Source organism: Pseudoalteromonas sp. NEC-BIFX-2020_002, from assembly GCF_013002825.1.
Taxonomy (GTDB): Bacteria; Pseudomonadota; Gammaproteobacteria; order Enterobacterales; family Alteromonadaceae; genus Pseudoalteromonas; species Pseudoalteromonas neustonica.
Genome location: NZ_JABEPJ010000003.1, coordinates 57,672 through 288,357, shown reverse-complemented (window position 1 = coordinate 288,357; position 230,686 = coordinate 57,672). Strand labels below are relative to the sequence as shown.

Annotated in this window: 205 protein-coding genes, 8 tRNA genes, 1 other RNA gene and 3 pseudogenes (1 of these 217 running past the window's edge); 85 read left to right on the top strand and 132 right to left on the bottom strand. The window is 39.8% G+C overall.

Annotated elements, in window-relative coordinates; genetic code table 11:
- Nucleotides 1-182: 182 nt before the first annotated feature.
- The gene (locus HJP15_RS05645; RefSeq protein WP_502706968.1) at nt 183-3,368 is read right to left on the bottom strand and encodes a S41 family peptidase; all 3,186 of its coding nucleotides are present in this window, start codon (nt 3,366-3,368) and stop codon (nt 183-185) included.
- 190 nt (nt 3,369-3,558) lie between these two features.
- Complete coding sequence (locus HJP15_RS05640) at nt 3,559-4,296, bottom strand: hypothetical protein (protein ID WP_064435950.1); 738 nt, start codon at nt 4,294-4,296, stop codon at nt 3,559-3,561.
- Nucleotides 4,297-4,394: 98 nt separating this feature from the next.
- Here HJP15_RS05640 and HJP15_RS05635 point away from each other — a divergent pair, with 98 nt between their 5' ends.
- Nucleotides 4,395-4,922 (top strand): CIA30 family protein, encoded by a 528-nt coding sequence (locus HJP15_RS05635; protein ID WP_170173215.1) that lies wholly within the window; start codon nt 4,395-4,397, stop codon nt 4,920-4,922.
- A 543-nt stretch (nt 4,923-5,465) separates the two neighbouring features.
- On the opposite strand, the gene HJP15_RS05625 is transcribed toward HJP15_RS05635, so the two are convergent.
- Entirely contained in the window at nt 5,466-6,974 is a 1,509-nt protein-coding gene (locus HJP15_RS05625; protein WP_064435949.1) for a serine hydrolase domain-containing protein, read from the bottom strand.
- 53 nt (nt 6,975-7,027) lie between these two features.
- A complete protein-coding gene (locus tag HJP15_RS05620; protein ID WP_054206482.1) occupies nt 7,028-7,861 on the bottom strand; it encodes a helix-turn-helix domain-containing protein in 834 nt (277 codons plus the stop codon).
- A gap of 775 nt (nt 7,862-8,636) precedes the next feature.
- On the opposite strand from HJP15_RS05620, the gene HJP15_RS05615 reads away from it, so the two are divergent.
- From HJP15_RS05615 to HJP15_RS05595, 5 genes are all read left to right on the top strand, one after another.
- Nucleotides 8,637-10,103: a basic secretory protein-like protein gene (locus HJP15_RS05615; protein WP_249365795.1), complete on the top strand. Its 1,467-nt coding sequence runs from the start codon at nt 8,637-8,639 to the stop codon at nt 10,101-10,103.
- Nucleotides 10,104-10,471: 368 nt separating this feature from the next.
- Nucleotides 10,472-13,303 carry a TonB-dependent receptor domain-containing protein gene (locus HJP15_RS05610; protein WP_064435952.1) on the top strand — a complete coding sequence of 944 codons (2,832 nt, stop codon included), beginning with the start codon at nt 10,472-10,474 and terminating at the stop codon, nt 13,301-13,303.
- Between the two features lie 61 nt (nt 13,304-13,364).
- Nucleotides 13,365-15,440 (top strand): basic secretory protein-like protein, encoded by a 2,076-nt coding sequence (locus HJP15_RS05605; RefSeq protein ID WP_054455363.1) that lies wholly within the window; start codon nt 13,365-13,367, stop codon nt 15,438-15,440.
- Nucleotides 15,441-16,043: 603 nt separating this feature from the next.
- A complete protein-coding gene (locus tag HJP15_RS05600; RefSeq protein ID WP_170173214.1) occupies nt 16,044-16,316 on the top strand; it encodes a type II toxin-antitoxin system Phd/YefM family antitoxin in 273 nt (90 codons plus the stop codon).
- A complete protein-coding gene (locus tag HJP15_RS05595) occupies nt 16,297-16,566 on the top strand; it encodes a Txe/YoeB family addiction module toxin (protein WP_170173213.1) in 270 nt (89 codons plus the stop codon). Before HJP15_RS05600 ends, HJP15_RS05595 begins: the two co-directional genes overlap by 20 nt.
- Before the next feature lie 354 nt (nt 16,567-16,920).
- Here the strand turns inward: HJP15_RS05595 and HJP15_RS05590 are convergent, their stop codons facing one another.
- Nucleotides 16,921-17,352 (bottom strand): GNAT family N-acetyltransferase, encoded by a 432-nt coding sequence (locus HJP15_RS05590; RefSeq protein ID WP_170173212.1) that lies wholly within the window; start codon nt 17,350-17,352, stop codon nt 16,921-16,923.
- A gap of 407 nt (nt 17,353-17,759) precedes the next feature.
- The gene (locus tag HJP15_RS05585; RefSeq protein ID WP_170173211.1) at nt 17,760-18,734 is read right to left on the bottom strand and encodes a transposase; all 975 of its coding nucleotides are present in this window, start codon (nt 18,732-18,734) and stop codon (nt 17,760-17,762) included.
- 744 nt (nt 18,735-19,478) lie between these two features.
- On the opposite strand from HJP15_RS05585, the gene HJP15_RS05580 reads away from it, so the two are divergent.
- The 6 genes and pseudogenes from HJP15_RS05580 (at nt 19,479) to HJP15_RS05560 (ending at nt 22,726) form a co-directional block, all read left to right on the top strand.
- Nucleotides 19,479-19,637, top strand: a complete 159-nt coding sequence (locus HJP15_RS05580; protein WP_170173210.1) for a hypothetical protein — start codon at nt 19,479-19,481, stop codon at nt 19,635-19,637.
- Nucleotides 19,638-19,672: 35 nt separating this feature from the next.
- Nucleotides 19,673-19,984: a helix-turn-helix domain-containing protein gene (locus tag HJP15_RS05575; RefSeq protein WP_170173209.1), complete on the top strand. Its 312-nt coding sequence runs from the start codon at nt 19,673-19,675 to the stop codon at nt 19,982-19,984.
- Complete coding sequence (locus tag HJP15_RS05570) at nt 19,959-20,918, top strand: reverse transcriptase family protein (protein ID WP_170173208.1); 960 nt, start codon at nt 19,959-19,961, stop codon at nt 20,916-20,918. The genes HJP15_RS05575 and HJP15_RS05570 overlap by 26 nt, the downstream gene beginning before the upstream one ends.
- 346 nt (nt 20,919-21,264) lie before the next feature.
- Nucleotides 21,265-21,885 (top strand): annotated as a pseudogene (locus tag HJP15_RS21860) (tyrosine-type recombinase/integrase).
- A 201-nt stretch (nt 21,886-22,086) separates the two neighbouring features.
- A complete protein-coding gene (locus tag HJP15_RS05565; RefSeq protein ID WP_170173207.1) occupies nt 22,087-22,377 on the top strand; it encodes a hypothetical protein in 291 nt (96 codons plus the stop codon).
- A 10-nt stretch (nt 22,378-22,387) separates the two neighbouring features.
- On the top strand, nt 22,388-22,726 hold the full coding sequence (locus HJP15_RS05560) for a hypothetical protein (RefSeq protein WP_024609170.1): 339 nt from the start codon (nt 22,388-22,390) through the stop codon (nt 22,724-22,726).
- A gap of 94 nt (nt 22,727-22,820) precedes the next feature.
- On the opposite strand, the gene HJP15_RS05555 is transcribed toward HJP15_RS05560, so the two are convergent.
- From HJP15_RS05555 to HJP15_RS05530, 7 genes and pseudogenes are all read right to left on the bottom strand, one after another.
- Nucleotides 22,821-24,431 carry a reverse transcriptase domain-containing protein gene (locus HJP15_RS05555; RefSeq protein ID WP_170173206.1) on the bottom strand — a complete coding sequence of 537 codons (1,611 nt, stop codon included), beginning with the start codon at nt 24,429-24,431 and terminating at the stop codon, nt 22,821-22,823.
- Between the two features lie 353 nt (nt 24,432-24,784).
- A pseudogene (locus HJP15_RS22395) lies at nt 24,785-25,057 on the bottom strand (transposase); the annotation flags it as partial.
- Nucleotides 25,058-25,385: 328 nt separating this feature from the next.
- Nucleotides 25,386-25,609 (bottom strand): annotated as a pseudogene (locus tag HJP15_RS22290) (hypothetical protein); the annotation flags it as partial.
- Between the two features lie 99 nt (nt 25,610-25,708).
- A complete protein-coding gene (locus HJP15_RS05545) occupies nt 25,709-26,221 on the bottom strand; it encodes a hypothetical protein (protein WP_054454935.1) in 513 nt (170 codons plus the stop codon).
- Nucleotides 26,222-26,354: 133 nt separating this feature from the next.
- Nucleotides 26,355-26,831, bottom strand: a complete 477-nt coding sequence (bamJ, locus tag HJP15_RS05540) for a BamJ family beta-barrel-assembly machinery protein (RefSeq protein WP_170173205.1) — start codon at nt 26,829-26,831, stop codon at nt 26,355-26,357.
- Entirely contained in the window at nt 26,828-29,242 is a 2,415-nt protein-coding gene (locus tag HJP15_RS05535) for a Lon protease family protein (RefSeq protein WP_054206345.1), read from the bottom strand. Before HJP15_RS05535 ends, bamJ begins: the two co-directional genes overlap by 4 nt.
- Nucleotides 29,243-29,321: 79 nt before the next feature.
- A complete protein-coding gene (locus HJP15_RS05530) occupies nt 29,322-29,780 on the bottom strand; it encodes a zinc ribbon-containing protein (protein ID WP_054206344.1) in 459 nt (152 codons plus the stop codon).
- Nucleotides 29,781-29,964: 184 nt separating this feature from the next.
- Between HJP15_RS05530 and leuS the strand changes: the two genes are divergently transcribed.
- The 13 genes from leuS to lipA all read left to right on the top strand — a co-directional run bounded on the left by leuS (nt 29,965) and on the right by lipA (nt 42,853).
- Entirely contained in the window at nt 29,965-32,553 is a 2,589-nt protein-coding gene (gene leuS / locus HJP15_RS05525; RefSeq protein ID WP_054206343.1) for a leucine--tRNA ligase, read from the top strand.
- Nucleotides 32,554-32,555: 2 nt separating this feature from the next.
- On the top strand, nt 32,556-33,050 hold the full coding sequence (locus HJP15_RS05520; RefSeq protein ID WP_054206342.1) for an LPS-assembly lipoprotein LptE: 495 nt from the start codon (nt 32,556-32,558) through the stop codon (nt 33,048-33,050).
- Complete coding sequence (gene holA, locus HJP15_RS05515; RefSeq protein ID WP_054454940.1) at nt 33,050-34,087, top strand: DNA polymerase III subunit delta; 1,038 nt, start codon at nt 33,050-33,052, stop codon at nt 34,085-34,087. Before HJP15_RS05520 ends, holA begins: the two co-directional genes overlap by 1 nt.
- A 16-nt stretch (nt 34,088-34,103) precedes the next feature.
- Entirely contained in the window at nt 34,104-34,739 is a 636-nt protein-coding gene (gene nadD / locus HJP15_RS05510; RefSeq protein ID WP_170173204.1) for a nicotinate-nucleotide adenylyltransferase, read from the top strand.
- Between the two features lie 53 nt (nt 34,740-34,792).
- Nucleotides 34,793-35,110, top strand: coding sequence for a ribosome silencing factor (gene rsfS, locus HJP15_RS05505; RefSeq protein WP_054206339.1), 318 nt, complete (start codon nt 34,793-34,795; stop codon nt 35,108-35,110).
- A gap of 36 nt (nt 35,111-35,146) precedes the next feature.
- Nucleotides 35,147-35,617, top strand: a complete 471-nt coding sequence (rlmH, locus tag HJP15_RS05500) for a 23S rRNA (pseudouridine(1915)-N(3))-methyltransferase RlmH (RefSeq protein ID WP_054206338.1) — start codon at nt 35,147-35,149, stop codon at nt 35,615-35,617.
- 9 nt (nt 35,618-35,626) lie between these two features.
- Complete coding sequence (gene mrdA, locus HJP15_RS05495; protein WP_054206337.1) at nt 35,627-37,510, top strand: penicillin-binding protein 2; 1,884 nt, start codon at nt 35,627-35,629, stop codon at nt 37,508-37,510.
- Nucleotides 37,507-38,610: a rod shape-determining protein RodA gene (rodA, locus tag HJP15_RS05490; protein ID WP_054206336.1), complete on the top strand. Its 1,104-nt coding sequence runs from the start codon at nt 37,507-37,509 to the stop codon at nt 38,608-38,610. Before mrdA ends, rodA begins: the two co-directional genes overlap by 4 nt.
- A complete protein-coding gene (locus tag HJP15_RS05485; RefSeq protein WP_054206335.1) occupies nt 38,610-39,389 on the top strand; it encodes a septal ring lytic transglycosylase RlpA family protein in 780 nt (259 codons plus the stop codon). The genes rodA and HJP15_RS05485 overlap by 1 nt, the downstream gene beginning before the upstream one ends.
- 52 nt (nt 39,390-39,441) lie before the next feature.
- Entirely contained in the window at nt 39,442-40,602 is a 1,161-nt protein-coding gene (locus tag HJP15_RS05480; RefSeq protein WP_054206334.1) for a serine hydrolase, read from the top strand.
- A 337-nt stretch (nt 40,603-40,939) separates the two neighbouring features.
- Complete coding sequence (gene ybeD / locus HJP15_RS05475) at nt 40,940-41,218, top strand: DUF493 family protein YbeD (RefSeq protein ID WP_054206333.1); 279 nt, start codon at nt 40,940-40,942, stop codon at nt 41,216-41,218.
- A gap of 19 nt (nt 41,219-41,237) precedes the next feature.
- On the top strand, nt 41,238-41,891 hold the full coding sequence (gene lipB / locus HJP15_RS05470; RefSeq protein WP_170173203.1) for a lipoyl(octanoyl) transferase LipB: 654 nt from the start codon (nt 41,238-41,240) through the stop codon (nt 41,889-41,891).
- Nucleotides 41,888-42,853 carry a lipoyl synthase gene (gene lipA, locus HJP15_RS05465; protein ID WP_054206332.1) on the top strand — a complete coding sequence of 322 codons (966 nt, stop codon included), beginning with the start codon at nt 41,888-41,890 and terminating at the stop codon, nt 42,851-42,853. The genes lipB and lipA overlap by 4 nt, the downstream gene beginning before the upstream one ends.
- 45 nt (nt 42,854-42,898) lie before the next feature.
- Here the strand turns inward: lipA and HJP15_RS05460 are convergent, their stop codons facing one another.
- Nucleotides 42,899-43,441: a YdcF family protein gene (locus tag HJP15_RS05460; RefSeq protein ID WP_212760628.1), complete on the bottom strand. Its 543-nt coding sequence runs from the start codon at nt 43,439-43,441 to the stop codon at nt 42,899-42,901.
- 135 nt (nt 43,442-43,576) lie between these two features.
- Between HJP15_RS05460 and HJP15_RS05455 the strand changes: the two genes are divergently transcribed.
- The gene (locus tag HJP15_RS05455; protein WP_170173202.1) at nt 43,577-43,816 is read left to right on the top strand and encodes an RNA recognition motif domain-containing protein; all 240 of its coding nucleotides are present in this window, start codon (nt 43,577-43,579) and stop codon (nt 43,814-43,816) included.
- A 601-nt stretch (nt 43,817-44,417) separates the two neighbouring features.
- Here the strand turns inward: HJP15_RS05455 and HJP15_RS05450 are convergent.
- The 3 genes from HJP15_RS05450 to HJP15_RS05440 form a co-directional block, all read right to left on the bottom strand.
- Nucleotides 44,418-45,017, bottom strand: coding sequence for a hypothetical protein (locus HJP15_RS05450; protein WP_231659088.1), 600 nt, complete (start codon nt 45,015-45,017; stop codon nt 44,418-44,420).
- 104 nt (nt 45,018-45,121) lie between these two features.
- Nucleotides 45,122-45,439 (bottom strand): DUF6172 family protein, encoded by a 318-nt coding sequence (locus HJP15_RS05445; RefSeq protein ID WP_054206330.1) that lies wholly within the window; start codon nt 45,437-45,439, stop codon nt 45,122-45,124.
- Between the two features lie 146 nt (nt 45,440-45,585).
- Nucleotides 45,586-46,107, bottom strand: a complete 522-nt coding sequence (locus HJP15_RS05440; protein ID WP_054206329.1) for a VC2046/SO_2500 family protein — start codon at nt 46,105-46,107, stop codon at nt 45,586-45,588.
- A 112-nt stretch (nt 46,108-46,219) separates the two neighbouring features.
- On the opposite strand from HJP15_RS05440, the gene HJP15_RS05435 reads away from it, so the two are divergent.
- Together HJP15_RS05435 and HJP15_RS05430 are read left to right on the top strand one after the other, a co-directional pair.
- Nucleotides 46,220-46,304 (top strand) — tRNA-Tyr (locus HJP15_RS05435).
- Between the two features lie 49 nt (nt 46,305-46,353).
- Nucleotides 46,354-46,438 (top strand) — tRNA-Tyr (locus tag HJP15_RS05430).
- A gap of 55 nt (nt 46,439-46,493) precedes the next feature.
- Here HJP15_RS05430 and HJP15_RS05425 read toward each other — a convergent pair.
- Nucleotides 46,494-47,195, bottom strand: coding sequence for a M48 family metallopeptidase (locus HJP15_RS05425; RefSeq protein ID WP_170173201.1), 702 nt, complete (start codon nt 47,193-47,195; stop codon nt 46,494-46,496).
- A 115-nt stretch (nt 47,196-47,310) separates the two neighbouring features.
- Here HJP15_RS05425 and HJP15_RS05420 point away from each other — a divergent pair, with 115 nt between their 5' ends.
- From HJP15_RS05420 to HJP15_RS05410, 3 genes are all read left to right on the top strand, one after another.
- On the top strand, nt 47,311-48,291 hold the full coding sequence (locus HJP15_RS05420; RefSeq protein WP_054454944.1) for an ion channel: 981 nt from the start codon (nt 47,311-47,313) through the stop codon (nt 48,289-48,291).
- Nucleotides 48,292-48,477: 186 nt separating this feature from the next.
- The gene (locus HJP15_RS05415; RefSeq protein WP_170173200.1) at nt 48,478-51,819 is read left to right on the top strand and encodes an MHYT domain-containing protein; all 3,342 of its coding nucleotides are present in this window, start codon (nt 48,478-48,480) and stop codon (nt 51,817-51,819) included.
- Nucleotides 51,819-52,808, top strand: a complete 990-nt coding sequence (locus tag HJP15_RS05410) for a response regulator (protein ID WP_054206325.1) — start codon at nt 51,819-51,821, stop codon at nt 52,806-52,808. Before HJP15_RS05415 ends, HJP15_RS05410 begins: the two co-directional genes overlap by 1 nt.
- Here HJP15_RS05410 and HJP15_RS05405 read toward each other — a convergent pair.
- Nucleotides 52,805-53,200 carry a VOC family protein gene (locus HJP15_RS05405; RefSeq protein WP_170173199.1) on the bottom strand — a complete coding sequence of 132 codons (396 nt, stop codon included), beginning with the start codon at nt 53,198-53,200 and terminating at the stop codon, nt 52,805-52,807. The two genes, HJP15_RS05410 and HJP15_RS05405, sit on opposite strands and share 4 nt — an antisense overlap.
- Nucleotides 53,197-53,862, bottom strand: a complete 666-nt coding sequence (locus HJP15_RS05400) for an HD domain-containing protein (protein WP_169326956.1) — start codon at nt 53,860-53,862, stop codon at nt 53,197-53,199. Before HJP15_RS05400 ends, HJP15_RS05405 begins: the two co-directional genes overlap by 4 nt.
- Nucleotides 53,863-54,000: 138 nt before the next feature.
- Between HJP15_RS05400 and HJP15_RS05395 the strand changes: the two genes are divergently transcribed.
- A complete protein-coding gene (locus tag HJP15_RS05395) occupies nt 54,001-55,191 on the top strand; it encodes a class I SAM-dependent methyltransferase (protein WP_054206322.1) in 1,191 nt (396 codons plus the stop codon).
- 3 nt (nt 55,192-55,194) lie between these two features.
- Here the strand turns inward: HJP15_RS05395 and HJP15_RS05390 are convergent, their stop codons facing one another.
- The 3 genes from HJP15_RS05390 to hrpA all read right to left on the bottom strand — a co-directional run bounded on the left by HJP15_RS05390 (nt 55,195) and on the right by hrpA (nt 59,854).
- Nucleotides 55,195-55,491, bottom strand: coding sequence for a PilZ domain-containing protein (locus HJP15_RS05390; RefSeq protein WP_054206321.1), 297 nt, complete (start codon nt 55,489-55,491; stop codon nt 55,195-55,197).
- A gap of 9 nt (nt 55,492-55,500) precedes the next feature.
- On the bottom strand, nt 55,501-55,899 hold the full coding sequence (locus HJP15_RS05385; protein ID WP_235575787.1) for a response regulator: 399 nt from the start codon (nt 55,897-55,899) through the stop codon (nt 55,501-55,503).
- Nucleotides 55,900-55,966: 67 nt separating this feature from the next.
- Nucleotides 55,967-59,854: an ATP-dependent RNA helicase HrpA gene (gene hrpA / locus HJP15_RS05380; RefSeq protein ID WP_054206320.1), complete on the bottom strand. Its 3,888-nt coding sequence runs from the start codon at nt 59,852-59,854 to the stop codon at nt 55,967-55,969.
- A gap of 942 nt (nt 59,855-60,796) precedes the next feature.
- On the opposite strand from hrpA, the gene HJP15_RS05375 reads away from it, so the two are divergent.
- Nucleotides 60,797-61,090, top strand: a complete 294-nt coding sequence (locus HJP15_RS05375) for a hypothetical protein (protein WP_169326959.1) — start codon at nt 60,797-60,799, stop codon at nt 61,088-61,090.
- A gap of 56 nt (nt 61,091-61,146) precedes the next feature.
- Here the strand turns inward: HJP15_RS05375 and HJP15_RS05370 are convergent, their stop codons facing one another.
- The 8 genes from HJP15_RS05370 to pspA form a co-directional block, all read right to left on the bottom strand.
- Nucleotides 61,147-61,491, bottom strand: a complete 345-nt coding sequence (locus HJP15_RS05370; RefSeq protein WP_169326960.1) for a 4a-hydroxytetrahydrobiopterin dehydratase — start codon at nt 61,489-61,491, stop codon at nt 61,147-61,149.
- A gap of 9 nt (nt 61,492-61,500) precedes the next feature.
- Nucleotides 61,501-62,298: a phenylalanine 4-monooxygenase gene (phhA, locus tag HJP15_RS05365; RefSeq protein WP_054206317.1), complete on the bottom strand. Its 798-nt coding sequence runs from the start codon at nt 62,296-62,298 to the stop codon at nt 61,501-61,503.
- 202 nt (nt 62,299-62,500) lie between these two features.
- Nucleotides 62,501-63,682: a methionine gamma-lyase gene (gene megL / locus HJP15_RS05360; RefSeq protein ID WP_054206316.1), complete on the bottom strand. Its 1,182-nt coding sequence runs from the start codon at nt 63,680-63,682 to the stop codon at nt 62,501-62,503.
- Nucleotides 63,683-63,828: 146 nt separating this feature from the next.
- On the bottom strand, nt 63,829-64,854 hold the full coding sequence (locus tag HJP15_RS05355) for a TIGR01620 family protein (RefSeq protein ID WP_170173198.1): 1,026 nt from the start codon (nt 64,852-64,854) through the stop codon (nt 63,829-63,831).
- Entirely contained in the window at nt 64,851-66,266 is a 1,416-nt protein-coding gene (locus HJP15_RS05350) for a YcjX family GTP-binding protein (protein ID WP_170173197.1), read from the bottom strand. The genes HJP15_RS05355 and HJP15_RS05350 overlap by 4 nt, the downstream gene beginning before the upstream one ends.
- Nucleotides 66,267-66,323: 57 nt before the next feature.
- Nucleotides 66,324-66,725, bottom strand: coding sequence for an envelope stress response membrane protein PspC (gene pspC, locus HJP15_RS05345; protein ID WP_054206314.1), 402 nt, complete (start codon nt 66,723-66,725; stop codon nt 66,324-66,326).
- Nucleotides 66,722-66,955: an envelope stress response membrane protein PspB gene (gene pspB, locus HJP15_RS05340; RefSeq protein WP_054206313.1), complete on the bottom strand. Its 234-nt coding sequence runs from the start codon at nt 66,953-66,955 to the stop codon at nt 66,722-66,724. Before pspB ends, pspC begins: the two co-directional genes overlap by 4 nt.
- 62 nt (nt 66,956-67,017) lie before the next feature.
- Nucleotides 67,018-67,677, bottom strand: a complete 660-nt coding sequence (pspA, locus tag HJP15_RS05335; protein WP_054206312.1) for a phage shock protein PspA — start codon at nt 67,675-67,677, stop codon at nt 67,018-67,020.
- A 187-nt stretch (nt 67,678-67,864) separates the two neighbouring features.
- Between pspA and pspF the strand changes: the two genes are divergently transcribed.
- Genes pspF through HJP15_RS05305 form a run of 6 tightly spaced genes read left to right on the top strand, consistent with a single transcriptional unit; the run spans nt 67,865 to nt 74,214 of the window.
- Nucleotides 67,865-68,923 (top strand): phage shock protein operon transcriptional activator, encoded by a 1,059-nt coding sequence (gene pspF, locus HJP15_RS05330; RefSeq protein ID WP_054454955.1) that lies wholly within the window; start codon nt 67,865-67,867, stop codon nt 68,921-68,923.
- Between the two features lie 15 nt (nt 68,924-68,938).
- Complete coding sequence (locus HJP15_RS05325) at nt 68,939-70,546, top strand: ABC transporter substrate-binding protein (protein ID WP_054206310.1); 1,608 nt, start codon at nt 68,939-68,941, stop codon at nt 70,544-70,546.
- Nucleotides 70,546-71,580: an ABC transporter permease gene (locus HJP15_RS05320; RefSeq protein ID WP_054206309.1), complete on the top strand. Its 1,035-nt coding sequence runs from the start codon at nt 70,546-70,548 to the stop codon at nt 71,578-71,580. The genes HJP15_RS05325 and HJP15_RS05320 overlap by 1 nt, the downstream gene beginning before the upstream one ends.
- Nucleotides 71,567-72,460: an ABC transporter permease subunit gene (locus HJP15_RS05315; RefSeq protein ID WP_054206308.1), complete on the top strand. Its 894-nt coding sequence runs from the start codon at nt 71,567-71,569 to the stop codon at nt 72,458-72,460. The genes HJP15_RS05320 and HJP15_RS05315 overlap by 14 nt, the downstream gene beginning before the upstream one ends.
- Nucleotides 72,461-73,453, top strand: coding sequence for a peptide ABC transporter ATP-binding protein (locus HJP15_RS05310; RefSeq protein ID WP_170173196.1), 993 nt, complete (start codon nt 72,461-72,463; stop codon nt 73,451-73,453).
- On the top strand, nt 73,453-74,214 hold the full coding sequence (locus tag HJP15_RS05305; RefSeq protein ID WP_170173195.1) for an ATP-binding cassette domain-containing protein: 762 nt from the start codon (nt 73,453-73,455) through the stop codon (nt 74,212-74,214). Before HJP15_RS05310 ends, HJP15_RS05305 begins: the two co-directional genes overlap by 1 nt.
- 44 nt (nt 74,215-74,258) lie before the next feature.
- Here HJP15_RS05305 and HJP15_RS05300 read toward each other — a convergent pair whose 3' ends face one another.
- The 12 genes from HJP15_RS05300 to HJP15_RS05245 form a co-directional block, all read right to left on the bottom strand.
- The gene (locus HJP15_RS05300) at nt 74,259-74,660 is read right to left on the bottom strand and encodes a hypothetical protein (protein ID WP_054206351.1); all 402 of its coding nucleotides are present in this window, start codon (nt 74,658-74,660) and stop codon (nt 74,259-74,261) included.
- A gap of 488 nt (nt 74,661-75,148) precedes the next feature.
- Nucleotides 75,149-77,053 carry a SurA N-terminal domain-containing protein gene (locus HJP15_RS05295; RefSeq protein ID WP_170173194.1) on the bottom strand — a complete coding sequence of 635 codons (1,905 nt, stop codon included), beginning with the start codon at nt 77,051-77,053 and terminating at the stop codon, nt 75,149-75,151.
- 168 nt (nt 77,054-77,221) lie between these two features.
- A complete protein-coding gene (locus HJP15_RS05290; RefSeq protein WP_305777735.1) occupies nt 77,222-77,524 on the bottom strand; it encodes an HU family DNA-binding protein in 303 nt (100 codons plus the stop codon).
- A gap of 185 nt (nt 77,525-77,709) precedes the next feature.
- Nucleotides 77,710-80,070: an endopeptidase La gene (lon, locus tag HJP15_RS05285; protein WP_054206304.1), complete on the bottom strand. Its 2,361-nt coding sequence runs from the start codon at nt 80,068-80,070 to the stop codon at nt 77,710-77,712.
- 148 nt (nt 80,071-80,218) lie between these two features.
- Nucleotides 80,219-81,502, bottom strand: coding sequence for an ATP-dependent protease ATP-binding subunit ClpX (clpX, locus tag HJP15_RS05280; protein WP_054206303.1), 1,284 nt, complete (start codon nt 81,500-81,502; stop codon nt 80,219-80,221).
- 134 nt (nt 81,503-81,636) lie between these two features.
- Nucleotides 81,637-82,254 carry an ATP-dependent Clp endopeptidase proteolytic subunit ClpP gene (gene clpP / locus HJP15_RS05275; protein WP_054206302.1) on the bottom strand — a complete coding sequence of 206 codons (618 nt, stop codon included), beginning with the start codon at nt 82,252-82,254 and terminating at the stop codon, nt 81,637-81,639.
- Between the two features lie 164 nt (nt 82,255-82,418).
- Complete coding sequence (gene tig, locus HJP15_RS05270) at nt 82,419-83,723, bottom strand: trigger factor (RefSeq protein WP_170173193.1); 1,305 nt, start codon at nt 83,721-83,723, stop codon at nt 82,419-82,421.
- 415 nt (nt 83,724-84,138) lie between these two features.
- A tRNA-Pro gene (locus tag HJP15_RS05265) sits at nt 84,139-84,215 on the bottom strand.
- 73 nt (nt 84,216-84,288) lie between these two features.
- A tRNA-Pro gene (locus tag HJP15_RS05260) sits at nt 84,289-84,365 on the bottom strand.
- Between the two features lie 17 nt (nt 84,366-84,382).
- Nucleotides 84,383-84,458 (bottom strand) — tRNA-His (locus HJP15_RS05255).
- 23 nt (nt 84,459-84,481) lie between these two features.
- Nucleotides 84,482-84,558: transfer RNA gene (locus HJP15_RS05250), tRNA-Arg, on the bottom strand.
- A 125-nt stretch (nt 84,559-84,683) separates the two neighbouring features.
- Nucleotides 84,684-84,760: transfer RNA gene (locus HJP15_RS05245), tRNA-Pro, on the bottom strand.
- A 350-nt stretch (nt 84,761-85,110) separates the two neighbouring features.
- Here HJP15_RS05245 and folD point away from each other — a divergent pair.
- Nucleotides 85,111-85,965 (top strand): bifunctional methylenetetrahydrofolate dehydrogenase/methenyltetrahydrofolate cyclohydrolase FolD, encoded by an 855-nt coding sequence (folD, locus tag HJP15_RS05240; protein WP_054206300.1) that lies wholly within the window; start codon nt 85,111-85,113, stop codon nt 85,963-85,965.
- Between the two features lie 337 nt (nt 85,966-86,302).
- On the opposite strand, the gene cysS is transcribed toward folD, so the two are convergent.
- Nucleotides 86,303-87,682 (bottom strand): cysteine--tRNA ligase, encoded by a 1,380-nt coding sequence (cysS, locus tag HJP15_RS05235; protein WP_170173192.1) that lies wholly within the window; start codon nt 87,680-87,682, stop codon nt 86,303-86,305.
- A gap of 150 nt (nt 87,683-87,832) precedes the next feature.
- Between cysS and HJP15_RS05230 the strand changes: the two genes are divergently transcribed.
- Both HJP15_RS05230 and HJP15_RS05225 read left to right on the top strand, forming a co-directional pair.
- Nucleotides 87,833-88,324: a peptidylprolyl isomerase gene (locus tag HJP15_RS05230; protein ID WP_054206298.1), complete on the top strand. Its 492-nt coding sequence runs from the start codon at nt 87,833-87,835 to the stop codon at nt 88,322-88,324.
- Between the two features lie 66 nt (nt 88,325-88,390).
- Nucleotides 88,391-89,131: a UDP-2,3-diacylglucosamine diphosphatase gene (locus HJP15_RS05225; RefSeq protein ID WP_054206297.1), complete on the top strand. Its 741-nt coding sequence runs from the start codon at nt 88,391-88,393 to the stop codon at nt 89,129-89,131.
- Between the two features lie 28 nt (nt 89,132-89,159).
- On the opposite strand, the gene miaE is transcribed toward HJP15_RS05225, so the two are convergent.
- Nucleotides 89,160-89,933, bottom strand: coding sequence for a tRNA isopentenyl-2-thiomethyl-A-37 hydroxylase MiaE (miaE, locus tag HJP15_RS05220; RefSeq protein WP_170173191.1), 774 nt, complete (start codon nt 89,931-89,933; stop codon nt 89,160-89,162).
- Between the two features lie 530 nt (nt 89,934-90,463).
- On the opposite strand from miaE, the gene HJP15_RS05215 reads away from it, so the two are divergent.
- A complete protein-coding gene (locus HJP15_RS05215; RefSeq protein ID WP_170173190.1) occupies nt 90,464-91,270 on the top strand; it encodes a substrate-binding periplasmic protein in 807 nt (268 codons plus the stop codon).
- 160 nt (nt 91,271-91,430) lie between these two features.
- A complete protein-coding gene (locus HJP15_RS05210) occupies nt 91,431-92,030 on the top strand; it encodes a Yip1 family protein (RefSeq protein ID WP_054206294.1) in 600 nt (199 codons plus the stop codon).
- 142 nt (nt 92,031-92,172) lie between these two features.
- Here HJP15_RS05210 and purF read toward each other — a convergent pair whose 3' ends face one another.
- The 10 genes from purF to fabB form a co-directional block, all read right to left on the bottom strand.
- Nucleotides 92,173-93,699, bottom strand: coding sequence for an amidophosphoribosyltransferase (gene purF / locus HJP15_RS05205; protein WP_054206293.1), 1,527 nt, complete (start codon nt 93,697-93,699; stop codon nt 92,173-92,175).
- Between the two features lie 18 nt (nt 93,700-93,717).
- Nucleotides 93,718-94,212: a CvpA family protein gene (locus HJP15_RS05200; RefSeq protein ID WP_054206292.1), complete on the bottom strand. Its 495-nt coding sequence runs from the start codon at nt 94,210-94,212 to the stop codon at nt 93,718-93,720.
- A 61-nt stretch (nt 94,213-94,273) separates the two neighbouring features.
- Nucleotides 94,274-94,924, bottom strand: a complete 651-nt coding sequence (locus HJP15_RS05195) for an SPOR domain-containing protein (protein WP_170173189.1) — start codon at nt 94,922-94,924, stop codon at nt 94,274-94,276.
- A gap of 11 nt (nt 94,925-94,935) precedes the next feature.
- Nucleotides 94,936-96,201, bottom strand: coding sequence for a bifunctional tetrahydrofolate synthase/dihydrofolate synthase (folC, locus tag HJP15_RS05190; RefSeq protein WP_170173188.1), 1,266 nt, complete (start codon nt 96,199-96,201; stop codon nt 94,936-94,938).
- 23 nt (nt 96,202-96,224) lie between these two features.
- Complete coding sequence (accD, locus tag HJP15_RS05185; RefSeq protein ID WP_054206289.1) at nt 96,225-97,100, bottom strand: acetyl-CoA carboxylase, carboxyltransferase subunit beta; 876 nt, start codon at nt 97,098-97,100, stop codon at nt 96,225-96,227.
- 159 nt (nt 97,101-97,259) lie between these two features.
- On the bottom strand, nt 97,260-98,054 hold the full coding sequence (gene truA, locus HJP15_RS05180; protein ID WP_054206288.1) for a tRNA pseudouridine(38-40) synthase TruA: 795 nt from the start codon (nt 98,052-98,054) through the stop codon (nt 97,260-97,262).
- A 453-nt stretch (nt 98,055-98,507) separates the two neighbouring features.
- Nucleotides 98,508-103,127 (bottom strand): FimV/HubP family polar landmark protein, encoded by a 4,620-nt coding sequence (locus tag HJP15_RS05175; protein WP_170173187.1) that lies wholly within the window; start codon nt 103,125-103,127, stop codon nt 98,508-98,510.
- A gap of 318 nt (nt 103,128-103,445) precedes the next feature.
- Nucleotides 103,446-104,462 (bottom strand): aspartate-semialdehyde dehydrogenase, encoded by a 1,017-nt coding sequence (locus HJP15_RS05170; protein ID WP_054203196.1) that lies wholly within the window; start codon nt 104,460-104,462, stop codon nt 103,446-103,448.
- A 44-nt stretch (nt 104,463-104,506) separates the two neighbouring features.
- Complete coding sequence (locus HJP15_RS05165) at nt 104,507-105,625, bottom strand: 4-phosphoerythronate dehydrogenase (protein WP_170173186.1); 1,119 nt, start codon at nt 105,623-105,625, stop codon at nt 104,507-104,509.
- A gap of 111 nt (nt 105,626-105,736) precedes the next feature.
- Nucleotides 105,737-106,948 carry a beta-ketoacyl-ACP synthase I gene (gene fabB / locus HJP15_RS05160; protein ID WP_054203198.1) on the bottom strand — a complete coding sequence of 404 codons (1,212 nt, stop codon included), beginning with the start codon at nt 106,946-106,948 and terminating at the stop codon, nt 105,737-105,739.
- A gap of 177 nt (nt 106,949-107,125) precedes the next feature.
- On the opposite strand from fabB, the gene mnmC reads away from it, so the two are divergent.
- Nucleotides 107,126-109,150, top strand: a complete 2,025-nt coding sequence (gene mnmC / locus HJP15_RS05155) for a bifunctional tRNA (5-methylaminomethyl-2-thiouridine)(34)-methyltransferase MnmC2/FAD-dependent 5-carboxymethylaminomethyl-2-thiouridine(34) oxidoreductase MnmC1 (RefSeq protein WP_170173185.1) — start codon at nt 107,126-107,128, stop codon at nt 109,148-109,150.
- A gap of 71 nt (nt 109,151-109,221) precedes the next feature.
- Nucleotides 109,222-109,560 carry a hypothetical protein gene (locus HJP15_RS05150; protein ID WP_054203200.1) on the top strand — a complete coding sequence of 113 codons (339 nt, stop codon included), beginning with the start codon at nt 109,222-109,224 and terminating at the stop codon, nt 109,558-109,560.
- Nucleotides 109,561-109,573: 13 nt separating this feature from the next.
- Here HJP15_RS05150 and HJP15_RS05145 read toward each other — a convergent pair whose 3' ends face one another.
- The 3 genes from HJP15_RS05145 to fadI all read right to left on the bottom strand — a co-directional run bounded on the left by HJP15_RS05145 (nt 109,574) and on the right by fadI (nt 115,162).
- Nucleotides 109,574-111,346: a putative bifunctional diguanylate cyclase/phosphodiesterase gene (locus tag HJP15_RS05145; protein ID WP_170173184.1), complete on the bottom strand. Its 1,773-nt coding sequence runs from the start codon at nt 111,344-111,346 to the stop codon at nt 109,574-109,576.
- Between the two features lie 208 nt (nt 111,347-111,554).
- Nucleotides 111,555-113,852, bottom strand: a complete 2,298-nt coding sequence (gene fadJ / locus HJP15_RS05140; RefSeq protein ID WP_170173183.1) for a fatty acid oxidation complex subunit alpha FadJ — start codon at nt 113,850-113,852, stop codon at nt 111,555-111,557.
- Complete coding sequence (fadI, locus tag HJP15_RS05135) at nt 113,852-115,162, bottom strand: acetyl-CoA C-acyltransferase FadI (protein ID WP_054203203.1); 1,311 nt, start codon at nt 115,160-115,162, stop codon at nt 113,852-113,854. Before fadI ends, fadJ begins: the two co-directional genes overlap by 1 nt.
- 285 nt (nt 115,163-115,447) lie before the next feature.
- Between fadI and HJP15_RS05130 the strand changes: the two genes are divergently transcribed.
- The 8 genes from HJP15_RS05130 (at nt 115,448) to HJP15_RS05095 (ending at nt 123,736) form a co-directional block, all read left to right on the top strand.
- Nucleotides 115,448-116,404, top strand: a complete 957-nt coding sequence (locus tag HJP15_RS05130) for an AAA family ATPase (protein WP_054203204.1) — start codon at nt 115,448-115,450, stop codon at nt 116,402-116,404.
- A gap of 3 nt (nt 116,405-116,407) precedes the next feature.
- Complete coding sequence (locus HJP15_RS05125) at nt 116,408-117,352, top strand: DUF58 domain-containing protein (RefSeq protein ID WP_169326980.1); 945 nt, start codon at nt 116,408-116,410, stop codon at nt 117,350-117,352.
- 1 nt (nt 117,353) lies between these two features.
- Entirely contained in the window at nt 117,354-117,791 is a 438-nt protein-coding gene (locus tag HJP15_RS05120; protein WP_170173182.1) for a DUF4381 domain-containing protein, read from the top strand.
- Nucleotides 117,784-118,770 (top strand): vWA domain-containing protein, encoded by a 987-nt coding sequence (locus HJP15_RS05115; RefSeq protein ID WP_054203207.1) that lies wholly within the window; start codon nt 117,784-117,786, stop codon nt 118,768-118,770. Before HJP15_RS05120 ends, HJP15_RS05115 begins: the two co-directional genes overlap by 8 nt.
- On the top strand, nt 118,770-120,677 hold the full coding sequence (locus HJP15_RS05110; protein ID WP_170173181.1) for a vWA domain-containing protein: 1,908 nt from the start codon (nt 118,770-118,772) through the stop codon (nt 120,675-120,677). Before HJP15_RS05115 ends, HJP15_RS05110 begins: the two co-directional genes overlap by 1 nt.
- Entirely contained in the window at nt 120,671-122,314 is a 1,644-nt protein-coding gene (locus HJP15_RS05105; protein ID WP_170173180.1) for a BatD family protein, read from the top strand. The genes HJP15_RS05110 and HJP15_RS05105 overlap by 7 nt, the downstream gene beginning before the upstream one ends.
- 64 nt (nt 122,315-122,378) lie before the next feature.
- Nucleotides 122,379-122,936 (top strand): sigma-70 family RNA polymerase sigma factor, encoded by a 558-nt coding sequence (locus HJP15_RS05100; RefSeq protein ID WP_054454983.1) that lies wholly within the window; start codon nt 122,379-122,381, stop codon nt 122,934-122,936.
- Nucleotides 122,936-123,736 (top strand): DUF3379 family protein, encoded by an 801-nt coding sequence (locus HJP15_RS05095; protein ID WP_169326984.1) that lies wholly within the window; start codon nt 122,936-122,938, stop codon nt 123,734-123,736. Before HJP15_RS05100 ends, HJP15_RS05095 begins: the two co-directional genes overlap by 1 nt.
- A gap of 179 nt (nt 123,737-123,915) precedes the next feature.
- Here HJP15_RS05095 and HJP15_RS22285 read toward each other — a convergent pair whose 3' ends face one another.
- From HJP15_RS22285 to ssrA, 3 genes are all read right to left on the bottom strand, one after another.
- The gene (locus tag HJP15_RS22285) at nt 123,916-124,302 is read right to left on the bottom strand and encodes a winged helix-turn-helix transcriptional regulator (RefSeq protein ID WP_212760627.1); all 387 of its coding nucleotides are present in this window, start codon (nt 124,300-124,302) and stop codon (nt 123,916-123,918) included.
- A 41-nt stretch (nt 124,303-124,343) separates the two neighbouring features.
- Entirely contained in the window at nt 124,344-124,814 is a 471-nt protein-coding gene (locus tag HJP15_RS22280) for a Fic family protein (RefSeq protein ID WP_212760626.1), read from the bottom strand.
- A 272-nt stretch (nt 124,815-125,086) separates the two neighbouring features.
- Nucleotides 125,087-125,443: a transfer-messenger RNA gene (gene ssrA, locus HJP15_RS05085) on the bottom strand.
- A 283-nt stretch (nt 125,444-125,726) separates the two neighbouring features.
- Between ssrA and HJP15_RS05080 the strand changes: the two genes are divergently transcribed.
- A complete protein-coding gene (locus HJP15_RS05080) occupies nt 125,727-127,352 on the top strand; it encodes a flagellar assembly protein A (RefSeq protein WP_054454989.1) in 1,626 nt (541 codons plus the stop codon).
- Between the two features lie 22 nt (nt 127,353-127,374).
- On the opposite strand, the gene rnt is transcribed toward HJP15_RS05080, so the two are convergent.
- Complete coding sequence (gene rnt, locus HJP15_RS05075; RefSeq protein ID WP_054203468.1) at nt 127,375-128,037, bottom strand: ribonuclease T; 663 nt, start codon at nt 128,035-128,037, stop codon at nt 127,375-127,377.
- Nucleotides 128,038-128,243: 206 nt separating this feature from the next.
- Here rnt and HJP15_RS05070 point away from each other — a divergent pair, with 206 nt between their 5' ends.
- Nucleotides 128,244-129,122: a flagellar protein MotY gene (locus HJP15_RS05070; RefSeq protein WP_054203236.1), complete on the top strand. Its 879-nt coding sequence runs from the start codon at nt 128,244-128,246 to the stop codon at nt 129,120-129,122.
- Nucleotides 129,123-129,224: 102 nt separating this feature from the next.
- On the opposite strand, the gene HJP15_RS05065 is transcribed toward HJP15_RS05070, so the two are convergent.
- Entirely contained in the window at nt 129,225-130,127 is a 903-nt protein-coding gene (locus HJP15_RS05065; protein ID WP_054454991.1) for a DMT family transporter, read from the bottom strand.
- Nucleotides 130,128-130,538: 411 nt separating this feature from the next.
- On the opposite strand from HJP15_RS05065, the gene HJP15_RS05060 reads away from it, so the two are divergent.
- Complete coding sequence (locus HJP15_RS05060) at nt 130,539-131,744, top strand: aromatic amino acid transport family protein (RefSeq protein WP_082355695.1); 1,206 nt, start codon at nt 130,539-130,541, stop codon at nt 131,742-131,744.
- Nucleotides 131,745-132,021: 277 nt separating this feature from the next.
- Here HJP15_RS05060 and HJP15_RS05055 read toward each other — a convergent pair whose 3' ends face one another.
- Nucleotides 132,022-135,021, bottom strand: coding sequence for an EAL domain-containing protein (locus HJP15_RS05055; protein WP_170173179.1), 3,000 nt, complete (start codon nt 135,019-135,021; stop codon nt 132,022-132,024).
- 371 nt (nt 135,022-135,392) lie between these two features.
- On the opposite strand from HJP15_RS05055, the gene HJP15_RS05050 reads away from it, so the two are divergent.
- The gene (locus HJP15_RS05050) at nt 135,393-136,550 is read left to right on the top strand and encodes a chorismate mutase (RefSeq protein WP_054203239.1); all 1,158 of its coding nucleotides are present in this window, start codon (nt 135,393-135,395) and stop codon (nt 136,548-136,550) included.
- A 235-nt stretch (nt 136,551-136,785) separates the two neighbouring features.
- Here the strand turns inward: HJP15_RS05050 and HJP15_RS05045 are convergent, their stop codons facing one another.
- The 8 genes from HJP15_RS05045 to rlmE all read right to left on the bottom strand — a co-directional run bounded on the left by HJP15_RS05045 (nt 136,786) and on the right by rlmE (nt 145,588).
- On the bottom strand, nt 136,786-138,411 hold the full coding sequence (locus HJP15_RS05045) for a methyl-accepting chemotaxis protein (protein ID WP_054203240.1): 1,626 nt from the start codon (nt 138,409-138,411) through the stop codon (nt 136,786-136,788).
- A gap of 888 nt (nt 138,412-139,299) precedes the next feature.
- Nucleotides 139,300-139,384, bottom strand: a tRNA-Leu gene (locus HJP15_RS05040).
- A 91-nt stretch (nt 139,385-139,475) separates the two neighbouring features.
- Entirely contained in the window at nt 139,476-139,817 is a 342-nt protein-coding gene (gene secG / locus HJP15_RS05035) for a preprotein translocase subunit SecG (protein ID WP_054203241.1), read from the bottom strand.
- Between the two features lies 1 nt (nt 139,818).
- Nucleotides 139,819-140,568, bottom strand: a complete 750-nt coding sequence (gene tpiA / locus HJP15_RS05030; RefSeq protein ID WP_054203242.1) for a triose-phosphate isomerase — start codon at nt 140,566-140,568, stop codon at nt 139,819-139,821.
- 72 nt (nt 140,569-140,640) lie between these two features.
- Nucleotides 140,641-141,990 (bottom strand): phosphoglucosamine mutase, encoded by a 1,350-nt coding sequence (gene glmM, locus HJP15_RS05025; protein ID WP_054203243.1) that lies wholly within the window; start codon nt 141,988-141,990, stop codon nt 140,641-140,643.
- Nucleotides 141,980-142,846: a dihydropteroate synthase gene (gene folP / locus HJP15_RS05020; protein ID WP_170173178.1), complete on the bottom strand. Its 867-nt coding sequence runs from the start codon at nt 142,844-142,846 to the stop codon at nt 141,980-141,982. Before folP ends, glmM begins: the two co-directional genes overlap by 11 nt.
- Nucleotides 142,847-142,948: 102 nt before the next feature.
- Nucleotides 142,949-144,901: an ATP-dependent zinc metalloprotease FtsH gene (gene ftsH, locus HJP15_RS05015; protein ID WP_170173177.1), complete on the bottom strand. Its 1,953-nt coding sequence runs from the start codon at nt 144,899-144,901 to the stop codon at nt 142,949-142,951.
- 57 nt (nt 144,902-144,958) lie between these two features.
- Complete coding sequence (gene rlmE / locus HJP15_RS05010) at nt 144,959-145,588, bottom strand: 23S rRNA (uridine(2552)-2'-O)-methyltransferase RlmE (RefSeq protein ID WP_054203246.1); 630 nt, start codon at nt 145,586-145,588, stop codon at nt 144,959-144,961.
- An 88-nt stretch (nt 145,589-145,676) separates the two neighbouring features.
- Between rlmE and yhbY the strand changes: the two genes are divergently transcribed.
- Complete coding sequence (yhbY, locus tag HJP15_RS05005; RefSeq protein ID WP_170173176.1) at nt 145,677-145,973, top strand: ribosome assembly RNA-binding protein YhbY; 297 nt, start codon at nt 145,677-145,679, stop codon at nt 145,971-145,973.
- Between the two features lie 93 nt (nt 145,974-146,066).
- On the opposite strand, the gene HJP15_RS05000 is transcribed toward yhbY, so the two are convergent.
- Both HJP15_RS05000 and HJP15_RS04995 read right to left on the bottom strand, forming a co-directional pair.
- Nucleotides 146,067-146,543, bottom strand: coding sequence for a histidine phosphatase family protein (locus tag HJP15_RS05000; RefSeq protein ID WP_170173175.1), 477 nt, complete (start codon nt 146,541-146,543; stop codon nt 146,067-146,069).
- 9 nt (nt 146,544-146,552) lie between these two features.
- A complete protein-coding gene (locus tag HJP15_RS04995; RefSeq protein WP_170173174.1) occupies nt 146,553-147,716 on the bottom strand; it encodes a serine hydrolase domain-containing protein in 1,164 nt (387 codons plus the stop codon).
- 115 nt (nt 147,717-147,831) lie between these two features.
- Here HJP15_RS04995 and HJP15_RS04990 point away from each other — a divergent pair, with 115 nt between their 5' ends.
- The 6 genes from HJP15_RS04990 (at nt 147,832) to HJP15_RS04965 (ending at nt 153,755) form a co-directional block, all read left to right on the top strand.
- The gene (locus HJP15_RS04990; RefSeq protein WP_054453944.1) at nt 147,832-148,635 is read left to right on the top strand and encodes a hypothetical protein; all 804 of its coding nucleotides are present in this window, start codon (nt 147,832-147,834) and stop codon (nt 148,633-148,635) included.
- 297 nt (nt 148,636-148,932) lie between these two features.
- A complete protein-coding gene (locus tag HJP15_RS04985) occupies nt 148,933-149,757 on the top strand; it encodes a MipA/OmpV family protein (protein ID WP_054203472.1) in 825 nt (274 codons plus the stop codon).
- Nucleotides 149,747-150,139, top strand: a complete 393-nt coding sequence (locus HJP15_RS04980; RefSeq protein WP_082355640.1) for a DUF3019 domain-containing protein — start codon at nt 149,747-149,749, stop codon at nt 150,137-150,139. The genes HJP15_RS04985 and HJP15_RS04980 overlap by 11 nt, the downstream gene beginning before the upstream one ends.
- Nucleotides 150,140-150,152: 13 nt before the next feature.
- On the top strand, nt 150,153-150,857 hold the full coding sequence (locus HJP15_RS04975) for a response regulator (protein WP_054203250.1): 705 nt from the start codon (nt 150,153-150,155) through the stop codon (nt 150,855-150,857).
- Nucleotides 150,858-150,893: 36 nt separating this feature from the next.
- Entirely contained in the window at nt 150,894-152,180 is a 1,287-nt protein-coding gene (locus tag HJP15_RS04970) for an ATP-binding protein (protein WP_054203251.1), read from the top strand.
- 222 nt (nt 152,181-152,402) lie between these two features.
- Entirely contained in the window at nt 152,403-153,755 is a 1,353-nt protein-coding gene (locus HJP15_RS04965; RefSeq protein ID WP_170173173.1) for a sodium-dependent transporter, read from the top strand.
- A 23-nt stretch (nt 153,756-153,778) separates the two neighbouring features.
- Here HJP15_RS04965 and HJP15_RS04960 read toward each other — a convergent pair whose 3' ends face one another.
- Both HJP15_RS04960 and HJP15_RS04955 read right to left on the bottom strand, forming a co-directional pair.
- Complete coding sequence (locus tag HJP15_RS04960; RefSeq protein WP_054203253.1) at nt 153,779-154,231, bottom strand: GNAT family N-acetyltransferase; 453 nt, start codon at nt 154,229-154,231, stop codon at nt 153,779-153,781.
- 331 nt (nt 154,232-154,562) lie between these two features.
- The gene (locus tag HJP15_RS04955) at nt 154,563-155,306 is read right to left on the bottom strand and encodes a sporulation protein (protein ID WP_054203254.1); all 744 of its coding nucleotides are present in this window, start codon (nt 155,304-155,306) and stop codon (nt 154,563-154,565) included.
- Between the two features lie 261 nt (nt 155,307-155,567).
- On the opposite strand from HJP15_RS04955, the gene HJP15_RS04950 reads away from it, so the two are divergent.
- From HJP15_RS04950 to HJP15_RS04940, 3 genes are all read left to right on the top strand, one after another.
- Nucleotides 155,568-157,139, top strand: a complete 1,572-nt coding sequence (locus HJP15_RS04950) for a cation:proton antiporter domain-containing protein (protein ID WP_054203474.1) — start codon at nt 155,568-155,570, stop codon at nt 157,137-157,139.
- A 285-nt stretch (nt 157,140-157,424) separates the two neighbouring features.
- Entirely contained in the window at nt 157,425-157,706 is a 282-nt protein-coding gene (locus tag HJP15_RS04945) for a hypothetical protein (protein WP_054203255.1), read from the top strand.
- Nucleotides 157,707-157,820: 114 nt separating this feature from the next.
- Nucleotides 157,821-158,051 carry a DUF3820 family protein gene (locus tag HJP15_RS04940; RefSeq protein WP_054203256.1) on the top strand — a complete coding sequence of 77 codons (231 nt, stop codon included), beginning with the start codon at nt 157,821-157,823 and terminating at the stop codon, nt 158,049-158,051.
- A gap of 285 nt (nt 158,052-158,336) precedes the next feature.
- Here HJP15_RS04940 and HJP15_RS04935 read toward each other — a convergent pair whose 3' ends face one another.
- The 5 genes from HJP15_RS04935 to ilvY form a co-directional block, all read right to left on the bottom strand.
- The gene (locus HJP15_RS04935; protein WP_170173172.1) at nt 158,337-159,584 is read right to left on the bottom strand and encodes an ATP-binding protein; all 1,248 of its coding nucleotides are present in this window, start codon (nt 159,582-159,584) and stop codon (nt 158,337-158,339) included.
- Nucleotides 159,585-159,590: 6 nt separating this feature from the next.
- Nucleotides 159,591-160,283 carry a response regulator gene (locus tag HJP15_RS04930; protein WP_054203258.1) on the bottom strand — a complete coding sequence of 231 codons (693 nt, stop codon included), beginning with the start codon at nt 160,281-160,283 and terminating at the stop codon, nt 159,591-159,593.
- Between the two features lie 14 nt (nt 160,284-160,297).
- On the bottom strand, nt 160,298-160,684 hold the full coding sequence (locus HJP15_RS04925; protein ID WP_054203259.1) for a DUF3019 domain-containing protein: 387 nt from the start codon (nt 160,682-160,684) through the stop codon (nt 160,298-160,300).
- Nucleotide 160,685: 1 nt separating this feature from the next.
- Nucleotides 160,686-161,540 carry a MipA/OmpV family protein gene (locus HJP15_RS04920; protein WP_170173171.1) on the bottom strand — a complete coding sequence of 285 codons (855 nt, stop codon included), beginning with the start codon at nt 161,538-161,540 and terminating at the stop codon, nt 160,686-160,688.
- A 129-nt stretch (nt 161,541-161,669) separates the two neighbouring features.
- Complete coding sequence (ilvY, locus tag HJP15_RS04915) at nt 161,670-162,572, bottom strand: HTH-type transcriptional activator IlvY (RefSeq protein WP_054203260.1); 903 nt, start codon at nt 162,570-162,572, stop codon at nt 161,670-161,672.
- A gap of 159 nt (nt 162,573-162,731) precedes the next feature.
- Here ilvY and ilvC point away from each other — a divergent pair, with 159 nt between their 5' ends.
- The 4 genes from ilvC (at nt 162,732) to HJP15_RS04895 (ending at nt 168,463) form a co-directional block, all read left to right on the top strand.
- Nucleotides 162,732-164,204 (top strand): ketol-acid reductoisomerase, encoded by a 1,473-nt coding sequence (ilvC, locus tag HJP15_RS04910; RefSeq protein WP_054203261.1) that lies wholly within the window; start codon nt 162,732-162,734, stop codon nt 164,202-164,204.
- Nucleotides 164,205-164,384: 180 nt separating this feature from the next.
- Nucleotides 164,385-166,298, top strand: a complete 1,914-nt coding sequence (locus HJP15_RS04905; RefSeq protein ID WP_170173170.1) for a methyl-accepting chemotaxis protein — start codon at nt 164,385-164,387, stop codon at nt 166,296-166,298.
- Between the two features lie 79 nt (nt 166,299-166,377).
- Nucleotides 166,378-167,571: a tetratricopeptide repeat protein gene (locus tag HJP15_RS04900; protein WP_170173169.1), complete on the top strand. Its 1,194-nt coding sequence runs from the start codon at nt 166,378-166,380 to the stop codon at nt 167,569-167,571.
- A 28-nt stretch (nt 167,572-167,599) separates the two neighbouring features.
- Nucleotides 167,600-168,463 carry a M20/M25/M40 family metallo-hydrolase gene (locus HJP15_RS04895; protein ID WP_249365793.1) on the top strand — a complete coding sequence of 288 codons (864 nt, stop codon included), beginning with the start codon at nt 167,600-167,602 and terminating at the stop codon, nt 168,461-168,463.
- Here the strand turns inward: HJP15_RS04895 and HJP15_RS04890 are convergent.
- Entirely contained in the window at nt 168,432-168,773 is a 342-nt protein-coding gene (locus tag HJP15_RS04890) for a GIY-YIG nuclease family protein (protein ID WP_170173168.1), read from the bottom strand. The genes HJP15_RS04895 and HJP15_RS04890 overlap by 32 nt on opposite strands.
- Before the next feature lie 119 nt (nt 168,774-168,892).
- On the opposite strand from HJP15_RS04890, the gene HJP15_RS04885 reads away from it, so the two are divergent.
- Entirely contained in the window at nt 168,893-169,252 is a 360-nt protein-coding gene (locus HJP15_RS04885; RefSeq protein ID WP_054203265.1) for an outer membrane protein assembly factor BamE, read from the top strand.
- A 62-nt stretch (nt 169,253-169,314) separates the two neighbouring features.
- On the opposite strand, the gene HJP15_RS04880 is transcribed toward HJP15_RS04885, so the two are convergent.
- Both HJP15_RS04880 and HJP15_RS04875 read right to left on the bottom strand, forming a co-directional pair.
- Complete coding sequence (locus HJP15_RS04880; RefSeq protein WP_054453904.1) at nt 169,315-169,644, bottom strand: RnfH family protein; 330 nt, start codon at nt 169,642-169,644, stop codon at nt 169,315-169,317.
- The gene (locus tag HJP15_RS04875) at nt 169,641-170,081 is read right to left on the bottom strand and encodes a type II toxin-antitoxin system RatA family toxin (protein WP_054203267.1); all 441 of its coding nucleotides are present in this window, start codon (nt 170,079-170,081) and stop codon (nt 169,641-169,643) included. Before HJP15_RS04875 ends, HJP15_RS04880 begins: the two co-directional genes overlap by 4 nt.
- Before the next feature lie 145 nt (nt 170,082-170,226).
- On the opposite strand from HJP15_RS04875, the gene smpB reads away from it, so the two are divergent.
- Both smpB and HJP15_RS04865 read left to right on the top strand, forming a co-directional pair.
- Nucleotides 170,227-170,706 carry an SsrA-binding protein SmpB gene (gene smpB / locus HJP15_RS04870; RefSeq protein WP_054203268.1) on the top strand — a complete coding sequence of 160 codons (480 nt, stop codon included), beginning with the start codon at nt 170,227-170,229 and terminating at the stop codon, nt 170,704-170,706.
- Between the two features lie 165 nt (nt 170,707-170,871).
- A complete protein-coding gene (locus HJP15_RS04865; RefSeq protein ID WP_054203269.1) occupies nt 170,872-173,556 on the top strand; it encodes a TonB-dependent receptor plug domain-containing protein in 2,685 nt (894 codons plus the stop codon).
- A gap of 65 nt (nt 173,557-173,621) precedes the next feature.
- On the opposite strand, the gene HJP15_RS04860 is transcribed toward HJP15_RS04865, so the two are convergent.
- Complete coding sequence (locus HJP15_RS04860) at nt 173,622-174,227, bottom strand: peroxiredoxin C (RefSeq protein WP_054203270.1); 606 nt, start codon at nt 174,225-174,227, stop codon at nt 173,622-173,624.
- A 249-nt stretch (nt 174,228-174,476) separates the two neighbouring features.
- Nucleotides 174,477-175,190: a fatty acid metabolism transcriptional regulator FadR gene (gene fadR / locus HJP15_RS04855; protein ID WP_054203271.1), complete on the bottom strand. Its 714-nt coding sequence runs from the start codon at nt 175,188-175,190 to the stop codon at nt 174,477-174,479.
- A 328-nt stretch (nt 175,191-175,518) separates the two neighbouring features.
- On the opposite strand from fadR, the gene dsbB reads away from it, so the two are divergent.
- Nucleotides 175,519-176,031 (top strand): disulfide bond formation protein DsbB, encoded by a 513-nt coding sequence (gene dsbB, locus HJP15_RS04850; protein WP_054203272.1) that lies wholly within the window; start codon nt 175,519-175,521, stop codon nt 176,029-176,031.
- Nucleotides 176,028-176,345, top strand: coding sequence for a DUF6170 family protein (locus HJP15_RS04845; protein ID WP_316244664.1), 318 nt, complete (start codon nt 176,028-176,030; stop codon nt 176,343-176,345). Before dsbB ends, HJP15_RS04845 begins: the two co-directional genes overlap by 4 nt.
- Before the next feature lie 13 nt (nt 176,346-176,358).
- Here the strand turns inward: HJP15_RS04845 and HJP15_RS04840 are convergent, their stop codons facing one another.
- Nucleotides 176,359-176,655, bottom strand: a complete 297-nt coding sequence (locus HJP15_RS04840) for a ComEA family DNA-binding protein (protein WP_054203273.1) — start codon at nt 176,653-176,655, stop codon at nt 176,359-176,361.
- 262 nt (nt 176,656-176,917) lie between these two features.
- On the opposite strand from HJP15_RS04840, the gene HJP15_RS04835 reads away from it, so the two are divergent.
- On the top strand, nt 176,918-177,238 hold the full coding sequence (locus HJP15_RS04835) for a YebG family protein (RefSeq protein WP_054203274.1): 321 nt from the start codon (nt 176,918-176,920) through the stop codon (nt 177,236-177,238).
- A 69-nt stretch (nt 177,239-177,307) separates the two neighbouring features.
- On the opposite strand, the gene putP is transcribed toward HJP15_RS04835, so the two are convergent.
- Nucleotides 177,308-178,786, bottom strand: coding sequence for a sodium/proline symporter PutP (gene putP / locus HJP15_RS04830; protein WP_054203275.1), 1,479 nt, complete (start codon nt 178,784-178,786; stop codon nt 177,308-177,310).
- A 368-nt stretch (nt 178,787-179,154) separates the two neighbouring features.
- On the opposite strand from putP, the gene HJP15_RS04825 reads away from it, so the two are divergent.
- Nucleotides 179,155-180,378 (top strand): EAL and HDOD domain-containing protein, encoded by a 1,224-nt coding sequence (locus tag HJP15_RS04825; RefSeq protein WP_054203276.1) that lies wholly within the window; start codon nt 179,155-179,157, stop codon nt 180,376-180,378.
- Between the two features lie 138 nt (nt 180,379-180,516).
- Here HJP15_RS04825 and HJP15_RS04820 read toward each other — a convergent pair whose 3' ends face one another.
- From HJP15_RS04820 to ccmA, 10 genes are read right to left on the bottom strand one after another with little or no spacing between them, the layout of a single operon-like run.
- The gene (locus tag HJP15_RS04820; protein WP_054203277.1) at nt 180,517-181,248 is read right to left on the bottom strand and encodes an MlaA family lipoprotein; all 732 of its coding nucleotides are present in this window, start codon (nt 181,246-181,248) and stop codon (nt 180,517-180,519) included.
- Nucleotides 181,249-181,257: 9 nt separating this feature from the next.
- Nucleotides 181,258-182,532 (bottom strand): c-type cytochrome biogenesis protein CcmI, encoded by a 1,275-nt coding sequence (gene ccmI / locus HJP15_RS04815; protein ID WP_170173167.1) that lies wholly within the window; start codon nt 182,530-182,532, stop codon nt 181,258-181,260.
- A complete protein-coding gene (locus tag HJP15_RS04810) occupies nt 182,533-182,994 on the bottom strand; it encodes a cytochrome c-type biogenesis protein (protein WP_169327119.1) in 462 nt (153 codons plus the stop codon). It lies immediately after the preceding gene.
- Nucleotides 182,991-183,563 (bottom strand): redoxin family protein, encoded by a 573-nt coding sequence (locus HJP15_RS04805; protein ID WP_054203280.1) that lies wholly within the window; start codon nt 183,561-183,563, stop codon nt 182,991-182,993. The genes HJP15_RS04810 and HJP15_RS04805 overlap by 4 nt, the downstream gene beginning before the upstream one ends.
- Nucleotides 183,560-185,530, bottom strand: a complete 1,971-nt coding sequence (locus HJP15_RS04800) for a heme lyase CcmF/NrfE family subunit (RefSeq protein WP_054203281.1) — start codon at nt 185,528-185,530, stop codon at nt 183,560-183,562. Before HJP15_RS04800 ends, HJP15_RS04805 begins: the two co-directional genes overlap by 4 nt.
- Before the next feature lies 1 nt (nt 185,531).
- Nucleotides 185,532-186,011, bottom strand: coding sequence for a cytochrome c maturation protein CcmE (ccmE, locus tag HJP15_RS04795; protein WP_054203282.1), 480 nt, complete (start codon nt 186,009-186,011; stop codon nt 185,532-185,534).
- The gene (gene ccmD, locus HJP15_RS04790; protein ID WP_054453897.1) at nt 186,008-186,211 is read right to left on the bottom strand and encodes a heme exporter protein CcmD; all 204 of its coding nucleotides are present in this window, start codon (nt 186,209-186,211) and stop codon (nt 186,008-186,010) included. The genes ccmE and ccmD overlap by 4 nt, the downstream gene beginning before the upstream one ends.
- 2 nt (nt 186,212-186,213) lie before the next feature.
- Nucleotides 186,214-186,951 carry a heme ABC transporter permease gene (locus HJP15_RS04785; RefSeq protein WP_054203284.1) on the bottom strand — a complete coding sequence of 246 codons (738 nt, stop codon included), beginning with the start codon at nt 186,949-186,951 and terminating at the stop codon, nt 186,214-186,216.
- A gap of 1 nt (nt 186,952) precedes the next feature.
- Nucleotides 186,953-187,639 (bottom strand): heme exporter protein CcmB, encoded by a 687-nt coding sequence (gene ccmB, locus HJP15_RS04780; RefSeq protein WP_054453895.1) that lies wholly within the window; start codon nt 187,637-187,639, stop codon nt 186,953-186,955.
- On the bottom strand, nt 187,639-188,259 hold the full coding sequence (ccmA, locus tag HJP15_RS04775; RefSeq protein WP_082355638.1) for a cytochrome c biogenesis heme-transporting ATPase CcmA: 621 nt from the start codon (nt 188,257-188,259) through the stop codon (nt 187,639-187,641). The genes ccmB and ccmA overlap by 1 nt, the downstream gene beginning before the upstream one ends.
- A 103-nt stretch (nt 188,260-188,362) precedes the next feature.
- Here ccmA and fliK point away from each other — a divergent pair, with 103 nt between their 5' ends.
- Complete coding sequence (gene fliK, locus HJP15_RS21840) at nt 188,363-191,203, top strand: flagellar hook-length control protein FliK (RefSeq protein ID WP_249365792.1); 2,841 nt, start codon at nt 188,363-188,365, stop codon at nt 191,201-191,203.
- Nucleotides 191,204-191,218: 15 nt separating this feature from the next.
- Nucleotides 191,219-191,527, top strand: a complete 309-nt coding sequence (locus tag HJP15_RS04765) for an EscU/YscU/HrcU family type III secretion system export apparatus switch protein (protein ID WP_054203288.1) — start codon at nt 191,219-191,221, stop codon at nt 191,525-191,527.
- 265 nt (nt 191,528-191,792) lie between these two features.
- Here HJP15_RS04765 and HJP15_RS04760 read toward each other — a convergent pair whose 3' ends face one another.
- The 31 genes from HJP15_RS04760 to HJP15_RS04610 form a co-directional block, all read right to left on the bottom strand.
- Nucleotides 191,793-192,128 carry a DUF2802 domain-containing protein gene (locus HJP15_RS04760; protein ID WP_405631221.1) on the bottom strand — a complete coding sequence of 112 codons (336 nt, stop codon included), beginning with the start codon at nt 192,126-192,128 and terminating at the stop codon, nt 191,793-191,795.
- An 85-nt stretch (nt 192,129-192,213) separates the two neighbouring features.
- Nucleotides 192,214-192,711 carry a chemotaxis protein CheW gene (locus HJP15_RS04755; RefSeq protein ID WP_054203290.1) on the bottom strand — a complete coding sequence of 166 codons (498 nt, stop codon included), beginning with the start codon at nt 192,709-192,711 and terminating at the stop codon, nt 192,214-192,216.
- A gap of 19 nt (nt 192,712-192,730) precedes the next feature.
- Nucleotides 192,731-193,525: a chemotaxis protein CheW gene (locus HJP15_RS04750; protein ID WP_054203291.1), complete on the bottom strand. Its 795-nt coding sequence runs from the start codon at nt 193,523-193,525 to the stop codon at nt 192,731-192,733.
- 3 nt (nt 193,526-193,528) lie between these two features.
- Entirely contained in the window at nt 193,529-194,299 is a 771-nt protein-coding gene (locus HJP15_RS04745; protein WP_054203292.1) for a ParA family protein, read from the bottom strand.
- Between the two features lie 8 nt (nt 194,300-194,307).
- Nucleotides 194,308-195,267 carry a flagellar motor protein MotB gene (locus tag HJP15_RS04740; RefSeq protein ID WP_054203293.1) on the bottom strand — a complete coding sequence of 320 codons (960 nt, stop codon included), beginning with the start codon at nt 195,265-195,267 and terminating at the stop codon, nt 194,308-194,310.
- A gap of 5 nt (nt 195,268-195,272) precedes the next feature.
- Nucleotides 195,273-196,037 carry a flagellar motor protein gene (locus HJP15_RS04735; protein WP_054203294.1) on the bottom strand — a complete coding sequence of 255 codons (765 nt, stop codon included), beginning with the start codon at nt 196,035-196,037 and terminating at the stop codon, nt 195,273-195,275.
- Nucleotides 196,030-197,184, bottom strand: a complete 1,155-nt coding sequence (locus tag HJP15_RS04730; protein ID WP_054203295.1) for a protein-glutamate methylesterase/protein-glutamine glutaminase — start codon at nt 197,182-197,184, stop codon at nt 196,030-196,032. Before HJP15_RS04730 ends, HJP15_RS04735 begins: the two co-directional genes overlap by 8 nt.
- Nucleotides 197,185-197,250: 66 nt before the next feature.
- The gene (locus HJP15_RS04725; RefSeq protein WP_170173166.1) at nt 197,251-199,440 is read right to left on the bottom strand and encodes a chemotaxis protein CheA; all 2,190 of its coding nucleotides are present in this window, start codon (nt 199,438-199,440) and stop codon (nt 197,251-197,253) included.
- 14 nt (nt 199,441-199,454) lie between these two features.
- Nucleotides 199,455-200,219, bottom strand: a complete 765-nt coding sequence (locus HJP15_RS04720; protein WP_054203297.1) for a protein phosphatase CheZ — start codon at nt 200,217-200,219, stop codon at nt 199,455-199,457.
- A gap of 17 nt (nt 200,220-200,236) precedes the next feature.
- Nucleotides 200,237-200,620, bottom strand: a complete 384-nt coding sequence (gene cheY, locus HJP15_RS04715) for a chemotaxis response regulator CheY (RefSeq protein WP_054203298.1) — start codon at nt 200,618-200,620, stop codon at nt 200,237-200,239.
- A 40-nt stretch (nt 200,621-200,660) separates the two neighbouring features.
- A complete protein-coding gene (locus tag HJP15_RS04710) occupies nt 200,661-201,371 on the bottom strand; it encodes an RNA polymerase sigma factor FliA (RefSeq protein ID WP_054203478.1) in 711 nt (236 codons plus the stop codon).
- Nucleotides 201,372-201,397: 26 nt separating this feature from the next.
- Nucleotides 201,398-202,258 (bottom strand): MinD/ParA family ATP-binding protein, encoded by an 861-nt coding sequence (locus HJP15_RS04705; RefSeq protein ID WP_054203299.1) that lies wholly within the window; start codon nt 202,256-202,258, stop codon nt 201,398-201,400.
- Complete coding sequence (gene flhF, locus HJP15_RS04700; RefSeq protein ID WP_170173165.1) at nt 202,251-203,729, bottom strand: flagellar biosynthesis GTPase FlhF; 1,479 nt, start codon at nt 203,727-203,729, stop codon at nt 202,251-202,253. Before flhF ends, HJP15_RS04705 begins: the two co-directional genes overlap by 8 nt.
- Before the next feature lie 23 nt (nt 203,730-203,752).
- On the bottom strand, nt 203,753-205,861 hold the full coding sequence (gene flhA, locus HJP15_RS04695) for a flagellar biosynthesis protein FlhA (RefSeq protein ID WP_054203301.1): 2,109 nt from the start codon (nt 205,859-205,861) through the stop codon (nt 203,753-203,755).
- A gap of 93 nt (nt 205,862-205,954) precedes the next feature.
- On the bottom strand, nt 205,955-207,085 hold the full coding sequence (flhB, locus tag HJP15_RS04690; RefSeq protein ID WP_064435373.1) for a flagellar biosynthesis protein FlhB: 1,131 nt from the start codon (nt 207,083-207,085) through the stop codon (nt 205,955-205,957).
- A gap of 9 nt (nt 207,086-207,094) precedes the next feature.
- Nucleotides 207,095-207,874 (bottom strand): flagellar biosynthetic protein FliR, encoded by a 780-nt coding sequence (gene fliR / locus HJP15_RS04685; RefSeq protein WP_170173164.1) that lies wholly within the window; start codon nt 207,872-207,874, stop codon nt 207,095-207,097.
- A gap of 1 nt (nt 207,875) precedes the next feature.
- A complete protein-coding gene (locus HJP15_RS04680; RefSeq protein ID WP_054203304.1) occupies nt 207,876-208,145 on the bottom strand; it encodes a flagellar biosynthetic protein FliQ in 270 nt (89 codons plus the stop codon).
- 44 nt (nt 208,146-208,189) lie between these two features.
- On the bottom strand, nt 208,190-208,930 hold the full coding sequence (fliP, locus tag HJP15_RS04675) for a flagellar type III secretion system pore protein FliP (protein ID WP_054203305.1): 741 nt from the start codon (nt 208,928-208,930) through the stop codon (nt 208,190-208,192).
- 1 nt (nt 208,931) lies between these two features.
- A complete protein-coding gene (gene fliO, locus HJP15_RS04670) occupies nt 208,932-209,318 on the bottom strand; it encodes a flagellar biosynthetic protein FliO (protein ID WP_054203306.1) in 387 nt (128 codons plus the stop codon).
- Nucleotides 209,315-209,713 (bottom strand): flagellar motor switch protein FliN, encoded by a 399-nt coding sequence (gene fliN, locus HJP15_RS04665; RefSeq protein WP_054203307.1) that lies wholly within the window; start codon nt 209,711-209,713, stop codon nt 209,315-209,317. Before fliN ends, fliO begins: the two co-directional genes overlap by 4 nt.
- 18 nt (nt 209,714-209,731) lie before the next feature.
- A complete protein-coding gene (fliM, locus tag HJP15_RS04660) occupies nt 209,732-210,823 on the bottom strand; it encodes a flagellar motor switch protein FliM (RefSeq protein ID WP_054203308.1) in 1,092 nt (363 codons plus the stop codon).
- 9 nt (nt 210,824-210,832) lie between these two features.
- Complete coding sequence (fliL, locus tag HJP15_RS04655) at nt 210,833-211,357, bottom strand: flagellar basal body-associated protein FliL (RefSeq protein WP_054203309.1); 525 nt, start codon at nt 211,355-211,357, stop codon at nt 210,833-210,835.
- A gap of 91 nt (nt 211,358-211,448) precedes the next feature.
- Nucleotides 211,449-213,959, bottom strand: coding sequence for a flagellar hook-length control protein FliK (locus HJP15_RS21835; RefSeq protein WP_249365791.1), 2,511 nt, complete (start codon nt 213,957-213,959; stop codon nt 211,449-211,451).
- A 134-nt stretch (nt 213,960-214,093) separates the two neighbouring features.
- Nucleotides 214,094-214,540, bottom strand: coding sequence for a flagellar export protein FliJ (gene fliJ, locus HJP15_RS04645; RefSeq protein WP_054203311.1), 447 nt, complete (start codon nt 214,538-214,540; stop codon nt 214,094-214,096).
- A complete protein-coding gene (fliI, locus tag HJP15_RS04640; RefSeq protein ID WP_054203312.1) occupies nt 214,540-215,874 on the bottom strand; it encodes a flagellar protein export ATPase FliI in 1,335 nt (444 codons plus the stop codon). The genes fliJ and fliI overlap by 1 nt, the downstream gene beginning before the upstream one ends.
- Before the next feature lie 18 nt (nt 215,875-215,892).
- The gene (gene fliH, locus HJP15_RS04635) at nt 215,893-216,711 is read right to left on the bottom strand and encodes a flagellar assembly protein FliH (RefSeq protein WP_054453884.1); all 819 of its coding nucleotides are present in this window, start codon (nt 216,709-216,711) and stop codon (nt 215,893-215,895) included.
- A 3-nt stretch (nt 216,712-216,714) separates the two neighbouring features.
- On the bottom strand, nt 216,715-217,761 hold the full coding sequence (fliG, locus tag HJP15_RS04630) for a flagellar motor switch protein FliG (protein WP_054203314.1): 1,047 nt from the start codon (nt 217,759-217,761) through the stop codon (nt 216,715-216,717).
- Nucleotides 217,754-219,469 carry a flagellar basal-body MS-ring/collar protein FliF gene (fliF, locus tag HJP15_RS04625; protein ID WP_054203315.1) on the bottom strand — a complete coding sequence of 572 codons (1,716 nt, stop codon included), beginning with the start codon at nt 219,467-219,469 and terminating at the stop codon, nt 217,754-217,756. Before fliF ends, fliG begins: the two co-directional genes overlap by 8 nt.
- A gap of 20 nt (nt 219,470-219,489) precedes the next feature.
- Nucleotides 219,490-219,822: a flagellar hook-basal body complex protein FliE gene (gene fliE, locus HJP15_RS04620; RefSeq protein WP_054203316.1), complete on the bottom strand. Its 333-nt coding sequence runs from the start codon at nt 219,820-219,822 to the stop codon at nt 219,490-219,492.
- Nucleotides 219,823-219,977: 155 nt separating this feature from the next.
- The gene (locus HJP15_RS04615) at nt 219,978-221,423 is read right to left on the bottom strand and encodes a sigma-54-dependent transcriptional regulator (RefSeq protein WP_054203317.1); all 1,446 of its coding nucleotides are present in this window, start codon (nt 221,421-221,423) and stop codon (nt 219,978-219,980) included.
- A complete protein-coding gene (locus HJP15_RS04610) occupies nt 221,420-222,532 on the bottom strand; it encodes a sensor histidine kinase (protein ID WP_054203318.1) in 1,113 nt (370 codons plus the stop codon). Before HJP15_RS04610 ends, HJP15_RS04615 begins: the two co-directional genes overlap by 4 nt.
- A gap of 139 nt (nt 222,533-222,671) precedes the next feature.
- Here HJP15_RS04610 and HJP15_RS04605 point away from each other — a divergent pair, with 139 nt between their 5' ends.
- A complete protein-coding gene (locus tag HJP15_RS04605) occupies nt 222,672-223,259 on the top strand; it encodes a DNA-3-methyladenine glycosylase I (protein ID WP_170173163.1) in 588 nt (195 codons plus the stop codon).
- Nucleotides 223,260-223,785: 526 nt separating this feature from the next.
- On the opposite strand, the gene HJP15_RS04600 is transcribed toward HJP15_RS04605, so the two are convergent.
- On the bottom strand, nt 223,786-225,222 hold the full coding sequence (locus HJP15_RS04600; RefSeq protein WP_054203320.1) for a sigma-54 interaction domain-containing protein: 1,437 nt from the start codon (nt 225,220-225,222) through the stop codon (nt 223,786-223,788).
- A gap of 164 nt (nt 225,223-225,386) precedes the next feature.
- The gene (locus HJP15_RS04595) at nt 225,387-226,172 is read right to left on the bottom strand and encodes a flagellin N-terminal helical domain-containing protein (protein WP_054203321.1); all 786 of its coding nucleotides are present in this window, start codon (nt 226,170-226,172) and stop codon (nt 225,387-225,389) included.
- Between the two features lie 209 nt (nt 226,173-226,381).
- Between HJP15_RS04595 and pseB the strand changes: the two genes are divergently transcribed.
- From pseB to HJP15_RS04580, 3 genes are read left to right on the top strand one after another with little or no spacing between them, the layout of a single operon-like run.
- Nucleotides 226,382-227,383 (top strand): UDP-N-acetylglucosamine 4,6-dehydratase (inverting), encoded by a 1,002-nt coding sequence (pseB, locus tag HJP15_RS04590; RefSeq protein ID WP_054203322.1) that lies wholly within the window; start codon nt 226,382-226,384, stop codon nt 227,381-227,383.
- Nucleotides 227,380-228,534 carry a UDP-4-amino-4,6-dideoxy-N-acetyl-beta-L-altrosamine transaminase gene (gene pseC / locus HJP15_RS04585; RefSeq protein WP_170173162.1) on the top strand — a complete coding sequence of 385 codons (1,155 nt, stop codon included), beginning with the start codon at nt 227,380-227,382 and terminating at the stop codon, nt 228,532-228,534. Before pseB ends, pseC begins: the two co-directional genes overlap by 4 nt.
- Before the next feature lie 39 nt (nt 228,535-228,573).
- Entirely contained in the window at nt 228,574-229,728 is a 1,155-nt protein-coding gene (locus HJP15_RS04580; RefSeq protein WP_349304610.1) for a Gfo/Idh/MocA family protein, read from the top strand.
- A 2-nt stretch (nt 229,729-229,730) separates the two neighbouring features.
- On the opposite strand, the gene HJP15_RS04575 is transcribed toward HJP15_RS04580, so the two are convergent.
- A protein-coding gene (locus tag HJP15_RS04575; RefSeq protein ID WP_170173160.1) for a class I adenylate-forming enzyme family protein crosses the window boundary here: on the bottom strand, nt 229,731-230,686 show its 3' portion. The gene runs 568 nt beyond the window's last position; only the last 956 of its 1,524 coding nucleotides appear in the window; its start codon lies beyond the right edge, outside the window; its stop codon occupies nt 229,731-229,733.

The window sequence follows — 230,686 nt, the reverse complement described above, 5'->3', positions numbered from 1 at the left end:
TAAAAAGCGTTCTACAATATTTAATATCAGTTCCTCTAAGCTTGAGTTTAATTCGCACTTGTATTGTAAAACCTCATATTTGCTTGGCATAAAGCCCCGCCTACAGTAAATTTAAACACGCCCTACCGTAAAAACATAAAAAAGCCAGCAAATGCTGGCTCAATTATTAATGCCTATTAACCTTACGACTTGCCAAACTCAGTTGGTGCCGGTGGCACAACAAGTGGCTTTTTCGGGTTCGCTTTAAGCTCTTTTAATAGCTCTTGAACGGCGCGCTCAATCGATGGATCTTGGCCTGCCTGAATAAGCTCTGGACGATCAATCACTTCGATATCAGGGCTGACACCTTCATCTTCGATTATCCAGTTACCGTCGTTATCAAGTATTCTAAAGGTCGCTGCAATTACAGAGCCACCATCAACAAGACTTGGATTACCTGAAATACCAATTAAGCCACCCCACGTACGTGTACCAATCAATTTACCTAAGCCAGCTTGGCGGAAGTAATACGGTAGCGCATCACCACCTGAGCTTGAGTAGCCATTGATCAACATCGCTTTTGGACCATCGTGAGCAAATTGTGGTGTTTTAGTTGGCTCAACACCACGGCGCTTCCAATAGTTTAGCGGTTTACGCGCCAGCCAAGTGATCATGTGCTCTGGAATAAATCCGCCACCGTTATAACGATCATCGATGATCATTGCATCTTTGGTTGTTTGCGGTAAAAAGTTTTTAAATAACGAACGATTTCCCTCGTAATGCGTGTTTGGCAAGTGTACATAGCCGATACGCCCATCTGAGAGTTTATTAACGTAATCAGCACGTGATTGCGCCCATTGTAAATAGCGCAAGTCTGTTTCGCTTGCGATTGGTTTTACGGTTACTTTCCAGCTTTTTTTCAAACTTGGTGACTTACTAAGCAATAACTCAACCGGTTTGCCTTGCGTGTTTTCGAGTAATTCATAAAAGTTGACAACATCTTTTACTGAACGACCATTCACCTCAACAATATAGTCACCAACGCTTGCGTTAATACCTGTTTCGTTAAGTGGTGAACGGAAGTTTTCGTGCCAGTTTTCACCTTTAAAAATGTTTTCTATTTTTACAAAACCCGATTTATGCGCACTAATTTCAGCACCTAATAAACCATGTTGTAAACGTGTTGCTCTTGGCATATCCCCAGAGTTTACATAGATATGACCAGAGTTAATTTCACCAGCTATTTCACTTAATACGTGATCAAGGTCTGCACGGTGTGCAACGGCATCTGCCATTGGTTGATAGCGTTTTAAAATTGCGTCCCAATCTTGGCCATGATGATTCTCATCATAGAACCAATCGCGCAAAGTACGCCAACCTTCACGGTACATTTGCGCCCATTCTGTTTGTGGATCAATTTTAAGTACCATGTCTTGCAGGTTTAATGCGGTGGCTTTTAAGTCTTGCTTAGGCGCTGGTTTTATAACACTAAAACTATCACCTGCTCGCGCAATAATATGCTCTGCGTTGGCTGATATTTTATAACTATTAACACCCGCTGCAACGCTCGCTATTTCACCATCAACCGCAATCGGGATTAATTTAAGCTCACCGGATGAAAGTGTTAGTACGCCTTCTTTAACACCGGTTAGTGCGCGGTAATTGCCAGCAGGCGCATTTAGTGCAACAACACGGTCCATAAAGCCGTCACTTTCAATGTGATTGCTTGGCGTGTTTGCTGATTTTTCATCGTCTTTATCCGCTTTAGGATCAACGATGCTTGTTTCATCAGTAAGTGGGGCATTAAGTGGCTTAATGTTACTGTTTACCGCAACCGAATAAAGGCGCGTTGCGTTGTTAAACATGTAATCAAATTCGTAGCTACTAAAGGTTAAATTAAAGTCTCGCTCTGAGGTAAAATATAGCTGTTGTCCATCAGGCGAAAACGCCGGATTTGTTTCACTGCTCATATCATCTGTTAGGCGAGTAACTCGCTTACCTTTAATATTGTAATGCCACAGCGACGCATAGCGGTTTTCATTATTTTTAACAAAAACAATGTCTTTACTATTAGGTGACCAAATATACGTGGTTAAGCTATCTTCTTCATATTTTGCGGTATCAATTTTGTGCTGTTTACCCGTTTTGATATCAAGCCACCAAAGCGTATGATTTTGATCAGCAAACAATAGCTTTTTATTATCTGGCGACCAAATAGGGTCAAAACGCCAAATACTGCCATTACTGGTAAGTTGCTTAACCTTATTGTTGTTGGCTCTGTCTTGTATGTAAATTTCATACTCGCCGCTTTCATCACTCATATATGCAATGTAACGGCCATTTGGTGACCAAGATGCCGCTATTTCACGTCCTTTAGGCGTATGGCTTAAATTACGTGTTGGGCCATTTTTAACTGGCACAGAGAATAATTCGCCACGCGCACTAAACACTACACGCTTACCATCATGAGATACATCCATTGAATCAATGAAATCGCTGACATTTTTGCTGTAAGGCATGGCATATTCACGACTGCCTTGTACATTGATGGTCAGTTTTTCTTCGCGCTGGGTTGCATCATCAAAGCGATACAAGTAACCGCCATTTTCATACACTATGGCGTCAGGCCCAGCTGATGGCCAAAGTACGTCAAAATCTTTGTGATGGGTGACTTTTACTGGCTTTTTACCGTCTTGATGCTTGTACAAGTTTAACGTGTACTCTCGATCCGACACATAATAAATGTTGTCGTTCACCCATGTAGGTTGTTGATCGGTTGCCCTGTCAGTGGTCAATTGCGTTGATTTATTATTTTCTAAATCGTATACCCATACATCTTGAGCACGCCCGCCACGCGAACGTTTCCACGTACGAAATTCACGATCAATTGGGGTATATACATACTGTTTTCCATCTGGCGATAACATACCACCGCCAGTTTCAGGAATTGCTAATGGTTGTTCTAAGCCTCCCTCAGCGGGTACCATATATGGGCGACCCACACGTTTGCCATGCGGTGTACGATTCGCTCTAAATACGATATGTTTCCCATCGGGTGTCCAATCAAGTACACGGTAGTCAAACCCACCTCGAGGTGGCATAACACCTACGTCGTTATAGTAAGTCAGCTGCTTTAGTTCGCTGCCATCGCGGTTCATAACATACACTTGGCGGCTGCCATTGTATTGCGCCGAAAAAGCAATTTTTGACCCATCAGGAGAAAATTTAGGAAAGGTTTCAAAACCAATATGATCAGTTAAACGCGTGCTTTTACCGGTTTTTGTATTGGCGATATAAATGTCACCGGCATAAACAAACGTCACTGACTCTTTATGAATATCAGGAAAACGTAATAAACGCGTATCTTGTGTGTCATAAGCAAAAGCCATTGGCGATATTGCAGGTGCAACTGCGACGGCTACTGCTGTTAATAAAGTGCGTAATTTCAACTTTACTATCCTTATGCTGTTATTTTATATCATCATAACAACATAAATACGGATTGCAGCTTTGTTCGAAAAATTACTGTAACAGAGTGTAAATAATAATCACGCACTTTAATTTATCATACTGTAATTATTATATTCCCCCGACTTTAGGAAGTTGCTTTTTATTCGTTATTTTAAACGTTGTTAAATCAACTAGCATTGAAAACACGTCACTATTATCTATAAATAGTACAAATAAATTGCCATCTTCATTTACATCATACTCAAGGACACTATCGTAGCCTGTAATAATCTCGTTATAGTCACTCCCATCCGTTTTACTTAATGCAAAAGTGCTTTTGTCATCGCTGTTTAAAAGGCCATCGTTATTTGTGTCGTTTTTAATAACATCATAGGCAATACCAGCCGCACTGGATTGCGAGTCAAATTCAGATAAATAAAGTGGCTGAATATCAAGAATCAATTGATCTGTCGTACTAAAAAGCCAATTTGAATGGTTTGTTTTGCCATTTATAAACATCACATTTTTTGAGCGTGTTGCGTTGTATTTATAATAAGAAGAACCATTAAAATTTTCTGTAACCTGGCCAAACTCACGTTCTGTTTCCGCTTCAATCGTTAACTTTTCAGATTCAAGCTCTATAAAGTAAAAGTCCGTTTTTCCTATTCTTTGCGGGTAGCCCAAGCGCCATTTTTCTTCTTCGTTTTTGTCATCGGCTAAATTTAACGTCGGTGGCTCAATATAATTATCGCTAAATATTGTTTGAGCGAGTTGATATGAGATTAACAAAGTCCCTATTACAATTCCTAACAATAAAATAAGCCCATTTAGGTTCCATACCCATTTAAAAAATGTCTCTGATTTCATGTTTTTCCCAACATATTAAAAAATAATTGAACAATTTTAGTAAATATACGTATTCATAGGTTTGTATACCTAAACCACTATACCGCTGAGGCGTACCAATGAAAATACATAATATTGCATCCGTAGTTGCCGTAAGTTTGCTTTTACCGTCGGGGTTTGTAAGCGCAAATCAAAGTTGGTATATAGTCAATGACTCTGTAATGGGTGGATTATCAACAAGCCAAGTGTATGAAAAAGATGACGCATTAGTTTTTTCAGGTACTGTATCACTTGAAAACAACGGCGGGTTTGCATCTGTTCGCACAGCCATTAACACCAATGAGCAAGCCTCTAACCAAATTTCATTACGCGTTAAAGGTGATGGCCAAACTTACCAACTTAGATTAAGAACAACACAATATTTAGATGGTCCAGCCTATACAACTTCATTTAAAACCACCAAAGATGAATGGCAACTAGTGAACTTTACACCTTCGGATTTTAGCCTAACTTTTCGCGGGCGCATACTTGAGCAAAACCCTAACTTTTACTTTAAAGATATTAGACAGCTAGGCATCATGATAGCTAAAAAACAACAAGGCGACTTTAAACTCGAAATAAACCAAATAGCCTTTAATAATAGTTAATCACAACAAAATTCTATCCCTGAAAAGTGTGTGGGAGTAATTCTATTAAGTATGGGCTAAAACGTATTACATATCACACTAACAGGCTTTATTAATCACTTGTTAGCGCTTTGTGTAATCACCCACAACCTCCAAAATAGATCTGAGATAACTCGCAGTTTTATCTGCTATTTTCTGTCTAAATATAAATAAAATAAAAAAGGACTGCATATATTTTGTCAGAAAATCCCTGCACGAACTTAAGCGTATTAACAGTAAATACGGGCTAGTCACTATGTGTACAAGCGGCAGGCAAGGCATAGCTGCTACTTTTGAAGCGCTTTAATTTATAGAGTGTTTTTGGAGCATTGGCCAAAAGTAGCAGCGTAATAGTTGAGCTAACCAAAATAAGGAACATGGCGCTTAAAAGTGTGTTCCTTTTCTTGATTTTAATCTTAAGTCCCTGCTTTAAAATATATTTCAACTTAAAGTTTAATACACTCAGAGCTTCAATTGCTTAAGCTATTGATTTACTTTAAATAAAGTGACTTTAGATAAGTAAGGTCAGAGTTTATTTTCTACGGTTTTGTTAAAAACTATCCCGCCATAAGACAATGAATTTACATTTTCAGTCACATCAAAACGAATCACTGTTCCTGAAGTCGGCTCCATTTGAACCCTTATTTGCTCTACTTTATCCATCCCTGTAGATCTAGAGTGCATAACACCCCACGTGACATCAAACCGACCCTCAATGTTCAATTTAACCGTCATTGTGCCAAGCAAACGATGAGTATATTCTCCGACATAATTTTCTTTTGGTAGGCTAAGTAAAAACTCTCTTTTATTTAATTTACTTTGCTGATTCGCTAACATTGTATCTATTGCGCTTAGTTTACCTTTGAGCGATGCAATTCTTTGCACTATAGACTCTTTAATGCCTGCCTCTTGTAAAAGTGAGCCATATACATAATCAGCAATAACACTGGTTAAACGACTACTTAAAAAATCTTCATTATTTAAAATTACAAGGCCAATTTTCTTTTCAGGCATAAATGAAACATGTGCATGGGCTCCTGCAAAGCCACCAAAATGATGTAACATTCTCTGGTTTTTATAATCACCAGTGTACCAGCCCCATGCATAGCCATCGCGCTTAAAATCTAAAAAAGCAGTATCTGTAGTTACTTGCTGAGTATGGGATTTTGCAATTACCTCTGACGGAAAAACGCCTTTACCATCAATATACCCCTGATTTAATTGAGCAATTAAAAACCGCCCTAGATTTTTAGAGGTCGCGTACATCCCCCCAGCAGCATGCATAGTGCTATCTTGCTTTTCTAAATAAAGTGGTTCACTACTTTTGGGGTTAGTTAAAGAATAGGGTTTAGCAATGCGCGATTTATCTTTAATGTGGGAGGATTTAGCACTGGTTGAAAGCATTTTAGCGGGCTCAAAAATTTGATTTTGTAACTTTTCCTGCCAGCTTTGCTTAAAATAACGATCTGCAAAAACACTGTAAATATTGTAACCAACATTTGTATATTTAAACTCACCCACCGCTTCTTTTGATAAGCTTGACTCTTGTATTACCAGCTGTTCAATAGACTGCGCTGTGTGCTCACCGCTAAAAGCCGTAGCTAATACCAATGGTAGATTATTAATTGAAGCCGTATGAGTCAGTAAGTCTTTAGCCACAATATTTTCTCGCCCTGGTAATATTAACTCAGGAAACATCGCCTCTAAGGTAGTGCTCTTTAACGTTGTATTACTCGAAGCATCAAGTAGATGATTAAGTGCTAGAAATGGCTTGGTTACAGATGCAATGTAAAAGCGAGTATCAGCATCAGTTTTTAACCCTTCTTGAATATTACGATAACCCCAATAGCCTTCATATATTATTTTATCTTCATAAACAACAGCAACCGCAGTCCCTGACGGTAATTGTGCTGTTTCTTTAATATTATTTACAAATGAGTTTAAAAACTCACTATCAAATTGATTTTGCTTTGCCTCTATACCAAATGACGATATTAAAATAATAAAACTTAACGCCTGTATTATATAATTCATTTATTTATCTACCTTGATTAGTTTTGTTTATTTCATCATGGATATAAGCCTATTTATAGAATAGATGTAACATCACCTCGCTTTGATGAAAAAAGTTTTGCTAGCTGGCGTGGTGTTATATTAAATTGGTTTTTAAGTGTTCGCGTAAAGTGACTTTGATCTGAAAAACCGCCAAAAGCACTCGCTGAACTAATACTATTTTGGTCACATAAAATAGCCGAAATGCTTTTTTGCAAGGCTAATCGTTGTCGATATTGTGAAATTGACATACCAAAATAGGTTTGAAAAATACGACTCAGGTGTACTCTGTGCACCCCCACACTCACTGCTATTTGCTCGATGCTCATATCACTTTCGTTTAAGGCCTGCTCTGCGAGTTTTAGCCACGTAGGCGGATACCTTAACTTTTTGGCGTAAGGGATGGTGGCGCTAAAAATGCCAAGCACACGCTCTTCATAATCAATGTGTTGTGAACAACTTGGTTGCATCAACATACCGCTCATACCATGCCATTGCGCTGACATTTGACTTAGTTCACTAAAGCGATGATTTAACGCGCCATATTCATCAAAAAAAGCCGATTGCTCCGAGTCAATATTGACTGATAGAAAAAAAGCGCCATAGGGACCAATAACGTTACTGTGCCTATGCGACAACGGTTTATACTCAACAACACCTATTTGATTTTCTACTTCTGAGGATCTACTTTTTTCTATTGCTTGACCTGATACAAGCGAAGAAAATTGGCTCACTTTATGGCTATGCATAGGCATAAAAACATGAGGAAAATAATACACCAATTTGACTGTTTTAATTACCTCACTGTTGGCAGGAACAACTGTAATAGCACGATGTTCTTCATCTTCGCTAAATTTAAACGTATTCATTATTAATATTCCCATACAAAACTCGAAGCTTGACAAAAACAGCATTATTGGTGCTATTTAAGAGTCAGTAATACGTTATACAATGAGTGGTCATTTATTGGTTCAGAGCCACCAGCATTTTAAATAACTGTTAATAAGAAATGCATGATGCGTTGTGTAAGAGGCTTAAGGTTAAAAGGCTCATACTACCCAACTATAGGTCGATGTCGAGAGCAATAGTATCACCCTTATTACCCGACAAGATCCTAAATAAACGACCAAGTGTACGGAAAAACCATATGATAAATTCAATAAGAAACTCAACGATAAGTTCAAGTATATCAATTTTGGAGTTTTCTGAATCACGCTTTCCACGTTTTTTACTTGACCAAATTGTATAGGCGAATAGATAAAAAAGAAAACCTGCAAGTATGTATTTCCAGTCGAACTGAACGAGAAACATATCCATAATTAATAATGTCATGCTATGAATCCCAAAGTAGCCAAAGTTATTCTTAAAAACCATATATATTTAGTCCTATAAGAGGTCAATAAACTGGACAGCCACTTTAATTGAGTAAATAAAGCTGTGCTACCAAACATTAGGATGGGTGTTATCTTTGTTATTTGTTATCCCATCTTTGTTATCATCTTTTATCTTCATCTATAAAGGTCAACACGCCCTAATACTTTCAGTAAAGTTTAATTGTAAAAGGAATATTCTGAGGTCAATTAACCTTGCTATTTTTGGAACGTTGCAATAAATTACTACAAAAACCACACTAAATTTAAAATAATGATGAAAAAACGACTTTCTATACTGCCTGTTTTTTTACTAACTGGCTGTAGCTTCACACCTACAATAAATAATAATGACCTTGTACTGATTGATATCACTGATCCCCTTTCAACGACAAGTAAAGTGTCTAGTCAATACCCTGATGAAATAGCCGGTGAAGGGTTAACCCAATTATTTGATGATTCAAAAAGTAGTAAATACCTATCAAAACAAAGTAGCACTTGGGTTCAGTTTGATTATGGCGAACCTATCTCAGTAAAAAAATACCGATTAACCTCAGCGCAAGATGCACCAATGCGCGACCCAAGCAATTGGACGCTACGTGGCTCAAATAATCAGACTGACTGGCAAACACTGCAAACAATCAGTGATTTTAAATTTGCACAGAGGGGTTTTACCGCAGAATTTGAGCTTGATAATGAAAGTAGCTATCAGTTTTACCGCCTTGAAATGACCCAACGCGGTAAAACACAATGGGGAGACAATTATCTTCAGTTGGCGGACTTACAGCTTTTAGCCCCTACCAAGTTACCTGTTGTTGACTTTTTGGTATCAAAACAGATTGTAAAACCAAATGAAAATGTACAACTACAAAGCAATACGCTCAACAAACCAACCAGTTATGTATGGCGCGCTAATAAAACCATACTCGCTAAAAATACACCATCCCCAACAGTGAGTTTTGCTGAACCTGGCAGTTATAATTTATCTTTAAAAGCGATTAATAATTATGGTTCAGACACCTTAACCAAATATAATGCAATTAAAGTACTCGATAAAAGTAAACCATGGCAAGGGTTTAAAACTCCAACTGTAAAGTTGAATTTTATTGATAAAAAATCACCGGGTTATCATCGTCTAATTGCACTATTTCCTGATTTATCCCAAACAATTGATGATGTTACACATCAATTAGTTAAAGAATTATATAAAAATTTTGCAGAAGTACCAGAGTTTCGCCAAGTAGAATTTAAATTAGAGTGGATGGATACATTGGCGTATCGCAGTGGTGATGAAACCAATATGGTTATTGCCTTTAGCTCAAAATATATTACCGAAGAACTCAAAGATCAACCGGATGAAGTCGTCAAATATGAGCTACTTGGTGTGCTTTGGCATGAGCTTACCCATGGTTACCAGCTGTTTCCTGCAAACACCAGTTATGCATCTGACGACACTCACGCCTTTATTGAAGGCATGGCCGACTTGATCAGAATTGAAGCTGGCTATCATAAAACACGCTCACCTAAAACCTCACAAACATGGCTTGGTGGTTACACTAATACAGGGTTTTTCTTAAAGTGGTTATCTGACAACAAAGTGGATGATTTTGCATACCGATTTAATCAAACTGCAAAAAATATTGAACCGTGGTCGTTTCAAACTGCCATAGAATCACTCACTGACGAGCCTCTTTCTTCACTTTGGGAACAATACCAGCAGAGCCTAATCACTGCTCAATAAACTAAATAATAAAAAGCATATAGCCAATTATATGCTTTTTACTAATAAATATGCATATCCCCACCCTCTTTGTTCGCCAAGTAGCCCTCCAACCCCCTCTAAATTACTGCCTCAAAGTTACCTGTCCTTACATTTTAAATCGACCTTAAAATAGAAAACTTTGTGAGCTAAATGTAATTTTTGTTTGACATTGTTTATTTTCTAGCTGATTATTGGATCGTTCCTATTTCTAGGTTTGTTTTTAATAAATAAAATTGATATACGAATAAAATATAAATATTTATTAGCCTGTAGCTATGCAAATTTAGTTTTTTTTAGCTTTAAATTGGAACGTTCTAAACTATATAAATAATAAAATGGGTGGGGATATGAATAAGTTACCAAAAAGATATTTTTTTTCTAAAATCTGCATAGCGCTGTCATGCGCCTTGTCAATTCCGGTTATTGCGGCTGAACAAAATACTGAAAATAACGTCGCAGAGACTGAAATTGAACGTATAGTAACAACTGGTTCGCGTATTAAACGTACCGAACTTGAAGGGGTTGTGAACGTATTTTCTATCACCTCTGATGATATGATCAAAAATGGATTTTCATCTGTTTATGATGCGCTGGCAAATAATACAGCAGCAACGGGCGCTGTTTTAGGTGAAGTTAACACAGGCTCTTATACACCTGGTGCAAAAGAGCTCAACCTACGAGGTTTAGGCCCTGAGTACACTTTGATCCTCGTTAACGGTAAGCGTCTAGCATATTACCCTATGCCTTTTGGCGGCCAAACAAACTTTGTTAACCTAGATATGATACCAACTGCAATGGTTGATCGTATTGATATTCAAACGGGCGGCGCGTCAGCTATTTACGGCTCAGAAGCAATGGGTGGCGTTGTTAATATCATCACCAAAAAAGGAATTGAAGGTCAATATATCGATATTGACGGTGGTGTAGATACGTATGGCTCAAATCGCCGTAAAAGCGTTAGTTTTGTAGGTGGCTATAGCAAAGATGCATGGACTCTTGATTACGCATTAGAATACAAAGATAACGCGGGGCTTTTTTCAAGTGATCGTCCTTATCACGACAGTCTGTGGGATAACCCTGCGCCAAATGGAAACCGCGAATTAAACCGATCTATTACTGTTTACTCGCTTGATACACCAACAATCAATAACTACAGTACACAATATTGCAACACCGAAACTAACCCTCACCCAAAGGCTGTGCAACACTTTATTCAGCGTAATAATTATGGCATGAGCTGTGGCTGGGATGAAACAGGCGACAACCATTTAATAAATAAAAATCAAACATTTAGTGGTTACTTAAATTCAGAATATGAATTAAGTAATGACCTTACCTTATTTGCAAATGGCTTTTATATCAGCCAAGAAAAGAAAGGTAGCCGTGGCACATTATTCTTTAACGATACTGAGTTTTGGGATCCTGATCTAGCAAACAAAGACGGCAGTCAAGGCGCTAGTGTAAAATACATGTGGCGTAAAGTGCTCGACAATGAGTACACCAATGATGGTTATGGTCGTACATTTAAAGACACTTCTTATTCATTTAACTTTGGTGTTATGGGCCAAGTTGCTGACTTAGATTACTCACTAGGCTTTTCACGCTCAGAGTATGACTTTTCTGACCGCTATTTGCATAACACCAAAACAGGTCTGTCATCTGTTCTTGGTGCGAAACTCGGCGAAGTTAATAACCTACCAATACACCGCCCAAATTACGGGTTGTGGTTTGGTGAGCTAACCCCTGATTCAGCACTGCAAATTGCCGATTGGGCCACATATCAAGGTAACTCATTTAATAATACATTTACCGCAGATATTACTGGTGATTTATTTGAACTTCCAGCTGGGCCAGTAGCGTTTTCAGCCTATATAGAATTTATGAATGAAGGGACAGAAGCAATCCCTGATGAACGAGTTCTAAATAAAGAGTTTGAAGGACTGACAGGGGTAACAACAAAAGGCGAGCGGGATCGTTATGCCGCGGCAATTGAAGTATTAGTTCCTGTGACTGATACGCTTGATATCGAATCCGCTGTACGTTATGACTATTATGATGATGACTCTAACGTAGGCGGCGCATTTTCCACACAATTAGGTTTAAGCTACCGTCCTGTTGAAGAAGTCGTTTTTAGAACAGCAATGGGCACAACATTCCGTGGGCCTGATTTAGCGGCTGTTTATAAAGGCTTTAGTGGTAACTTTGGCGCAGGCAACGACCGCATCCTTGCAGATGCATGTAAACAATTAGCCAACTCAGACGAAGCACTAGAATATGACGCCAGTGCTCTGGCAACTAGTTGCGCAAACGCAGACCTTCAAAGCAACCCTGATCAACCCAGCTTACAAGTAAACTTTGAAAGTGTATCAACTGGTGATAAAAGCTTAAAAGAAGAAACCGGAAGCACCTTTACTGCGGGTATCGTCTATGAGTTTAACGAATACCTTTCGTTTAATATCGACTACTACGACATTACAATCAAAGACAAAATTCAAGTCCTTAGTGCAGGCTACATTATGTCGATTGACTATGACTGCCAAACAGGCGTATTTGATAGTAACTCTGAGCGCTGTAAAAACATGGCTTCGCGCATTCAACGCTACGACGGCGCAGGCAATGGCACTGACCGACTAGGTAACCCAATATCTGGCGACCCTTACACACCGCATACAATTACTGAAGGCTATATTAATGCATCTGAACGTCAAGATGCTGGTGTTGATATTGGCGTTAAAGGCCTAGCTGAAACTGACCTTGGCTCGTTCAAGTATCAGTTTAACTTAACTCGCACACTGAAAAAGAAAGAGCGTTTGCGTGCTGGCGATGAGTTACTTGATTTACTTGATGACCAAAACAACATGGATTTTCGCACCTTAGCGAATGCGAGCGTTACCTGGGAGCACGATAATACTGCTATTTCTGTATTAGCGAATTACAAAGGCGCCCTGTGGAATAACGCCAATTATGGTGATCGTGTAAAATTGCCCGCATGGACCCGCTACAACCTAACTTTAGGTCAACAGCTAAATGAAGATGCACGCGTTATTTTCACTATTAATAACCTATTTAATGCGATGCCTCCACAAGATGAAACGTTTACAGGCTACCCATTTTATCGCATGGGCGCATACGACACACTTGGGCGCCAATTCTCGCTGCGCTTAACTTACGCCTTTTAAAATACCACAGGTGCTTAATATTAATTAAGCACCTAATAATAATTAAAAATCAGGTAATATCATGAAAAAATTACATTTATCAACAATCGCTTTGTGTGTAACAAGTCTGCTAGTCGGGTGCAATGACGGCTCTGGGTTTGTTTCAACAGCAAAACCAAAAACAGATACCCCTGCGGTTGTAACAGAAACCGCGGTTAGAAACATGAGCACTGATGCAGGCCGTGAAATCTCAGCGATTGATGCAGACTCGCCACCAGCTGAAACAGTTAGCAATTTATTTGATGGTAATAAAGGCACTAAATTTTTAACGTTTTCAAAAAATGCGACCGTCATATTTAAAGCCAGCCAGGCTTATGAGCTCGTATCGTATAACTTCATTTCAGCAGATGACGAACCCAACAGAGATCCAAAAAACTGGGTACTCAAAGCCTCAAACGATGCTAACGAATGGCTTGAAATTGATAGCCAAGCTAACCAAGTATTTGCTAAACGTGGGCAATTAAATAGTTATGAGATTGAAGGCGAATTAAGTGCTTATCAATATTATAAATTTGAACTCGTTCACGGTGGCACTGATAGCTATGGGAACGATATTTTGCAACTTGCTGAAATTGAGCTTCAAGTAAAAGCAAAAGCCCCGATAGTTAGCTATAACGTCAATGATAAAACGCCAGAAGTTGACCAATTTATCATTTTTAAAGACACCTCTTTAGCTGGCGCTACAAGCTGGGAATGGCAATTTGAAGATGGAACACCAGCAACAAGTACAGCGCTAAGCCCTCTAGTCAAATTTAGTTCGTTAGGGCCTAAAACAGTTACACTCACGGCAAGTAATGATAAAGGCAGCACGACGTTAGTAGATAAAAATGCGATTCGTGTTTGGGACCCTGCTACACCATGGGCTGGCTTTCCAAAACCTGCGGTTAGTTATACTAAAAACTTAGCAGATCACCCTGGGCAACTCGCATTAGAGCGTGTAATGCCTGACTTAACAGACATTATCCATCAAATTTCATTAGGCGTTGCGCAAATTCTTTATACTAACGTAACTGAAATCAATGTATTCGAAACACTGAATTTTGAAACAGGTGAATATGACTTTCCCGCAGCAAAAAGCGGCACAGATAAAAATATGATTTTATATTTTGATCTAAACCACTTAGCTAACCTAGAAAGTAAAGGCGATGAAGCATTACGTCAAGAGATCATGGGTATACTGTGGCACGAATTAACCCATGGCTACAATAACACGCCAGCAAACGGCGAATATAAACCCGGTGCAGAGCTTCACAGCTACCTGGAAGGCTTAGCTAATTATGTGCGTATTAAAGCAGGCTTTTTAGAACATCAACGCCCACAAATTAGCTGGATCGATAGCTGGAATGAAGATGCCTACAATCAAACATCGTTCTTTTTAGAATGGGTGGCGAATACAAATCAAAATACTGATTTTATACGTTTATTTAATGCCTCAGCCAATGAAATTGAAGAATGGAGTTTTGACGCTGCATTTAAATCAATTTTTTCAGCGCAACGCGGTATAGATGTTGTTTTCGCGCAGTATCAGCAGTATTTAAAAAATGACTTAGGGTTAACTCCCTCTTACCCAACACCGGTAGAAGGTTACCGTAACTTTGCACAAGATGCCGGCATGACAGTAACGGGCTACGCCACTGATGTAGGTATTTGGGGAGAAGGGGTTGATAAAACAACGGATAATAACGTTAAAAATAAATATAACGCGATCATTGAAGCGCCGTGGTGGGTAGCAGAGCACGCCCCTACACTACTGCCAATACAAGTCGTCTCCAGTGTTGATGTTGATTTTAGTTTTGAACAAACTCAGCTACTTAACCGCTACAGTATTGCAACGGGTAACGATAACCCACAACGCGATCCAACTAGCTGGCAAGTATTTGGCTCAACCGATGGTGCCAACTGGCAACTTATTGATACCGCCATGTTCCCCGATAATCCTGCACGCTTAGTTACCTATCAATTTGAAGTACAGAGTAATACAACTGCTTATGCATATTACCGGTTCAGCTTTTTAAATGAGCAAACAGGCGATGGTGTTGGAGGCGATGAAGGCCGCCTAGTTCAACTTGGCGAAATTGCATTACTAACTAAAGAATAAATTTTTGTGAAACCCCGGGTAAACAAAAAGCCTTAACGTCAATGTTAAGGCTTTTTTATTTTAAAGCTAAAGTAACCACCTCAATAAAAAGGAAAGTAAAAATAAGACCAAGTTGATACAAATGATTATTAATAATAATTTGTAAAAGAAAGATCGCTCTCAGTAGCACCTGACCAACGCCATCCGTCACAGTAAAATACCTTACCAATTATTATCAACATCTTATGTTGTCGAGTGGCTGGAGAGTGCCATGAGCAGACGGTCAGGAATTATAATATCTGAAGTCAAAATTTGATCCCATTGGCTTTAATCGAGTGATTTTCGTGATCAAAGCTTAATGAGAATATGCAAGTTGGTCTGCATTCAAGACAACACCTGCAGGGTTTGCGCCTTTTCCATTTATTGTAAAAGAGTTTACCAAAGCAACTTTGATATTAGCCAACACTCGGTCCCTCGTGTAACGCCTCCTAAGAGGCTAATAACTGTTGGTTAAAATAAGCGACGAAGGAGCAAAAACCAACTTGTTATTTGTTCTTTTGAGTGACTTGTTATATTTTTCAAACTACAATGTACGACATTACCGTACATTAATTGGATTTTACTATGGACAGCATAAGTGTAAATCAGTTTAGAGACAACTTAAAAGCATACGTTGAACAAACCATTAGCGAGCATGAACCTATTAAAGTGACCAGACGTGCTGGTGATGCTTTTATTGTAATGAGTGCAGATGATTGGGAAAGAGAGCAAGAAACATTGCACGTATTACAAAGTAATAGCTTGATGCAGCAAATAGCTGAGTCAATGAATACGCATAAGAGTAATAAAGGCCACAAACCAACGCAAGAGCAATTAGATGAGATCATTAATCTTTGAAGGTAAAACGTGGCTCACTTATGAGCAGTTAAGAGAAAAAGATAAAAAATTACATAAACCGCTATGTAAAATATTAAAAGAAATGCTTCGCTCAGATCCAAGTAGTGGATTAGGAAAACCCGAACCACTTAAACATAATCTATCTGGTTTATGGTCAAAACGAATTTCTCAAAAAGACAGACTCATTTACAAGTTCGATGAAGAGTATGTTTATATATTCGCTATTGGTGGACATTACGCCGATCATTAGAAAAATATAACATTTTAGTATTTATTTGGGTACGCAGTTTGTGTTGCATAATCGCTTGTTGGACTGAGGCGCTACCTGCTCGGTGTGTCAGAGTTGGTGTTGTTTATACTATGGACTTTACATATATAGAAAGGCTTTTTATGACCTAAGCTATATCAAGCCAATTTCATCGGCATGCCTGTGTATCTAAGCCATCCCTGCGTTGCTCAGTATTTATAATGTTCCTATTAAACCTAATATTTAACAGTTAAGCATTGATATTTTTTCACACACAGCCGCTACTAGCCTGAATGATTAAGCAGGTTAACTCATAACTTTAGGATGGGTGTCACTGTTGTTCTCCTGAGCCGCTAATTATGCTGGACTACGTGAAGAGGACTTGCCTCGAGAGCACACCACCATTTTTGGACGGCTCTTCAAACCTTGAAGCTCAAAGAACTTCTCCTTTCCCGAAAAAGTTTCCAAATATATGTCTGTATGTCCCAGATTTTCCTTTGCTTTAGCAAAAATTTGGCTACCTACCCCTGTTCTTTGAGCTGACTCAATCACGACCAACTCAGCAATCCATGATGTAGCAATATTATCAGACAGAGCTCGAACAAACCCTAGATAGTTGCCACCAACATCACAAGCTACTGAAAAATAAAATGATTGCTTAAACACCGTCTCAGTTCTAATAATCCTAGCATCATCAATAGTTTTCTTACCCCATCCGCAATTATCATAGATTTCGCAAACACGGTAAAAATCTAATTCGTCTAAATCTTCAATAAAGGTGATGCTCATCGTGACTCCTTTGGAACCTAACGAGCCTGCAGAGTAACTCGTTTTTAATTTATTTTTATTGATGTATTAACCATAGCCGAGTTCCTATTTTGATTCAATCGACAACTGACTTTCACGTAAAAATATAAAAAAGGATTTGCTGTTGCTTTAATGGGTATTTTGGAAGGTATGACAGGTGTTTAAGTGGCTTATTTGAGGTGGTAAGGAAATAAACTAGACAGCCACTTTAATTGAGTAAATAAAACTGTGCTACTAAGTTTACTCTTTTAGGCTAAAAACTTATCTCTTTTTATATCATCACTTGCACATCGTTCATTAAGCGAGCGCCTATACTGTGAAACCTAAATTACGCGCATGAAAATAACTGCATAATTGCAGTTTTAACTTTTTACTGAGGACTTTTAACTTTATGCCAGTAGCTTTTCGCTGTTACTGACGTTGCTACGCCGTTTTCTGCTCAAGTGTTCACTGTAACTCTCTTGTGAGGTCGTCCTACCTACTGCGCCATGAAATACGCGCGTAAATTGCGTGGTCAATTTTAACCAGTTTTCTGGGGAGATATTGACTCTTTCTAGTAAAGGTAAATGTGTGCTTTCAATATACCCGCGTTTGCCTTCTCGTATACAACGCCCTGTTAATTCAACCAATTCAAGGTAAGATTTAAGTTCAAACGGTAGCCCTTTTGGCATAATTTGACGTGGCATACCGGCAAAACGCAATAATTTTTTTGGTTGCTTGCCCTCTGTTGCGTTTTCAATGCGTTTTTGTACACTGGTGTAGTCAGATATTTCCGGTGTTTGCGCCATTTTTGCTCTGATTGGGTTTAAATCTACATAGGCCATACAGGCGGCGAGTGCGGCTTCATCTAATAATGCTTGGGATTTAAAGCGGCCTTCCCAAAATCGGCCTGTGCAGTTATCTTCCTTATTGGCTTTACGCGCAATGTCTTCATTTAATAATCGCATAAACCAACTGATACTTGCTAGCCGTTCACGGTATTGGTTTACTGTTTGACTAAAAAAGATAAGTTCAGCTTTACTTAGCTTTTCACCTTGCATGTATTTTTGAGTAAGCAAAGTGCCCTTACAGAGTTTATGCCAACGAATAACAATCGCTTTATCATTTAGTCGATTCGCTTTTTTATCATCTACATACAGGACTAAATGAGTGTGGTTACTCATGACTGCATAGGCACACACATCAATGCAAAATGCCTTCGCCAATGTGAGTAGCTTATCTTCAACCCAGCCTCTGCGATGCTCAAAAGACTTCCCTGTAAAACGGTCTTCCCCGCACAAGAAAGCACGACGAACGCAACGTGAAATACAGTGATAATACTTTGTATCAACCAAACTTACTTGACGCCTTCTTGCAATTGCCATGTGACACCCAGATTATATTTTGCACTAACTCAAAGTTAGTGCAAAATATAAAAAATACAAACTTTAGGATGGGTGTCATCGTTGTTCGTTCTAACTCAAAGTTAGTGCAAAATATAAAAAATACAAACTTTAGGATGGGTGTCATCGTTGTTCGTTACTCAAAACACAGGCATAAATTTAACTTTTTCAGCGTCCGGTTATCGCTCTTTGCCGAAGTTCAGCTCAGTGTGAATCGAAGTCGGTCAAGAGTTATAATGTCTGAAGTCAATATTTGCTCCCTTAGGTACTCAAGACAGACGACAAAGAATATTAAATTATTTCAAAATTCAAAAAGACAAAGCTGAAAAAGAAATGGTAATTAAATAAAACAAAAATAACCGTTCAAAGTTAAAACCAACTTACAAATAAGTTCGCTATTAGCGAACTTTATTCTTGCTATTTATAAATTGCTATTGTAAGGTTATCTTGCGAATACATAGAGAAGAACTCGCCAAGTGTATATTGAGTATTTATTTATACTCGTGGAAAGATAATATCTTTCTGACCTCTTCCTGCGCACTTCCTGCTCCCCCTTGGAACCTTATGGTATCAATGGTAAGTATCGTGAAATTAAGCGTAGGAAGGACAACGTGGGGCGAAGAACCACGTTGTGAAAATCAGGGGTTAACTGTTGGACATTCTCACTTCCTTAAATTAGGGCGAAGCTTTATTCAATTTCGGATAAAGTAATTTAAGGAGCAGAAAATGCACAAAAAAAATGATATTCGTGTTCAACAGACACAGCAAGAAGAAAAACCTAAAAAGACTAAACCCGTAGCTTGGAAACTTTTTACGTGGTCAGTAGCAATTGGCAAATTTATTTATCGAGTTTGGCGATTCTTTGAAGGTGACTCCGACAGTTAGTGTTCCCCTTTTTTTTTCAAAAAAAGAGAAATATTATGATACATAGAGCATTAAAGGTAGTTAGACAATTTCACGAGCTAAAACAAAATGAATTAGCTGAACAGCTAGATATATCTAAGTCATATCTGTCTGAAATTGAAACAGGAAAAAAACCTGCAAGTCTTGAATTATTAAACAAATATTCAAAGGTTTTTGATATTCCTGTTTCTTCTTTGATCTTTTTTTCTGAAAACATAGGCAAGGAACAACTTTCTTCAAGTAAATTTAAAAAAGTTGTAGCTTTAAAAATAGTTAATGTAATGGAATGGTTTATAGCAAAAAATGAGAAACAGCAGATCAAAGCTTAAAATAAACTCCAATAGTAAAAAACATTCAATAAATCAATCACCGTTTTTTAAGCTAAAAACAAAAAAAAAGTTAATTGAATTATTAGGTTTAGCTTCGTCTGAGTTATCAATAGCTAAAAAAGACATTGGTAATTATGTTGTTTTTGAGCAAATGGGTAACAATGGTAAATCTCGCACTATTCAACACCCCAAAGACAAACAAAATGAAATTCACAATAGAATTGCAAATTTATTAACAAGAATCGAATTGCCTGCATATTTGCATTCAGGCAGAAAAAAACACTCACACATAACAAATGCGACTCAGCATTTAGGCTCTAAAAAAGTTCTAACGACTGATATAAAATCATTTTTTCAATCAACAACTAAAAAAATGGTATTTAATTTTTTTAATCGAAAATTACTTTGTTCGCCTGACGTTTCTCATATCCTATCCTGTATATGTACTTTTAACGGTCATATTCCCACGGGTAGTCAATTGAGTATGCCTCTGGCGTTTTGGGCTAATATTGATATGTTTGAGAGGTTAGAGAACTTATCGTCCTCTCTTAATGTAGATATGACTGTCTATGTAGACGATTTAACTTTTTCAGGAGAACAAGTTAACAGGCGTTTCTTATCATTAATTAAAAAAATAATCATTTCAAGCGGTCAAGTTCCCCACCCTTTAAAAACTAAATTATTTAAAAAGAATGATTTAAAAATTATAACGGGTGTTGCTCTTAAAGAAGATAAAACCCTTATTACAAATAAACAGCATATGTTAATTTACCAATCTTTTGAAAGCTGGAAAGGCTGTCGGGATGAACCTGTAATTGCAAATTATGTAATGCCTAAGCTGCTTGGTCGGTTAAATGCTCTATCAGGGATAGACCCAAAGTTAAAAGACAAAGCTAAAAGTTTAATAAATTATAAACCTACCTCCTTACTTTGAGTGAGTTTCAGGCATAGAAAAGCCAATCCTAAGATTGGCTAATTTTGTTCACAACGGTGGGTGGTACCAGTGGTCGGAGCCGACATTATGTTCGATTAAGATCGTTAACCCTTTGATTTTACTAAAATGCTTATACTTTAATATAAGATCAGACTATATTACCACATTAAAAACTCTCAGGGGCTGTGCGCTTTGGATCACTTGATTCTACTCCCGTAAAGCATAGTCTTTGCACTTTTCTACATGACTTCATAAATCATAATGTATCAATGTCCGTTTTTCACTCATACCCGAATTCTTTGTAGCGAGCTAAGCTTAAAACTCCATAAACACCGGAGTACAACTAATGCACCAGTTAACTATATATCAGCCTAAAGAGCCTTGGAATAAAAATAAGCTTGTAGGACAAAAGTTACCTCTAAAATTACAGCAAATATGGGCTATCCGAATACGACTGGAACTTTTTCATAAAATAAGAGATCTAGCACTATTTAACCTAGCCATAGATAGCAAACTAAGAGGGTGTGATTTAGTTTCACAAAAGTTAATGACATCGCACATGGTAAAACAATCCAATCACGTGCAATAGTCTTTCAAAAAAAGACTGGTATGCCTGTTCAATTTAAAATTACTGGAAATACAAGAAAATCAATTGTGCCGCTCATAGATCAATTTTCTCTCAATTCTTATGATTACTTGTTTAAATCACGAATTCATTCCTCTGAACACCTTTCAACCCGTCAATATGGACGTATAGTTGACTCTTGGGTCACCTCAATTGGGTTAGATAAGACTCAATATGGTACTCATTCTATGAGACGTACCAAACCATCACTAATTTACAAAAACCTAAAAATTTAAGAGCCTGTCAGCTTCTACTTGGCCATAGAAATTAGAAAGCACTGTCAGGTACTTGGGAATAGAAGTTGATGATGCGTTAGAAGTATCAGAACAGATAGATGCTTAAATTTGAACCTAAGCCAGACTCAAAGTTAGAGTCTGGCACGTGCCATGAACGGACGGTCGTAACCTTAGATTTTTGTTATACCTCGGAGAATTTAATACACCTAAGAGTGTATTAAGGTACACATGTGGGTGTAATTATACCGTTGACAGTAAGTGTAAGGGGCGCTAATATGACGCCCATACTTCAAGTGGAGATTCAACTTTGCCATACACAGCGGAACAGACAGCAGAAAGGTTAGCTTTTGCGATCCAAAAACGTAGTGAGGAATCTGCAATTACACGATTTCAACTTTCATTAAAAGGTATTGGTGAAATGTCAGAAAAAGAAATTGTTGATAAAGTATTTTTATCATCACTGTCATCTGAGTTACTTAATAAGTCGTGGTGCATGTTTCAAGTTTCCAGCACTAGTTATAGCTTTATTCAACTAGATTCAGCCCAAAAATTCAGAAAATTAAGCGGTCAAAGGTTATCAACACTAATTGATAGTTAAGGCATATACCATGAAAAAAAGTAAAGTTAGCTCATTTGGTTTAAAAATAAGACTAAAAAAGATTATTCAACCGAGTAAGAAGAAACGTATAGCAAGTACAATTAGGGATATAAATATGGATTACCACCCTAAAGGTTTTGCAGGAAATACGGGGTGGTCAAATACATTTTTAACAAACGAGCTAGGGTTTTCATGGTATTTTAAATCACAAGATGATAGAGATGAAGCTTACAATGAATTTATCGGATTTATAAATAAGAACTTGCTCAATAAAATGGATATTGCTTTTCTAGATAATGTACAAAGTAGAAATAAAGTTTTTTATAAAAGAGTAAAGCGACTAGCTTAACGTTACTGAATTAGAGGCATAACGCCGCGTTGATCAGCGTAGCGGAATCGAGCTAACTGTTACGAATCCGCCTTAAACGCCTTGTTAGCCGAATTTAAAACGGCACCCTTCTTAGTGGAACATCTCTATGAACGAAATACCTAAGCTCTTCCGCACTTAACCTATTGAAGTACTGATAATTAGTTTTAGGATCATGTTGGTCAATGAGATCTGTTGAGTAAAACTCAACATCATTATTAGCAAGCGTTGAAAACCCCTCAACATCAATTAGATAATTGCTACCATCTACAGAAGGCAACCAACCCTTTCTAAGGGCTTCATATGCCAAAATCCAATTTTCAGTTTTTAATTCATTTTTATTCATTAAACTTTCCCAAAGAGGGAAGTTATAGGTTGTTGCAATTAAGCCTCTATTTCTTGCATCTAAAGTTAACAGTGCAATAAATGGATTTTCTACTTTTTCCAGCTCTAATAATGCTTCATCATCAAAACTTTGTGACAGTAAAATCATTCCAAATATTGACCAACAAACTTCACTTGTATGGCCCTGCCTACAATTTTCAATAATAATAAACTGTAAGGTTCTCTTAACCTCGGCTAGGTCAACATTCACACCAGCTGATTTATAAAACGCTATGAAATCTATGATGATAGGCAGTGTAGAAGGCTCTGCCGTAGCCCACTGCAATAATATCCGTTGGTATAAAGGGTAATTATTCGCTCTAACAATATGTGATGAAGTACGAATTACAGCATACTTCAAAACTGGTTCACTAGGCTCTTTTTCCAAAAAATTCATAGTGAGATCAAAGAATGACAATAATGACCTTTTTTGAACTGCATCTGTGGACATATTGATTTTATATTTTTGCAGCTCATGAAGCCATTGTGGGTCTATCTCTTCTGGGAGTTTAGTGATTTCGGTTTTAGACGAGTTTAACTCTAGCTCGTATGATGAAAGAACCTCTTGTAGCACAGAAAGAATTTCTTCTGCTTCTTGTAGTGTTTTACATCCAAACTCAAAATCATCAATATACCTATGGTAATTATTACCAATTTTGCTAATCAACTTCTCATCAATTTCAGACATTATTAATTCAGCAATGGCATATGATGTATCGCTTCCAATTGGAATCCCTTTAGTCTGTTGATCCTGTCCATTTCGGACAACCAAATCTATTTTATTTCCTAAGTTATTTTGAAAATAACGATTTTGCTTAGCTACTGCTTTTGAATGGATTGCCCACGGAATACTATGGGTATAAATAGTAGAGTAAAAATTAGCTATGTCTGCTTTAAGTAAGTACTTAGAAGCTGTTCTAGTTCTGAGCTTTTCATCAGGTAGAACTCCAAACCCTTTATCCCACTTTAAAGCCCTAGAAGAATTATCAACAACAGGTTTGCTTAAAGATTGATTTGAACGATCATAGACCAATTCGAAATCAGCCCAGTTGTTAGCTAATAATTGAGATATGTGAAAGTAATTTATTGGGTTTGGAACAGCCAAAGGTCGCCTTAACTTACCTCTTCGGGCTAAATTATATTTCGCACAAATACTGGTATATTTAGGTCCTCTATTACCATAAGAAAATGGCGGGGTATTTTGATTCGTCACATTTAATAAGGCATCACCATAACTTACGGTTGTAAATGGGACTGGTAATTCAGCTGGGAAATATCCTTTTTTTAATAACTTTTCTAGCACATAAACTCCTTAGTGCATATATTCGGCTAACGTCTTAGTATTTATACGTTACGTTGTTTGTATCGTATAAATACCTTGTTGAACGAAGCATACTCCTCACTCAACATTTTTATTGGTATGCTTAATGCTATAGGAATTCTCTTTTTTAGGGAAGTCGTTGATTGCAGTTTTATTGGACACCCTTTTACTACTAGACGGGTTAGTTACTGTTCATTAATTTCATTTCTACGCTTTTTTATAGCGTTTCTGCCTGCTGTTATCTTTTTTGCTTCTTTTAGGCAGCACCACATCTAAGCTGATCCTCTGTTACACCAACTTAGTTAACGAGTTATTTTTAACGGTTCGACTGACTATTAACCACTATTCATTATGATGCTTCCCGTCGCTAGGCCGTCTATTTTTGCATCCTTTATACAGAGGCTTTTCAGTATCAGCCGCCCTTGCTTACATGATGGACACGGCCAATTAACGCTAACCGGCACTGTTGTCTCTGACTTTCCTTGATTTACAGCCTCATACTTACCTGTTTGTGCGCTGATAATATCCCGCTTTTTGGCTCTACACACACTGGCTAAAAAACCGTAGTGTCGTATTCGCATAAATCCACTTGGGAGCACATGCAGTAATTGGATAAAACACAAACCACTTCTATATGCACAGTTATTTATTTTTGGAGATTCCCCCTATGAAGTCACCTTTTTTAACTGTGATTTCGGAAAAAATGTATTTAAAGCGCTATGCTAAAATTGGATAAATAAACTAGACAGCCACTTTAATTGAGCAAATAAAACTGCGCTACTAAGTTTACTATTTTGGGCTAAAAACTTGTCTCTTTGTATATCATAACCCGCACATCGTTCATTAAGTGAGCGCCTATCACTGTTAAACCTAAATTACACGCATAAAAATAACCGCATAATTGCAGTTCTAACTTTTTACTGGGGACTTTTAACTTTATGCCAGCAGCTTTTCGCTGTTGCTGACGTTGCTACGCCGTTTTCTGTTCAAGTGTTCACAGTAACTCTTTTATGAGGTCGTCCTACCCTCTGCGCCATGAAATACGCGAGTAAATTCCGTGCTCAGTTTTCTGGTGAAATATTGACTCTTTCTAGTAAAGGTAAATGTGTACTCTCAATATACCCGCGCTTGCCTTCTCGTATACAACGCCATGTTAATTCATGACCTCGAAAAATAATCTGGTTAATAGGATCTCCACATACTCATCATACGCGTTTGGTTTATAGACATTGCAATAGTAGACATATACTAATTACGCCCTAGTCATTGTCTCGTTTTTTCATTTCAGTGACGATCATTTCTATCATTTGTCGCTTTATTGCTGCTTGCTCAGTTTGCATTTCGCCCAACTGCTTTACCAATAAGTCTATTTGCGCTTGCTGTTGGCTATTTTTATATTTTTTAGCGCCAATGTGCTCTACTTCAACAGTAAGGCTTTGCTCTAATGAGCTTACCTGTACGTCTGTAAATTGGGCTTGTGAGCTTTCAAGTTGTAAGTGGCGCTGAATGGGGTTTTGGTTTAATTTATTAATTTGTTCTTGGAGCACAGTAATTTTTTGGGCGAAATTTTCATAGATTTTTTCGAGATTTTTATATTGCTCACCAAAGCTAACATCGTCATCGCTGTACTCTTGCGCTTTATCATCTAAAAACTCAGATAAAATATACGCTGGCTCTTCTTCGTCTTGCTGTTCTTTCTTTTCGAGGTGCATTTCGTAGCGGCTTTTGTAACCTTGCGCTTCAGGGGGGGTGATTACGGGTAATATTTTCATTATTTCATCCTTAAAATAACCAAAGTGTTAGTTGGTTCTATATCGGCATAAAATAAAAAAACTTGAGGAAAAAGAGTCCGGCTTGGTAATGTCACCAAGCCTAGGGCGTACTTTATATAAAGGGATAATTATTCTAAGATTCTATTTTCAGTAACTCTACTTCAAATATTAGTAACGAAGCGGGTGCAATGCTGCCAACTCGCTTTTCGCCATACGCTAATTGGTGTGGAATAAAAAAGGTGTATTTATCCCCCTCACCCATCAGCTGCAGGCCTTCTGTCCAGCCTTTAATAACTTGGTGTAAACCAAAACTAATTGGGCTATTGCGATCAACCGAGCTATCAAAAACACTGCCATCAATTAAAGTGCCGTGATAATGCACATTTACCATACTAGTTGGGCTTGGTTTTGTTTCGCTACCACTGCTATGAATTACTTTATATTGCAAGCCAGAGGCCGTTTTTTGCACCCCTTCCACTTTGCTGTTAGCAACTAAGAAATCCGCTTCAATTTGCGCATTAACGATTGCTTGTTGCTTAGTTTTTTTACTGTTTCTAAAAATAAAAAAGCAGAGTGTGACGATCATCATCGCCAGTATAATGTTGATCATGATTCTTCTTTCTCGTCTTCTTTTTCGTCACTGTCGCCATTAACAATATCAGCAATATCATTTAAACGTGCTAAAGCAATGCCGTTAACTGAGTTTTCAGGGTATTGACCATCTCGTAGGTCACCCGCTTCCATATTCATTAATACATTAAGCGCTTGATCAACGGTCTCTACAGCATAAATATGAAACTTACCCAACTCAACAGCAGCCAATATTTCATCATCTAACACCAAGTTAACTTGGTTTGATTTTGGAATAATAACGCCCTGTCCAGATGTTAAACCACGCATTTTGCATAGCTTAAAAAAGCCTTCGATTTTTTCGTTCACGCCACCAATGGCTTGCACATCACCATGTTGGTTTATTGAGCCAGTAAGCGCAATTGATTGACTAAGAGGCAAACTAGTAATAGCCGATATAAGTGCGCATAGCTCAGCTAACGATGCGCTGTCGCCGTCAATGTAGCCGTAGCTTTGCTCAATAGCGATATTCGCACTGAGCGTTAGGCTAAATTGTTGCGCGTATTTATTACCTAAGTAACCGGTTAAAAGCATTACACCTTTAGAGTGAATAGCTTTGCCCAGTTCAGCTTCGCGTTCTACGTCAATTACACCATCGGCACCGGCGTAAACCGTTGCCGTAATACGTGCTGGTGTACCAAATGAAGTATCGCCAATATGTAATACCGTTAAACCATTTACTTTACCCACGGCTTGGCCGTCGGTTGCAATTAATGTGTGGCCTTCTTTGATATCGCTGAGCATATTTTCACTGATCTGCCCGGTGCGGTATTGCTTGCCTTCAATAGCTTCATCAATATGGTGCGCGTCAATTAAGGTTAAATTATCTTGTTTGGTATAAAAGCTTGCTTCAGCCACCAGCTCCAGTACATCAGCAAAACGCGCAGATAATTTATTATGATGCTCTGCTTGGCGATAACTAAATTTAAGTAATCGTGCCATTGCCTCATCTGTTAATGTGCATTTTAACGTACCTTGGCAATATTCAATCACCTTGGTAATAAATTGGTATTGCAACTTATCACTGCTTGGCAAGTAATAATCAAAGTCTGCAAGCACCCTAAATAACTCAGCAAATTCTTCATCGTATTCACCTATGGTGTAATACAAATCACGTGAGCCTAACAGAATAATTTTTACATCAAGCGGAATAAGCTGCGGGCGCAGTGTAAAACTACTGCCTACAGCGTTATCTTGGTATGGTAAATCATTTTTAATTTGGTGGGTTTTAAGTGATAGCTTTAAGCCATCCCACACCAATGGATTTGCCATCACTTTTTCAGCGTCCATAATTAAATAGCCGCCATTAGCGCGATGCAATGCCCCAGGCTGAATTGAACGGTAACTGGTTATAAGTGAACCTTGCGACGCTGCATATTCTATTTTGCCAAAAATGTTGCCAAAGGTTGGGTTGGGTTCGTACACCACTGGTGCAGCATCCCCTTCTTTAAACTCGACTAAAATATTGGGTGCAAAAAAGTCAGTAAGCATGCCTTTACGGTCAAAATCTTCTTTGTTTTCGTCGCTTTCGTCTTCATCATCGAGCCACTCAAGCACCGCGTCGATAATTTCTACGCGAATATCTTTTAAGTAACGCAGTACACCTATGTGGGCTGCGTATTTATGCTCTAGGTCTTTTAATAATGGTTTTGTAGCAAGCTCTGCCGTAGACTTTTTCAAGTTACGTAATTTTTCAGACGATTCGCGCTTCCAACGTGGCAACTCTATAAGCGCTTCTATTAAAGCATCTTCAAGTTTTTCAATTTTTTCGTAAAACTGTTCTCGTAGTTCGTCATCCAGCGCGGCAAATTCAGCGTCACTGAGCTGCTTTCCATCTACAAGTGGTGCAAAACCAACAACACTTTTTTCTTCAATTAAGGCAACACTTTGCTCTAGCGCTGCGACTTCCACTTCGGTAATGGCGGCATCGTATGCATCGTTAAATTCACGATCGATTTTCTTCTTCTTACGTTGATACGCAGGATTATCAAATGCAGCCGGAAAGGTATCAAGTACTTCGTCGATAAATGAGTCAATGTCGTCAGCTAACTGCTTGCTTTGCCCAGCTTGTAAAAACATAGCAATGGGTTCACGGTGATCATCGTAATTATTAACATATAACCATTCATTTGGAGTCGGACGACCTTTACTGTGCGCTTGAAGCTTATCTTTTACAAGCGTGAAACGCCCGTGAGCGGCCTCCCCCATTACATATACGTTATAGCCGGGAAGCTCCATTCCTAATGAAAAATCCAACGCACTTTGAGCACGTTGCTGACCTATAAAAGTCAACGTTTCGGGATATGGATTGCTCATGCACGTTTGTACATGATTAAGTGAAATGGTCGGCGCAAGGGCAGACACAGGTAATGGCAACAGTTTCTTCGTCATTCTAACTTCTTTTTATACCAACATATTCGCTGATTTTTAGGTTCTACACAGGGCCAACATTCACCCTATATAAATGTATTTAGGGCTGTAGTGCCTTACGGCTAAAGTAGATACCATCACACTTTGTACACGCGCTAATTTGCGTTGCATGGTAAATATCATAACTATGGTTACAATTCTTACATACTAATGTGCCCATTGCTATCCATTCACCTTGGTGATACACCCCATTGTGCTTAAAATCTTGATTTAATGCTTGCCATTCAAGCTGAGTTTTATCTTCAATATGTGAAAGTTCATACCAAAAAGACTCTTTAAGCTCTTGCCATGCGAGAGAGTCGTAGTGTTTTTCGTGCTGTTGAATGTGATCAATATCGCGCTTTAGGTATTCACGATACAAAATGAGTTTTTCTTGACCTAATTGCTTAAGCGCTTGTTCGGATTCTACAAAGCGGTTAATTGCGGCTTTAACTTCATGCTCATTGACGTCTTTTAACCAGGCACTTAAATCAGTTAACCATGCTTTATAATCAGCCATAATTTACTCCTGCAAAATTGTGTTTAGCGAGCCTATACCCTATACGAGTATAGGTTAACCTGCCCTGAAAACTAATTTAGTGATGATTTTATAAAATCCGCCGATTTGACGCTGTAATTAGTGTTTTTTTTGGGGTATCCTAACGACAATTTTTTATTAGTTTGCAAGAAGTCTGGAATCGTAGATGCAAGAGCAATATAACCCGCAAGATATAGAGTCAAAAGTCCAAGCCTACTGGGAAGAAAACCAAGTATTTAAAGCCACTGAAGACGAGAGCAAAGAAAAGTATTACTGCCTTTCTATGTTCCCATACCCAAGCGGCCGACTCCACATGGGTCATGTGCGTAACTACACCATTGGTGATGTTGTTTCTCGCTTCCAACGCTTACAAGGCAAAAACGTAATGCAACCTATGGGTTGGGATGCGTTTGGTCTTCCTGCAGAAAATGCGGCAATTAAAAATAAAACAGCCCCTGCAAAATGGACTTACGAAAATATTGATTACATGCGTACTCAACTTAAGCAGTTAGGTTTTGGCTATGACTGGGATCGCGAAATTGCAACTTGTCACCCAGATTATTACAAGTGGGAACAATGGTTTTTCACTAAGCTATACGAAAAAGGCTTAGTATATAAAAAAATGTCAACGGTTAACTGGGATCCAGTAGATCAAACAGTACTTGCTAACGAGCAGGTTATTGATGGTCGCGGTTGGCGCTCTGGTGCAGTTGTTGAGCAAAAAGAAATTCCACAGTGGTTTATTAAAATCACTGACTACGCACAAGAATTACTTGACGATTTAGATAAGCTAGAAGACTGGCCTGAGCAAGTTAAAACGATGCAACGTAACTGGATTGGCCGCTCTGAAGGGCTAGACATTGAGTTTACACGCACGGATAACAACGAAAAATTCAGCGTTTATACGACGCGTCCAGATACATTTATGGGTGTAACTTACCTTGCAGTTGCAGGCGCACACCCAATTGCACAAGAAGCGGCTAAAAACAGCGATGCTATCGCTATGTTTGTTGATGAATGTAAAAACACCAAAGTTGCTGAAGCAGATATGGCAACAATGGAGAAAAAAGGCATCGCAACAGGTTTTTTTGCCACTCATCCATTAACAGGCGAACAAGTGCCTATTTGGGTTGCTAACTTTGTATTAATGCATTACGGCTCAGGCGCAGTAATGGCAGTACCGGCGCACGACCAACGTGATTTTGAATTTGCGACTGCTTATGGCTTAGATATCAAGCAAGTTATCGCACCTGCTACAGGGTCAGATCTTGACGTTAATTTAAAAGAAGCCGCTTTCACTGAAAAAGGCGTACTTGTTAACTCTGGTGAATTTGACGGCCTTGATTTTGAAGGCGCATTTAACGCTGTTGCCGATAAACTTGAAGCACTGGGTGTGGGTGAGCGTAAAGTAAACTTCCGTCTGCGTGATTGGGGCGTTAGCCGCCAACGTTATTGGGGCTCTCCAATCCCCATGCTAAGCGACGAAGAAGGTAACGAATTAGCTGCAACTGAAGAGATGCTACCGGTACGCTTACCAGAGGACGTAGTAATGAATGGTGTTACATCACCAATCAAAGCTGATCCTAACTGGGCAAAAACCACCGTTAATGGTAAACCTGCATTTCATGAAACAGATACCTTTGACACCTTTATGGAATCATCATGGTACTACGCTCGTTACTGTAGCCCACGCCACGACGAAGGCATGCTTGATCCCGCGGCTGCAAACTACTGGTTACCAGTAAACCAATATATTGGTGGTATTGAGCACGCAATTTTGCACTTATTGTATTCGCGCTTTTTCCACAAATTATTACGTGACTTTGGCTTGGTAAACTCAGATGAGCCATTTGATCGCTTACTATGTCAAGGCATGGTGCTTGCTGAAACTTTCTATCGTAAGGATGAAAAAGGCGGCGACATTTGGATATCTCCAAGTGATGTTAATACTGAAACCGATGAAAAAGGCCGCGTTACTAAAGCATGGCATAAAGAAGACGGCGAGCCAGTATTCTCATCAGGCATGAGCAAAATGTCTAAGTCAAAGAACAACGGTATTGACCCACAGCAAGTTATTGCTCAATACGGCGCAGATACGGTACGTTTGTTTATGATGTTTACCGCACCACCTGAGCAAACACTTGAATGGTCTGATACGGGTGTTGAGGGCGCACATCGTTTTATTAAACGTGTGTGGAAATACGCGGTTGATGTAAACACGGTAGGTTTCCAAGCACTCGATAAAGCAGCCTTAAACAACGAGCAAAAAGTGCTACGTCGTGAACTACATAAAGCCATTGCAAAAGTGACTGATGATGTTTCACGTCGTCAAACTTTCAATACGGCCATTGCTGCAATCATGGAAATTTCCAACAAATTGTTAAAAGCGCCATTAACTGACACCCAAGATGTTGCGATTGCTAATGAAGCACTTGAAGCATTGCTAATTATGCTTGCGCCAATCACTCCGCATTTGTCACATCAATTATGGCAAGAGCTTGGTAAAGAAGGCGATATTTTAGATGCATCTTGGCCTGTAGTGGATGAGTTAGCACTTGTTGAAGATGAAAAATTAATCATCGTACAAGTAAACGGCAAACTACGCGCTAAATTAACCGTCCCAGCAGATGCAACTAAAGAACAAGTAGAAGCACTTGCTTTTGCCGAATCAAACGTGACTAAGTTTACTGATGGCGTAACTATCCGCAAGGTTATTTATGTACCAGGTAAACTACTTAACGTGGTTGCTAACTAATTATGGCAGCATTTAATGCCATTAAAAACGGACTAGCCTTAGCGCTAGTCTGTTTTTTGTTATCAGGCTGTGGTTTCCACTTAAAAAAAGCATCTAGTTTACCTGATGACCTAACCACCTTAACATTAAGCGGTGATGACGAAAGATCTGCGTTATTTGCCATGCTTGATAAAGAACTCACCCTAAGTAAAGTTGAGTTACTGTCTGCCCCTAAAAAAAATGTTGCTCAGCTGTATTTATTTAAAGATAGCTTATCGCGTCAAACGTTATCGCTATTTAAAAATGGTCAAGTAGCTGAGTATGAATTAGCTTACAGTGTACGTTATTTAGTTAAACGTCCAGGTCAGCAAGCAATTGAAAAAAGCTTTGAACTTTATCGTAATTATCAGGACGACCCTGATAATGCGTTAGCTAAAGCAAAAGAATTCGATTTGCTGCTCAACGAAATTCGCAAACAAGCGAGCCGTAGAATTGTCAGAGAGCTTGCTCAACTGTAATGCGACTTTACGCTAATCAACTCTCTGGCCAATTAAACAAAAACCTACACCCATTTTATTTGGTGTTTGGTGAAGAGCCATTTCAAGTTGCACAATGTGCGCAACAAATTCGTACTGCTGCAAAACAGCAAGGTTTTGATGAAGTAATTAAACTCACCTTAATGCAGGGCTTTGATTGGCAAGAATTAGTAGCTCAATACCAAAGTATGTCGTTATTTAGTGCCCGCACGTTAATTGAACTTGATCTTAATTTTCAAAAACCTGGTACTGTTGGCAGCCAAACATTTAAACGTTTGGTTGAATTGAGTAACCCCGATACGGTATTAATAGTGACTGGCGCTAAAGCCAGCCAAGATATTCAACGCAGTGCGTGGTTTAAAGCATTAGATAAACAAGGCGCATTTGTACCCTGTTACCCGCTTACGGGAAACCACTTATCGCGCTGGCTTGATGACCAATGCTATCGCTTAAAAGTAAATATGCAGGCCGATGCTAAAAAAACACTACTTGATGCCACTGAAGGTAATTTATTAGCCTGTTTTCAAGAGCTCGAAAAGCTGTCGTTACTATATTCAAGTGAGCCAATAAGCCAACAACAGGTATTGCAAGGGCTACTTAATCAAGCCAAATTTGATATTTTTGATTTAAGTGATGCACTCTTACAAGGTAATGCTCAGCAAGCAATTAAAGTACTCAACAAACTCGCAAGCGATAATACTGAAGCTGTGAGCATTTTATGGACTGTGAGCAAAGAAGCGAATACTTTACTCAGCTTGCAATTAGGCTTACAACAGGGTGAACAACTGGCAGCCTTATTTAAACAAAAAGCTATTTGGAAAAATCAACAAGTTCCCGTTCAACAAGCACTTAATCGCTTATCAATTCAAACGCTTGAGCATATTATTTTGTTACTTGCGCAATTTGATGCCAGTTATAAACAAGGTCACTTAGTAAGGCCTTATCAAGCACTTGCTCATATTTGTTTGGTATTTTGCCAACCATTGGCAATGCCTCTGCCAGCACATCCACTCAATTAATCATTAGGATATAAAGATGATTGCGCTGTTTGGTGGTACTTTTGACCCTATTCATTTAGGCCATATTAATATGGCAAAACACTGTATTGAAGAATTTAATTTAGATACTTTGTATTTTATGCCATGCGCACTGCCTGCTCATAAAGCCGCACCAGGTATCAGCACTGAACATCGTATTGCAATGCTAAATGCGGCTATTGCGCCCTACCCTTTTTTTGAACTTGATTTACGCGAGTTAAATCGCACTGGGCCTTCTTACACTTTATTAAGTCTGCAAGAATTACGCGCAGAATACCCAAATAAACCATTGCTATTTTTAATTGGTATGGATTCATTTAATAACTTAGATAAATGGTTTGAATGGCAAACCATTACCACACTTTGCCACATTGTGGTGTTCCAACGTCCAGATCTTACGTGTAGCGCAAGCGACGCGCTATTGGCTTACAAAAAATCAGCACTTTGCACCGATATTAAAGAGCTTACAACACAGCTTGGCGGAAAATTATACTTTTTACCCGGTGAGGAGCATGCAATTTCATCAAGTGACATTCGCAGCGCCATTAAAAATAATAAACATTTCAATGAACTTCTTCCCCATAGCGTGTGTCAGTATATTCAATCACATCAGCTTTATCTAAGTGATGAATAAATACCAGTTGCGTGATAAAATAACAGCTATTCACTTTTAAATGAGATAACACCTTGGATACGAAACAACTACTCGCCTTTGCAATAGATAAAATTGACGATATGAAAGCACGTGACATAGTTAATATTGATGTAAGCGAAAAATCAGATATCACAGACTACATGGTTGTGTGCTCTGGTACTTCTAAGCGCCATGTATTGTCAATTGCTGATCATTTAGCAAAAGAAGCTCGTCACGCAGGTCAAGAGCCTTTAGGTTATGAAGGCCAAAGCGATGGTGAATGGGCTCTGATTGATTTAGGCGATGTAATCGTACACGTTATGCAAGATCAAGCACGTAGCTATTACGACCTCGAAAAACTATGGGGCTAAGTGCCACTTAATTTTAACTGAGCTTGGATGTAACACGTGAAAATACAAATGATTGCAGTTGGCACTAAAATGCCAGCATGGGTAGAAACTGGCTTTGCACAATACCAACGTCGTTTTCCTAAAGATATGGCCTTAGAACTTATTGAGATCCCAGCTGGAAAACGTGGCAAAAATGCCGATATCAAGCGTATCTTGCATATTGAAGGTGAAAAAACCTTAGCTGCTATTCCCAAAGGCAATCGTATTGTCACCCTTGAAGTAACAGGTAAAGCACTTGATACTCACCAATTAGCAAAAAGCATGGAAAAGTGGCAACTGGATGGCCGCGATGTGAGTTTGCTAATTGGCGGCCCTGAAGGTTTGGCGCCAGAATGTATCGCAGCCTCAGAGCAAAAATGGTCACTATCAAATTTGACCCTACCGCATCCGCTGGTAAGAATTATTGTTGCAGAAAGCTTATATAGAGGCTGGAGCTTAAACAATAACCACCCATATCACCGCGAGTAACATTTACTCATGCTCAAAAAAAGGCCCACGATCCGAGACCACTCAGCAGAAGCTAATCTGTTTGCTCGTCGCGCATTTGTGGGTTTTGTTTTTGTAACTCTACTGGTCGCGGTTTTACTTTCTAATTTATACACTATTCAAGTTGATGATCATCAAGATTATCAAACGCGTTCAAACGATAACCGTATTAAAGTTATCCCTATCGCCCCAAATCGTGGCTTAATTTATGACCGTAACGGTGTATTACTCGCAGAAAATAAACCGGTCTATAATTTAGAGGTCATACCTGAAGACGTTGATGACCTTGATGCATCACTGGCAGCTTTAACACAATTTATAGATATTTCAGAGCAACAAAAAAATGATTTTCTCGATGATATAAAAAATAATCGTCGCTTTAAAAGCCAAGTACTCAAGGCGCGTTTAAATGAAGAGGAAGTCGCTAAGTTTTCAGTTAATCAACACAAATACCCCGGTTTTAGTATCGAAGCTCGCTTAGCGCGTTACTACCCCTTTGGCGATACCCTTACGCATGCACTCGGTTATGTTGCAAAGCTTAATAAAAAAGAACTTTCTAAACTTATATCTGAAGATCAAGGCACTAACTATCGCGCAACTCACGATATTGGCAAGCTTGGCATTGAAAAATATTATGAGCGTTTATTACACGGCCAAGTAGGTTCACAGCGAGTTGAAGTTAATAATCGTGGTCGTATTATTCGCACATTAAGTATGACTGCACCTGAACCGGGCCACGATCTTGTACTAACGCTTGATATAGGTTTACAACAAATAGCTCAACATACTTTAAAAGATATGCGTGGCGCTGTTGTTGTTATGGATGCAAAAGATGGTGGAATACTCGCACTGTATTCAAATCCTAGCTATGACCCTAATTTATTTGTACATGGTATCAGTAGTAAAAATTATAAAGCACTATTAAACCCTGATCGCCCTTTAATAAACCGCACGACTCAAGGACGTTACGCCCCAGCTTCAACTGTCAAACCTCATATGGCAATTTTAGCCTTAGAGGAAGGCTTAGTCACTGAGCACACCAAAATGTGGGACCCTGGTTTTTTCCAAATACCTAATGTTGAGCACAAATGGCGAGATTGGAAGCGCTGGGGTCATGGCCATGTTGATGTCTATAAAGCCATTGAAGAATCATGCGATACTTATTTTTATGATGCTGCCTATCGTTTAGGGATCACAAAAATTAGTGATTTTATGGCGCAGTTTGGTTTTGGTGATTTAACGGGCATAGATATCCATGAAGAAACCACCGCTATTTTACCATCTAAAGAGTGGAAAGAAGGCCGTTTTAAAGAGTCATGGTGGCGTGGTGATACAATTTCTGTTGGTATTGGTCAGGGCTATTGGACAGCAACCCCCATTCAAATTGCTAACGCAACAAATATACTTGTTAATAAAGGCGAACATCGCCCACCTCACTTGGTACAAGTGGCAAAACAAGAAGACCAAGTAACACCGATTATAAATGAAGAAAAACCACCTGTTATCCTCAAGGATGCAAAGCATTGGCAAATAGCATTAGATGCAATGCATAACACGGTTCATAAAACGACAGGCACAGCTCATAAAGCATTCAAAGGTGTAAATTACGATCCTGCTGGTAAAACAGGCACCGCGCAATTAGTGAGCATTGCTCAAGGTGAGCGTTACGATGCTGACGCGATAAAAGAACGCCACCGCGACAACGCTATTTATATCGGCTTTGCCCCATATAATGATCCACAAATTGTCGTATCCATTGTGGTTGAAAACACCGGCGGTGGCAGTAGCGTTGGCGCACCGATCGCTCGGCAATTAATGGATTACTATTTTTCAGCTAACCCCGTTAACCTCCTTAGCAATACAGGCCAGCAATGAAATTAAATGACAAGCGCTCTATTTGGGACAAATTGCATTTAGACTTGCCGTTATTGCTTGCCTTAATAGCTATGATGGTCGCCAGTTTAACAATTGTTTACAGCGCCAGCGGTCAAGACATGGCAATGATGGTTCGCCATGCTACACGTATGGCGGGCGCTATTATTGGCATGTTTATTTTAGCCCAATTCTCCCCCGCTACACTTAAACGCCTCGTCATCCCCTTATATTGTTTAGGTCTATTGATGCTTGTAGGTGTACTACTTTTTGGCGTCAGTTCAAAAGGCGCACAGCGCTGGCTTGATTTAGGCATTACGCGCTTCCAACCATCTGAACTAATGAAAATAGCAGTGCCTATGATGGTTGCGTGGTACATAGGTCGAAATCACTTACCACCGAGAGCATTGCATTTAGTTGTCGGCTTTACCATCGTGATGCTTCCAACATTACTTATTAAAGAGCAACCGGATTTAGGCACCTCTATATTAATCGCCAGCTCTGGTGTGTTTGTGTTATTTTTATCTGGATTAAGTTGGCGGCTTATCGGTTTTTTAACCGCTTTAGTCGCACTTGCGGCATGGCCATTTTGGCATTACGGCATGCACGCTTATCAAAAGCAACGCGTGTTAACACTGTTTAATCCTGAGAGCGATCCGCTTGGTTCTGGTTATCATATTATTCAATCAAAAATAGCCATTGGTTCAGGCGGCATTGAAGGCAAAGGCTGGTTGCAAGGAACTCAATCACAATTAGAATTTTTACCAGAGCGCCACACTGACTTTATTTTTTCAGTACTCAGTGAGGAGTTTGGTTTATTTGGCGTGTGCTTGCTGTTATGTATGTACCTATTTATAATTGGTCGAGGCTTATACATTGCCGTTAATGCGCAAGATGCTTTTGGCAAGCTATTAGCCGGTGCACTAACATTAACATTCTTTGTTTATATATTTGTTAACATTGGTATGGTCTCGGGCTTATTACCTGTTGTTGGCGTACCTCTGCCATTAATAAGTTATGGCGGAACATCCATGGTCACACTCATGGCTGGATTTGGTATTATTATGTCAATCGCCACGGATAAAAGGATGCTATTAAAATAATGCTTACGACGATTAAATTCTTTAGCATATCGCTTATCATTATAACCTTAACGGCTTGTAGTAGTTCAGGCAGTAAAACGGACCACAGCAGCCGTTATAGTATGCGTCATGACTCAGCACCTTTACGCCCGCCTACACAACTTGAAATGCAAAATGCAGTCGTCACAGCTGTGACTAAAAGTGCCAGTGCAGGACGGCCATACACTGTTCGTGGGAAAGGTTATACGCCGATGCTTGATGAAACAGGTTACAGCGAAGAAGGCATCGCGTCATGGTATGGCCGTAAATTTCACGGCTACCATACCTCAAACGGCGAAGTCTATGATATGTTTGCTATGACAGCTGCGCACAAAACATTACCCTTACCAAGCTTTGTCAAAGTCACCAATACCAGCAATGGTAAGTCGGTTATTGTTCGTGTAAACGATCGTGGCCCTTTTCATGATGACCGCCTAATTGATTTATCTTATTCAGCCGCCTATAAATTAGGGTATTATCGTCAGGGTACAGCGAGGGTTAAGATTGAAGCGATTACTATGGCGGATTCGACTCTTCGCTTAAGTTATATTCAAGTGGCTGCGGGAAGTACATTAAAAAATATTGAAGCGTTAGCATATACGCTGCGCCAGCAATACGCTTTGCCAACGAGTATTGTAGAAAAAGATAATATTTATCGACTTCGCTTAGGTCCAATTAAGGATGCAGAGCAAGCTCAGCAAGTACTTGATAAATTAAAACAGAATCAATTTCAAAACGCGTTCTTGCTTTACAGTCAATAAGACCTTTAGAATGAGAAACGCGAATCTTTAACTTTAACCATTAATGAGTATGATGAAATCTATTAAATACAAAATTATAAGCGGAATGTGTGGCTTAGTTTGCTCAGCTGCCATTTTCTCAGCGACCGCTCAGGTCATGCCTGCACCTCCTCAAATTAATGCAAAAGGTTATTTCCTTGTTGATTTTACTACCGGTAAAGTAATCGCTGAGGGCGAACCTGATACACGTCTTGCGCCTGCTAGCTTAACAAAAATGATGACCAGTTATGTGATCGGCACTGAAATTAAAGCCGGTAACATCGCCCCAACGGACATGGTGACTGTTAGTGAAAAAGCATGGGCTAAAAACTTCCCTGAATCATCAAAAATGTTTATAGAAGTCGGTAAACAAATCAGCGTTGAAGATTTAAACCGTGGCATTATTATTCAATCGGGTAACGATGCCTGTGTTGCAATGGCTGAACACATTGCTGGCAGCGAAAGTGCCTTTGCTGATCTAATGAATGCGCATTCTGAAAAATTAGGTATGAGCAACACGCATTTTATCAATAGCCATGGTTTAGACACCAACGAGCATTTTACAACACCACGCGATATGGCCACATTAGGTGCTGCACTTATTCGTGATGTACCAGATGAATATGCTTTTTATGCTGAAAAATCATTTACCTTTAATGGTATAAAGCAATATAACCGTAACTCACTGTTATGGGACGAAAGTTTAGATGTAGACGGCATTAAAACGGGGCATACATCAGAAGCAGGTTATAGCTTAGTAACCTCAGCGACTAAAGATGAAATGCGCTTAATTGCTGTTGTTATGGGTACCTCAAGTGAACGTGCTCGCAAAGTAGAAAGTAAAAAATTACTTAACTACGGGTTTCGATTTTTTGAAACAATCACACCATATAAAGCCGGCGATAGTTTTGCTGAACAACGCATTTGGATGGGTAATAAAGAAAATGTATCGCTGGGTATTTTAGTTGATACACCGATCACAATCCCACGTGGCCAACGTAAAAATTTAAAAGCAGACTTTAAACTTGATAAAGTTCTAGAAGCACCACTGGCTAAAGGGTCTACAGTAGGCACTTTATCTTTAAAGCTTGAAGGCGAAGAAATTGCACAGTATCCTCTTGTAACACTTGAAGAAGTTGAAGAAGGTAGCTTCTTTAGCAAAATCTATGATTACTTACGTTTACAAATCATGTAAAACGTAACGAAAGAATATAAGCGCCTTGCACTGCAAGGCGTTTTTTTTACTTTAAAAATGGTAGAATGCGCCCCATATCTAACCCGCAAGTAACCTGTAAGTAAATTGTATTGCGTAAATAGCCATTGATGGCGTCAAAAAATAATTTTTCACACCAAAATTTTTTAATGATAGCTTTGTTATAATTAAAATTATTGTGTAATACATGATTTTTTGCTACTTCGGATCAGTAATGTCTTAATACAATTATTATAAGGTCGATAATAGGTTATCTAATCTGATTATTGTTTAGTTATTTAAAGTACTAAACACACATTAAGTATGAGGAGTCAACGTCGTGGCTACACCTGTAAAAGATACTAAATTTGATGAATATTTAGAGTACCCTTGCCCATTTACGTTTAGAGTAATGGGTTTAGCGAACGTAAACTTAACTGATCAAATTCTAACTAAGTTACAACCAATTGCACCTGGCGATTACGCGCCAAAAGTAAAACCGAGCAGTAAAGGTAATTACGAGTCAGTTAGCTTAGTAGTAACGGTTACCAGTGGCGCTCATATTGAAGAAATCTATAACGTGATCAGTAATATTGATGACGTGCGTCATATGCTTTAAGCCATAATAGAGATTTATTGTGAACGAAAACACGTTAATAGTACGCCAACTTGGTCGAGCTCGCTACATGCCGATATGGCAGAAAATGCAAGCGTTTACCGATACGCGTGATGATGCAGTAGCTGATGAAATTTGGCTTGTTGAACATGATCCCGTATTCACGCAAGGCCAAGCAGGTAAAGACGAGCATGTACTTGCCCCTGGCGACATTGAAGTGATCAAAGTTGATCGTGGTGGTCAAGTGACTTACCACGGACCGGGTCAACAAATGATGTATGTACTATTTAACTTACGCCGCTTAAAAATAGGCGTGCGTGAACTGGTGACATGGCTTGAAGAGTGTATTATAGATACACTCAATGACTACGGCATTAGTGCTTATGCTAAAGCTGATGCGCCAGGTGTGTATGTAAACAATAGTAAAATTGCTTCACTAGGGCTTCGCGTTCGTCGCGGTTGCTCTTTTCATGGCCTTGCACTAAACGTAAGTATGGACATGAGCCCATTTTTACGTATAAACCCTTGTGGTTATGCGGGTATGAATATGGTGCAAACAACCGATTTAAACGGCCCACAAGACCTTGAACAAGCAGGTAATGGACTCGTTAAACACATGATAAAAAAGCTTAATGCAACTGAAGTTAAGTTTACTGAAGGGTTTGAAAACGAATGAATAAGCCAGTCAAGATGGAACCAGGGGTAAAACTGCGCGACGCTGAAAAAATGGCGTTGATCCCAGTAAAAGTATTACCGACTGAAAAAAATGAAATGCTACGTAAGCCCGAGTGGCTAAAAATTCGTTTGCCTAAATCAACTGAACGGATCGATGGCATTAAACAGGCAATGCGCAAACACGGTCTTCACTCAGTCTGTGAAGAAGCATCATGCCCAAACTTATCAGAGTGCTTTAACCACGGTACAGCAACCTTTATGATCTTAGGTGCTATCTGTACACGTCGTTGCCCATTTTGTGACGTTGCACACGGCCGTCCACTAACACCAGACGCCGCAGAACCTGAAAAATTAGCGCTGACAATCAGAGACATGAAGCTAAGCTATGTGGTGATCACCTCAGTTGACCGTGATGACTTACGTGATGGTGGCGCGCAACATTTTGCTGATTGTATTCGTGAAATTCGTAAATACAACCCGACTATCACTATCGAAATTTTAGTGCCTGATTTTCGTGGTCGTATGGACCGCGCGCTTGAAATTCTAATCGAAACACCACCAGATGTGTTTAACCACAACTTAGAAACTGCGCCGCGTTTGTATAAACTTGCGCGCCCTGGTGCTGATTACAAATGGTCATTAGAATTATTGCGTCGTTTTAAAGAAGCACACCCAGAAGTTAAAACTAAATCTGGTTTAATGGTAGGTCTTGGCGAAGAAATTAGCGAAATCGAGGAAGTGCTTCGCGATTTACGTGCTCACAACGTAGATATGCTAACTGTCGGCCAATATTTACAGCCTTCAAAGCACCATTTACCAGTAAAACGTTACGTACCACCAGCAGAGTTTGATGCACTTAAAGTGTACGCCGATGAAATTGGTTTTACTCATGCAGCCTCTGGCCCATTTGTTCGTTCAAGTTATCACGCTGATCAGCAAGCTGCAGGTAAAGAAGTGAAATAATCATTTCTACACAATTGAAAAAGCCGTTAGTAATGAGTTAAGCAACTAACGGCTTTTTTGTGACTGCAATGCAATAAACTGCTGCACATTTTTTACTTCTCTAGGCATGACTGCACGCTCGTGGGCATGTAATTGCGCTAATTTAATCTCTGATAATGGCGTTTTAGCACTGACTAAAGTTAGCTCTAGATTAGGTTGCACATGACTAAATACATAGTGAACTCGTGCAATATGGAACTCTGAGCTGACCAAAGTGGCCGCAGTTATATTTTCCGCTGCGAGTAGTGGCTTAGTGAGTAATGCATCCTCAAAGGTAAAGCGGCTTAGCGCCACCGGTAAAAAAGCAGATTCAGGTATACCTAGTTCAATTAAATAACGTTTAGTATATTCACCATGAGCATGGTTAGTGGTATTAAAATGCGCTCCAAATCCACCTGTACACAAAATCTTAGCGGGCATTTTTAGATAAGTTTGATAAGCCTGCTCACAACGGCTTTTTGCTATCAATGATAAACTGCCGTCATTATTATTTGGCCCACCTAAAACAATTATTGCTGTTTTAATTACGCTACTCGTCACTGCTTTCATTTCGCCACTCTCAATTGTTCTTTTTTCTTTGGCTATCAGCTTAAAACTATTTTTGCTGTTTGTAATTAATCATTAGGTCAAACTGCTTTTCCTTGAGACAATCACGTTAGTTATTTTTAAACCATGGTTCATATAATGAAACTATTAGTTAGAAACTTATCTCGCACTATTACTGAGCATGAAATTCGCACTCTTTTTACTGAGCACGGTAAAGTAGCCGATTGTAATTTAGTACTTGATAAAGAAACAGGCCAATCAAAAGGCTTTGCCTTTGTTGAAATGCCTAATGATGCTGAAGCTTCTGTAGCAATTAAAGCATTAAATCAAAGCACTGTAGATAAAAGAAAAATCCGAGTAAAAAAAGCTGACGCTTAATACCAATCTGCATAAATATTTGAACAATTTAACGAATTAAATCACGCTATAGCGTCGTTAAAATTTTTTATTTAGAACAACTAGATATAAAAATTTTTGCCTAGGGCGTGTTGACCTTTCGTGATTGATTTTGCAGCAGTCTATTTGGTATTTAGGCAAGGCAGAGCCTATGTCGTGTGGTTGTTCCCCATAAATAGGCGATAACGCAGTATAAATGCCAAACATGCGCTGCCCAAAGGGTTCTTCCTAGGGGCGATTGACTCTTTGTTGCCTACACGGATGTAGGTAAGGGGCGTGAGCAGGACGCGGAAGCTTTGCTCGGTTTTTACTTATTCTCACATGGATGTGAGCCAGTAGAATAACGCAGGAGCAGTTATCGAGCCCGCTAGGTTACAAACCTCGCGCCGCGATTAAATCGCCCCTAGATTGAACAAATTTCAATCCACAAAGGTCAACACGCCCTAGTTATAGCGCAATTTTTTGTCATTAAATAGACTCCATATCTATCCAGATTGGTAAACGCGTAAAGTGACATACCAGCTTTATAATGTACGGGAGTTTAGCTTGCTAAAATACAGTGTTTTATTTAATTGGTATGCCATTATTTTAATGGTAATAACGTAATAGACTTTACTTGAATGACCGCGTTACCACCTTCATCATCTTTTAAATCAGGCACTAAATAAACCGCACTTACATGCGCTTTAATAATACCTAAATCCTTTGAATTCGTTGGCGTCCAGCTAGGTCGATTAAAATCAGCAACATTAATACATGCGCTTACCCACTTTTTGGCTTTAGGCAAAATATGTTGATAGTGCGCATAACTTTTATCGCCCTTCCCACCGTATTCTTTTTGAGATAATTTTACTACTAAATCACGACTGCTTTGATAGGTAAGCTGTATTGTCTCAGCGCCCTTTAAGTCACCTTTTGGTAGATCATAAATCAGCTCCACCCACGAGTTATTTTTGGCATCCACGCGAGGCACTCGCGAGAAATTAACCCAAATTGCCCCCTCTGACAGCAAACTCGCTTTTGTTAGTGCTTTACTTCCATGCGGATCGGTGGCGTAACGCCAGTCTTGCTCAGTTAAAGTGTTTTTCGTTAAGCTAGTTTCATCTTGCAAGCATGTGTTTGTTGCATGAACAGAAAATGGTAATAAGCTAAAAAATAAAATACGTAGTGATCGGTTAAACACGCAAAATCCTTATTAAGAGTTTTTTTGAGTATACCTTAAAGCTGGATTAATTAAAGGCACAAAAAATGGGCAGTTAAGCCCATTCTTTTAGCGAAAAGATGCAATTATGCTTCAGATTCGTCTTCTTCTTCCTCATCAACAGGCTCTTGACGCTGTGCAGCGCGTGCGATGATTTCAACGTAGAAGGACGTTAAGCCTTGCTTTTCAATTTCACTGATAGAATTATTTATCTCAGCAACATGCACTACTTGTGCATCGTCTGCTGTATTACCAAACTTACAATCAAATGCCCAGTAGTCAGCATCAAATGGTAAGGTTTTGTTACGCTCTCTTTTCAAATATTTTTTTACTTCATGCTTTGCAGCATCAACCATACGTGGATATTTGATTTTCTCGTGATTCAGCGTGAATGTTTTCTTCATTACGTTCCTAATTACCTTTATTAAATGATAATGGTATTTATGAAACACCATTTGAGGTCATTATAGCAATTGCATTTAATTTTTGGATGCTTTTTTTACACTAAAGTAAATTAATTAGTCTAGTGTCAAAATATGACACATTAATGTCAAGCTTGAGATAAGTGCAACGGCTGATGAAGTGCTTCATTATTAAGGCTGTCGTAAAAAGCTGCCGCATCCATTTGTGGGTTATCGAGCTGAGTTTCTTTATGTTGGTGGCGTTTACGGGTGACTAATTCACAGTTATCAATAATATTTAGTGGGATATGAATTTTATCATCACGAATAGCTAGCGGTTCTGGCGCTAGACATGCACGTAATCGAAGGTCACTCATCCCACCATCATTAAGGCGTTGCGCATTATGTTGGCCAATCAACATATCAAACTCTGTTGGTGCAAGTACTTGTTTTGGCCCTGCTCCTAATTTTTTACGCAATTGATCTTCATCTTCAACAACAACATTCGCATCTATGGGCGTTTTAGGAAGATGAAACTGACTAAAATCTAACGCATCATGAGAAAGCATTGCCAATAACAAAGCAAACTCGCCACGACGTGATTCACTCACACTTATGGCAAGACGATTGTTAAGTTGACTCTCTGTGATTAACAAATCATCGATTTGCATAGACTTTAGCCGATTAAAGTAGGTAATAGATATTTATCGGCTTTATTTCATTTTTCTTTAGCTTTTTTCTTTACTTAAATGCTGATTTTGCTATTATCAGCGCCGTTGCATTGGAGGGGTTCCCGAGCGGCCAAAGGGATCAGACTGTAAATCTGACGGCTCAGCCTTCGCTGGTTCGAATCCAGCTCCCTCCACCACTTTTCTTACCGCTAAGTTAAGTGGGGCCAAATGCGACAAAATTAGTGTGGAGGGGTTCCCGAGCGGCCAAAGGGATCAGACTGTAAATCTGACGGCTCAGCCTTCGCTGGTTCGAATCCAGCTCCCTCCACCACTTTTCTTTCTAGCTTTGCTAGTTCTAGACTTACTTTTTCTAATTTTATTCTTTATTAATCAAATACCCATTGTAAACTTGCACCGTGTTGTTTTAACCACTTTGTTGCTTGCTTATAGTTCGGGTAAAATTCACTAACGCGTAGCCAAAATGGCGCACTGTGATTTAAGTACTTCAAGTGTGCAAGCTCATGCACAATTACATAATCAATAATGTACTGTGGTGCACTGACTAACAATAAATTAAAGGTAAGTTCCCTGCGTCGATTACAACTACCCCAACGTCGTTTATAAGTTTGGATCCGAATATTGCTAGGCAGCGCTTCTGCCATTTTCAAACAGTAATCATTAACCCGCATTTCAATGTAACTTTCTAACTGTTCGTGTAAAAAGGTTTCTAATAATGTTTGATACATTAATTGTTGATGCTTAACTCGACCAGAAATACTGAGTTGCAAAGTGGTCACAGACTGATTTTTCACTAACAACCAATGGCTACGATTACTTACAGCAAAAGTTAATTGTACAACATCATCAAAAACAACCACCCGATTATTTTTTAATGGGTATTGCCTTGTGTCTAATTGCTGTCTTTGCTTGGTAATTTGCACATTGATCCAATCTGTTTTACTCAACAACCAACTCTCAAGCTCTTTTTTAGCAACACCTATAGGTGCATAAACTGTCACAGCCTGCTGATGAACTTTAATTGCCACGGTTTTACGACGGCGACTGCGCTTTAATGTGTATTCAAACAAATTTAACTCTTAGTGCTACGGTGAGCAATATGGAATAATTTTCGAGTTATTATATTACCTTGCAAAAAAACTGCTAACCTATAATTAAGAATAATTTAAAAAGCAGCATCCGATTATGCCTGATAAGCCTTGTTGTAAGTATACCTCCCCCGATGGGCATCAATGCCAGGAAATAGATATGGGCTCAGGTTTTTGTTTTTGGCATGATAATAAGTTTGATAAATCGGGCCTTGAGCTGAGTCACAAATTAGAACGTTATGCTAAAAAAGGAGGTTTATTGCAAGGTCTTCAGTTACAGCGTGCAAACTTAACAGGTTTAAGCCTAATAAAGCATGATGATGAAGAAGGATTTGATTTATCTTACAGTAATTTTTATCGAGCAAATTTAAGTGGTGCTCACCTATTTAATAATACAATCGCACACAGCTCATTAATGAAAGCAAATTTACGTGAGGCTAACCTGCACTACTGTAACTTGCAACATACTAATTTATTAGGAATTAAGCTGGACAACACGCGCATTGATAAAATTGATTTAGGTGTTGAATTATTACAAGAGAGCCAAGCTAAAACAGCCCTTAAACAATCAGATCGCAACACTGCGCTAGACCTATTTGAGCAATCTGAAGAAATATTTAGAAACCTACGTAAAGCATCGGAACAACAAGGTCTTTTCGAGCTCGCTGGTAACTTTACCTATAAAGAATTAAGAATGCGCCATGCGCAATACCCCAAAGGCTCTAAAAAACAATTAGCATCCAGTGCTATCAACTTATTGTGTGGATATGGCGAAAAACCTGAAAACGTCATTAGGTTTAGCTTAGGCTTAATCATTTTTTGTGCATTTTGCTACTTTATCTTTGGCGTTGTATATGCCGGAGAAACGCTCCAACTAAATTTATCCGCTTCTTTCAATGATAATTTATCAGCATTACTCAATAGTTTTTATTTTAGTGTTGTTACATTTACGACGTTAGGCTACGGCGATATTACGCCAACCGGATTTTCTCGTTTTATCGCCGCTGTAGAAGCATTTTGCGGTAGTTTCTCATTAGCTTTATTCGTAGTTGTCTTTGTAAAACGTATGACTCGCTAGGCTTCTTTCAAGTTGAAAGAATAATAAATTACAGGTTTGGGCAAAACTCGCTATAAAAACAACTGTTAATAATGCTAAAGTTATAACCTATATAATGTAGTGCACTGATTTTAAGTGCTTTGCTTTTGTTAATTTCTGTCGCATTCCATGAGTGAACTTATTGGATAAGCCATATTTTGAGCCATTATGCTTGCAACGTTTTTTATTACGAATCAAGACCCTAGTTTAATTATAAATGGTGTTTTTAACCCTTTTTTGGTGACGCTATCAATTTTAACGGCCATTTTTGCGGCCTATTTCTCTGCATATTTAATTGATCTGGCAAAAGAAACTCGCTTTAAGAGCTATCAAAGGCTCGCAAATTCAACCGCTGCGCTCGTGCTCTCTGGTGGTATTTGGAGTATGCACTTTATTGGTATGTTAGCTTTTTCTTTGTGTACTAATATTAGCTACGACCCTGCAATCACTTTCCTCTCTTTTATTCCTGCTTTTTTGGCTTGTTTAACGGCTATTTCTTTATTAGTTAAAAGTAATAAAAAATTCATAGATTTACTCGTACCATCCGTTTTGTTAGGCGCAGGTATCGGGACCATGCATTATAGTGGGATGGCAGCAATGGAGTTGAGCCCGCTACTTCGGTATGACCCACTCATGTTTGGTTTATCAATTATTGTGGCTGTCGTACTTGCGTTTATATCCTTGTACACACGTTTTAATATCAGCCAGCATTTCCCTAAATTTACAGTTATTCAAGCAAGGCTGATCAGTGCGATTATTCTCGGGTTTGCCGTTGCGGGCATGCACTATATGGGAATGGCCGCCACACGATTTGTTGCAACATCCCCATTATTAAATGACAGTAGCAAAGATTCACAACTTACCTTTGTGGCCATCAGTGTCGTTTTTTCTACCATGCTTTTAACGGCAATTGTAGCTATTATAAACGGCATGGTTCGCTACCGGATGTTGTTAGAAGAAAAAACAGGTAACGAATCACGCTTAGAAGCCATTTTATCCACTGCGATTGATGGCATAGTTACAATTGATCACCTTGGCCATATTCTAAGCTTTAATAATGCTGCAGAAGGTATTTTTGGATGGAGTGAAGCCGAAGTTCGAGGAAAAAATGTTAAAATGCTGATGGCTGATGACATTGCTAATCATCATGATGATTATCTTTCTAAAGCAGACCATATTGATTTAGGGAAAGTTATTGGCATTAATCGTGATGTGTTCGCAAAACATAAAAATGGTCACTTATTCCCTATCCGACTTGGCATAGGTGAAGTCAACCAACCTGGTCATAATTCCTTGTTCGTTGGCTTTATCACAGACTTAAGCGAACAACGCACCCTACAACAAAACCTAGTCAAAAAAGAGCAACAATATCGCTCTTTAATGGATAATATGCCTGGTGTTGTTTTTCGCTGCCATATAAATGAACAATGGAGCATGATTTTTATCAGCCCTAGTATTCATGAACTAACTGGTTACATACCCTCTGAGTTTATTAATAAAAATATCGAGTTTGGTAATTTACTTTATAAAGATGATATTCCACATATTAACCAAGCAATTGATCAGGCGATTACAGATAAATCGCAATATTCAATTGAATATCGAGTACGCCACCGTAACGGAAATCTAATTTGGGTACTTGAGAAAGGTAGTTTTGAATTTAATGAGCATGGCGTAGCTATTTGGATTGACGGTGTGCTTGTTGATATAAGCGAGCGACGAAAATACGAAGATAAGCTTAAGCTCGCCAAAATAGCCGCAGAAGATGCAGCGCAAGCTAAGCAGTCCTTTATGGCAAATATGAGCCATGAAATTCGCACACCAATGAATTCAATCATTGGCTTTAGTGACTTATTGATGGACACTCCGCTTGATCAGGAGCAGCAAAAACATTTAATCACCGTAAATAATGCAGCACGCTCACTACTGCGCTTACTTAACGAGATCCTCGATTCTGCAAAACTTGAAAAAGGGAAACTGACTATTGAGCCTGTGCATTTTAACCTCCAACCTATGCTCGACAGCATTATCTCAACGTTCTGGTTAGAAGCCAAAAAGAAAGATCTAGCGTTAAACCTTACCATCAAAGAGTCAGTGCATACTGCCTACTATGGCGATCCCGATAGAATCAGGCAAGTACTCACAAACTTAATTGGCAACGCAATTAAATTTACAGAAAAAGGGACTGTGGATGTAACCGTGAGTACGACTCAAAACAATTATTTATTTTTTGAAGTGCAAGATACTGGTATTGGTATTGCCAAAGATCGCCTTAAAGCTGTATTCCAGCCATTTGAACAGGCTGATGGCACCACGACCCGTCGCTTTGGTGGAACAGGCCTTGGCACGACTATTAGCAAACAACTCGTCGAATTAATGGGCGGTTCTATTAATCTAGTCAGCGAAGAACATAAAGGCAGCTGTTTTTTCTTTTCACTCCCACTTGGTGAAGGAGATGAAAGTTTAATTAACTACTTTGATGGCCTACATACACAATTACCTCCTTTGCGTATTTTAGTGGTTGACGATATTGAGCAAAATGTTGAGCTACTGCGTTTATTACTTTCTCGAGATAAGCATACCGTCAGCACCGCGTGTAATGGTTTAGAGGCGCTGGCCATTTTTGAGCAACAAGACTTTGATGTTATTTTGATGGATATTCATATGCCTGAATGTGATGGCATCACAGCAACGCAAAAAATACGTAAAATAGAGCAGCAACGACAGTTAAAAAACGTGCCTATTATTGCGCTAACAGCCAGTGTTTTACAGCAAGATAAGCTAACAGCGAAAAAAGCGGGAATGAACGGATTTGCGAATAAACCGGTTGATATAAACCAACTAAACCAAGAAATTTCGCAAGTTTTGGGTTTTGGACTGAAAAAAGAAACCTTGATTGCCCACACAGATCCAACAGCGCTGCACATAGATTTCAAAAAAGGGCAGCTGCTTTGGGGCAGTAAATGTAAGCAGTTGACACAAATTCAGCGTTTTTTAAAAGAACAACACCCACTTTACGACACTATGTTTAAAAATGGCTTAGCTGCATTAAAAAATGCTAATAGCACACTACACACCCTTAAAGGCTTATCGGGTAATTTAGGTTTACCAACCATGATGAAGCTTTTCTCCGAAATAGAAAAAAGCCAAACATTACAGCAACAAACTCAACTCATTAGACAATTACAAACAGAGTTAAATACGGTGAGTCAGCTTTTAATCGAGAAGACATCATCTTGCATGCCACACCATGAACCTGAAAAAAACACACGCGAGTTATCACTCAGTGAACTTAAATCAATGTGTGAACTACTTTTCAAAGACGCTGAAAACGCCGAGCTTAACGATGAGTTCTTAGCAAAAATAGCCGCTGGTGCACCACAGATTTATCAAAGTGAAGTTACTGCCTTAGTAGAATCTTTTGACCTATTTGATTTTGATAATGCCCAAAGTAACCTTAAATTATTAATTGAACGACTTAATCAGACTGATAATATGGAAACACAATGATGGACTTAATAACTGAGCGCCCAAGAATCCTTATTGTTGACGATGAACCCGCCAACTTAAAAGTAATGCGTGAAGTCTTAAGCAAACATTATCGTCTATCGTTTGCTAAATCGGGAGATGCCGCACTCGCATTAGTTGAAAAAGAACCACCTAAGCTTATACTACTTGATATCATGATGCCTGATATGAATGGCTTTGAAGTATGTCAACGCCTTAAGAGCAACCCTACAACTACACATATCCCGATTATTTTTGTTACTGCATTGAGTGATGAAAGCGATGAGTTTAAAGGCTTTGAATTAGGCGCGGTTGATTACATAACCAAGCCAATCAGCCCTGCAATCGTTCGTGCAAGAGTAAAAACACACTTATCACTCATTCAGGCTGAGCAATTAAAATTAGCCCATGTAGATTTAGTTCACCGTTTAGGGCGAGCCGCAGAATATAAAGACACCGATACAGGTGAGCACATTGTTCGGATGAGTAAATACAGTAAAATTCTTGCACTTGCCTATGGCATGCATGAAGAGCATGCTGAGCTGTTAAAGCAAGCGGCACCAATGCATGACATTGGGAAAATTGGGATCCCTGATGCGATATTGCTCAAGCCAGGAAAACTAACGGCAAGCGAGTTTGATTATATGAAAGAGCACGCTCAAATAGGTGCGCAAATTCTTGAAAACTCTTCGTCACCTTTGCTTCAATTGGCGCACTTACTTGCGATAGAACATCATGAGAAATGGGATGGTTCAGGTTACCCTAACGGTTTGCAAGGCAAAAACATATCAATTGAAGGCCGTATTGTTGCGATTGCCGATGTATTTGATGCATTGACCTCAAAACGCCCCTATAAAGAGCCATGGCCTATTGAAGATGCACTAAAATTTTTGCAAGAACAAGCCGGCGTTCATTTTGACCCTGAGCTTGTCCATTTATTTACAGCGCAAATTGATGCGATTATGGATATTTACTCAACCTATCAAAACTAATTGTTGAGGTGGCCTGCAATATACTGATAGTCATGTGATGTGATCTCATGGCTATTACCGCTATTATCTTTAAAATACACCGAAAAAGTTACTTTATGATCAGCCAGCACCGTTTTTATATTTAAGTCTTTCAGATGTTTCAACCATGCCAAAAACTGCTCACCTGTCGCACCAAAAGCAATCCCTTTACTTGTGCCCTCACCTTCAAAAAGAGCAAGCCTGACAGTTGCCCCTCGATCCTCTAACGTTAATGGGCCTGTGCCTTCATTCCAAAAGGCCAGCTCTGGGATCACTGTAAAACCCAACACTGATTCGTACCAAATAAGCGACTCGGCAAGGTTTGCCACATTTAAATGGCAATGATCGACCCCAACTAACAATGGACACGTCATAGTTCTTTCCCCACTTCTGACTTTAACTGCTCTATAAACGCCAACATATAATCAGTGCGGCGCTTTGCTTCCGTTTTCGCTGAAGGCGTGTTCATACTTTTTGCGATGTGAAGTAACTTAATAAAAAAATGATCGAGTGTATATAGTGTGTCATCCGCTTTACGCTGTTGGCAAAATGGATCTTGCGGGTGATATAAATGTCGGCTGATTGATCCACCAACCTTCATACAACGGCTGACGCCTATTGCACCTAATGCATCCATACGGTCAGCATCTTGCACAATCTGTGCCTCTACCGATTGTATTTGTATATTAGCGCTAAAACTGTGGGCAACAATCGCATGATGAATGGCAGCAAAAAATTGCTGGTCATACCCTATTGAAGCTAAGAAAGAAATCGCTTTATCTGCTGCCATCGTTGACGCTTTTGCACGATCAGGGTGGTTTTTCGCAACGGCTACACAATCATGTAGCCATGCAGCAGGAAGTACCACAGCCATATTGGCTTGCTCTGCAATGCAAAGCTGCTTTGCTACGCGTACGACTCTTTCAATATGGGTAATATCGTGAGCAACATCGGCACACACAACTTCAGTAATAAACCCTTTACAAGCAATTTCGAGTTGTTGTAATGACACCGGTAATGGAATTTCTTGGTTCATAAATAACGTCGTTTCAAATTAAAACAATCAATTGCAGTTACTTTACCGTGCTTATAGGGGCTTGTGCAAAACATTCATTGTATGTTCGCCCTTGCTTCACTAAAATAGCCTGCTAATTCATCTGTAATGAGAAGCCCAATGTCATCTGCCGTATACCTACAAGCTGGTCGTGAAAAATCACTAAAAAGAAAACACCCATGGTTGTTTTCAAAAGCCATAAAAAAAATAAAAGGTAAACCTGGGTTAGGTGATACGGTAACTATCCATGATAACGATGGTAAATTTTTAGCAACTGCCGCCTACAGCCCACACTCACAAATTAGAGCCCGAGTATGGAGCTTTGACGAAAAAGAAATCATTGATCAGGCATTTTTTGAGCGTCGTTTACGTCGTGCATTCGACGCACGCGAACAAGTAATCATTGAAGGTGGTTTAACGGGGTTTCGCTTATGTGCTGCGGAGTCTGATTTTCTGCCAGGCGTTACTATTGATAAATTTGATAATGTGCTCGTTTGTCAGTTATTAAGTGCTGGCGCTGAGCGTCATAAAGGTGAAATTGTAGGCGCATTAATCAGTATTTTCCCTGGTTGTGATGTGTATGAGCGCTCAGATGTTGAAGTACGCACCAAAGAAGGTTTAGAACCTACGATGGGTGTATTATGGGGTAATAAACCTGAGCAGCCTGTATTAATTGAAGAAAACGGTTTTAAAATCGAAGTTGATATTCTTGAAGGTCACAAAACAGGTTTTTACCTTGACCAACGCGACAGCCGTGCAGCCCTTGAACGTTTTTCTAAAGATAAAAAAGTACTTAACTGCTTTAGCTACACAGGTACATTTTCATTGTACGCATTACGTGGTGGCTGTGAGCATGTTACTAATGTTGATGTATCACAACCAGCCCTAGATACTGCTAAACGCAATATTGAGCATAATAATCTTGATCTCAGTAAAGTGGACTTTGTTAAGCAAGACGTATTTAAATTATTACGTCAATACCGTGAAGACGGCGTGCTTTTTGATACAGTCGTTATGGATCCACCAAAATTTGCGGATAATAAAGCCCAGCTTACTGGTGCGTGTCGTGGTTATAAAGATATCAACATGATTGCAATGCAAATACTTAAACCTGGCGGCACATTGCTCACTTTTTCATGTTCGGGGTTAATGGAACAAAACTTGTTTCAAAAAGTGGTTGCTGATGCAGCTCTTGATGCTGGGAAAGACTTATTGATTATGGAACGTTTAAACCAAGCAGCCGATCACCCTATTGCTGGCAGCTACCCTGAAGGTTTTTACTTAAAAGGCTTGATCTGTAAAGTTTACTAATCGCTAGTTAAAATGCATGATTTCAAGTCCTGCTGTGACCGTGCCATCGTTTTCTTTGCTGGCGCGGATCACTTTAGCGGTCGCATCAAGCGGCGCTATATTTGCGCTTGTCGAATTAATATTCACTCTTACAATTGTGCCCACTTCAAGTAACTCATCTAAATGTACTGACAATCCTGTCGCACTTAAATCCACACACACCGCATCAAAATGCTGATCTGAAATTGGCTCTATTGTTACTAATTTTGCTTGTGCGTTGATCTGCATACGTTTGAAATTACGTTGTTCTTCATTAAGCATACTGTTCTCCTAAACGACCGTGTTTATTTTTTCTAATAATCCACCCACTGAAAAGGGTTTTACGACATAAGCGTCACAACCCGCTTCAAAGCCGGCTTTTTGCTCTTGTTCTGACTCTAATCCCGATACCATAACAACAGGTATATGACGCGTTTCTGGCGTATTTTTCAACATCCTACATGTATCATAACCATCTAATCCCGGCATACACACGTCAAGCAAAATTACATCTGGTGGATTGGCTATCGCTGATGATAAACAGTGAGTTCCAGAATCAGCATAACTTAGTTCAAAACTTGCTGATAGTGCGCCTTTAAGCATTTCAAAATTAAAGTACTCATCATCAACAACAAGCAAACGTAGATTTTTTTTATCTGCTGAGGGCATAGTAAATATTTGTTCCTTCATTATGTTCAAAAATAAATCCTTCCTTTAAGGTACTCAGCTTGCAATAAAATGCAAGCTTAAATATTGATCAATCATGCTCTTTTAATGCATTCAGAACCCTCTTTCCTGATATCGGGTAAGGTGTCCCTAACGTTTGTGCAAATAAGGATACTCTCAGTTCTTGCTGCATCCAAAAAATTGTCTGTAACGACTCTGGAATAGGCATCCCTTGTGGTATCTTTTTAAGGTACTTTTGATACTCCTGCGCTACTTTATCTAATTCAAGCACGCATAATCTGTCACGGTTTGGGTCAACAGGTAGTTTCTCTAAACGCTTTTCTATTGCTTTTAAATAACGGATTAAATCACTTAATTTATCTGCCCCGTGATTGGATACAAACCCCTTAAACACTAGAGACTCTAATTGGCTTTTAATATCGCCGTGCGCCGTGATCATGGTTAAATCTACACGCCCTTTCATCTTTTTATGCAACGCATGCGCAATACTTAATACTTGCTCCACTTGCGTTGCAATAGCAACGACAGTATCGCCTAACTCTCCACGGACCTGTTCCTTTACTTGTTCAAACGCATGCTCTGTTCGTACATCACCGAGTTTTACGAGCAAACTATCTACCCCTGCTGCAATACAATCATCAATTAAATCAGCGACTTTACCAAATGGATTGAAATATAGACCTAATTTAGCTTTGTTGGGTAAGTTTTGTTGTAAATATTTTATCGGCGAAGGAACATTAAGTAACACTAATCGACGTAAACCTTGCTGATGAGCAGCGTGTGCTTTGATCTCATTATCAAACAACTCAACTGCTGCAGATGATTTTTTATCCACCAGTGCCGGGTATGCTTTTATCTCATACTGGCCTTGTTTTTTCACATACGAGAGCGGTAATTTACCAAAATCCCATGTCAGTAAATCGCTCTTTTCAATGCCTTTGTCAGCCACTTTTGATAGGGTTTGCGTCACTTTACCTTGCAGCTGTGCTTTTAATTTAGCTAAATCCATACCATGTGCTAACACCCCCCCTTTTTCATCGCGTACTTCAAACTGCAAACGTAAATGAGTGGCAAGGGTTGTTAAATCCCATGCATCAGGCTCGACCTTAACGCCGGTCATACGCAACAATCGTGTGCTTAACGCTTCCAGTAAGTTCCCCTGCATAGGCTCTATAGCAGCCAATACCGCATCTGCATAGTTGGGTGCGGGTACAAAGTTACGACGCAACGATTTAGGAAGTGACTTAATTAAGCCACAAATTAATTCATGACGAAATGCAGGTATATGCCAGTCAAAACCGCTTTCTTGCACTTGGTTTAATAGTGCGACAGGAATTTGCACTGCTACACCATCAACTGCTTGGCCTGGATCAAAGTGGTAATTCAGCGGTAACATTAAATTACCTTGCTGCCATAGATCGGGATAATCAAACTCAGTAATGCTGTCTGCACCGTGCTGCATCAAATCATCACGGGTCATTTGTAAATAATGTTTGTTTTGCTGCTTTTGCGTTTTATACCATTTGTTAAATGCCGTTCGATTATTAATATCGCTCGGAATTTTTTTATCGTAAAACGTATATAAAGTTTGTTCGTCGACTAAAATATCGCGGCGTCGGCTTTTATTCTCAAGTGTTTGAATATCTTCAATCAACTCGCGGTTGAATTGTAAAAAACCTTCGTTTTGGCCTAAGTCCTGTTCAACAAGCGCGCTACGAATAAATAACTCGCGACTCACTTTAGGATCTATATTGCTGTACACACAGCGGCGCTTTGAAACAATGATCAACCCATATAATACTTGCTGTTCAAATGCGATGACTGCGCCTGGTTTTTTCTCCCAGTGCGGTTCACTGTAACTGCGTTTTACTAAATGTTGTGCTAACGGCTCAACCCAATCAATATTTATTTTGGCATTGACGCGCGCATATAATTTACTGGTTTCAACAAGCTCAGCCGACATTAACCACTTAGGGCTCTTTTTAAACAATCCTGAACCTGGGAAAATATGAAATTGACTGTTTCGTGCGCCTTTATACAGTTGCTTTTCATCTTTAAAACCAATGTGACTAAGCATGCCACTGAGTAATGCTTGATGCACTTTATCGCCATCAGCCACGTTTGTTGTGGCTTTCATGCCCATTTCGTTGCATACCGTACTTAGCTGATAAACAATGTCTTGCCATTCGCGAATACGCATATACGCGAGCATATCTTTTTGACACAACTTCCTAAACTGGCTATTACTTAGTTCACTTTGCTGCTCTTCTAGGTAATTCCATAAATTTAAAAAGGCAATAAAATCTGAATCAGGGTCGTCAAATCGGCCATGTTTTTCGTTGGCCGCTGCACGTTTTTCTTGCGGCCGCTCTCGTGGGTCTTGTATCGATAGCGCCGCAACAATAACAATCACTTCACGTAATGCACCTAACTTATGCGCCGTTAACACCATTTTAGCCAACCGTGGATCAACGGGTAAACGGCTCAATTCTAAGCCTGACTTAGTTAGCTGAGTGTCGCGATTACTCTTGGTCGGTTTAACGGCTTCGAGCTCTTCTAATAATGTTAAGCCATCGTTGATATTACGGCTGTCCGGCGCTTGTACAAACGGAAATTGCGCCATGTCACCTAGGCCTAATCCCAACATTTTTAAAATAACAGACGCTAAGTTAGTACGTAGTATTTCTGGGTCAGTAAATTCTGGACGCGAATTAAAATCATCTTCAGCGTATAAGCGAATACAAATACCGGCTTCAACACGCCCGCAACGCCCTTTACGCTGGTTTGCACTGGCTTGTGATATTGGCTCAATTGGTAAACGCTGCACTTTAGTGCGGTAGCTGTAACGACTAATACGCGCCGTGCCTGGGTCAATTACATAACGAATACCCGGTACAGTTAATGATGTTTCAGCCACGTTAGTTGATAAAATTATATGACGACGGCTATGCGGAGCGAAAATTCTGTTTTGCTCTGCATTTGATAATCGCGAATAAAGTGGGAGCACATCAGCCCCTTTTAAATTACGTTTACTCAATGCATCAGCAGTATCTCGAATCTCCCGTTCACCATTTAAAAAGATTAATATGTCACCAGGGCCTTCTTGGCACAACTCATCAACGGCATCAAAAATACCTTGTAGCTGATCGCCTTCGGCTTCCATATTCTCTTTGTCAATTTCAATCAATGGCCTATAACGTACATCAACTGGGAATGTCCGCCCTGAAACCTCAATAATTGGCGCATCATTAAAATGTTTTGAAAAGCGCTGTGGATCAATGGTTGCAGATGTAATAATAACTTTTAAGTCTGGGCGCTTTGGTAATAAGTTTTTTAAATAACCTAAAATAAAATCGATATTTAAACTGCGTTCGTGAGCTTCATCTATAATGATAGTATCGTATTGATTTAAAAATCGATCTTGCTGAATTTCGGCAAGTAAAATACCGTCAGTCATCAATTTTATATAACTATTATTAGACACTTGATCACTAAAACGGATTTTAAAACCTACTTGCTGACCAAGCTCACATTGCATTTCATGGGCAATACGATCCGCAACTGTTCGCGCGGCTAAACGCCGTGGCTGGGTATGCCCGATGTAACCATCAACACCACGACCCAGCTCTAAACACATTTTAGGTATCTGTGTGGTTTTACCTGAACCGGTTTCACCAGCGATGATCACCACTTGGTTATTCGCTATCGCCTGTTTAATATCATTTTTTTTCTGACTAACAGGCAGCTGCTCTGGGTAAGTAACTTTTGGCAATTGAGCTAAACGCACCTCACGCAATTGTTGACTGCGCGCAATGTCAGCGGTGATCTTTTCAAGCACTGCAATTTGTTTTGTTTCATCAGTTATTTTTTTTATGCCATGAAGGCGTTTTTTAAAGATGAATTGATCTTTTCTTAAGCACGTTTTGAGTTCACCAAATAATTGACCTAGGTTTACCACCCCGACTACCTTATAAATTTGAATTAAAGACGCGCAATTATAGCAAACTTCACCGCTGTGGTTAACTTTGCCGCAATATTAAATTTTATAATATATGCCCAAATCAGCTCAAGCTAAAATCGATACCCTCTCTAGAGCGTGTTGACCTTTCGTGATTGATTTTGCAGCAGTATGTTTGGTATTTAGGCAAGGCAGCACCTATGGTGTGTGATGTTCCCCATAAATTGGCGATAACGCAGTATAAATGCCAAACATGTGCTGCCCAAAGGGTTCTTCCTAGGGGCGATTGACTCTTTGTTACCTCCATGGAGGTAGATAAAGGGCGTGAGCAGGACGCGGAAGCTTTGCTCGGTTTTTACTTATTCTCACATGGATATGAGCCAGTAGAATAACGCAGGAGCAGTTATCGAGCCCGCTAGGTTACAAACCTCGCGCCGCGATTGAATCGCCCCTAGATTGAACAAATTTCAATCCACAAAGGCCAACACGCCCTAGCTTCTAATTAGGATCACTGCTTGAGTATACACATCATTTTTAAATTGATGATGGTATTAGTCTAACGTCTATACTTACCTCTAACTTTTTAATTCCTTTATGTGCAATTCACAGGGTCATGTAAAATTAACGAGGTAATCTGTTTAAACACCTGTTCAGGCACATAGCGTGCGAGCTGAAGCACTATGTAATTGAATTCATAAAAATAAAAGTCATCTTAAAGTGAAAATAAACACAACCTAATATAAAACTGACTTAAATCACTACTGAATAATAATTACTAAAAAACCATGATCTCACATTGAATTTATCTATTTTTAGTTCAATATTATTATAAGTAAAAATAACAACATACATTAGATAATTTCACTTTGAACATTAATGTGGTTAGTATGATAATTCTGTAAGTTAATTTCACTGGATTCTTTAAGTGCCATGGGAAGTTTTATGTCGGAAAAACCTTGGATCAAGATTTATAACGAAGTCGATACAGATTGTATTTTAGGTAATAAAGAAGGACTTATAACACTTAGAAATGCGATTGATTATACTTTGGAAAACCGTATATATGCTGTGGATGATAACTTTCAAGCTGATTTCAAATCGATAATTCTTGTTAACAAAAACTGGCAAGAATCTAAGCCAGAAACATTTGCCTCCTGGAAAACAACGTTACTTTTTGTTGCTTTAACTGGCTGGGCTGTTGTTTTACCAATATATGCTATTTGGACACTTGTTTAATGAAAAAAGGCGCATTAAGCGCCTTTTATGTCCTTTGGGCAGAACTGTGTATTGACTTATAGTGCAGCGAATACTTCATCTGTTTTTGCAGCACAGATAAAATCATTCTTATGTAGCCCTTTAATAGAGTGGCTCCACCATGTAACTGTTACTTTGCCCCACTCAGTTAATAAACCAGGGTGATGGCCTTCTATCTCTGCCATATCACCTACTTTGTTTGTAAATGCGATGGCTTGTTTAAAGTTTTTAAATTTATAAACTCGCTCTAATTGCATAATACCATCACGTACTTCAGGCACCCAGTCTGGGATCATTTTAATTAACTCTGCGAGCTCTTCATCCGATACTTTTGGAGCATCAACGTGACAGGCTTCGCATTTTTGTGCGCTTAATGATGACATCTTAAATCCTTAACTTGCTAATTTTTCTTTAGGAGGAAATTTTGGGTCGTGTAACCCTAATTCTTTTGCTTGCTCTACTAATGCCATAATATCCAATTGTGAAATATCAAACAAATCATGGATAGAATTAATGGTGTAGTACAAAGGCTGCATAATATCAATTCGGTACGGGGTACGTAATACGTCAAGTACATTCATTGCGTTGATTTCAGGCGTATCTGAATACACATACTGTGTTTCGCCAGGGCTTGATAAAATACCACCGCCATAAATGCGCAGTCCATCGTCTGTTTGCATAAGTCCAAACTCAACGGTAAACCAGTACATACGTGCTAAATAAACACGGTCTTTCTTTTGCGCTGCATAACCTAGCTGTCCATATTTATGCGTAAATTCAGCAAAATCTGGGTTTGTCAGCATAGCGCAATGACCAAATATTTCATGAAAAATATCAGGTTCTTGTAAATAATCAAACTCTTCGCGACTACGGATAAATGTCGCAACTGGAAATTGCTTGTTCGCTAATAAACGAAAAAACTCGTCGAAGTCAATTAACGCAGGTACTGGCGCTACTTGCCAACCTGTTGTGGCTAGCAGCACTTCGTTGAGTTCACTTAATTGTGGAATACGATCATGGGGCAAGTTTATTTTTTTTAGGCCTTCCATGTATTCATTACAGGCTTTGCCTTCAATGCATTTAAGCTGACGCGCGACCAGTTCTGACCATATTTTATTTTCTTCATCGCTCCAATGTATCACACCATTTTCATCTGGTGTTCTGGAGGTGTATTTACTTGCTTTAGCCATTATAACCTTCTTGGTGTTAAACCGAACCTGTTGCAGTGATACTAAGCAAATGTAAGCCAAAGTTTAATAGCAGAGCCAATATCTGCGCAGGCCATTAACATGCCTTTTGTACACCTTTGTATACACTAAAAAACGGTTAAGTTTACACACCAAGTAGAGCAAAGGCTAAAAGCGATTATTACCGTAAACATTTAATTACAAATCAAGTTATACAAGTAAAGGCGCGGTTAAGATCACTTATAATATCGTTAACATCCTCTAAGCCAACTGAAAGTCTAATTAATCCATCACTAATACCAGCCGCTGCACGCTCTTCTGGAGTATAAGGTGAGTGCGTCATCGATGCAGGATGTTGAATAAGTGTTTCCGCATCCCCTAAGCTTACTGCTAGCGTGCAAAGCTCAGTGCTATTAATAAACTGCTCGCCATCTTTAAGGCTGCCTTTAAGCTCAAATGCAATAACACCACCAGCCGCCTTCATTTGATTACCAATAAACTTAAACCCAGGGTGTGACTCTAGACCCGGGTAATAAACCGTATTCACTTGTGGGTGTTGCTCTAAGAACTCGGCAATTATTTGAGCACTTTCACAATGGCGCTGTATTCTGATCGCCAACGTTTTTAAGCCACGATTAATCAACCAAGCGTCATGGGGGCTGATGGTCGCCCCAATATCTTTGAGCACCGTCATCTTAATTAATGTAATGTGCTCTTGACTACCACACACAAGCCCTGCCACAACATCACCATGACCATTTAAGTATTTAGTCGCGCTGTGAACAATTAAATCTATGCCATAATCAATGGGCTTTTGCAGTAACGGTGTGAGAAAGGTGTTATCGATCACACTGATTAAACTATGTCGTTTTGCAACTTGCCCTATTAGCGCTAAATCAATTATTGCCATTGTTGGGTTTACAGGTGTTTCAGCAAAAATCATTTTTGAATTAGGTTTTATAGCATCACGCAATGCCTGCTCATCAGTCATATCTACAAATGTGACGTCAATTCCCCAGCGCGGCAACATGTGAGCAAAAAAGGCAAACGTACAGCCATATAATGCACTTGATGCCACTAAATGATCACCTTGCGATAAGAAGCTTAATACCGACGCCGAAACAGCCCCCATACCGGTCGCTGTTGCAGCTGCCGCTTCGCAGCTTTCTAACTGCGCCACTTTTTGTTCCAGTTCGGTTGTTGTTGGGTTGCCTAATCGAGTATAAATATACCCCGGCTCTTCACCTGCAAAGCGTGCAGCTCCTTGTGCGGCGCTGCTAAAATGAAACGTTGAAGTTTGATATAAAGGTGATGTGAGTGCACCATGAGGATCGTTGGCTTTTTCAGGACCATGGATGCACTGGCTGTCGATGTGGAGTGTATTCATTGTTATTGCTCATTTTAATTATTATCAATAGGTCATAATTAAACGTATCGCGCTCTAAAGCACAAGCATGCCGGATGCTCAGATGGCTAGAGTATGTACAGGATCTTAGGGAGACTGTACATATATGTTGTCAGTCCCCCTTTTTGTTACTCCTCTTTTGATACAGACGGCTTTCGGCCCATGATTTTACTGGCAATTAATTGCGCTGTTCCTTTAAGCAAACTGCGCTTATGCTCAAGTCGCGGTAACGGACGACTTAGCTCCATAGCTTTATAACCGATCCGTGCGGTAAATATCCCAGCACTTAAGCCCTGTGCTGCACGCCCTGATAATTTGCCTAAAAGCTCAGCACTCAGCGCCGTTGCAGCTAAATCAGATACTAACTCTGCACTACCAACAAACATCACTTGTTTGATCAACATACGATAAAGTTTAATACGACTGGCGTAACCAAAACCGATACCGTAGATTTTGCCTATTTGCTCAATCAATTTAGTGCCACGCCACAACACTGCCATCATATCCACCAACGCCAGAGGGCTCAATGCCACTAACAAACCCGACTCAGTAGCAAAGCGGTTAATGAGCTTTTTAGCTTGCGTATCTTGCTTCACTAGTAAACTATCGGCGTACAAAGTCATAATTTCTTTATCACTATGATGACTATCAATACTTGCTTTAAATTCATCAAATCCTGTTAACTGCTGATGCTTATTAAGCTTTTCAAGCCAAGGCAATGCCCCGCCTACTTGCTCACTATTGAGTAAACGGTCTGCTTCATGGCGATGTAATTGATTGCGTTTTAAGCTACGTAACATTCTATACTCACGCCACAGTAAACGCCCTAATAACAATACACCGCTGAGCACAGCTATTAAATATACGCAACCAAAGATGATTGATTGCTGGAAGGTAATAACCATTGAAAAGATAAACTCAAGGAGCACCAAGCCAATAAAGCTCACAGCAAATACCCCTTTGAGGGTTTGCCATTTTGACTTTTTATACACTGGGGCTAAATCAATATCAGCTTCAGGTAGATCATCAACACTGTGCTCATACCCACCTTGATCAATCACTTTTGCAGTGGTTAATTCGGGCTCTTTTTCTAATGTCTCTGGCGCAGTATCAATACGTCGGCCAGCTTGAAAACGTGAAGCTGTCTCGCTCATGTTAGTTTATCTCCTAAAAGGTACTGCATGACATGATCTAAACGTATATGTTTTAGCTGCTTGTCAGGGCTTGGCATTGGCGAGAATGATAAAAACTCAAAACCATGGCTTGGCCATTCATCTTTATTAAGCATTCGCATTGGTGGTTGTGGCGGTAAATAAGTTAACCATTGCGACTCTAATAACGGCAAGCCATAAATACAATTAAGTGTTTTGCCTTGTTCCGTCACTTGTTTTGGCATGGTGGCAGTGATTGATGACATTGCCATTGTTTCAATTTTTACACCATCAAACTTTAAGTGGTTACTTTGCTCATGAACTAATGAATCCAGCAGTAGAGCCAAATCTTTATGATGAACACCACTTATATGGTCTGATTTATTGGCCGCAAAAAGTAACTTATCTATATTCGGTTTAAATAAACGTTTTAAAAAGCCTGTTTCACCATAATTAAAATGTGCGAGTAATTGATTTATTACATCGCCCTGCTCTTGCAGTGTTTCAGGTCCTTCATTCAGCGCGCTCAGTACATCTACTAATACAATCTGCCTATCAAAATGTCGAAAATGTTGGCTATAAAAAGGCTTTACCACTTCTTTTACATACGCATCAAAGCGTTTTTGTAAATGCGCTAAATTAGAACCCGCAATCGCGTCCTCTGTATAGCCTGCAACTGGAAAAAACAGTAACAGTGGTGCGCCTTGAAGTTCTCCAGGCATTAACATCCGCCCAGGTTGCAACATGGCAAGTTTAGTGTCTTTTTTAAGGCCAACAAGCAAAGCTTGATATTGTGTGGCAATGTCACTTAACGCGCTCTCATCTACTGGCGCATGTAAATCAAGGGCTGCAAGTGCAGTTAAAAATGCCTGTGACTTTTCCACTCGTGGAGGCTGTTGCAATAACGCGTATTGTTGCTCACTCCATTGCCGATAACTTTGCTGTAGCATAGGTAAATCCAGCAACCACTCACCGGGGTAATCAATGATATCTAGATACAAAGTTGACTGCGGTGAAAAGTGTCCTCGTAAACCGCTATCGCTACGATACTTGATTGCAAGGCGCAGGGTATTAATACGCTCAGTAGATGACGGCCACCTTGGTTGTCCTTCTGTAGGCAGTAATGCACTCAAAGCTTTAGGATAATCAAAAGTAGGAATTGTCAGGGCTTCTTGTGGAACTATTCTTGTAGCGATATGACGCTGCTGTTGCATAACATCAAAAAACGGTAAGTTTTTTTCATTCGCCTGGCTAGTCAAATGTTTCACCAAAGCTGTAATGAACGCAGTTTTACCACTGCCACTTAAGCCTGTAACCGCTAATTTTACATGCTGATCTAAACTGCGATGTACGGCTTTTTGCGCTCCGCCCTTTATTTTTTTTAATGTGCTTTTTGCAAATGAAGTGTTAATCATAATGATTGAGCACCTCAGCGGCATAAGTATTAGGCAGCTAAAGTGCTATTGAATCCTTTAAAGCTTATTAATTTCACGGCTAACCGTAAACTCGGTTGAAGTAACGTAGCGTTCCATATCTTGTAAACGTATATCAACACGATTTAAACGATCTTTCAAATCTTGTAAAGCGCGACGAGGCGGTTCACCTTTTTGCCATACTTTAAATTTTACTTCTAACGGATCGTCATGCTTACTTGACTGATCTTTAAACTGTGTCGACGAGTCTTTTTTGTCTAAAATAAACCAGGCTGCAATATACGCCACTACAAATAATGGACCGCCAGTCAATAAGACTGCACTGACAAATATAATGCGAACTAACCATAACTCCATATTGAAGTAATCACTTAGCCCTGCACATACACCCGCTATTTTTCCACGTTGTGGGTCTCTTAATAATTCGCGTTTGGTACTCATACTTTACGCCTCCACTGTGGTGCCTCTTGATCAAGCAATGCTTCTAATGTTTCAACTCTGTCGGCCATTTTTTCAGCTTTTTGTGCAAGTTCCAGCAGCTGGCGATGTTCGTGTTCGCTCAAGCCTTGGCTTACTTGTTTTTTACTACGATAATGTAAAATCAACCACAGTGGCGCGACAAAAATCGTAAACATAACAAATGGTACAATTATTACCTCTGAATCAAACATAACCCTCTCCTGACAATCCGTATTTGATAGTTTAAGCAGGGGCACACGGGCCCCATATATTTTTATTTATCAGCTAACTTCTTTTTGAGTGCTGCTAACTCGTCATCAATTTGCTCATTTTGTTGCAAGTCTGCAATCTCATCAGCCAATGACTTTTTACCTAAATCGTACGATTCTACTTGTGATTCTAGACCATCAATCTTCGTTTCGTAACGTTCAAAGCGATTAAGGGCATCTTCAACTTTAGAGCTATCCAATGCTTTTTTCACTTCAAGGCGTGACTCTGCAGAGCGTTGACGTAAGATAATCGCTTTTTGACGCGCTTTTGCATCTGCAAGCTTATCTTGTAACGTACTCACTTCTTGCTGTAATTTGTCAATGTGTGTTTCGACATGACTTAATTCACTTTCAACGGCTGCTACCGCTTCAGCAGATTTTTGCTTCTCAAGTAATGCTGCACGAGCTAAATCATCACGATCTTTACTCAATGCGAGTTCAGCTTTATCTTGCCACTGAGCTACTTGCGCTTTTAATGTATCTACACGACGCACTAATTCTTTTTTCTCTGCTAACGTTTTAGCTGAGGTTGAACGAACTTCAACTAACGTGTCTTCCATTTCTTGAATGATAAGACGTACCATTTTTTCAGGATCTTCTGCTTTATCTAAAATGGCATTGATATTAGAATTAACGATATCTGCAAAACGCGAAAAAATTCCCATAATATTTACCTCTGTGATGTTTAACTTAATTGGTCTACAGTTACTGTTACAATATGCTTGCCAACTTTATAAAATATAAAATACATTAATACTTTCAAAAAGTTAAACTAAAAATACAAATTCCTTTAGTTCTCTGCAATTATGAAATACACTAACAGTTAGTAAAAATGACTAAGAGTTAGGGAATATGAGCCAATTTCGCCAACAAGACAATTTACTCGGTCAATCAGACAGCTTTTTAGCTGTGCTTGATCAGGTTTCGCAGCTAGCAAGTTTAGATAAGCCGGTCCTTATTATTGGTGAGCGAGGCACAGGTAAAGAACTAATAGCAGCCCGCTTGCACTTCTTGTCAAAACGTTGGGAGCAAAGCTATATTAAACTTAACTGCGCTGCATTGAACGAAAACCTACTTGAAAGTGAGCTGTTTGGTCATGAAACAGGTGCATTTACAGGGGCGAGCAAACGCCATGAAGGACGATTTGAACGCGCAAACGCCGGTACACTTTTTTTAGACGAACTCGCAAACACTTCTGCGATGGTTCAGGAAAAGCTGCTGCGTGTCATTGAATATGGTGAGTTTGAGCGAGTCGGTGGTAAACAAACTATAAAAGTCGACACCCGATTAGTATGCGCTACCAATGAAGATTTACCTTACCTAGCTGAACAAGGCGAATTTAGAAGCGATTTACTCGATCGCCTAGCATTTGATGTTATTACACTGCCACCGCTGCGAGAACGCCAAGAAGATATTATGCTGTTAGCTGAGCAGTTTGCAATCAACATGGCGCGTGATCTTGAATGGCAATTATTCAGTGGTTTTACTCGTAGTGCTGTTGATATTTTACAGTCATATGAGTGGCCCGGTAATATTCGTGAGCTTAAAAATGTAGTGGAGCGAAGTCTGTATCGCCACGGCAATGAACATATCCCCGTTCACCAGATTATTTTAGACCCTTTTGAAAGCAAGTTCAGACCAAAACATCGTATTAAAGCACCTGTAAAAACACTCGAAGCCGCGCCTGTTTTAACTACGCCAAATGAGAGTGTGATCACACATAGCGCTGCCCCCATTCAATTTCCGTGTAGTTTAAAAGATCTTTCCAATGAATTCGAAATCGATTTGATCAATAAAGCGCTTGAGCACAGCCAGTTTAATCAAAAGAAAACTGCAGAAATACTCGGTTTAACGTATCATCAATTACGAGGTTATTTAAAAAAATATAACTTACTAGATCAACAGTCATAGTCAGGGGCTAAGCAAGTGTATAAATTGTTACTTGGTATTATTACGCTATGCCTTACAGGCTGCCTAGATACCAAAGAAAAAACACTCGAAGAAAAAAATCAAGGCTTAGTCTATTGCGCTGAGGCAAACCCCGTATCGTTTAATCCTCAGGTTACAACCACAGGCTCAACCATTGATATCATTGCAAATCAGTTATATGACCGTTTGATCAGTATTGACCCTATTACGGCAGAGTTTAAAAGTGAGCTGGCAACTGATTGGAAAATAAGTCCAGATGGAAAGTCGGTCACTTTTACCTTGCGTAAAGATGTAAAATTTCATACTACGTCTTACTTTACCCCCAGCAGAGATTTTAACGCTGACGATGTGATATTCACCTTTAGCCGTTTATTTGATGTCTATAATCCATACCATTTTGTTGGCGATGCCAATTACCCTTATTTTCAAAGCGTGGGGATAGATCAGCTAATTCGGCAAATTGTCCGTGTATCTGATCACCAAGTCCGGTTTGAATTATTTAATGCAGAGAGTAGCTTTTTAGCCAATATGGCAACAGACTTTGCTGTTTTGCTGTCTCGTGAATATGCCCTGCAGTTAAAAGAACGCGAGCAAACCAACTTATTTGATCAATATCCGGTTGGCACTGGCCCTTATATTTATAAAGAATACAGACGTGATCATTTGGTTCGTTACTATCGTAACCCTGACTATTGGAAGCACAAAGTTGTTCTAGAGCAATTGGTTTATGACATTACACCTAATGGCACAACCCGTATTGCAAAAATGCTCACTAAAGAATGTGATATCACCGCCCACCCAAGCAGTACACAACTGAGTATTCTTGCTCAACGTGATGACATTGTCGTACAAAAAGAGACTAACCTTAATATCGGGTACTGGGCGTTTAATACACAGCGTCCACCATTTGATGACTTAAGAGTACGTAAAGCCCTTGCTCATGCCATTGATATTGAAAAAATTATGCAAGCTGTGTATTACGGTAATGGCATTCGTGCAAAGTCTATTCTGCCGCCAACATCATGGGCATTTCAAGCACAAACTAAATTACCGGGATTTGACCCTGATTTGGCAAAAAAACTATTGGCCGATGCAGGATTACCCAACGGCTTTGATATGACTATTTGGGCAATGCCCGTGAGCCGTATTTATAATCCCAATGCACGAAAAATGGCTGAGCTTATGCAAAGTGATTTACGACAAATTGGTATAAACGTGAGCATTATAGAGTACGAATGGAACACATTTATTCAACGTATTGGTGAACACCGCCACGACAGCGTCTTACTTGGTTGGGCAGCTGACACCCCAGACCCCGATAACTTTTTTAGTCCATTGCTCAGTTGCACAGCAACCTTTAGTGGTAAAAATCCAGCAAATTGGTGCAACCCTGAGTTTGACTTATTACTCACTCAAGCCCTCGACACAACTGATTTGGCAATGCGCAAAACATATTATCAACAAGCTCAAACTATGATTGTTCAAGAGTTACCATTGCTCCCACTGGCACATGGTATGCGCTTCCAAGCACGCAGTGCTGACGTTGAAGGGGTTCAACTTGGTCCGTTTGGGGCTATTTCCTTAGCAAATGCGAGGAAAAAATAATGATACTTGATTATATAATGCGCCGCTTAGGTTTATTACTTTTTATGATGGTAACGCTCAGTGTGTTTACCTTCTCCTTGAGCTATTTATTTCCAGGTGACCCTTTAAGTAATTTAAGTGGCATTACTAATACAAGCTTTTCACAAACGAGCGAACTACAAGATAAGTATCAATTTAACGACAATTATTTAATGCAATATTTTGCTTTTTTAGGACGTATTTTGCAAGGTGACTGGGGGCTTTCATTTGCCTCTGGAGACAGTGTTTTTAGTCATATTATCGATTTATTTCCAGCCACATTAGAGTTAAGTATTTACGCCTTAGTTATTTCTGTCACCTTTGGCGTACCTGCAGGGATTATTGCTGCGGCATACCAAAAAAGCTGGCCTGATAAACTGATAAATTCAACGACTCTTATTGGTTATTCAATGCCTGTTTTTTGGCTAGCCTTACTCCTTATTATGGTGTTCTCACTGCAACTAGGGTGGTTTCCGATGTCTGGAAGAATGGGGCTGCTCTATGAAATCCCCTCGCAAACCGGCTTTATTTTACTTGATATAGCGCTGGCTGACTTTCCATATTCAGGCATGGCTATGCTAGATGCATTGCATCATTTAACACTGCCCACAATTGTATTAGCCATGTACCCAACTACCGTGTTAGTTCGTTTCACCCGAGACTCAATGCTCAATGTACTCGAACAGAGTTATATTAAAACCGCACGAGCCAAAGGCCTAAACCGTGCCCAACTCATAATGCACCATGCACTGCGTAATGCACTGCTGCCTGTAATAAAACAAATTGGTTTACAGTTTAGTACCTTGATCACCCTGGCGATGATCACTGAAGTTATATTCTCGTGGCCAGGCGTTGGTCGCTGGCTAATAGATAGCATTTACCAACGAGACTACCCTGCTATACAGGGTGGCTTATTGGCCGTATCAATGTTTGTGATCCTTGCAACCATTGTTGCCGAACTCACCTATACCTTATTCGACCCGCTGTCACGGAACCAAGCGCATGGCAAAGTTTAATTTATTTTCAGAAGAGTCGAATAAGTCGCCATTAGCGCGGTTTTGGCGCAAATTCAAATCCAATCACCCGGCAGTTGTTGGGTTATGGCTTTTTAGTGCTTTTGCAGTTCTCGCTGCCGCCGCTCCATTGATTGCCCCCTATGGCGTGAATCAGCAGCACAGTGAAGCACTGCTGATCCCTCCTTCATGGCATGAAATGGGCGATGTGCGTTTTATACTTGGTACAGATGACCTAGGCCGAGATGTGTTATCAAGGTTAATGAATGGCGCAACCTATACATTTGGACTCTCAATTGTCGCAGCATTACTAACAACGGTCATTGGTGTGGTAGTTGGCACGTTTGCAGGGATAAGCCGTGGCATTCGCTCTAGCTTTTTAAATCACCTTCTTGATATTACATTATCAATTCCATCTCTGTTATTAGCTATTATCATTATCGCAATTTTAGGCCCTGGGTTAATGAACACAGTGTGGGCGATTATTCTCGCGCTGCTACCACAGTTTATTCATTCTGTGCGCAATCTTATAGTGACTGAGCTAAATAAGGATTACATCACTGCATTTAAACTTGATGGCGCCTCTAATTGGCATATTCTCTCGCGTGGGATTTTTCCAAATATTTATGAACACATTGTGGTTATTTTTACTATGGCTTTATCAACCGCTATTTTAGATATTGCCGCATTAGGGTTTTTAAAGCTAGGTGCTCAACCCCCCACCACTGAGTGGGGCGCTATCTTAGCAGAAAATTTAGGTTTAATTTACCTAGCGCCATGGACTGTGGGCTTACCAGGTGTATTACTCTTTTTAGCGGTCCTATCTACTAACTTAGTTGGTGATGGGCTGCGACAAGTACTAAAAGCACGAAAGGCAGACTAAATGCAATTACTCGACATTAGAAATCTAACCATAGAGCTGCGTACATCTGATACCGTAATACGTGCCGTCGACAGAGTGAGCCTGAGCCTCAAAGAAGGTGAAGTGCATGCATTAGTTGGTGAGTCTGGATCCGGAAAAAGCTTAATAGCAAAAGCTATTGTTGGAGTTTTAAATGAACGCTGGCATATCACCGCTGACCGAATGCACTGGCGCGGTGTTGATTTAATGCGCTTATCAAGCCAACAACGTAGAAAAATTGTTGGCCAAGACATTGCTATGATCTACCAAGATCCAAGTCGTTGCCTTGATCCAACGGCAAAAATATTTGACCAAATAGCTGAAACCTTACCGCCAGTGCACAGTTCAGGCTTTTTCTTAAAGCGAAATCGAGAACGTAAAGATAGAGTCAAAGCATTAATCCATAAGGTCGGTATAAAAGATCATGAAAAAGTACTTACCAGCTACCCGCATGAACTTTCTGAAGGTGTCTGTCAAAAAGTAATGATTGCGATGGCTATTGCACGAACGCCAAAATTACTCATTGCGGATGAACCAACAACGGCACTTGAGAGTACGACTCGGGCACAGGTTTTTCGATTATTAAAAAGTTTAAACCAACTTAAGAACATGTCGATTTTAATGATTTCCCATGAGCTAGAGGAAATTGTAGACTGGTCTCACGGAATACACGTTCTATATTGTGGACAAATGGTTGAAGCTGGCCCTACACAACGTATATTCTCCCATCCTCGCCACCCTTATACACAAGCATTGTTAAAAAGCTTACCTGATTATGAGCATGGCCTTGCTCATAAAGAACCGTTTTACGCACTCAAAGGCACAATACCTACTTTGCAGCATTTACCAATTGGTTGCCGCCTTGGTCCTCGTTGTCCACAAGCACAAAAAGCCTGTGTAGTGACTCCCCCATCAACAAAGCAGCATGGTCATAGCTATGCGTGTCATTTTCCATTAATTAAGGCTATGAAATAATGCAGCCACTATTAAAGGTGCAAGCCTTATCTAAATGCTTTAATTTACGTGCAAGCTTATTTTCACGTAAACAATTTAGTGTCCTAAAAAATATTTCGTTTTGCTTAGAAAAGGGGGAAACTCTGGCAATCATTGGCGAAACAGGCTCTGGGAAAAGTACTTTAGCAAAACTTTTAGCAGGCGCAGGCACCGCCGATAGCGGGCAAATATATTTAGACGGTAATATTATCGAAGACAATGGCGTAAGAGATACACAATGTCGCCATATTCGTATGATATTTCAAGATTCAGAAGCTTCTCTTAATCCTGGTTTAACCATTGGTGACATGCTTGATGATTGCTTACAATACAACACATCATTAGATAAAGAGACGCGGGTTGAAAAAATTAAGGTCACTCTGGCTAAGGTTGGCTTATTAAACGATCACCAACATTATTACCCTCATATGTTCAGTGGCGGTCAATTACAGCGTGTTGCATTAGCAAGGGCGTTGATTCTTGATCCAAAGGTTGTGGTGCTTGATGAAGCGTTATCATCTTTAGACCCTTCTGTACGAGCTCAAACCGTAAATTTACTACTTAAATTACAACAAGAAACTGGCTTAAGCTATATTTTAATAACACATCATTTAAGTCTAGTGCGCCACATTAGCGATCAATTAGTCGTACTTGAGCATGGTGAGATTGTTGAATATGGAAGAACTGAAGATGTTTTCCAAGCACCTAAGTCGCGCGTAACACAAAAATTATTTAACTGCTGACCCTCAATATATGCGCGAGGCGACCCGCGCATAAAATATACCCATTAAGCAGGTTGAATTAATGATTCAACAATTTTTAACGCTTTAATTTCATTTTCATCAGTAATGCCGTCAGCTTCAATAACTTGTTTAAGTAATTCTAATACAAACACCCTCATTGATTGATCTACAATATGCGTCATTCGATGCTGAATAAATGACTCAATGTCATCACTTTGTACAGCCAAAACACATTTACTTGTCATATCAATAATGTAGTTATCAAGGTTAATCGCTGAATTCCACTCAATCTTATGCGCCCATGTTTCAACAACAGTTAACTCTTCCTCTGCAATCGAACCATCAACAGCGACAAATAGTAATGCAAGATCTAACAGTGATTCTTTTTGTAACTGTTCAACACAGATACCCATATCAAAATTATTTAATAGCTGCTCGAATTTCATAACGATCCTTTGATAAAATTTGCGTTTAAGCACTGAGCTTATACCAAAGTACATTAAAAAGTAACCTAAACAAGTTTGCTAAATTTAAGTAGTTGATACCAATTTGCATAAGTATTTGAACAATTTAACAAATAAAATCACTCTGTAACGTCGCAGCAAATACTCGGTTGGAAACTAGGGCGTGCTGACCATTATGGATTGAAATTTATTTAATCTAGGGGCGATTTAATCGCGGCGCGAGGTTTGGAATCGAGTGAGCTAAGTAAAAATTGAGCAAAGCTTCCGCGTCCTGCTCACGCCCCTAGGAAGAATCCTTTGGTCACGTTATCGCCTATTTATGGGGAACACCACACACCATAGGCGCTGCCTTGCCTAAATACCAAATAGACTGCTGCAAAATCAATCACGAAAGGTCAACACGCCCTAGCATACTGTCAGTGAAAAACAAAAAAGGCGCCATTGGCGCCTTTTTATTTATTAGAATAAACTTATTCTGCGGCTTGTGGTGCTACCGGCAAGTTTAACTCAGCGTTTGCTTTTAAAGCTTCAATGAATACCATGTAGTTTTTGTTAACTTGGGCCATTGTAATATTTTGCTTAAGCTGCGCTTCGATTTCGCCCTCAATAGCTGCATCTGTCACTGTTTTAAGAGCAACAATTGCTGCATCGCCGTTATTTAACTCAACCTTTTCAACTACTGGAGCAGTACTAGGATGAGCCATTTTAAAGGCGTGTTGAACGATTGCTGGAGAAACCGTATATGCTTGACGTGTCAGTGTAGCCTCTTGGCGTAGTTCTAAGCTTTGCTCAGTTGCTACGTTTGTTAAGCTCTTACCTGCTTTAATTTCTGCGTATAAGGTAGTTGCTTTCTCTTTAGCAAGTTCTGATGCTTTTTGGCTCACTAAACGCGCTTTTATCTGTTCAGACACATCTACAAGTGGTTTTGTCGTTGCAGGCACATACTCGCTAACTCGAACCACAATAACGTGCTCATCACCGATTTCAAGTACTTCTGAATTCATTTTATCTTCAAGCACGTCTGGCGAGAATAATGCTCTCATCACTGCGGGTGTGTTAAGTGGTGCTGGTAATGCGTTGCGTTCAACTAGCGCCGTTGTTTGTACTTCAACACCGGCAACTTCAGCTGCATCAACTAAAGTATCTGAAATCTCAAATGCAATTCCAGCCATTTCTGTTTGCTTTTCATAAAACGCATTTACTTTTTCAGTACGCTCTAGTTCCGCACGTAAATCAGCTTTAACCGCATCATACGCTTTTACTTGTTGGCTTTGGATATCAGTTAACTGAATTATATGGTAACCGAACTCCGATTGTACAACCTCTGAAAAGTCACCTTTTGCAGCAAGTGCAAACGCAGCGTCTTCAAATGCAGGATCCATCATATCGCGTTCGATCCAATCTAAATCACCGCCCATTTCAGCACTAACAATATCATCAGATGATGATTCAGCTAATTTAGCAAACTCAGCGCCTTGTTGTAATTGCGCTAATAAATCTTCAGCTTTACTTTTAGCTGCATCATCGTTTTCACTGCTATCAATTAAAATATGTGATACACGGCGTTTTTCCGGTTCTATATATTGCGCACTGCTTTGCTCATAATACGCTTTAACGTCATCTTCAGTCACATTCGTTTCAAGGTTTAAGTTCGCAGCATTTAAATCAATATAGCTTACTGATACCTGTTCTGGAGCTAAAAACTGTGATGTATTTAAATCGTAGTAATCTGCAATTTCTTGCTCATTAACAACGATACTGTCTTGTAGGCTTTCTTTGCTAACTACAATGTAATCAATGCTACGAGTTTGTTGTTGTAGTGCAATCGCGCTTGTTAATTCATTTTTCAAAGCAAAATCGCTGCCTGCAACAGCTGATACAAGCTGGCTACGAGTCATTTCTTCACGAAGGTATTCACGAAATGCTTCTGGTTGAAAATTCATTTGACGAATAACTTGTAAATAGCGATCGTTATTAAATTTTCCACCAATTTGAAAGTAAGGCAGTTCTAAAATTGATTTTTTAACACTATCATCACTTACACGAAGGCCTAACTCTGCAGCCAGTTGCGTTTGTAATTCTTGTTGTACTAAACGATCAACCACACCTTGGCGAATTTGCGCCATATAATTTGGATCTGCAGCAATTTGCGCGAAATATTCACCAAATTGTTGTTCCAAGCGTGAACGTTCATTTTGTAGTGCTCGGCTAAATTCGGTTTGGCTGATTTTAACTCCATTTACTTCAGCAACGGGTTGTTCTGTGGTTTGACCTAGGTAACCACCGATCCCTGCTAAGGCAAAAGATAAAATTACCGCGCCTAAAATAACTTTTGCTACTGGTCCTTGCGAACCCTCTCTTATTTTCTCAAGCATTTATTTATCTCTATTCTATTCGAGGCAGAAATCGCCTTGCTCATGTAAAAAAAGCGTATCTTACCAGATACGCTTTTTTTCTTGAAGCAGTTGGCGATAAAGATAGTTAATTGTGCTAAAAAGCGACTAACTTCTTACACTGCCAAAACTAACCTACTAAAACAGTGATTAGCTATTACATGCATCTTTTAGCGCTTTACCAGCTTTGAAAGCTGGAATAGTCGCTGCAGCGATTTGAATTGTTTCGCCAGTTTGTGGGTTGCGGCCTGAACGAGCGGCACGATCGCGTACTGAGAAAGTACCGAAACCAACTAGAGCAACTGAATCGCCATCTTTAAGAGCGCCTGAAACAGACTCGATGAATGAATCTAGTGCACGACCCGCAGCCGCTTTAGAAATGTCAGCGTCAGCTGCGATTTGATCGATTAATTGAGATTTATTCACAATATCATCCTCTTTCATTGTTATTATCAAGAGCGATTGTTTTTTAAACTAACATCACTATTTTGAAAATTTTAGAGCAAACTTTTTCATGCTCATACGATTGTATTTTTTCTTCAGCCTAGGCCACATAAGGCCTAGGCTTGAAAACCAGTGCTTAACTTATCATACCATCTAGATTTGAAAAGCCCTTTCAAGCACTTTTTTTCGCTTTTTTACTGGTTTTTTGGTGTTTCGACTGAAAAACTCTCAACTGGGTGTACTAAAGCAAGTTTTAAAACCTCATCAATCCAAGTAACAGGGTGAATATCAAGGCCTGCCAATACGTTGTCAGGGATCTCTTTTAAGTCACGTTCGTTAATTTTTGGAATAATAACGGTTTTAATACCACCTCGGTGGGCCGCTAGTAACTTCTCTTTTAAGCCACCTATTGGTAATACTTCACCACGCAACGTAATTTCACCCGTCATTGCAACATCAGCACGAACAGGATTACCCGTAAGACTTGAAACCAAACCAGTTACCATAGCAGCACCTGCACTTGGTCCATCTTTTGGTGTTGCTCCCTCAGGCACATGTACATGAATGTCACGTTTTTCATAAAAATCACTGTTAATTCGAAATTCATCTGCACGATTACGCACAACAGTCATAGCAGCTTGAATCGACTCTTGCATGACATCACCAAGTGAACCGGTGTAACTTAGCTTCCCTTTACCTGGCATCGCAGCACATTCGATCGTCAGTAAATCACCACCTACTTCAGTCCAAGCAAGGCCTGTTACTTGACCAATACGATCGCCGTCTTCTGCTTTACCGTAATCAAAGCGTTGTACACCTAAGAAATCTTCAAGGTTCTGTGCATTGATAGTGACGGTTTTAGTGCCTTTTTCAAGCAAGATATTCTTAACGGCTTTGCGACATAACTTAGATATTTCGCGCTCTAAATTACGTACGCCAGCTTCGCGGGTATAATAGCGAATAATACCAATTATAGCGCTGTCTTCTAAAACAAGTTCGTCGTCTTTTAAGCCATTGCGTTTAACTTGCTTAACAATTAAATGCTCTTTTGCAATATTTAGCTTTTCATCTTCGGTGTAACCCGACAAACGAATAACTTCCATCCGATCTAATAATGGGCCAGGAATGTTAAAGCTGTTAGATGTTGCAACAAACATTACATCCGACAAATCGTAATCAACTTCTAAGTAATGATCAGCAAAATGACTATTTTGCTCAGGATCGAGTACTTCTAATAAAGCCGATGCTGGATCACCACGCATATCCGAAGACATTTTGTCAATTTCATCTAATAAGAATAATGGATTTTTAACACCCACTTTACTCATATTTTGGATTAGCTTACCTGGCATTGAGCCAATATAAGTACGGCGATGACCACGAATTTCAGCTTCGTCGCGTACGCCACCCAGCGCCATACGTATGTACTTACGACCCGTAGAGCGTGCAATCGATTGGCCTAATGACGTTTTACCAACACCTGGAGGCCCTACTAAACATAAAATTGGCCCTTTTAGTTTATTAGTACGTTGCTGAACCGCAAGATATTCAATAATACGCTCTTTTACTTTATCAAGACCGTGGTGATCGCTATCAAGGATTTTTTGCGCACCGGCTAAATCTTTTTTCACTTTTGAGCGTTTTTTCCACGGTACATTAATTAATGTATCTATGTATGAACGCACGACTGTCGCTTCTGCCGACATTGGTGACATCATTTTTAGCTTGGCAAGCTCTGAATTTGCTTTTTCTTGTGCATCAGTGCTCATACCCGACTCTTCAATACGTTTTTTCAACGCTTCGAATTCATCTGGTACATCATCAAGTTCACCCAATTCTTTTTGGATGGCTTTCATTTGCTCATTGAGGTAGTACTCACGCTGCGATTTTTCCATCTGCTTTTTAACGCGGGTACGAATTTTCTTCTCAATTTGCAATAAATCGATTTCACCTTCCATCAACGCCATTAAATATTCAAGACGTTCCGTTACACTGGCAATCTCAAGTACTTTTTGCTTTTCTGGCACCTTAAGCGGCATGTGTGCTGCCATCGTATCAGCAAGGCGTGGCGCTTCATCAATCCCACTGACCGATGTTAATACCTCTGGTGGGATTTTTTTATTGAGCTTTACATAGCCTTCAAACTGACTTATTGCGCTGCTGATGAAAATATCTTGCTCTTGCTCATCGATTTCCTCAGAGCTAATAAACTGCGCGTTAGCAACAAAGAAGTCTTCATTTTCAATGAAGCTTTCAAGCTTTGCTCGTTGCGTACCTTCTACCAATACCTTTACTGTACCATCTGGTAATTTTAGTAATTGAAGTACGGTGGCAATAGTACCAACACGATAAATATCATCTTGTTCTGGTTCATCGACTGTTGCGTCTTTTTGCGCAACAAGGAAAATTTGTTTGTCTTTATCCATTGCCGCTTCAAGGCATTTTATTGATTTTTCACGGCCTACAAAAAGCGGGATCACCATGTGCGGATATACCACGACATCGCGCAGTGCTAACACTGGGATTTCGACTCGATCTGTTCTCTCAAGCGTCATTATTTTTCTCTTCGCTCTTCATTTATTTTAAAGATTACTCAAGTATATGGGGATAACCTAAGTAAAGTTCAACAATTTTACGTAATTGGATTAAATAAATTATAAAAAAAGGAGCCTAAGGCTCCTTTTTTATCAAAGTGAGTATATATTACTCTGCGGCCACTTTATCTTGAGTCGCGCTTTGATAGATCAAAATAGGATCTGATTCACCTTTAATAACGGTTTCATCAATCACTACTTTGCTAACATCTTCCATTGATGGGAGTTCGTACATGGTATCAAGTAATACAGCCTCAACAATTGAGCGAAGACCACGTGCACCCGTTTTACGCTCCATTGCTTTGTGGGCAATAGCGCGAAGCGCATCATCACGAAACTCAAGTTCAACGTCTTCCATACCAAATAATGCGCCGTACTGTTTAGTTAAGGCGTTTTTAGGCTCATTTAGAATTTGCACTAAAGCCGACTCATCTAATTCAGTTAACGTTGCAACCACTGGTAAACGGCCAATAAACTCTGGAATTAAACCATACTTTACTAAATCTTCAGGTTCAACATCTTTAAATGTTTCACTTAAAGAACGACTTGCCGCTGATTCTTTGACTTGTACGCCAAAACCGATACCAGTATTTTTCTGGCTTCGCTGCTCAATTACTTTATCAAGGCCAGAGAATGCACCACCACAGATAAATAAGATTTTAGAGGTATCGACCTGTAAAAATTCTTGCTGTGGGTGTTTGCGCCCGCCTTGTGGTGGAACCGATGCAACTGTACCTTCAATTAATTTAAGCAATGCTTGTTGCACGCCTTCACCCGATACATCGCGTGTAATCGAAGGATTATCCGATTTACGTGAAATCTTATCAATTTCATCAATGTAAACAATACCGCGCTGGGCTTTTTCTACATCGTAATCGCACTTTTGTAATAGCTTTTGGATGATGTTTTCAACATCTTCACCTACATAACCGGCTTCAGTTAGTGTTGTTGCATCTGCCATCGTAAATGGCACATCTAATAAGCGTGCAAGTGTTTCGGCTAATAATGTTTTACCACTACCCGTTGGGCCAATTAGTAGAATATTACTTTTGCCTAACTCAATATCAGATTTACCATTTTGATTACGCAAGCGTTTATAATGATTATAAACCGCTACAGAAAGTACTTTTTTAGCGTGATCTTGACCAATTACATAATCATCTAAGTGATTACGAATTTCTTTTGGTGCAGGTAGTTTATCAGACGTGTTGTGCTTAGGCGCAATGTCTTTGATTTCTTCCCTGATGATATCGTTACACAGCTCTACACATTCATCACAAATGTATACTGAAGGACCTGCAATTAGCTTACGAACTTCGTGTTGGCTTTTGCCACAAAAAGAGCAGTATAACAATTTATTACTTTTGTCGCCGTCTGTAGGAGTGTCAGACATTCAGCTACCTCATCTTATACGTTGGCTGCCAAACTACTTAGCAGCTATTTCAATACGCTCAACTATACCAAATTATATTGGTTTTCACATAGTAAAGGACAAAGCTAGTAACAATTAACTACTAGCTTGTGTAATTACTTGCTCTCGCGATTAGTAAATACGGCGTCAACTAAACCATAATCAACAGCTTGGGCTGCACTCATAAAGTTATCACGGTCGGTATCTTTTGAAATCACATCTAATGGTTGGCCAGTATGCTCTGCCATTAAACGGTTTAATTTGTCTTTAATAGACAGGATTTCTTTGGCGTGTATTTCAAAGTCAGATGCTTGACCTTGGAAACCGCCTAATGGTTGGTGGATCATTACCCGTGAATTAGGTAAACAATAGCGTTTGCCTTTTGCACCAGCTGTTAATAAGAATGCACCCATGCTAGCCGCTTGGCCAACACAAATTGTACTTACATCTGGCTTAATAAAATTCATGGTGTCATAAATTGCCATGCCCGCAGTAACTGAACCGCCTGGTGAATTGATATATAAAAAGATATCTTTTTCTGGGTTTTCTGACTCTAAAAATAGCATTTGCGCTAAAATTAGGTTAGCCATGTTGTCTTCAACCGGGCCAGTTAAAAAAATGATTCGCTCTTTTAATAGTCTCGAATAAATATCATACGAGCGCTCGCCTTTCGCTGTTTGTTCAACAACCATAGGTACTAATGCATTGAGTGGATCTGTAATACCAGTGTTCATATTTATCTAATTCCTTATGCGCTTATACTTATCCTTATTATAAGGAAGCATAGTTATTTTTTGGCGAAATTGAAGGCCACAAACTAAAATGGCTCGGGCACGCTGCATAATACAGTGTAACACGAGCCATTTAATCGTTAGCGAGGGCTTAAGTCAATGACTTATTATGCACCTTGCTGTGGATTCATGATGTCATCAAATGCTTTTTCAACGTCAGTTACATTTGCTTTAGCTAAAATAGCTTCAACAGCTTGCTCTTCCATTGCTACATTACGCATTTGCTGCATAAGTTGATCATTTGCTTTGTAATATTCTACAACTTCAGTAGGATCTTCATATGCAGAAGCCACTGTTGCAATTAATGCTTCAACTTTAGCATCATCAACTTTGATCTCGTTCGCTTTAATTACTTCACCTAATAATAGGCCAGTTTTAACGCGAGTTACAGCTTGTTCGTGGAACAATTCAGCTGGAAGCTCAGGCATGTTTTTAGCGTCGCCACCAAAACGTTGTGCTGCTTGTTGACGTAGTGCATCAATTTCTTGATCTACTAGCGCTTTAGGCACATCGATTTCGTTGTTAGCTAAAAGACCTTTGATTGCTTGGTCTTTCACGTTAGCTTTAACCGCTTGGTCAAGTTCACGTGTCATGTTCTTTTTCACTTCTTCTTTAAGTGCGTCAACGCCGCCTTCAGTTACACCGAATTTAGTTGCGAATTCTTCGCTTAATTCAGGTAGCTCTTGCGCTTCAACTTTCTTCACTGTGATAGTGAATTGAGCTGCTTTGCCTTTAAGATTTTCAGCATGGTAATCATCAGGGAATGTTACATCAGCAACAACTTCTTCGCCTGCTTTTTTACCTACGATATTATCTTCAAAACCTGGGATCATACGACCTTGGCCAAGTTCTAATGGGAAGTCTTCAGCTTTTCCGCCTTCAAATACTTCACCGTCGATAGTACCTACGAAGTCAACTGTTACGCGATCGTTCTCGCCAGCAGCTGTATCTACGTCAGCCCAATCTGCGTGTTGCTTACGAAGAGTTTCTAGCATGTTAGCTAGATCTTCGTCAGTAACCGTTACAGCAGGTTTTTCAACAGCAATTTTGTCTAAACCTTGAACTTCTACTTCAGGGTAAACTTCAAATGTTGCTGAAAACTCTAAATCTTTACCCGCTTCAAGTGCTTTAGGAGCAAATGTTGGTGCGCCAGCTGGGTTAATTTTTTCAGCTACAATAGCTTCATAAAAATTACGTTGCATTACTTCGCCAGCTACTTCTTGACGAACTGCGCCACCGTAACGTTTGTTGATTACAGACGTTGGTACTTTACCAGGACGGAAACCATCAATACGCTGGGTTTTAGACAGTTGTTGTAAGCGTTTTTTTACTTCGGTCTCAACGTTCTCTGCAGGAACGGTGATGGTCAGACGGCGCTCAAGGCCTTGAGTCGTCTCAACAGAAACTTGCATGATATACCTCAATCTTCAATTTTGGCGACTGTTCGCCTTCCTTACAAACACGGTGATCACTATGCGTTTTGGCACGTTCAAAGTCATTTAATGACTTATCAACCCCATCTCCACTATAAGATACCAATGCTGCTCTGCCCTTCGGGCACTATGTTAAACAATAGACGCGGCATTATAACCTAATATTTATGATAGTCGAGTCTAGGGGGCAATTATTTGGTTAGATAGCGCATTATAGAAGGTGATAGGATAAAAAACAGGCGTTTTAGATAGCAATTTTTAAGCGCATTCGCTTTTTTGAATAAAAATGATGAAATGGTTTTATAAAATATATTATGAAGAATTTTTATTGTTCGTGTTTGTGTTTTGAAGAAATTATAAATTTAATATCACTTAACTTTAGAGGTAAAGAAAGTGGTCGGCGATGCAGGATTTGAACCTGCGACCCCTTGGACCCAAACCAAGTGCGCTACCAAACTGCGCTAATCGCCGACATATGAAGAATTAACTTCTATTTTTCTGTGAACACTTAAACTGAGAATTTAAGACCATTTTCTAAAGAAAGTGGTCGGCGATGCAGGATTTGAACCTGCGACCCCTTGGACCCAAACCAAGTGCGCTACCAAACTGCGCTAATCGCCGATATTCTTTGTGTAAATTGGGGTGACTGATGGGGCTCGAACCCACGACAACCGGAATCACAATCCGGGGCTCTACCAACTGAGCTACAATCACCACGGCATTTACTTGTTTTCAAATGGTGCACCCAGAAGGATTCGAACCTTCGACCGACGCCTTAGAAGGGCGTTGCTCTATCCAGCTGAGCTATGGGCGCATCGAAAACTTCATAGCGAACCAATAAGCTACTTTAATTAAGAGATGGTCGCGATACAGAATTTTAATCTGCGACTGAATTGAATATACTCAAATCAATCTTGCTACACTTTAACTTTAAAAAAGTGGTCGGCGATGCAGGATTTGAACCTGCGACCCCTTGGACCCAAACCAAGTGCGCTACCAAACTGCGCTAATCGCCGATGCCTATTATTGTTAGCGAGTGACCTCGTTGACAACGGGGTGCATAATAGTGATTTGACCGGGTTAGGTCAAACCTTTTTTTAAGAAAATAAATCAATCGCTCACTTTTAGTTCATAATGGCTAAATATTGTAAAACTAAGCTAAAATTTCAGCACTTTTATATAATTCGAAGGTGAATATAAGAAAAGCAACTTGGCGCTTTAATGCTTTTCTGCGAAAATAGCTTCTAGAATAAAGACAAGACTATAATGAGATTGGTTATTACCAACTGCGTTTACCCCATTAAAAACGTTTATAGTCTTGCTAAGTATCAGTTTCAAGTTAACTAACCCCAATTAAAGGTCACCCATGACGGCAAACATCATCGATGGTAAGGCAATAGCTAAACAAGTACGAAGTGCAGTAGCACAACGAGTAAGTGAACGTGTTGCAAATGGTTTACGCGCACCAGGCCTTGCTGTTGTACTTGTAGGACAAGACCCAGCGAGCCAAGTTTACGTAGGCTCAAAGCGTAAAGCCTGTGAAGAGGTTGGTTTTGTATCAAAATCATTTGATTTACCGGCAGACACAAATGAACAAGCATTATTAGATTTAATCGATGAACTTAACAACGATGCCCAAGTCGATGGGATTTTAGTCCAACTACCTTTACCTGAAGGGCTTAATGTTGAAAAAATTCTTGAGCATATTACGCCGCTCAAAGACGTTGATGGTTTTCATCCATACAATATCGGTCGTTTAGCACAACGAATGCCAGCTCTTCGCCCTTGTACACCAAAAGGGATTATTACACTGCTTGATTCAACGGGCGTAAAATACAAAGGAATGCATGCAGTTGTTGTAGGTGCCTCGAATATTGTTGGTCGCCCTATGGCATTAGAGTTATTGCTGGCGGGTTGTACGACTACTGTATGTCATAAATTTACGCAAGATTTAGAAACTCATGTACGCCGCGCTGATTTGTTGGTTGTCGCAGTAGGTAAACCTGAGTTTATTCCAGGAGACTGGGTTAAAGAAGGCGCTATCGTAATCGATGTAGGTATCAACCGTTTAGACACTGGTAAATTAGTGGGTGACGTTCAATATGATATCGCTGAGCAAAAAGCACATTTCATCACGCCAGTTCCTGGTGGTGTTGGTCCGATGACGGTTGCAAGCTTAATTGAAAATACATTGGAAGCGTGCGAAAAATATCACGGTTAATACTACAAATAAAATTATCGCATATTAAAAAGGGTTGCCAATTGGCAACCCTTTTTATATACCCAAGTCACCTCAAGATGTGAGTTTCAGTTGGAATTAAAAGCGATTTAGGCAAGGCATTGATTGCAGGTAATGGTTATTCCCTTATCAAAATCTATAACACAGTATAAATCGCTTTTAAACCAACCCGTTGGGCGTTTCACAGGCACTTACTCTCTGCGTTGTTACTCCTAAAAGGGACCGCCATTATTGCGAAGTAACGCCTTGATATTAAGCCCCTGTGAAACGCTGAATCCTGCACCTTGAGGTGACCTGGGTATATACGGTTAATTACTTATTACGCTTTACGCCACGTCGTTTTACCCGCTGAATCTTCTAGTATTACACCAAGTGCATTCAACGCATCACGCGCTTCATCCGCTGCAGCCCAATCTTTACTGGCACGTGCATCATTGCGTTTGACGATTAACGCTTCAATTTGTGCAACTTCATCATCTGCTTGAGCCCCTTGTAAAAATGCTTCTGGCGTCTGCTGTGCAACACCCAACACTTCACCTAAACTGCGCAGCACAAATGCTAACTGCCCTGCTTGCGCAGTCTCACTATCTTTTACGCGGTTAAGCTCTTTAGCAAGCTCAAACAATACTGGCAATGCCTCTGGGGTATTGAAGTCATCATCCATTGCTTTTCTAAATTTAGCCACGTATTCATTTCCTGCTAAATCACAATTGATAGGCTCAACGCCACGTAAGGCTGTATAAATGCGCTCTAGCGAGGAACGCGCTTGATCTAAATTTTCTTGCGAGTAGTTTAACTGGCTGCGGTAGTGACCCGATATTAAAAAGTAACGCACTGATTCAGGGTCATACTGTTTTAATACTTCACGTACCGTAAAAAAGTTATCGAGTGATTTTGACATCTTCTCTTTATTAACTTGTACCATTCCGGTGTGGATCCAAGTATTTACGTATTTACCGTTATTTGCACAGCATGATTGTGCAATTTCATTTTCATGGTGCGGAAACTGTAAATCAGAACCACCACCATGAATATCAAAATGCTCACCTAAATGCTTAGAACTCATTGCAGAACATTCAATATGCCAACCAGGACGACCCTCACCCCAAGGTGATGTCCATGATGGCTCACCCGCTTTGGCTTTTTTCCATAATACAAAGTCAAGCGGATCGTCTTTATCTTGCGCAACTTCAACACGTGAACCCGCTTGTAGCATTGTTAGGTCTTGTTGTGACAATGCACCGTACAGCTCAAACGTTGATACATCAAACAATACATCGCCATCAGCTGCAACATAAGCATGGCCTTTATGTACTAAGCGCTCAACCATTTCGATGATTTCATCCATATGGCCTGTTACTGTTGGTTCAACATCCGGGCGCAACATGTTTAAACTATCAAAATCTTCATGCATTGCTTTAGTCATACGTACGGTTAAATCATTAATCGCTTCGCCATTTTCATTGGCGCGCTTGATAATTTTATCATCAACATCGGTGATGTTACGTACATACTTTAAATCATAACCAATATGGCGAAGGTAACGTACGATCACGTCAAAACTTACGAATGTACGTGCATGACCAATATGGCAGTAATCATAAATGGTGATACCACACACATACATGTCGATTTTACCGTCGACCATTGGTTTAAATTGCTCTTTTTGACGTGTCAGTGTGTTGTATATATTTACCATTTATTTTGAGTCCTTGACTATTTACTTGAATTACTATGTTAACACTTGAAAAGCCCCTGCTCTAGCGCTTTATCAATTGAATAAGCACTTTGTTTATCTTAGCTAACTAAGATAAAATAGTGCCAAATAAATCAGCTAATAGGAAACCTCATGGTTGTTCTACACACAAATTTTGGTGATATCACCATTAACATGCACAAAGATGACGCGCCAAACACAGTTAAAAATTTTTTACAGTATGCAAATGCTGGTTTTTATGACGGTACTATTTTTCACCGTGTAATTGATGGTTTTATGGTACAAGGCGGCGGCTTTGAGCCTGGCATGACACAAAAAGAAGTGCATGACCCGATTCAAAATGAAGCAAATAACGGCCTTTCAAATAAGGTTGGTACACTTGCAATGGCACGTACTCCTGATCCACATTCAGCAACTGCGCAGTTTTTCATTAACGTCAATAACAACGATTTTTTAAATTTCAGCAGTGAAACATCACAAGGCTGGGGTTACTGTGTGTTTGCTGAAGTTGTTGAAGGCATGGACATAGTTGAAAAAATCAAAAACGTTGCGACTGGAAGTGCTGGTCACCACCAAGATGTTCCGCTTGATGACGTTATCATCAAAAGCGTAACTGTTAGCTAAGTTACCTTTCATTTAAAGCGGATGTTTCATCCGCTTTTTATTCTCCGTTAACGTTTACGAGTCACAATGCGCCAAACTTATTTTATTGCCGACCTTCATTTAAGTGAAAACCGCCCAGATATCAGCGCTGCTTTTTATCAATTTTTAGATTCTCACATTCTTAATAAAGACATTGACGCTCTGTATATCCTCGGTGATTTTTTTGAAGTATGGGTTGGGGATGATTACGTTACAGCGCTCTCTACGGAAGTGGCTAAACGCTTAAAGGTTGTAAGTGACAACGGGACACCCGTGTATTTTGTACATGGCAACCGTGATTTTATTATGCGTGAAAAATACGCCCAGCAAGCTGGTATGACTTTATTGCCTGAACAAATTGTTATTGATTTATATGGTACACCCACCGTCATTTTGCATGGCGATGAAATGTGCACACAAGATATCGAATATCAAAAGTTTCGTAAGAAAGGTCGTGGTTGGTGGTGGCCACGTTTAATGCTCGCTATGCCACTGTGGTACCGCCGAAAGGTAGCACAAAATGCTCGAGAAAAATCAAAACAAAATCAAGCTGGTAAAGCATTAGAAATTCTAGATGTAACTGAAAAAGCTGTGCTAGAAACTTTTGATAAACACCAAGTACAGCATATGATTCACGGCCATACTCATCGTCCTAATGTGCACCACTATAAAGTGGATAATCAAACTCTCACACGAACAGTGTTAGGCGATTGGTACACACAAGGATCATATTTAGTGGTCACAGCCAAAAAACAAATGTTGAAAAGTGAGCCATTCGCACAAAATTAAATAGTTAGTTAGGGCTATTATTCTCTCTTTATAAATGTGTAGTTAGCGTTGGCACACCGCTATGGAATTTAAAATCAATGTCTGGCGTGGCAATTAGTTCAGCTTCTTTATCACCAAAAAATGCTACACGCTCAGCAATATCAAAGTCTGCAATTTCTTGCGCCAACGTTAAATAATCTTGGTAATGACGCGCTTCTGAGCGTAATAAAGAGATATAAAAATCGCCTAAACGTTTATCAACATGCGGAGCAAGCTTTGCAAACCGTTCACATGATCGCGCTTCAATGTAAGCACCCACTATTAGCTTATCCACCAAAGCATCTGGTTCAAAAGTCTTAACATGACGTAACATGCCTTTTGCATAACGACATGGCGTAATACTTTGATATTCTATACCGTACTCATCCATAATTTCTAACACTTGATAAAAGTGGTGCAACTCTTCTTTAATCAACATCACCATTTTATCAATCAAACCTTGCCCGTAAGGTGAATCAGATTTAGGGATCACTGATTTAGTCAATTTATTTTTAACAGCTAAATCGCGCCAGTTACCCTCGCGCTTATAAATAAGCGTTTCAAATGGTTTTAGCCATTCTAATAACGCATCACTGCCCTCTTTATCAACTGCATATTTACGAATTAAAAACATTGCAGATTGTGCGGCTTTTAATTCACAAATTAAATGATCAATTAAAATAACGGTTAGATTTTCTTTTTTTGTCGCTTCTATAATCCACTCTTGCGGAGTTTCACATTGAAGAAAAGATAATATTGGGGCGAGCAACTCTTGATTTGACATGGTAAAAATTCATTATCGTAAACTTTAAATGAGCCAAAATTATACCATACACATAACAATAGTATCGATAAAATACGGGTAGTAAAAATAGAAATAAATCTGAGTTTATCAAGATAAAGCCTATTTTTTAATATTAAAATCATTAGGGCCTGTTGACCTTTGTGGATTAAAATTCGTTCAATTTAGGGGCGATTTAATCGCGCGCGCGATTTGTAATCGAGTGGGCTAAGTAAAAATCGAGTAACAAAGAGTTAATCGCTCCTAGACAGAACCCTTCGGGCAGCGCATGTTTGGCATTTATGCTTCGTTATCGCCTATTTATTGGGAATAACCACACATCATAGGCTCTGCCTTGCTTAAAAACCAAACACACTGCTGCAAATTCAACCTCGAAAGATAAACAGGCCCTAAAGCTGTTCAATAAATTTAAACTAACATAAACTTATCAAAAATCAGATCCTGCCTTGAAATCCTCCTATCACACGTTATTCTTAAAAATAGTGTTGCCGTCGTTATTAATAGGATCTCAATTGATTAGAAATGGTGTTAACCAGAATAACAAACCTAGCTTAAGCGCTAATAACACACTAAAATCGCCTCCTTTAAATATGTTATCACTGTTCTTTTTTACATGGATACTGGCTTTTCCTGCTTGTGCTCAAACCAAAAAACTTAAAATAGCCATTGGTGATGATCTAGCACCGTGGATCCATAACGACGGGCAATCAGGTATTTTAATTGATATGGTGAAAGACTGCTTGAAGCCAACCAATTATAAACTTGAGTTTATTTCCTTCCCCTATGCCAGACGCCTTACTGCATATAAAATGAATGAAGTTGATGCGGTAATAGATATCAATTCAATTGTTATTGCCAGTGAATCATTAAATGGTTTTTTTACAGGTAACATATATGCCTATGAAAACTTTGCTTTTGCCCTCTCTGAAAACAATTTTTTGGTAAAAAGCATCCCTGATTTAGAGCGCTACTCTTTACTGTCATGGCAAGGTGCAATTGATCGCCTGGGTAGTGAGTATGAAAAAATGGCTAAAGCAAACCCAAAATACCTTGAAACTAGTCGTCAAAATAATCAAGTGAGAATGCTCTTTAAAAAGCGTGTTGACTTTATCCAACTCGACTATCAGATTTACAATTACTACAAAGCAGAATTAATACAAGAAAATGAAATTGACGCTAAGCTCGATGTTTCTTCATTTGCGCTATTTGGTAAAAGTTCGAATGGGCTGCTGTTTAAAAATGAAACATTAAAAGATATCTGCAAAAGCCAGCTAGAAGAACCTATGATGAAACGTAAATATAAAGATGTATCACCGTGAGGCTCGCTTTGCTAATGCCTATTGATAAGGAGTACCACACCGTACTTTGCTTAAAACCCATTTAACCGTTTCTTGACAAGTATCAGTTACTGACCCATAACTTAATACAAGCTGTATAAAAATAAAACAGTGAACTAATTCAGTTTATGGGGCACACATTATGATATTAAACCATTTATGGGGCATTTATGCTCACCCACTCGAAGAGTGGCAAACTATTGATAACCGCCATGAAAGCTTAACTTATAGCTTATCGCATATACTACTAATTGCACTATTCCCATCCGCTATGGGGTATTACTCTTCCGTTTATTTAGGTTGGAGTATTGGCGCTGGTAACCCGGTATTTTTAACGCATGATAGTGCTATATTAATTGCAGGAGCTATGTATATCGCATTAATCATTGGTGTGTTTGCGCTTGCTTATTTAGCTCATTGGATGGCGGTCACTTTTGGGTCAAAACCAACATTTACCCAAACGCTAGAGCTTGCAGCATACACATCAACTCCCGTATTCATGTCTGCATTAGCCGCATTTTGGCCTGTCCTGTGGTTTGTTGTTTGTATAGGAATGATTGCATTAGCATATTCAGTTTACCTGTTGTATACGGGTGTACCTATTTTAATGCATATACCGCAAGAGCGTGGCTTTATTTACGCAAGCTCAGTCGTAACGTGTGGTTTGATTTTACTGGTAATTATTTTAGCCGTGACAGCAATATTATGGACAAATGGCATTGTTGCTCCTATGTTTACATAGAATAAGCGATGTAAAAAAGCATGCTATCTACATAAAACAGGTGTAATACTAAGTAGTCGATTTATTATTTAAATTCCCTTTCCTTCGCAAAAAAGGAGCTAATTTAGCTCCTTTTTTTATGCTTGCAGATTTAACGAGTTAATTAATCTGAACCATTTTCTTCTTGATTGTGTAACTCTAAACCTGAAGACATCGCACTTTCACGCGTATTTTTTGCTGAATCATTACGCAGTTTTTCAATACGATCTAAATACGCTTGATCTATACCACCGGTAATATATTGACCATCAAATACCGAGGTTTCAAATTTAGTTATCTCTGGATTCTCTTGTGCAACTGCAGCAATCAAATCTGGTAACGATTGGAAAATCAAACCATCTGAACCAATACTTGCATTGATATCTTCAACTTCACGGCCGTGCGCAATAAGCTCTGCCGCTGATGGCATATCAATACCATATACATTAGGGAAACGAATTTCCGGCGCGGCTGAGGCAAAATACACGTTTTTAGCGCCAGACTCACGCGCCATTTCAACGATTTGCGCTGACGTAGTACCACGTACAATAGAGTCATCAACTAACAATACGTTTTTACCTTTAAACTCACGGTCAATGGCATTAAGCTTTTGACGTACTGACTTTTTACGCATTTCTTGACCAGGCATAATAAATGTACGCCCAATATAGCGGTTTTTAACAAAGCCTTGACGATAAGGTAAATTAAGTACACGGGCGATTTCTAACGCCACATCACATGATGTTTCTGGGATTGGGATAACCACATCAATGTCTTTATCAGCCCACTCTCGTGCTATTTTCTCACCCAATTTTGTGCCCATATTAACGCGCGTTGCGTAAACAGACATATTATCAATGTTTGAATCTGGACGAGCAAAATATACAAACTCAAAAATACACGGTGAGTACGATGCTTTATCGGCACATGCTTGCGAATAAAATTCGCCAGCTTCAGTTACATAAATAGCCTCACCGGGTGCTACATCACGTACAAACTCAAAACCATCTGTTTTTAGTGCAACACTTTCAGAAGCAAACATATACTCTGTGCCATTTGCAGCTTCACGCTTGCCAAATACCAATGGACGAATACCATTTGGATCGCGAAATGCAACAATACCATGGCCAATAACCATTGCGATGGTTGCATAACCACCTTGAACTTTATTATTAACTTCAGTGACACCATTAAAAATGTCTTCTGGGTCAAGTTTTAGCTTATTAGGTTTGCTGAATTCATGTGCCATAACATTAAGCAGAATTTCAGAATCCGATGTGGTATTTACGTGACGACGAGCCTCTGAGAACAATTGTTCTTTAAGCTGCTCAGCGTTCGTTAAGTTACCATTATGCGCTAAAGCAATACCGAACGGTGAGTTAACATAAAAAGGCTGCGCTTCAGATGAGCTAGACGAGCCAGCTGTAGGGTAGCGCACATGACCGATACCAATTGTGCCTTGTAAACGCTTCATATGACGGGTGTGAAATACATCTTTCACTAAGCCATTTGCTTTACGTAAACTAAAGGTGTTGTTTTCAATGGTAATGATGCCCGCAGCATCTTGGCCACGGTGTTGCAAAACAGTTAAGCCATCATAAATCGCCTGATTTACAGGAGATGTTCCGACTATTCCAACGATACCACACATGAAATTTTTCCTCGCCGATTAACGGTTGACCGAATTTAAAAAGCTTGAATTGTTTTCGAGGTATGAAAAAAACCACTCAACAACAAAGCCAAATTCTGGGATCAAAATAGAGTTACCCCACCAGTGCGTATTAGGTGCACCAGTAAAAGCATCAAGAAAGAAGAGTAACGCGCTCACGACCAACACGCCACGAAGTGCACCAAAGACAATGCCAAAGACACGGTCAGTACCAGACAGACCTGTACGTTGTACAAGTTCACCTAGCAGGTAGTTTAACAGTCCGCCTAACAGTAGCGTCGCAAAGAATAATATGGCTATGGCCGCTGCATTTCTTAAAAGGGGTTCAGAAATACTGGTTAGGAAGGATGCTAAATATTGGTAAAATAAACTTGAGATGATAAATGCACCAGCCCATACAGCTAAAGACATTGCTTCTTTTATAAAGCCACGAATCAAACCGATAATAGTAGACAGTGCAATAATGCCAAAAATGGCGTAATCAACCCAGATCATATGAACCAACTAGTCGTTAATTTGGGGCGCATTCTATAAGAGGTTAGCCCTAAATGCCAGATCATTTTGTTACTTCAAACTGTGTCACTTTACCGTTTAGTTTAGTAAGCGCTTTCAATTGTGGTAATTTGCTCTCAAGCTGCGCTTTATCGAGCGACGGGCCCACAAAAACTTTAGTTAAAGTACCATTAGGGGTTTTAACTGGGCGGGTAAACGTTTTAAATCCGTTTGCAGTAAGTTTGGCTTGTAGTGATTTCACATTAGCTGCATGAGAAAAACTACCCAGCTGAATAACATAAGCCATTTTTGAAAGGTTTTCATCTGCAGCACGTTTAGGTTCAGGTTGTTTTACGACAACTTGAGGTTGCTGTTTTATTTCACTGATTGTAGTTTGCTCTGTACTTGCCTCGACCATTTTCCTGTCATTGCCACTATCAATATTCTCTTGCTCGACAGTTTCGACAGCACTCGTAATATCATCATCCGCGATAATGTTTTCAATTTGTGGTTCTTTAGGCTGTTCAGCACTTGCAACACGTTGGTCTAGAGTATCTTGTAGATCAATGGTTTTGAACTCAGGGCGTTCAGGAATAGCTTTAAAGCCTTCTTTGTAATGTACTTTTTCACCATCGAGAATATTTGGAATAAACACGATTGCTGCAATCACCACAATGCTTGTGCCGACTAAACGATTTATAAAACCTGAGTTCATCGGATTTCTCTCTATTTTTTCCAATAATTAATGGCTGCTGCAACAGTTATAAATGAACCAAAAACAATCAATAAAGTTTGCTCATCTAAGCGAGGCAAGACACTATCAAGTGCTATATCAACACTGTCAAATCGTTCAATAGGTGCGTTTGTATTCACAGCATCCATTGATTTTGCAATATTATCTACTGTATCACCCCTAAAACAATCAAGTCCAGCTAATGACCAAGCATCAACTAAAGGGCTAACTTCTTTTAAAACAGCAACTTTGTCTTTATCCGCAAGCATAGCTGCTAACGCATGAATTTTAAAGCCTTTATCTTTGTATTGGGCTAACTTACGCGCTAAGTAACGTGCCGACTCAGGGTTATGTGCCACATCAGTATAGACCAGTGGAGATTTACTTAGCTTTTGAAAACGCCCTTCTACAACTAAATCATTTAAACAGCGACGAATAACAGCCTCACTGGGTAATAAACCCAAGACTTTTAAGGTAGTTAAAGCTGTTGCGACGTTTTGACATGGTATTGCAGGCTTATCAAACTCATAGTTAAACTCTTTACACTGCCAACTAAAACGAGTTGCATGCTCAACAAACTTAAAGTCACGCCCTGATAAATGCATCTGTGCATTAATTTTTTTCCCGTAATCAGTTACTGTGTGAGGTATTGCTAAATCACCCACTATCGCTGGTGTATTGGTTCTGAAGATACCCGCTTTGTCATACCCAACTAACTCTCGGGTGTCACCAAGGTATTCTTTATGATCTAAGTCAACTGTGGTGATAACACTAGCAAACGGGGTAACAATATTGGTGGCATCAAAGCGCCCACCTAAACCAACCTCTAGCAGCACGTAATCAACCGCATGGCGTTTAAATATTGCTAAAGCCCCTAAAGTCGCGTATTCAAAATAAGTAAGTGGTGTATCGCTACGGCCCTTTTCGAGCAAATCAAAAGCATCAACATGAAATTGATCATCAAGCTCTGCGCCATTTATACGCACACGTTCGTTATAACGAATTAAGTGAGGGGATGCATAGGTACCAACAGTATGGCCCTGTGCCAAAAGAAGTGATTCTAAACAACGGGCTGTTGTGCCTTTACCATTAGTGCCAGCAATAAGAATAATTTTACTTGAAGTACCAAGTAAACCTACATCGTCGGCAACTTGGGCAACGCGTTCTAAACCCATTGCAATATTTGCAGGGTGAACACTTTCTAAATAACAAAGCCAATCATCAAGGCTTGATGATTGGCTAGGAATATTTTTTGTCATAGCGTGATCAGTAAAGCTGAAATTTACGCTACTCTATGCTCTTGTTCCGTAGAAGGCAAGTTCATAAATTTAGCTAACACGCGCGCAAGTGTGTCACGCATTTCACGACGGTCAACAATCATATCGATTGCACCGTGCTCTAGTAAGAATTCACTGCGTTGGAAGCCTTCAGGTAAAGTTTCGCGCACTGTCTGTTCTATAACACGCGGACCCGCAAAACCAATTAATGCTTTTGGCTCAGCAACGTTTATATCGCCTAGCATCGCTAATGAAGCTGATACACCACCCATTGTAGGATCGGTCATTACGGAAATAAACGGTAGGCCTTTTTCACTCATTTTAGCAAGTGCAGCACTTGTTTTTGCCATTTGCATAAGCGACATAAGAGCTTCTTGCATACGTGCACCACCTGACGCTGAAAAACAAATAAGCGGCATGTTATGCTCTAAACATTGATCAACAGCATCAACAAAACGTGCCCCTACCACCGATGCCATTGAACCGCCCATAAATGAGAATTCGAATGCAACTGCTGCAACTGGAATACCTTTTAGACGCCCTTTAATTGCGACTAACGCATCTTTCTCACCGCTTGATTTTTGCGCTGCAGTGATACGATCAGAATATTTTTTTGAGTCTTTAAACTTTAAAATATCTTTTGGCTCGTGTTGTGTCCCTAATTCTTGACGTTCACCTTCATCTAAAAAGTGTTCAAGACGTTTACGGCCACTAATACGCATGTGATGATCACACTTAGGACATACATGGAGTGATTTCTCTAATTCAGCTTTATATAGAATTGAATCACAGTCTGTACATTTTGCCCAAACACCTTCAGGGATCTCTTTACGACCTGAAGATTTTGTTGTTTTAGGTAAGATTTTTTCTAGCCAACTCATTTGCAACTCTCTTAATACTATTCGGTGCTTTGCTGCGTTCCTGCCAAGTTATGATGACAGACAAATTTTATCAATTAAAACATGAATTCCACACATGCGGTATAAAAAACTGGTCTTAGTAGTGAAACCCCTGCAATTAATCGTTTAAATTAACGACAACTAACCGTGTGTCTCAGGCAAAAATAAAGGGCCTAACGGCGTTGACGGTATTTCAAACTCGACTGGATAATCTACATCGACTAAATATAAACCAGCAGCTTTTGCTGTTGCACTTGCTTTAGCGCGTTCTTTTAAATCAAGAAGCTCTTTAAGCCATATCGGCTCTTGCTTGTGAATACCTATATCAGTTAAACAACCCGTAATATTACGAACCATGTGATGTAAGAATGCATTTGCTTTTATATCAATGATGACATAACTGCCTTGACGCTCAACAGATAAATGATGAATAGTGCGAATAGCCGTATTTGCTTGGCAATGTATCGCGCGAAATGAAGTGAAATCATGCTTACCTATTAAGTACTGACATGCCTCTTGCATTTTTGTCTCATCAAGTGCGTGATGGTAATGGGTAACACCTTCATTAAGGACCGCACCACGAAGTGGATTATTATAAATAACATAGCGATAACGACGTGCAGTAGCACTAAAACGAGCATGAAAATCATCATTGACAGGCTTTGCGAAACGAATAGCGATGTCTTTTGGCAGTAAAGTGTTCATACCTAGGGTAAATGCAACCATATCGCGATCTGCATCAGTGTTAAAATGTATTACTTGCCCTGTCCCGTGCACCCCTGCATCAGTGCGTCCGGCGCAGATGATTTCAACTGGATGATTACAAATGCGCGATAACGCAGTTTCTACTTCTTGTTGTACACTATTTACATGAGATTGACGTTGCCAACCACTGTAACGGGCGCCATTGTATTCAACTCCAAGTGCTACTCGCATAATAACTGCTTTACCTACTGTGCTAATGAACGGGGCATTTTATGCTATCTCACGCTGCAATAAAAGCGACTCAATGCAAATAAACCTATGGCTGTGGGATGCTGAGTTTTCGATTGCAATAAAAATGGAGGGGAAACTAAGTTTGCCCTCCATTTTTTGTTATGTGGATACTATACCCAAGTCACCTCAAGATGCAGAATTCGCGTTTCACAGGAGCTTAATATCAAGGCGTTACTTTACAACAATGGCAATCCATTTTAAGAAGTAACAACGATGAGAGAAAGCACCTGTGAAACGCCCTCCAACGTTTTGTTTTTAAAGCGATTTATACTATGATACTTTTATAAGGGATTGATTTTAACAATAGAACCACTATTACTTGCAATCAATGCCTTCTCTAAACCGCTTTAAATTCCAACGACGCTCGCATCTCGAGGTGGCTTGGGTATATATTTATATTAATTTTGCTTTAAGACTTTGCGCCTCTTCTTGTACTTCTTCAGGGCCATTTTCAATAACATCATCGATCGCCTCAAGCGCTGCATCCATATCATCTATTTCAATATAAGCACGTGCTAAGTCTAGCTTTGCAGAGTAGCCACCACTTTCAGCATCTACGTCTGTTGGGTTATCGCCTGCAAGCAAAGCATCAAATTCACTTAAACCGACATCTATATTCACATCATTATAAGGTTCATGATCACTATTTAGATCATCACTTTGCTCAATCAATGAATCAATATCAACGAACTCTTCATCTAACGCACCATCATCAACATTTGTGCTTTTTTCTGGAAGCGATTCTTCTATTTCGGATAGCTCTTCAATTGCGTCTAAATCGTCACTTAATAACGCATTAAAATCAACATCAAATTCAGAGCTATCATCTATCTCTAAATCCTCAGGTTCTCCTAATTCACTTAAAAGTGAATCAAAGTCAGTTTGGGTGAGATCTGCCATGAAATCATCATCAAGCTCCTCATCTGAGAAAGAGCTAAGATCTGACTTCATTTGAGTGTCGTCAGAGTGATCAAATGTGTTATCAAGCTCTGCTGCAAAATCGCTATTTAAATCATCAGCACTTAATTCACTGCCAATAGATTCATCTGTCGGCTTATTTACAGATTCTTTTTCCTGTGTATCAGCTACAGGCTCTTGCTCTTGAACCTCACCACTGAGTAATTCATCTTCAATCAATAATTCATCATCAAAATCATGATCTAAGCTATTTAAATCTTCACCACCTGCCATAGCATTAGCAAGATCTTGTTCTGCTTGACTTAACAGCAGATCAGAAGAGTCATTCTCTTCAATTAAGCTATCATCTTCATCATCAAGCTCGAGATCCGGATACTCACTTAGCTCTTTGCTAGGTGTCACTATCTCATTATTTAAATCTTCATCATCTACAGCTAAATCAATTTCATCGGCAAGTGGATCATCACCTAAATCAATTTCAACTTCTTCTATATCATCATCTAGTTCATCAATGTCAGACCATTGTGGTGTTTCCACATAGTCGTCTTCCTCTTGCAACTCACTAAGGAGCTCATCAACACTTTTTAATGATGGATCGTTATATTCTTCTAATAAATCGTCTTCATCCAATAAATCATCTGCAGAATCCTCACTTACTTCATCCAGCAAGCTATCATCTAAAAGATCTATCTCTGGCTCAAGCTCTGGTTCAATTTCAGGCTCTGGTTCAACTTCTGGCCCTGATTCAACTTCAGGCTCAGATTCTTCTTCGGGCTCTGATTCAATTTCAGGCTCTGGTTCAACTTCTGGCTCTGATTCAACTTCAGGCTCAGATTCTTCTTCGGGCTCTGATTCAATTTCAGGCTCTGGTTCAACTTCAGGCTCTGATTCAACTTCGGGCTCTGGTTCAACTTCTGGCTCTGGTTCAACTTCAAGCTCTGGTTCAACTTCTGGCTCTGGTTCAACTTCTGGCTCTGGTTCAACTTCAAGCTCTGGTTCAACTTCAGGCTCTGATTCAACTTCAGGCTCTGGTTCAACCTCAAGCTCTGATTCAACTTCAGGCTCTGATTCTTCTTCAAGCTCTGATTCAACTTCAGGCTCTGGTTCAACTTCAAGCTCTGGTTCAACTTCAGGCTCTGGTTCAACTTCAGGCTCTGGTTCAGCTTCAGGCTCTGATTCAACTTCTGGCTCTGGTTCAACTTCTGGCTCTGGTTCAGCTTCAGGCTCTGGTTCAACTTCAAGCTCTGGTTCAACTTCAAGCTCTGGTTCAACTTCAAGCTCTGGTTCAACTTCAGGCTCTGGTTCTTCTTCTGGCTCTGGTTCAGCTTCTAGCTCTGGTTCAACTTCAGGCTCTGGTTCAACTTCAGGCTCTGGTTCAACTTCTGGCTCTGGTTCAACTTCAGGCTCTGGTTCAACTTCAAGCTCTGGTTCAACTTCAAGCTCTGGTTCAACTTCAAGCTCTGGTTCAACTTCAAGCTCTGGTTCAACTTCAGGCTCTGGTTCAACTTCAGGCTCTGGTTCTTCTTCTGGCTCTGGTTCTTCTTCTGGCTCTGGTTCAACTTCGGGCTCTGGTTCAACTTCTGGCTCTGGTTCAGCTTCTGGCTCTGGTTCAACTTCGGGCTCTGGTTCAACCTCAAGCTCTGGTTCAACTTCGGGCTCTGGTTCAACTTCAGGCTCTGGTTCAACTTCAGGCTCTGGTTCAACTTCAGGCTCATCGGCTAAGCTCGATACTAGTGATTCTACTTCATCTAGATTAAGCTCATCTTCAACACCTGATAATTCATTCATTGAATCAGAAAGGGCTTCATCTAAATCAGTATTGTGATCAACATCATCGATTAAACTATCAATATCGTCTAAGTCAAAATCAGTGTCGTCTTCATCGACCAGCTCTGTTGGTTTTTCAGGCTCTGCGTCATCAATAAGGCTATCAATGTCGTCTAAATCAAAATCAGTGTCGTCTTCATCGACTAACTCTGTTGGTTTTTCAGGCTCTGCGGCTGCGTCATCAATTAAGCTGTCAATGTCGTCTAAATCAAAATCAGTGTCGTCTTCATCGACTAATTCTGTTGGTTTTTCAGGCTCTGCGGCTGCGTCATCAATTAAGCTGTCAATGTCGTCTAAATCAAAATCAGTGTCGTCTTCATCGACTAACTCTGTTGGTTTTTCAGGCTCTGCGGCAGCATCATCAATAAGGCTATCAATGTCGTCCAAGTCAAAATCAGTGTCGTCTTCATCGACTAACTCGGCTGGTTTTTCAGGCTCTGCGGCAGCGTCATCAATTAAGCTGTCAATGTCGTCCAAGTCAAAATCAGTGTCGTCTTCATCGACTAACTCTGTTGGTTTTTCAGGCTCCGCGGCAGCATCATCATCAATAAGGCTGTCAATGTCGTCCAAGTCAAAATCAGTGTCGTCTTCATCAACTAACTCGGCTGGTTTTTCAGGCTCCGCGGCAGCATCATCAATAAGGCTGTCAATGTCGTCCAAGTCAAAATCAGTGTCGTCTTCATCAACTAACTCGGCTGGTTTTTCAGGCTCCGCGGCAGCATCATCGATTAAGCTGTCAATGTCGTCTAAGTCAAAATCCTCATCGTTATTATTAAGTACATCAAGTTCTGGCTCTTCGTTAACAGAACTTTGTGCATCGATGAGTTCATCTATATCAAAGTCATCATCTTCACTAGCAAGTTCTTCACTGAGCGCAGCAAGGGCATCATCTGATTCTAACTCATCGAGGGAATCATCAATTTCCCCGTTTGCAGGCGCAGAAGAGCTGTCAACGGCATCTTCTGCAAATAAGTCATCTAGGTCTTCTGCACTTAAAATATCCCCGTCACCTTTTTCGGCATCAAGATCCAAGTCGATATCATCGCCTAAACTATCATCGTCTTGTTGGTCAAAATCTTGCTGCATGAAGATATCTAACTCATCATCTTCTTTGACTTCATCATCAAATACGATGTCATCACTTAATAGACCATCGAGTTCGTCTTGATTTAATAGACTGTCGCCATCTTCAAAATCGTCATCAATACTTTCATCATCAATACTGTCATCAAAAATAATGTCATCATCAGGCAGCATATCGCTGTCTAAGTTATCATCGAGTTGGACACTTAAATCATCTTGTACTGGATCAGGAATGATAGGATCTATTGAGGGGCCTAAATCAATATCTTCGTCTGGAACATAACTAGGGCTTTGTGGTAAAAACTCATCGTCGTCAATTACTTCATCTTCTTTATTACGTTTACGTAAAAACATCACCACTGCAAAAACAATTAATAAAGCCGGTATCGTCATTAGTAAAATAAGAACAAACGGATTTGCCAATAACGCGGCAAAATCAAACTCACTCTCCTCTTGTTGCTTTTTTACCTTTTGCTGCTCTATAAACTCATTTTGCTTTGCAATTAACTCTTTTAGTTGCTGCTGAATTTCACTATCTTGTCCTAGCTGATTTCGCACTTTTTCGAGCTCTTTAGAAATACCGGTTAGCTGCTTTTTTAAATTATTATTTTCAACTAAGATCTCTTCAACATTTTCAACTGATGATTTAAATTGCTTTTGCAACTCAACAAGTTGCGTACCTTGCTCGGTTTTTATCGTGTTGATTTCTTGTTTTAATTCTTTTTTTGCTTCGTCAACATCAACTTTTCGCGCTTGTGTTACTTTTGTTTTGGAGCTTTCGATATCACTTTGAGTTAATGTTCCGTTTTTCTTTTTATCCCATAAGTCATCATCTTGCTCAGATCGTTGTTTTGCTAATTGAGGGCTAATGTTACGAATTTCGCGTAGTGTAGGTATTTTGAGGTACGCGCCATCACGCATATGATTTAGATTTTGATCTAAAAATGAATTGGGGTTTTTCTCATACAATGCCTGCATCACCTGATAAATACTTACAGAGTTATCTGGTCGCACTTTCGCTGCAATACGCCATAACGTATCGGTTGGCTTTATTGGTCCAATTGAACGCCCTTGAACGCCGTAATCAACGCCTTTAGGCCCTTTTAGTTGGGTGCCGTCTTGGGAGTATATTGGTGTTGCCACCAATGCAGACGCTAATAAGAGGAGTGTAGCTAAACCGCGCATGCTGATCCTTTAATGTTTAAATGTTAACGCAGCACCTAAAAAACAGGCGCTTAAACATTGATTATTTCTTGCAGAAATAACTGACATAAATAAAATAGTTAATTCAATTTTCTTGCAAGCTCTATTCCAGTTGCAAACTATAAACCAGTTGCGTCTTTATATCTATCGCAACACTTTGATACTTAATAGCTTAAATTTTATCAGCCGGAAGAGTTTTTATAGTTATTGTTAAGTTTATACGCTTTTAGCCATCATGCGGCAATTATTTGGCAGTTTAAAAATAAAAAAGCGGCAATTTGCCGCTATTTCTACTTATTCTTAAAGATAATTTGCAATAAGCTCTTCAGCTATTTGTACACTATTAGTAGCTGCGCCTTTTCGGGTATTATCGCTAACAACCCACATATTTAATCCATGCGGGTGCGAAATATCTTGACGTAAACGCCCTACATAAACAGTATCATTACCGCTTGCATCTGATACTGGCGTTGGATAATCACCTTCATCTTCAATAAGTTCAAGGCCCGGGGCATCTTTGAGTAACTGCTTAACATGTTCAAAATCATATGGCATGCGTGTTTCAATGTTTATCGCTTCAGAATGACCAAAAAACACAGGTACTCGCACACATGTTGGGTTTACTGCAATAGTAGTGTCACCCAATATTTTATGGGTTTCATTAACCATTTTCATTTCTTCGCGTGTATAGCCGTTATCTTCAAACACATCAATTTGTGGGATTACATTGAATGCCATCTGCTTTGGAAATACTTGGCTATCAACTGGGCGCGCATTCATTAGATTTGCAGTTTGTTTTGCAAGCTCATCAACGGCTTCTTTGCCAGCACCCGATACTGCTTGATAGGTCGATACATTAATACGGTCAATACCGTACGCATCGTATATCGGCTTTAATGCCACCATCATTTGAATCGTTGAGCAGTTAGGATTGGCAATAATATTGCGGTTTCTGAAATCAGCCAAACTTGCAGCATTAACTTCAGGCACAATCAATGGTACTTCAAAGTCATTTCTAAAATGTGATGTGTTATCAATAACTATACAGCCCGCATCAGCTGCAATCGGTGCATATTTTTCTGACACACTGCCACCTGCTGAAAACAAGCCAATATGCGCTTGACTAAAGTCAAAACCTTCAACATCTTGCACTTCTATAGTTTCACCACGAAACTTAATATCTTCACCGGCACTGCGGCTGCTTGCCAATAAAAATAATTGATCAACAGGAAACTTACGATCTTCTAACGTTTCAATAATTTGGCGGCCAACAAGACCTGTAGCACCAAGTACGGCAACATTATATTTTTGTGACATGTGTATTCCTCTATTAACAACCGCCCTTATGGCCATTGTCTAAATTATATTAAGTTAAACCCGAGCGCCGCTAGTACATCTGCATGCTGATTTGCGCCTGTGATATTTAGCGTGCTGAATTCACGCCTAATTGGATAGTTTTTTCTAAGGCTATCAAAACCTTGATTTACCAAATCTCGTCGTAAAATACCGTCATCTCGGCGCACATCATAGATAAGATGAATAAGTTGACCAAGATCAGGTATATCAAATGTTTCCTGCAGGTTAATATCCGTAATACTTGGTACAGGTAAAAAATCAGCTAAGGATTTCTTCGCTTCGACCTTTTCAAGTTCACATAGCTTTTGATACAGCATTTGTGTACCACGTGCTTTACCTTCAAGTGTGTGCCCTGCAATATGCACACTTGCCAATCGTGTATATTCAAGAAGCTCAGTTAATATTGTGGGTTCGTTTTCCCATACGTCAATAACTAAATCAAGTTGTGCACCATCTTGCATTACCTCAAGCAAGGCTTGATTATCAATAACGTCGCCTCTGCTGGCATTGATGATAATAGTACCGGCTTTGAGCGCTAACAAACGTGCTTTATTCAGCAAATGCAACGTGCTGTGTTTGCCTGTTTTTATCAAAGGAACATGAAATGTTACGATGTCAGATTGAGTTAGTAGCAACTCTAGATCTTGATGTTCATCAAGCTGCCCGGCTTCATATTTAGGTGGATCGCACACTAATACGGTGACATTTAGCGCTTTTAACTTTTCACGCAAACAACTACCTATGCTTCCAACCCCAACAATACCAATTGTCTTGCCTTCAATACTACTTGCATTTTCTTGGCACAAAGCAAAAATACTACTAATTACATATTCAGCAACTGCTATTGCATTACACCCAGGCGCACTTGTAAATGCGATATTACGATCTTTTAAAAGTGCGGTGTCTATATGATCGATACCAATGGTTGCAGTACCTACAAACTTCAATTTATTTGCACTGTGAAGCAATGCGCTATTAACCTGCGTAACTGAACGCGTAAGTAATACATCAACATCGATTAACTGTTCACTTTGTAAAGTACGCCCATCGAAACGCGTTACTTCACCAAAATCAGCAAAGTATTGCTCAACAAGTGGCATATTTTGATCAGCAAGTATTTTCATTAACAAATCCTGTTGGCACGAAGAGCCGCCATTGTAACGAACATAGCTCGCTTTGAAAACGAAAAAGCCGAGCAAGTTGCTCGGCTTCTAAACTAACTAACTTTTGACTAATTAGCCTTTATATTTACTCATCACTAGCGTGGCGTTAGTGCCACCAAAACCAAAGCTGTTAGACATAACAGTATTTAGCTCAACGTCTTTACGCTCAGTGATAATGTTTAAGCCAGCAGCTTGTTCATCAAGTTCATCAATATTGATTGAAGGTGCAACAAAACTGTGCTCTAACATCAGTAGAGAGAAAATAGCTTCATGCACACCAGCAGCGCCCAGTGCATGCCCGGTCATTGCTTTAGTTGCACTGATCATTGGTGAATTACCACCGAATACTTCTTGAATTGCACCTAATTCTTTCACATCACCTACAGGTGTCGATGTACCATGAGTGTTTAGGTAATCAATGCTATCTACATCTTGCATTGCTTGACGCATACAACGTGCCGCACCTTCACCTGATGGAGCAACCATGTCATAGCCATCAGATGTTGCACCGTAACCAACAATCTCAGCATAAATATGTGCGCCACGAGCAAGTGCATGTTCTAACTCTTCAACAACAACAATACCGCCACCGCCAGATATAACAAAACCATCGCGGTTTGCATCATATGTGCGTGACGCTTTTTCAGGCGTTTCGTTATATTTAGTAGAAAGTGCGCCCATTGCGTCAAATTCCATTGCTAGCGTCCAATGTAACTCTTCACCGCCACCAGCAAAAACAACGTCTTGCTTGCCTAATTGGATTTGCTCTACGGCATTACCAATACAGTGTGCAGAGGTTGCACATGCTGAGCTGATTGAGTAGTTAACACCTTTGATTTTAAACGGTGTTGCTAAACATGCTGACGTGGTACTTGCCATAGTACGTGGTACCATGTAAGGGCCTACACGTTTTACGCCTTTTTCACGTAAAATATCGGCCGCTTCTACTTGCCATTTAGATGAACCACCACCAGAACCTACAATAATACCAGTGCGTTCATTTGATACTTGATCATCAGATAAACCTGAATCATCTATTGCTTGTGCCATCGAAATATACGAATAAGCAGCAGCATCACCCATAAAGCGCATTGCTTTACGGTCAACAAACTCTTTAACGTCAATATCAATTTTGCCTGATACATTACTACGTAATTTATATTCAGCAAATTCAGGGTTAAAAGCGATGCCGCTTTTACCTGTTTTTAACGATTCTAATACTTCTTCTTTGTTGTTACCGATGCTTGATACAACACCGATGCCCGTAATAACGGCTCTTCTCATGGGTAATTACCTTAGCTTAATACTAAATTGTGTTCTATTTTACGCTGAAATGTACAACGAAGTGGTCAGCTTTCTAGCGTACACCTGTACTCTGAACCTCTAGCTTATAAATAACGCCAGACTATTTCAAAGAAAACACGTAAAATAATGAAAAAAAGTACTCATTAATTGCATACCATGATCAAAAACGCTGAAATTCACTTTAATCACTTAGGTACACCTATTGCAGACAACTTTAATGATGTCTATTTTTCAAACGATGATGGCCAAGCAGAGTCTGATTATGTTTTCTATCAGCAAAATAATATGCCTCATCGATTACAAAATCATGACCGACCTCATTTTGTTATTGGTGAAACAGGTTTTGGCACTGGGCTTAACTTTTTAAATACATGGCTGCAATTTAAAAATTATCTAACCAGTAGGCAACATCATAATCTAGAAGTTCACAACTCAGTACAACAAAATGTTCAGCGCTTACATTTTATTTCTTTTGAAAAGTACCCTATTAAAGCTGACGATCTAAAAAAAGCGCTGCAAGTATGGCCGACTTTAGCGTTACAGAGTAAACAGTTACTCGCAAAATACCCTATAAATTTAGCCGGCTGTCACCGTCTTGAATTTGAAAATGGTCAAGTTGTACTCGATTTATACTTTGGCGATGTTCTAGATTCACTTGCTGGCATAAGTTACCCGCAAACAGGTATTATAGATGCCTGGTATCTAGATGGTTTTGCACCAAGTAAAAACCCCGAGATGTGGCAACCAGCCTTATTTAATGCAATGGCAGATATTTCTCGCACTAATGCCACATTAGCAACATTTACAGTTGCCGGCGTTGTACGCAGAGGCCTTTCAGACGCTGGGTTTTCAGTACAAAAGGCGAAAGGGCATGGCAGTAAAAATGAAATGCTGATTGGCCATTTGCCTCATGCCAATAAAGCACACTCTGCTCCAGCTTACTTTACTCACCAGCAAAGCTCGCTTAAAAATGTAGCTGTTATTGGCGGAGGCATTGCCAGCAGTGCTGTTTTATATAGCTTGGCTAAACGCGGTTGTAACAGCCAACTATTTTGCCAAGATCCGCAACTTGCAATGGGCGCCTCTCATAACGTACAAGGTGCGATTTACCCGCATTTACAAGCAAAGAACTCCCCACACAGTGAGCTTTTTGCGCACAGTTTTTTATACGCTAAACGACTCTACCAACAGCTCATAGACAATGGCTTTAATTATGACCATCAATGGTGTGGCGTATTACAACATGCGATAAAACAGCCATTAGCTGAGCGTCATCAAAATATTGAAAATAAGCAGCTATGGCCAAATGAATTAATGCACAATGTAACCCCAGCTCAAGGCGATGAAATTGCAGGTGTCAGCACTGGCTACTCTGGTGTGTACTTTGAATTAGGAGGCTGGGTTAATCCCCCCCAGTTAGTCAATGCCCTTTACCAACAAGCTCATGCACTAACTCCGATCCAAAGCCATTTTAATTGTGATATCGACAAGCTTGAAAAAACACCACAAGGTTGGCTATTACAGAGCCAAGGGCAACAATTTGGCCCATTTAGTGACGTTATTATTTGTGCCGGTGAGCACAGTGACCGATTTGAACAAACTAAGTCACTGCCTATTGTTGGTGTGCGAGGTCAAGTCTCGCACGTACAAGCAAGTGCAGCCTCAACAAAACTCAAAACTGTACTCTGTCATAAGGGTTATTTTACCCCTGCGTATTTAGACCACCATTGTATGGGCGCAACCTTTGAAAAAAACACCAAAAGCCGTGCCGTTACAGAGCAAGACAACACCACCAATCGCGAGCAGTTACTTAACTTTTATGGGCAAACAGAGTTTGCTAGTAGCTTAGGTGCTATCACGGCCGCCAAAGCCGCTGTACGCTGTAGTTTTATTGATCACCTTCCAATGGCTGGGGAATGGGCACAGCAAAGTGATTATATACATGCGTTTGCCAACTTACGCTCAGGAAAGCGCTATCAATACAAGCCATTACAAAAGCCGCTACAAGGCTTACATATACTTACAGGCTTTGGTGCTAGAGGTTTATGCAGCGCGCCACTGTGTGCGGAGCAATTAGTGGCTGTACTTAACGATGAACCACACCCTTTAAGTGAACGAGTAAGTCAGGCAATTCACCCTGCCCGTTTTATTGTAAGAGACTTAATTCGTAATAAAATTTAAGTTAGGTGACAACAAGCTAAAATTTAGACACAATCAGATAAAAGACTGGGATAAATTTTTTAAGGGATCTAATGACTAAAATTATAACGCCATTATTATTAGCTATAAGTTTGAGTTCGTTTACGTGTGCAGCAAACCTAGAAAGCGTACCGTTACCTGCTGACTTTAAACTCTCATTAACAGTTGCTGATGACTACCCGTTAGTACAAACAGGCTATGTGGCACAATCAGTGAGTGAAGTAAGTGCATTTTATCAAAAAACACTTGGTAACCCTGATCTTATAAAAGGCGATAGCTTGCGCCGTACTTTATTTTATACATTAGAGAGTAAAAAAATACGAATTAGCTTATACACCCAAACCACTCAAAATTACGTTACAGAGGTTGCCATTATGGTAAGCAAACCATAGCGCCTTACAAAGGTCAACACGCCCTGAGTAACGCTGTAAAATCTTCAGCACTGAGAGGCTTTGAAAAAAAGTACCCCTGATACAATTGACACCCCTCTTGTTTCAGTAATGCTAATTGCTCTGGTGTTTCAACGCCTTCTGCGATAGTGCCCATTCCTAAGTTTTGCGCAAGTTGAATAATAGTTCGCACCACCATGTGGTCTCGTCGATTGGTCGTACAATCATCGATAAAGCGCTTATCTATTTTTAAAATATCCAGAGGTAACAAGCTCAGCTGACATAGTGAAGAATAAGCAGTACCAAAATCATCAAGCGACAGGGTTAAACCAGCATTTTTCAACGCAGTCAGTACACGAATGTTGTCATTCGCATTTGCCATCAAAGCAGTTTCTGTTTGCTCTATTTCTAAGCAGCTTGTAGTGCAATTATTACGTGCTAATGCGCTTGTTAGCTTATCTAAAAACAGTGGGTCTTGTAGTTGTATCGCTGACACGTTAATTGCAACACTTTCAATGTTAAACTGTTTTTTCCAATGAGCTATTTGCTGGCAGGCTGTTTCGGTGATCCACTCACCAATCGGGTTTATTAAACCAGTTTGTTCTGCTATTGGAATAAATTCAACAGGGCTAATAAACCCCAATTGAGGGTGGAACCAACGAATTAAGGCTTCAGCCGATTTGATTTCACCGGTCGTGATACACACTTTAGGCTGATAATGAAGAGCGAGTTCACCACGCTCCGTCGCAAACTTTAAATCGTTCTCTAATCGGTAGCGTCGTAGCGTTTGCTTTGTAAGCTGGCTTTGATAAAACGAAAAATCATTCTTGCCCACAGCTTTTGCATGGTACATGGCCATGTCAGCATTGCTACATAAAATTTCTATTTCAGTCGCATCTTCAGGAAAGATTGCGATACCGATACTTGCCGTTAACTGGTAGTTTTTTGCTTTTAATAAGTAGCTCGGTTTACTCAATGTGTGAATCGCATTGGCTAATGCACGAGCAACCTGTTTGGAGTTATCACTTGGTGTTGTGATAAAAGCGAACTCATCGCCACCTATACGAAATAATAGCGAATCTTCATCTATCAATTGACTAAAACGATCTGTCACCATTTTTAATGCACTATCACCAGTCAGGTGACCTAGCTGATCATTTACTTTTTTAAAGCCGTCTAAATCGATTATTAGTAATGAAAAGTTTAGCGTTGAATCTTCTCGGCATTGCTCTTTAAAAAACAGCAATACCTCAAAAAACTTTTTTCGATTACCCAACCCCGTTAAGTAGTCCGTATAGCTCTCAGTACGAAACAACTCCATTTGCGAGTGAGTTTTACGCTGAAAATAGGTCATGATTGTCGCAAATGAGGTGATAACTATCATCTCGACCCCATCTTCAATAATGTCTAAAAATTCAGCCGCATTAATAGAGGAGACATACGCACTTAATAGTAAAACAGCAATAGGGATAGGAAGCATGGAACCCGGGAAAACCATTAAATATAATAATGGGATCAATAAGTACACTTCTTCTATTACTTCTATATCAAGATGGAATAATAAGCCCACCATAAAAATAAATAAAAAGGATATTGCAGCTAAACCTTGTTTATAGCGCACATTAGAAAGAGCAAAAGCTAAGCCAAGAGTTACTAAAAATACCACGTAAGAAAGCTGTGCAATTAAGGGCTGATCAAACCGTAAAATAACAAAAGCGACTGTTGCTAAAGTAAGCGAAAAGCCAACTGCTAATAATTTTTTTGATTTAAGAAAGCCCATTTTAAACATTTAATATTCCACGATTAATTACTTTGTAATTATATGTGAAAAATAGAACTTTTTATTATTTTTTATTCTCCTGTCTGTGTTCCCTAAAATAGTTCGCTATATCCTTAATAGTACAAACTTTTTTAGTGGTTTTTTGAGCTGTCATTTTAAAAAGGCATAAAAAAACGCACTAGTACTAAAGTGCGTTTTTATAAATAAAAATTAAAGATTAAGACTTTTTATCGGTACCTTCACACGCTGAGTTTACGACATTAGTATCAGTTTCACTATTTTCAGCGTCCTCTCTTTCAGCGTTAGTAACAGCCGCTTCTGAGCTCTCAATGTCAGTAGTTTCATCTTTGCTAATTGCGTCATCAACTACGGTCGTTTCAACAATATTTTGCTGTGTTTGAGCTGGTACTACTTGATAAAAACGCCCACCAGCATCAGCCATTGCAACCAAGGGTGCACACGGCGCAAATACCGGATTAAAATTAGCAAACGTCGCCATTTCTGAGCTTACTTTATCCGCACCAAGCTTATCCATATAACTAAATGGACCACCTAAAAATGGTGGGAAGCCAATGCCAAATATAGCACCAATATCACCATCGCGAGGACTGGCGATAATGCCTTCATCTAAACAGCGCGCTGCTTCGTTAAGCATTTGTGCAACGCAACGCTGAGCTATCTCACTCTTGTTTAAACGTGGTGAAGGGCTCACGCCAAGTAATTCGTAAACTGATTCGTCCACTTTTTTGCTCTTTTTATCGTATAGATAAAAACCACGACCCGTTTTACGGCCTAAGCGTTTCGCATCAATTAAACGCGAAAATGCATCTGGCGCTTTAAAACGATCGCCCAGTTCTTTTTCAAGAATTGGGGCAATTTTAGAGCCTATATCAATCCCTACTTCATCAAGTAAAGCGAGCGGCCCAACAGGGAAACCAAACTCAACAAGCGCAGCATCAATTTTTTCAATTGGCTCGCCTGCAAGTAATAAATTTGCAGCTTCATTCACATAAGGGGCAAGAATACGGTTTACATAAAAACCCGCTTTATCTTTTACCACAATCGGCGTTTTACCTTGCTTACGGGCAAAGTTAACAATCCGCGCGATGGTCTCTTGCGACGTACCTTCATGTGGAATGATTTCAACCAATGGCATTTTCTCAACCGGTGAGAAGTAATGTAAGCCAATCACATTCTCTGGACGGGCCGCTTCTGCCGCTATTTGTGAGATAGGCAATGATGACGTGTTACTAGCAAAAATAGTGTTTGCTTGGCATTCACGTTCAACATCAGCAACCATGCCCTGTTTAAGGCTTAAGTCTTCAAATACCGCTTCAATTACTAAATCTATGTGCTTAAAACCACTGTAATTAGTTGTGCCAGTAATGCGATTCATTGTTTGTTGCAGTTCAGCTGTAGATAAAATGCGACGCTTTTGCTTTTTATCTAAAATTTTATAGCTGTAATTCATGGCATTACTAATGCCCTGCTCTGCTACATCTTTAATGCGCACTAATACACCCGCTTTTACAGCACTAACATGGGCAATACCTGCGCCCATTAAACCGCCACCTAACACTGCTGTTTTGGTGATCGCCGGTGCGTCATCGTTACGCCATTCTTTTTTCATTTCGGTGGTAGCAAAAAAGATCCCACGTAATGCTTTAGACTCGCTACTCATCACTAACGTAGCAAACCCTTCTGCCTCTGTTTTATAAGCTTTTAGCTCATCAAGCTCTACACTGGCGCGTATTGCTTTAATGATAGCCAGTGGCGCAGGGTAATGACCACCGGTTTTCTTCAGTACGTTTTCTTGTGCTTTTTTAAAAATGATATTGCGACCAAATGGATTTGACTCAAGCAATTGGCTAACACGATCAAGCTTGGGCTTACTCGCTTTTGCCTTGCCTTTTAACGCAAACTCTTTGGCCACTTTTAGCAATACAGTTTGGGGGACACAATCATTCACTAAGCCTGACTTTTTAGCTTGTTTAGCGCGTATTTGTTTACCTGTTAGTGTCCACTCTAGGGCTTTTTGCAAACCAACTAATTTCGGTAAGCGCTGAGTACCACCACCACCAGGTAATAGACCAAGCTGCACTTCAGGTAAGCCTAGCTTGGTAATATCGCTGTCAGTACACACGCGGTAATCACACGCTAAAGCAAACTCCAAACCACCACCAAGCGCTGCACCATGAATAGCACTGACGGTTGGAAACGGCAGTTTTTTCATATCAAAAAAGGCACGGTGACATAGCTCGCTGATCGCTAATGCATCTTCGCGACGCTCTACGCTATCCAGCATTTTCACATCGGCGCCGGCGATAAAGTTATCGCTTTTACCACTGATAAATACCATGCCTTTAACTGACTGCTGTTTCGCGTCATCAAGCAACGTTTTTAAATCATCGGCAAAGGTATCGCGCAGGGTGTTCATTTTTTCACCCGGCACATCAATAGTAACTACGGCAATACCGTTATCATCAACATCTAAACTAAATACAGACTGTGTCATTACGCACTCTCCAATACAAAAGCTGCACCTAACCCACCTGCGGCGCATGCAGTTGTTAGTGCTAAGCCACCGCCTCGGCGGTTAAGTTCGTGTAAACTTTGGGTGATAAGTCGTGCGCCAGTTGCTGCAAATGGATGCCCATATGCAAGCGAGCCGCCCATAACATTAAACTTATCCATGTTAATCTCACCAATCGCTTTACTGCGACCGAGTTTTTCTTGTGCAAATTTATCAGAGGCGAACATTTTCATATTTGCTAGCGTTTGCGCTGCAAATGCTTCATGCATTTCAATTAAATCAAGATCTGCAAGCGTAATACCTGCTCTTGCTAATGCGATAGGCGTAGAATGTGCAGGCCCCATTAACATGTCTTCATTTACGCCAATAGCAGAGAACGCAAAACTACGCACATACCCTAAAATGTTATAGCCTAATGCTTTAGCTTTGCTTTCGCTCATCATCAGTACCGCAGCCGCACCATCTGTTAGTGGTGTTGAGTTTGCAGCGGTTACAGAGCCATGTTGACGGTCAAATGCAGGCTTTAATTTAGCATACCCTTCAACCGTTGAGTTATGACGAATATTATTATCTTGCTCGATAAAACTTTTATACGGCGGTAAATGCGCAGTCATAACCTCATCGGCAAGCTTGCCATCTGCCCATGATTGGCTAGCAAGTGTGTGTGAGCGATGCGCAAGCGCATCTTGATCTTCACGGCTAATATTATGAGTTTTTGCCATTTGCTCAGCAGTCTGACCCATAGATAAACCCGTCGAGTATTCTGCAACAGCAGGTGGTACAGGAAGTAAATCTTTTAAACGCAATTTTGAGAATATTTTTAAGCGTTGTCCAAGTGTGCGCGCTTTATTTAAATCAACAAGGCTGCCAGCTAGTTTTTTGCTTACGCCAATTGGCAATACCGATGACGAATCAGCGCCGCCCGCAATACCCACTTGTACAGAGCCTGCCATAATCGACTCAGCTACATTAGCAATTGCCTGAAAACTAGTTGCACAGGCGCGTGATACTGAGTAAGCATCAACGGATACTGGCATACCAGTACCTAATACGATTTCGCGGGCAATATTTGGCGCTTCTGGCATTTGCACTACTTGGCCAAATACTAATTGATCAATTTCAGATTTATCAAAGTTAAGGCGTTCAAGCATTTCGTTAACCACTAACTTGCCCATATCAAGGGCTGGTACATGGTGAAATGCAGTTGCTTGTTTAGCAAATGGTGTACGTAGACCACTGACGATGGCAATACGATCGCCCTTTGCTGTTTTTAGTATGTTTTGCTCAGACATTAATGCTCTCCCGCTGACAGGTCTGACCTGTTTATTTTCCTCGATTCTAAACAACCCGTGTACTAAAGCCAATAGAGAAATTGAAAATAGTATAATTAGTTACCAACAATAGGCTTTTTTTAGCGTATTTACAAAAAATACCTGTATTTCTATGCTAGGGTAAAAACCGTTAAAAAATAACGAACTATTTTGTAAAATAGGGTCTAACACTTGTGTTATAGAACAATAATCCCAATAACCAATAAAGCTTTTTATAAACCTTGCTAACCAGGACAGTCTTTTATTATGGCCGCTAACGTATTTTCACAATTAAAAACTTATTTAGACAGCCAAATTATTGGCCAGCCAGAATTAACTCAAGCGCTACTTATCGCTATTTTAGCCGATGGTCACTTATTAGTAGAAGGCCCTCCAGGGCTTGCTAAAACCCGAGCAGTAAATGCACTTGCCAAAGGCGTTGAAGGTTCATTCCAACGCGTGCAGTTCACTCCTGATTTATTACCTGCGGATGTCACTGGCACAGATATTTACCGCCAACAGACCAGTGAGTTCGTGTTTGAGAAAGGCCCATTATTCCATAACCTAATTTTAGCCGATGAAATTAACCGTGCCCCAGCTAAAGTCCAATCAGCCTTATTAGAAGCGATGGCAGAACGCCAAGTTACGGTAGGCAAAAATACTTACCCGCTATCTGATTTATTTATGGTGATGGCGACGCAGAATCCGCTTGAGCAAGAAGGCACCTACCCGCTACCTGAAGCACAACTTGATCGCTTTTTATTGCACCTAAGTATTGGTTACCCTGGCGCAGAGCATGAGCTTGACATTTTACGTCTGACTCGCGGCGAAGCACTGAGCGAACATCAAGCCCCTGCACAACAAATTAGTCAAAACGACTTATTTGCTTCACGCAAAGCGATTTTAGGCTTGCATCTAGCTGAGCCACTTGAACAGTATTTAGTACAGCTAATTATTGCCACGCGTGAAGGCGCTAAATTAGATGCTCAACTAGGCAGTTGGATTGAGTATGGCGCAAGCCCACGTGCCACGATTGCCCTTGATAAATGTGCCCGCGCACATGCTTGGTTACAAGGCCGTGACTTTGTTGCACCTGATGACATTCAAGCGGTACTGCATAATGTGCTGCGCCACCGCATTATCTTAAGTTACGAAGCACAAGCTGATGGTGTGACTAAAGATCAGGTTATTAGCCGTATCCTAGAACTTGTTGCCGTGCCATAAACTATGCAAAGCCAATTAGATAATCAACAATGGCTTAGCTTAAGTCATAGTCATGGGGTCGACTTAGGGCTTAAAGAGCTGATGTATTACAAAGCTAAAGCCCGCTTGCTTGAGCTTGCTCCAAAAGCTAAAATTAAAAACAGCCTAACTGGCCAATATCTTGCGCCTCATAAAGGCCGTGGTATGGAGTTTGCCGAAGTACGCCATTATCAACAAGGCGATGATATTCGCTCAATTGATTGGCGTGTTACCGCACGTACTGGTGAAACCCACACTAAACTTTTTCAAGAAGAAAAAGAACGCCCAGTGTTTGTGTTTACCGACTTTTCTAATTCGATGCTGTTTGGCTCCAAGCTGTTACTTAAGTCTGTGCAAGCAGCGCATATTAGCGCATTAGTTGCATGGTCTGCATGTCAACGTGGTGATCGTATCGGCGGTATTGTATTTAATCAACATGGTCATTTAGAACTAAAACCCACCGCCCGTGAGAAAGCAGTATTAAAACTGTGTCACAATTTATGCGATAACCACCAGCAAGCACTGACACGCATTGACGAGCCCACCGAAAATAAACTCAGCGATAACCTCAAGCGCTTAAACCATTTAGCCAAGCCAGGTAGTTTAGTGTATTTGGTGTCTGATTTTAGCACCCTTGATGATGCCAGCTTTAAGCAATTAGAAATACTGAGTCGTCACTGTGAGCTAATTGGCTGCCATATTAGCGACCCATTTGAGCACCAGCTCCCTGCGTTTAAACAAACGGTAACAGTCAGTGCCAATGGCAGTGATTTTGCCCTGCCGCTTATGGACAAAGGCTTTCGTGATAAGTTTGCTAAAACTGCTGAGCAAGCATTTGCTTCACGTTTAGAGCGTTTAACTAAATCGGGTCTTAATTTAATATCATTCAATGCAGCTACCCCCCTTGAGCTACAATTAGTGAGAAAGTAACATGCAAACCTCTCCATTAGATGGCCTACATGATGTAATTGTACCAACCCACGTTTCTTGGTGGCCATTAGCACCTATTTGGTGGGTTATAATAGCTATACTGCTACTGACTATTAGTTTTATTAGTTACAAGTTGTATCAGACTTACCAATTTAAAAAAGCCAAACGTCAGGCTATTTTACTAAGTAACCAATGCGATAATGATGCCCAGCAATTACATATTTTAATTAAACGTCTGGCATTACATTACTATCAACAACGCGTGGCATCGCAAGGCACGCAGCAATGGTGTAACACACTAAATAAGCTGACCGGTCAACAATTCACTGAACTTGAACTCATGAGCCTATATCAACCGCAAACCAATCAAGCGGCGCTAGCGAATAAATTAAAACTCGCCATTGTGCAATTTAAAGTAAAGGAGCCGTTAAATGTTTGAATTTAGCTGGCCTTGGTTATTTTTATTATTGCCACTGCCTTGGTTGTTACGCTTGTTTAAACCCGTACACAGCGAAGGTAACACCCGATTACGTATTCCCAGTTTTGCCAAACACAATTTGGCCACGCAAGTTGCCCAGCAGCAAACTCGCGGTATTAGCTTATTTGAATGGTTAATTTGGGCTTTATTAGTTACCGCACTGGCAAACCCCACTTGGCTCGATGACCCAATTACATTACCTAATGAAGGTCGCGATATTATGCTTGCTGTGGATTTATCTGGATCGATGACCGAGCAAGATATGGCATATCAAGGCCAATATGTTGATCGTCTAACCATGGTAAAAGCAGTATTGAGTGACTTTATAGAGCAACGCCAAGGTGACCGATTAGGGCTGATTTTATTTGGCGACACGGCTTTTTTACAAACCCCACTCACCCGGGACGTAAAAACCGTGAGTCAAATGCTCTCAGAGGCACAAATTGGCTTAGTTGGCCGCGCAACTGCGATTGGCGATGCATTGGGTTTATCTGTAAAGCGCTTTGCTAACAAAGATGAAAGTAACCGCATAGTAGTACTTTTAACCGATGGCCAAAATACCGCCGGTAATTTAGATCCAGAAGAAGCCTTATTACTTGCACGCGAAGAAGGCATTAAAGTGTATACCATAGGTGTGGGCTCTGATAATCCGCGCGGTTTTAGCTTATTCAATATGGGTGGCATGAGCGGTGGAAGTTTAGATGAAACCTTACTTAAACGCATTGCTGAACAAACTGGCGGACTCTACTTTCGCGCAAAAGACGTGGCCGGCTTGCAACAAATTTATCAAGAGCTTGATAAACTCGAGCCTATCAGCGCCGATGAGCAAACTTTTCGCCCGCAAAGTGCATTATTTTATTACCCGTTATTAATTGCATTGGCCTTGATTGGCCTGCGCGTTATGTTCATTACGGCAAAAACACTAAGACAGGAGGCCTAATGGACTTTGAATTTATCCGCCCAGCCGTTTTGTGGCTATTAATCCCTGTGTGCTTAGTGTTTATGATTGCAATGATCAAAAACAAAAAAACGAGCCAAAGTGAACTAATCGCACCGCACCTTGCAAAGTTTGTGATCAACACCAATAGCAAAGAACAGTCACAACCTATGTGGCTAATTGCCCTTTTTACTATTTTAGCCGTTGTTTTTAGCGCTGGCCCTAGCTTTGAAGAAAAGCAAGTACCGGTATTTCAAAGTAAAAACGCCCGTGTAATTGTAATGGATATGTCGCTGTCAATGTACAGTACCGACATTGCCCCAAGTCGCATAGTGCAAGCCCGTTTTAAAGCGCTTGATATGATTGAACTGTTTAAAGAAGGCGACACCGCACTTGTTGCTTACGCTGGCACTGCTTATACTATTTCTCCTTTAACCAATGATGCTGCAACACTTGAGAATCTGATCCCAAGTTTAAGCCCTGATATTATGCCCGACAAAGGTTCAAACGTACTTGCCGGACTCGATGTAGCCAAAGAGCTATTAACACAAGCAGGCTACCTTGAAGGCGACATTATTTTAATTACAGATGGCGTGGAGCAAAGTGAGCAACAAGACATTAGTCAATTTACTGCAGCAAATAACTATCGGTTGAATATTTATGGTGTGGGTACAGAGCAAGGCGCGCCCATTAAGCTCCCTGAAGGTGGTTTTTTAAAAGACAGCTACGGCCAAATTGTGATCCCAACCATCAACACAAGCATGCTTAATAGCTTAGCCAAAAACAGTGGTGGCAAGTTTGCAACTTACCAACCTAGTGCTGGTGACATTCAAATTTTTGCACCCAGTGCCAACAGCGAAATGTTAAAAAATGAAAAGCAAAGCCAAGCATTATGGCGTATTGATGCCGGTATTTATGGCCTGTTTATTTTACTGCCAATGATGATGTGGATTTTTCGCCGTGGTGCATTTGCCGCTGCATTTTTAGTCATCTGCTTTTTACCACAACAAAATGCATATGCTGTAGAGGTGCCGCGTGTATTTAAAAATCAAGATCAACGCGCATTAGATGCTTACCAGAAAGGTGAATATGATCAAGCAGCTACAGCAAAATCAAGTCAATTAAAAGGCGCGGCGCTTTACCAGCAAGGCAATTTTGATGCTGCTTTGACACAGTTCAGTCAAGATAAAACCGCAACGGGTTTATATAACTACGGCAACGCCCTTGCCAAAGCTGGAAAGTTAGAAGAAGCAACACAAGCTTATAAAAAAGCCCTTGAAATAGACCCCGACTTTACCCAAGCAAAAGATAACAAAGCACTTGTTGAGCAATTAAAGGATCAGCAGCAACAGCAAGAAGATCAGGACTCAGATCAAGAGCAACAAAGCCAAGATGGCGAGCAAGGCCAAGATCAGCCAAACAAAGAAAATAAAGATAAATCACAACAAGGGGACAAACCATCTGAAGATCAACAACCTCAACAAGGTGATGAATCCAAGCAAAGTGATGAACAGCAAGCTGATGACAAGCAAAAAGATGGTAAACCTTCTGAGCAAAATGATCCAAAAATGGAAGCTCAACCAAATGACACCGATAAAAGTAGCGAAGAGCAGCAGCAAAGTGCGCAGAACGAATCAAAGGATGACGCCGCTAAAGATGATGACAAGCAAGCACAACCGCAAATGACCTCTGAGCAACAGCAACAAGCAGAAGAAGCTGCAAAGCAACAAGCTATGCAAGCGCAAACTGCAGAGCTCACTAATGAAGAAAAAGAAAAAGCACAGCAATTAAATCAACTGTTGCGCAAAGTCCCCGATGACCCTGCTATTTTATTACGCAATAAAATGCAATTAGAAGCCCAAAAACGAAACCGTCAACGCCGCCCACAAGGAGTCGAAAAATCATGGTAATGCGATTAATCTGTTGTTTGTTGCTTATCAGCGCTATGCCCCTGTGGGCTGTTACTCAATTACAAGCCAGTGTTGATAAAAACCCGGTACTCGCGGGTGAATTTTTTACCCTCAGTATCAGTGCTGACGACACCATAAAAAACGAACAACCAGACACCTCTGCGTTGTTAAAGGATTTTGTCGTTGGGCCAACCAGTGTTAGTACTCGTACTAATATCGTCAATGGCAGTATTTCAAAGCAAACGACGTGGTCAGTTAAGCTAATGACCCGAAGTGCGGGTGAATATACAATACCTGCATTTAGTATTGCTGGCGTAAACTCTATTCCCATCACTTTAAAAGTGGCGCAGCGCAGCAAGGATACTGAGCAAAGTAGTGATGCATTTATTAAAGCGTCGCTTTCTAGTGAAAGTTTATTCGTGCAAGAAGCTGGCCTATACACGATTAAGCTCTACCTTGCTAAAGAACTGCTAGATGGCAATTTAACGGCACCAAGCATGCCTGATGCACAATTGAGTCAAATCGGTAAGCAAACGGAAAACTATGAACTTATAGATGGTAAACGTTACTTAGTTATCACCCGAGAGTATTTAGTCCAGCCACAAAAAAGTGGCAGTTATACTATTGAAGCGCCTGCGTTTCAAGGCCGCGTTCGCCAGAATTACCGTCAACTAGAAATCTCCGCACTAGGTGAAAGCGTCAATGTAGAGATAAAGCCAATACAGAGTGATTACCAAGGTTCATGGTTACCAAGTGAGTTAGTCAATTTAGATGAGCAGTGGCAACCAACTGACGATACTGTTGAAGTTGGTACACCGATTACACGGACTTTAACTTTAACAGCCCTTGGTATTACTAAAGAGCAATTACCTGATATTGAATTACCTGAAATACAAGGCATTCGCAGCTACCCTGATGAAAAAGAGAATAACCACCTAGTTCGTGATGGTCGAGTAATATCACAACAAACAGCCTCATACGCACTATTACCACAAACACCAGGCACATACACATTACCTGAGGTAAGCGTGCCTTGGTATAACACCAAAATAAATCGAATTAGCTATGCTACGCTACCTGCCCGTACAATCACTGTGATACCTAGCAGCACCACAACGCTAAACCCACCCTTGCCTGCACAATCAGATCAAGGCGTATCGGCAGATTCACGTACACCAATATCTACCTCATCAGTGTATATAAACTCATATCCGTTATGGCTCGTGATTATCAGTGTAATTGGTTACTTATTATGGCTTATAACACTTATTTTATGGTGGCGTAGTAAATCTCATCGTGAGCTGATAAATGCCCCCGCTAAAAAAGTAACAAATAAATCGTCACTATTTTTGGATGAATTAAAACGCCACAGTAAAAATAACAATGTAAGCGCTTTTTATCAGGCTCTAAATCGTTACGCGGTACAAACAACAAAACAATCTCATAGTGCGATAGACAAGCTAGAACTGCACGCTGATAATGCTTTGCTTAGCCAGCACATTGCTAAATTGCGGGCTGCGCTCTATAGTCCTAACAATACAGATGTTGATATGGTTGCTATTGTAAACCTATTACAAGAGCAACATAAAATACAAAAAACGTCACAAGAATCGGTGTTAAAAGGACTTTATAAATAGAGTTTGAGTAATGAGGTGTTATTCTCGACTTAAACAAAGAATTACTTAAAATAAAAAAGTGCTTATGCTTGGAAATAAAAATTCTAATGATCAGGTCTTAGTAAATATGGCAGAGAAACAAAAACGCTATGAGAAACTTGTTCATGTTTATCATAGTGAACTATATCGCTTTGCTTATTGGTTATGTCGTGACCCTAATATTGCCGAAGATCTTGTTCAAGAAACGTTTTTACGTGCTTGGCGCGCTCTTGACTCACTATTAGATCAAAAAGCAGCTAAACCATGGCTATTGACGATTTTACGCCGGGAAAATGCCCGCCGTTTTGAACGCAAACAATTTGATTATAGTGATGTTGAAAATGACACCTTAGTTGACGAAAAAAGCGTCACTTTGGATGACGAAATGGAACAAACAGTGATCCAACGTCAAATTGCTAAATTATCCGATGAATACCGCGAACCATTACTGCTGCAAGTTGTAATGGGTTGCTCAGGCGAAGAGATAGCAGAAATATTAGATTTAAATAAGAACACGGTTATGACACGTTTATACCGTGCGAGAAACCAGTTAAAAGAGGCATTAAGCCGTGATGATGAACAACTTAAAGGGGCATCAAAATAATGGATGATCTCGAGTTTCGTCGCCGAGTTTTTGCACAACCAAGTAGCACCGATGAGGAGCTATTGGAATTTGCAGAGCAACACCCTGAGCGACAAGAGCTAATCAATGAAATGCAAGCTTTTGATTTAGAGCTTTCAGGCGCACTTGATATACCTGTACCAAAAGGGCTCTCAGAGCGTATTCTAGCGAATACCGCTGCGCATACTCAAGATGAGTCTACTGCTACACAGCACACAAAATCTGAGCAAGCTAACGCAGTAACGCAAACACAGCAACCTACTAATAATGTTGTTGATGCCAGTTCGCGCTTTAAACGTAATCGTTTACCGTTAGCAATGGCCGCCTCATTATTAGTAGCGGTCAGTGCATTTTTCTTTAGTAGTGAACAAAGTGTAGCCTATGGTGCTGGCGAACATGCACTTGCTCACGTTTACTATGAAATTAATGCATTAGAAAAAACTGCCGAAATCAGCTTACAAACGGTCAACGAAAAATTTGCCGTATTAGGTGGTCATTTAGATGAGTTACCCGGCAAAGTCACCTACTTGATGTTTTGCGACTTCAAAGGTCAAAAAGGGTTACATTTAATATTTGAGTCTGATCACGGACCTATGACTGTATTTATTGTGCCATCGAAGCAACAATCATTTGGTCTTGGTCAAGATGACTTCCAAGATGACCGTTTTGAAGGCCATATTAATCGTGGCCCGGATGCTGATACTATTTTAGTCGCCAGCCTCGGTGCACCACTACAAAACTACAATGATCGTATTAACCATGCAATTCGCTGGTTAAACTAATAACTAAGTGCATAGGCGTTTTATCTACGCCAATGCACTTCCCCACGGTCATAATCCTATTATTCCAATGAATGGGAGAAGCTTAACGCTCTATGAAAAAATTCATCCTGAGAACGAACTGAATACCAATAAAGCACATCAAGCGTTTTTAGGTTTACAGCAGTTATTTTAACTCGCTGCTACTGCTTTACTTGCCAATAGCCTGTTTTCTTTGCGCCTATGCGTGTTATTAATCTCGCACCTTTTAAAAATTTTATGCGCCTTTCAATGGTACTTTGCGACTTACCACATTTCTCAGCAAGCTGTGCATTGGCCATATAGCGGCCTTGTTCGATAAACGCCAAAATGACTTTATCAACGTCAGATAGTTTTAAACCCTCACTTAAGCCCGCATTTAAACCCTCAGCTTCTGACGTTTTAGCCTCAGTTATTGCATCAAAAATCATTTGTAACATGAACTCAATAAATGGAGCGCTATCGGTTTGCTGGGTGCTTTGGCGAATAGCGAGGTAGTAGTCGTCTTGATGTTGATGCACCATACTTTCAACAGGAATATTAATAAACACGTCATGCCATTTAGACAGTATCAACGTTTGCCATAAACGCCCTACTCGGCCGTTGCCATCTGAAAACGGTGAATAAATTCAAACTCATAATGAAATACACAACTGGCAACAAGTGGATGAACATCACTACTTTCTAGCCATTCTAATAGTTCAGCCATTAATTTTGGTACACGTTCAGCTTGCGGTGCCATGTGTACAACTTGCTCACCCGACATTACACCTTCTTGACGGTACATGCCTGCATCGTTAACTAAGCCTGTCATCATCAATAAATGCGCACTTAAAAGATTTGAAGGGTTTGTTGGCTGCCACTGAGTTAGCGCGTTATAACTATTAATCGCGTTATGCGCTTCTTGCACCTCTTTAGGTGGGGCTATAATACGTTTGCCATCCAAAATAGCGGTTATCTGCTGCTGCGTTAAGGTGCTTCCCTCAATCGCAAGTGAGCCTTGCACGGTTCGCATGCGGTTAACCTTACGTAAGCGCAGTAACTTGGCTTGCTCTTGTTGCACTGTGAGTCGACCAATAGACTCACTAATTTTGGCAACTAACGTGAGTGTTTTATTTGATAGTGTAAAAGGCGGTGCTTATTTGGCCATTTTGTCAGTTCATTAATTAGGTTATTAAATTGAGCAGTCGTTGATAAAGTAACACTTTCAAACTTTATTTGTACAGTCAGCCCATTGTTTATATAAATGAATTGCATAAAAAAACCCGCAAACTTGATTGCTCAAATTTGCGGGTTTTTTAGGGTTTTTAAATCAACGAATTTAAAAACCTATATTGGTGGAGCTGGGGGGATTTGAACCCCCGTCCGAAAAGCCTCGACCGTCGGTACTACATGTTTAGTATTGTCATTTAATTAACCTTTAAATCCCGGACAAACACGGTAGATAAAGGCGAGGCCGCTTAGTTTTAGCGCTTCAACCCCGGCCAGGGTTTCCGTCGCGATCAGGTGTTAGGGTGACACTCCAAAATCCAGTCCACAAGAATACATGGAAGGAGCGCTAGCCAGCCTAAGCTGCTAGAGAGTAGTTATCGTCGTTTGCGATTACTTTAGATTGCGGCTTTTTAACGAGGCAAACCGCACCTCGACATGCACCTTGGGCTTCTTGAATTCCGTCGAATCCTAATCAGCCCCTGAATTAGTAAACCCATTCAGGGCGTGCAGCCAGTATAACTGAGTAACGCACTGATACTCAAGGCCCTTCTGCGCTTTATTTTAAGCATTTTATTCAACTGCTCATTTAACACACATAAACATGTTAACAAAATGCCGAGAAACGAAATAAAATAGAACAATTGCTTAACATACATTCAAAGTTATGCTCAAATGCTTGGCTAAACCACCAAACTCATTTTAGTTATTTGGTTTGGGGATAAAAAATAATAAAAACAGGCATATTAAATAGGAAGTATTCTAAATGTCGTTGTTTACCCATGATATGCAAACAGGCTTTGTTTCATTGCTTGAGCACCCAAAAAACAGTGGTTTTCCAGCCACTAGCTCTCAACTTATGGAGTTAATAGAAGAATCTGCATATGCTGATTTTGAAATAGTCAGTGCAAATATCGGTAAGTTGTTCTCTCCTAGCAAAAACTATCAAGCTGATCCTCTCATTATTGCCCGTGCACTTGATGCATCATTACTCATTCAAGTTGATGAAAAAAATATGGTAGCAGAGGCAACATTGACCACCGCTAAGGGCGGCACGTTGATGTCTATGGAACTGGCGCGCGAGGTGTTAGCTGACGCTGGTGTATTACAAGGTGTTAGCACTCGCGCACTGGATAATTTTTTAGGCCAACAGTTTGAAAAGCCTGCTGGTGTTTCTTATAAGGCGATTGTTGCTCACGGGCGCAGGCCTAAAGAAGGCAGTGATGCTAAATTTGTGCGTTTGTGTTCTACAGCCCAAGACCGCGTTTTAAGCCCGCAAGCAAAAGAAGGCGGTAAGGTCGACATGCGTGATTTAGGCGCCATTATTACGGTAAAACCGGGCACCCCTCTAATGCAGCGTGTTGCTGCAACGCCAGGTGAAGATGGTTACACTGTTTTTGGTGATATTCTTCCCGCCAACCCAGGAAAAGATTTAGCATTACAACCTTTTGAAGGGACTAAAATAGACCCGGAAAACCCCAATATTCTCATAGCAGACTGTAAAGGCGTACCCGTTGCTCTGCCGCGAGGTATGCGGGTTGATGATGTTCTCTGTTTTGATAATGTTGATATTGGCACTGGCCATGTTGATTTTGATGGCAGTGTAATCATTAGCGGTGATATTAAAGATGGTATGCGTGTTCGTGCAAGTGGTGATATCACTGTACTCGGGTTTGTTGAATCCGGAAAAATCGAAAGTGCGAGTGCCGTTACTATCATGTTGGGCGCGATAGGCAGAAAGCGTGAAGGTAGCGAAGCCTTTACCTGTAAAATTAAAGCAGCTCGTACTATTTCAATTGGCTATGCGCAATATTGTCATATTCATACTGAGCAAGATTTATTTATAGAACGTCAGGCATTGCATTGTGATTTAAGTGCGCGGCGGTTAATTCGTGTAGGAAAAGCCAATAATCCCAGAGGTAAAATAATTGGTGGCAATATACTAGACGCAATGCGGATTGAAACCGGCGAATTAGGTGCGCCATCAGGTACTAAAACCCGCGTTTATCTTGCGCAATATTGGCATGACTTACGTCAAAAACAACAACAAATTGCCGATTTTGAAAAACTGCTCGCCACTAAATCTGTCGCACTTAAGCAAGCGCGTAAAAAAGCAGTTAAAATTCCACTACCCGTTAAGCGACAACTATTTTTAGATAAAATATCAGCCAGCGAGCAACAAATTGATATTCGTATCGCGAATACCAAACGTAAAAAACATTTGATAAAACAAAAAATAACGCGTTTATTAGCAACCAGTCGGTTAAAAATTAATGAGCTAATGCACCCTGGTGTGGAGCTTAAAATTGCGAAAGATTCAAAGCACTTTTCGCGAATTTACCCACCCCACTTAGTCAAAATGACTGAAGGAAAAATTACTCAGTCGTTTTAACGACTGAGTTTTGCTCATCACTTTAAATACTTCCCTCTGAATCATCTAGCACTTCTTCTGCTAGCGGCCAGCCACCGAGTTCTTGCCAACGATTAACAATGAAGCAATAAAGTTCAGCAGTACGCTCTGTATCATAAAGTGCTGAATGAGCTTGTTGGTTATCAAACTCAATACCTGCCGCTCTGCATGCTTTTGCTAATACTGTTTGACCAAGTGCTAAGCCTGCCAGTGAAGTAGTATCAAAACTTACAAAAGGATGAAAAGGCGTACGTTTAATATTGTTACGCTCAATTGATGCATTTAAAAAACCATGATCAAATGCAGCATTATGGGCCACAATCACTGATCGCTGACAGCCTGCGGCTTTTTGAGCTTTGCGCACAACTTTACAAATTTCTTTAATTGCTTCTTCTTCAGGTACTGCACCGCGTAATGGCGAAAATGGGTCTATACCGTTGAAGTCAATTGCGGCTTGTTCAATATTAGCCCCTTCAAATGGTTCTACATGAAAATGAACCGTGTGATCAATGCTTAGCAGCCCATCATCGTCCATTTTTAATACTGACACCGCAATTTCTAGCAGTGCATCGGTTACTTTATTAAAGCCCGCAGTTTCAACATCAATAACCACCGGGAAAAAGCCACGAAAGCGTTTTGCGAAAAGAGTTTGTTCAGTATTTGCCATAGTATTCTTGGTTTGCCAGAGTAAGCTGGCTATTATGTCAAAAATCATAGCTCCTGTGCTAGGGCTTTACCGATTAATTTAACGCTTACATTTAGGCATATAACTTGCTTTATTTAACTAGCTAACGACATTATGATGGCTTAGTGCCTTTGTAAATGCAGTCTTTGCCAAGATATTGGCGTAAATAAATTGTTGGAGATCCCGCGATGAAGCTTTCAATGCTGTTTATCAGTCTAAGCATTGCAACTGTATGCCTGTCAAATACGGCGAGCGCTGCGATGCGCCAATACACTGCGACGGCAGATAACTCACAATGGGAAGTCGTTAAAACCACTCGTTTACAATGTCAGTTAAATCATGAGGTTCCTTACTATGGTGAGGCAATTTTCAGTGCTGATGCCAGTAAAAACAAAAATGTTACTTTCAATCTTGATATGGTTGTGCGCCCAGATAATTACGCTATTGCGGGATTAAAAGCAGTGCCGCCAACTTGGCGAGCAGGATTACCCGCTCGCGACTTAGCTAATATGAAACTACTTAGAAAGTTTGATGGTGAACTTGGAAATAAAACAGCGTGGGAAATGCTCACAGAACTTGAGAAAGGCTATTATCCAACTTTTTATTACCAAGACTGGCAAAACAGTGCCGATAAAATTGCCGTTGGTTTATCAAGCATCAATTTCAAACAAGCCTATTGGGCTTTTTTACAATGTCGCGACGAGTTATTACCTTATAGCTTTGAGGACATTTCATTTACCGTAATGAATTACCAACCAAACACAAGTAAGCTGACAAAATCATCTCAACAGCGCTTAGACAAAATTGCTGAGTATTTAAAGTACGATACGGGGATTGCGTCTATTTCTATTGCATCCTATACCGACAGCTACGGTGGACGCTGGAACAACTTAGAGCTTTCAAAAAAACGCGCTAAAGCTATAAAAGATTATATGGTCAGTTTAGGTATTGATGAAGCCAAGGTCGAAACCCAAGGTTTTGGCGAAAAGCGCCACGTAGCCACTAACGATAATATTTTAGGTCGAGACAAAAACCGACGCTTAGTTATTCAAATAGCAAAAATGTAGTTAAAAATTAGGACGTGCTAACCTTCAATGATTAAAGCTTGTTCAATCTAGAGGTGATTAAATCGCGCTGAAGACACGCCCTAACTATACTTTCAATAATATTTAAGAGTTAAGTTTTCTTAACTTAACTCTTTTTTTCATCCAATTTTCACCAAATTGGAACACCGCCAAGCTCATTAATATGATCACCGCACCTATAATGAGCTGTTGATCAACTGATTCATCATTTAACCATGCACCTAAACCAATCGCGAAGCTTGGTGTGATCAATGTTGTTAAGGCCACCGTGCTTGCTGGCAACTTTTGCAGCACATGAAAATATGCCAAAGCGCCAATAAGAGAGCCAAACACACCTAAATAGACTATTGACCAGAGCGATTTTGCGCTCCATAAATGGCTTTGTAATTGCCCATCAACAATCCACCATGTAATAAAAAATAAAGGGGTTACAAATACTAATGCGCCAAAGGTTGTTGCCATCGGATGAATTGCTATTTTTACGCGCTTAATCATCACGCCACTGAGGCTAAAAAAGCATACTGCCATAAACACATACAGTAAACCTTGTAGCTGCATTAAAGAACCTTGAATATGCTTTGCACTCACTAAAAACAACCCAAGTAGAGCAAAACCAAGAGCGATAATTTTTATAAGACTAAATTTTGGCTCGTTTAAAAGGCGCTGTGCCAATAAGCCCGACAATATGGGGGCTAAACCAAACATCAAAGAAATAATGCCTGATGGTACTGTTTTGGCAGCCATATAACTGAGTAACATGCCACCGTAGATGCCAATACTCGAATAACCATATAAAAAGCATGCGCGGCGATGCCATGGCACACGAATATTTGCTATAGCAACAACAAAAGCGGCTAAAACTAAGCCTATTAGCATGCGCATGAGCACAGCTAAAGTCGGCGCAACAGTTTCACTACTAAAAACAATGCCTAAAGGCGTTGTTGACCAAATCAACACCATCAACAAATACGACGCTTTTACGTTCACACGATAATTCCTTTAAAGAGCGATGTAAAAGAGGAAAGGAGGATAATTCTAACCGCTTTGAAATCGCGGCTAAAATATAAAAACTATACCAGACCGCTACCCATACGCACATACATGACTGATGAAGCCAGCCATGAACATGATAGAGTTAGTAGTCGGTTAGTTTGATGCATGTTTATAGTTATCTTAAACAAATATTATTTTGAACTAATAGAAATACCAGAACTGGTTAATAAGTCAACACTCTTTACTGCTTTTTATTATGCCACGCAGTCGCTAAAAACGCGTACTAGATACTATGCTTGTAAATCATAAGTTACAGTTAATTTCTTTGATTTATAACAAAACTATTTAAGTTTGCTTCAACTAGTTATATCTTGCCTGCCTCTCACGTAGTTTTAGGGGCAAAAAGTGCTTAAAAATAAAACAATAGGCAGCATGTTAATTGTTGCAGGTACCACTATAGGCGCAGGGATGCTCGCGCTTCCTATCGCATCCGCAGGATTAGGGTTTACAACTGCATTAAGTTTAATCATTGCTACATGGGTACTAATGACCTATACGGCGCTACTCATGCTGGAATTACATCAACATGCCGATCGTGATGCTACGCTCAATACGTTAGCTAAATCTTGGCTTGGCAAGCGTGGGCAATACGTGGCTAACTTTTCTGTCATGTTTTTGTTTTACGCGCTCTGTGCAGCTTATATCGCCGGTGGCGGCGCGCAACTACAAGAAAAAATAAACAATGCTTTCAATTTTGATATTGCCCCACAAATAGGTTCTATCATTCTCGCAATTGTTATCGGCACAGTTGTTACTATGGGCACAAGCAAGGTTGATAAGCTAAACCGTGTGCTGTTTAGCATTAAAATAGTTGTACTTGCTAGCCTATTTTACATGCTAACCCCTTACGTTCATGGTCAGCATTTACTCGAAATGCCAATTGAACAAGGGCTTATTCTATCCGCTATTCCTGTTATATTTACCTCTTTTGGTTTTCATGGCTCTATTCCGTCTATCGTAAAATATGTAGGCCTTGATATTAAAACACTTCGTCGTGTAATGATAACAGGCGCTGCGCTGCCTTTAGTGATTTATATATTTTGGCAGCTAATTAGCCAAGGTATGATGAGCCAAGCAGAGTTACTAAAAAGTACAGGGTTACCCGGTTTTGTTGCTAGCATGGCAAATATTGCAAATAATTCAGCCGTGGCAACCGCCGTTAATTTATTTGCCGATTTAGCGTTGGCAACTTCATTCTTGGGTGTGAGCTTAGGGTTGTTTGACTTTTTTGCTGATGCATTTAAAAAAGGTGATGGCAGCAGAGACAGAATAAAAACCGCTTTAATCACGTTTATTCCACCTCTTGGCTTTGCACTTTTCTATCCTCAAGGGTTTATAATGGCATTGGGCTATGCTGCTATTGCACTTGTTGTATTGGCTGTTTTTTTGCCTGTTACGATGGTTTATAAGCAACGTAATAGCAACAACAACCGTAAAGGCTACACAGTTCGAGGCGGTAACATAGGGCTAATGGTAGCGGGCCTATGTGGAGTGCTCATAATTAGTGCTCAGGGGTTGCAAATGGCGGGACTTATTCCAGCAATTGGGTAAACCTGCTTTATACCCTAACCACCTCAATATACAAGTTTCAGTTGGAATTAAAAGCGATTTAGGCAAGGCATTGATTGCAAATAAATCGCTTTTAAACCAATCCTTTGGGCATTTCACCGGCGCTTACTCTCATCGTTGTTACTTCTTAAAGGGACTGCCATTGTTGCAAAGTAACGCCTTGATATTATAAACACCAGTGAAACGCTGAAGTCTACATCCTAAGGTGGTTTGGGTATATCTATGAAAAAGGCACCTTGCATGGTGCCTTTTAAAGTGCTTATCTTATTGTGTCATTGAGCTTTTCAAATAACTTAGGAAGCTCACTTTCAGGAATTGGCGGGCTGTAATAATACCCTTGAACTATGAAGCAATTGTTGTTCTGTAAAAACGCCACTTGCTCTATTGTCTCTACGCCTTCAGCTACAACATTTAGTTTTAACTTTTGCGCCATTGCGATGATTGCTGCGGTAATTTCCATATCGTTTGTATCTTCGGGTATATCTTTTACAAACGAACGGTCTACTTTTAGAATATCAACTGGGAAACGCTTTAAATAACTCAGTGACGAATAACCTGTCCCAAAATCATCAATAGAAATTGACACCCCTAACGCTTTTAATTGATGTAATTGCGTAATTGCCGCTTCAACATTCCCCATCAACATGCTTTCAGTCAGCTCTAAGTGCAATCGCCTAGCTGGTACATTTGTTTGTCTTATCATTGATGCTAGCAAGGGCACTAAATTAGCGTCTTTAAACTGACGAGCTGACAGGTTTATTGAAATATTATTCTCTCGCCCTTGTGCAGCTAATCTTGCAGCAAACTCGCATGACTCCTGCAATACCCAGGCACCTAACTCTACAATTAAGCCCGTCGCTTCTGCTATTGGTATAAATTTTGTTGGCGGGATCATGCCCTGTGTTGGATGGAACCAACGTATAAGTGCCTCATAACCGACTACATGTTGTGTTTTGCTGTCAACTTGAGGTTGATAGTAAAGCACAAACTGCTTCTCTTTAAGGGCTAAACGTAGTTCATTTTCAATGAATAGCCTTTCATTAGCTGCTGCATTGAGTTCTTGGCTATAAAAGTGGTAAGTATTTCGCCCTTTTGCTTTTGCCTCATACATTGCCAGATCAGCATGCTTTAATAATTGATCTTCTTCTTGGCTATCATATGGCGCCATTGTAATACCAATACTGGCACTAATAATTACTTCATTATTTCCAAGCATTATTGGCACATTAAGGGTTTTTTGAATCGTGTTGGCTACATCCATTGCATGCTCTTGGCGTTCAATACCACTTAGTAGCACGGCAAATTCATCGCCACCTAAACGCGCAATGGTATCTTCAGCTCGAAGTCGTTTCTTTAAGCGATTTGCAACTTCAACAAGCAGCTGATCTCCCGCATCATGCCCTAGCGTGTCATTAATGCGTTTAAACTCATCTAAATCAAAATAAAATAAAGCAAAAGCATAATGCCCTCGTTCTGCTAATGCCATTGATTTACGAAGCTGCATTCTGAAAAAAGTACGATTAGCTAACCCTGTTAACGTATCAAAGTATGCCAACTGCTCCATTTTTCGCTGGCTTTCTTTTACAAATGAAATATCTTGAGCAGATGCAACATAGCTTGAGATTAACCCACCCTCTTCTCTAATTGGGGAAATGCTCAAGGATACCCAAATTGGCTTTTTCCCTTTCCCTTGGATCAAGGTGTCGCCACGCCAATAATTTCGGCTGCGTAAATCAACATCTATATCATCAACCAAAATAGCCATCTCAGTGGCAATAATACTTAGTAAAGGTGATTGCATAAAGTGACTTTCATCAAAGCCACTCATTTCTAGCATTTTTGGATTTACATATTCAATAACAAAATTTTGATCAGTTATCACTACCCCCGTACCAGAGAATGCTACCGCTTTGGATAACTTGTTAGCGGCTTTTTCTGCAATTTCCTTCTCTATGATACGTTGGTTTAAACCGTCTATTAATTTACGGATCTCAACCGCCATATCACGAAACGAGCCATTAAGCGTGCCAATTTCATCTTTATTCGCTTTTGGAAACTCTATTTGTAAATGACCTTTACCAAAACTTGTTACAGCATTTACCAGTGAATGAATACGACGCAGCACAAGCTGGTAAAGTGCTTGATGTAATAATAAAGCGACAAGTATTGCATAGAGAATAAACAATCCAAAAAACTTCACTTTCAATTCTTCTAATGCTGACAGTGCAGATGAACGTTTTTTATAAATACCTATATACCAATCTAAATGTTCAACTTTTCTAATATTGATAATATGTGTTTCATTGTCTTGAATAAACGAATCAGCATACTCTGGTAGGCGCATTTTGATCGTTTGATTAATTAGCTCCTGTAATGACCCATTAACAAAATCATTCGTTAATAACGATCTCCCAGCCTGACCATATTGTTCATAAATACTTTCATTTAACTTTGGGTGTGCCAATAATTGCCCTTGCCCATCAAACACAAATAAGTGCTGCTCATTGTCACCTATTGGTAACTGAGAGATCAGCGTATTTAATGCCAAATCGCTGCCGGTAACACCTAAAAAATTATTTTCCAAATAAATTGGCACAAGCACGCTGATAACCCATTTATGCCAAATTTCATCGTAGTAAACCTTTGACCAGACAGCCTCACGTGTTGGATTGAGTGCTTCTTGTGCATAATTAAAGCTAGTGCGGCTTGTAAATTGATGACTTCCTGTGACATTCAATGCCCAATTTGGTGGGGCTATGCGAATAAAGTTATCTTTGGTAACAAGATAAAAGTTAAAAAAATCTTGAGTTAATGTTGGTGATACGATCTTCCAAAGTGATTCAGAGTCGTTAATTAGCTTTTTATAAAAAGGAGTAAATTTAGACTGCGGCATAAAAGCCGCCGATAAACCATCTTCAGCGGCGCTTCGAATAGTGCCGTCGGTATCAAAGCTTAGTTTAGCATTTTGATTGCTGACCAACTGAGATGAATCATAAAATAATTGATTGGTGACAACGTTATTTGCCTGCTCCGCTATATTAACTTTTGTTTTGACTAAGTTATTAAATTGACGAATCAAACGTTCACTAGAGTGTTTGAGCATTTCATGCTCTTCAAACACTAATTGCTTTTCTTCTGATTTAAGCATCAAAGCGGCAGCACAAATACCAGCAATCAAACAAATTGCTGAGATAAGTAGTGATAACTTCATACTTAATGAATTCACACCAAAACGTGATGGTGGGCGTCGATATACCACAGGCCAACCTTATTTTTATTAATAATTGTTATTATTTGAATCAACAAGAAGAAATATACCAGATCCCTATTTAGATTTATAAATTTTTTGTGAATATAGCTAAAAAAAACCAAGTAAAAAAATAAACATTCATAGTTATTGATAAAAGTCCGATAGAGTGTTGACTTTATAGCCTACTCTCCATACATTAAAGCCATGAACAGAAAATTCTCGCACACTACCTTTTCATTTTTTAGCTTCTTTTTCTTTATTGAATAGAAGAGGCTTACCTGTTTGCGAGATTTAATCAACCGAATAGCAAAGCCTCCCAACTGGGAGGCTTTTTTATTTGTATTACCTGCAAAGGTAACTTTTGGAATGAGGAACCCAAAATGACAAATGAAGTACTTAATTCACTTAGACATGATATCAATGAAATTGACTCTGACCTGCTCGTTTTGTTGGCAAAGCGCCGCCGTATTAGTCATGGTGTTGTTGAATATAAAATTGCCAATAATAAACCTATCCGTGACGAAGCCCGTGAACACGCCTTACTTGAGAAGCTTATAGGTTATGGTAAGTCTCTTGGTTTAGATGCGTATTATGTAAATAACGTTTTTCAAACAATTCTTGAAGATTCAGTTTTAAATCAACAAGCTATGTTACAAAAAAACCTTAACCCTGGGGTGATGAATGAAACTCATCGCGTGGCTTATTTAGGTGGGCAAGGTTCTTATAGCCAATTAGCGTGTCATAAATACTTTAGTCGTCGCCCAGGTAAACTAGTCGAAATGGGTTGTTCTAGCTTTGAGCAGATAACTGGAAAAGTTGAGAGTGGCCAAGCTGATTACGGTCTACTGCCCATTGAAAATACCAGTTCAGGTAGTATCAATGAAGTGTTTGACTTATTACAGCACGCCCAAGTGTCGATTGTTGGTGAAGTCACACATAGCGTAGAACACTGTTTATTAGTGACCCCTGAGACTGAACTTAGTCAACTCACTAAAATTTTTGCTCACCCACAGCCATTTGCGCAGTGTAGCCGTTTTTTACAAGGGCTAGGTGATATTCAACACGAAACCTGTGATTCAACTTCCAGTGCTCTACAGTTAGCTTTAGATACACCAAATAGCGCAGCGATTGGTTCAGCTCAGGCAGGCAAAAACGTAGGTTTAGAAGTCATAAAGTCTGGCCTTGCTAATCAGCGTGAAAACCATAGCCGCTTCATCGTTGTTGCACGTAAACCGTTACAAGTATCAAAACAGATCCCAACAAAAACAAGCTTGATTATGGCAACAAAGCAGCAAGCAGGCTCACTTGCTGATGCCTTAATGATTTTTAAACACCACAATATTAATTTGGTGAAATTAGAATCCCGCCCTGTTCCTGGTAATCCATGGGAAGAGGTATTTTATGTAGATCTAGAAGCAAATTTAGTCGACAGCCAAGTAAAACAAGCCTTTGAAGAACTCAAAAAGCACACCCAGTATGTGCGTATATTAGGTTGTTATCAAAGTGAATCACTACAAGCTGTCAGTGTTGAGAGCTAAATAACCTAAGTTCAGGTTAAATAAAATAAACCGCTCTTTCAGTCTGTAGACGTAAAAAATCCAATACCCTCAGGTATTGGATTTTAAAGGCATTTATACTGCGTTATCGCCTATTTATGGGGAACAACCCCACACCATAGGTGCTGCCTTGCCTAAATACTAAATAGACTGCTGCAAAATCAATCATGAAAGGTCAACACGCCCTAACCTATTAAAGTTTTAATACTTAAGTAGATTACTCAACTTTAAATTTAGCAGTAGCATCTAATAAGTTATCAGATAGATAATGTAGATTTTTAGCCACATCTCTTACTGCAGCAAGTGACTGCATTGTATCTTCAAATGACATATGCATGTTCGAAACATTCTCAACAACCATTGCAGCCACAGATGTTTGCTCTTCTGTTGCAGCGGCAATTTGCGAGTTCATTCCATTGATTTCAAGCATTTGCTCGGCAATTTTTTCAATCGATATACCTGTACTCTCTGCCGCAATTGCATTGTTTGTTGCCATATCTCGCGCTGATGTCATTGCACTTACTGATTCATTAGCAGCACTTGTTAAAGTGTTTAGTAGCTCACGAATTTCATTTGTTGATTTTGCTGTACGTGAGGCAAGCTCACGAACTTCATCTGCTACCACAGCAAAACCACGCCCTTGTTCACCCGCACGAGCCGCCTCTATCGCAGCGTTAAGCGCAAGAAGATTAGTCTGCTCTGCTATCGCAGTAATCACATTTAAAATTTGCGTTACATTCTTCGTATCGTCAGCCAATTTATTAATCGTTGTAGCTGCATGGTTTATCTCATTACTTAATGTTTTAGACTCTGAAACAGCCGTTTCTATTTGAGAGCGGCTTTGCTCTACTTCTTTTTCCGCCGTTTGCGCAGCCCTCGATGCATTCGCAGCAGATTGAGAGATATCTCCAACACTTTGCTTCATTTCTTCCATAGATTGCTTTACAACTTCAGCCTCTGTAGTTTGTTTAGCGGTTGCTTTTTCAGCTTGTTCCATACCTTGCACTAAGCGTGTTGAGTTTTCCATGAGGGGTTCACACACTGACATTACATCGAGAACTGATTTTTTCAATAGCGCTATAAAAATATTGAAATTAATTGCAACTTGGCCTATCTCATCTTCTGAACGCACTGCGAGCTGAGTACTTAATGACCCTTTACCTTCTCCAAGGAGACGTAAATTATCTGCAGCATCACTTGCAGCTGAACCTATTCCTCTTGCAATTAAAATTGCCATAAAAAGTAATAGTAATAGAGAAACAAACGAAACAACTAACATTAACGTTAACGCATTATCTGAGCGCAACTTAGTGCTTTGTACTAATTCAAAGAAGCGATCATCTGCACGTTGTTGCGCAGATTTAAAACTTTGTAGTACCGAGTTATACATCGTTGTTTTTGATTTTGCCTGTTGCTGAATTTTCTCAAAGTCAGCAGTCCCGTTGATCATATCATTTGCAATTTGAGATGATATTTTTGAGTAATTAGACAACTGATTACGAGCCTGATTATCAATATAGTTTGAACTGAGAGAACTAATTGAATCCAGATTCTCTGTTAAATTTGAATATGTTTTGGTGGCTTTATCAACGAGATCTTGTTCGCCAAAAGTAACCGCCTGTGTGTAAAGCTCATCAAGTTTTTCAAGAAGCCCTACATTAGCAGATGTTAGTTTAACGACCTGATAAGATGTTTTTTCTAATTCATCTAATGAAACACGATTGTCATCCATGGCAATATAGTTATTCAACACTATCACCACAAATGCAATCACGGCAATACTAGTGATCGCATGAATTTTTTTAGTGATACTGATATTTTGAAAAGATAAGCTTGAAGCCATACTATTTACCCTATTATTTTAGCTATACGTATTATCGGCCTATTAGCTATAAGTGTTAACTATATTTGTAATTTTTCTAGCTTTTTAATGTGATTTTGCTGAATTTAAGGAAAATAAATACTATTTTGGCGTTATCATCTTAATTATGTGACTTATTATAGCTACTTTATTAAAATCGTGATTTTTCTAGCGAGTAATCCGCTCAATAATTAACTGCGTTAAAATCACTTATATACTCAAAGTAGGGAAATCCAAAAGCAATCGCGAGAACAACGTTACGCCATAATTTATTTGTATTGCTTAATTAGTTATTTTTTATCGCTATAGCAAAATACTTATTTAATGCAATTAGGATTATACCAATCTGGGTAGATATGGGGTCTATTTAATGACAAGAAAACTAGGCAAAAATTTTTATATCTAGGGCGTGTTGACCTTTCGTCATTAATTTTACAGCAGTATGTTTGGTATTTAGGCAAGGCAGCGCCTATGCAGTGTGGTTGTTCCCCATAAATAGGCGATAACGCAGTATAAATGCCAAACATGCGCTGCCCAAAGGGTTCTTCCTAGGGGCGATTGACTCTTTGTTACCTACACGGATGTAGGTAAGGGCCGTGAGCAGGACGCGGAAGCTTTGCTCGGTTTTTACTTAGCCCGCTAGGTTACAAACCTCGCGCCGCGATTAAATCGCCCCTAGATTGAACAAATTTCAATCCACAAAGGTCAACACGCCCTAATTGTTCTAAATAAAAAATTTTTAACGACGTTATAGCGTGATTTAATTCGTTAAATTGTTCAAATATTTATGCTGATTGGTATTATACAGAGCTGTGCATAGCCTACTGACAAAAAAACCCAGTAACATTACTGTTACTGGGTTTTATAATATGGTGCGGTTGGGGGGACTTGAACCCCCACGCCCTAAAGCACTACCCCCTCAAGGTAGCGTGTCTACCAATTCCACCACAACCGCATTTTTAAAGCTTTTGCTTTATGTGTTAAACTTAGTGATTTACGCGAGGTCTGTAAATCGTTTAACAAGTAACTAATTATTAACTAAAGAATTAATTAGGTACGTGAGTCTCTTCTTTTGTTTCAGCTTTAGGCGCATCAACACTAACAGGTACAACCGTCTCTTCTTGTGATAGGTCATCCCACTGGTCACCACTTTTTATTTGACCTGCGGTTAAGTTACCCAGCACAATACTTAGTACAAAAAATATTGTAGCTAAGATTGTTGTTGTTTTAGTCATGAAGTTACCAGCACCTGACGAACCAAAAACGGTTGCAGAAGCGCCAGCACCAAATGATGAACCCATGTCTGCGCCTTTGCCCTGCTGAATTAATACCATTCCAACAAGCGCTAAAGCCACAACTAAATAAACTACTAATAAAATTTCGTACATCTTACACGGTCCCTTTTGCACTTTCGCAGATAGCAGTGAATAAGCCTGCTTTTAGACTAGCGCCACCAATTAGGCCACCATCTATATCTGGTTGTGCAAATAATAATTCGCTATTTTTTTCATTTACGCTGCCACCATAAAGGATGGTCAACCCTTGTGCTAAATCACTGTTTTTATCAGCAATTTTATCACGGATAAATTTGTGCACATTTTGTGCTTGTTCAGGCGATGCAGTCTTACCTGTGCCAATGGCCCAAACGGGCTCATATGCTATCACAGAATCTTTCAGTGCTGCTAGACCTAATTTATCAATTACCGCATCAATTTGTGCAGCAACGACTAATTCAGTTTGACCTTGTTCGCGTTGCTCTTCGCTTTCTCCAACACATAAAATAGGTGTCAAGCCCACTTGTTGGGCGCGAGAAAATTTAGCCGCTACAGTGTCATTGCTTTCGCCATAAATATTACGGCGTTCAGAGTGACCAACTAACGTATATTCGCCACCTAAATCTTTAATTAATTGCGCATCAACTTCACCAGTAAATGCACCAGCTTCATTTTCTGAAACTGTTTGCGCCCCAGTTGTTACACCCGCTGCTGTTAGCATTGGTAACAATGGATAAGGTGGAAAGATCACAACGTCGATCTTATCTGATTTTACGTTGTTGATTGCGTCAGATAATTGCTGTACTAACTCTTTCGAGCCGTTCATTTTCCAATTGCCTGCGACCATTGGCTTGCGTATTGCCATTTTTCCACTCCACATAAGAAAGCGGGCGAGATAGTAACTCGACTCGCCCAAAGTTACAAGAGGTTATTGTTCTTAATCAGTTTGTTTGCTCATAGATTCAACAACTGCGGCAATTTTTTGTGCGCTATCCAGCACTATTTTTTCTTGCTCAGCTTCAACCATAACGCGAATAACAGGTTCCGTACCTGATTTTCGTAATAGAACACGACCTTTACCACCAAGTTGCTCTTCAACTTGCGCAACCGCAGCGATGACTTCAGGTGCTTGCGTTGGATCTGTTCCTGCCTTGTAGCGTACGTTGATCATTTTCATTGGGTACTTAGTAAAGCCAGCCCCTAAGTCTTTAAGAGTGCGGTTTTGTGCAACCATTGCTGCCAACACTTGTAAGCTTGAAACAATACCATCACCGGTGCTGATCAGATCAAGGTTTAGTACATGTCCTGAGCTTTCACCGCCAATTTTCCAGCCTTTTTCTTGTAAAAGCTCCATAACATAACGATCCCCGACTTTACTTCGAGCAAAATCAATACCTTTAGCTTTAAGCGCATTTTCAAGCCCCATATTAGACATAACAGTGCCGACAACACCGCCACCTAACATATCATCTTGTGCAGCTTGGCAAGCAATAATATAGACAATGTCATCGCCGTCAAATACACGGCCGTTATGATCAACCATCATCACACGATCGCCATCACCATCGTAAGCAATACCAACATCGGCATTATGTTCAAGCACTTTACGTTTTAATGCATCAACATGCGTTGCACCGCACTCTAAGTTGATATTTACACCATTGGGTTCACATGCATGGCAAATGATCTCTGCGCCTAACTCGCGCATTACAGATGGTGCAATATGGTAGGTTGCGCCATTAGCACAATCGAGTACTATTTTTAGTCCCTCAAGCGATAATCCTTGGGGAAATTGGCTTTTGCAAAACTCAATATAACGACCATCAGCACTTTCTAGACGGCGCGCTTTACCAAGCTTATCTGATGCCACACACGTCATTGGCTCATCGAGCATCGCCTCAATTTGTAGCTCAACCTCATCACCCAATTTTAAACCGCGACCGCAGAAAAATTTAATACCATTATCATGATAAGGATTATGCGATGCACTGATCACAATACCAGCTTCTGCACGAAAGGTCTGAGCTAAATAAGCAACGGCAGGTGTAGGCATTGGGCCAAGTAAGACCACATCGATACCCGCAGCAATTAGCCCCGCCTCAAGAGAGGTTTCTAACATGTAACCTGATATACGTGTATCTTTACCAATTATGACTTTTTTTGTGCCATTTTTTGATAGTACTTTTCCTGCTGCCCACCCAAGTTTAAGGGCAAATTCTGGCGTAATTGGGTACTCACCCACCATGCCACGGACACCATCAGTGCCAAAATATTTTCTAGTTTTCATTGTGTGTTCCTTTTTTACAGGCCTGCCATACAGCAAGTACATCTGCGGTTTCTTTTACATCGTGTACGCGTATTATTTTTGCGCCATTTTGCGCTGAAATTAGTGCACCAGCCAAACTGCCAGCTAGGCGTTCACTGGTTTCTCTATTTAATAAGTTGCCAATCATCGACTTACGCGATAGCCCAGCTAAAACAGGTAGGCCAAAGCAATTAAACTCATCAAACCGTGCGAGTAATTCATAGTTATGATTAAGGCTTTTACCAAACCCAAATCCGGGATCGAGAATAAGTCGCTCACGCTGAACACCCGCTGTTTCACATGCATTAATACGTTGTTTGAAAAAGTCATTAATATCTGCAAATAAATCGCCATACTGCGGATTAGTTTGCATTGTTCGCGGCTGACCTTGCATATGCATTAAGCACACTGCAACATCAGGAAACTGTGCCACCGTTTCCAATGCAAGAGGCTCTTGCAGAGCGCGCACGTCATTGACAATATCTGCCCCCGCTAAAATAGCTTGGCGCATTACTTCACTTTTACTGGTGTCTATTGAAATGACGCTACGATTTACTACATTATCACTGTGAGCTCGAATGGCTTCTATGGCGGGGATCACGCGGGCTAATTCATCTTCGAGACTGACATCTGGCGCGCCAGGGCGTGTTGACTCACCACCAATATCTAAAATAGTGGCCCCATCGGCTAATAAATCTTGGGCTTTAATGACAGCGCTGTCAGTTTGGTAGTAGCATCCGCCGTCTGAAAACGAATCAGGGGTGACATTCAGAATCCCCATAATTACGGGGGTGTCGAGGTGTAAATTGCGACCTCTAGGTAAATTAACTGTGGTCATCTATCACCTTCAATACATCCATTGCATTGATATTTGTACTTTATTTTATAAGTTACAAAAAAGCCCCGACAATCGGGGCTTTTGGTTTAGCTATTTTAACTGTTATTCAGCTTTATCATCAAGATTTGTTTCATCTTTTTGTGCTGGTTTTTCATCTTTTTCAATAACAGGCTCTGCTTTTGTCTCAGCTGGAGCTGGTTTTTTATCAGCCGTGTCACGACGATCATGTGCATCACGTGGTTCACGTACTGGCTGACGCGCCATTAAATCATCAATCTGCTTCGCATCAATTGTTTCATACTTCATTAATGCATCTTTCATTGAGTGCAATATATCAATATGATCTTTTAAGATTGCTTCGGCGCGTTGATAGTTACGATCTGAGAGTAAACGAACTTCAGTATCAATCACTTTTGCTGTTTCATCTGACATACTCATAGAACGACCACCGCCGCCACCCATGTACATCTCGTTTTGATCTTCAGCGTACAATAGTGGCCCTAACTTTTCACTTAGGCCCCACTGTGTAACCATTTTACGGGCAATATCCGTTGCACGCTCAATGTCATTACTTGCACCCGTAGTTACTTTATCTTCACCATAAATAAGCGCTTCGGCAATACGGCCACCGTAGAGACTTGAAATCATTGACTCAAGCAACTCTTTAGAATGACTAACACGATCTTGTTCAGGTAAGTACATAGTTACACCAAGGGCACGGCCACGAGGTATTATCGATACTTTATAAACGGGATCATGCTCAGGTACCATGCGGCCAACAATTGCGTGTCCCGCCTCATGGTAAGCCGTCATTTCTTTTTCTTTCTCGCTCATCACCATGGTTTTGCGCTCTGCGCCCATCATGATTTTATCTTTAGCAGCGTCAAATTCAGCCATGCTAACAACACGTTTATTACTACGTGCGGCATATAAAGCAGCTTCATTTACAAGGTTTGCTAAGTCAGCGCCAGAAAAGCCCGGAGTACCACGTGCGATAACAGATGCCTCAACGTTATCACCTAATGGCACTTTACGCATATGTACTTTAAGTATTTGCTCACGGCCACGTATATCAGGTAAACCAACCACCACTTGACGGTCAAAACGACCTGGACGAAGTAAAGCGGGGTCTAATACGTCAGGACGGTTAGTCGCTGCAATAACAATAATACCTTCATTGCCTTCAAAACCATCCATTTCTACAAGCATTTGGTTTAGCGTTTGCTCACGTTCGTCGTGACCACCGCCCATACCCGCACCACGTTTGCGACCTACGGCATCAATCTCATCGATGAAAATAATGCAAGGAGCTGCTTTTTTCGCTTGTTCAAACATATCACGAACACGAGAAGCACCAACACCAACAAACATCTCAACGAAATCAGAACCTGATATAGTAAAAAATGGTACTTTGGCTTCACCGGCAACAGCTTTCGCTAATAACGTTTTACCCGTACCAGGAGGTCCGACCATAAGTACGCCTTTAGGAATACTACCGCCTAACTTTTGGAATTTAGAAGGATCTCGTAAAAAGTCCACTAACTCAGTCACATCATCTTTTGCTTCATCGCAACCTGCAACATCAGCGAAGGTCGTTTTAATTTGATCTTCACTCATTAAGCGCGCTTTGCTTTTACCAAACGACATTGCGCCTTTACCGCCACCACCTTGCATTTGACGCATGAAGAATATCCATACACCAAGCAGTAGTAACATCGGGAACCATGAAATCAAGATACTTACTAAAAATGATTGCTCTTCAGGCTTAACGCCTTTTACATTCACATCACTTTTTAGTAGATCATTTAAAATATCTTTATCGTAAATAGGCATAATGGTTTGAAATTTCTCACCATTAGACTTAATACCAGTTATTGTGCCACTGGTACTTTCAATAGCCACTTCTTGTATAGAGCCATTTCTAGCATCTTTTACAAATTGACTGTAACTAGTTTGACGATCTACTTGATCGCCGCCATTAAAGCTCTGAAATACTGACATTAGCACAACTGCAATGACCAGCCAGAGTATTAGATTTTTCGCCATATCGCTCAAGGGGTTAACCTCTTGTATCCAATTAATTTAAATTCAACTAAACGCCTGACAACTGTACTACAGTTTATAGCCTGTCGCTACTATAAATACTTCACGAGAACGAGCACGAGAAGCGTCGGGTTTACGGATTTTTACAGCTTTAAAGCTGCTTCGTACATTTTGTAGGTATTCATCAAAGCCTTCACCTTGGAATACTTTTACAATAAATGCACCATTTTTCTTTAATACTTGGTGACACATATCAAGCGCAAGCTCAACTAAATACATGCTTCCAGCTTGGTCAACGGAGCTATTACCGCTCATGTTAGGTGCCATGTCTGAGAGCACTACATCAACATTTTTTCCGCCAATACGATTTAATAACGCATCTAAAACAGCTTCTTCTCGAAAGTCTCCTTGTAAAAAGTCAACGCCTGCAAGTGAATCCATCGGCAAAATATCGCAAGCGATCACTTGCCCTTTCATGCCAATTTTTTCAACTAAGTACTGTGACCAACTACCTGGCGCAGCGCCCAAGTCAACAACGGTCATAGCTGGGCGTAATAATTTATCTTTATTTTGGATCTCGTCGAGTTTAAAAATCGCACGAGAACGCCAACCTTTCTTTTGTGCCTCGTGAACATAAGGATCATCAAAATGTTCCTTCAACCATCGCTGTGAACTGGCCGAAAGTTTTTTATTCGTCATAAATTAACACGCAACTAATTAGTAATATTCTCTAGATGGCGTTAGAATACCCTTAATTCAAGCCATATTCAGCAAAATTTGTAACAACATGAAATTATCGAACAAACAAAAGCAGTTTTTAAAAGGTCAAGCACACTCTCTTAAACCAGTCGTTTTACTCGGTTCAAACGGTTTAACGGAAGGTGTTTTAGTAGAAATTCAAAGTGCATTAGAAATTCATGAGCTTATCAAGGTAAAAGCACCTACTGATGACAGAGAAACTAAAGCATTGATTTTTGAAGCAATTATTCGTGAAACTGGCGCTGAAAAGTTACAGTCAATTGGTCATGTTATTGTGCTTTACCGCCAGAGTGAAGAAAAGAAAATTCAATTACCGCGTAATTAAGCTTTTCCTTCTTTGTAAAAAAAACCAGCGCTCGCTGGTTTTTTTATGCCTGAAAAACACAGTTAAATAATTTTCTAAATTGTATGACTTTGCTTAAAACCCCATCTTTAGATCATTTAACGTATAGCCCTGTGACTCCTTATTTAATAAAAAATAGCGGTCAAATTCACTTTCAGGCATTTTTTCCAACTCTACTGAATTAAATAATTGCGCTAATTCTACGGTTGTATTGCTATGGCCAATAATAATAACTGTGCCACTTTTAGTGAGTATGTCTTGTTGTAGAGCAACCAACTTGCTTGGATCGTATGTAGCTATTCTCACTTTAAAGTGATCAGCTAATGGTGCCGCTGTTTCAAGTGTACGGTTATAGTGGGTGCTATACAGTGTAACGGTCTTTGGCGTGTTAATTAAAGAATGTAATTGCTGTGCTCTAATTTCTCCGCGTGCTGATAAATGTGGATCTTTATCTGTTAGCTTTTCACTATGACGAAACAAATATATTTGCTCTGGTTGTGCATTTATATAAGCACTGAAAAACACTATCAATACACTTAATAAAATTTTCATCGTATACCTTTAAAGTTTAGGAGTTAACTGCGCTTGTTTATAAGCTAATACACGATTAATAAAGTCTGTTGTAAGCTCGTTAATTAACCCTGTTTCAGCATTTAAAACTAAGCTGAAACCAATATTCATATGTGGGATCACAACTAAATCACTTCGATAACCTTGTACCCACCCACTATGATAGTAAATTGTTTCATTATCATAATTATATACACGCCACCCTAAACCATAATATGCTTCTTTTAGGTGTTTTTTCCATACTCTACGACGCAGCTCTTTTTTCGTTTGGGTATAAGGACGCGTTTGTCTGGCGAGTTCATCTTTGGATAACACACTTGGGTAATAACCTAGTTGTGCTTTTAACCAAATAGCCATATCACTGGCACTTGCATTAACACCTGCCGCAGGAATAACTTTATAGTAATTCTTTTTAAGCTTTGCTGTATGCCACTTTTTACGGCCACGCACATGAGGATGTGCATAGTTTCCATCAGCAACCATTGACTGATAACCAACGCTGGCATTTTTCATTTGTAGCGGAGAAAAAATAAATTCATTTAACCAGCGCGAGTAACTCATTTGAGTACTGCTTATAATCACCTCATCAATCAAGCTGAACATGACATTTTGATAGCCATAGCATTGCCCAGGTTGGCAAATTGGTTGCACGCTTAGCAGCTTCGCGACTATGTCTGGATAGTTCATCCGTGATTCTATTAAATTATCATAGGCGTTTGGCACTAAGCCGCTAGAGTGACTTAATAAGTGAAATACTTTTAAGTTATCTTTATAGCTAGTATTCGCAAATTCTGGAATAAACTTACTTACGGGGTCATCTAATGAAAACTTTTCTTGTCCGACTAGTTTTGCTGTCAACGCGCCTGCAAAAGTCTTTGATACAGAGGCTAATCTAAATCGAGTATATTCATTTACTCGCTGGCCATTTTTTAATTTAGTTACACCGAAACCTTTAACATAAGTATTATCTGGGCCATTGACTATCGATAACGCTCCGGCTGGTATACCTTTACTTTTTAATTTGTTCTGCAAATGTTTGTTATAGTCTTTAAGTAATGCTTGCCATTGTTCGTTGGCTGCGTTCACTCGGGGGTGAAAAAACACCATCGACAGCAGTAAAATAAAAGAATAAATTAATGGGACTGAGTACTTCATTTTTTATTATTTTAATCTATTTAGGAAGTTTCTTAGTTCATAATACCATGAACTTTTAACTAGACTCACGTACAATGCGCCGATTAATTGATTTTATAAGGGTTTTACAGTGCTAATTCGTTTTTTTTCAATCGTTTCTTTTATTTTAATTACAACGGGCTGCGTTACTTCACCAACCCCTGCCCCGCTTTTAGCAATGCCAGAAAAACCGCAACTAAAAAGTCAAACTTATCAGGTTAAATACGTAACAGAGCACGCATCCCCCAAAGTAAAATCAGTACAATTACCAGCCCATAAATTAAAACGCAATCAAAGCATTAAAATAGTTGCTGATAAAACAAGTGTTACAGATACACTAAAAAAACAAATTAGCGATGCGTTAGAGATGATTAATCTGCGTGTCACAGAGCAAAATAATAGCGACTATATACTCTCAATTCACCAATTAGATTTAAGCTTTCTTGATGATACTCAATATCAGGTGTCAACACCTAAAACCCCTTACCCTCTATTTAATGAAATTGCAGCCCAATTCCCTTCTCAGCAATGTGCAACAATAAATGCACAAGTGAGCATGCGATTAACACATAAAGCATCTGGTGATGTTGTATGGTTTGGTAAGTCATCGATTGACAGCGCAAGTTTTCATCGTGAGCCATTAATATACACTTTTAACGAAGAACAAATAATTAGCAATGAATTAGATATTGCAACATTCATACATGCACAAAATACAGAGCAAGCGCGAATTGCACGTGCAAAGCAAGACATTAGTGTGCCTAGCTATCAAACTATCTCAAAGCTAACCAGTTTAGTTAAAACTCAGGGGCCGTGTAATCGCACAGAAGTAAGCGCCTTAACGCCTATGATGCACTACTATTTAAGTAGTATTTTAATTGATAAAATTAAAGTTCAGTAAACCACTGTGATAAATGGACTATTTAACCTCTAATTATGGCTCTATTATTAAAATCAATAACGCAGTATAAATCTTTTAAACCAAACCCTTGGGCGTTTTTTGAGGTGATTTGAGTATATCCCCCTCGGCAACTACAAAAGCGCCGAGGAACGCCTACTTTAAAAATAAATACATTTATTGCACTCAAATACATTTTTTTACAGATTTAAATAACTATTTGACAATATAATACAGTTAATTACTGTTTATTTATTTGGATAACGGATGCGATTGGTACAAAATCCACTACAAAAGCTGATGATATTTGTGATCAGTGTGTGTTTATGGCACAGCCCGAGTTATGCAAGTAATCGTTATTATGCAGACAATACCCTAGAACCGACGGCAGGTTTTGCCTGGGACTGGAGCGCTGGCGCTGGTTATTATATCGAAGATTCCTACTTAGTTGGTATGGATTCATATAGTCACGGCGTGTTACTTGATATTAACCTAGCCCTATCTTACGAACGCTTTTATTTAGACATTGATCACAGTCAACTCAGTGGTGGTGTCATTATTGGTTATAGCCTGATAGATAAATTTGATTGGGGGCTGGATATTCTTGGCACCAATATACAAGCGGGCTTTAACGAAACAGGTCTAGATCTATACGCTGAGGGCACTATTAAAGAGCTCGATGGTATTAAAAGTCGTCGATATGATTTTGATACTGGCCTGCGCCTTACCCGACGATTTGAAAATTCACAGATTTCGTTTGAATACTTACATGATATTTCTAGCGCGCATAATGGCTGGGTCGTAAATACTTTTTTTAGCCATATTTTACCGTGGCAAAACTGGGAGTTTCGAACCGGCTTAGGCTTTAGCGCATATTCTGCTGATTTTACAAATTACTATTTTGGCATTACCCCAAGTGAAGCAACCCCAACTCGTCCCGTTTATCATACGGGCACATCAACAAGTATGATATTTGAATTCCACGCCGAATATCCGCTTAATCAGCATTGGGTATTTTTAGGTGGTTGGCTATCAACGTGGTTTTCCAATGAAATAGTTAATAGTCCAATTGTATCTCAGGGGTATCAGCATAAAGCGATGATGGGCGTGCGTTATGTATTCTAAAGCTTCAGTAATTTTATTATTGTTGCTGGGTATTAACCCGTTATATGCAAGCGACACAAAACCATTAGATAATAGCTTAGTAGCCCTACCCGATACCTGCGTAGCATTACGCGAAGGACGCAAATGCTACGCTGATGTTGAGCTAAACTGGCAACACAGTACACTCGGTAATTATTGCTTACGTGATGCAACATCTAAGCACATTATGCAATGCTGGTTAAGACAAAGTAATGGGAAGTTCAATTATGCATTTGACTCGATTGAAAGCATTTCATTTGAACTAATTAATAGTGATACAGGCAAAATCATCGCATCAGCACAAGTGCAGCTGCAGTGGGTTTATCAAAACCGCCAAAAGAAACGCCGCTGGCGCCTTTTTTAAAAAAGAGAACACTATGGACAATTACGGCACAATCTTACTTGTTGAAGATGATCAGTCACTCGCTCAGTGGGTCGCTGAATACTTAACTGAGCAAGGCTATACCACACAAATTTGTGTTCGCGGCGATCAGGTCGTCAGTCATGTTAAAGAGCTAAAACCTGATTTAATCTTACTCGATATTATGCTGCCAGGCCAAGATGGGATCAGTGTTTGTCGAGAGCTACGCCAGTTTTATCAATCCCCTATCATTATGCTCACTGCAAGAGATGATGAAATGGATGAAGTGATCGGGTTAGAAGTAGGCGCCAGTGACTATATAATGAAGCCAGTCAGACCTCGAGCACTATTGGCTCGTATCAAAGCAGCATTGCGACTAAGCAATGATAATAGTGAGAATAAGGTTGATGATTCGATTATCCAAGTTGGTTTATTAAAAATAGACACACAGTCACGAAATGTCTTCGTCGATAATGTTGAGCACCCTATCTCTAGTGCTGAATATTTACTACTGCAATACTTAGCCAGTAATGCAGGCCAAGTTGTATCTCGTGATGCTGTATTTAAAGCAACGAAAGGCCGAGAGTACGATGGGTTGGATCGCAGTGTTGATGTGCTTATCTCTGCGTTACGAAAAAAGTTTAATGATGATCCGCAGCACCCAGAAAAAATCAAAACCATTTGGGGACGTGGCTATTTACTCGTCGCCAGTGCATGGTGATGCGTCAGTTAATTTTATTATGTATTTAACAAGCCCATGAAAAAGTTTTATCTTTCTTTACTTGCCAGCGCCTTGTTATCTATTGTGATACTTGGTTGGCTAATAGATGCATTTAGCCAGCAAACTCACCACACTGAAGATGAGTTTGCTCTACAAAGTAAAATATTAATGGGGTTTAGCCAGCAGATTATAGCTCAACCTCTCGATAAACGTGTTCGCTTTACCCAAAATCTAGCAGAGCAATTTTCATTACCGCTAACCTATCGCGCTACACAGTCACTCGCACTCCCGGCCTCCTTACTTACCCAAATGCGTGCGCCTGGTGGGCTCATCCTTGAAGATCAACAAGGCTTTTATTTACTCTACACAAATACACAACTTTCACCATTTCATTTAAAGCTACGCCTAGAGAAGCTGCATCAACAAGAACAACATAATGACATGTTACTTACCTTACTTTTTTATGCTGGTTTATGTGTTTTTATGGGGTTTATTATTGCACCATTAGCAAATCGTTTAGGTGTTGTGAACGACGCAGCTAAAAAGTTTGCAGTAGGTGATTTAAGCGCACGTATTAAGGTATCCCACTTTACTTATATAAAAGATGTAGAGCGTACATTTAACCGTATGGCGAGCCAAATTGAAAAACTCCTTGATGAAAACAAATTAATGGCGTCTAGCTTATCTCATGATATACGCACTCCTATTGCCTGTTTGCGCTTCGGTTTAGATGCTGCGATTGATTGTCATGATGAAGATAAAATAAAACATTATTTAGCTCGCATGGAATCGGATTTAGATCAAATGGAATCCATGCTTAAAAGCTATTTAGCATTTGCAACCTTAGAGCAACAAGCAAATCAGCTTACCTATTCAAACACATTAATGAATGATTATTTAGCAACAATTATCAATCAATTAGCTCCTAAATTAGCCAATCAAACTATTGATTTAGAATTAGTCAGCGATAATGAAAATTTAACAGCGGATCTGCATTGGTTAGCGCGTGCCATTACTAACTTACTTAACAATGCCTGTGATTTTGCGCATAGCCGCATTGTGTTAACGGCAAAACGACAAGGGCACATAATCACATTTATTGTTGAAGATGATGGGCCGGGAATAGCCCAACAAAATTGGCATAAAGTCTTTAGCCCTTTTTTTCAAGAGCAAAATCACCGTAATAGAGCAGATCAAAGTTACGGCTTAGGGCTTGCGATTGTTGCTAAAGTCGCTGATTGGCACCACGGCACTATTAAACTTGGCAAAAGCGAACGACTCGGCGGTGCTTGCTTTACCTTGAAAATACATAACCACGAGTAAATGTAATTAAAATGTTACGCTTTACAGTCATCGTATCTCTGTTTATATACCTATACAACAAACACTTAATAGGTAAAACATAAAGGGACAAGCTCACTGATTGATGCAAAAAAGTCCAATGTTACGTTTTTAGCGTTTATTCACTAAAATAAGAGCTTTTTATTTTTTTGCATTTACAGTAGATTGTCAGCGCCGTCACAAAATAGAGAAGTAATAATAATTATGAGCGCAGTAAGAGGGGAGTTTAGCTCCCGTTTTGGATTTATAATGGCCGCCGCGGGTTCTGCTGTGGGGCTTGGAAATATTTGGGGCTTCCCCACACAAACCGCAAGTAATGGCGGTGCCGCATTTTTAGTTGCCTACCTTGTGCTGGCTTTTTGTTTAGCCTACCCTGCACTAATGGCTGAATTAACAATTGGCCGTCATGGTCAAGCAAATGCCGTAACTTCTTTACGTAAAATATCGAATGATGGCTGGCAAAAACACTTCGCTTTTGTGGTCGGTTTTGGTGGCATAATTTGCGCTGGTTTAATTTTAAGTTTTTATGCCATTGTGGCCGGCTGGATGATCAGTGCGACACTAGAACCGGTGGCTACACTCGCTGGAAGTCAAACAGCTTCAACATGGCTAAGTGAGCAATCACTTTCTCGTGATTTACTGTTTACTGCAGGTTTTATAATCTTAACTGTAGCAATTATTAGTAAAGGTGTAGAAAACGGCATAGAAAAGTGGTCAAAACGCTTAATGCCTGCATTACTTTCCATTTTATTTGCTTTAATTATTTATGTAATGATGCAAGATGGCGCCATGACAGGTCTTAAAGCCTACTTGGTCCCTGATTTCAGTTCTATATTAAACCCTGAGTTACTCGTAAGTGCATTAGGGCAAGCCTTTTTCTCATTATCACTCGGTACAAGTGTAATGATAATTTACGGCTCTTATATCAGTAAAAAAGAAAACTTAGTTTCTTTGGGTGCATACGTAACACTTATTGATGTATTTATTGCTTTTGTTGCGGGCTTATTAATTATCCCTGCGATGTATGTAGCTCAAGCGCAAGGTGTTGAAATATTCTCTGCGACAGGCGAGCTATTATCAGAAGACACCTTAGTATTCCAGGTTTTACCTGCCTTATTTGATGGCATGGGCACTATTGGTTTATTCGTCGGCTTTGCATTTTTTGCTTTGATGAGCATTGCTGCCCTAACATCTTCTATCTCAATGTTAGAAGCACCGGTTTCATATGCCGTTGAACGCTTTTCATTAAACCGCCTTAGTGCTACCTGGCTAATTGGCGCCATTATTGCGGTGGTCAGTTTTACTATTATTTTAAACTTTGGCACTTTATTCGGCTTTGTTATCGCATTGACAACTAAATTTGGCCAACCATTGCTAGGTTTAATGTGCTGCTTATTTGTTGGTTGGATTTGGTATCGCAACTCTTTACTAACTGAAATTCAACAAGGCTGCCCAGAAGTTGCTAATGGTATATTTTGGAAAATTTGGCCATGGTATATTAAATTCATTTGCCCAATAGCAATTGGTTTAGTGTTTGTAAGTTCGTTATTAGGTTAATTCAACGTAATAAAAACCGCTCATCAAACTGAGCGGTTTTTTAAAATCATATCTTGGTGTTCAATCCCATCTTCTAAATACACTCCACCCGTTTTTTCAAAGCCAAATTCACTATAAAAGTCGAGTAAGTATGTCTGCGCGCCTATATAAATATCCCGCGAAGGCCAGTGCTTTAAACAACAGTGAATCGCCTCTTTGACTAATATAGCAGCCAGCCCTTTACCTCGCTGAGACTTTTCAATTAACACACGACCAATAGCACTGTATTGCTCATTTTTGGCATAACAACGCGCATATGCGTACAAGCATGGCTCTTCACTCCAAAAAAGGTGTTGTGTATCAGGTTGAGTGTCTACGTCATCTAATTCTGGATACGGGCACTGCTGCTCAACAACAAAAACATCAACTCGGCCGCGCATTATATTAAATAATTCAGTACTACTTAGCTGTGAAAATAACTTACTTACTAATTGCATCAAAGTGCTCTTATAAAAAAAGCCCAGACGATGCTGGGCTATTCATTAAAATTACTAGGGCGTGTTGATCTTTGTGGATTGAAATTTGTCCAATCTAGGGGCGATTTAATCGCGGCGCGAGGTTTGTAACCTAGTAAGCTAAGTAGAAACCGAGCGACAAAGAGTTAATCGCCCCTAGGAAGAACCCTTTGAGCAGCGCATGTTTGGCATTTATACTGCGTTATCGCCTATTTATAGGGAGCAACCACACACCATAGGCGCTGCCTTGTCTAAATACCAAATAGGCTGCTGCAAAATCAATCACGAAAGGTCAACACGCCCTAACCTACCTTTATGTAAGCAGGCGCTCTAACTGATCACATAATTGTGATAAATTCACGTGGTCATGTTCGATTGTTAAATCTACGTAGCCATCACCTCTAAACGCCCTATCTAATTCGATTAATACATGCGTTTTATGAGCTTCAGGCACAAATGATAATTCAATTTCTTTAAGGCCAAATAAACTGCGGCTATTGGGTCTATATTCAAGTTCTTGATAGCACCCTGATACTGAAGCAAATGTACTTGCGCGTAAAAAGCCTTTTTCCACGTCAGCTTTAACTAAACTAAAGCCCAATTTATCCATCGCTTGCATAAACGTATTTACTGCATCATTTGGGTATATATGCAGATGATCCTTATCTGTTGGATCAAGCGCTAAATCAATATCAAGCCCGGTCTCTAACCACACATGTGATTGATTAGAACCCGCATTAATTTCGGTGATGGGGGTTTCAGAGTGTAAGCGAGCTTCAAAAGGTATCTGTTTTTGCTCGCCCGGCTCCAATGTGCCTATATCGGTTATACGCCACTTATCTATTATATGATTCGTAAAATAAGCACCGTCTTCACCTTCTACTTTTACCTTGGTGACTAATGCTAAATCTAAACCGGCAATTTCTTGGCTCACGTCACCTGCTGTAATAACAATTTGAGCATTAAATATTTGCCCTGGTTGCAGGTGTTCTGTTTCAAGAACAGTATCAACTTTTGCAGCACCAATACCTATTGATGCAAGAATCTTTTTAAACATCTATTTCTCCTTAAGCCGCCTACTTCTACAAAGTGCCACTTAAATTCCTTTGTTACTGCATCTTAACCACATTTAAAAGCTGCTGTCAGCGAAAATGTTGCTATTTATGCCGTTTTTACACGAAAAAACAATCATTGCATGATTTTTAAACATAAATAATACACTACTCGATCAACTAACATACGAAATATGGCTTTATTATTTTCAAATATAGTGATCTTTCGCTACACTGACCCTCTACATGAAGTGATGTTAAGAATTATGGAAATAATATTTTTTGCCACAGCGTTTGTTTGTGGGTTTGTCGTTTATCAACTAAAACTCCCACCGTTAATCGGCTTTTTAATTGCAGGGTTTGCGCTAAACTTATGCGGTTTTCAAAGCACTGAACTACTAAACTCAGTAGCCGACCTTGGTGTTACTTTATTGCTTTTTAGCATTGGTTTGAAATTACGTGTTGCTAATTTACTCAAACCTCAAGTATGGGCTCCAGCTTCAATACATATAATATTGAGCAGTGCTCTATTTTGTGGATTAATGTTGTTCCTTGGTTATTTAGCATTACCAATGTTTGATGAGTTAAGCTGGCAAAGTGCTTTACTCGTCGGTTTTGCTTTTAGTTTTTCAAGTACTGTATTTGCAGTGAAAGTGCTTGAGGAGCGAGGTGAAATGGCTAGTTTGCATGGTAAAATAGCTATTGGTATTTTAGTTATGCAAGATATTTTTGCCGTAATATTTCTCGCTATAAGTACAGGGAAAACACCAAATGGCTGGGCACTTGCTTTATTTGTTGCTCTTCCACTACTTCGCCCTGTTATGTTTTGGATTTTAAATCGCTCTAAACATGGTGAGCTCTTACCTCTTTTTGGTTTCTTTTTTGCTTTAGTCTTAGGGTATAACGCATTTGAATTTGCAGGGCTTAAAGGTGATTTAGGTGCATTAATTGTAGGCATGATGTTCGCGCCTCACAAAAAAGCAGGTGAACTAGCTAAGTCACTACTTAATTTGAAAGAAATACTGTTAGTCGGCTTTTTCTTAACGATTGGTTTAGGTGCTGAGTTGACCGTTAATTCATTATTGATAGCACTTGTTATCATTATGGTACTTCCGATCAAAGTATTTTTATATTATGTACTGACTAACGCATTTAAATTGCGAGCACGTACTTCGCTTTTAAGCGCATTTACGTTAACCAACTACAGTGAATTTGGTTTAATTGTATGTATGGTTGCTGCAACAAGCGGTTTAATAACCAATGAATGGCTGGCTGTTATGGCTATTGCGGTATCTATAACATTTATTATCGCCTCTCCTTTGAATAAACGCTCTAATGAAATTTACGTAAAAATAGAGCAGTGGCTATTGCGTTTTGAAAGTGACACTCGATTAGCTGAAGAGCTGCCTGTTAACCTAAATAATACAAGAATAGTTATATTTGGTATGGGTCGAATTGGCACAGGTGCTTATGAGACAATCAATTTAACACACCCTGGTGTTGTAGCTGGCGTTGACATAAAACCAGAGGTTGTTGATAAACATGTTCGTCGTGATCGAAAGGCATTACTTGCAGACGCTACAGATCCAGACTTTTGGCAACGTGTAAATCACTCTAATGTTGAAATGATTATGCTAGCAATGCCTAAACATATGCAAAACATATTTGCATTAGAACAGTTACGTGCCTCAGGCTATCAAGGTCAGGTTACTGCGATTGCAAATTACCCTGATCAACAAAAAGAGCTGGAAGATATGGGTGTTGATTCAACTTATAACTTCTATTTAGAAGCCGGTAGCGGTTTTGCTGAACATGTGAAACAAAAATTATTTTCTTAATATAAATTAGGTTCTTAGTACCACTTTAGGTACTGAGAACTATTTTTATTTATATATCATTAACTTACTTCTAGATGGCCAAAGTCTCAATAAAAACCTCATCAAATATCGGTCAAGTTTATTTACAAAGCTTTACATGCAGATTGGCATTTACTCATCAAAACAGAGTAAACTGCATTCGTTGACTAATTCGTAAGTATCTATTTTTAACATAAAAAGCTTTTTTATGTGTTTGCATACGTATTCAATTTGCTTTTTTTATTTCGTTATTAATAAGGTTTCTAGATGAAAAATAAGTTTCCCTCACAATTTCAAGCCGTAGCTGATGATGTCAAAAGTCCACGTTTAATGGAACTTCAAAATCGTCTAGATGAACTACAGAGAAATGGAATGACAGCGGTGACAATTCGCACCATACTCTTCCAAAAGATGCTAGATGCCTATCAAGTACCAAGTGATCATTTTTTGCGTGACAGTGAGACACCTAATCGCATAGATGATCCATCATTGTTAAGTAGCCTTAAAAAGCTTGGATTTTCTAAAAAGCCACAACACCAAATTCATTAAAAACCCTGAGGGCCTACTCCCTCATTAAATAGGCTATTTCTTGCCCGTCATGGCCTATTTTCCTCCTCTTTTTTGTAATACACTTTAGTTAAAACGACTCAATAAAAGTTAACCATGGATTCTGAGCAGCTTAAAATAGCGATCAACACAAAAATGCCCTTCGGAAAATATGCAGGCAGACCACTACTACTTTTACCTGAACCTTATTTAGTCTGGTTTAAACAACAAGGCTTTCCTGATGGAACCCTCGGGGCTCAACTTGCAATGATGTATGAAGTGAAGCTAAATGGTTTAGAGCAGCTCCTTATGCCTCTATTAATAAAAAACAAAAACGACCCCTTATAGAGAAATAAATTATTGAATATTGAACTTAACGTTTCATTGCAGGTCTATTACTTTGCTATTTGTTGATTTTTGGTTTTAAAGATAAAGCACCGCCTAAGGTGCTTTTTTTTGTGCAAAATTAGTTAGGATTACATAACCGACGTTGAGGATAATAACTCTCTTTGTAACGGCTCTTGAGGCGAAAACTAAGCTATTACTCCTGAAAAACTCAGGCTGAGGAGTTAAATGAATTTATATATTCTTAAATCAGCCGATTAGTAAATCTCTAACTTAAATCAGTGATGTTCAATTTGTTGCACGTCTAGGTAGGTAAATCGTCAATTTAGCACCGCCTAATGAGGAGTGTGATATTTCATACCTCCCTTGATGCCATGAAACTATCTTAGCGACAATAGCGAGACCCAATCCAAATCCCCCTGTTTTTTTATCGCGACTTTTATCTAATCGTGTAAATGGTTTAAATACCGTTTCCCACTGCGCTTGCTCAATTCCAGCACCATCGTCTTCAACGCTTAAAATAACGAATTCAGTCTCTTCAACTAAGCGAACCAGTACTTGAGACTGTCCGTGTTTTAAAGCATTACCTATTAAGTTTTGGACAGTGCGTGCAATAAAATGACTATCACAACCATAAGTACATGTCGTTGGTAGCTGTACGTCAACTTTAATATTTGTGGCAAAATCAAGTTTGGTAACAACACTATTTATTAGCTGGACTAGGTCGCATTGTTGAACGCTTATATTTGGCTGTTGAGTATCTAGACGCGCATAATCGAGCATTTCTTTCACTAATGACTCTAACTCTAAGATATCGAGCTGCATTGTATCAATGTAATCAAATGCTTTTTCATCAGTCACTTTATCTTCGAGCATTGCTAAGGCAAATTTCAAACGTGCTAATGGCGTTCTAAACTCATGAGATACTGAGGAAGTAAGTTCTTGTTGAGCCGCCAACAGGTGTTGAATGCGTTGTTGCATAGCACGTAAAGTATCTGTAATTGGCAAAAAAAATGATTTGGACGTTGCATTCAATTCAAAATCTTGTGACCCGCCGACCGCTTCACATGCCATCCGTAATTTAGCAAAGTCTCGCCATAATAAAAAACTCCATAGCCCAACGGGGATCCCTACAACGCACAATAATAATAGGTAAGGCCATACTGATGGAAAAGCAGGTGCGGATACACTAATAGGCCCAACTTGCAGTAACTGCTCATTTTCGAGCTCTATGTACCACACTGCGCGCTGCTCTTCATCGAATAAATAAATATGGTGGTGCTGCGCAAGCTCAATAGCTTGCGGTTTGGGAAGCATTAAATCTTTTTTATCGACGATGTGGGTATTAAAACGTGACGCTAAATTGGTAATGCCTTCTGTAGTCTGAGTTAATAACCAAAGTGACTCGCCAAACTCTTTATCAAGAGACACTTGTTGCTGTGTTTCTTCATAAGGCCATAACTGCTCTATCACCCCACTCACTAAAAATAAGGAAACTATTATATACGCATATAAACTTACAAATAGCTTCCCCATTAACGGTTACATCCCCCACGCATCTGAAACGAATAGGTAGCCTTGTCCCCATACGGTTTTAATACGGTATGGTTTATCACTGTTATCGCCTAATTTTTTACGGATGCGTGACACTCTTACGTCAACTGTACGATCTAATCCGTCATACTGACGACCAATCATATGCTGATGTACATGTTCACGACTAAGCACTTCTCCAGCATTAGAGGCTAATAGCCAAAGTAGCTCAAATTCATGTGAAGTGAGTGTGATTTCATTATTCTTTAAACGTACAATACGACTGGTTTTATCTATGCTTAAATCACCAAATTGTAGCTCTTCAGGGGCTTTAACTACGGCCTGGCCACGGCGCAATAACGCATTTATACGCGCAAGTAATACTCTAGGCTCTGCAGGTTTGATTACATAGTCATCCGCACCGAGCTCTAAACCTAATACTTGATCGAAATCTTCACCCTTTGCGGTCAACATCAAAATCGGTAAACTAAATTTATCACGTACTTGACGGCAAACACTAAAGCCATCTTTACCTGGCAGCATCACATCCAAAATAATTAAGTCTATCGGGTTATTCTCAAGAAAACTAAATACTTCATCGCCACGATCGAGTACCGCAACTTCAAGGCCATTATTTTCCAGATAATCTCGTGTTAATTGTTGTAAACCTAAGTCATCTTCAACAAGTAAAATCTTTGCCATTTGCAGCTCCAGAATTAAAAAAAACTCCACGGGGAACGTAATCTACGTCGAGTGGTTTTAGCACGAGTGCTCTGTACTTCGATACGTGCTGTAGCTAATAGTTCATCCGTATGAGGGTCGATCAAAGAGTATATAGTTGCTACCTGAACACGGGCTTTATGATCTAATTTAGCTATTTTAACTTGTTGCCAACATTGCAATTTACTACTTTCTTGATATAAACATACATCCATTTTCTTTGGCATATTTAGCGTTAGCTTAAGCTCAAGATCGCAATATTCTTGTTGTTCGGAAACCACACAGACTTTTGGTGACAATGTTAAAATGTCTTGTTTTGCAAAAGCTAACTCAGACCATAATGCAAAAATCACGATGTACAAAGAAAACGAAAAATACTTCATATTAAAAAATATGATTAAATCCTATAAAGGCGGTAATGGAATATTTTTTTTCAAACAATGGACTCTCATTTAGAGCCGAATAATCATAATACGCAACATGAAAGCGCAATGAATTATTATTGCCTAAAGGCCAACGGCCATCAATTTTAGCATAAGGTTGCCAACTACGACCTACCTCTATCGCAGCTGAGTTATGCTCTTGTTCACTTACACCATAAAAGTACGTATTTAAGCTTGCTGATTTATACCAAACGCCTAAACTCGGCTTTAGTTTTAAACGGCCGATAGTCTCATGCATTTGCCACTGAACTGCGGCTCTATTTCCATCATAAACCCCCGTGATATCAGTTAATACCTGTAGTGAAAAAACATGCTTATCTTTAACATAGTGATAACTCAAGCCTGCATCTAACGCCCACTTGCGTTTATCAAGATCTGTAATTTTCACTCGTGGTTGCTGATTTTCTAATTGGTTTTGTTCAAATACAACTGAGTTTTTTGAGGCTAATGCAAAGACATTGGTAGGGTGCCATTTCACAAAAAAACGTGTTTCGGGGTTAAGCTCTGTTATTAAATTAAAAATATGCCGAGAGCTTTCCTCAAGGGTGTAACCTAATCTGCCATTATCGAAAAAGAATTTCTCACCGTAAAAGGCAACTTCTGGGATTAATACTACAGGTAAATTATCACCGCCGTGCAATGGATTAGTGATAACCCCTAACCCTGTGTTAAGGCTAATATGCCATTGCTGCGTTGCAATATTTTTATCATACCCGCTCTGCTGTTCAGTCGCTGATGCTACTGAAAGTTGGCAATAGATACATATTAACGCAAAAGTTTTAACTATCAGCTTCATGTCAGTTTATAAGCCAAAAAATGCTTTATTCTGGCCATAATAGCAAGGTATTAAAAACTAATCCCTAGCTGATTACAATCATTCACACTTTTGATACATATGGACTTATTCTGGGTAGAAACAAGCGAGCTAATTCACATTTTCAAGAGTTTGAGCAATCTCCCACAGTGCATTTAATGCAGCATCTGATAACCCTTTTCGTAATACAGCTAAACCAATCTCAAACCCTGCTGGCGCTTCGTTTTGATCACTGATCACCTGTACACGGTCTTTTAATGGGCTGTTATCCAATACAATTTTTGGCACCATCGCAATACCAAGTCCTAAACTAACCATTGATACCATAGCCTCATGCCCCGCGACCTGAGCATAAATCTTTGCATTAATACCATGTTTACGCCACCATTGCTCAAGCCTTTGGCGAGTAAAACCCTGCTCAGGAACAATAAATTCTAATTCAGACCACGCTATTTTATCGCTAGACAAAGCCAACTTTTGGGTAATCAAAGATGGAATGCGCGGGGCAATAAAAACCAAAGATGAGTAACCTATACTTGCAAACGCTATTTGCGGTGGCAATTTATCGGGTTTAGCAGCAATAGCCATCGCCTCTTGTCCATCTAACACTCGGTTAATAGCAACGGCAGGATCGCCCGTGTTTAACTTTATTTCAATATGTTGATGCTGTAACCGTAACTGCTCTAATATTTGGTGTAAAAAGCTATACGACGCAGTTACTGAGCAATAGATGCTGACTTTACCGTAGATGGTCTGCTCTGGATTTCGTACATTCGTTCGAAAGCGTTGCCAGTTTGCTAAGGTCGCATTTGCGTAATCAATAAATGACTCCCCTTCACGTGTTAATTTAACACTGCGATTATCACGTATAAATAGCTCAACCCCAACTTCATCCTCTAACTGTTTAATATTACGACTTAATGTAGGCGCACTGATATGGCATAACTCACTAGCGCGTGCAAAGTGCAAGGTTTTAGCAAGCGCTAAAAAGTAATGTAACCGTTTATGATCCATATTCTCTCCATGTAAGTGATGTACACATTTCACGTTTCACTTTTTGAAATACTTTAATTCAAATATATCATTTTACGCAAGGTGAATGTTTCATTATGGTGGTTTTAAGCACGGCAATAAACGCCTGCATCTAACAAATATGAATATAGGATACTAACAATGGCGAATTATTTTAATACTCTTCCTTTACGTGAGCAGCTAGCTCAGCTTGCACAATGCGAATTTATGGATCCAGCTGAATTTGTCGACGGTGTTAATGCACTTAAAGGTAAAAAGCTAGTAATTGTTGGTTGTGGTGCTCAAGGCTTAAACCAAGGCCTTAACTTACGTGATTCTGGATTAGATGTATCATACACATTACGTGATTCAGCAATTAGCGAACGTCGCCAATCATTTTTAAACGCATCTGAAAACGGCTTTACTGTTGGCACTTACGAAGAGCTAATCCCAACCGCTGACGTTGTTTTAAACTTAACACCAGATAAGCAGCATACAGCTGTAGTTAGCGCTATCATGCCAATGATGAAACAAGGCTCAACCCTTGCTTACTCACATGGTTTCAATATTGTTGAAGAAGGCATGCAAGTACGTGACGACATTACCGTTATTATGGTTGCACCTAAATGCCCTGGTTCTGAAGTACGTGAAGAGTATAAACGTGGTTTTGGTGTCCCAACATTGATTGCTGTACACCCTGAAAATGACCCTCAAGGTCATGGTTTAGCACAAGCTAAAGCTTATGCTGCGGGTACTGGTGGCCATCGTGCAGGCGTTTTAAAATCATCATTTATCGCTGAAGTAAAATCAGACTTAATGGGTGAGCAAACGATCCTATGCGGCATGCTACAAACGGGTTCAATCTTATGTTTTAATAAAATGATTGAAAACGATATTGAGCCGGGTTACGCATCTAAACTTATCCAATACGGCTGGGAAGTCGTAACCGAGGCACTCAAATACGGCGGCGTTACTAACATGCTTGACCGTCTATCAAACCCAGCAAAAGTAAAAGCGTTTGAATTGAGTGAAGAGCTAAAAGTCATTATGCGCCCGCTTTATAATAAACACCAAGACGATATCATCGACGGTACTTTTTCACGCGTGATGATGGAAGATTGGGCTAATGATGACGCTAATCTACTAAAATGGCGCGCAGAAACCGCCGAAACTAATTTTGAAAAAACCCCTGCCGGTGATGTTGAAATCACTGAGCAAGAGTTTTTCGATAACGGTATCTTAATGGTTGCGATGGTTAAAGCGGGTGTTGAACTTGCATTTGAAACCATGACTGCAGCGGGCATCATTGCAGAATCAGCGTACTATGAGTCATTACATGAGACGCCATTAATCGCAAATACTATTGCACGTAAAAAGTTATTTGAAATGAATCGCACTATTTCTGATACAGCTGAATACGGTTGTTATTTATATAACCATGCGTGTTTGCCACTACTTCAAAACTTTATGAAAAATATCAACACTGATGTTATTGGTAAAGGTTTAGGTGAGCAAAGTAACCATGTTGATAACCAAACACTGATTGAAATAAATAAAACATTGCGTGAGCACCCTGTTGAGATTGTTGGCACACGATTACGTGGCTACATGTCAGCAATGAAAAAAATTGTTTAACCCTGGACAATAAACGTTTCGCTTGTTAGAAACCAAGCCCACATACTTATGTTTGTGGGCTTTTTCCTTTATAAAAAACACTTCCCCACCACTACTTATTTCATTTAAAGCAACTATTAGCCATGATCAAAGGGTGTGCTAGAATAAAGCCTTATATTAGTTGTAAATTAAGACTCATTGATGACACTAAACCATTTATCAATTACCAAAAAAATTACCTTGCTCGGTATTTCTATTACTTTCGTTGTTGCGGCATTTATTGGTGCAACGTCGATATACAGTGCGAAAAATATAATAGAACACCGAATGATCGAATCTGAATTACCAAGTAAATTACAAGCCATTAATAATTATATCTCTCATGATATTAATGAATTAATTAGTGCCGCAGAGCAGCTTTCAAGTAATGAATTTATACTTGATTGGTCACAATCTACAGATACGAATGATCGCCTGTTACTCAAAGAATTAAACCGTTTAGTGAAACAATACGATTTAGCCACCGCGTCTTGGGCAAACAGAGAAACAGCGCAATACTGGAATCAAGATGGTTTTTTAAGAGAGTTAACACAGCAACAAGATGGTTGGTTTTTTGCTTTTAAACAGTCTAAGCAGCCCTACTCTATTAGTATTTTCCAAGAATCATCAAATGATGTGAAAATGTTTGTTAATCATCAACAAGTCAATGGCACTGGTTTGGCTGGCTTAGCTAAAAGCATTGATGATATGCAAACTCTACTGCAAAAATTTAAAATTGAAAAATCTGGCTTTGTTTTTGTAGCTGATAAAAGTGGCCTTATTCAATTACATAAAGATGCAAGTAAAGTCGCGAAAGAAACACTCGATAAACTTTATCAAGGTAATATTTCTACACAACTATTGAACAATCTGCCATTCTCAATTCAAGAAATTAGCTTTCAAGGTGAAAATATACTCCTTGCAGCAAGCCCAATCAAAAACACTGAACTATATGTTATTGCCCAAGTCCCCAAGAACGAAGTGTTTGCCAGTATTGATAAGCTTAAGTGGCAAATAATTACATTTTCGGTCATTATTGGATTACTAGCGAGCATATTTAGTTACCTCCTTGCTCGTTCACTCTCTTCCCCACTTTCAAACATGGCAGAGCTATTTACTCGCTTAGGCTCTGGAGACGCTAATCTTGCTTATCGCTTACCTGAATCGTCGCAGCCAGAATTAACTGATTTAACCAATGGCTTTAATCTTTTTATTACTAAAATAGAAACTGCAATAGCCAACGTTGCCAGTGAAAGTCACGATATACGCCAAAGCTCACAACATGTTTTCGATCAAGCGCAACGTAACTCGCTGGCATTAGATAATCAAAAAGATCAGACTATCTCAGTTGCAGCAGCAATTAACCAAATGGGCGCGACAGTTCAAGAAATTGCAAGTAGCGCAGCAATGGCCGCTAAATTGACCGAAGATAGTAAAGCAAATACACAGCAAAGCCACCAGCAAGTTGCGCAAAGCCAAGTAATGATATCGGCTTTAGCTAATGATATTGACCTCATTATTACTCAAGTTAATGTGTTATCACAAAAAACCGTTGCAATCGCCAGTATTGTTGACTCAATTCGAGGGATTTCTGAACAGACAAACTTACTGGCTCTTAATGCCGCGATTGAATCAGCACGAGCAGGCGAACACGGCAGAGGTTTTGCTGTTGTCGCCGATGAAGTCAGAGCATTAGCAAATCGTACATCACAATCAACAACCGAAATACAAGGTATGATTGAGGAATTGACACAAACTTCAACAAGTGTTGTTAACAATATTGCTCAGTCTAAACATAAAGCACAAGATAGCGTTGAAGCCATGCAAAGCTCGGTATTGTTACTCACCGCAATCACTAATACAGCCAATGAAATAAACGATATGGCAACACTCATCGCCACTGCGACTGAAGAGCAAAGTAATGTGGTTGCTGATGTCGGACGTAATATCGAACAAATCAGTGAGATCAGCGATAAAGCAATGCATGAACAAATAACCACTGAACAGGCAATCAAAGATCTGGCAAATAGCGCGCAAATTTTGGATAGACTTGTCGCCACGTTCGAAAAACACTGACATAGTTTATAATTTATCCATAGCCCCAACTACAAAATAGACTAAACTTAATTAAGTTGTTTATTAGTTGGGGTGTAGTATGACTATTTCTAATCACTTATATTTTGCAGCCACTTTCTTCGCTACTTTACTATTAACTGCCTGTCAAAGTATTCCTAACGATGCCCCCTCTCCTCCAAATGAAATATTTAAAAACCAAACATTTACTCTGTCTGATGTAGAAACACCCGATGAGATATTTAGACTCAGTGATGACATGATGCAGCAGCTAGATATACAGTTTCCACCACACAAAAGAAATTTACAATCAACACGTAAGCTCTTGACGTTTTTATTAGATAACGGCGATGATTCACTTTCATACCAATCAGGCGCAACCCTTATTGCAGAACACACTTTTCGCGACTTAAATGCAAATTGCTTATCGCTATCGATTTTAGCTTTTAGTATGGCTGAGTATTTAGGCATGTATGGGCAGTTTCAGCAAGTTCACATCCCTGAGTACTGGTCATTAAATAAAGGTTACAACTTACTCACTGGGCACATTAATCTTGCGGTTTCACAACCTCGCAATAAAGAAGCCAGTATTCACTACGTTTACAATTTAGCGAACTCATTAATTATTGATTTTGATCCAAACTCTCGCGGTGAAAAGTTTAAAACAACCCCTATTACTAAAGCTCGAATTACTGCGATGTTTTATAACAATAAAGGTGCAGCAGCAATGCTAAATCAGCGTTATGATATTGCCTATAGCTACTATATTGCGGCTATAAAAGCAGATACCCAACATTCTGGCTCGTGGGGGAATTTAGCCGTGCTCTTTAGACTCAATAAACAATATGATAATGCCGAGATTGCCTATAATTATGCCTTCTCCCTAGATAGTAATAATAATACTGCCCTAGGTAATTTAGCACTGTTATACCAAATCACAGGTCGCCAAGCTGAGGCGCAAACGATCTTGTCACGTCTTAATACAAAGCGCCAAAGTAATCCTTATTATCATGTGTCTTTAGGTAATACTGCATATCATATTAAAAATTATCAAGATGCTATCAAGCACTTTCTATCCGCTAAGCGTTTAGATAACAAAATTCATGACAGCTATTTTGGCCTTGCCCGTACTTATTACCAACTAGGTGATTTTAAGCAAGCTTATAAACAACTAGGCCTTGCTAGAAAATATGCAGATTTTGATCATGATAAACAACGCTATCAAGGTAAACTTCGTGCTCTAAACAACATGACTGCGAAGGTGAATAATCATTAAAGCTCATATATTTATATTACTGACGGTCTTGCTATTCCCTTGCGATGTAAATAGCGCATCATCTCAACTGTTACTTGATGATTTAAGGCACTTAAGCTCTGCGGTATTTAGTGGTCGAAAAACAAACACCTCAGACGCTGAGTTAAGTGCGCTTTATCTCAAAGATAGATTTGAGTTATTAGGATATTCAAGTGAGTTGCAAACGTTTAGTTACCAAAGTAGTTTTTTTTCGCGCAGTACGGGCAATAATGTTATCGCTACTCTTACCTCTCAAAATAGCACGTCTCTCACGGTTGTCATTACTGCCCATTATGATCATCTTGGAAAAAAAGGAACACAGTTTTACCCCGGCGCAAATGATAATGCCAGTGGTGTGAGTGCACTTTTGTATTTAGCTAAACGGCTAAAAATAAACACGCCAACGTTTAACATTATATTTGTTGCTACTGACGCCGAAGAGAACGGTTTACACGGCAGTAAGTATTTTGTAAGCCAACTTCCGACTGACACTGTACTTTTTAATATAAATTTGGATATGCTTGCTGTGAGTGCCCGTAGTAAAACCTTATATGCATTTACTCTGCCTAAACTTAAAAAAACGATTGAGTCGCAACTAGCGACTATTTCATCGAATGACCTCAGAGTACGTGTAAGTAGTAGCTCAAAGCACATGAACCGCCTGCTTAGAGTCGATAAAATAGATTGGCGAAAAGCCAGCGATCATTACTCCTTCGCAAAAGCCGGTATACCCTATATTTACTTTGGTATGGGGGACGATCCTCATCATCACAAAAAGACTGATACGTTTGCAAATATTGATCAGGATTTGTATGTAAAAAGCGTAATATATATTGAACGGTTCATTCGCCAGTTCGATTTCTCGCAGCTGTAGGCAAATGGCCAACTTGCATAAAACGCTGTTTTTGCTGTTTAGATAACTTTTTGACTTTAATTTCTAATTTAGTTGCGGCACTGCGATCCCCGATCTCTTGCTGATAAATAAGTGTAAGCGGCCCTTTTCCTCTTAGGTTTTTAGCGCCTTTTCCCGCTTGATGGCTTGCAAAGCGCTTACTTACATCTGTAGATATGCCCGTATACCAATGCCCAAAACGTGTTTGCACGATATAAAGGGACCAAATAGAGCTATTCGCTATAGTATTATCTTTAAGAATAGTTAAACTTTTATCGGACTCTGTGGTCAAAATTGCGCTCCAAGCATAGATACTAAGAATTAAGTAACAAACAATTACTCAAAAGGGTTTTACCTTAGGTGACTAATCGGTATCATGCAGTCTATAAAAAATAAGGATCCAAACAAACAATGCAGTCGTTAAAAACTTTTTCTCTTTGGTTTATCGTTGCCCTTACACTAAGCGCAACAGCAGGTTGTTCAAGTTGGGTTTATCGTATCAATATCCCTCAAGGTAACTTTTTAGAGCAAACTGATGTTGATAAACTTCGAATAAACATGACTCGTGAGCAAGTTGTATATGTTTTAGGCCAACCTGTTGCAAAAGATGCCTTTGATAAAAATACATGGCATTACTCTTACACCTTTAACCTAGGTCGTGACAGTGAACAACGAAAACTACTTACTGTTAAATTTAATAATGAAAAGCTAACATCGATAAGTGGAGATTATGAGCAACCTGAAGAGTTTAATACACCACTTGAGCAATAATACTTAATTGCTACTCGCAAATTTAAAAAAGGTTAGCACACGCTAACCTTTTTAGTTTCGCACTACTGTGTTCTATCTAGCGGGCGTCCCCCCGTCACTTTATTAGCCCGACCTTCATCTTTGGCTTTTTCAGCCCGTTTACGTCTTGCGTCTTTTGGATCTGCAATTAGCGGTCGATAAATTTCAACCCTATCGCCATCCTCTAGTACTTGCGTTAATTTGCAGGTACGATTCCAGACACCTAGAGTGAGTGCTGTAGCATCTATTTCAGGGCATTTTGCAATAATTCCTGACTTTATGACTGCTTGCTCAGCGGTTGTTCCTACTGGCACTTCAACTTGTAAACTTATTGCGCTGGTCGGTAGCGCAAAAACAACATCAACTGTAATCATAATCTTGGTCCATATACCTGTTTAGCACGCTGAGTAAATGCATTGACCATATTTTTCGCCACATCATTAAATACCCGGCCGAATGCAAGTTCAATTAGCTTACTCGCAAATTCAAACTCCAACTGAAGCTGAACCTTACATGCGGTATCATCTAATACCTGAAAGTGCCAACGCCCCTGCAAAGCTTTAAATGGCCCATCGACTAAACGTAAAGTCACTGTATTTTCATCTGTAAACGTGTTTTCAGTGGTAAACCATTTTTTTATACCTGCTTTAGATATCTCTAAACTTGCAGTCATTGTATTGTCTTGTTGTGCAATAATTTTTGCATCAGAGCAATGCGGTAAAAACTCAGGATAGGCATCCACATCATTGACTAAATCAAACATCTCTTTGCTGCTATACATTACTAGCGCACTTTTTTCTATTTGTGGCATACTCACTCCCAACTGTGTGGGCGAATTTTAGCAAGTTTTGCGTTTTTCCCCAAACTTTCCCGATGCTTTATTTATCATCGATTATTTACAGTAAAAATAAAAAATCGATGTAAAAAGCAGAGCTTTACGTATAATATGGGACACTATGGCTAAGAAAAATTCATCTAAATCGACAAGTAATACCATCGCGCTGAATAAAAAAGCGCGCCATGAGTATTTTTTACACGACAAGTTTGAGGCTGGTGTCGAACTGCAGGGCTGGGAAGTAAAAAGCATCCGAGCTGGCAAAGTAAATATCTCTGAAACTTATATTCACCTTAAAAATGGCGAAGCATTTTTACTTGGCAGTCAAATTCAGCCACTTAATAGTGCCTCTACCCATGTAATTTGTGATCCACTGCGTTATCGCAAGCTCTTATTGAGTCGGCGTGAGTTAGACCGCTTAATTGGTGCAACTGAACGCGATGGTTATTCATTAATCGCTACAGCCATGTATTGGAAAAAATGCTGGGTTAAATTAGAATTTCAACTCGGTAAAGGTAAGAAAATGCATGACAAACGCGAAGACGGTAAAAGTAAAGACTGGTCCCGCGAGAAAGAACGGTTAATGAAACACAAAGCTTAACCCTATAACGCCTAACACCCTGTTAGGCGTTTTTATTTTTATACCTTAAAACAAAAAACTTCATAAGTTAACCTTTCGCTCAAGTTGATAACATTTTGATTACATGGTATTGATATCACTGGTTTATTGAAAATATAATATCAACACTATAACAAGGACTTAAGGATGAAGAAAACAGTTTTATTTACACCAAATTTACTTACTTATACAACCCTAGCATTGTCGGTAGGCTTTTCTGCAACAGCTTATTCCGCATCAGAAACAAAAGAAGTTGAGCGAATTCAAGTCACAGGCTCACATATCAAACGTACTGATATGGAAGGGCCATCACCAGTACAATCATTATCGGCAGCAGATTTAGCCGCAACAGGCTCAACAGATTTAATAGGTGCTTTACAGAAACTACCTGTATCAGGTGCGGGTACTTTTAGCACTCAAGGTAATTCAAGTGATGACACCGCCAATGGTGGATCAAGTGTTGCACTAAGAGGCCTTGGTGCATCATCTACATTGGTGTTAATTAATGGCCGCCGTGTTGCTGTGAGCCCGTTTGCTAAAGATATCGAAACATCTTTTGTAGATTTAAATAGTATCCCAATGTCATCTGTTAAACGTGTTGATATTTTAAAAGATGGCGCATCTGCAACATATGGCTCTGATGCAGTTGCTGGTGTTATAAACATAATACTACGTGATGATATTGATGGGTTTGAAGTTGCGGCAAAAACAAGCACCACCGCTGACGGTGGGGGTGATGAACAAAATCTAACTTTACTTTGGGGAAGTAGCAGTAACACCAGCAAGCACAATTTCTCTATTGATTATTACAAGCGTGACGCTATTTTAAATTCACAGCGTAGCTATACAGCCACTGCAGATCAGCGTTTTCGCGGCGGTAATAACTCATTAAGCTCATCAGGATTTCCAGGTTCAGTTGAAGTTACGCGCGCGATGCTTACGGATGCTCAGTGGGCTGCTTTACCCGTTAGCAGAATTGACCCCGAAGGTAACCCCGTTAGGCAGACCATATTTGCAGATGTATGGGGGAATGACACCTGTGACGAATCACTTATCATCGGTGATATTTGCCGTTATGATTATGCGCCACACTCAACTCTTGTACCTTCTACAGAACGTATTAGCTTTAATTATAATGGAAGCCAAGAAATAACAGACAATATTGAAGGCTTTGCTGAATTTTCAGCTCAGCACTCATCAAGCTTCATTGAAGGCGCAGCAAGTCCAAGCTTTACAGAATTAACTATGATGGGGGATAATCCAAATCATCCTCTTTTTAATGATCCAAGCCACTTCCTCCACGGTGTAGATATTTCGATGCGTCGACGAACAGTCGAAATCGGCAACCGTCAAAAAGATGTTGATTCTGAGTACTATCGCGCTGTTTTAGGCGCTAGAGGCTCATTTAGTGACTGGGATTGGGAAGTTGCATATTCAGCAATACGCTCTAGCGCAGTAGAAAAAGGAGTTAATGGTTTCCCTAATATAATTCGAACTCAAGAAGCTATCGATTCAGGATTATGGAATCCATTTGAACCAAGCACCAACACTGAAGCTGCCCTTGCCTATTTTGAAACAACCACTACTCGCTCTGGCGCCTCAACAATGCAATCTATTGACGGCACAATCTCTGGTGAGTTATTTGAGTTGGGTGATGATATGGCCGCAATAGCAATAGGCTTTGAAGCACGTAATGAACGAATTGAAGATAACCCTGACGCACAATTTTTACGTGGTGAAATCTTTGGAACTGAAGCAACACAGGCAAATGGTGAACGTGATAACAAGGCTATTTTTGCCGAGTTAAGCTTGCCTGTACTTGAAACTTTAGAGCTTCAATTAGCATTACGTCATGAAAACTATAGTGACTTTGGCTCTACCACAGACCCAAAAGTTGCTTTTCGCTGGACACCTTTAGATAGTTTGGTTGTTCGTGGTTCATGGGGAACTGCATTTAGAGCGCCATCATTAGTACAATTGCACCTTGGCCGAACTGATGAATCACCAAGCGTTATTGATAAAGAGCGTTGTCGCCAAACTGGCGCTGAAGCTGATTGCGAGCCTACAGAATATACCGCAATTGTTGCTGGTAACCCTGACTTACAACCAGAGACATCAAGTAACTATAATTTAGGTGTTATTTGGCAAACTACTGATAACTTTAGCGTCGGTGTAGATTACTGGAATTATGATCAAGAAGATCTCATTAAGAAAATTGGCGCTCAAAAACTCGTTGACTGCTGTGGTAGCGATCAAGCTTTAGTCCAACGGGCACCAAGTCAAGGTGGTAATCTTGGTCGTATCTTAGTGATCAACGATACATTCGTAAACATAGGCGGGCGAGAAACGGATGGGTTTGATTTAAATCTTAATTATCGTTTAAATACCGATAACTTAGGTGAATTCAAATTCAATTATAATTTAACCTACACGCTAAATTTTGAAGAACAATCGTTTGAAAGTGATAAACAAGGTAATACGAGTATTGTCGCTGAAGACCTTAATGGTGAATTCCAACATCCAGAATTTAGATGGGTTGCAGGGGTTGATTGGAGTAATGAGAGCTGGCTTGCTAATGTTGGTATTAACTATATAAGCGGTTACAACGATTTACCTGATACAAACAATGATCGTTTTGATATTGATTCTTGGACCTCAATCGACACATCAGTCAGTTATGTAGGTTTCGATGAATTAACACTAACTTTAGGTGCATCAAACCTTACAAATGAAGAACCGCCACAGGCACCATCAGATTCTTTTGGCGTTGACAGTAAGACACATAGTGCTATCGGGCGCCAAGCTTACTTTAAACTTGCATACAAGTTCTAAATAAAAGCACATAAAAAAACCCGCCAAATTGGCGGGTTTTTTATATTCTAAAACAAAGGCCTAAATTATAGGTCGCCTTCGTTTTCAGAAAGGAACTTAGCAACGCCTGCAGGGCTTGCGTCCATACCTTTTTTACCTTCAGTCCAACCAGCAGGACATACTTCACCGTGCTCAGTATGAAATGCAAGTGCATCAACCATACGTAGCATTTCATCGATATTACGACCTAGTGGTAAGTCGTTCACTACTTGGTGACGAACGTTACCTGCTTCGTCGATTAAGAATGAACCACGAAATGCAACGCCAGCTTCTGGGTGCTCAACGTCATATGCTTTACAAATTTCGTGTTTAACGTCTGCAACTAATGCATATTGCACTTGGCCAATGCCGCCATCTGCAACAGCAGTGTTACGCCATGCGTTGTGTGAGAATTGTGAATCAATTGAAACACCAATTACTTCAACACCACGTTTTTGGAATTCTTCGAAACGCTTGTCAAAAGCAATTAGTTCAGAAGGACATACGAAAGTGAAATCTAACGGGTAAAAGAAAATAACTGCTTTTTTACCTTTAATTGTTTCGTGAAGATTGTAGCTATCTACGATCTCGCCGTTACCTAATACTGCTGCAGCGGTAAAGTCTGGTGCCTGGCGGCCTACTAATACACCCATTTTATTCTCCAAATATTTGAGTTTGCTTTTAATTGCTTACGCAATGCTTGCCTTTAATATGGCATCAAAAAATGAAATACCAAGGGTTTACATGCATAATTATCCAAATATTCTAGAGATAATAAGCTTAAATAGATAATCGTATTTTCCGATGCAGCCAATCGAAAATATTGAACATATTTTAATGCATAAAATGAACACAAAAAAACCCGCAAAAGCAGGTTTCTTCAATCCATCTATTTTACTGCATTAATCCATAATATTTTCTGGCATGTCACCACGAATTTTTTGCCATACTTCACCAGTTTGATGACCATATTTACGTAGCAATGAAATTGCGCCATCGTGTTCACGCTTTTCGGCCAGTATAGTTAAGTCTTTATAAAACTGACGCGCTAATTGACGTGTGCCTGGATCAGAGAAGTAATGACAAGCTATTTTAGAGTAAAAACCTCTAAAGCCATTTAAAATTAACACATAAATACGGTTATTTCCGGCAACCGCTAATTCATGGTGAACTTTATAATCATAATCTGCAAATGCTTGTGCGCTATCTTCAAGCTCATCACTTTGTGATAAGATTTCAATCACACGATCTGGTGCATGTTTAATTGCTGCACGAGTATAAATTGCGCTAATATTAGTTCTAGCAGATAATAATTGATCTGTTAGCTCTGGCATTTTATCTTCATCAAGACGCGCAAGCGTTTCTAATATATTTAATCCTGAGGTTTCCCAAAAGTTGTTAACCCGTGTTGGTTTACCATGTTGGATCGTTAACCAACCATCACGCGCTAAACGTTGTAGCACTTCGCGTAAAGTCGTACGTGTAACACCTATTAATTCTGATAACTCACGCTCAGCAGGAAGAATAGAGCCTGGAGGAAAATCACCATTCCAAATTGATTCAACAATGTACTCTTCCGCAAATCCAGCTGGACTTTTAGCTTTAAAAATTCTCATTCAATTCCCACTCGAGTTATCACATTACATCACTTTATAAGTTAACTGACTGATTGTACCAGATGAAGCCAAACTAACAAGTAAAGTCAGTCAGAACGCCCTCATTTGATTTCCCACTCCAATCTATACTAATAATTAGGATTATCCATAAAAATATAACATCTTGCGTCTTTTACATATTAAAACACAGCGATCACGAAACGCGATATTTTCATCAAAGAATAAATAACAGCGTATAACTTTTTATAGCTACAAGTGATGTTTACCCTTGCGTGTGGTTTAGCGTCTACGTCATAATCTAACTACAGCGTTTTTGATTGGAAGTTTTATGAATTGGTTAGCTAATTTAGCACAGCAACGTACTCCATGGATATTATTGGCAGTGACTGCATTTATCTTTGAAATTGTTGCGTTGTTTTTTCAATATAAAATGGGCTTAGAGCCTTGCATTATGTGTATATATCAACGTACTGCAATGCTGGGATTATTAGTTGCCGGATTAATTGGCGCCATTAAACCAAGCCATTTTATCTTTCGGTTTTTAGGTATTGTGACGTGGGCAACAGCCAGTATTTGGGGCTACCTGATCGCACGTGAGCACATTGATATGCAAACAACGACTGACCCATTTGCTTTTAGTTGTGAATTTGAGCCGAATTTCCCGCTGCCTTTACACGAATGGATACCAAATTTTTTTGCTGCAACCGGTGATTGCGGTAATATTGATTGGGAATTTTTAGGAATGAGTATGCCTGCTTGGATGGAAGTGATATTTGCAGCATTCAGTATTGTATTAATAACTGTTGTTTTCGCTCGTTTAATCATTAAGAAGAGTCTATGATGCCTGCTTTTTTATCAAGCCAGTTACCTCAACTTAAGCATCTAAAAGTGCGACAGCGACAAGATATAATCGCAATAGCACTTAGCATGCTAAGCCCAATGCAAAAAATCAGTCTACGTATCGCTAAGCTAACTCTATTAATTCCATTGTTTTTCTCACTCGTTTATATTGATGGCTGGCTGATGATACTTGCATTAATTGTCACAGGTATAAGTTATCCAATATTGACAACGCCCGTCGAAATACAATTTTCAAAACCTTTTTTAGCCGAGGCTATTAAACTATATAATAAAGAGAAACAAGGCGAGCAATAGCTCGCCTTTGTAATTAAAGCGTTACTTTTCCTTCTAATTTTGCAACGATTTTGTCACCAATACCTTTAACCTGAGTAAGCTCACCTAGTGATTTAAATTTACCCTGCTTAGTACGGTAATCAATAATAGCCTGCGCTTTTGATTTACCAATACCTGGTAATTGAACCAATTGGTCAACGTTTGCTTGATTAATATTAATAACCTCAGCTTTTTGAGCAATTTTAGCTGTAGCAGGCTTATTATCGACCGCATAACTTGGCAAGGCGACTGCAAAACCAAATAATACGACTATTAAAGTTAAAAACTTCATGTTTCTCCTCCATGATGTCCATTCGTGGACTCAGTTAATAGTTGATAAAGCGATCTCACTTTTTGACTGATTTTAATTAAAGCCATACTGAAAAAGTGTGACCTTTTAAATAAAGTAAATAGCGTCCATCTTGTCAACCGTACCGATAATAAAAAAATAAAAATGTTCACTTGCAAATAGCCGGACAAACATTTACTGTACATAAAAACAGTAATCAATCAAGGTGAATTATCATTCACCAAGCAAGTTGGCAGGAGAAATCATGGCTGTTGTTGTTAAATATGTTGTAGAAAGAAACGGAGTCGAGCGTATGACGTTTACTACTAAAAAAGAAGCTGACGCGTATGACAAGATGCTCGATATCGCTGAATCACTTGAGGCGATGCTAGAAAAGGTCGATGTGCCTTTAAGCGAGCAACAAATTGAATCGCTCGCACTTGAGATTGCAAAAAGCAAAGATGATTTCATGAATGTTTTGAAAGGCGCAAAAGAAGTACCAATTAAGGCTTCATCTGCAAAATCTAAAAAAGAAGCAAGTAGCGTTACTGATCTGAAAAACACAGAAGAAAAAGCAGCCAGTTAACGTTTAGCTAAAATACAAATAAAAAAGGAGCTAATTAGCTCCTTTTTTATTCTTAATTACACATTATGATTAAAGCGATTTCTCGACATCATCAAACAATAGCGTAATTTTTTCACTCGGCGCTGCTGTTGTTAAGCTTACAGCAACAATTGCAATACTTGATAAAATAAACCCAGGAACAATACCGTAAATTAACTTACTGATATGTTCACCATTAACCTCTATCGGCGCATAAAACCACACTAACACGGTTACAGCACCGACGACCATACCAGCTAATGCGCCCTCAAAGTTCATTCTTTTCCAATATAAACTAAATAGAACCAGTGGACCAAATGCAGCACCAAAACCAGCCCATGCGTTGCTTACTAAGTCTAAAATAGAACTATCTCTATCATACGCTAAGTAAATGGCACAAATAGCAACTAAAGCAACACTAATTCGCCCTACTAATACAAGCTCTTTATCTGTGGCATCTCGACGAATAAATGTCTTATAAAAATCTTCTGTTAACGAGCTTGAGCTCACTAATAGTTGCGAAGATATTGTACTCATAATTGCCGCTAATATAGCGGCTAATAAAAAGCCTGCAATAAGTGGGTGGAAAAGTAATTCAGATAAAACAAGAAATATTGTTTCTGGATCATCAACAACGATGCCATTTTCATAGGCATATGCAGCTCCACATAAACCCGTAGCTACCGCACCTAACGCTGCAACTATCATCCAGCTCATACCTATACGACGTGCGGTAGGCATATCTTTGACGCTTCGAACAGACATAAATCTAACAATAATATGCGGCTGACCAAAATAGCCTAACCCCCATGCCATTGCTGATATAATACTCACCAAAGAACCTGCCCCAATCCATTGCAGCATTTGCGGGTTAATACTGTTAAGTGTTGATGTTAAAGGCTGTTCTAGTAATGTATAAGTCACCGTAGGTACTAAAATTAAAGCAATGAACATAATACAACCTTGTACAAAATCAGTCAGGCTTACCGCTAAAAACCCACCGAACAAAGTATATAAAACTACAACACCTGTTGTAATATAAAGTCCCATTTCATAACTTAAACCAAATGAACTTTCAAATAATTTACCACCAGCCACTACACCTGATGAGGTATATAAAGTAAAGAAAACAATAATCACAACCGCAGACACTACTCGCAGTAAGTTACTGTTGTCGTTAAAACGATTTGAAAAGTAATCTGGGATAGTAATAGAGTCATTCGCTTTTTCAGTATAAACACGTAATCGCGGTGCGACCAAAAAGTAGTTTAACCATGCGCCGATAATTAAGCCTAACGCAATCCATGTACTGCTAAACCCAGTAACAAACATAGCGCCAGGTAGCCCCATCAAGATCCAGCCACTCATATCTGATGCACCTGCAGATAATGCAGCTACACCTGGTGATAAACTACGACCACCAAGCATGTAACCCGACACATCGCTGGTTGACTGTTTATATGCATACAAACCAATGCCGAGCATTACAATAAAGTATGCTGCCAAAGAAATAATCATTCCAGTTTCCAAATTCGCCTCCGATAAAGAAGTTTAAATCAGGCATTTAATCCTAATAATGACTCGCAAATCAATGCTATAAATAAGACATTATTGGTGTAAAAACCAACCTAGTGCTTGACTATATCATGCTAAGGGTAAATAACTCCAATTAGTACGACTAATCTAGCAACCATATGAGAACATTCTGATTTTTTGTGAAAAGCAGTAAATTTAGTGTATATCAATGGAAATTAATGACTATTTACCCTAGGATAAGATCTATACACTGGTACACACCAATACTATAGGTTTAATTTTGAAAATATAGTTAATGCTATTTGCTATGTTTTACCTTATATTGCTGATGTAATCGTTTAACTGATGTGGATCTGTTGTTTATGTATTTTTATGCTGCGCGCCAACCAATTCTAGACCGTGAAAAAAAACTTGTAGGTTACGAGTTACTATTTCGTGATGGCGTTGATAATGTATTTCCCAACATCGATGGCGATGAAGCGACCTCGCGACTAATTGAGGGCAGCCAGTTTAACTTTGGTTTAGAAGATTTAACCGATAACAAACCTGCTTTTATAAACTTTACACTCGACACACTGCAAAAAGGCTACCCTACTCTATTAGGCAAAGAACAAATTGTGGTCGAAATATTAGAGACAATTCAACCAGGGAAACGTTTACTTTCTTTAGTCAAAGACTTAAAAGAAAAAGGCTATACCCTAGCGCTTGATGATTATATTCACCAGCCTGTATGGCGTCATTTTTACCCTTTTATTGATATCATCAAAATCGACTTTTTGACCTGTGAACTTGATACTATCCATGAAGTTATTGAAGCAATTAAGCCATTCCCACAAATTAAATTATTGGCTGAGAAAGTCGAAACATACGAAAAGTATCAATTAGCACTTGAACTAGGGTTTACATACTTTCAAGGGTTTTTCTTTTCTAAACCTGAAATGGTACAAAGTAAAACACTGCCTCCATCAGAAATGGCACTTGCTGAATTACTCTATGAAACGTCGACTGTTGACTTAAACTTAAAGAAAATTACTGAAGTTTTTGAAAGAGATGTAAACTTATCTTACAAACTTCTGCGCTATAGTAATTCTGCTGCATTCAAGCGAAGAGCTGAAATAAATACCATAAAACAAGCCTTAATTGTTTTAGGCGCACAAGAAATTAAAAAGTTTTTATCGCTACTTTTTGCATCTCAAGTTGCCGCAGATAAACCTGCAGAACTAATTAGATTATCGCTCACTCGCGCACGCTTTACTGAGTTACTCGCAATAAATCATAATAAATTTAAAGATACAGGCATGGCATTTTTGACCGGTATGATGTCGTTAATGGATGCCATACTCGATGAAAGTATGGAAAGTGTTATGGAAAAGTTACCACTATCCAATGACATAAAATTAGCACTCGTTAAAGACGAAGGCTTGCTGGCACAATACTTACGTTTAGTAAAACTCTATGAACAAGCAAATTGGCAAGGCGCGAATGCAATACAAGAGCAGCTTGGCTTAGCAACAGATAAAGTGCCAGATGCGTACCATGACGCCGTAAACTGGGCAAACGAACAAATGAGAGTACTTGGTGAATAATAAGCTTTCAGCCTAATCATCTAATACCAATCAGCGTAGATATGGGGGCTATTTAATTCGTTAAATTGTTCAAATATTTATGCAGATTAGTATAAACATAAAAAATGCCAGCTTAGCTGGCATTTTTTATGTTTTCAATTACAAACTTTCTAAAAAGTCTTCATCAAAATCTTCAGGCTCTTTCTCAATTGGTGGATTACCATCATACAATTCATATAACTGACGTTGGAAATAGATATCCTTCATAAAAATATAAGGGTCTAAAGATTCATTCAGTAAGCTTTCTTGTGGAATTAATGACGCTCGCGCTTCGATTGCTTTAAAAGCAAATACTAGCACTGTTTGTGGTGTGGTTAAGGCTATCTCAGGTAATACAAAACCATCGACCACATCGCCAGCTAGATTACGCGCTGTTGATGGTCCCATACCTGGTAACATTAAATACGCACCATCGCCGACTCCCCACACACCTAGGGTTTGTCCGAAATCTTCATCTATAATATTTAGACCAAGAGAGCTGGCAACATCAAAAACACCAAAAATACCCACGGTTGAATTAACTAAAAAGCGAGCAATACTAATGCCCGCATTACCAGCTTTACCTTGTAATGTCGCATTAATAACATCCGTTGGGGCGCTGATGTTATCTGTAAAATTAACTAAGCTTCGTCTTACAGGTGTTGGTGTAACAGCAACATACCCAACTGCAACAGGGCGAAGAATGTAAGCATCCAACACATCCATATTAAAGTCATACATCGGACGATTAAATGATTGCAGCGGGTCACGCTCATCCGCTTTTTCTTCTGGTACTTGTGCGCATCCCGCGCTCACTAGTAACCCTAATATAATCAAACTCTGTCTTAACATCTTTTATCCTTAAGGTATTAGCTCATCTATTAATAGAGTGTATTCGCTCGTTTCACTGCGCTGTAAAATACCTGATTTTCCTTCAAGCTCACCACTTGATGGCATTACAGAAGCGTCTTTTGAAATACGTGCTGTTAATATTATTTGCTCGGTACTTGAAAGCGTTAAACCTTCAACCATTGAGTTGTTATCGCTTAATTGGACTTGAAGAGGAAAACTATATTGCGTTAACTTTACAACTGCAAGCGGCATTGCAGGGCCACTGGCTGCTTTTGCAAATACAAATAAAGTGCCTTTTTCAGGTAAGTTTGCTATCAGTTGAGGAGCAAGCTCAATCGTGACGGAAATATTACTTGTCTCTGTACCTGCAGCAAACGACTTCTCTACAGGGGTGATCTGCGTGTTCTTGGCTGCAATATTTTGATCAATCTCTGCGATTCTCTGTGCAATCATATTATAACGACTATCTTGTTCATCCATGCTGTTTAAAAGCATCTCAAATGCAGCTTTTGCTTCCAGCCAATCGTGGCGTTCATAAGCAATAAGCGCTAATAATGAAATAGCATCAAGATTTGTAGGTTCATCTTTTAATACACGTGATAGCATTTGCGCTGCTTTATTCATACTAACATCGTCGCCTTGGAGCAACATTAACTGACTATAACTGATCAATACAGCCAAGTTTTCAGGGTTTAAACGCAGTACTTTATCAAATGATTGCTGAGCCATGTCATATTCATTTAAAGACATCGCAACGCGACCTAGTAACATCCATGCAACTTCATCATCACCACTTTGCGCAAGCTTAGTGCGTAAACCCAACGCGAACGCTTGAAGCTCATTCTGCGTTAATGGTTCACCTTTTTGCATCACTGCACGTTCACCATATTCAGGTAAATTTTCCATCGCAGCCTTCCAGCTTTCTAATTGATGCTGCGAACCTGTTGCGGTATAAAATATTAAGGTTAAGACGACTAAAAATGCACTGCCCGTCAACGCAAAAATACGATTATTTCCACGACTGAAGAGTGACTTTTCTGGCGATAGCTCATTTAACAATCGACATTTCAATTCAATAATTGACTCATCGTAACTTTGTTGTTCTATGCGCTGCTCAGCCAGATCTAAACTAAGCTCACCAAGTCGTTGCTCATAAATAGCAATTAATTCAGAGTTAGCATTATAGGTTAGATTCTGTATTCGCTCTTTGGTTAAAAAAGGCAAAGCCACAAACGTGATAGCCAAAAGCGTCAGTAGCACAAACGATGCCCACATTAAAATCATTTAGTTTTGCTCCTGACGCTGGTTTTTTGCAATTAACTTAGTTAATAACACTTCATCTTGATCATTCCATGTTTGTTTGACAGCCGCTTTACGTTGGCGAAACACAATGAAACCAAAACCAAAAATAACGATTAATACTGGTAATACCCACAATACTAATGTGGCTGGCGTAACGGGTGGTTCGTAATGAACAAAGTAACCATAACGATCTATCATATAGTCAATTACTTCATCTTTTGTTTTGCCATCTTTAACGAGCAACAGTACTTTATCACGCAAATCTTTTGCAACTACAGCATCAGAGTCTGCAATGTTTTGATTTTGACATTTAGGACAACGCAGTTCTTTTGTTAACTCACCAAAGCGCTGAGCTTGCTCATCATTGGCAAAAACGTAGCGGTCTTGTTCAGCGAGAATTCCTGTGCTGAATAATAAGAAAAAACTAATTAATACATACTTCATGGCTTTAACTCCTGCATTAACGGTGCAAATTTAGCACGCCACACGCGTGGATTAATATCCCCCGTGTGATGAAGCAAAATAGTACCTTTGCTATCCACTAAAAACGTTTCTGGTGCACCCGATACACCTAAATCCAATGCCAGTGTGCGGTTTAAGTCTAGGATATTAAATTGGTATGGGTCACCTGCACGACCTAACATCGTGCTGACTTCATCACGCAGTGCGACAATATCAAACTCACCATCAAAATCACTGTCATAACTTTGTACGTAATAGAGCCCTATAATTCTGACGCCTTGTTCTCGTAATTGGGTAAGATAATCAAGTTCTGCTAAACACGTTGGGCACCATGTGCCCCACACATTTAATAAATAGACATCGCCTTTTAAATCACTTTCTTGCCAACGCTTTGAGTCTTGCATTAAATCTGGCAAATTAAATGCTGGCATTTGTTGACCTAAGCGACCCGTTTGAATCTCACGGGGATTAGCAAATAATCCCTGAAATAAAAACACGCATACCAGTGCGAATGCTAATAAAGGCAATAGCGCTAAAAATTTACGGTTCATACAACACCCTTCGGCTGTAATTGCTCGTCACTTTTTCTGCTTGTCCTGTAGCGTTTATCACCTAAAATCATAAACCCAGCCAACGAAATTAAAATACCACCTAACCACATCCATCTCACGTATGGTTTGTGATAAATGCGTAACGACCAGCCCCCATTACTGAGTTGCTCACCTAGCGCTAAATAAAGATCTCGAGTAAACCCTGCATCAATCGCCGCTTCAGTCATAAATTGCATGCCAATATCATACTGACGTTTCTCTGCGTATAATTTCGTTACGAGTGAGCCATTTTTCAATACGCTTACTACACCAGCATGACCACTGTAATTTGGCCCGCGAATGCTTTTTACACCCTCAAAGCGGTAGTCATACTCATTAAGCTGAACAACGTCCAATGGCTGCATTGAAACATCTCGTTCAACTGAATAAGCTGATGTTAAAGTTACTCCAGCAATAACAAAGGCAATACCAACATGCCCCAACACCATTGCCCAGTAGCTTAAAGTCAAACGTTTTAACCCTTTAATAAAGCTGCCATGAACAAGGGTTTTATCATATAAATCTGATGCTGTTGTGAACATAATCCACATGGCTAATGTTGTTGCTAATAATGTAAGGGGTGCAACATCCTCATAACTTAAAAATAGCCAGCCTGCGGTGACCACTATGCTTGCAACTGCTGCTATGAGTAATTTATTTTGTAAAAATGCCCATTTATTTTGCTTCCAACGTAATAGCGGCCCAATTCCCATTAGTATTGCAAATGGTACCAATAAAATTGCAAACATCTTATTAAAGAATGGTTCGCCAATTGAAATGCTGCCTAAGCCCATTTCTTTGTGGATCATAGGTAACAAAGTGCCTAATAAAACAATGAATGTCGCAACCACTAAAAAGATATTATTCAGCCATAATGCAACTTCTCGAGAGACTAACTTATAGCGCCCTTCACTTTTTACTTGCGATACTCTAAAGGCATAGAGCGTTAAACCACCGCCTACAACAATCGCTAAAAATGCAAGAATAAATAAACCACGATCAGGGTCTGTCGCAAATGCATGGACCGAAACAATAATACCTGAACGAACAATAAACGTGCCTAATAAGCTCAAAGAGAAAGCTGAGATAGCAAGTAAAACTGTCCATGATTTGAATACGCCACGTTTTTCAGTCACTGACAGTGAGTGTAATAACGCTGTGGCAACAAGCCATGGCATTAGCGATGCGTTTTCAACCGGATCCCAAAACCACCAACCGCCCCAACCTAATTCAGCGTATGCCCACCAGCTACCGACTGTTATACCCAAAGTTAAGAAGCCCCAGGCAGTCATAGTCCAAGGACGTGACCATTTTGCCCATGTATTATCGAGTTTGCCGGTCAATAACGCAGCAATAGCAAATGAGAATGAAACAGATAAGCCAACATAGCCCATATATAATAATGGGGGATGGATAATCATACCGGGATCTTGTAATAACGGATTTAAATCACGGCCTTCAACTGGATAGTAAGGTAAGAGTAGCTCAAATGGACTAGACATTAAGAGCGTATAAAGCATAAAGCCTACCCCTAAAAAGCCTAGCACGCCAAGCACGCGAGCCCTGAGTATCCAAGGTAAAGAACCTGAACGCATCGCCACGACAGCAGTCCAACCAGCTTGCATGACTAACCACAATAAAATTGCGCCTTCATGTCCGCCCCATGTAGAGGTGATTTTATAATACCAAGGTAATGAACTACTTGAATGGTATGCGACATACGCCACAGTAAAATCATCGGTTAAACTTGCATAAATTAATGCTGCAAATGAGATTAAAACAAAAACGAATTGACCAATAGCCAATGAAGGCGCTGCACGCATTAGGCGTAAATTGCCTGTATGCGCACCCCACAATGGAAAAATACACAATAAAACACTCAGCACCATAGCGAGTGTTAAAGAAAAATAACCGATTTCAGGGATCATATTAATAGTCACTTCCTAAGTTGTACTTCGGTTTCTCGTGTTTAATTCCTTTTACTGCCTCAGCAACTTCAGCTGGCATATACTCTTCGTCATGCTTGGCAAGTACTTCAAAGGCTTCTATCACATTAGGTTCAACTAATAACCCTTGCGCCACAATCCCTTGTCCCTCGCGAAATAAATCCGGCAAAATACCTTGATAACGTATAGTCACTAAAGGCCCAGTATCAATTAGCTTAAAGCTCACTTCTAAGCTCGTTTCATCACGGACCACTGAACCTGGCACTACCATGCCACCGATACGTAATTTTTGGCCTATATACGGCAACTCTTTATTCGGTCCTTTACCTTCTATTAGTTCACTAGGGGTGTAAAATAAATTAATATTCTCTTGCAGTGCATAAAGCACTAATCCAATAACCGCACCTACACCAAATACAATTGCAGTGACTGCTAATAAACGTTTTTTACGTCTTGGGTTCATACTTGCTGCTCCTGTTTAGCCTGTTTTATACGTGCTTCACGGTCAACCTGTTGCTGAACAGACGATAAAATGCGTTTAGTGTCGTTTAACGAGCTGAGTAAAATACCTATTAAAATCAGCGCGCAGGAACCAAAAGATAACCAAACATAAAAGCCATAACCACCCATGGCTATAAAATCAGAAAAAGAATCAAACTGCATAACTAGCCCCTATTTAACAACTGACGAACCCAAGGTCGGTGTTTTTCACGTTGTAAAATTTCATTTTTAAGACGCATTAAAGTCACAGTGCCGACGAATGCAGCAAACGCAACAATATTTAACATTAGTGGCCAAAACATACTTGGATCAATGGCATTAGTATTGAATTTAGTAATACTTGCTCCTTGATGTAGTGTGTTCCACCATTCAACTGAGAAATGAATGATCGGTAAATTTATAACTCCTACAATGGCAAGAATAGACGCAGCTCGACCCGCTGCTTTCTTGTCTTCAAAAGCGTGGTACAACGACAGCACACCTAGGTATAAGAATAATAAAATTAACTCTGAGGTTAAACGCGCATCCCACACCCACCAAGCACCCCACATAGGTTTACCCCATGCAGCACCAGTAATAAGTGCGATAGCTGTAACACATGCGCCCACAGGTGCAATTGCAATAACGGCAAGCTCTGCGTTACGAAGTTGCCATACAAGTGCCACGATAGCGGCTATGGCCATAGAAGAATATGCTCCCATTGATAAAATTGCTGAAGGAACATGAATAAAAATAATACGATAGCTGTCTTTTTGTTGGTAATCAGCCGGCGCGTACGCCAAACCCCAAACCCAACCAACAATCATACACACAACCGTTATTACGGCAAAATAGGGCAGTAACGTATTACATAATTGATATGCACGATCTGCTTTAGCGTAGGGATGTAACCACTTCCACATATTAACTTACACTCACTTTTAATGCTGACGATATGGCAATTGGTGCGCTTAATATAGCAACGACTAACATCGCACCAAGGATGGCAAGCTGCCCACTATAATCCAGTGACATTGTACTGGTATCAATAGCAGACGTTGCAAAAATCAAAACCGGAATATACAAAGGCAGTACGAGCAAACTCATTAAAATCCCTCCCTTTTGTAATCCGACAGTTAAACCCGCGCCAATAGCGCCAATAAAACTTAATAATGGTGTGCCCAACAATAAAGTGAGCACTGTTGCGATTAACGCATTCGTGTCTAAATTCAGTAATAGCGCAAATAAAGGTGTCATTAGTACCAACGGCAGCCCTGTAATAATCCAATGAGCAACCACTTTTGCTAACACCGTAAGCGGTAGTGGGTAAGATGATGCTATTAACTGCTCAAGACTGCCATCGTGATAATCATCACGAAATAATTTATCCAACCCCAACATAGTAGATAACAGCGCAGCAACCCAAATAATACCAGGAGCTATACGTGCTAGAAGTCCTGGCTCAGGACCAATTGCTAACGGAAATAACGTAATAACTATTAAAAAGAATAATAATGGATTAACAATTTCTGCGCGTTGGCGAAAGGCTAACTGTAAATCTTTTTTACAAACAGCACTAAATAGCTGCCAATAAGAATGCTGGCGTATCATCAGTGTCTATACTCCAACGTGACAGTTTGTAAATCATTAAAGTGGGTTGTTAAATCTTGGTGGGTAGTTAGTAAAATAGCCCCCCCCTGCTCTAGGTGGGTTATAAAGCGTTGCTGTAAAAAGGCAACACCCGCTTTATCTAGCGCAGTAAATGGTTCATCTAAAACCCATAACTTTGCGCTATTTAACCATAATCTAAGTAAGGCAACACGTCGCTGTTGTCCTGCAGACAACATTCGAACGGGGACATCTTCAAGGCCAACTAAGCCAATTTTGGCAAGTAACGCATAAAGGTCTTGGGTATCGTTATAGCCTTGTATCTGTAACCAAAACTGTACATTTTCCAATGCGGTCAACTGACTATTAACACCCGTTTTATGGCCAATAAATAAAAGCTCACGCGCAAATTCGTCATAGTTCTTAATTATCGACTTACCTTGCCATAAAACATCCCCCTCATCGGGGACTGAAAAACCCGCGATAATTCGCAATAATGATGTTTTACCTGCCCCGTTAGGGCCAGCTAACTGCATAATTTGTCCCGATTTCAAACTGAAATTAAGATCCTCAAACAAGCAGCGCTCTTGCTTGATGCAGGTGACGGACTTAATGTGTAACAAGATGACGATTCTCTATCCCCAAAATTAGGTGTTAGTCTACCATAATGATAGGGTAATACGAATAATCCGATGAAACCGATTAATGATAATTTGATTTAAAATAATGAATAAACCTACACAGATATCTTTAGCTAACTCACTGACTGTTAACCAGCCTGCAGTCGGTGCTACGCAGCAAACAATCATCTCAGGTGAACAAACACTCAGCGCGAAAAATATCGTGTTTGCTAAAGGCTCTGTACAGATAGATATACTTGTTGATAAACACTGGCAAACGTTACGCTTAGCAACCACTCAATCTCCTGAGCAGGCGCAAAAGATTTCCAGTGCGCAAGTACAATTAAGTGCTGATGGTAAACAACTCACCATTTTACCAACGCAACTAAATATCCCTTTAACACAACATAAGCAGCTACAAAGTTTATTAAATTTCATAAACACTGGCAGTCAGTTAGACAATAAACCTTTCCCGGTTAATGTGATTACTGCGCCAATTGCAAAATTACTTATTAGCCAATTGCACGCCAGCTTACCGCTTAATAAAGAAGTCGCTCAGTTATTACAGGCAGAGCAACCTTTACAAGCGCTCATTAATGTCCAAGATAAAAACTTTAGGTTAACCGTAATTAATCGCTTTGCCGACAACCTCCATCAGCAACCTATTAGCCAAGGAAAACTAGCAACATGGCTTGCGAGTCTTGTTCCTCTAGCACAATTAAAAACGGTAAATAAAAGCGTACAATTAACTATTCCACAACAAAAAAATGCATTTAACATTCCAGTAAAAACAGAGCATGTACATCAACTCAGCAATACGATGCAAAAAGTCACTCTTGCAGCAGTGAATGAACAACTACAGATTAAAACGCATGTACCCAGTGTTGATCTTGTTTTAAAAAATTCTCTTACTCATACATTTAATTCATTACTCAGTGCTCAGCATTTAGCAAAGACAACTGCACTTTCGCAAGCAAATACGGTTACCTCAAGCCCTTCACTTTCCAGCAATAGCCCTATTAGCTCATGGTTGCAACATAGTTTCGCTGATTTAAAAACACGTATTAAAGATGCTGTGCAATACTTTGAAAATAAGCCGTTTACTAAGCCAAGCCCCTCTTTTAACAAAGACGAAATGAGTCAACCTGCATCACCGCGTACAATCAAAAAAATAGAAGTGGCAACCCTATTACCTGAGTCATTGCGCAGAATTAACTTAACAGCCCTTGCTAATAATAATCTAGACCCACTACAAGCTGATATCAGTAAAGGGTCTTCGCTACCTAAACATTTTCATTCATCGCCTCCCTTAGTGCAATTTTTCCAACAAGTTAAAGCTGCGCTGAATACGTTAACAACACCAATACAGCCAGCGGTAGCAAACACTCAACATGCTGCCACTGAATTACCACTAAATAAATTAGACTCATTAAAGACTGTAAATACCCAGATGCCAACCTCTTCAACCAGTAACCGGCAAACAGCTGAGACGGGGCTATTTTTAACGCAAACAACCTCTAACTCACAAACAAAAATGGGGCAAGCTAATACGGACAAGGGATCGCAGATTACACCGACCGAAAAAATTCAGACTCCTGTGCTTAAGGAGCCTTCCATACCGTCTTCTATAAAGGATGACGCGACTGTTCGAATACCGAAAAGTGTGCCTATGAATGAACCTCTGATAACTAATTCAGCACAATCTCGAGATAAGAGTAAAATAAAAACACCTATTAATGAACTCGTTCAGAAACCCCTCCCCATCGACGAGAATAAAAATAAATCGACACAAACGAGTTCGCATTACGGCACAGTCAAAAACGTTGAAGTAGTAGAATCAAATAAAGTAACGCTTAAACCTGCTCATGCTCCTATACACAGCTCAATAGACTCAATGAAGCAAAGTCTTACTGCTAACATCAAAACAACACCACAAATGCATAACCCCTCAATACCGACGCTAAAAGCACCACTAACAGTATCGCCAATAGCAAGTCAATTAAGCCTACCCATTGAGGCAAAACTACTAGCCCCTTTATTAAATATGCCGATAGAAAAAACACCTCCTTATACACTATCGCATATATCACACAGTGAAAAAAATTTACTGTCTCGTCAAATACTCTCAGCAAAAATAGAGCAGTTAGCACAACCGAAATTTAGTGATAATGTTGATCTTAACCGCCTTGTTAATCAGGCCTTTAGCCGTATGATTGATAGCCAATCACATCAACCCTTGACCATTCAACGGGAAATTCTCAGTATAATTCAACCACAAAGCCTCCCCGCAAGTGCACTACACACGAGTTTTAGCCAAGCCATTGAGCACTTAACTGTTAGTATTTTAGCCGCACCGGCTTTAAATACGATCAGCGCATTGACGTTTAACGGCCAAAATTCTGTTGATGCATTATTGCAGGTGCTTGTACCAAACTTCAAAGCGGTTAATAGCCAAAAATTACAAGAGCAGCTGCTGCAAGCAAATAGCCAAGTTTTAGCGGCCGACTTGAGTCAAATAAAAACAGCACTAAGCCAAGTAACGACAACTCCAATAAACCAACAGCCAGACACCAACCCACTGGTGCAATTTTTACTGCCTATGCGGCTGCCACCAGAAGCAGCACAAACAGAAATATCACTTGGCCAATATAAAAAACCCAGTAAAGATAAGTTAGAGGCCAAGAGTGTCTGGTTTGTACGTTTAAATTTTGACTATGCCACATTAGGTCAATTACAAATTACTGCGGAGTTAATGGATAAAGCATTAGACTGTAAGTTACTCGCATCTAGCCAAGAAATAACGGCTATGGCGCATCCGCATATAGAGAGTCTTCGGCACAAGCTCACAGCGCATGGTTTACAAGTGGGAGAGCTTAACCTTAGCCAAGGTGCGCCACAGCATCAGGCATTTTACCAATCCCACGCCATTATTAATATTAAAGTGTAGTTATGAGGTGTAGTTATGAATGAAGAGCCAAAACAAAAGTCGGCAATAGGCTTACTCTATGAAGCAGGCCGAGCACCTACCGTTAGCAGTAAAGGTTTTGGGGAGCTTGCAGATGAAATAATTAAAGCAGCCCAAGAAAAAGGTATTTTAATACATAAAGACGAAGCGCTGGCAAAAACACTGTCTCATTTAGAGCTTGGTGAAGAAATTCCAAAAGAGCTTTATTACGTTATTGCAGAGCTTATCGCATTTTCATATGTTTTAAGAGGTAAGTTTCCGCCAGGCTGGCAAGACTTCCACGGCAAATTAAATATAAAAGCTTAAAACCCTTTATTCATTGCTGATTGAATTTTCTGTCGCATGCTTGCTATTTAAATATAGCAAAATCTATGTAGTGTGATTACTTCATATAAAAAGGTGATAACACGGTATAACTACCAAACACGCACTGCTTGAACATTTTACTTAAGAGATATTGGCTTCTTGTAGCTCAATTCTTACTTAGCCCACAAGCCTCATGCCGTGATTAAGATTGAAAGTTCACTCATTAAAGTATCTGCGGTCCTTAAACTTATATAAATAAAAGGCGCTAACTAGCGCCCTTCTGTTGATGTAACGACATGAGTAACTCAGCTTCAGCACGCGGCAATTCGCATTCTCGAATGATCTCTTCTATATCTGCACCAAGTTCAACCATTTTCACTGCGCGTGAATAAATTTTCGCATCAGGGTCATCGTATTTTTGCGCATCTTGTTGCTGTGCAAGCTCTTGATTACGCTGCTCTACAGTCACCAAGCGCTTACCGATACTAAGCATACCAGTTCGCATTTCTGCAACTTCACTTCGCAAAATATTGGTTTGCTGTAGTACATCGCTCAATTTTTTTTGATGTAGAAATTCAATCTGAGATATTTTTCTATTCATGACATATAAAACAATAAAGCACACTAATATCAAAATTAGTGCGCCACAAACTAAAGAGAGTAACAACATAGTTTATCTGTAAGCGTTAAATATCGCTTAACTCATCCCACTCTTCATCATTTAGTAATTTATTTAAATCAACTAGAATGAGTAACTCACCATCACGGTTGCTTACACCTTGAATAAATTTAGCACTTTCTTCAGTGCCTATATTTGGTGCGCTGTCTATTTCTGAACTTCGAAGGTAAACAACTTCTGCAACGCTATCAGCAAGAATACCAATAACCTGCTCTTCAGCTTCAATAATCAAAACACGTGAGTTATCAGTAGTTTCCGCTGACATCAAACCAAAGCGTGAGCGAGTATCAATAACTGTCACTACGTTACCGCGTAAGTTAATGATCCCCAGCACATAACTTGGCGCACCAGGGACTGGGGCTATTTCAGTGTAACGCAAAATTTCTTGCACCTGCATTACATTGACACCGTAGGTCTCTGATTCAAGTTTGAATGTTACCCACTGCAATACTTCATCATTGCTATCGGCATTTTTACTGCTTGATAATACTCTTTTTTCGCTCATGCTATTACTCCGAATATCGTTACTGCTCACGGCTATCTAAGCCTTGCTCCAGTAATTGATTTAAATTTTCAACATCAATTAAGGCACACATTTTTTCTTTAATAACACCGGCAAGCCAAGGGCGCTTGCCATTTTTTGTCCGCCACTTAACATCTTCACTACGCAGTGTAATATTATTAACTAACTTTTCAGCTAACAACCCCCACTGGCTATCACCTAACGTGATCAGGTATTGGTAATTTAGCTTATCTTCTAATTCTTGTGTATACTTTTCAGGCATTACCCATCGAGCAGTATCCACAACATTTAGGTTTTCCTCACGGTTTAACATGACTCCTTTAAACCATTTTGGTTTCCCAAACAATTGATTCACTTCGCTTAACTGATGTATACCACCTAGCGCTTTTAACGGTACGGCAAGCGTTAAACCCGCCACTTCAAAGAACAACGCTTGAAATTCACCATCAAAATAATCCTCTTGACGTTGAATAGGGGTTTTCGGCTGCGTTGTACTAAGTTTCGGCTCAGTATTTGCTATACCTTTGATCTTAGCTTGGATCTGTGGTTTCTCAAGGACGGGGTTTAATTGTTCAGTAATTTCTTCTTCATGAGGCTTCACATCTTCAAGCGCATCCAACATTATAATTGGTTGTTGCGATGCCTTTGCTGGTAAATCTGTATTCTTTTGAGTTGAAGTAACTTGCTCAAGCAATTTAGCTACAGGCTGTAAATCAGTTGAATCTTCGTCCTCGCACAGTAAAGCCCCCAAATATTGGGTCATAACTTTTTCATTAGCAAATAACTGCTTGCTCATTAATTAACCTTGTTCAATCAAATAATCGAGTAATGCACGATAGGCGTATACACCACGAGATCGTGGACAATACTGAATGGGCACCTGTTGAGCAAGACTCGCATCACGAAATTTAGTATCTACTGGTATTACTCCAGGCCACACTTTTTCTTGATATGTTTGTTGCAGTGTTTTGTATGCTTCAAGAGAAGCATTAGTTCTCTTATCATACATTGTAGGGATAATGGTATATTGATACTGCTTTGATTGCGAGCTTTGCATTAACTCCATAGTTCGCATCATTCTATCCAGCCCTTTTAATGCTAAAAACTCCGTTTGTACCGGAACTAAAATACGCTCACTTGCAGCCAAAGCATTCACCATAAGAACACCAAGTACTGGTGGACAATCTAAAATAGCGTAATCATAATGATCACTAATTTTTGCTAAGGCTTTTTTTAATATCAACCCCATACCTGTTCTATTACCCATACTGCGATCGAGCGTCGCAATTGCCATGGTGGCCGGCAGGATATCTAAATTATCTATATTAGACGGACATAAAGCCTGTAAAATTTCTTCACTTTGCATCGAGTTACCCCGTGCAAAAATATCGTAAACACTGACTTCTAAATCTTCAGAGTCAATTCCAAAATAATAAGTTAATGATGCATGAGGATCAGTATCAATCAATAATACTCGCTTTCCCTGCAGCGCTAAAATACCAGCAAGACTGACAGCAGTGGTTGTTTTACCCACTCCGCCTTTTTGATTTGCCACCGTCCAAATTTTCACATCACACCTTATTTTTTTTCGTTGCGCGTTGTAATTCGTATTCCACCATGTGGTAATTGGATCACTTTAATAGTGTTATCGTCCGATGGCAACTCAATTGATTCAAGTTCGGGCTCTTCGATTGCTGGGCCACCTTCTACTTTCAGTATTTTTGGCGGTAATCCATATTTAGATAAGGCAACAACCACTTTACGATTTTCAGCGCGGCCTTGTTCTGTATCATTATCAGCAAATGGCGAATATTGACCGTAACCCTCAATTGCCATTCTGGCAGGGTTTATACCTAGGGCTTCTAACTCGACTAAAATAGAAGTTGCACGAGATACTGATAGCTCCCAATTAGAACGGTAAATTTCGTTCTGTATAGTCTCATTATCCGTATAGCCGCGCACTCTTATATAATTATCAACGGGCGCTATTATATCTTTAACGACACCGATCACCGTTTTCGCACGACTATGTGCGACAGCACTCCCGCTAGAAAATAGCATGCCTGAACTTAACTCAATAATTAACCAATCTTGATGTAATTCTAAACTTGCTTCACCATCACGAATTTCATCAATCAGTGCTGATTGTAATTTAGTTAACAAACTATCTAAGGGTTTGCCTAAATGTTTTTGTTTAATGTTACTAGTCTCACTTTGCCCATCAAGTAATTCAGGCCCAGCTTCTTGTTTTTGTATGCTTTCACCAAACAACAAGTCATTTTCTGGCGTAACGCGGTCAGTCAATAATCCTGTGCCTGTAACACCTTTACCTTCTTGACTATGTTGGCGAGCTGATTGATCAAACACCTGCTCCAATGAATCTGATAGTATTTGAAAGCTTTCATCTTTATTGATTGCTATTGCATACATAACAACAAAAAACGCAAACATAATTGTCATGTAGTCAGCATAAGATACAAGCCAACGCTCAGTGTGCTGATTGCTTGCTGCTGAAGAACGAAGACGACGGCGGATCATAAATATTACTCTTGCATCAAGTTAGGGCGCTCAACGCGATATGCTTCTAGCTTTAATTCAATATTTGCTGGGCTGTCACCTTGGCTCATTGCAATGATGCCTTCAGCTAATAGTTCATGTAAAAGCATTTTTTGTTCAACTTGATATTTTAGCTTATTCGCCATAGGTAAAAATAAAAGATTTGCCAAACCGACACCGTAAATAGTTGCAATAAATGCCGTAGCGACACCTGCGCCAAGTTTTTCCGGTTCGGTAATAAATGACATTGCCTGAATCAGGCCAAGCACTGCCCCCAGAATACCTATCGTGGGACTGTAGCCCCCTAAAGCCTCATAAACTCGACTTGATTCAAGTAGACGATCTCGCTCTAGTAATAAATCGATTTCAAGTGCATCACGAAGCTTATTCTCGCTTGCACCATCAATGAGCAAACTGAGGCCTTTCGCCGCATAGGGGTCCGGGTGGGTAAGAGCTGCATCCTCAAGAGCTAAATACCCCTCCTGACGAGCTTTATGAGACCATGCTTTTACTTGCTCAATCGCACTATCTATATCGCGTTTTGGCGGGAAAAAAACCCAATGGCTAATTTTTAAGGCTTTAATGAAAGTACTTGCTGGAGATTGCAACATCACAGCACCTAATGTACCACCGAGCACTATAACTAAAGCAGGACCATTGAATAAGGCACTAACAACGCCTCCCTCTAGTACATAACCAAAAGCAATCGCGCCTAACGCGATTGCTAAACCAAAAAAAGATAACTTATCCACAACCTATCTCTCGAACGATTCGCCCTGCTACTTCATCGAGCGCAAGACTTGCAGATGATAGACCTGCATTCGCAACGGCTTGTGGCATACCATAAACAACACTTGTTTTTTCGTCTTGTGCCCAAATAGTTGCCCCTGCTTGTTTAAGCATTCTAGCACCGTCGCGGCCATCAGCTCCCATACCAGTCAACACAACTGCTAATACATCACCTTGGTAAGCTTTTGCAGTACTTGCAAAGGTTACATCTACGCTTGGCTTATAAGTGATCCTAGCACTATCGTCTTCAAATACCTTTAATGTTCGACTGCCACCACGCCCCTCAATCAGCATTTGCTGACCTCCTGGCGCGAGGTAGGCGACACCAGGTAACAGTCTGTCACCTTGTTGTGCTTCTTTTACTTTAATTTGACACAACCCATTTAAACGAGCCGCAAAAGCAGGTGTAAACGCTGCAGGCATATGCTGTATCAGTAAAATAGGATGAGGGAAATTGGCTGGTAACTTTGTTAAAATTGCTTGCAATGCAACGGGTCCACCCGTTGATGTTCCTATCGCGACAATTTGGTATTTTTTTCCTGATGCACGTAAACTATTAGATGACGCTACAGAAGGACTGGCAGGTCTACTGCTAAAAGTACGATCAGGCTGAGGAGTTGTTAACGATCGCGCTGAAACTCCACCGACCCTTGTTGGTGTTGTAGGTGCTGTTGGTCGTGTTTGAGCTGTTGGCCTACTAATACGTGATAGGCGCCTGCGGCTAATTTCTTTTACTTTATTTTGTAATAACTTAACTGCGTCTTCATTATTACGAGCGATATCTTCAAATTTTTTCGGTAAAAAATCCAAAGCTCCAGCATCAAGCGCATCTAATGTTGCTGTTGCACCATCACGGGTTAATGAAGAAAACATTAAAATAGGTGTAGGGTTTGCAGCCATGATTTCTTTCACAGCACTAATACCATCAAGCACAGGCATTTCGATATCCATGGTGATTACATCTGGACGTAACTGACTGGTCTTTTCTACTGCTTCACGGCCATTAACCGCAAAACCAATAACTTCAATATCCTTATCTTGCTCTAGTATTTCACTCACACGGCGACGAAAAAAACTAGAATCATCAACAACTAATACTTTAACTGCCATTGGTATTCTCTTGTTAAGTTTATCAACGGGAGTAATTTAGACTCCCGTATTAAGATAAATATATGGTTATCCTGCGTAATGCTTCAATAGATTAGGAACATCTAAAATCAAGGCGATACCACCGTCTGAGGTAATTGTTGCCCCAGCCATACCAGGTGTCCCTTGCAATAAAGCATCCAATGGCTTGATTACTACTTCTTCTTGGCCTATTAAAGAATCCACCACAAAACCAACTTGCTGAGTTCCGATTTGCACAATAACCACATGGCCTTGTGCTTTTCGTAATGATCTATCAGCCCCTTTGACCAACCAATGCTCTAAATAAAACAGCGGTATCGCTTTCTTACGAACGATAATAGTCAACTGACCATCAACCACATTCGTTTTAGTTAAATCCAAATGAAATATTTCATTTACACCGGCCAAAGGTAAAGCAAATGTTTGCTCACCAACTACCACCATTAATGTGGGTAGAATCGCTAAAGTTAACGGCACTTTGATTTCAAGTATAGTGCCAACACCTAATTCCGATTGGATATTAACGGAGCCATTAAGCTGCGTGATTTTGGTTTTCACCACATCCATTCCAACACCACGCCCTGATATATCTGAAATCTCTTCTTTGGTAGAAAAGCCTGGTGCAAAAATTAAGTTATAGGCTTCAGTATCAGATAATCGACTCGCTTGATCATGATCTAACACGCCTTTATTAATCGCGATCTTTTTAAGTTTCTCTGCATCCATTCCTGCGCCATCATCTTTGATGGTCAGTAAAATATGATCGCCTTCTTGAGAAGCTGAAAGTGTGACTGTACCTGTTCGAGATTTACCACTTGCTTCACGCACGTCTGGCATTTCAATCCCGTGGTCAACAGAGTTACGTACTAAATGCACTAATGGGTCAGCTAAAGCTTCAACTAGATTTTTATCTAGGTCAGTTTCTTCACCAACAAGTAATAAGTTTATATCTTTTTTCAAACTACGCGCTAAATCTCTTACAACTCGTGGGAAACGACCAAACACTTTCTTAATCGGCTGCATTCGGGTTTTCATTACGGCACCTTGTAAATCAGCCGTAACGACATCGAGATTAGAGATAGCTTTACCCATAGTTTCGCTATCAGTATTTGTTGCTAAGCTTACTAAACGATTACGAACCAATACTAATTCACCGACCATATTCATTATTTGGTCAAGGCGCTTAGTATCAACACGAACTGTTGTTTCTGCTTGCGTTGGTGCTGGTTTTTTAGCTACCGCAGCTGGTTTATCAGCAACTTTTGCAGGCTGACTCACTGGTGCTGGCTTAGAAACTGGTGCAGGAGCAGCAGCTTTAGGTGCTGCGGGTGCTACTTTTGGAGTAGCCGCTGCAATAGGTGCTTCTTCTGTCGCTTTTGGAGCACTGCCTTTACCATGTAATTCATCAAGTAATGCTTCAAATTCATCATCACTGATTTCATCATCGGTTTGACTTACCACGGGTTTATTTACCGGTGCTATTGGGTCTTTTGGTGCTTCAGGTTTGCTGACCGGAATATCATTACTAACAGCACCAAAACTACCTACACCATGTAATTCATCCAATAAATTATCAAACTCGTCATCGGTTATATCACTACTATTAGCACTACTTGCCGTCGTACTTGATATTATCGGACTTTGTCCTTTGCCATGAAGTTCATCAAGCAAATTTTCAAATTCATCTTCCGATATATCATCAATTTGTGTATCGGCTTGCGGGCTATCTACTTGTCCATCAAATAACAAATCAAATGCAAATGGATCGTCACCTGAAGCTGAAGCTGACTCATCATTTACTTCAGCTGGTGCTTCTGTAACTTCGATGGCGCTTTCTTCATCAGCTGTGGGCGGTTGCCCCAATCTATGCATTATCGCTAATAATTCAGGATCAGCAGGGGTCGGCTTTTCTCTACTTTGAATTGTAGCGAACATCTCATTTATAGTATCTAATGCTTGTAGGATAACATCCATCAGCTCAGAATTTACTTTTCGAACACCCTGGCGTAACAAATCAAAAACATTCTCTGCACCATGACAAGCATCAACTAACTCGGTCATGCTTAAAAAACCGGCGCCGCCTTTAACCGTATGAAATCCACGGAAAATTGCATTGAGCAACTCGGTATCATCAGGGTTATTTTCAAGTTCTACTAGCTGTTCTGATAAAAGCTCAAGAATTTCTCCAGCTTCAACTAGAAAATCTTGTAAAATATCTTCATCGACTTCAAAGCTCATGCAGTCTTCTCCTCTTAGAAACCCAAGCTTGATAACAAATCATCAACTTCATCTTGTCCTGAGACAACATCATCACGTGATTCTTTATCAATTATTGGCCCTTCAGGACCTGCAAGTGTATCTTCAGCAGGCGGTGTTTCAATGGCTTGTTGTTGTACTTTAGTGTCGCCATCATCATGGGTACCAAATGCAGTAAGCAAATGGATTAAGCTATCTTCAACTTCTCTTACAAGTTCAATAACACGGCGAATTACTTGCCCAGTTAAATCTTGATAATCTTGTGCCATCAATACATTGGTCATTAGACCTTGTAATTCATCAGTCTTAGAATGCGAGTTATTCATAAACTTATCTAAGCTATGGCAGAGCGTTTTAAACTCGCCCAATTCAATTTCACGGTTCATCAAACGATCCCATGTGGGTTTGATATGTGAAATTTCATCTGCTAGTTGCTGAGCTATAGGTAAACTAGCCTCTACCGCATCCATCGTTTTATTAGCAGCACTTTCTGTCATTTCCATAACATAATTGAGCCGCTGTTTAGCATCCGGTAAGGCTTCGGTGGTTAAATCAGCTAGACGTGTATCGAGTTCAAAATTTTTCAGCGCATCATGAAGTTGGCGAGTTAACTTACCAACTTCTGCAAAAAGTTCTGACTGCTCTTTTGACGCCGCATCTAGAATTAGTTGATCAGCTTTGTCTTGTTCACCGTTTTCTAAGTAAACCACAAGCTGACGGGCTTGCTCTAAACTGATCTGAGGCGCAGCAGGTGCTGACATAAGCCTCTCCTCTTTATTTAACCTAAACGCTCAAACACTTTTTCCAATTTGGTTTTTAGTGTTGCTGCAGTAAATGGTTTAACGATGTAGCCGTTAACGCCGGCTTGTGCAGCAGCTACAATTTGTTCTTTTTTAGCTTCTGCGGTTACCATTAACACTGGAATATGCTTAAGCGTATCATCCGCTCTGATTGCTCTTAGCAAATCAATACCTTGCATTCCAGGCATATTCCAGTCTGTCACAACAAAATCAAACTCTTGATTTTGCAGCATCGGCAAAGCTGTTGAGCCATCATCAGCTTCTTGCACATTAGTAAAACCTAAATCCCTTAACAGATTTTTGATAATACGTCTCATCGTCGAAAAGTCATCAACAACAAGAATTTTCATGTTTTTATCCAAAACATCCTCCGGTGAGGTCTGAACCTATATTTACTTACTACTAGTTTATCCAGTCATTGATTTTTGCTTTAAGCTTAATCATCGCCTGACCATGTATCTGACTCACACGCGATTCACTTACATCGAGTATGTGCCCAATTTCTTTTAAATTCATTTCATCATTGTAGTAAAGCGATAGCACTAAACCATCTCGTTCTGGTAAAGACTTTATTGCCTCTAGCAATGATTGATTAAACTTATCATTTTTAACATTATTAAAAGGCTTATCTAGTGCTAAATCATGTCCAACTGGTGTAATTACATCTTCATCAACACCAAGGTCTTCAATACCTAGTATTTTACTAGAATTCACATCATTAAGAATATGATGGTACTCATCTAGCGTAATATCAAGTTTTTCAGCAACTTCAATATCTTTTGGTTCACGATTAAGTCCACTTTCTAACTCTGATATCGCTTCTGCAACCATACGACTATTGCGATGCACCGATCTTGGAGCCCAATCACCACGCCTCATTTCATCAAGCATAGCACCACGAATACGAATACCTGCAAATGTTTCAAAACTGGCGCCTTTAGTGGCGTCAAAGTTTTTCGAGGCTTCAATTAAACCAATCATTCCTGATTGAATTAAATCATCCAACTGTACACTTGGTGGTAAACGAGCAATTAAATGGCACGCCACTTTTTTGACTAATGAAGCATGGCGCTCAACAATCACATTTAAGTTCTGTGTAGATTGATATCCCATCGCTTTATTCACCGATGCCGTCATAATTAGCCGTTTACTAATTTTTCTATGAAAAATTCTAAATGGCCAGATGGTTGATTAGGTATAGGCCATTTTACTGCTTTTGTCGCGAGTGTTTTAAATGCAATTGCAGCTGGTGAGCTAGGAAACAGCTCTACGATTACTTTTTGACGGCGCGTAGACTTTCGCATATTTTCATCATAAGGCACCGTTGCAACTAGTTCCATCGACACATCTAAAAAACGATCTGTGACTTTAGATAACTTTGCAAATAACTCATGACCTTCACGTATACTGCGTACCATATTAGCGACTATTTTGAACTTGTATACGCCGTGTTCACGACTTAATATTTTAATAAGCGCATAGGCATCAGTAATTGAAGTGGGCTCGTCACATACGACAACCATCACATCTTGTGCGGCGCGCGAAAAACTGAGCACCATATCTGAAATACCGGCTGCAGTATCAACAATTAATATATCAAATTCGGTATTTAGCTCACTAAAGGCACGAATAAGACCGGCATGCTCTGATGGCGATAATTCAACCATACTCTGCGAGCCGGAGGTAGCGGGGACTATTTTTATCCCTGCGGGGCCTTCAACTAAAATTTCATCGAGCTCACATTCACCCGACAATACGTGAGACAAGTTACGCTCAACACGTAATCCTAACATCACATCACAGTTTGCTAGGCCTAAATCGGCATCCAATACTAATACTCTGTTTCCGAGTTGACCCAAAGCAATCGCAGTATTAAGTGAAACGTTTGTTTTACCAACGCCTCCCTTACCACCAGTGACAGCGATAACCTTAACGCCGTTATTATTGTTTTGACTCATTTTACGCAGGCCACTTGCTTGATCTAATACTGTGTTAATCATACATCCCTACTGTGCTTGACGCTACTGCTTGACGTCGCGAATGTTGTGCTTTTGTTCTTTTTAAATACAATTGTTCAGCTTTTTTTACTAATTTCTCTGCATTAGCCACCCGGATGTCCTCAGGGACTCGCTGACCATTAGTAAGATACCCTATTGGGAGGCGATTTTGAATCGCTATACTAATTATCTCACCTAAACTTAGTGATTCATCTAATTTGGTGAAAATACAGCCACTTAATTGTACTTTTTTAAAGTGTCTTACGGTTTCTTGTAAAACGTTAATTTGCGCTGTTGCACTAAGCACCAAGTAATTGCGAATATCAACTCTTTGATTGCGCATTAAGGTGTTTAATTGCTCTGTTAAACGTAAATCACGCTGACTCATTCCCGCCGTATCTATTAATACTAGACGCTTATTTCGTAAATGGTATAAAACTTCAGCTAATTCATTAGCATCTTTAACTTGCTTAACACCACAGCCGATAATACGTCCGTATGTAGCTAATTGCTCATATGCACCAATACGGTATGTATCAGTTGTGATCAGTGCCACTTTATCAGCGCCATACTTTTGTGCACCCAACGCAGCAAGTTTTGCAACTGTCGTCGTCTTACCAACCCCTGTTGGACCTACTAATGCAAATACACCACCTTGATGTAATATTTCATTATTAGTTGTATGCATCTGATTTTCAATCATTTGCAATAAGGCTTGCCATGCTTGTTGACGTGACACATCGTCAGGAATAAAGCATGCCATTTGGTCTGCAACTTCACTATCAATCCCCATACCTATCAAGCGATCTATCATGCATGCTCTTGTTGGGTCACGACGAGCCATATCCTGCTGCATTAAACCTGATACTTGATGCTCTAACAACTGACGCATTGCGGCCATTTCATCACGCATTGCTGTTATCTCATCTGTTTTTGCGACCTCTTTAGTAGGCATTGAGGTATCTAGATCATCAAAATCACGGTCTAAGTCGTCATCAAAACCTAAGCTATGAGCTTGAGTTTGTGGGCGTGACACTGGCGCGGTATCTCGATGATAAAAATCTTGTTTAGGCTTTACTTCACTGTGTTGACGAGCACTGTGTTTTTGTTCTTGGTATTGGCTGCCTGTATCAAATCCAGATTGACTAAACATTGATGCAAGTTCAGGTGAGCGTGGACGTGGTGTTTGACGCTCTAACAATGCTTGCAAGCTATCTGCAACTTTTGCTTGTGGTTCAGGCTGAGAGCGCTGTGGTGCTGGCTTTACAAAGTTTGAATTTGTTTGTGCCTGCGCAATAGCTGGTTTTGCTTCAGGCGCTTTTGGGGCTGCTTTGTCATAATCAACAGCGGCAACGATTTCAACACCGTTCGCAAGTTTTTTATTTGACATAATAACCGCATCAACACCTAGTTCATCTTTTACTTCTTTAAGTGCCGTGCGCATATCTTTAGCAAAAAAACGTTTAATTTTCATAATTCAACCCCTTTAAAATCCGATTATTGGCCTACTGAGCTGACAATCTTGATCTGTCTTTCGTCTGGTACCTCTTGATAAGACATCACCCGTAACCCTGGTATGGTGTACTTAACAAAACGAGATAACACAGTGCGTAACATTCCTGACGTTAGCAATATCGAAGGTTCACCGGCCATTTCTTGATTTTGATGCGCTTCATTTAATGATTGCTGAAGTCGCTCTGCAAGTCCTGGTTCAATTCCGGCACCTTCGTCGCCTGCATTCTGTAGTGACTGATGCAACATCTGTTCCAACTCAGGCGCCAAGGTTATGACAGGGATTTCTGATGACATACCAACAGCGTCCTGAACAATTAATCTACGCAGTGAAATTCGCACTGCAGCCGTTAATACATCAGGGTCTTGGCTACGTGGGCCATACTCTACTAGGGTTTGTACTATTGAACGCATATCGCGTATTGCGACACCTTCATTTAATAAATTTTGTAAAACTTTAACGATTGTTGTCAACGGTAATACATCTGGGACTAAACCTTCAACTAAACGAGGGTGACTCTTAGCTAGCATATCAAGTAAATTTTGTACTTCTTCATGGCCAAGTAGTAAAGCTGCACTATTTGTAAGTAGTTGACTAATATGGGTCGCGACGACAGTGGCAGCATCGACAACGGTGTAACCTAATGATTGCGCTTCATCTTTTTGATCGGGTTTAATCCAAACTGCATCTAAACCAAAAGCAGGGTCTTTCGTCGCAATCCCTTTAATCGCTCCAAACACTTGTCCCGGGTTAATCGCTAACTCGTCACCATGTTTAAGCTCCCCCTCACCACTTGAAACACCCATCAGAGTAATTCTGTATGCGTTTGGATCTAATTCTAAGTTATCGCGAATGTGTACTGGCGGTACCAAAAACCCTAACTCTTGAGAAAGCTTTTTACGTACACCTTTAATTCGATTTAGTAGCTCACCACCTTGTGATTGATCAACGAGCGGAATTAAACGATAGCCCACTTCCAAACCAATAACATCGACTTGCTGAACATCATCCCAGCTAAGTTCTTTTTGCTCTTTTTTATTTGCAACACCTGTTCCTGATGCACCACCATTCGCTGTTTCAGCTTCTTTTACCGCTGCGGCTTTGATCTTACTTTGTTGAGTGTAATATGCTAAATACCCCAGTAGTGCACCAAGGCTTAAAAATGCAAAGTGTGGCATGCCTGGCACTAAGCCCATTACAATCAAAATGCCTGAGGCGATAAATAGTGACTTTTCATTGCCAAGTTGTTTCTTAAATTGATCACCCATATTGAGCGATTCATTTTGACGGGTTACTACAATGGCCGTACCAATTGAAAGGAGTAATGAAGGTAATTGAGCAACTAGGCCGTCACCAATAGTAAGCAAAGTGTATACTTCCATTGCATTACTAAAACTTAAGTCGTGTTGGATCATTCCAACAAATAAACCACCTACAATATTGATAATCAAAATAACGATACCGGCTATGGCATCGCCTTTTACAAACTTACTGGCACCATCCATAGAACCATAGAAATCAGCCTCGCGAGTAACCTCTTCACGACGGTCACGTGCTTGCTCAGCGCTTATAAAGCCTGCGTTCAAATCAGCATCAATTGCCATTTGCTTACCTGGCATTGCATCAAGGGTAAAGCGTGCAGATACTTCTGAGATACGGCCCGCACCCTTAGTGATTACTACAAAGTTGATGATGATCAGAATTAAAAACACCACTAGACCAACTGCGTAATTTCCGCCAATTACTACGGAGCCAAAGGCTTCAATAACTTTACCTGCAGCATCGCCTCCATTATGGCCTTCTAAAAGTACAACTCGAGTGCTGGCAACATTGAGCGCTAAACGCATGATGGTTGCAATAAGAAGTACAGCTGGAAACATGCCAAATTCTACTGGCTTCATGGTGTAAACTGTCACCAATAACACAACTAGTGCTAAAGCTATATTAAACGAAAAAAGAATATCGAGTAAAAATGGCGGTAACGGTAAAATCACCATTCCCAGCGCAGCAAGTACCAGTAAAGGGGTACCTACACCTTTTAAATACTCTTTTTTATCTCTATTAAGTTGTTGTAATACAGCTTTAAATTCCATAATTCTACAATTTCAAAAAATTGACACTACACGGAATTTGCAATAACTATTCCAGTTATTAATTATTTATTAAAATAGGTTAATAACTAAAAATCAATGCTTGTAGGCATCGGGGATGGGGAGGTTTTTATTAAGTTTTGTCGGGCGTTTACCACGGCCTTTTTGAAAGCGCTTAAGCTGAAAGACAAATGCGAGCACTTGCGCTACAGCCGTAAATAATTGATCCGGTATTTGATCGCCCACCTCAGCGGTATGATATAACGCACGCGTAAGCATTGGGGATTCTACAATTGGCACTTCATTACCTAATGCTACTTTTCTAATTTGCATAGCCATCTCATCCACACCTTTAGCAAGCACGATTGGTGCACCTGCACGCTCTGTGTCGTACTTTAATGCAACTGAGTAATGTGTTGGGTTAGTAACAACAACGTCAGCATCGGGCACATCTTGCATCATTCTACGTTGAGACATTTGTCTTTGAGTTTGCCTAATCCGCGCTTTTATTTGCGGATCACCTTCGGAGTTTTTATATTCATCTTTTACTTCCTGTAAAGTCATTTTAAGTTGTTTATGATGAGTATGACTTTGATAAGGAGCGTCTATTGCTGCAATAATTGCCATGGTGCATGTGAGTCCTAAAAACATCCACGCTAAAATTTCTAAAGAATGAAGAATGTTCCCGGGCGCACTCTCAATGCTCAGATGTAGAATTTCATCAAAAAAGGTATTAATCAAAAAAACAGCAAAACCGGCGACCACTGTAAATTTTAAAATAGATTTAATCAATTCAACTCCTGCTTGCGGCCCAAGCATGCGTTTAATACCTTTAGCTGGGGACATTTTACTCGCTTTGGGTGCCGCAGCTTCCCAGCTAAAATTGAAGCCGCCTAACAGTGTATTACCAATAATACCCGCTAAAACAATAATAAAAACAAACATCGCCATTGGAAAAACAAGTGCATCGGCAACTTCAGCCCAAACAGAGAACATCTTTGTTGTATCGTATGTTTCACTGCGATTTAAACTAAGCATTCGGCCCATAATATTATACAGACCTTTACCTATATCAGGGCCGTACATTAATAAGGAGATTGCAGAAAAAATCAGAACGAACATGGTACCCAACTCTTTTGAACGGGCTACTTGGCCTTTCTTTTTCGATTCATCAATTTTTTTACCCGTGGGTTCTTCTGTTTTTTCTTGACCTGAATCTTCAGCCATCACTGCCTCCTATGGGGAACAACCAACTAAAGTACACATTAGCTCAACCATTTTTAACCATTGAAATTCAAATTGAGTCATAAAGTTACCAAGGGTAGCCCAAATAATGACTAAACCGGCCACCAATGTAAACGGAAAACCAATTGAGAAAATATTTAACTGCGGGGCTGCTCGGGTCATCACGCCAAATGACAGACTTATAACAAGCATTGCAGTTAAAGGTGCAAGTGAAAGAACTAATGCAGTGGTAAACATCCAGCCCCCCCAAGTAACAATATCCCAATAATGATCAACCGCCCACCACGTACCATCTATTGGTAATACTTGAAAACTATGTACCACCATTTGAATCATCATTAAATGACCATTAAAAACAAAAAAGAGTAAGGTGGCTAAGATTAAATAAAATTGCCCTACTGCTGGCACACTCATACCGTTTGAGGGATCAACTACCGACGCAAAACCAAGGCCTGTTTGCATTGCCAATATTTGCCCTGCTATTACAAAGGTATTTAGCATAAGCAGCGAAGCAAACCCAATTGCAACCCCAATCAACATTTGTTGGATCACCACAAGAACCATTTCAAATGAAAATAAATTATTGAAACTAGCGGGGGGCAGTACTGGGACAACAAGAAAAGTAATGACTACAGCAAGACCCATTTTTATACGTGTAGGGACATTTTTTGCACCAATACCCGCCATTACCATGATCATTGAGCTAATGCGTACTAGTGGGAGTAAAAAATCGCTGAGCCATTGAATTATTACTGAAAAAGGAAATTCCATATTAACCTGCAATTTCAGGAATTATCAGCACCATGCGTGTAAAAAAATCCATTAACTCTTGCGTTAACCAATGCCCACCGACGATCAGGGCGCTAATCGTAATTAATAAACGTGGTAAAAAACTTAATGTTTGCTCATTAATTGACGTTGCGGCTTGAAATACGGCAACGACTAAACCTATTATCAGACCAGGTACAACGATTGCCGAAACTAATTTAATAACAAGAAACAAAGCGCCACTTAAAATATCAACAAATACTTCTGGTTCCATACTAGCCTCTTAATATTTAAAAGCGCTTCTATTAATAAACATTGTCATTCGCCAAGACCAAAACTTTTTGCCAATGTCCCCATCACTAAACTCCAGCCATCAACAAGTACAAACAACATTATCTTAAATGGCATGGATACAATCATTGGCGATAACATCATCATACCCATGGCCATTAATACTGATGCAACCACTAAATCAACAATCAAAAAAGGAATGAAGAACATGAAACCGATGATAAATGCAGTCTGTAATTCACTGGTGACAAATGCCGGGATAAGTACTATTAATGGTGTATCTTCGGGTGAATCTAATTTATCGTAACCGGCTATTTTTGCAAACGTCTCAATATCTTTAATACGCACTTGTGACAGCATAAATGCTTTCATTGGTTCTTTTGCAAGCTCAAGGGCTTGTACGGATGTTACTTGCTCATTGAGATAAGGCTCAATCGCTTGCTCGTTCACCTTTTGATAAACCGGCGCCATGATAAAAATACTTAAAAATAGTGACATACCTAAAAGTATTTGGTTTGAAGGCGTTTGCTGCAACCCAATTGCTTGACGCAAAATAGCTAATACAACAATAATACGAGTAAATGAAGTCATCATAATAATTGCCGCTGGAATAAAACTCATGGCGGTCATTATCGCAAGTACTTGCAAAGTCACAGAGTATTCTTGTGAACCATCAGCATTGGTAGTGATGTTCAGGGCTTCAATCCCTTCGGCACTTACAGAGGGCACAAAAACAAGGGTAAGAAGAATAAGCAGCCACTTAGTCATATTATAGATTCTTTTTATTTTGATTCGATTGTGGGTTTAGTAACTTGCTAAAGCGTTGTACTAATGCCGGTAACTCTTTTTCTGTTAGCGGGGTTTCGAGTTTATGTAAGTAATTGATGCTATGAGGAGTTACCCCTAGTAAATGCTGACAATTATCAATTTCAACCACCATTAACCGCTCACGAGTACTAAGTGGCAAACTTCTCACAATTTTAAATTCGTCACTGTTAGCAATATTCGGGTTGAGCTTTTTAACCAAAAAAGCCAGTATCACTATCAATACTAGCACCATGACTAATGACATAACCATCGAGATTAAATCGCCAGAAGCGGCAGCTTTCGGTATTACTGAGCTGCTCGCTGTTGATAATAAAAGCCAACTGCTCATCGCAGTTTTTTAATCCGTTCAACCTGGCTTATTACGTCAGTTAAGCGTATACCAAATTTATCATTTACGACGACAACCTCTCCATGCGCGATCAAGGTACCATTAACGAGTACATCTAATGGTTCACCCGCAACGCGATCTAGTTCAACAACCGAGCCTTGGTTTAGCTGAAGTAAATTACGAATATTAATTTTAGATCGCCCAACTTCCATTGAAATTGTAACGGGTATATCTAAAATAGTATCAAGCTTGCGCTTTTCATCGCTGCTCATTTCATGCTTAGCATCACTTAACTCATCAAGTTCAGCAAGTTGTGCATCGCCGCTATCATCGGTGCCTTCTGCTTCAGCTAACGCAGCAGCCCACTCATCCATTGTATCTTGGTCATCGCTCATACATTTAACCCTATTTCTTTACCAGTCTAAATCTACACCATCTGAAAGGTGTAAGTCATCTTCTAGTTCTGCTAATTCTGCATCTGAATCAAGTTTTTTGCCACCTTTAGTAAAGACGTGCAGTTCTGATTTAACTGATTCAGGACGTTTAATTTTTTCACTGATTTGTAAAGCTACATTATCGCGAGAGCGACCCATTTTCGCCCTATAGGTAGGTAAGTCTTCAACAAATACAGTAATATGTTCAGGCATTTCAACTGGAATTATATCGCCAGCTTTAAGTTCCATAATTTGCGCTAAAGTTAAATCAACTTCAAGTAGTTGCGTTGACATTTCAACTTCTACATCCATTATTTCATCGCGCAGCGCCTTACTCCAGCGAAGATCTGTATCTTCTGTATCTGATTGCACACCGGCATCGAGTAGTTCACGAATAGGTTCAAGCATGGAATATGGAAGTGCAATATGAAAATCCCCGCCGCCGCCATCTAATTCAATGTGGAATGAGCTTATTACCACCACTTCTGTGGGGCTCACAATATTCGCCATAGCAGGGTTTACTTCTGAATCAAGATATTCAAATGAGACATCCATAACCGGCGCCCATGCTTCTTTATAATCTTCAAAGATTATTTTTAGTAGCATTTGCACAATACGTCGTTCGGTGGGAGTAAATTCACGGCCTTCTATTTTTGCATGGTAACGGCCGTCACCACCAAAGAAGTTATCCACTAAAATAAATACTAACCGTGCCTCCATGGTGATCAATCCAGTCCCTTTTAGAGGACGAAAACGCACCATGTTCAAACTTGTTGGCACAAATAAAGTGTGGATATATTCACCAAACTTTATCATTTGCACGCCATTTATGGATACTTCTGCCGTACGTCGCATCATATTAAATAAACTGATCCGCATATGGCGAGCAAAGCGCTCGTTAACAATTTCCAACGTTGGCATGCGGCCACGAACAATACGGTCTTGTGAGGAGAAATCATATTGGAGTGTATTACCACTACCATCTTCACCATCTTGTATATCTTCCTCTTCAACATCATCAACACCATGTAAGAGGGCATCAATTTCGTCTTGGGATAATAAATCGCTCACGCTGACCCCTTATTGCATCACAAAGCCGGTGAATAATACCCGCTCAATAACTTTGCTTCCTTCAACATCAGTGAGCGCCGCTTGCACCTTATCAAGGGCAGCAACGCGAAGCGTTTCTTTACCTTCGCTCGTTCCTAACTCATCAGCTGTAGTGGTTGAAAGTACACCCAAAAGTGTACTTTCAATTAAGGGTATATGTTTTTTAGCTGTTTCTTCATTTACATCACCACGTACTAATAATTGTACTTTTATTTGCACTATGCGGTCTCTGCTAGCTCCTGGGACGTTAAATACAAATGGTCGTGGCATTGCAACATATAAAGCACTGCCAACAGAAGCCCCCGATGTTGAACTTTCAGCTTCTTGAGTTGTAACAGTTTCTTCAGCTAATGTTTCTTCTGGTGAATCAGAGCCAGACATTAAGAAAAATCCAACGGCACCACCAATAACAAGCACTGCAGCAGCAATAATAATTATTAGCTTTTTCTTACTCTTACCGCCATCTTCAATTTCTAAATTTGCTTCTTCTGCCATGATGGTTTCCTCTATGCCTTAATAATGGGCATATTACGAGTATCGTATGCCCATCAAGTTATTTATTCTTATGCTTTTATAATAGCAGGTGTTAGGCGTAGTAATCTATTGATGATGTCGATTGTTGTCCTGACATTCTCGTATTTTGCTCAGCTAATGTACTTTCACTCTCATTTTTCTGCTGATTATTTGCATGCTGACTACTTTGCGATTGCTCATCCGCTCCAGATCCATTTTGGCTATTACCTTGCTCAATACTGCTTTCACCTAATTCAATACCTTGTTGAGCTAACATTTCTCGTAATTTTGGCATTGATTGTTCGAGTGCTTCTTTAGCTTGTTGATTCTGTACTACAAAGTTAATTTGTGCTTGCTCTGCGTCGCTGCGAATACGTATTTGCATGCTGCCCATTTCTGGTGGATCAAGGCGAATCTCAGCTTCTTTATTATTGATACTTAATAAGGCACTCACTCGCTCTTGCAATAATTTTGCGGCATCACTTTTCACTATGTTTAATGCTTGGAGTAATGTTGGATCCAAGTTCACTTGTTTTGTTTGCGACGTTGGGCTTGCCTGTTGAGCTTGTAAAACCTGCATATCTGTAATTTCTTGCTGATAACGCTGCTCACTACTTTCAGCTATTGGCGCTGCAAGTGTTGCGACCTGCCCTGTAATTTGTCCAAATAACTGATTGATACGCCCTACTGCTGACTCTCGCGGTAAAACCTGTTCTTTGTTATGACTTTCAAGCAATGCATCTTTTATCACTGCTTGTTGCGTCTCTGATTTTACTACGGCCTCTTGTGTAACTGACTTAATCAATGCCTCTTGCGAAGTCTGAGCTTTGCTAGCCTCTGGACTTGTTACAATGCTTGCAGCTGTACTATTTAAAACTTGAGCACTTTGGGGGGGGATCACTTTTTCTGATTTTTGAGTGTCCGCGGCCACGTGCAATTGATCAAGTTTATCAATAACCGCCGTTACATTATTTAATGCCGCGCCTTTTGGCTGTGCCGTTGCTAAAAACTGTTGTAATTGAGTCCTCAAGGCCTGCTTATCAGCATTATTTAACTGTCCAATCGCAACATCAAGCTCTTTACTTACTTTTTCTGATTGCGACATTAATAATGGTTTTTCAACTGTATTTTGAGCTACTTTTTCATTTTTGTTTACTAACTCAGTAATATATTGTTTAAAGGTATCAAGTTTAGCCGGCGTCACCCCCTCTTCAACTATCACAGCAGCTTGACTCTGAAGGGTTTTACGCTGTTCATCTGTTAGATTAGCTAATACAGGGTTACTTTTTATCTCTGTCGCTGACTGGCTATTAAGTAGTGCTTTACTTGCTTTTTCTATCTCAATATCACTTGGTAATATATTTGCTGCCTTATCCGCAATAGCTGCTTCCTTAACTAAATACTGTGAAGATGATGCCACCTGATTTTTAATTTCTTGCGCTGTATTTGTAAGATTGTTGCTAGTCATTACGCGTTTATCTAGGTTATTTGTAGATGTGTTATTTAGTCTATCCGCTGCGTTATTATCTTTATTAGGCACTTCAACTTTATTAGGTACTTCAACTTTCTGTGTTTTATCGCTTGGTAATATAGAAGCTGTCTGTGTCGCTTTATTTTCGGATACTAATGACGCTGTACTTTGTAACTTATCAAGAGGTATAGGCTTAGCATCTTCCTTAAGCACTAAACCACTTTTATTGTCAGCAGTGTTAGTCTCAACTTGATTTGAGTTGTGAGTTTTTCTTCGTTCAATCAATTCATCTTTTTCATTACTTACTTGAGCACTGACTGTTGGTGCATCTTTGGTGCCTATTGCTGTTATTTGCGGTTCTGCTTTTGCAGTTTGCGTTGTAGTATTAATTACATTTGCTTCGCCATTATTCACTACACCTTGAGCTGTGTTAACAGGCACGCTTTGCGCTGCATCGCCTTTCTCTTGAATATCGCCAACAATTGGTTCAACAGGTATTGGCGTAACAGTATCACCTGGTCCTTTATTTATCTTTACATTCAACTGCTTATCAATTGCCTCTGAAATGATAGTCTTCCCACTGATTACGGCTAATCTAGGATCAAGTAATTCACTAGTATCGTCAGCGGGTACAGGTTCAATAATAGGTGTAATATCGTCAATCGGGCGAGGCGCTTTAATATAAGGGATTGAAGGATCAAATTTTTCATGTGTTGCGCGATCTAGCAAATTTCCAATCGAGTTTGCATTGGCCACTTTTGGTGAATTAACTCGTGTATCGATGCTATTAGCTGCATTTATATGAGCAAGCATAGCGTCACCAGAACTATCTACTTTATCATCACTTTCAGCGCTGCTCGCTAGTATATCGCTTTCAATTAATGTAAGTTTTTCTTCGGCCGAGTTTGGTTTAGCTTCAACTGAGTCAGCCTTTGTTTCATCTGTCGCTCGACTAGCCTTCACCTTTAATGTATCAGCATGGCCGCTGGCATTTTGCAAAAGACTAAAAAAATCACTTGCTGTACTTTGCGGATCTTTGGCTTCACTGCCCTTTTTAGTTAGCTGGACATCTTGTTCAGTTGAAATGAGTACTGATAGATCACTAATCGCCATAATTCACCTACATAATAAGTGGCAACTTGCCGCCGCAGCTTGCCAGAATAAATACTTCACTGATAAATAAAGCAAGTTATGTGCCTAAGGTAAAAAAAGCAGAAAATAACTTAGCCTCACTATTACTGCACTCGTTATAAAGCGCGGCGCCTTTGATAAAATTGATTTGACGAAAATTCATCTAACATTTTCTGTTCATTTTTTTGAGCAATAACATTTGCTTTAAGTTGCTGTTTTTCTATTAATTTAGCTACTGCCTTAGCTTTAATTTGTTGCTTTAACCATAGGCTTTGTCGCTGTGATACAACTTGTTTTGCTGTATTTACAGTATTTGCTTGTTGGCGTATTGCTTCTTCTATTTTTGCGATAAAGGCATGATACTGACTAAAACCAGCACTGCTTAAACCTGACTGACCTTTTAAGTGAAGTTGTTGCGTATACTCCAACCGAAAGTCATTCAAACCTTGCAGCTTTTGTTGATTACTTTGCAGATGTTGCTGCGCCTGCAGATAATTCATCCTTAGTGATTCTTCTTTCTCAGTTTCTAGTCTAAGCACTAAATCAAGTTTATTTTTCGTCATTATGCTTGTCCTAATAATTGAGCCAGCCCTTGCAGACCTTCGTCATAGCTGATCACATCTTTCATGCCTTGTTGTAAAAAAGCGTTTACTCTTGGCATCATATTAATAGCTTGATCGAGCATCTGGTCCGTACCTTTTTGATATGCTCCTAAAGTGATCATATCTTTATTCTGTTGATACATAGAATAAACTTGTTTAAGTACTCGAGCTTGCTGCATGTGTGGCTCAGACACAACTTGTGGCATCACCCGTGAAATCGATTTTTCAATATCAATGGCAGGATAATGCCCACTGTCAGCGAGCTCTCGCGATAGTACGATATGCCCATCTAAAATCGCGCGCGCAGCATCCGCAATAGGATCTTGCATATCATCGCCTTCACTCAGCACAGTAAAAAATGCAGTGATAGAACCCTGCCCTTCGCCACCATTACCAGCGCGCTCAACCAAGGCAGGTAGTTTCGCAAATACTGATGGTGGGTAACCCTTTGTGGCAGGCGGCTCACCAACCGCTAACGCTATTTCACGCTGAGCCATTGCATAACGCGTAACAGAATCAAGTAATAGCAAAACATTTAACCCTTGGTCGCGAAAATACTCCGCGATTGTGACGGCACTTTCGCACCCTTTTAGACGCATTAAAGGTGACGAGTCGGCTGGCGCTGCAACCACAACTGAGCGCTTTCGTCCCTCGACGCCTAAAATTTCCTCAATAAATTCTTTAACTTCTCGTCCACGCTCACCAACTAAACCAACCACAATCACATCAGCCTCAGACCCTCTGGTCATCATCCCTAGTAATACTGATTTACCGACACCAGAACCTGCAAACAAGCCCATTCGCTGGCCTTGCCCTACTGTAATAATTGAATTTATGGCACGCACCCCCACATCCATCGGTTGACTGATAGGTCTGCGAGATAAAGGGTTTATCGAATTTTGTGCAAATTTAAGATGATGTTCAGCATTGATCGGACCAAGTCCATCTAATGGGCGGCCTAATCCATCGACAACTCGCCCAAGTAGACACATTCCAACTGGAAGTCCGGTTTCATTAACTTGAGGTATTACTCGTGCGCCAGGTAGCACCCCTGAGATGTGATCATTAGGCATGAGATACAATGTTTGGTCGTTAAAACCCACAATTTCTGCATCAACAAAACCATGCATGGTTTCAATTTTACACTGGCTACCTACTGGCGCGCGCAAGCCTTTTGCTTCTAAAGTTAAACCAACAACACGCGTTAAAATACCTGCGACCGCAGGGACTGGTACGTGAATATGCTTTTGATATTTTTGTAAACGTTCACTTAAAGGGCGCGATTGACTACTCATAGCAAGCCAGTAATATACTTAGATACCACTACTATGCAAAAAGCTATCCAACGTTTCTTTGACGCGGGTTTTGACTGTCATATCAATTGATGATTGTGCTGTTTTAACTTGGCAACCACCACGTTCTAAAGTGGGCTCTGGTATTAGTTGCCAACCACTCACTGCCAATGCCTCTTCTGTGTAACTATTTTTAATAAGCTCTATGTCTTCTGGGTTTAAATGAATACGTATATTCGGTTGCTCTGTACCCAGTGCATCTATGCATTGCTTTAAACTATGAAGAACAATATCTGGTGACGTTTTTATTTCTTGATAAATAAGCGCTTGTGCAAGCATTACTGCTAGTTGCACAAGCTGTTTTTCAGCTGCGTCATCTACTTTAGCTAATGGTTCACTCAAACTATCTAGTAGACTTCGCAAGCTTGTTAATTGCTCTTCAATTAATGGCTTTACTTCCTCTTGACCTTGAGTTTTACCTAACTCTACGCCTTCTTTGTAACCTGCTTCTTTTCCTTCACCGACGCCTTTCTCAAAACCATCAATATAGCCTTGCTCATGACCTTGTTTTAAACCTTCTTCGTAAGCGTCTTGGCGAATACGCTCTAATTCTGCCATCGTTAACGAAGGGAGTTCAGGCTCTTCAGGTTCAACCTCTGGCTCACTCCTTTGTTGCTCTTTACGATACAGATCAGCAAGCGGTGTACCAAAAGCAGTTGAACGTCCATCATATTTACGCGTATCTTGCGTTACATCTGGAATTGGCCAATTTTCTAATAATTCATCAACCGCTTCTCTTGCATGAAGCGGACGACCTTGATTTGAGCGTGAGTTACTCATCGTTTATAGGAACTCCTCGCCACCGCCACCGCCGAGCATGATTTCACCTGAATCAGCCAAACGTCGCGCAGTTGATAATATTTCTTTTTGTGCCGCTTCAACTTCACTTATTCGCACAGGTGCCATCGCTTCTAAATCATCAGCCAGCATTTCTGCCGCACGTTTAGACATATTACCCAGAATTTTCTCTTTCAGTCCTTCATCTGTGCCTTTAATTGCTTTCATCAATACGTCTTGCTGCACTTCTCGAAGAATGGCTTGGATACCACGATCCTCAACTTCCATTAGATTTTCAAACACAAACATAAGATCTTGGATTTGTTGTGACATTTCTTCATCATGCTCACGTATTGAGTCCATTAACTGACCTTCAACATTCGTATCAAGGTAGTTCATAATATCAGCGGCTGCTTTCAAGCCACCCATTTTCGCAGCTTGCGCGCCAGCTTGACCAGCAAATTGTTTCTCCATGATTTCATTCAATTCTTGCAATGCTGCTGGTTGAACTTCTTCTAAATTAGCAATACGCATGGTTAAATCTAAACGCACTTTTTCAGGGAATTGCGCTAATATTTCAGCTGATTGTTCTGGCTCTAAATACGATAAAACAATGGTTTGAATTTGCGGATGCTCGTTGCGAATAATGTTAGCAACTTGCTTTGAGTCCATCCACTTAAGAGAATCCAGACCTTTAGCACCTGATCCCATTACAATTTGATCAATAAGACTTGCCGCTTTATCTTCACCTAAGGCTGCTGTTAATGCTTTTTTAATAAAGTCTTCTGATTGGAAGCCTATCGTGCTAAAGCTTTGGATTTGCTCTATAAACAAGTTATGTACTGCGCTGATTTTAGCTTGCGATAGGTCATCTACCGCAGCCATTGCCATACCCACTTTTTGAACTTGCTTAGGTTCAAGATGTTTTAATATTTGCGCAGCATCTTCTTCAGATAAACTCAGCAATAAGATTGCGGCTTTATCTACACCGTCTAATTTATCAACATCAAACGCTGTTGGTAGTTGTTTTTGTTCTTGGTCTTGATCAGTCATCTTCTGTTAACCACGCTTTCACAACTTGTGAGGAGAGTTCAGGTTCATTAGCTACAAGGGCACGTACAGCTTTGAGCAAGTCCTCGTCGCCATGTAGGTCTGGTAACTGTAGTGTACCATCACTTGAGAAGCCAACCGAAGCAGAATCAAAATCTTTATTTAGCATATCCAGCGTATTGTCTCCAATATCTACACCTGAACTAAGTGCGTCATCGTCATACTCTTCAAGCGTATCATCTGGGTAGATTAAGCGTTTAAGCATTGGTTTAACAACGGCCATTATAAGCACAACAATGACTAAGAAACCGAGCACTAAACGAACGATCTTCATAAACCAGCTTTGCTCCCAAATTGGTACTTCAATCGCTAACCCCATTTCCTCTCGAACAAAAGGAACGGTCACAACTTCAAGCGCATCACCTCGTTGTAAATCAAAACCTACACCACCTTGCAATAAACGACGAATATTTGACAGCGCTTCGATTGAGCGAGGCACCATGGTCGTTTCACCATTTTCCCCTGCTGTTGCTAAGTAATCTACCGCAACAGAAACACTGATACGACGTATCACACCTGTTTGCTGACGTTTATGAGAAATTGTGGTATCTAATTCGTAATTTCTTGTTGCTTCTTTATGACTACGACTTGGTGAAGTGCCTGAGCCAGCTCCGCCTTGACCTGCTACTTCTGGTATGTCTGAATTTGCAGGAGGTTGGTTTGACAAAGCACCAGGTATGCCGATTGCAAGACCACCGATGTTACTTTCTTCAAATGTTGTTTCACTTCTCACTGCCGGTAAATCAGGATTATAACGTTTTTGGGTTTCTTCAATTGAACTGAAATCCATGCTTAAATCTACTTGCGCAGTATAATTGCCCAAGCCCAGTACCGGAATTAGAATGCTATCAATTTTTTCGAGGTATTCCTGCTCACGTTTGCGCTCTACTTCATATTCTTTACGTGAGCGTGACGCAAGTGAACTTTGTGAACCAGAATTTAATAATCGACCATTTTGATCTGTAACTGTAACTCGTGCAGGTTCCAAGCCTTGAACCGCTGAACCTATAATATCAACAATAGAATCAACTTCTTCACTACTAAGCATACGTCCACGCTTAAGTGTTAGCACAACGGTTGCTGATGGTTTTTTCTCACGACGAGCAAACACATTTTCTTTTGGGATGGCTAGTAATACTTTGGCGCGGGTAACATTTTTTAGTTCTTCAATAGTTCGTGCAAGCTGTTGCTCACGACCGTGCTTTAAACGTTCACGCTCTAAACGTTGGCTTACACCAAAACCCATATCTTGCATGATAATATCAGTACCAGAATTTGGGGATTGCTCTAACCCTTCTCGAGTCATTAATAATTTAATGCTTTGATATTCGCCTTCTTCAACAGAAATAACGTTACCATCGAGCTGATATTCAATTTTTTGTGCATCTAAAAAGTCGAGAGTTTGGATAAGCTCTTCTGTTGGCATTTTTCCAAGTGGTCGCATATCTGGTTGTTTTGCCCAAATAATCACAAAAATTGCAATCGCAAGACAAATAGCTAAAGCAATCAGCAGTGTTGCTTGACGTAATATATCAACACCATTAAGAGCACTTAAATAGCCTGACTTTTGTTCTTGTTGCTCTTCACTATCGTTTTGGTCGATACCGCCACCAGCTAAAGCAAGATCTGTTGATTGATTAGATTGCGCCACAATAATTCTCCACTACCTAGTTAAACAGGCATGTTCATGATTTCTTTGTAAGACTCTACAAGCTTATTACGAACCTGAACGGTCGCTTCAAAAGCGACAGATGATTTCTGTGATGCGATCATCACTTCAGCTAACGAAACACTGCGGTCCCCCATTTCTAAGGCCGTCACCTTTTGTTTCGCTTCTTTTTGATGGCCATCGACCGTATTTAACGCGCTAGTAAGTAAATCACCAAATTGTGCTGATGACGTTGGTTGCGCTTCAGTTGGTATGTTATTTACTTGATTACCACGGCTTGTTTCAAGAGCCATGGATTGCATTTCTTGGAATAATGCACTGTTTTCAATTTTCATAATGATCTCTGACGATACAATTTACTTATAACTAGATAAAGCACAAAACGTGCCATAAAATAGTCATTTAAATACAGTTAGTTACGGTTTAATTTAACTTGTCAGAGTTTTGACGGAAGAACGCTCAGTGAGCACTGAGCGTATATTTATAAAAGTTAGGCTGGTAATGCAATACCTAAGTCACGCATTTGCGCCAATTTATAGCGTAATGTTCGCGGACTGATCCCTAAAGTCTCAGCAACATCTTTTCGCTTACCTTGACAGCGAGAAAGCGTTTCTAAAATAATGCGATGTTCTTTATCTTTTAATTCATCTTTGTAGCTGCCAGAGTCCGTACTAAGCAATGGCTCACTGTGTGTTGCTTTTGCTTTAATTGTCGGCACTTGTACGTCGTAATACGCTTCATTACTCAATGAGCTTGCTGTGTCAGCAGGTAATGGATTGCTAGCTAAAGCGGTGGTTAATGGAGCCGTTGTTAGATTTTCGATAAAAATAGCATTTTCATCGATCACATCACCGTGGCGCAGTATTAATGCGCGCTGGATCACATTATCAAGCTCACGCACATTACCAGGCCAAGCGTGTGATAATAATTTATCCTGCGCTGATAGACTAAGTTGTGCCATTGGCTCTTTGCTTTTACTAATATGACGCTCAATTAAATGCTTTGCCAATATAATAATATCACCAGGGCGCTGACAAAGTGGGCGCCACATCAATGGAAACACATTTAAACGGTAATAAAGATCTTCTCTAAATTGATGCTCACTTACGGCCTCTTTTAGGTCACGGTTACTAGTGGCTAATACTCTAACATCCAATTTAATCGTTTTTCGACCACCTAAACGTTCAACTTCACGCTCTTGCAGTACACGTAGTAGCTTAGCTTGCAGGCTTAAATCCATTTCGGTGATTTCATCAAGTAAAATCGTACCACCTTGTGCTTGCTCAAATTTCCCAGGGCAAGCTTGGATTGCACCTGTAAATGCGCCTTTTTCATAACCAAATAAGGTCGCTTCAAGCATATTCTCTGGGATCGCAGCGCAATTAATTGCGACAAAAGGCTGATCTGCACGATCTGATTTATCATGAATAAACCGTGCTAATACTTCTTTACCTGAGCCACTTGGGCCTAACACCATTACACTGGCATCAGATTTAGCAACTTTACAAGCAAGCTCTAATAATTGAATACTGCTCGGATCTGCGACAATTGGGCCATCCGTTTCTTTTTCTGGTTCTGGTAAATAGCGGCTCACCATATTGAGTAACACTTCTGGCGCAAATGGCTTAGCCATATAATCAATCGCACCTAAACGCATTGCCTCAACCGCATCATCGATTGTTGCATATGCTGTCATCATCAATACTGGTAAATCAGGGTGATTTAAATTAATGCTCCGCAATAAATCAAGACCACTCATCGCCCCCATTTGCACATCACTTACGACTAAAGAAAAGCTATCTTTTTTCAATAAAACCATTGCTTGTTCAGCGCTATCAGCCGCAACACAATCAATTCCTGACATTTCTAACGTGTCGATCAAAGCCTCTCGAAGCCCTGCATCATCTTCTACAACTAAAATCGTATTGTTACTCATATGACCTCCACTGACTTTGATTCTGCACAAATAGGCAGCAGCAAGCTAAAGCAAGCACCGCCCTGTGTATTATTAGCAACATCAACTCGCCCTTGGTGAGCAATTGTCACTGAGCTAACCACTGCTAAGCCCAACCCTGTGCCTTGGCTTTTAGTAGTATAAAATGGTTCAAATAACTTATCAGCTTGCGTTAAATCAATACCGGGACCATTATCATTAACACTGATCCGAACAAACTCAGGCTCATCTTCATCACGTTGCGCACTTACGTAAACTTTCGCGCCAGCACCAATAACTTGGATACTATTATGAACAAGGTTTTGAATAGCACTCGCCAACGCCGTTTTATTACCGACAATTTCAACATCAGGATCCGGTAGGCTAACCTCAAGTTCGCAATTGTTTAGTGCAACCATCGCATCAGCACCCATTTTCACTTCTGTTAATAGCTGCTGCATAGACACCTGCTCTACCACTTGCTGATCGCCGCTTTTTGCAAATAACAGCATATCGTTCACCTGCGTTTCGAGATCTTTTAACCGTGACATTAATTTTGTATGAAAACTGCCTCGAGAGCTTTCAGGTAAACGCTTGGATCCTAAATTAGCGGCATATAACATAGCCGCAGATAATGGTGTACGCACTTGATGAGCTAAAGATGCCACCATTTTACCCAGTGCACTCAAACGTTGCATATGTGCAACTCGTGTTTGTAAACGACGCGTTTCAGTTAAGTCTGTCATTAAAATTAACTGTCCAGGCTCTGGTGTCAACGCCGTTATTTCTAATTTAATTAAGCGACCATCTTTGAGAGATACTTCATGACCATCATCCTGCTGAGGTCGAAAAGAGCGCTGGATCACGCTAAACCACTTTTCACCTTCAAGTGGCTCGCCAAGCATATCAATCGCTATTTGATTGGCTTTTGCGATCATGCCTCTGGCATCTAGCACCACAACTCCCGCAGGCATAGTATCAACTAAGTGGCTTAACCAGCTGGCTTGTTGACGCAGCTCACTAAGCTCACCCACATACTCTTCTTGCTGAAGGCATGGGTTATATTGGGTAGCTGTGATAAATTGTGGTTTCAAGACATTAGCTAAGGCCATAATCGATACTCTTATAAATCGTTTCTAACGAGTTAAATGCACGATTCATACCACTATTATTAATGTTTATTTTCATAATGTTAGCTTTAAACTTGCGCGACAAAAAAATGACATCGGTTTTAAAAGAAAGGATTATTCAATGAGTAAAGAAAATGCATGTCGCTGCCCTTGGCTCGATATCAGTAAAGAAGACTATGTTAAATATCACGACGATGAATGGGGCGTGCCACTTTATAATGACCAAAAACTGTTTGAGTTTATTACCCTTGAATCAGCACAAGCAGGATTAAGTTGGTATACAATTTTAAAAAAACGCAGTGGCTATCGTCGTGCTTTTTTAGATTTTGATGTAGAAAAAGTCGCGTTAATGAACGAACACGATATTGAACGATTAATGCTTGATGAAACAATTGTTCGCAACCGGCTAAAAATTGCTGCGACAATAAATAATGCAAAACGTTTTATCGAAATTCAGCAAGAGTTTGGTAGCTTTAGTCACTACCAATGGCAGTTTGTGGGTGGTAAGCCGTTAGTGAGTGATTTAGACAAACTCAGTGACTACCCCGCGATTACCGAGGCATCAACTGCGTTTGCAAAAGATTTAAAAAAACGAGGTTTTAAATTTTTAGGGCCAACCACTGTGTACGCCCATATGCAGGCCTGTGGCATGGTAAACGATCACAGTAATGACTGTTTCCGCAAAGCTGAGATTATTGAGCAATACTAGACGCTAGAGAGTATTGTCTTTGTACAAAATAGCTTTAAGCTATTGAGTAAAAAGAGTTTAAAGAAGAAAACCCTAGGGCGTGTTTTAGCGCGTTAGGTTAATTTTCAACAAGCAAGACATATGAGAAACAAATTTCCGTCTATGGGGTATATACCCAAGCCACCTCAAGATGCAGACTTCAGCGTTTCACAGGGGCTTAATATCAAGGCGTTACTTTGCAACAATGGCAGTCCCTTTTAAGAAGTAACAACGATGAGAGTAAGCGCCTATGAAACGCCCAATGGGTTTGTTTAAAAGCGATTTATACTGCGTTACTTTTATAAGGGATTGATTTTAACAATAGACTCACCATTACTTGCAATCAATGCCTTGCCTAAATCGCTTTTAACTCCAACTGAAACTGCATATTGAGGTGACTTGGGTATAGTAGGCTCAGATTTATCACGCGCTTGTTTACGGTTCGCGATGTAAAATCGCTGCTACTGAGTCGAACTTCAGTTACTAAGAAGATGAAAACTACCCCGAATTAATCTCGTGATAAGTTATATTTTTTCATCTTTTCAACTAAGGTTGTACGGCGTACCCCTAAAATTTCGGCTGCACGTGCTACCACATAATCATAACGCTCTAAGGCCTGAGTGATCAGGCTTATTTCTAATTCTGCCAAATAATCCTTTAACTCAATTCCCTCATTGGGAAGTAAATCAACTGAAGACTGACTAACTTCAACATCAGGTTCATCATCATAATCACTAAAACCTGCGCTAAAGATATCATTAAATGCATCACGTTCCATTAATTCTTCTGGGTACTGTGGTTCGTATGCTTCTACTTCAATATAACGGTATTTGGCTGGTAAATCGGGGATATCAACGACTTTATCAGGGAACATTATGACCATACGTTCCACTAAATTTGCTAGTTCACGAATATTACCTGGCCATGCATGTTCCTTTAAGCTATCAATTGCCCGCTCTGTAAATTTAGCAGTTGTACCACTTTGTTCATTTACACGACGCATTAATTCTTTCAGTAATAATGGGATGTCATCTGCGCGCTCATTAAGCGATGGGTTTTCAATTGGAAAGACATTTAAACGATAATATAAATCTTCGCGAAAGCTCCCTTGCTCAATCATCATCTCAAGGTTTCTATGCGTTGCCGCGATTACGCGAACATCAGCTTGAATTGCCTTAGTGCCACCAACCCTTTCGTAACTTCGCTCTTGTAACACACGCAAAAGCTTCACTTGCATTTGCAGCGGCATATCACCAATTTCATCTAAAAAGAGTGTTCCGCATTGAGCAAGTTCAAAACGCCCTTTACGAGCAGAAATAGCCCCCGTAAACGCCCCTTTTTCATGGCCAAACAATTCACTCTCTAATAACTCGGCAGGTATAGCACCACAATTGACTGGTACAAATGGTCCTGAGTTGCGCTTAGAAAGCAAATGTACATTACGAGCCACAACTTCTTTACCTGTGCCTGACTCACCTAATATAAGTACGTTTGCATCAGTTTTCGCCACTTGCTCAATCAAAAAACGCACATCTTTAACAGCTTCTGTTTCACCGACTAACCCATCAAAGGTTTTATGTGGTTTTGCGTGCTTATGTTCATTTGGCAGCATCCGTTGATACTGTTGGCAATCATGCAGTAATTGAGTAGTCACATCATGAGTAAACGGCTCACAGATAAGGCCGACTACATTAGCAATACTTAGTAATGGTTTAAGTGTTTCGCCAATCAATAAAAAGGGAAGTGTCGGGTATTTTTTAATTACAGCTTCATGCTCAAGGTCATTGAGTGCACCAAGGATAACCATGCACTCTTTTTTATCAAAGCTGGAACATATCTGCTCAAAATTTTGTTCATCAAGTAATTGCACCGCTTCACCAATGAAAGTAAGCGCCGCATTTAAGCCTATCGCACGATTATTATTATTATCTAAAATCAAGATCATTATTGGCGAGCCACAATTACTACAAAAAAGATTGATACATTAAATTGTAAGCGACTTTGGGAGGGATGCAAGCACTAAGCGGCAGTTTTTTGACATCAATGCCAAAAAACAGACGCCTAGTTAACTATAAGTAATACTTAATAATTACTGTTTCAATATAACGGTTATAACAAACCTAAAATAGATTCTGCAGATTGGTTTGCTTGCCCACGAAGTGCAATAGATGCTTGCGCTAAAATATCGTTAGATACCTGCTGAGAAATAGCCTGCGCATAATCGGTATCTTGAATTCGACTTTTACTCGCGGCAATATTTTCATTTTGCTCGCCCAGTCCGCGAATGGTACTTGAAAGCGTATTTTCAAATGCACCAAGCTCTGCACGCTGACTATTAATTTCATCTGCAGCTTGATCACTAATATCAATCGCAGCTTGCGCGCCAGCTTGGGTCGAAATGTCAATACCCGCAACCACACTAGCAATACTCCCATTGCCAGGAGTTACACTTTGCGTTGTATTCGCATCTGGCCCAACTTGAAACGATACTGCCTGACCATCAAACAATGGTTTACCACCAAATGATGCATTCTCAAAGGTGTCTGTTATTTGACTTTGTAATTGCACAACTTCATCTTGTAAAGCTGCGCGATCATTATCATTCAACGCGCCATTACCTGCTTGAATAGAGAGTTCACGAATACGTGACACGGCATCATTAACTCCAGATAAATTAGATTCTGTTGCTTGTGAGTAAGAAATGCCATCATAAGCATTACTCACGGCTTGCCCATACCCATCTTGTTGGGAGGTCAAACGGTCTATAATCTGTAACGCAGCTGCGTCATCTGCCGCAGAGTTTATTTTTTTACCCGTAGCGAGTTGTTCTGCAAGCTTATTTCCAGTTTGCTGTGTTTGGTTTAAAAAACTAGTAGATGGTGATTGAATTTTCATAGCAGGCTCCGACACACTGATTGGTTAAATTATAGCTTAATTTGCCAAATTTTACACTTTGTACCATGGTTAAATTAAATTAACTTGGCATCTTGCTTGCTAACCAACTAAGTTAATAGGTAAAGTACTGAGATGTGTAATGAATTTCACTTTTGCGTATTTAACTTTTATAAACAACTACGCCAATGATAAATAACTTGGGTAACACTATGTTCGATAACAAAACAATTTTAATAACCGGTGGTACCGGATCATTCGGTAAGAAATACGTAAAAACCTTGCTCGAGCGATATAACCCTAAAAAGATTATAATTTTCTCTCGTGATGAGCTAAAACAATTTGAAATGCAACAAGAATTTAATCAACCATGTATGCGATATTTTATCGGCGATGTTCGCGATAAAGATCGCTTAAGAAGAGCCATGCGCGGTGTAAATTATGTTATTCATGCAGCAGCTCTTAAGCAAGTTCCCGCCGCTGAATACAACCCAATGGAATGCATAAAAACAAATATCAACGGCGCTGAGAATGTAATTGATGCAGCGCTGGACAACGATGTTGAAAAAGTTATTGCTCTATCTACCGATAAAGCAGCTAACCCAATTAACTTATACGGCGCCACTAAATTGGCGTCGGATAAGCTATTTGTTGCCGCCAATAATATTGCTGGCGGAAATCGCACCACATTTTCAGTTGTGCGTTACGGTAATGTTGTTTGTTCACGCGGCTCTGTTGTCCCAATTTTTCAAAAATTTATTGAGCAAGGTCAAGATCACATTCCCATTACACATGAAGAAATGACGCGCTTTTGGATAAGCCTGCAACAAGGTGTAGATTTTGTTTTAACGAACTTTGAACGCATGTTAGGTGGAGAAATATTCGTCCCTAAAATACCGTCAATTCGCATTACCGACTTAGCTAAAGCAATGGCGCCTGACTTACCCGTTAAAATTATCGGTATTCGCCCCGGTGAAAAATTGCATGAAATTATGTGCCCATCTGATTTATGTTTTGATACCTATGAGTTTGATGATCATTTTGTGATTGCTCCTGGTATTAAATTTAGTAGCCGGTGCAATGATTTCGACACCAACGCATTAAATGAACAAGGTAAGAAAGTCGAGGTTGGGTTTGAATATAACTCTTTAAGTAACCCTCATTTCTTAACGATAGAAGAAATAGATGCTTTTAATATTCAGGCACTTATATGATCCAATACGGTAAACAATTTATCGACCAAACTGATATTGATGCGGTAGTCGATGTTTTAAAGTCAGATTGGCTCACTCAAGGCCCTAAAGTGCCAGCATTTGAAGATGCTGTTGCTAGTTATTGTAAGGCAGAGCATGGTGTAGCTGTTAATAGTGCAACATCAGCATTACACATAGCTTGTTTAGCGCTTGACGTTGGTAGTAACGATATAGTGTGGACATCCCCTATTTCATTTGTTGCTTCAGCAAACTGCGCTTTGTATTGCGGAGCTAAAATTGATTTTGTTGATATTGACTTAAACACTGGCAATATGTCAGTTTTTGAGCTTGAAAAAAAATTGCTTCTAGCAGAACAAAACAATTGCTTACCTAAGGTAGTGATCCCCGTTCATTTAGCGGGTCAATCATGCGATATGCAAGCTATTCATAAACTTGCTCTAAAATATGACTTTAAAATTGTTGAAGATGCCTCTCATGCTATAGGTGCTAAGTATTTAGATAAACCCGTAGGCTGTTGTGAGTTTTCAGATATTTGTGTATTTAGCTTTCACCCTGTAAAAATAATCACAAGTGCAGAAGGCGGCATGGCCGTCACCAATAATCAAGAGCTAGCAAAGCGCTTAAGAAAATTAAGAAGCCACGGTATCACATCTGATCCAACCGAAATGACCGAGCCAAGTCATGGCCCTTGGTACTACCAACAAGTAGAGCTTGGTTTTAATTACCGAATGACTGATTTGCATGCCGCATTAGGTATTAGCCAGCTAAGTAAAGTTGATGAGTTTGTTAACCAGCGCCACTTTTTAGCTCAGATATATGATACACACCTAGATCTTAATCTGATCCGCCCATTACATCAAAGTGATACCTGCTATTCCGCTTATCATTTATATATAGTTCAGCTTAAAGATAGCGATATAACTCGCCATAAAAACGTTATAACCCAACTTCGGGCTGTCGGGATTATTGGCCATCTGCATTATATCCCAATACATTTACAACCTTATTATCAAGCTATGGGCTTTAGTGTTGGTGACTTCCCTAATGCTGAAAAGTATTATCAAGGTGCAATCACCCTTCCCTTGCATCCAACGTTGCAAGAGCAAGAAGTACATTTTGTACTTAACACCTTACAGCAAATCTTAAATTAAAGTTTTTAACTTTTTTGACGATATAAAACATATCATTTAATGAAACATGAGGCTGCTATGCTACACACTCACCCAACGTTCAAACTCGCTTTTATCGGTGGGGGTAACACGTCTGCGGTTGGATACGTACACTTTTGTGCAGCACACATGGATCATAAGTTTCAAGTTGTTGCTGGTGCTTTTTGTCGTAACCAAGAAAACAACAAAGCGACAGGAATTCATTGGGGTATACCTTCAGATCGTGTCTACGATGATTGGAAACACATGGTCGAAGCTGAAAAAGATCACATTGATGCGTTTGTAGTGCTCACTCCAACACCTCATCATTTAGAAGTTCTACAATACCTATTTGAAAAAAAGCTTCCTGTGATCTGTGAAAAAGCCATGGTTTGCGGCCCGAAAGAAATAGCTGCACTAAGACCATACTATGACCCTGAAAAGCAATTTTTAGCGGTAACCTTTAACTACAGTGGTTATGCTATGGTGCGGGAGTTAAAGCACCTAATTAATTCAGGAAAGTTAGGGGAAATTCAAAAAATTCATTTAGAAATGCCACAAGAAGGCTTTCGCCGACCTCCTGATATTGCCGGTAAAACGTCGCAACCGCAAGCCTGGCGCCTGCAAGACGCTGAAGTGCCAACAATATGTCTAGATTTAGGTGTACACCTTCACCACCTAAGTAGTTTTTTATTAAATGAAGAACCAAGTCACACACTCGCAGAGTTTAGTAACCACTCTCAATATGCTAATTTAGTCGATGACGTACACATGCTCGTAAAATACGCCAGTGGCATTAAAGGTAGCATGTGGATGTCAAAAACAGCTATTGGTCATCGTAATGGGTTACAAGTTAGAATTTATGGCGATATTGGCAGTGCCAAGTGGCTACAATTAAACCCTGATGAATTAGAACTTAACTTTAACGATGGTAGACGAGAAATCCTCGACCGTGCAGGTCAATGTGATTATGCTCATCAATTTAGATATAACCGAATGAAACCAGGGCACCCAACTGGCTTTGTTGAAGCGTTTGCCAATTTATATAGCGATATAGCCCAAGATCTCGCGTCTTTTCAACAAGGTCAAACAAGCAGCAACTCATACGTGTTTGGTTTAGAGCATGCCGCTGATGGCTTAAAACTATTTGCTGCCGCAAAGCGCTCAACACAAACGTTAAGTTGGGAAGATGTGTAATATTACACTTTACCCTGAAAGTATTTATGTTTGATACTTGGCTTATGAATTTTACCCATTTCAGTTTTCGGTAAAACTGCCATATCAAACAAAATCCGTGGTTGCTGATAGTCAGTTAGTTCTTTTAGTAAATGCATTTGTAATTGGGCTTTTGCATTACTAGGGGCATTTTTACTGCATACAAACGCTAATAGAATAACTTCACCAAATTTATCATCGTCCACCCCAAATGCGGCACACTCATCAACCCAAGGTAAGTAATTAGTCACTAACTCTATATCACTTGGGTAAACATTGATCCCACCTGATTTGATCACTTCTTTAGTACGACCAACATAATAAAGATAACCATCGCCATCAAGATAACCTAGATCGCCAGTAAAAAAATACCCCTCATCATCATAACTTTGGGCAGTTTGCTCTGGTAAATTATAGTACTGTGCAAATGCAGTAGGCGAGCAACAGGCAATTTCACCTATACTTCCTGTAGATAAAAGATGACGTTCAGAGTCACATATTTTTATTCTCAAATTTGGTAAAGGCTTACCTACACTATTAATCGGCACATTAGGTTGAGTTATATCAAAATCACTGATCACACCCATTTCTGATGCCCCGTAGCATTCATGGAAATGGCAATTTAAGGCTGATAATAGTAATTTTTTATCGTCACTTTCAAGGGTTGCAGAAGATGATACAACACATTTCAAGCTTGTTAATTGCGCCTTTTTTAACTCAGGAAGTAAGGCCTTTAATTGGCTTGAAACAGCGAATAAAAAACTAATTTTATGAACTTCAATCGCATCAAGCCAAGCACCTACAGAAAACTTGGGTAATATAACCACACTCGCACCCAACATTAATGGCATAAGCAATGAGCGCTGTGCTAATGAATGATATAAAGGAGTTGAAACTAACACTACATCAGTTTTATCTAATTGGTAATAATGAGCCGTTG

Excerpts from the sequence above, each read along its gene's own strand:
- flhA (WP_054203301.1), bottom strand. The coding sequence starts at position 205,861 with ATGGAATTTAAAGCTGTATTACAACAACTTAATAGAGATAAAAAAGAG.
- HJP15_RS05580 (WP_170173210.1), top strand. The coding sequence starts at position 19,479 with ATGCACAAAAAAAATGATATTCGTGTTCAACAGACACAGCAAGAAGAA.
- HJP15_RS05210 (WP_054206294.1), top strand. The coding sequence starts at position 91,431 with ATGATATTAAACCATTTATGGGGCATTTATGCTCACCCACTCGAAGAG.
- folD (WP_054206300.1), top strand. The coding sequence starts at position 85,111 with ATGACGGCAAACATCATCGATGGTAAGGCAATAGCTAAACAAGTACGA.
- rodA (WP_054206336.1), top strand. The coding sequence starts at position 37,507 with ATGAAATTAAATGACAAGCGCTCTATTTGGGACAAATTGCATTTAGAC.
- fliO (WP_054203306.1), bottom strand. The coding sequence starts at position 209,318 with ATGAGCAGTTGGCTTTTATTATCAACAGCGAGCAGCTCAGTAATACCG.
- HJP15_RS04680 (WP_054203304.1), bottom strand. The coding sequence starts at position 208,145 with ATGGAACCAGAAGTATTTGTTGATATTTTAAGTGGCGCTTTGTTTCTT.
- HJP15_RS04955 (WP_054203254.1), bottom strand. The coding sequence starts at position 155,306 with ATGTTTAAAAAGATTCTTGCATCAATAGGTATTGGTGCTGCAAAAGTT.
- HJP15_RS05600 (WP_170173214.1), top strand. The coding sequence starts at position 16,044 with ATGGACAGCATAAGTGTAAATCAGTTTAGAGACAACTTAAAAGCATAC.
- HJP15_RS05410 (WP_054206325.1), top strand. The coding sequence starts at position 51,819 with ATGGACTTAATAACTGAGCGCCCAAGAATCCTTATTGTTGACGATGAA.
- HJP15_RS04720 (WP_054203297.1), bottom strand. The coding sequence starts at position 200,219 with ATGTCAGCACCTGCTGCGCCTCAGATCAGTTTAGAGCAAGCCCGTCAG.
- fliP (WP_054203305.1), bottom strand. The coding sequence starts at position 208,930 with ATGACTAAGTGGCTGCTTATTCTTCTTACCCTTGTTTTTGTGCCCTCT.
- flhF (WP_170173165.1), bottom strand. The coding sequence starts at position 203,729 with ATGAAAATTAAACGTTTTTTTGCTAAAGATATGCGCACGGCACTTAAA.
- HJP15_RS04940 (WP_054203256.1), top strand. The coding sequence starts at position 157,821 with ATGGATTCTGAGCAGCTTAAAATAGCGATCAACACAAAAATGCCCTTC.
- pspC (WP_054206314.1), bottom strand. The coding sequence starts at position 66,725 with ATGAGTACCAAACGCGAATTATTAAGAGACCCACAACGTGGAAAAATA.
- HJP15_RS04980 (WP_082355640.1), top strand. The coding sequence starts at position 149,747 with ATGTATTCTAAAGCTTCAGTAATTTTATTATTGTTGCTGGGTATTAAC.
- HJP15_RS05595 (WP_170173213.1), top strand. The coding sequence starts at position 16,297 with ATGAGATCATTAATCTTTGAAGGTAAAACGTGGCTCACTTATGAGCAG.
- pseC (WP_170173162.1), top strand. The coding sequence starts at position 227,380 with ATGATCCAATACGGTAAACAATTTATCGACCAAACTGATATTGATGCG.
- fliE (WP_054203316.1), bottom strand. The coding sequence starts at position 219,822 with ATGAAAATTGAAAACAGTGCATTATTCCAAGAAATGCAATCCATGGCT.
- HJP15_RS04875 (WP_054203267.1), bottom strand. The coding sequence starts at position 170,081 with ATGCCACAAATAGAAAAAAGTGCGCTAGTAATGTATAGCAGCAAAGAG.
- HJP15_RS05520 (WP_054206342.1), top strand. The coding sequence starts at position 32,556 with ATGGCAGCATTTAATGCCATTAAAAACGGACTAGCCTTAGCGCTAGTC.
- HJP15_RS05420 (WP_054454944.1), top strand. The coding sequence starts at position 47,311 with ATGCCTGATAAGCCTTGTTGTAAGTATACCTCCCCCGATGGGCATCAA.
- HJP15_RS04935 (WP_170173172.1), bottom strand. The coding sequence starts at position 159,584 with ATGGGGAAGCTATTTGTAAGTTTATATGCGTATATAATAGTTTCCTTA.
- HJP15_RS05310 (WP_170173196.1), top strand. The coding sequence starts at position 72,461 with ATGCAATTACTCGACATTAGAAATCTAACCATAGAGCTGCGTACATCT.
- HJP15_RS05440 (WP_054206329.1), bottom strand. The coding sequence starts at position 46,107 with ATGCAAATCGATGATTTGTTAATCACAGAGAGTCAACTTAACAATCGT.
- folP (WP_170173178.1), bottom strand. The coding sequence starts at position 142,846 with ATGACCACAGTTAATTTACCTAGAGGTCGCAATTTACACCTCGACACC.
- fliN (WP_054203307.1), bottom strand. The coding sequence starts at position 209,713 with ATGAGCGATGACCAAGATACAATGGATGAGTGGGCTGCTGCGTTAGCT.
- HJP15_RS05535 (WP_054206345.1), bottom strand. The coding sequence starts at position 29,242 with ATGACGAAGAAACTGTTGCCATTACCTGTGTCTGCCCTTGCGCCGACC.
- HJP15_RS04730 (WP_054203295.1), bottom strand. The coding sequence starts at position 197,184 with ATGGCAGTTAAAGTATTAGTTGTTGATGATTCTAGTTTTTTTCGTCGC.
- HJP15_RS05070 (WP_054203236.1), top strand. The coding sequence starts at position 128,244 with ATGAAGCTTTCAATGCTGTTTATCAGTCTAAGCATTGCAACTGTATGC.
- HJP15_RS05105 (WP_170173180.1), top strand. The coding sequence starts at position 120,671 with ATGGTAATGCGATTAATCTGTTGTTTGTTGCTTATCAGCGCTATGCCC.
- lipA (WP_054206332.1), top strand. The coding sequence starts at position 41,888 with ATGAATAAGCCAGTCAAGATGGAACCAGGGGTAAAACTGCGCGACGCT.
- HJP15_RS05405 (WP_170173199.1), bottom strand. The coding sequence starts at position 53,200 with ATGACGTGTCCATTGTTAGTTGGGGTCGATCATTGCCATTTAAATGTG.
- HJP15_RS05605 (WP_054455363.1), top strand. The coding sequence starts at position 13,365 with ATGAAAAAATTACATTTATCAACAATCGCTTTGTGTGTAACAAGTCTG.
- HJP15_RS05375 (WP_169326959.1), top strand. The coding sequence starts at position 60,797 with ATGTCGGAAAAACCTTGGATCAAGATTTATAACGAAGTCGATACAGAT.
- HJP15_RS04970 (WP_054203251.1), top strand. The coding sequence starts at position 150,894 with ATGAAAAAGTTTTATCTTTCTTTACTTGCCAGCGCCTTGTTATCTATT.
- HJP15_RS05460 (WP_212760628.1), bottom strand. The coding sequence starts at position 43,441 with ATGAAAGCAGTGACGAGTAGCGTAATTAAAACAGCAATAATTGTTTTA.
- miaE (WP_170173191.1), bottom strand. The coding sequence starts at position 89,933 with ATGTCAAATCAAGAGTTGCTCGCCCCAATATTATCTTTTCTTCAATGT.
- ilvC (WP_054203261.1), top strand. The coding sequence starts at position 162,732 with ATGGCGAATTATTTTAATACTCTTCCTTTACGTGAGCAGCTAGCTCAG.
- HJP15_RS04765 (WP_054203288.1), top strand. The coding sequence starts at position 191,219 with ATGAATGAAGAGCCAAAACAAAAGTCGGCAATAGGCTTACTCTATGAA.
- HJP15_RS05150 (WP_054203200.1), top strand. The coding sequence starts at position 109,222 with ATGACTAAAATTATAACGCCATTATTATTAGCTATAAGTTTGAGTTCG.
- HJP15_RS05445 (WP_054206330.1), bottom strand. The coding sequence starts at position 45,439 with ATGAAGAAAACATTCACGCTGAATCACGAGAAAATCAAATATCCACGT.
- HJP15_RS05485 (WP_054206335.1), top strand. The coding sequence starts at position 38,610 with ATGCTTACGACGATTAAATTCTTTAGCATATCGCTTATCATTATAACC.
- HJP15_RS05195 (WP_170173189.1), bottom strand. The coding sequence starts at position 94,924 with ATGAACTCAGGTTTTATAAATCGTTTAGTCGGCACAAGCATTGTGGTG.
- HJP15_RS05530 (WP_054206344.1), bottom strand. The coding sequence starts at position 29,780 with ATGGCTGATTATAAAGCATGGTTAACTGATTTAAGTGCCTGGTTAAAA.
- fabB (WP_054203198.1), bottom strand. The coding sequence starts at position 106,948 with ATGAGAAGAGCCGTTATTACGGGCATCGGTGTTGTATCAAGCATCGGT.
- fliR (WP_170173164.1), bottom strand. The coding sequence starts at position 207,874 with ATGGAATTTCCTTTTTCAGTAATAATTCAATGGCTCAGCGATTTTTTA.
- HJP15_RS05400 (WP_169326956.1), bottom strand. The coding sequence starts at position 53,862 with ATGAACCAAGAAATTCCATTACCGGTGTCATTACAACAACTCGAAATT.
- fadJ (WP_170173183.1), bottom strand. The coding sequence starts at position 113,852 with ATGACACAGTCTGTATTTAGTTTAGATGTTGATGATAACGGTATTGCC.
- HJP15_RS05370 (WP_169326960.1), bottom strand. The coding sequence starts at position 61,491 with ATGTCATCATTAAGCGCACAAAAATGCGAAGCCTGTCACGTTGATGCT.
- HJP15_RS04860 (WP_054203270.1), bottom strand. The coding sequence starts at position 174,227 with ATGGGTGTATTAGTAGGCCGCCAGGCACCAGACTTTACCGCTGCAGCA.
- HJP15_RS04810 (WP_169327119.1), bottom strand. The coding sequence starts at position 182,994 with ATGAAGTATGTATTAATTAGTTTTTTCTTATTATTCAGCACAGGAATT.
- HJP15_RS05045 (WP_054203240.1), bottom strand. The coding sequence starts at position 138,411 with ATGGCTTCAAGCTTATCTTTTCAAAATATCAGTATCACTAAAAAAATT.
- HJP15_RS05120 (WP_170173182.1), top strand. The coding sequence starts at position 117,354 with ATGCAAACCTCTCCATTAGATGGCCTACATGATGTAATTGTACCAACC.
- HJP15_RS05480 (WP_054206334.1), top strand. The coding sequence starts at position 39,442 with ATGAAATCTATTAAATACAAAATTATAAGCGGAATGTGTGGCTTAGTT.
- fliK (WP_249365792.1), top strand. The coding sequence starts at position 188,363 with ATGAATAAACCTACACAGATATCTTTAGCTAACTCACTGACTGTTAAC.
- flhB (WP_064435373.1), bottom strand. The coding sequence starts at position 207,085 with ATGGCTGAAGATTCAGGTCAAGAAAAAACAGAAGAACCCACGGGTAAA.
- HJP15_RS04580 (WP_349304610.1), top strand. The coding sequence starts at position 228,574 with ATGAAACATGAGGCTGCTATGCTACACACTCACCCAACGTTCAAACTC.
- HJP15_RS04750 (WP_054203291.1), bottom strand. The coding sequence starts at position 193,525 with ATGAGCAAGCAGTTATTTGCTAATGAAAAAGTTATGACCCAATATTTG.
- HJP15_RS05320 (WP_054206309.1), top strand. The coding sequence starts at position 70,546 with ATGATACTTGATTATATAATGCGCCGCTTAGGTTTATTACTTTTTATG.
- HJP15_RS05000 (WP_170173175.1), bottom strand. The coding sequence starts at position 146,543 with ATGAAAATTTTATTAAGTGTATTGATAGTGTTTTTCAGTGCTTATATA.
- HJP15_RS04610 (WP_054203318.1), bottom strand. The coding sequence starts at position 222,532 with ATGGCCTTAGCTAATGTCTTGAAACCACAATTTATCACAGCTACCCAA.
- HJP15_RS04995 (WP_170173174.1), bottom strand. The coding sequence starts at position 147,716 with ATGAAGTACTCAGTCCCATTAATTTATTCTTTTATTTTACTGCTGTCG.
- HJP15_RS05050 (WP_054203239.1), top strand. The coding sequence starts at position 135,393 with ATGACAAATGAAGTACTTAATTCACTTAGACATGATATCAATGAAATT.
- rlmE (WP_054203246.1), bottom strand. The coding sequence starts at position 145,588 with ATGACGAATAAAAAACTTTCGGCCAGTTCACAGCGATGGTTGAAGGAA.
- tpiA (WP_054203242.1), bottom strand. The coding sequence starts at position 140,568 with ATGGCAATACGCAAGCCAATGGTCGCAGGCAATTGGAAAATGAACGGC.
- ccmD (WP_054453897.1), bottom strand. The coding sequence starts at position 186,211 with ATGCAGTTTGATTCTTTTTCTGATTTTATAGCCATGGGTGGTTATGGC.
- HJP15_RS04840 (WP_054203273.1), bottom strand. The coding sequence starts at position 176,655 with ATGAAGTTTTTAACTTTAATAGTCGTATTATTTGGTTTTGCAGTCGCC.
- folC (WP_170173188.1), bottom strand. The coding sequence starts at position 96,201 with ATGACAAAAAATATTCCTAGCCAATCATCAAGCCTTGATGATTGGCTT.
- HJP15_RS05170 (WP_054203196.1), bottom strand. The coding sequence starts at position 104,462 with ATGTCACAAAAATATAATGTTGCCGTACTTGGTGCTACAGGTCTTGTT.
- HJP15_RS04705 (WP_054203299.1), bottom strand. The coding sequence starts at position 202,258 with ATGATTAACACAGTATTAGATCAAGCAAGTGGCCTGCGTAAAATGAGT.
- bamJ (WP_170173205.1), bottom strand. The coding sequence starts at position 26,831 with ATGATCAACATTATACTGGCGATGATGATCGTCACACTCTGCTTTTTT.
- HJP15_RS05175 (WP_170173187.1), bottom strand. The coding sequence starts at position 103,127 with ATGCGCGGTTTAGCTACACTCCTCTTATTAGCGTCTGCATTGGTGGCA.
- HJP15_RS04755 (WP_054203290.1), bottom strand. The coding sequence starts at position 192,711 with ATGAGCGAAAAAAGAGTATTATCAAGCAGTAAAAATGCCGATAGCAAT.
- HJP15_RS05315 (WP_054206308.1), top strand. The coding sequence starts at position 71,567 with ATGGCAAAGTTTAATTTATTTTCAGAAGAGTCGAATAAGTCGCCATTA.
- HJP15_RS04880 (WP_054453904.1), bottom strand. The coding sequence starts at position 169,644 with ATGATTACAGTTGATGTTGTTTTTGCGCTACCGACCAGCGCAATAAGT.
- HJP15_RS05625 (WP_064435949.1), bottom strand. The coding sequence starts at position 6,974 with ATGAATTATATAATACAGGCGTTAAGTTTTATTATTTTAATATCGTCA.
- fliI (WP_054203312.1), bottom strand. The coding sequence starts at position 215,874 with ATGAGTAGTCAATCGCGCCCTTTAAGTGAACGTTTACAAAAATATCAA.
- HJP15_RS05230 (WP_054206298.1), top strand. The coding sequence starts at position 87,833 with ATGGTTGTTCTACACACAAATTTTGGTGATATCACCATTAACATGCAC.
- HJP15_RS04900 (WP_170173169.1), top strand. The coding sequence starts at position 166,378 with ATGACTATTTCTAATCACTTATATTTTGCAGCCACTTTCTTCGCTACT.
- HJP15_RS04605 (WP_170173163.1), top strand. The coding sequence starts at position 222,672 with ATGAGTAAAGAAAATGCATGTCGCTGCCCTTGGCTCGATATCAGTAAA.
- HJP15_RS05295 (WP_170173194.1), bottom strand. The coding sequence starts at position 77,053 with ATGCTTGAGAAAATAAGAGAGGGTTCGCAAGGACCAGTAGCAAAAGTT.
- nadD (WP_170173204.1), top strand. The coding sequence starts at position 34,104 with ATGATTGCGCTGTTTGGTGGTACTTTTGACCCTATTCATTTAGGCCAT.
- HJP15_RS05615 (WP_249365795.1), top strand. The coding sequence starts at position 8,637 with ATGATGAAAAAACGACTTTCTATACTGCCTGTTTTTTTACTAACTGGC.
- HJP15_RS04960 (WP_054203253.1), bottom strand. The coding sequence starts at position 154,231 with ATGCAATTAGTAAGTAAGTTATTTTCACAGCTAAGTAGTACTGAATTA.
- holA (WP_054454940.1), top strand. The coding sequence starts at position 33,050 with ATGCGACTTTACGCTAATCAACTCTCTGGCCAATTAAACAAAAACCTA.
- truA (WP_054206288.1), bottom strand. The coding sequence starts at position 98,054 with ATGCGAGTAGCACTTGGAGTTGAATACAATGGCGCCCGTTACAGTGGT.
- HJP15_RS04820 (WP_054203277.1), bottom strand. The coding sequence starts at position 181,248 with ATGTTAAGACAGAGTTTGATTATATTAGGGTTACTAGTGAGCGCGGGA.
- glmM (WP_054203243.1), bottom strand. The coding sequence starts at position 141,990 with ATGAAAACTAGAAAATATTTTGGCACTGATGGTGTCCGTGGCATGGTG.
- fliH (WP_054453884.1), bottom strand. The coding sequence starts at position 216,711 with ATGAGTAACTCACGCTCAAATCAAGGTCGTCCGCTTCATGCAAGAGAA.
- HJP15_RS04930 (WP_054203258.1), bottom strand. The coding sequence starts at position 160,283 with ATGGCAAAGATTTTACTTGTTGAAGATGACTTAGGTTTACAACAATTA.
- HJP15_RS05395 (WP_054206322.1), top strand. The coding sequence starts at position 54,001 with ATGTCATCTGCCGTATACCTACAAGCTGGTCGTGAAAAATCACTAAAA.
- cysS (WP_170173192.1), bottom strand. The coding sequence starts at position 87,682 with ATGGTAAATATATACAACACACTGACACGTCAAAAAGAGCAATTTAAA.
- accD (WP_054206289.1), bottom strand. The coding sequence starts at position 97,100 with ATGAGTTGGCTAGAAAAAATCTTACCTAAAACAACAAAATCTTCAGGT.
- HJP15_RS05115 (WP_054203207.1), top strand. The coding sequence starts at position 117,784 with ATGTTTGAATTTAGCTGGCCTTGGTTATTTTTATTATTGCCACTGCCT.
- HJP15_RS05415 (WP_170173200.1), top strand. The coding sequence starts at position 48,478 with ATGCTTGCAACGTTTTTTATTACGAATCAAGACCCTAGTTTAATTATA.
- ccmE (WP_054203282.1), bottom strand. The coding sequence starts at position 186,011 with ATGAACCCAAGACGTAAAAAACGTTTATTAGCAGTCACTGCAATTGTA.
- pspB (WP_054206313.1), bottom strand. The coding sequence starts at position 66,955 with ATGTTTGATTCAGAGGTAATAATTGTACCATTTGTTATGTTTACGATT.
- HJP15_RS05350 (WP_170173197.1), bottom strand. The coding sequence starts at position 66,266 with ATGATTAACACTTCATTTGCAAAAAGCACATTAAAAAAAATAAAGGGC.
- HJP15_RS05225 (WP_054206297.1), top strand. The coding sequence starts at position 88,391 with ATGCGCCAAACTTATTTTATTGCCGACCTTCATTTAAGTGAAAACCGC.
- HJP15_RS04595 (WP_054203321.1), bottom strand. The coding sequence starts at position 226,172 with ATGAAAATTCAATCACCATCTACTAGTTTTTTAAACCAAACACAGCAA.
- HJP15_RS04805 (WP_054203280.1), bottom strand. The coding sequence starts at position 183,563 with ATGAACCGTAAATTTTTAGCGCTATTGCCTTTATTAGCATTCGCACTG.
- fliJ (WP_054203311.1), bottom strand. The coding sequence starts at position 214,540 with ATGACGAAAAATAAACTTGATTTAGTGCTTAGACTAGAAACTGAGAAA.
- phhA (WP_054206317.1), bottom strand. The coding sequence starts at position 62,298 with ATGGCTAAAGCAAGTAAATACACCTCCAGAACACCAGATGAAAATGGT.
- fliL (WP_054203309.1), bottom strand. The coding sequence starts at position 211,357 with ATGGCAGAAGAAGCAAATTTAGAAATTGAAGATGGCGGTAAGAGTAAG.
- HJP15_RS04885 (WP_054203265.1), top strand. The coding sequence starts at position 168,893 with ATGCAGTCGTTAAAAACTTTTTCTCTTTGGTTTATCGTTGCCCTTACA.
- smpB (WP_054203268.1), top strand. The coding sequence starts at position 170,227 with ATGGCTAAGAAAAATTCATCTAAATCGACAAGTAATACCATCGCGCTG.
- clpP (WP_054206302.1), bottom strand. The coding sequence starts at position 82,254 with ATGAACACTGGTATTACAGATCCACTCAATGCATTAGTACCTATGGTT.
- HJP15_RS05095 (WP_169326984.1), top strand. The coding sequence starts at position 122,936 with ATGGATGATCTCGAGTTTCGTCGCCGAGTTTTTGCACAACCAAGTAGC.
- pspA (WP_054206312.1), bottom strand. The coding sequence starts at position 67,677 with ATGGGAATTTTTTCGCGTTTTGCAGATATCGTTAATTCTAATATCAAT.
- fliG (WP_054203314.1), bottom strand. The coding sequence starts at position 217,761 with ATGACTGATCAAGACCAAGAACAAAAACAACTACCAACAGCGTTTGAT.
- HJP15_RS04965 (WP_170173173.1), top strand. The coding sequence starts at position 152,403 with ATGAGCGCAGTAAGAGGGGAGTTTAGCTCCCGTTTTGGATTTATAATG.
- HJP15_RS04710 (WP_054203478.1), bottom strand. The coding sequence starts at position 201,371 with ATGGGATATCAATCTACACAGAACTTAAATGTGATTGTTGAGCGCCAT.
- HJP15_RS05080 (WP_054454989.1), top strand. The coding sequence starts at position 125,727 with ATGTCGTTGTTTACCCATGATATGCAAACAGGCTTTGTTTCATTGCTT.
- HJP15_RS04740 (WP_054203293.1), bottom strand. The coding sequence starts at position 195,267 with ATGATCCGCCGTCGTCTTCGTTCTTCAGCAGCAAGCAATCAGCACACT.
- tig (WP_170173193.1), bottom strand. The coding sequence starts at position 83,723 with ATGCAAGTTTCTGTTGAGACGACTCAAGGCCTTGAGCGCCGTCTGACC.
- HJP15_RS04945 (WP_054203255.1), top strand. The coding sequence starts at position 157,425 with ATGAAAAATAAGTTTCCCTCACAATTTCAAGCCGTAGCTGATGATGTC.
- HJP15_RS05165 (WP_170173186.1), bottom strand. The coding sequence starts at position 105,625 with ATGAAAATACTTGCTGATCAAAATATGCCACTTGTTGAGCAATACTTT.
- ccmI (WP_170173167.1), bottom strand. The coding sequence starts at position 182,532 with ATGATTTTAATGTGGGCATCGTTTGTGCTACTGACGCTTTTGGCTATC.
- purF (WP_054206293.1), bottom strand. The coding sequence starts at position 93,699 with ATGTGTGGTATCGTTGGAATAGTCGGAACATCTCCTGTAAATCAGGCG.
- HJP15_RS04865 (WP_054203269.1), top strand. The coding sequence starts at position 170,872 with ATGAAGAAAACAGTTTTATTTACACCAAATTTACTTACTTATACAACC.
- HJP15_RS05130 (WP_054203204.1), top strand. The coding sequence starts at position 115,448 with ATGGCCGCTAACGTATTTTCACAATTAAAAACTTATTTAGACAGCCAA.
- HJP15_RS04825 (WP_054203276.1), top strand. The coding sequence starts at position 179,155 with ATGTATTTTTATGCTGCGCGCCAACCAATTCTAGACCGTGAAAAAAAA.
- HJP15_RS05645 (WP_502706968.1), bottom strand. The coding sequence starts at position 3,368 with ATGGCTTTTGCTTATGACACACAAGATACGCGTTTATTACGTTTTCCT.
- HJP15_RS05620 (WP_054206482.1), bottom strand. The coding sequence starts at position 7,861 with ATGAATACGTTTAAATTTAGCGAAGATGAAGAACATCGTGCTATTACA.
- fadR (WP_054203271.1), bottom strand. The coding sequence starts at position 175,190 with ATGAGAATTTTTAAAGCTAAAAGTCCAGCTGGATTTGCGGAAGAGTAC.
- HJP15_RS05455 (WP_170173202.1), top strand. The coding sequence starts at position 43,577 with ATGAAACTATTAGTTAGAAACTTATCTCGCACTATTACTGAGCATGAA.
- HJP15_RS04835 (WP_054203274.1), top strand. The coding sequence starts at position 176,918 with ATGGCTGTTGTTGTTAAATATGTTGTAGAAAGAAACGGAGTCGAGCGT.
- HJP15_RS04600 (WP_054203320.1), bottom strand. The coding sequence starts at position 225,222 with ATGATCTTGATTTTAGATAATAATAATAATCGTGCGATAGGCTTAAAT.
- HJP15_RS05200 (WP_054206292.1), bottom strand. The coding sequence starts at position 94,212 with ATGATCTGGGTTGATTACGCCATTTTTGGCATTATTGCACTGTCTACT.
- HJP15_RS05560 (WP_024609170.1), top strand. The coding sequence starts at position 22,388 with ATGAAAAAAAGTAAAGTTAGCTCATTTGGTTTAAAAATAAGACTAAAA.
- HJP15_RS04975 (WP_054203250.1), top strand. The coding sequence starts at position 150,153 with ATGGACAATTACGGCACAATCTTACTTGTTGAAGATGATCAGTCACTC.
- HJP15_RS05125 (WP_169326980.1), top strand. The coding sequence starts at position 116,408 with ATGCAAAGCCAATTAGATAATCAACAATGGCTTAGCTTAAGTCATAGT.
- lon (WP_054206304.1), bottom strand. The coding sequence starts at position 80,070 with ATGACGCTTGAGAGAACAGATCGAGTCGAAATCCCAGTGTTAGCACTG.
- HJP15_RS05570 (WP_170173208.1), top strand. The coding sequence starts at position 19,959 with ATGAGAAACAGCAGATCAAAGCTTAAAATAAACTCCAATAGTAAAAAA.
- HJP15_RS05575 (WP_170173209.1), top strand. The coding sequence starts at position 19,673 with ATGATACATAGAGCATTAAAGGTAGTTAGACAATTTCACGAGCTAAAA.
- HJP15_RS21835 (WP_249365791.1), bottom strand. The coding sequence starts at position 213,959 with ATGGCGATTAGTGATCTATCAGTACTCATTTCAACTGAACAAGATGTC.
- HJP15_RS04760 (WP_405631221.1), bottom strand. The coding sequence starts at position 192,128 with ATGAATAGAAAAATATCTCAGATTGAATTTCTACATCAAAAAAAATTG.
- HJP15_RS05145 (WP_170173184.1), bottom strand. The coding sequence starts at position 111,346 with ATGTTTAAAATGGGCTTTCTTAAATCAAAAAAATTATTAGCAGTTGGC.
- HJP15_RS04905 (WP_170173170.1), top strand. The coding sequence starts at position 164,385 with ATGACACTAAACCATTTATCAATTACCAAAAAAATTACCTTGCTCGGT.
- HJP15_RS05640 (WP_064435950.1), bottom strand. The coding sequence starts at position 4,296 with ATGAAATCAGAGACATTTTTTAAATGGGTATGGAACCTAAATGGGCTT.
- HJP15_RS05610 (WP_064435952.1), top strand. The coding sequence starts at position 10,472 with ATGAATAAGTTACCAAAAAGATATTTTTTTTCTAAAATCTGCATAGCG.
- rnt (WP_054203468.1), bottom strand. The coding sequence starts at position 128,037 with ATGGCAAATACTGAACAAACTCTTTTCGCAAAACGCTTTCGTGGCTTT.
- dsbB (WP_054203272.1), top strand. The coding sequence starts at position 175,519 with ATGAATTGGTTAGCTAATTTAGCACAGCAACGTACTCCATGGATATTA.
- fadI (WP_054203203.1), bottom strand. The coding sequence starts at position 115,162 with ATGTCTGAGCAAAACATACTAAAAACAGCAAAGGGCGATCGTATTGCC.
- HJP15_RS05385 (WP_235575787.1), bottom strand. The coding sequence starts at position 55,899 with ATGAAGGAACAAATATTTACTATGCCCTCAGCAGATAAAAAAAATCTA.
- HJP15_RS04920 (WP_170173171.1), bottom strand. The coding sequence starts at position 161,540 with ATGAAGCTGATAGTTAAAACTTTTGCGTTAATATGTATCTATTGCCAA.
- pseB (WP_054203322.1), top strand. The coding sequence starts at position 226,382 with ATGTTCGATAACAAAACAATTTTAATAACCGGTGGTACCGGATCATTC.
- HJP15_RS05545 (WP_054454935.1), bottom strand. The coding sequence starts at position 26,221 with ATGAAAATATTACCCGTAATCACCCCCCCTGAAGCGCAAGGTTACAAA.
- ccmB (WP_054453895.1), bottom strand. The coding sequence starts at position 187,639 with ATGATACGCCAGCATTCTTATTGGCAGCTATTTAGTGCTGTTTGTAAA.
- HJP15_RS05585 (WP_170173211.1), bottom strand. The coding sequence starts at position 18,734 with ATGGCAATTGCAAGAAGGCGTCAAGTAAGTTTGGTTGATACAAAGTAT.
- HJP15_RS04845 (WP_316244664.1), top strand. The coding sequence starts at position 176,028 with ATGATGCCTGCTTTTTTATCAAGCCAGTTACCTCAACTTAAGCATCTA.
- HJP15_RS05110 (WP_170173181.1), top strand. The coding sequence starts at position 118,770 with ATGGACTTTGAATTTATCCGCCCAGCCGTTTTGTGGCTATTAATCCCT.
- HJP15_RS05355 (WP_170173198.1), bottom strand. The coding sequence starts at position 64,854 with ATGAGCGAGACAGCTTCACGTTTTCAAGCTGGCCGACGTATTGATACT.
- clpX (WP_054206303.1), bottom strand. The coding sequence starts at position 81,502 with ATGTCTGACACTCCTACAGACGGCGACAAAAGTAATAAATTGTTATAC.
- HJP15_RS05300 (WP_054206351.1), bottom strand. The coding sequence starts at position 74,660 with ATGAAATTCGAGCAGCTATTAAATAATTTTGATATGGGTATCTGTGTT.
- mrdA (WP_054206337.1), top strand. The coding sequence starts at position 35,627 with ATGCTCAAAAAAAGGCCCACGATCCGAGACCACTCAGCAGAAGCTAAT.
- HJP15_RS05100 (WP_054454983.1), top strand. The coding sequence starts at position 122,379 with ATGCTTGGAAATAAAAATTCTAATGATCAGGTCTTAGTAAATATGGCA.
- leuS (WP_054206343.1), top strand. The coding sequence starts at position 29,965 with ATGCAAGAGCAATATAACCCGCAAGATATAGAGTCAAAAGTCCAAGCC.
- megL (WP_054206316.1), bottom strand. The coding sequence starts at position 63,682 with ATGAATACACTCCACATCGACAGCCAGTGCATCCATGGTCCTGAAAAA.
- HJP15_RS04950 (WP_054203474.1), top strand. The coding sequence starts at position 155,568 with ATGGAAATAATATTTTTTGCCACAGCGTTTGTTTGTGGGTTTGTCGTT.
- HJP15_RS04925 (WP_054203259.1), bottom strand. The coding sequence starts at position 160,684 with ATGAAGTATTTTTCGTTTTCTTTGTACATCGTGATTTTTGCATTATGG.
- pspF (WP_054454955.1), top strand. The coding sequence starts at position 67,865 with ATGAGCCAATTTCGCCAACAAGACAATTTACTCGGTCAATCAGACAGC.
- HJP15_RS04985 (WP_054203472.1), top strand. The coding sequence starts at position 148,933 with ATGATATTTGTGATCAGTGTGTGTTTATGGCACAGCCCGAGTTATGCA.
- HJP15_RS04785 (WP_054203284.1), bottom strand. The coding sequence starts at position 186,951 with ATGTGGAAGTGGTTACATCCCTACGCTAAAGCAGATCGTGCATATCAA.
- mnmC (WP_170173185.1), top strand. The coding sequence starts at position 107,126 with ATGATCAAAAACGCTGAAATTCACTTTAATCACTTAGGTACACCTATT.
- HJP15_RS04800 (WP_054203281.1), bottom strand. The coding sequence starts at position 185,530 with ATGATCCCTGAAATCGGTTATTTTTCTTTAACACTCGCTATGGTGCTG.
- HJP15_RS05390 (WP_054206321.1), bottom strand. The coding sequence starts at position 55,491 with ATGCTTAATGAAGAACAACGTAATTTCAAACGTATGCAGATCAACGCA.
- HJP15_RS05590 (WP_170173212.1), bottom strand. The coding sequence starts at position 17,352 with ATGAGCATCACCTTTATTGAAGATTTAGACGAATTAGATTTTTACCGT.
- HJP15_RS04615 (WP_054203317.1), bottom strand. The coding sequence starts at position 221,423 with ATGAGTAACAATACGATTTTAGTTGTAGAAGATGATGCAGGGCTTCGA.
- HJP15_RS05635 (WP_170173215.1), top strand. The coding sequence starts at position 4,395 with ATGAAAATACATAATATTGCATCCGTAGTTGCCGTAAGTTTGCTTTTA.
- secG (WP_054203241.1), bottom strand. The coding sequence starts at position 139,817 with ATGTACGAAATTTTATTAGTAGTTTATTTAGTTGTGGCTTTAGCGCTT.
- HJP15_RS05305 (WP_170173195.1), top strand. The coding sequence starts at position 73,453 with ATGCAGCCACTATTAAAGGTGCAAGCCTTATCTAAATGCTTTAATTTA.
- ilvY (WP_054203260.1), bottom strand. The coding sequence starts at position 162,572 with ATGGATCATAAACGGTTACATTACTTTTTAGCGCTTGCTAAAACCTTG.
- HJP15_RS04725 (WP_170173166.1), bottom strand. The coding sequence starts at position 199,440 with ATGAGCTTTGAAGTCGATGAAGATATTTTACAAGATTTTCTAGTTGAA.
- yhbY (WP_170173176.1), top strand. The coding sequence starts at position 145,677 with ATGAAATTATCGAACAAACAAAAGCAGTTTTTAAAAGGTCAAGCACAC.